This window comes from Rossellomorea yichunensis (assembly GCF_032337515.1).
Classification (GTDB): domain Bacteria; phylum Bacillota; class Bacilli; order Bacillales; family Bacillaceae_B; genus Rossellomorea; species Rossellomorea yichunensis.
Window position 1 is genome coordinate 398,625 of the sequence record NZ_JAVYAD010000002.1, and the last position, 230,686, is coordinate 629,310.

General features: G+C 41.4%; 243 protein-coding genes, 1 tRNA gene, 3 riboswitches and 1 other annotated feature (1 of these 248 running past the window's edge). Of the genes, 37 read left to right on the forward strand and 207 right to left on the reverse strand.

Annotated features, from left to right (window positions below; genetic code table 11):
* Nucleotides 1-352 precede the first annotated feature (352 nt).
* On the reverse strand, nucleotides 353-1,390 hold the full coding sequence (locus RSX31_RS06545) for a DUF2515 family protein (protein ID WP_315633953.1): 1,038 nt from the start codon (nucleotides 1,388-1,390) through the stop codon (nucleotides 353-355).
* 115 nt (nucleotides 1,391-1,505) lie between these two features.
* Between RSX31_RS06545 and recU the strand changes: the two genes are divergently transcribed.
* Entirely contained in the window at nucleotides 1,506-2,114 is a 609-nt protein-coding gene (gene recU, locus RSX31_RS06550) for a Holliday junction resolvase RecU (RefSeq protein WP_148994217.1), read from the forward strand.
* 103 nt (nucleotides 2,115-2,217) lie between these two features.
* Nucleotides 2,218-4,941, forward strand: coding sequence for a transglycosylase domain-containing protein (locus RSX31_RS06555; protein WP_315633957.1), 2,724 nt, complete (start codon nucleotides 2,218-2,220; stop codon nucleotides 4,939-4,941).
* Between the two features lie 37 nt (nucleotides 4,942-4,978).
* On the opposite strand, the gene RSX31_RS06560 is transcribed toward RSX31_RS06555, so the two are convergent.
* The 19 genes from RSX31_RS06560 to RSX31_RS06650 all read right to left on the reverse strand — a co-directional run bounded on the left by RSX31_RS06560 (nucleotide 4,979) and on the right by RSX31_RS06650 (nucleotide 23,107).
* On the reverse strand, nucleotides 4,979-5,491 hold the full coding sequence (locus RSX31_RS06560; protein ID WP_315633959.1) for a YpoC family protein: 513 nt from the start codon (nucleotides 5,489-5,491) through the stop codon (nucleotides 4,979-4,981).
* The gene (gene nth / locus RSX31_RS06565; RefSeq protein WP_113970678.1) at nucleotides 5,488-6,144 is read right to left on the reverse strand and encodes an endonuclease III; all 657 of its coding nucleotides are present in this window, start codon (nucleotides 6,142-6,144) and stop codon (nucleotides 5,488-5,490) included. Before nth ends, RSX31_RS06560 begins: the two co-directional genes overlap by 4 nt.
* Before the next feature lie 100 nt (nucleotides 6,145-6,244).
* Nucleotides 6,245-6,955, reverse strand: coding sequence for a DnaD domain-containing protein (locus tag RSX31_RS06570; RefSeq protein ID WP_148969438.1), 711 nt, complete (start codon nucleotides 6,953-6,955; stop codon nucleotides 6,245-6,247).
* Between the two features lie 847 nt (nucleotides 6,956-7,802).
* A complete protein-coding gene (gene asnS, locus RSX31_RS06575; protein WP_315633962.1) occupies nucleotides 7,803-9,095 on the reverse strand; it encodes an asparagine--tRNA ligase in 1,293 nt (430 codons plus the stop codon).
* Between the two features lie 146 nt (nucleotides 9,096-9,241).
* On the reverse strand, nucleotides 9,242-10,432 hold the full coding sequence (locus RSX31_RS06580) for a pyridoxal phosphate-dependent aminotransferase (RefSeq protein WP_148994221.1): 1,191 nt from the start codon (nucleotides 10,430-10,432) through the stop codon (nucleotides 9,242-9,244).
* Nucleotides 10,433-10,455: 23 nt separating this feature from the next.
* Nucleotides 10,456-10,932, reverse strand: a complete 477-nt coding sequence (locus RSX31_RS06585) for a cell wall elongation regulator TseB-like domain-containing protein (RefSeq protein ID WP_148994222.1) — start codon at nucleotides 10,930-10,932, stop codon at nucleotides 10,456-10,458.
* 12 nt (nucleotides 10,933-10,944) lie between these two features.
* Nucleotides 10,945-11,115 carry a YpmA family protein gene (locus RSX31_RS06590; protein ID WP_082051082.1) on the reverse strand — a complete coding sequence of 57 codons (171 nt, stop codon included), beginning with the start codon at nucleotides 11,113-11,115 and terminating at the stop codon, nucleotides 10,945-10,947.
* Between the two features lie 220 nt (nucleotides 11,116-11,335).
* On the reverse strand, nucleotides 11,336-12,181 hold the full coding sequence (locus RSX31_RS06595) for an MBL fold metallo-hydrolase (RefSeq protein ID WP_148994223.1): 846 nt from the start codon (nucleotides 12,179-12,181) through the stop codon (nucleotides 11,336-11,338).
* A gap of 74 nt (nucleotides 12,182-12,255) precedes the next feature.
* Nucleotides 12,256-15,057 (reverse strand): ATP-dependent DNA helicase DinG, encoded by a 2,802-nt coding sequence (dinG, locus tag RSX31_RS06600; RefSeq protein ID WP_315633967.1) that lies wholly within the window; start codon nucleotides 15,055-15,057, stop codon nucleotides 12,256-12,258.
* 118 nt (nucleotides 15,058-15,175) lie between these two features.
* Nucleotides 15,176-15,559, reverse strand: a complete 384-nt coding sequence (gene panD / locus RSX31_RS06605) for an aspartate 1-decarboxylase (protein ID WP_282138974.1) — start codon at nucleotides 15,557-15,559, stop codon at nucleotides 15,176-15,178.
* A complete protein-coding gene (gene panC / locus RSX31_RS06610) occupies nucleotides 15,552-16,421 on the reverse strand; it encodes a pantoate--beta-alanine ligase (protein ID WP_148994226.1) in 870 nt (289 codons plus the stop codon). Before panC ends, panD begins: the two co-directional genes overlap by 8 nt.
* A complete protein-coding gene (gene panB / locus RSX31_RS06615) occupies nucleotides 16,418-17,257 on the reverse strand; it encodes a 3-methyl-2-oxobutanoate hydroxymethyltransferase (protein ID WP_148994227.1) in 840 nt (279 codons plus the stop codon). Before panB ends, panC begins: the two co-directional genes overlap by 4 nt.
* Nucleotides 17,258-17,537: 280 nt before the next feature.
* Nucleotides 17,538-18,521: a biotin--[acetyl-CoA-carboxylase] ligase gene (locus RSX31_RS06620; protein ID WP_148994228.1), complete on the reverse strand. Its 984-nt coding sequence runs from the start codon at nucleotides 18,519-18,521 to the stop codon at nucleotides 17,538-17,540.
* Complete coding sequence (locus tag RSX31_RS06625) at nucleotides 18,506-19,702, reverse strand: CCA tRNA nucleotidyltransferase (protein ID WP_315633971.1); 1,197 nt, start codon at nucleotides 19,700-19,702, stop codon at nucleotides 18,506-18,508. The genes RSX31_RS06620 and RSX31_RS06625 overlap by 16 nt, the downstream gene beginning before the upstream one ends.
* Before the next feature lie 42 nt (nucleotides 19,703-19,744).
* Nucleotides 19,745-20,869: an N-acetyl-alpha-D-glucosaminyl L-malate synthase BshA gene (gene bshA / locus RSX31_RS06630; RefSeq protein WP_148994230.1), complete on the reverse strand. Its 1,125-nt coding sequence runs from the start codon at nucleotides 20,867-20,869 to the stop codon at nucleotides 19,745-19,747.
* A gap of 4 nt (nucleotides 20,870-20,873) precedes the next feature.
* Nucleotides 20,874-21,575 carry a bacillithiol biosynthesis deacetylase BshB1 gene (bshB1, locus tag RSX31_RS06635; RefSeq protein ID WP_187443531.1) on the reverse strand — a complete coding sequence of 234 codons (702 nt, stop codon included), beginning with the start codon at nucleotides 21,573-21,575 and terminating at the stop codon, nucleotides 20,874-20,876.
* 1 nt (nucleotide 21,576) lies between these two features.
* On the reverse strand, nucleotides 21,577-21,984 hold the full coding sequence (gene mgsA, locus RSX31_RS06640) for a methylglyoxal synthase (protein ID WP_148969449.1): 408 nt from the start codon (nucleotides 21,982-21,984) through the stop codon (nucleotides 21,577-21,579).
* A gap of 12 nt (nucleotides 21,985-21,996) precedes the next feature.
* A complete protein-coding gene (gene dapB / locus RSX31_RS06645) occupies nucleotides 21,997-22,767 on the reverse strand; it encodes a 4-hydroxy-tetrahydrodipicolinate reductase (protein ID WP_148969450.1) in 771 nt (256 codons plus the stop codon).
* Complete coding sequence (locus tag RSX31_RS06650) at nucleotides 22,754-23,107, reverse strand: nucleotide pyrophosphohydrolase (RefSeq protein WP_148969451.1); 354 nt, start codon at nucleotides 23,105-23,107, stop codon at nucleotides 22,754-22,756. The genes dapB and RSX31_RS06650 overlap by 14 nt, the downstream gene beginning before the upstream one ends.
* Nucleotides 23,108-23,268: 161 nt before the next feature.
* Here RSX31_RS06650 and RSX31_RS06655 point away from each other — a divergent pair, with 161 nt between their 5' ends.
* Nucleotides 23,269-24,138 carry a YitT family protein gene (locus tag RSX31_RS06655; protein WP_148969452.1) on the forward strand — a complete coding sequence of 290 codons (870 nt, stop codon included), beginning with the start codon at nucleotides 23,269-23,271 and terminating at the stop codon, nucleotides 24,136-24,138.
* A 65-nt stretch (nucleotides 24,139-24,203) separates the two neighbouring features.
* Here the strand turns inward: RSX31_RS06655 and RSX31_RS06660 are convergent, their stop codons facing one another.
* From RSX31_RS06660 to RSX31_RS06815, 32 genes are all read right to left on the reverse strand, one after another.
* Complete coding sequence (locus tag RSX31_RS06660; RefSeq protein WP_148994232.1) at nucleotides 24,204-24,884, reverse strand: zinc metallopeptidase; 681 nt, start codon at nucleotides 24,882-24,884, stop codon at nucleotides 24,204-24,206.
* Between the two features lie 59 nt (nucleotides 24,885-24,943).
* On the reverse strand, nucleotides 24,944-25,735 hold the full coding sequence (gene ypjB / locus RSX31_RS06665; RefSeq protein ID WP_315633977.1) for a sporulation protein YpjB: 792 nt from the start codon (nucleotides 25,733-25,735) through the stop codon (nucleotides 24,944-24,946).
* Between the two features lie 66 nt (nucleotides 25,736-25,801).
* Entirely contained in the window at nucleotides 25,802-26,398 is a 597-nt protein-coding gene (locus RSX31_RS06670; protein WP_148969455.1) for a DUF1405 domain-containing protein, read from the reverse strand.
* 63 nt (nucleotides 26,399-26,461) lie between these two features.
* A complete protein-coding gene (locus RSX31_RS06675) occupies nucleotides 26,462-27,232 on the reverse strand; it encodes a menaquinol-cytochrome c reductase cytochrome b/c subunit (protein ID WP_148994235.1) in 771 nt (256 codons plus the stop codon).
* Between the two features lie 48 nt (nucleotides 27,233-27,280).
* Complete coding sequence (gene qcrB / locus RSX31_RS06680; protein WP_044336350.1) at nucleotides 27,281-27,955, reverse strand: menaquinol-cytochrome c reductase cytochrome b subunit; 675 nt, start codon at nucleotides 27,953-27,955, stop codon at nucleotides 27,281-27,283.
* A gap of 13 nt (nucleotides 27,956-27,968) precedes the next feature.
* Nucleotides 27,969-28,478: a QcrA and Rieske domain-containing protein gene (locus RSX31_RS06685; RefSeq protein WP_044336348.1), complete on the reverse strand. Its 510-nt coding sequence runs from the start codon at nucleotides 28,476-28,478 to the stop codon at nucleotides 27,969-27,971.
* Nucleotides 28,479-28,618: 140 nt separating this feature from the next.
* Nucleotides 28,619-29,083, reverse strand: coding sequence for a YpiF family protein (locus RSX31_RS06690; RefSeq protein WP_148969456.1), 465 nt, complete (start codon nucleotides 29,081-29,083; stop codon nucleotides 28,619-28,621).
* A 791-nt stretch (nucleotides 29,084-29,874) separates the two neighbouring features.
* Nucleotides 29,875-30,414: a ReoY family proteolytic degradation factor gene (locus RSX31_RS06695; RefSeq protein WP_044336344.1), complete on the reverse strand. Its 540-nt coding sequence runs from the start codon at nucleotides 30,412-30,414 to the stop codon at nucleotides 29,875-29,877.
* A 140-nt stretch (nucleotides 30,415-30,554) separates the two neighbouring features.
* Nucleotides 30,555-31,814 carry a tetratricopeptide repeat protein gene (locus tag RSX31_RS06700; RefSeq protein WP_315633986.1) on the reverse strand — a complete coding sequence of 420 codons (1,260 nt, stop codon included), beginning with the start codon at nucleotides 31,812-31,814 and terminating at the stop codon, nucleotides 30,555-30,557.
* A 35-nt stretch (nucleotides 31,815-31,849) separates the two neighbouring features.
* On the reverse strand, nucleotides 31,850-32,620 hold the full coding sequence (locus tag RSX31_RS06705; protein WP_148969458.1) for a hypothetical protein: 771 nt from the start codon (nucleotides 32,618-32,620) through the stop codon (nucleotides 31,850-31,852).
* Nucleotides 32,621-32,878: 258 nt separating this feature from the next.
* Nucleotides 32,879-34,171 (reverse strand): 3-phosphoshikimate 1-carboxyvinyltransferase, encoded by a 1,293-nt coding sequence (gene aroA, locus RSX31_RS06710; RefSeq protein ID WP_148969459.1) that lies wholly within the window; start codon nucleotides 34,169-34,171, stop codon nucleotides 32,879-32,881.
* Nucleotides 34,172-34,183: 12 nt separating this feature from the next.
* A complete protein-coding gene (locus RSX31_RS06715) occupies nucleotides 34,184-35,287 on the reverse strand; it encodes a prephenate dehydrogenase (RefSeq protein WP_148995554.1) in 1,104 nt (367 codons plus the stop codon).
* 77 nt (nucleotides 35,288-35,364) lie between these two features.
* Entirely contained in the window at nucleotides 35,365-36,465 is a 1,101-nt protein-coding gene (gene hisC / locus RSX31_RS06720; RefSeq protein WP_148995555.1) for a histidinol-phosphate transaminase, read from the reverse strand.
* Nucleotides 36,466-36,478: 13 nt separating this feature from the next.
* On the reverse strand, nucleotides 36,479-36,868 hold the full coding sequence (gene aroH / locus RSX31_RS06725) for a chorismate mutase (RefSeq protein ID WP_148995556.1): 390 nt from the start codon (nucleotides 36,866-36,868) through the stop codon (nucleotides 36,479-36,481).
* 70 nt (nucleotides 36,869-36,938) lie between these two features.
* Nucleotides 36,939-38,024, reverse strand: a complete 1,086-nt coding sequence (aroB, locus tag RSX31_RS06730) for a 3-dehydroquinate synthase (RefSeq protein ID WP_148995557.1) — start codon at nucleotides 38,022-38,024, stop codon at nucleotides 36,939-36,941.
* Nucleotides 38,025-38,027: 3 nt separating this feature from the next.
* Complete coding sequence (gene aroC / locus RSX31_RS06735; protein ID WP_148995558.1) at nucleotides 38,028-39,200, reverse strand: chorismate synthase; 1,173 nt, start codon at nucleotides 39,198-39,200, stop codon at nucleotides 38,028-38,030.
* A 213-nt stretch (nucleotides 39,201-39,413) separates the two neighbouring features.
* Nucleotides 39,414-40,187, reverse strand: a complete 774-nt coding sequence (locus tag RSX31_RS06740; RefSeq protein ID WP_148995559.1) for a CheR family methyltransferase — start codon at nucleotides 40,185-40,187, stop codon at nucleotides 39,414-39,416.
* A gap of 145 nt (nucleotides 40,188-40,332) precedes the next feature.
* Nucleotides 40,333-40,779 carry a nucleoside-diphosphate kinase gene (gene ndk, locus RSX31_RS06745; RefSeq protein ID WP_148995560.1) on the reverse strand — a complete coding sequence of 149 codons (447 nt, stop codon included), beginning with the start codon at nucleotides 40,777-40,779 and terminating at the stop codon, nucleotides 40,333-40,335.
* Nucleotides 40,780-40,881: 102 nt separating this feature from the next.
* Nucleotides 40,882-41,844 (reverse strand): heptaprenyl diphosphate synthase component II, encoded by a 963-nt coding sequence (hepT, locus tag RSX31_RS06750; RefSeq protein ID WP_148969466.1) that lies wholly within the window; start codon nucleotides 41,842-41,844, stop codon nucleotides 40,882-40,884.
* A 27-nt stretch (nucleotides 41,845-41,871) separates the two neighbouring features.
* Nucleotides 41,872-42,573 carry a demethylmenaquinone methyltransferase gene (locus tag RSX31_RS06755; RefSeq protein WP_148995561.1) on the reverse strand — a complete coding sequence of 234 codons (702 nt, stop codon included), beginning with the start codon at nucleotides 42,571-42,573 and terminating at the stop codon, nucleotides 41,872-41,874.
* Between the two features lie 6 nt (nucleotides 42,574-42,579).
* The gene (locus RSX31_RS06760) at nucleotides 42,580-43,413 is read right to left on the reverse strand and encodes a heptaprenyl diphosphate synthase component 1 (RefSeq protein WP_148969468.1); all 834 of its coding nucleotides are present in this window, start codon (nucleotides 43,411-43,413) and stop codon (nucleotides 42,580-42,582) included.
* A gap of 197 nt (nucleotides 43,414-43,610) precedes the next feature.
* Nucleotides 43,611-43,832: a trp RNA-binding attenuation protein MtrB gene (mtrB, locus tag RSX31_RS06765; protein ID WP_034758340.1), complete on the reverse strand. Its 222-nt coding sequence runs from the start codon at nucleotides 43,830-43,832 to the stop codon at nucleotides 43,611-43,613.
* A 13-nt stretch (nucleotides 43,833-43,845) separates the two neighbouring features.
* Entirely contained in the window at nucleotides 43,846-44,412 is a 567-nt protein-coding gene (folE, locus tag RSX31_RS06770; RefSeq protein WP_148969469.1) for a GTP cyclohydrolase I FolE, read from the reverse strand.
* 228 nt (nucleotides 44,413-44,640) lie between these two features.
* Nucleotides 44,641-44,913, reverse strand: coding sequence for an HU family DNA-binding protein (locus RSX31_RS06775; RefSeq protein ID WP_034758336.1), 273 nt, complete (start codon nucleotides 44,911-44,913; stop codon nucleotides 44,641-44,643).
* A 622-nt stretch (nucleotides 44,914-45,535) separates the two neighbouring features.
* Entirely contained in the window at nucleotides 45,536-47,014 is a 1,479-nt protein-coding gene (gene spoIVA, locus RSX31_RS06780; protein WP_148969470.1) for a stage IV sporulation protein A, read from the reverse strand.
* Nucleotides 47,015-47,267: 253 nt separating this feature from the next.
* A complete protein-coding gene (locus RSX31_RS06785) occupies nucleotides 47,268-47,978 on the reverse strand; it encodes a hypothetical protein (RefSeq protein WP_262371883.1) in 711 nt (236 codons plus the stop codon).
* A gap of 31 nt (nucleotides 47,979-48,009) precedes the next feature.
* Nucleotides 48,010-48,210: a DUF2768 domain-containing protein gene (locus RSX31_RS06790; protein WP_148969471.1), complete on the reverse strand. Its 201-nt coding sequence runs from the start codon at nucleotides 48,208-48,210 to the stop codon at nucleotides 48,010-48,012.
* A gap of 365 nt (nucleotides 48,211-48,575) precedes the next feature.
* Complete coding sequence (locus RSX31_RS06795) at nucleotides 48,576-49,622, reverse strand: NAD(P)H-dependent glycerol-3-phosphate dehydrogenase (protein ID WP_148995562.1); 1,047 nt, start codon at nucleotides 49,620-49,622, stop codon at nucleotides 48,576-48,578.
* A gap of 16 nt (nucleotides 49,623-49,638) precedes the next feature.
* Nucleotides 49,639-50,949, reverse strand: coding sequence for a ribosome biogenesis GTPase Der (gene der, locus RSX31_RS06800; RefSeq protein ID WP_148969473.1), 1,311 nt, complete (start codon nucleotides 50,947-50,949; stop codon nucleotides 49,639-49,641).
* Nucleotides 50,950-51,123: 174 nt separating this feature from the next.
* The gene (locus RSX31_RS06805; RefSeq protein WP_113970716.1) at nucleotides 51,124-51,315 is read right to left on the reverse strand and encodes a capping complex subunit for YIEGIA; all 192 of its coding nucleotides are present in this window, start codon (nucleotides 51,313-51,315) and stop codon (nucleotides 51,124-51,126) included.
* Complete coding sequence (locus RSX31_RS06810) at nucleotides 51,312-52,208, reverse strand: YIEGIA family protein (RefSeq protein WP_148969474.1); 897 nt, start codon at nucleotides 52,206-52,208, stop codon at nucleotides 51,312-51,314. The genes RSX31_RS06805 and RSX31_RS06810 overlap by 4 nt, the downstream gene beginning before the upstream one ends.
* On the reverse strand, nucleotides 52,205-52,825 hold the full coding sequence (locus RSX31_RS06815; protein WP_148995563.1) for a YphA family membrane protein: 621 nt from the start codon (nucleotides 52,823-52,825) through the stop codon (nucleotides 52,205-52,207). Before RSX31_RS06815 ends, RSX31_RS06810 begins: the two co-directional genes overlap by 4 nt.
* Nucleotides 52,826-52,921: 96 nt before the next feature.
* Here RSX31_RS06815 and RSX31_RS06820 point away from each other — a divergent pair, with 96 nt between their 5' ends.
* Complete coding sequence (locus RSX31_RS06820; protein ID WP_113970719.1) at nucleotides 52,922-53,053, forward strand: YpzI family protein; 132 nt, start codon at nucleotides 52,922-52,924, stop codon at nucleotides 53,051-53,053.
* Between the two features lie 309 nt (nucleotides 53,054-53,362).
* On the opposite strand, the gene fni is transcribed toward RSX31_RS06820, so the two are convergent.
* From fni to sleB, 8 genes are all read right to left on the reverse strand, one after another.
* The gene (gene fni, locus RSX31_RS06825) at nucleotides 53,363-54,421 is read right to left on the reverse strand and encodes a type 2 isopentenyl-diphosphate Delta-isomerase (RefSeq protein WP_315634007.1); all 1,059 of its coding nucleotides are present in this window, start codon (nucleotides 54,419-54,421) and stop codon (nucleotides 53,363-53,365) included.
* Between the two features lie 12 nt (nucleotides 54,422-54,433).
* Nucleotides 54,434-55,567, reverse strand: coding sequence for a 30S ribosomal protein S1 (rpsA, locus tag RSX31_RS06830; RefSeq protein WP_282138882.1), 1,134 nt, complete (start codon nucleotides 55,565-55,567; stop codon nucleotides 54,434-54,436).
* Nucleotides 55,568-55,687: 120 nt separating this feature from the next.
* A complete protein-coding gene (locus tag RSX31_RS06835) occupies nucleotides 55,688-56,269 on the reverse strand; it encodes a lysophospholipid acyltransferase family protein (RefSeq protein ID WP_148969477.1) in 582 nt (193 codons plus the stop codon).
* A gap of 1 nt (nucleotide 56,270) precedes the next feature.
* Nucleotides 56,271-56,939, reverse strand: a complete 669-nt coding sequence (gene cmk, locus RSX31_RS06840) for a (d)CMP kinase (protein WP_148995565.1) — start codon at nucleotides 56,937-56,939, stop codon at nucleotides 56,271-56,273.
* A gap of 100 nt (nucleotides 56,940-57,039) precedes the next feature.
* Nucleotides 57,040-57,237: a YpfB family protein gene (locus RSX31_RS06845; RefSeq protein ID WP_262371884.1), complete on the reverse strand. Its 198-nt coding sequence runs from the start codon at nucleotides 57,235-57,237 to the stop codon at nucleotides 57,040-57,042.
* Nucleotides 57,238-57,286: 49 nt separating this feature from the next.
* Complete coding sequence (locus RSX31_RS06850) at nucleotides 57,287-57,934, reverse strand: flagellar brake protein (protein ID WP_148995566.1); 648 nt, start codon at nucleotides 57,932-57,934, stop codon at nucleotides 57,287-57,289.
* Nucleotides 57,935-58,086: 152 nt separating this feature from the next.
* A complete protein-coding gene (gene ypeB / locus RSX31_RS06855) occupies nucleotides 58,087-59,433 on the reverse strand; it encodes a germination protein YpeB (protein WP_315634012.1) in 1,347 nt (448 codons plus the stop codon).
* Between the two features lie 14 nt (nucleotides 59,434-59,447).
* A complete protein-coding gene (gene sleB / locus RSX31_RS06860) occupies nucleotides 59,448-60,323 on the reverse strand; it encodes a spore cortex-lytic enzyme (protein ID WP_148969481.1) in 876 nt (291 codons plus the stop codon).
* A 209-nt stretch (nucleotides 60,324-60,532) separates the two neighbouring features.
* On the opposite strand from sleB, the gene RSX31_RS06865 reads away from it, so the two are divergent.
* Nucleotides 60,533-60,877 (forward strand): hypothetical protein, encoded by a 345-nt coding sequence (locus tag RSX31_RS06865; RefSeq protein ID WP_148970017.1) that lies wholly within the window; start codon nucleotides 60,533-60,535, stop codon nucleotides 60,875-60,877.
* Between the two features lie 98 nt (nucleotides 60,878-60,975).
* On the opposite strand, the gene prsW is transcribed toward RSX31_RS06865, so the two are convergent.
* The gene (prsW, locus tag RSX31_RS06870; protein ID WP_148969482.1) at nucleotides 60,976-61,662 is read right to left on the reverse strand and encodes a glutamic-type intramembrane protease PrsW; all 687 of its coding nucleotides are present in this window, start codon (nucleotides 61,660-61,662) and stop codon (nucleotides 60,976-60,978) included.
* 90 nt (nucleotides 61,663-61,752) lie between these two features.
* On the opposite strand from prsW, the gene RSX31_RS06875 reads away from it, so the two are divergent.
* Nucleotides 61,753-62,727, forward strand: a complete 975-nt coding sequence (locus RSX31_RS06875) for an asparaginase (protein WP_315634016.1) — start codon at nucleotides 61,753-61,755, stop codon at nucleotides 62,725-62,727.
* A gap of 68 nt (nucleotides 62,728-62,795) precedes the next feature.
* Here the strand turns inward: RSX31_RS06875 and RSX31_RS06880 are convergent, their stop codons facing one another.
* From RSX31_RS06880 to RSX31_RS06910, 7 genes are all read right to left on the reverse strand, one after another.
* Nucleotides 62,796-63,755: a YpdA family putative bacillithiol disulfide reductase gene (locus tag RSX31_RS06880; protein WP_397541199.1), complete on the reverse strand. Its 960-nt coding sequence runs from the start codon at nucleotides 63,753-63,755 to the stop codon at nucleotides 62,796-62,798.
* 246 nt (nucleotides 63,756-64,001) lie between these two features.
* Nucleotides 64,002-65,279 (reverse strand): Glu/Leu/Phe/Val family dehydrogenase, encoded by a 1,278-nt coding sequence (locus RSX31_RS06885; protein WP_315634019.1) that lies wholly within the window; start codon nucleotides 65,277-65,279, stop codon nucleotides 64,002-64,004.
* A 433-nt stretch (nucleotides 65,280-65,712) separates the two neighbouring features.
* On the reverse strand, nucleotides 65,713-66,297 hold the full coding sequence (locus tag RSX31_RS06890) for an adaptor protein MecA (protein ID WP_187443270.1): 585 nt from the start codon (nucleotides 66,295-66,297) through the stop codon (nucleotides 65,713-65,715).
* Between the two features lie 71 nt (nucleotides 66,298-66,368).
* On the reverse strand, nucleotides 66,369-67,280 hold the full coding sequence (locus RSX31_RS06895) for a MerR family transcriptional regulator (RefSeq protein WP_148969487.1): 912 nt from the start codon (nucleotides 67,278-67,280) through the stop codon (nucleotides 66,369-66,371).
* A 97-nt stretch (nucleotides 67,281-67,377) separates the two neighbouring features.
* A complete protein-coding gene (locus RSX31_RS06900) occupies nucleotides 67,378-68,142 on the reverse strand; it encodes a metallophosphoesterase (protein ID WP_148969488.1) in 765 nt (254 codons plus the stop codon).
* Nucleotides 68,135-68,518, reverse strand: a complete 384-nt coding sequence (locus tag RSX31_RS06905) for a hypothetical protein (RefSeq protein ID WP_148969489.1) — start codon at nucleotides 68,516-68,518, stop codon at nucleotides 68,135-68,137. Before RSX31_RS06905 ends, RSX31_RS06900 begins: the two co-directional genes overlap by 8 nt.
* A 59-nt stretch (nucleotides 68,519-68,577) precedes the next feature.
* Nucleotides 68,578-69,213, reverse strand: coding sequence for a CBS domain-containing protein (locus RSX31_RS06910; RefSeq protein WP_148969490.1), 636 nt, complete (start codon nucleotides 69,211-69,213; stop codon nucleotides 68,578-68,580).
* A 151-nt stretch (nucleotides 69,214-69,364) separates the two neighbouring features.
* Between RSX31_RS06910 and RSX31_RS06915 the strand changes: the two genes are divergently transcribed.
* From RSX31_RS06915 to RSX31_RS06925, 3 genes are read left to right on the forward strand one after another with little or no spacing between them, the layout of a single operon-like run.
* Nucleotides 69,365-69,586 (forward strand): spore coat associated protein CotJA, encoded by a 222-nt coding sequence (locus tag RSX31_RS06915; protein ID WP_044340146.1) that lies wholly within the window; start codon nucleotides 69,365-69,367, stop codon nucleotides 69,584-69,586.
* A gap of 6 nt (nucleotides 69,587-69,592) precedes the next feature.
* Complete coding sequence (locus tag RSX31_RS06920) at nucleotides 69,593-69,853, forward strand: spore coat protein CotJB (protein ID WP_113967646.1); 261 nt, start codon at nucleotides 69,593-69,595, stop codon at nucleotides 69,851-69,853.
* Nucleotides 69,854-69,874: 21 nt separating this feature from the next.
* Nucleotides 69,875-70,444 (forward strand): manganese catalase family protein, encoded by a 570-nt coding sequence (locus RSX31_RS06925; RefSeq protein WP_113967645.1) that lies wholly within the window; start codon nucleotides 69,875-69,877, stop codon nucleotides 70,442-70,444.
* 96 nt (nucleotides 70,445-70,540) lie between these two features.
* Here the strand turns inward: RSX31_RS06925 and RSX31_RS06930 are convergent, their stop codons facing one another.
* The 8 genes from RSX31_RS06930 to RSX31_RS06965 form a co-directional block, all read right to left on the reverse strand.
* Complete coding sequence (locus RSX31_RS06930; RefSeq protein ID WP_262371885.1) at nucleotides 70,541-70,981, reverse strand: YpbF family protein; 441 nt, start codon at nucleotides 70,979-70,981, stop codon at nucleotides 70,541-70,543.
* Nucleotides 70,982-71,103: 122 nt separating this feature from the next.
* Nucleotides 71,104-72,249, reverse strand: coding sequence for a glycosyltransferase family 4 protein (locus RSX31_RS06935; RefSeq protein ID WP_315634031.1), 1,146 nt, complete (start codon nucleotides 72,247-72,249; stop codon nucleotides 71,104-71,106).
* Nucleotides 72,250-72,298: 49 nt separating this feature from the next.
* Nucleotides 72,299-72,826 (reverse strand): phosphatase PAP2 family protein, encoded by a 528-nt coding sequence (locus RSX31_RS06940; protein ID WP_315634032.1) that lies wholly within the window; start codon nucleotides 72,824-72,826, stop codon nucleotides 72,299-72,301.
* A 142-nt stretch (nucleotides 72,827-72,968) separates the two neighbouring features.
* Complete coding sequence (locus RSX31_RS06945) at nucleotides 72,969-73,151, reverse strand: LysM peptidoglycan-binding domain-containing protein (protein ID WP_315634033.1); 183 nt, start codon at nucleotides 73,149-73,151, stop codon at nucleotides 72,969-72,971.
* A 27-nt stretch (nucleotides 73,152-73,178) separates the two neighbouring features.
* The gene (locus RSX31_RS06950) at nucleotides 73,179-73,658 is read right to left on the reverse strand and encodes a hypothetical protein (protein ID WP_315634035.1); all 480 of its coding nucleotides are present in this window, start codon (nucleotides 73,656-73,658) and stop codon (nucleotides 73,179-73,181) included.
* Nucleotides 73,651-74,250 carry a CPBP family intramembrane glutamic endopeptidase gene (locus RSX31_RS06955; RefSeq protein ID WP_148969495.1) on the reverse strand — a complete coding sequence of 200 codons (600 nt, stop codon included), beginning with the start codon at nucleotides 74,248-74,250 and terminating at the stop codon, nucleotides 73,651-73,653. The genes RSX31_RS06950 and RSX31_RS06955 overlap by 8 nt, the downstream gene beginning before the upstream one ends.
* A gap of 9 nt (nucleotides 74,251-74,259) precedes the next feature.
* On the reverse strand, nucleotides 74,260-75,726 hold the full coding sequence (locus RSX31_RS06960; RefSeq protein ID WP_187443271.1) for a RecQ family ATP-dependent DNA helicase: 1,467 nt from the start codon (nucleotides 75,724-75,726) through the stop codon (nucleotides 74,260-74,262).
* Nucleotides 75,704-76,774, reverse strand: coding sequence for a helix-turn-helix domain-containing protein (locus tag RSX31_RS06965; RefSeq protein WP_187443654.1), 1,071 nt, complete (start codon nucleotides 76,772-76,774; stop codon nucleotides 75,704-75,706). Before RSX31_RS06965 ends, RSX31_RS06960 begins: the two co-directional genes overlap by 23 nt.
* A gap of 223 nt (nucleotides 76,775-76,997) precedes the next feature.
* Here RSX31_RS06965 and RSX31_RS06970 point away from each other — a divergent pair, with 223 nt between their 5' ends.
* Complete coding sequence (locus tag RSX31_RS06970; RefSeq protein WP_032087848.1) at nucleotides 76,998-77,246, forward strand: ferredoxin; 249 nt, start codon at nucleotides 76,998-77,000, stop codon at nucleotides 77,244-77,246.
* Nucleotides 77,247-77,352: 106 nt separating this feature from the next.
* On the opposite strand, the gene RSX31_RS06975 is transcribed toward RSX31_RS06970, so the two are convergent.
* The 15 genes from RSX31_RS06975 to RSX31_RS07045 all read right to left on the reverse strand — a co-directional run bounded on the left by RSX31_RS06975 (nucleotide 77,353) and on the right by RSX31_RS07045 (nucleotide 93,066).
* Nucleotides 77,353-77,922 carry an ECF transporter S component gene (locus tag RSX31_RS06975; RefSeq protein ID WP_148969498.1) on the reverse strand — a complete coding sequence of 190 codons (570 nt, stop codon included), beginning with the start codon at nucleotides 77,920-77,922 and terminating at the stop codon, nucleotides 77,353-77,355.
* Nucleotides 77,923-78,076: 154 nt separating this feature from the next.
* Nucleotides 78,077-78,210: riboswitch (FMN riboswitch) on the reverse strand.
* Nucleotides 78,211-78,324: 114 nt separating this feature from the next.
* Nucleotides 78,325-79,239 carry a M23 family metallopeptidase gene (locus tag RSX31_RS06980; protein ID WP_148969499.1) on the reverse strand — a complete coding sequence of 305 codons (915 nt, stop codon included), beginning with the start codon at nucleotides 79,237-79,239 and terminating at the stop codon, nucleotides 78,325-78,327.
* An 818-nt stretch (nucleotides 79,240-80,057) separates the two neighbouring features.
* On the reverse strand, nucleotides 80,058-81,299 hold the full coding sequence (locus tag RSX31_RS06985) for a hypothetical protein (protein WP_148969500.1): 1,242 nt from the start codon (nucleotides 81,297-81,299) through the stop codon (nucleotides 80,058-80,060).
* Complete coding sequence (sigX, locus tag RSX31_RS06990; RefSeq protein ID WP_148969501.1) at nucleotides 81,271-81,825, reverse strand: RNA polymerase sigma factor SigX; 555 nt, start codon at nucleotides 81,823-81,825, stop codon at nucleotides 81,271-81,273. The genes RSX31_RS06985 and sigX overlap by 29 nt, the downstream gene beginning before the upstream one ends.
* Before the next feature lie 281 nt (nucleotides 81,826-82,106).
* Entirely contained in the window at nucleotides 82,107-83,873 is a 1,767-nt protein-coding gene (locus RSX31_RS06995) for an ATP-binding protein (RefSeq protein ID WP_148969502.1), read from the reverse strand.
* Nucleotides 83,870-84,586: a response regulator transcription factor gene (locus tag RSX31_RS07000; RefSeq protein ID WP_113967631.1), complete on the reverse strand. Its 717-nt coding sequence runs from the start codon at nucleotides 84,584-84,586 to the stop codon at nucleotides 83,870-83,872. The genes RSX31_RS06995 and RSX31_RS07000 overlap by 4 nt, the downstream gene beginning before the upstream one ends.
* A gap of 117 nt (nucleotides 84,587-84,703) precedes the next feature.
* Nucleotides 84,704-85,879, reverse strand: a complete 1,176-nt coding sequence (gene ccsB / locus RSX31_RS07005) for a c-type cytochrome biogenesis protein CcsB (protein ID WP_148970018.1) — start codon at nucleotides 85,877-85,879, stop codon at nucleotides 84,704-84,706.
* The gene (gene resB / locus RSX31_RS07010) at nucleotides 85,863-87,530 is read right to left on the reverse strand and encodes a cytochrome c biogenesis protein ResB (RefSeq protein ID WP_148969503.1); all 1,668 of its coding nucleotides are present in this window, start codon (nucleotides 87,528-87,530) and stop codon (nucleotides 85,863-85,865) included. The genes ccsB and resB overlap by 17 nt, the downstream gene beginning before the upstream one ends.
* 34 nt (nucleotides 87,531-87,564) lie before the next feature.
* Nucleotides 87,565-88,095, reverse strand: coding sequence for a thiol-disulfide oxidoreductase ResA (gene resA, locus RSX31_RS07015; protein WP_148969504.1), 531 nt, complete (start codon nucleotides 88,093-88,095; stop codon nucleotides 87,565-87,567).
* Between the two features lie 260 nt (nucleotides 88,096-88,355).
* A complete protein-coding gene (locus RSX31_RS07020) occupies nucleotides 88,356-89,087 on the reverse strand; it encodes a pseudouridine synthase (RefSeq protein ID WP_148969505.1) in 732 nt (243 codons plus the stop codon).
* Between the two features lie 150 nt (nucleotides 89,088-89,237).
* Nucleotides 89,238-89,765, reverse strand: coding sequence for a spore maturation protein (locus tag RSX31_RS07025; RefSeq protein ID WP_044340130.1), 528 nt, complete (start codon nucleotides 89,763-89,765; stop codon nucleotides 89,238-89,240).
* On the reverse strand, nucleotides 89,766-90,359 hold the full coding sequence (locus RSX31_RS07030; RefSeq protein ID WP_148969506.1) for a nucleoside recognition domain-containing protein: 594 nt from the start codon (nucleotides 90,357-90,359) through the stop codon (nucleotides 89,766-89,768). It abuts the gene before it with no gap.
* Nucleotides 90,352-91,512, reverse strand: a complete 1,161-nt coding sequence (locus RSX31_RS07035; protein WP_315634047.1) for a D-alanyl-D-alanine carboxypeptidase family protein — start codon at nucleotides 91,510-91,512, stop codon at nucleotides 90,352-90,354. Before RSX31_RS07035 ends, RSX31_RS07030 begins: the two co-directional genes overlap by 8 nt.
* Before the next feature lie 209 nt (nucleotides 91,513-91,721).
* A complete protein-coding gene (gene scpB, locus RSX31_RS07040; protein WP_148969508.1) occupies nucleotides 91,722-92,315 on the reverse strand; it encodes an SMC-Scp complex subunit ScpB in 594 nt (197 codons plus the stop codon).
* Nucleotides 92,305-93,066, reverse strand: a complete 762-nt coding sequence (locus tag RSX31_RS07045) for a segregation/condensation protein A (protein ID WP_148969509.1) — start codon at nucleotides 93,064-93,066, stop codon at nucleotides 92,305-92,307. The genes scpB and RSX31_RS07045 overlap by 11 nt, the downstream gene beginning before the upstream one ends.
* Before the next feature lie 183 nt (nucleotides 93,067-93,249).
* Between RSX31_RS07045 and RSX31_RS07050 the strand changes: the two genes are divergently transcribed.
* Nucleotides 93,250-93,771: a DUF309 domain-containing protein gene (locus RSX31_RS07050; RefSeq protein ID WP_148969510.1), complete on the forward strand. Its 522-nt coding sequence runs from the start codon at nucleotides 93,250-93,252 to the stop codon at nucleotides 93,769-93,771.
* A gap of 28 nt (nucleotides 93,772-93,799) precedes the next feature.
* Here RSX31_RS07050 and RSX31_RS07055 read toward each other — a convergent pair whose 3' ends face one another.
* From RSX31_RS07055 to spoIIM, 17 genes are all read right to left on the reverse strand, one after another.
* Nucleotides 93,800-94,174, reverse strand: a complete 375-nt coding sequence (locus RSX31_RS07055) for a GNAT family N-acetyltransferase (RefSeq protein ID WP_148969511.1) — start codon at nucleotides 94,172-94,174, stop codon at nucleotides 93,800-93,802.
* A gap of 363 nt (nucleotides 94,175-94,537) precedes the next feature.
* Nucleotides 94,538-95,839, reverse strand: coding sequence for a diaminopimelate decarboxylase (gene lysA / locus RSX31_RS07060; protein ID WP_148995857.1), 1,302 nt, complete (start codon nucleotides 95,837-95,839; stop codon nucleotides 94,538-94,540).
* Between the two features lie 77 nt (nucleotides 95,840-95,916).
* Nucleotides 95,917-97,395 (reverse strand): spore germination protein, encoded by a 1,479-nt coding sequence (locus RSX31_RS07065; protein ID WP_315634051.1) that lies wholly within the window; start codon nucleotides 97,393-97,395, stop codon nucleotides 95,917-95,919.
* Nucleotides 97,388-97,957 (reverse strand): stage V sporulation protein AE, encoded by a 570-nt coding sequence (locus RSX31_RS07070; protein ID WP_148969512.1) that lies wholly within the window; start codon nucleotides 97,955-97,957, stop codon nucleotides 97,388-97,390. The genes RSX31_RS07065 and RSX31_RS07070 overlap by 8 nt, the downstream gene beginning before the upstream one ends.
* 22 nt (nucleotides 97,958-97,979) lie before the next feature.
* A complete protein-coding gene (locus RSX31_RS07075) occupies nucleotides 97,980-98,402 on the reverse strand; it encodes a stage V sporulation protein AB (protein ID WP_315634052.1) in 423 nt (140 codons plus the stop codon).
* Nucleotides 98,392-99,012, reverse strand: a complete 621-nt coding sequence (locus RSX31_RS07080) for a stage V sporulation protein AA (protein ID WP_315634053.1) — start codon at nucleotides 99,010-99,012, stop codon at nucleotides 98,392-98,394. The genes RSX31_RS07075 and RSX31_RS07080 overlap by 11 nt, the downstream gene beginning before the upstream one ends.
* Nucleotides 99,013-99,283: 271 nt before the next feature.
* Nucleotides 99,284-100,048: an RNA polymerase sporulation sigma factor SigF gene (gene sigF, locus RSX31_RS07085; RefSeq protein ID WP_113967614.1), complete on the reverse strand. Its 765-nt coding sequence runs from the start codon at nucleotides 100,046-100,048 to the stop codon at nucleotides 99,284-99,286.
* Between the two features lie 12 nt (nucleotides 100,049-100,060).
* Nucleotides 100,061-100,504, reverse strand: a complete 444-nt coding sequence (gene spoIIAB, locus RSX31_RS07090) for an anti-sigma F factor (protein ID WP_148969515.1) — start codon at nucleotides 100,502-100,504, stop codon at nucleotides 100,061-100,063.
* Nucleotide 100,505: 1 nt separating this feature from the next.
* A complete protein-coding gene (gene spoIIAA / locus RSX31_RS07095) occupies nucleotides 100,506-100,856 on the reverse strand; it encodes an anti-sigma F factor antagonist (RefSeq protein WP_113967610.1) in 351 nt (116 codons plus the stop codon).
* A 134-nt stretch (nucleotides 100,857-100,990) separates the two neighbouring features.
* Entirely contained in the window at nucleotides 100,991-102,157 is a 1,167-nt protein-coding gene (locus RSX31_RS07100; protein WP_315634054.1) for a D-alanyl-D-alanine carboxypeptidase family protein, read from the reverse strand.
* Between the two features lie 484 nt (nucleotides 102,158-102,641).
* Entirely contained in the window at nucleotides 102,642-103,946 is a 1,305-nt protein-coding gene (locus RSX31_RS07105; RefSeq protein ID WP_315634196.1) for a pyrimidine-nucleoside phosphorylase, read from the reverse strand.
* Nucleotides 103,947-104,016: 70 nt separating this feature from the next.
* Nucleotides 104,017-104,832: a purine-nucleoside phosphorylase gene (locus RSX31_RS07110; RefSeq protein WP_148969517.1), complete on the reverse strand. Its 816-nt coding sequence runs from the start codon at nucleotides 104,830-104,832 to the stop codon at nucleotides 104,017-104,019.
* Between the two features lie 100 nt (nucleotides 104,833-104,932).
* Nucleotides 104,933-106,117, reverse strand: a complete 1,185-nt coding sequence (deoB, locus tag RSX31_RS07115) for a phosphopentomutase (protein WP_315634057.1) — start codon at nucleotides 106,115-106,117, stop codon at nucleotides 104,933-104,935.
* Between the two features lie 208 nt (nucleotides 106,118-106,325).
* The gene (gene xerD / locus RSX31_RS07120; protein WP_148969519.1) at nucleotides 106,326-107,219 is read right to left on the reverse strand and encodes a site-specific tyrosine recombinase XerD; all 894 of its coding nucleotides are present in this window, start codon (nucleotides 107,217-107,219) and stop codon (nucleotides 106,326-106,328) included.
* A gap of 6 nt (nucleotides 107,220-107,225) precedes the next feature.
* Nucleotides 107,226-107,453, reverse strand: a complete 228-nt coding sequence (locus RSX31_RS07125; RefSeq protein WP_113967599.1) for a YqzK family protein — start codon at nucleotides 107,451-107,453, stop codon at nucleotides 107,226-107,228.
* Between the two features lie 194 nt (nucleotides 107,454-107,647).
* Nucleotides 107,648-108,106 (reverse strand): ferric iron uptake transcriptional regulator, encoded by a 459-nt coding sequence (gene fur, locus RSX31_RS07130; protein WP_113967597.1) that lies wholly within the window; start codon nucleotides 108,104-108,106, stop codon nucleotides 107,648-107,650.
* 111 nt (nucleotides 108,107-108,217) lie between these two features.
* Nucleotides 108,218-108,871: a stage II sporulation protein M gene (gene spoIIM, locus RSX31_RS07135; protein ID WP_113967595.1), complete on the reverse strand. Its 654-nt coding sequence runs from the start codon at nucleotides 108,869-108,871 to the stop codon at nucleotides 108,218-108,220.
* A 143-nt stretch (nucleotides 108,872-109,014) separates the two neighbouring features.
* Between spoIIM and RSX31_RS07140 the strand changes: the two genes are divergently transcribed.
* A complete protein-coding gene (locus tag RSX31_RS07140) occupies nucleotides 109,015-109,593 on the forward strand; it encodes a GNAT family N-acetyltransferase (protein WP_148995582.1) in 579 nt (192 codons plus the stop codon).
* 356 nt (nucleotides 109,594-109,949) lie between these two features.
* Here the strand turns inward: RSX31_RS07140 and RSX31_RS07145 are convergent, their stop codons facing one another.
* On the reverse strand, nucleotides 109,950-110,498 hold the full coding sequence (locus RSX31_RS07145; protein WP_148995583.1) for an NUDIX hydrolase: 549 nt from the start codon (nucleotides 110,496-110,498) through the stop codon (nucleotides 109,950-109,952).
* A gap of 82 nt (nucleotides 110,499-110,580) precedes the next feature.
* On the opposite strand from RSX31_RS07145, the gene mciZ reads away from it, so the two are divergent.
* Nucleotides 110,581-110,706 carry a Z-ring formation inhibitor MciZ gene (gene mciZ / locus RSX31_RS07150; RefSeq protein ID WP_113967592.1) on the forward strand — a complete coding sequence of 42 codons (126 nt, stop codon included), beginning with the start codon at nucleotides 110,581-110,583 and terminating at the stop codon, nucleotides 110,704-110,706.
* Nucleotides 110,707-110,785: 79 nt separating this feature from the next.
* On the forward strand, nucleotides 110,786-111,709 hold the full coding sequence (locus RSX31_RS07155) for an aldo/keto reductase (RefSeq protein ID WP_148995584.1): 924 nt from the start codon (nucleotides 110,786-110,788) through the stop codon (nucleotides 111,707-111,709).
* A 29-nt stretch (nucleotides 111,710-111,738) separates the two neighbouring features.
* On the opposite strand, the gene RSX31_RS07160 is transcribed toward RSX31_RS07155, so the two are convergent.
* The 5 genes from RSX31_RS07160 to RSX31_RS07180 all read right to left on the reverse strand — a co-directional run bounded on the left by RSX31_RS07160 (nucleotide 111,739) and on the right by RSX31_RS07180 (nucleotide 115,210).
* Complete coding sequence (locus RSX31_RS07160; protein WP_148995860.1) at nucleotides 111,739-112,266, reverse strand: GrpB family protein; 528 nt, start codon at nucleotides 112,264-112,266, stop codon at nucleotides 111,739-111,741.
* Nucleotides 112,266-112,496 (reverse strand): YqkE family protein, encoded by a 231-nt coding sequence (locus RSX31_RS07165; RefSeq protein ID WP_315634062.1) that lies wholly within the window; start codon nucleotides 112,494-112,496, stop codon nucleotides 112,266-112,268. Before RSX31_RS07165 ends, RSX31_RS07160 begins: the two co-directional genes overlap by 1 nt.
* A gap of 116 nt (nucleotides 112,497-112,612) precedes the next feature.
* Nucleotides 112,613-113,275, reverse strand: coding sequence for a CoA transferase subunit B (locus RSX31_RS07170; RefSeq protein ID WP_148969525.1), 663 nt, complete (start codon nucleotides 113,273-113,275; stop codon nucleotides 112,613-112,615).
* Between the two features lie 18 nt (nucleotides 113,276-113,293).
* On the reverse strand, nucleotides 113,294-113,986 hold the full coding sequence (locus RSX31_RS07175) for a CoA transferase subunit A (RefSeq protein ID WP_098353600.1): 693 nt from the start codon (nucleotides 113,984-113,986) through the stop codon (nucleotides 113,294-113,296).
* Nucleotides 113,987-114,022: 36 nt separating this feature from the next.
* Nucleotides 114,023-115,210 carry an acetyl-CoA C-acetyltransferase gene (locus RSX31_RS07180; protein WP_148969526.1) on the reverse strand — a complete coding sequence of 396 codons (1,188 nt, stop codon included), beginning with the start codon at nucleotides 115,208-115,210 and terminating at the stop codon, nucleotides 114,023-114,025.
* A gap of 173 nt (nucleotides 115,211-115,383) precedes the next feature.
* Here RSX31_RS07180 and RSX31_RS07185 point away from each other — a divergent pair, with 173 nt between their 5' ends.
* The 4 genes from RSX31_RS07185 to RSX31_RS07200 all read left to right on the forward strand — a co-directional run bounded on the left by RSX31_RS07185 (nucleotide 115,384) and on the right by RSX31_RS07200 (nucleotide 118,434).
* Nucleotides 115,384-116,286, forward strand: coding sequence for a hydroxymethylglutaryl-CoA lyase (locus RSX31_RS07185; protein WP_315634065.1), 903 nt, complete (start codon nucleotides 115,384-115,386; stop codon nucleotides 116,284-116,286).
* A gap of 59 nt (nucleotides 116,287-116,345) precedes the next feature.
* Nucleotides 116,346-116,477: a hypothetical protein gene (locus RSX31_RS07190; RefSeq protein ID WP_258549516.1), complete on the forward strand. Its 132-nt coding sequence runs from the start codon at nucleotides 116,346-116,348 to the stop codon at nucleotides 116,475-116,477.
* Nucleotides 116,478-116,605: 128 nt separating this feature from the next.
* The gene (locus tag RSX31_RS07195; protein WP_148995586.1) at nucleotides 116,606-117,532 is read left to right on the forward strand and encodes an alpha/beta hydrolase; all 927 of its coding nucleotides are present in this window, start codon (nucleotides 116,606-116,608) and stop codon (nucleotides 117,530-117,532) included.
* A complete protein-coding gene (locus tag RSX31_RS07200) occupies nucleotides 117,529-118,434 on the forward strand; it encodes an aminoglycoside phosphotransferase family protein (RefSeq protein ID WP_148995587.1) in 906 nt (301 codons plus the stop codon). Before RSX31_RS07195 ends, RSX31_RS07200 begins: the two co-directional genes overlap by 4 nt.
* Nucleotides 118,435-118,534: 100 nt before the next feature.
* On the opposite strand, the gene RSX31_RS07205 is transcribed toward RSX31_RS07200, so the two are convergent.
* Nucleotides 118,535-118,867 carry an iron-sulfur cluster biosynthesis family protein gene (locus tag RSX31_RS07205; protein ID WP_148995588.1) on the reverse strand — a complete coding sequence of 111 codons (333 nt, stop codon included), beginning with the start codon at nucleotides 118,865-118,867 and terminating at the stop codon, nucleotides 118,535-118,537.
* Between the two features lie 133 nt (nucleotides 118,868-119,000).
* Between RSX31_RS07205 and RSX31_RS07210 the strand changes: the two genes are divergently transcribed.
* Nucleotides 119,001-119,216: a CDGSH iron-sulfur domain-containing protein gene (locus RSX31_RS07210; protein ID WP_113967576.1), complete on the forward strand. Its 216-nt coding sequence runs from the start codon at nucleotides 119,001-119,003 to the stop codon at nucleotides 119,214-119,216.
* 54 nt (nucleotides 119,217-119,270) lie between these two features.
* Here RSX31_RS07210 and RSX31_RS07215 read toward each other — a convergent pair whose 3' ends face one another.
* The 7 genes from RSX31_RS07215 to RSX31_RS07245 form a co-directional block, all read right to left on the reverse strand.
* Complete coding sequence (locus RSX31_RS07215; RefSeq protein WP_148969531.1) at nucleotides 119,271-119,603, reverse strand: YolD-like family protein; 333 nt, start codon at nucleotides 119,601-119,603, stop codon at nucleotides 119,271-119,273.
* An 18-nt stretch (nucleotides 119,604-119,621) separates the two neighbouring features.
* The gene (locus RSX31_RS07220; protein WP_315634067.1) at nucleotides 119,622-120,884 is read right to left on the reverse strand and encodes a Y-family DNA polymerase; all 1,263 of its coding nucleotides are present in this window, start codon (nucleotides 120,882-120,884) and stop codon (nucleotides 119,622-119,624) included.
* A 491-nt stretch (nucleotides 120,885-121,375) separates the two neighbouring features.
* A complete protein-coding gene (locus tag RSX31_RS07225; protein ID WP_315634069.1) occupies nucleotides 121,376-122,161 on the reverse strand; it encodes a glucose-1-dehydrogenase in 786 nt (261 codons plus the stop codon).
* A 12-nt stretch (nucleotides 122,162-122,173) separates the two neighbouring features.
* Nucleotides 122,174-123,025: a GRP family sugar transporter gene (locus RSX31_RS07230; RefSeq protein WP_148995861.1), complete on the reverse strand. Its 852-nt coding sequence runs from the start codon at nucleotides 123,023-123,025 to the stop codon at nucleotides 122,174-122,176.
* A gap of 291 nt (nucleotides 123,026-123,316) precedes the next feature.
* On the reverse strand, nucleotides 123,317-123,841 hold the full coding sequence (locus RSX31_RS07235; RefSeq protein WP_315634071.1) for a DUF3221 domain-containing protein: 525 nt from the start codon (nucleotides 123,839-123,841) through the stop codon (nucleotides 123,317-123,319).
* Between the two features lie 49 nt (nucleotides 123,842-123,890).
* Nucleotides 123,891-124,685 (reverse strand): SDR family NAD(P)-dependent oxidoreductase, encoded by a 795-nt coding sequence (locus RSX31_RS07240; protein WP_148995591.1) that lies wholly within the window; start codon nucleotides 124,683-124,685, stop codon nucleotides 123,891-123,893.
* A 16-nt stretch (nucleotides 124,686-124,701) separates the two neighbouring features.
* Nucleotides 124,702-125,661, reverse strand: a complete 960-nt coding sequence (locus RSX31_RS07245; RefSeq protein ID WP_315634073.1) for an MBL fold metallo-hydrolase — start codon at nucleotides 125,659-125,661, stop codon at nucleotides 124,702-124,704.
* A 256-nt stretch (nucleotides 125,662-125,917) separates the two neighbouring features.
* Nucleotides 125,918-126,141, forward strand: a binding site (T-box leader).
* A gap of 51 nt (nucleotides 126,142-126,192) precedes the next feature.
* On the opposite strand from RSX31_RS07245, the gene proC reads away from it, so the two are divergent.
* From proC to namA, 3 genes are all read left to right on the forward strand, one after another.
* Nucleotides 126,193-127,011, forward strand: a complete 819-nt coding sequence (gene proC, locus RSX31_RS07250; RefSeq protein WP_148969537.1) for a pyrroline-5-carboxylate reductase — start codon at nucleotides 126,193-126,195, stop codon at nucleotides 127,009-127,011.
* A gap of 73 nt (nucleotides 127,012-127,084) precedes the next feature.
* Nucleotides 127,085-128,236, forward strand: coding sequence for a glycosyltransferase (locus RSX31_RS07255; RefSeq protein ID WP_315634075.1), 1,152 nt, complete (start codon nucleotides 127,085-127,087; stop codon nucleotides 128,234-128,236).
* 99 nt (nucleotides 128,237-128,335) lie between these two features.
* A complete protein-coding gene (gene namA / locus RSX31_RS07260; RefSeq protein WP_148969539.1) occupies nucleotides 128,336-129,352 on the forward strand; it encodes an NADPH dehydrogenase NamA in 1,017 nt (338 codons plus the stop codon).
* 55 nt (nucleotides 129,353-129,407) lie between these two features.
* Here namA and RSX31_RS07265 read toward each other — a convergent pair whose 3' ends face one another.
* From RSX31_RS07265 to rnz, 3 genes are read right to left on the reverse strand one after another with little or no spacing between them, the layout of a single operon-like run.
* Nucleotides 129,408-130,163 carry a GNAT family N-acetyltransferase gene (locus RSX31_RS07265; RefSeq protein WP_315634078.1) on the reverse strand — a complete coding sequence of 252 codons (756 nt, stop codon included), beginning with the start codon at nucleotides 130,161-130,163 and terminating at the stop codon, nucleotides 129,408-129,410.
* 25 nt (nucleotides 130,164-130,188) lie between these two features.
* Entirely contained in the window at nucleotides 130,189-130,728 is a 540-nt protein-coding gene (locus tag RSX31_RS07270) for a histidine phosphatase family protein (RefSeq protein WP_148995595.1), read from the reverse strand.
* Nucleotides 130,729-130,738: 10 nt separating this feature from the next.
* Entirely contained in the window at nucleotides 130,739-131,665 is a 927-nt protein-coding gene (gene rnz / locus RSX31_RS07275; protein ID WP_148969542.1) for a ribonuclease Z, read from the reverse strand.
* Between the two features lie 307 nt (nucleotides 131,666-131,972).
* Between rnz and zwf the strand changes: the two genes are divergently transcribed.
* On the forward strand, nucleotides 131,973-133,481 hold the full coding sequence (gene zwf / locus RSX31_RS07280; RefSeq protein WP_315634081.1) for a glucose-6-phosphate dehydrogenase: 1,509 nt from the start codon (nucleotides 131,973-131,975) through the stop codon (nucleotides 133,479-133,481).
* 16 nt (nucleotides 133,482-133,497) lie between these two features.
* The gene (locus RSX31_RS07285) at nucleotides 133,498-134,118 is read left to right on the forward strand and encodes a cyclase family protein (protein WP_148969544.1); all 621 of its coding nucleotides are present in this window, start codon (nucleotides 133,498-133,500) and stop codon (nucleotides 134,116-134,118) included.
* 183 nt (nucleotides 134,119-134,301) lie between these two features.
* On the opposite strand, the gene RSX31_RS07290 is transcribed toward RSX31_RS07285, so the two are convergent.
* The 11 genes from RSX31_RS07290 to mce form a co-directional block, all read right to left on the reverse strand.
* Complete coding sequence (locus RSX31_RS07290) at nucleotides 134,302-135,138, reverse strand: DUF2935 domain-containing protein (RefSeq protein ID WP_315634084.1); 837 nt, start codon at nucleotides 135,136-135,138, stop codon at nucleotides 134,302-134,304.
* A gap of 135 nt (nucleotides 135,139-135,273) precedes the next feature.
* Nucleotides 135,274-135,834, reverse strand: coding sequence for an ATP-binding protein (locus tag RSX31_RS07295; RefSeq protein WP_315634086.1), 561 nt, complete (start codon nucleotides 135,832-135,834; stop codon nucleotides 135,274-135,276).
* Between the two features lie 98 nt (nucleotides 135,835-135,932).
* Entirely contained in the window at nucleotides 135,933-136,415 is a 483-nt protein-coding gene (locus RSX31_RS07300; protein WP_315634197.1) for a GNAT family N-acetyltransferase, read from the reverse strand.
* Between the two features lie 18 nt (nucleotides 136,416-136,433).
* The gene (locus tag RSX31_RS07305; protein ID WP_315634088.1) at nucleotides 136,434-137,456 is read right to left on the reverse strand and encodes a serine hydrolase domain-containing protein; all 1,023 of its coding nucleotides are present in this window, start codon (nucleotides 137,454-137,456) and stop codon (nucleotides 136,434-136,436) included.
* A gap of 46 nt (nucleotides 137,457-137,502) precedes the next feature.
* The gene (locus tag RSX31_RS07310; RefSeq protein WP_315634090.1) at nucleotides 137,503-138,066 is read right to left on the reverse strand and encodes a GNAT family N-acetyltransferase; all 564 of its coding nucleotides are present in this window, start codon (nucleotides 138,064-138,066) and stop codon (nucleotides 137,503-137,505) included.
* Between the two features lie 217 nt (nucleotides 138,067-138,283).
* Nucleotides 138,284-139,690, reverse strand: a complete 1,407-nt coding sequence (gndA, locus tag RSX31_RS07315; RefSeq protein WP_315634091.1) for an NADP-dependent phosphogluconate dehydrogenase — start codon at nucleotides 139,688-139,690, stop codon at nucleotides 138,284-138,286.
* Nucleotides 139,691-139,889: 199 nt separating this feature from the next.
* The gene (locus tag RSX31_RS07320) at nucleotides 139,890-141,143 is read right to left on the reverse strand and encodes a DNA polymerase IV (protein ID WP_148969550.1); all 1,254 of its coding nucleotides are present in this window, start codon (nucleotides 141,141-141,143) and stop codon (nucleotides 139,890-139,892) included.
* Between the two features lie 21 nt (nucleotides 141,144-141,164).
* The gene (locus RSX31_RS07325; RefSeq protein WP_315634093.1) at nucleotides 141,165-141,635 is read right to left on the reverse strand and encodes a chemotaxis protein CheW; all 471 of its coding nucleotides are present in this window, start codon (nucleotides 141,633-141,635) and stop codon (nucleotides 141,165-141,167) included.
* 288 nt (nucleotides 141,636-141,923) lie between these two features.
* Nucleotides 141,924-143,048, reverse strand: a complete 1,125-nt coding sequence (locus RSX31_RS07330) for a tripeptidase T (protein WP_148969552.1) — start codon at nucleotides 143,046-143,048, stop codon at nucleotides 141,924-141,926.
* A gap of 76 nt (nucleotides 143,049-143,124) precedes the next feature.
* Nucleotides 143,125-144,672: an acyl-CoA carboxylase subunit beta gene (locus RSX31_RS07335; protein WP_315634095.1), complete on the reverse strand. Its 1,548-nt coding sequence runs from the start codon at nucleotides 144,670-144,672 to the stop codon at nucleotides 143,125-143,127.
* A gap of 4 nt (nucleotides 144,673-144,676) precedes the next feature.
* Nucleotides 144,677-145,090, reverse strand: a complete 414-nt coding sequence (mce, locus tag RSX31_RS07340; RefSeq protein WP_148969554.1) for a methylmalonyl-CoA epimerase — start codon at nucleotides 145,088-145,090, stop codon at nucleotides 144,677-144,679.
* 190 nt (nucleotides 145,091-145,280) lie between these two features.
* On the opposite strand from mce, the gene prli42 reads away from it, so the two are divergent.
* Nucleotides 145,281-145,376 carry a stressosome-associated protein Prli42 gene (gene prli42 / locus RSX31_RS07345; RefSeq protein WP_148969555.1) on the forward strand — a complete coding sequence of 32 codons (96 nt, stop codon included), beginning with the start codon at nucleotides 145,281-145,283 and terminating at the stop codon, nucleotides 145,374-145,376.
* 49 nt (nucleotides 145,377-145,425) lie between these two features.
* Here the strand turns inward: prli42 and RSX31_RS07350 are convergent, their stop codons facing one another.
* The 18 genes from RSX31_RS07350 to RSX31_RS07435 form a co-directional block, all read right to left on the reverse strand.
* Nucleotides 145,426-145,929 (reverse strand): L,D-transpeptidase, encoded by a 504-nt coding sequence (locus RSX31_RS07350; protein ID WP_148995607.1) that lies wholly within the window; start codon nucleotides 145,927-145,929, stop codon nucleotides 145,426-145,428.
* A gap of 21 nt (nucleotides 145,930-145,950) precedes the next feature.
* Nucleotides 145,951-146,937, reverse strand: a complete 987-nt coding sequence (locus RSX31_RS07355) for an aromatic acid exporter family protein (protein WP_148995608.1) — start codon at nucleotides 146,935-146,937, stop codon at nucleotides 145,951-145,953.
* A 106-nt stretch (nucleotides 146,938-147,043) separates the two neighbouring features.
* The gene (locus tag RSX31_RS07360; RefSeq protein ID WP_315634099.1) at nucleotides 147,044-147,760 is read right to left on the reverse strand and encodes an amino acid ABC transporter ATP-binding protein; all 717 of its coding nucleotides are present in this window, start codon (nucleotides 147,758-147,760) and stop codon (nucleotides 147,044-147,046) included.
* Entirely contained in the window at nucleotides 147,753-148,412 is a 660-nt protein-coding gene (locus RSX31_RS07365; protein ID WP_148969559.1) for an amino acid ABC transporter permease, read from the reverse strand. Before RSX31_RS07365 ends, RSX31_RS07360 begins: the two co-directional genes overlap by 8 nt.
* A 69-nt stretch (nucleotides 148,413-148,481) precedes the next feature.
* The gene (locus RSX31_RS07370; protein WP_315634101.1) at nucleotides 148,482-149,264 is read right to left on the reverse strand and encodes a transporter substrate-binding domain-containing protein; all 783 of its coding nucleotides are present in this window, start codon (nucleotides 149,262-149,264) and stop codon (nucleotides 148,482-148,484) included.
* Nucleotides 149,265-149,920: 656 nt separating this feature from the next.
* Nucleotides 149,921-150,358, reverse strand: a complete 438-nt coding sequence (locus RSX31_RS07375; RefSeq protein WP_148969561.1) for a BrxA/BrxB family bacilliredoxin — start codon at nucleotides 150,356-150,358, stop codon at nucleotides 149,921-149,923.
* A gap of 117 nt (nucleotides 150,359-150,475) precedes the next feature.
* Nucleotides 150,476-151,513: a methylmalonyl Co-A mutase-associated GTPase MeaB gene (gene meaB, locus RSX31_RS07380; protein ID WP_315634103.1), complete on the reverse strand. Its 1,038-nt coding sequence runs from the start codon at nucleotides 151,511-151,513 to the stop codon at nucleotides 150,476-150,478.
* Nucleotides 151,513-153,669 (reverse strand): methylmalonyl-CoA mutase, encoded by a 2,157-nt coding sequence (gene scpA / locus RSX31_RS07385; protein ID WP_315634105.1) that lies wholly within the window; start codon nucleotides 153,667-153,669, stop codon nucleotides 151,513-151,515. Before scpA ends, meaB begins: the two co-directional genes overlap by 1 nt.
* Nucleotides 153,656-155,437, reverse strand: coding sequence for a methylmalonyl-CoA mutase family protein (locus RSX31_RS07390; RefSeq protein WP_315634107.1), 1,782 nt, complete (start codon nucleotides 155,435-155,437; stop codon nucleotides 153,656-153,658). Before RSX31_RS07390 ends, scpA begins: the two co-directional genes overlap by 14 nt.
* 211 nt (nucleotides 155,438-155,648) lie before the next feature.
* Nucleotides 155,649-159,998 carry a S8 family serine peptidase gene (locus RSX31_RS07395; protein ID WP_315634109.1) on the reverse strand — a complete coding sequence of 1,450 codons (4,350 nt, stop codon included), beginning with the start codon at nucleotides 159,996-159,998 and terminating at the stop codon, nucleotides 155,649-155,651.
* A 514-nt stretch (nucleotides 159,999-160,512) separates the two neighbouring features.
* The gene (locus RSX31_RS07400; protein WP_315634111.1) at nucleotides 160,513-161,832 is read right to left on the reverse strand and encodes a dihydrolipoamide acetyltransferase family protein; all 1,320 of its coding nucleotides are present in this window, start codon (nucleotides 161,830-161,832) and stop codon (nucleotides 160,513-160,515) included.
* Nucleotides 161,833-161,874: 42 nt separating this feature from the next.
* Complete coding sequence (locus tag RSX31_RS07405; protein ID WP_148969567.1) at nucleotides 161,875-162,858, reverse strand: alpha-ketoacid dehydrogenase subunit beta; 984 nt, start codon at nucleotides 162,856-162,858, stop codon at nucleotides 161,875-161,877.
* Between the two features lie 14 nt (nucleotides 162,859-162,872).
* Entirely contained in the window at nucleotides 162,873-163,871 is a 999-nt protein-coding gene (locus RSX31_RS07410) for a thiamine pyrophosphate-dependent dehydrogenase E1 component subunit alpha (protein WP_148969568.1), read from the reverse strand.
* A 348-nt stretch (nucleotides 163,872-164,219) separates the two neighbouring features.
* Nucleotides 164,220-165,644, reverse strand: a complete 1,425-nt coding sequence (gene lpdA / locus RSX31_RS07415) for a dihydrolipoyl dehydrogenase (protein ID WP_315634114.1) — start codon at nucleotides 165,642-165,644, stop codon at nucleotides 164,220-164,222.
* Between the two features lie 19 nt (nucleotides 165,645-165,663).
* Nucleotides 165,664-166,785, reverse strand: a complete 1,122-nt coding sequence (buk, locus tag RSX31_RS07420) for a butyrate kinase (protein ID WP_187443657.1) — start codon at nucleotides 166,783-166,785, stop codon at nucleotides 165,664-165,666.
* A 136-nt stretch (nucleotides 166,786-166,921) separates the two neighbouring features.
* On the reverse strand, nucleotides 166,922-168,019 hold the full coding sequence (gene bcd, locus RSX31_RS07425) for a branched-chain amino acid dehydrogenase (protein WP_148969571.1): 1,098 nt from the start codon (nucleotides 168,017-168,019) through the stop codon (nucleotides 166,922-166,924).
* A gap of 43 nt (nucleotides 168,020-168,062) precedes the next feature.
* Nucleotides 168,063-168,971 (reverse strand): phosphate butyryltransferase, encoded by a 909-nt coding sequence (gene yqiS / locus RSX31_RS07430; protein ID WP_315634118.1) that lies wholly within the window; start codon nucleotides 168,969-168,971, stop codon nucleotides 168,063-168,065.
* A gap of 136 nt (nucleotides 168,972-169,107) precedes the next feature.
* Complete coding sequence (locus tag RSX31_RS07435; RefSeq protein ID WP_315634120.1) at nucleotides 169,108-171,177, reverse strand: sigma 54-interacting transcriptional regulator; 2,070 nt, start codon at nucleotides 171,175-171,177, stop codon at nucleotides 169,108-169,110.
* Nucleotides 171,178-171,310: 133 nt separating this feature from the next.
* On the opposite strand from RSX31_RS07435, the gene RSX31_RS07440 reads away from it, so the two are divergent.
* Complete coding sequence (locus RSX31_RS07440; RefSeq protein WP_315634121.1) at nucleotides 171,311-171,550, forward strand: DUF2627 domain-containing protein; 240 nt, start codon at nucleotides 171,311-171,313, stop codon at nucleotides 171,548-171,550.
* A 14-nt stretch (nucleotides 171,551-171,564) separates the two neighbouring features.
* Here the strand turns inward: RSX31_RS07440 and RSX31_RS07445 are convergent, their stop codons facing one another.
* The 28 genes from RSX31_RS07445 to RSX31_RS07580 all read right to left on the reverse strand — a co-directional run bounded on the left by RSX31_RS07445 (nucleotide 171,565) and on the right by RSX31_RS07580 (nucleotide 197,512).
* Nucleotides 171,565-172,299 carry a glycerophosphodiester phosphodiesterase gene (locus RSX31_RS07445; protein ID WP_315634123.1) on the reverse strand — a complete coding sequence of 245 codons (735 nt, stop codon included), beginning with the start codon at nucleotides 172,297-172,299 and terminating at the stop codon, nucleotides 171,565-171,567.
* 582 nt (nucleotides 172,300-172,881) lie between these two features.
* Nucleotides 172,882-173,661 (reverse strand): sporulation transcription factor Spo0A, encoded by a 780-nt coding sequence (gene spo0A, locus RSX31_RS07450; RefSeq protein WP_315634125.1) that lies wholly within the window; start codon nucleotides 173,659-173,661, stop codon nucleotides 172,882-172,884.
* Nucleotides 173,662-174,012: 351 nt separating this feature from the next.
* The gene (gene spoIVB, locus RSX31_RS07455; protein WP_148995635.1) at nucleotides 174,013-175,302 is read right to left on the reverse strand and encodes a SpoIVB peptidase; all 1,290 of its coding nucleotides are present in this window, start codon (nucleotides 175,300-175,302) and stop codon (nucleotides 174,013-174,015) included.
* A 126-nt stretch (nucleotides 175,303-175,428) separates the two neighbouring features.
* Nucleotides 175,429-177,138: a DNA repair protein RecN gene (recN, locus tag RSX31_RS07460; protein ID WP_315634128.1), complete on the reverse strand. Its 1,710-nt coding sequence runs from the start codon at nucleotides 177,136-177,138 to the stop codon at nucleotides 175,429-175,431.
* A 122-nt stretch (nucleotides 177,139-177,260) separates the two neighbouring features.
* Nucleotides 177,261-177,710: a transcriptional regulator AhrC/ArgR gene (gene ahrC, locus RSX31_RS07465; protein ID WP_044340153.1), complete on the reverse strand. Its 450-nt coding sequence runs from the start codon at nucleotides 177,708-177,710 to the stop codon at nucleotides 177,261-177,263.
* Between the two features lie 254 nt (nucleotides 177,711-177,964).
* Nucleotides 177,965-178,798: a TlyA family RNA methyltransferase gene (locus RSX31_RS07470; RefSeq protein WP_315634129.1), complete on the reverse strand. Its 834-nt coding sequence runs from the start codon at nucleotides 178,796-178,798 to the stop codon at nucleotides 177,965-177,967.
* Between the two features lie 2 nt (nucleotides 178,799-178,800).
* Entirely contained in the window at nucleotides 178,801-180,693 is a 1,893-nt protein-coding gene (dxs, locus tag RSX31_RS07475) for a 1-deoxy-D-xylulose-5-phosphate synthase (protein ID WP_148995637.1), read from the reverse strand.
* Between the two features lie 23 nt (nucleotides 180,694-180,716).
* On the reverse strand, nucleotides 180,717-181,340 hold the full coding sequence (locus RSX31_RS07480; RefSeq protein WP_148969579.1) for a CNNM metal transporter family protein: 624 nt from the start codon (nucleotides 181,338-181,340) through the stop codon (nucleotides 180,717-180,719).
* A 707-nt stretch (nucleotides 181,341-182,047) separates the two neighbouring features.
* On the reverse strand, nucleotides 182,048-182,920 hold the full coding sequence (locus RSX31_RS07485) for a farnesyl diphosphate synthase (protein ID WP_397548078.1): 873 nt from the start codon (nucleotides 182,918-182,920) through the stop codon (nucleotides 182,048-182,050).
* Between the two features lie 21 nt (nucleotides 182,921-182,941).
* On the reverse strand, nucleotides 182,942-183,175 hold the full coding sequence (gene xseB / locus RSX31_RS07490; RefSeq protein ID WP_315634131.1) for an exodeoxyribonuclease VII small subunit: 234 nt from the start codon (nucleotides 183,173-183,175) through the stop codon (nucleotides 182,942-182,944).
* A complete protein-coding gene (gene xseA, locus RSX31_RS07495) occupies nucleotides 183,162-184,529 on the reverse strand; it encodes an exodeoxyribonuclease VII large subunit (RefSeq protein WP_315634132.1) in 1,368 nt (455 codons plus the stop codon). The genes xseB and xseA overlap by 14 nt, the downstream gene beginning before the upstream one ends.
* A gap of 118 nt (nucleotides 184,530-184,647) precedes the next feature.
* Nucleotides 184,648-185,514 carry a bifunctional methylenetetrahydrofolate dehydrogenase/methenyltetrahydrofolate cyclohydrolase FolD gene (folD, locus tag RSX31_RS07500; RefSeq protein WP_315634134.1) on the reverse strand — a complete coding sequence of 289 codons (867 nt, stop codon included), beginning with the start codon at nucleotides 185,512-185,514 and terminating at the stop codon, nucleotides 184,648-184,650.
* A 21-nt stretch (nucleotides 185,515-185,535) separates the two neighbouring features.
* Complete coding sequence (gene nusB, locus RSX31_RS07505; RefSeq protein ID WP_148969583.1) at nucleotides 185,536-185,922, reverse strand: transcription antitermination factor NusB; 387 nt, start codon at nucleotides 185,920-185,922, stop codon at nucleotides 185,536-185,538.
* A 690-nt stretch (nucleotides 185,923-186,612) separates the two neighbouring features.
* Nucleotides 186,613-187,023 (reverse strand): Asp23/Gls24 family envelope stress response protein, encoded by a 411-nt coding sequence (locus RSX31_RS07510; RefSeq protein ID WP_113970461.1) that lies wholly within the window; start codon nucleotides 187,021-187,023, stop codon nucleotides 186,613-186,615.
* A 23-nt stretch (nucleotides 187,024-187,046) separates the two neighbouring features.
* On the reverse strand, nucleotides 187,047-188,399 hold the full coding sequence (gene accC / locus RSX31_RS07515; protein WP_149157741.1) for an acetyl-CoA carboxylase biotin carboxylase subunit: 1,353 nt from the start codon (nucleotides 188,397-188,399) through the stop codon (nucleotides 187,047-187,049).
* A 15-nt stretch (nucleotides 188,400-188,414) separates the two neighbouring features.
* Nucleotides 188,415-188,927: an acetyl-CoA carboxylase biotin carboxyl carrier protein gene (accB, locus tag RSX31_RS07520; protein ID WP_148995642.1), complete on the reverse strand. Its 513-nt coding sequence runs from the start codon at nucleotides 188,925-188,927 to the stop codon at nucleotides 188,415-188,417.
* 277 nt (nucleotides 188,928-189,204) lie between these two features.
* Complete coding sequence (locus RSX31_RS07525) at nucleotides 189,205-189,753, reverse strand: SpoIIIAH-like family protein (RefSeq protein ID WP_044340042.1); 549 nt, start codon at nucleotides 189,751-189,753, stop codon at nucleotides 189,205-189,207.
* Between the two features lie 14 nt (nucleotides 189,754-189,767).
* The gene (spoIIIAG, locus tag RSX31_RS07530) at nucleotides 189,768-190,421 is read right to left on the reverse strand and encodes a stage III sporulation protein AG (protein WP_148969587.1); all 654 of its coding nucleotides are present in this window, start codon (nucleotides 190,419-190,421) and stop codon (nucleotides 189,768-189,770) included.
* Nucleotides 190,418-191,035, reverse strand: a complete 618-nt coding sequence (gene spoIIIAF, locus RSX31_RS07535) for a stage III sporulation protein AF (RefSeq protein WP_315634142.1) — start codon at nucleotides 191,033-191,035, stop codon at nucleotides 190,418-190,420. Before spoIIIAF ends, spoIIIAG begins: the two co-directional genes overlap by 4 nt.
* An 18-nt stretch (nucleotides 191,036-191,053) precedes the next feature.
* On the reverse strand, nucleotides 191,054-192,244 hold the full coding sequence (gene spoIIIAE, locus RSX31_RS07540; protein ID WP_315634199.1) for a stage III sporulation protein AE: 1,191 nt from the start codon (nucleotides 192,242-192,244) through the stop codon (nucleotides 191,054-191,056).
* Nucleotides 192,245-192,278: 34 nt separating this feature from the next.
* On the reverse strand, nucleotides 192,279-192,671 hold the full coding sequence (gene spoIIIAD / locus RSX31_RS07545) for a stage III sporulation protein AD (protein ID WP_172655798.1): 393 nt from the start codon (nucleotides 192,669-192,671) through the stop codon (nucleotides 192,279-192,281).
* Between the two features lie 14 nt (nucleotides 192,672-192,685).
* Nucleotides 192,686-192,892, reverse strand: a complete 207-nt coding sequence (gene spoIIIAC, locus RSX31_RS07550; protein WP_034758004.1) for a stage III sporulation protein AC — start codon at nucleotides 192,890-192,892, stop codon at nucleotides 192,686-192,688.
* Nucleotides 192,893-192,970: 78 nt separating this feature from the next.
* Nucleotides 192,971-193,486, reverse strand: coding sequence for a stage III sporulation protein SpoIIIAB (spoIIIAB, locus tag RSX31_RS07555; protein WP_148969590.1), 516 nt, complete (start codon nucleotides 193,484-193,486; stop codon nucleotides 192,971-192,973).
* Nucleotides 193,487-194,410 (reverse strand): stage III sporulation protein AA, encoded by a 924-nt coding sequence (gene spoIIIAA / locus RSX31_RS07560; RefSeq protein WP_148969591.1) that lies wholly within the window; start codon nucleotides 194,408-194,410, stop codon nucleotides 193,487-193,489. It abuts the gene before it with no gap.
* A gap of 327 nt (nucleotides 194,411-194,737) precedes the next feature.
* Nucleotides 194,738-195,295: an elongation factor P gene (gene efp / locus RSX31_RS07565; RefSeq protein WP_148995647.1), complete on the reverse strand. Its 558-nt coding sequence runs from the start codon at nucleotides 195,293-195,295 to the stop codon at nucleotides 194,738-194,740.
* 40 nt (nucleotides 195,296-195,335) lie between these two features.
* Complete coding sequence (locus tag RSX31_RS07570; protein ID WP_315634148.1) at nucleotides 195,336-196,403, reverse strand: M24 family metallopeptidase; 1,068 nt, start codon at nucleotides 196,401-196,403, stop codon at nucleotides 195,336-195,338.
* Nucleotides 196,390-196,848, reverse strand: coding sequence for a type II 3-dehydroquinate dehydratase (gene aroQ, locus RSX31_RS07575; RefSeq protein ID WP_148969593.1), 459 nt, complete (start codon nucleotides 196,846-196,848; stop codon nucleotides 196,390-196,392). Before aroQ ends, RSX31_RS07570 begins: the two co-directional genes overlap by 14 nt.
* 94 nt (nucleotides 196,849-196,942) lie before the next feature.
* A complete protein-coding gene (locus RSX31_RS07580) occupies nucleotides 196,943-197,512 on the reverse strand; it encodes a YqhR family membrane protein (protein WP_315634149.1) in 570 nt (189 codons plus the stop codon).
* Between the two features lie 283 nt (nucleotides 197,513-197,795).
* On the opposite strand from RSX31_RS07580, the gene RSX31_RS07585 reads away from it, so the two are divergent.
* A complete protein-coding gene (locus tag RSX31_RS07585; RefSeq protein ID WP_262371890.1) occupies nucleotides 197,796-198,158 on the forward strand; it encodes an SA1362 family protein in 363 nt (120 codons plus the stop codon).
* Between the two features lie 16 nt (nucleotides 198,159-198,174).
* On the opposite strand, the gene RSX31_RS07590 is transcribed toward RSX31_RS07585, so the two are convergent.
* From RSX31_RS07590 to RSX31_RS07600, 3 genes are all read right to left on the reverse strand, one after another.
* Nucleotides 198,175-199,056 (reverse strand): patatin-like phospholipase family protein, encoded by an 882-nt coding sequence (locus tag RSX31_RS07590; RefSeq protein ID WP_315634151.1) that lies wholly within the window; start codon nucleotides 199,054-199,056, stop codon nucleotides 198,175-198,177.
* 107 nt (nucleotides 199,057-199,163) lie between these two features.
* Nucleotides 199,164-201,734, reverse strand: coding sequence for a vitamin B12-dependent ribonucleotide reductase (locus RSX31_RS07595; RefSeq protein ID WP_148995649.1), 2,571 nt, complete (start codon nucleotides 201,732-201,734; stop codon nucleotides 199,164-199,166).
* A gap of 351 nt (nucleotides 201,735-202,085) precedes the next feature.
* Nucleotides 202,086-202,922: a lipoate--protein ligase family protein gene (locus tag RSX31_RS07600; RefSeq protein ID WP_315634154.1), complete on the reverse strand. Its 837-nt coding sequence runs from the start codon at nucleotides 202,920-202,922 to the stop codon at nucleotides 202,086-202,088.
* A gap of 212 nt (nucleotides 202,923-203,134) precedes the next feature.
* Here RSX31_RS07600 and RSX31_RS07605 point away from each other — a divergent pair, with 212 nt between their 5' ends.
* Nucleotides 203,135-203,518: a rhodanese-like domain-containing protein gene (locus tag RSX31_RS07605; protein WP_113970477.1), complete on the forward strand. Its 384-nt coding sequence runs from the start codon at nucleotides 203,135-203,137 to the stop codon at nucleotides 203,516-203,518.
* 150 nt (nucleotides 203,519-203,668) lie between these two features.
* Here the strand turns inward: RSX31_RS07605 and gcvPB are convergent, their stop codons facing one another.
* Genes gcvPB through gcvT form a run of 3 tightly spaced genes read right to left on the reverse strand, consistent with a single transcriptional unit; the run spans nucleotide 203,669 to nucleotide 207,594 of the window.
* Nucleotides 203,669-205,132 carry an aminomethyl-transferring glycine dehydrogenase subunit GcvPB gene (gcvPB, locus tag RSX31_RS07610; protein WP_315634156.1) on the reverse strand — a complete coding sequence of 488 codons (1,464 nt, stop codon included), beginning with the start codon at nucleotides 205,130-205,132 and terminating at the stop codon, nucleotides 203,669-203,671.
* Entirely contained in the window at nucleotides 205,125-206,471 is a 1,347-nt protein-coding gene (gene gcvPA / locus RSX31_RS07615) for an aminomethyl-transferring glycine dehydrogenase subunit GcvPA (protein WP_315634158.1), read from the reverse strand. Before gcvPA ends, gcvPB begins: the two co-directional genes overlap by 8 nt.
* Before the next feature lie 16 nt (nucleotides 206,472-206,487).
* Nucleotides 206,488-207,594: a glycine cleavage system aminomethyltransferase GcvT gene (gene gcvT / locus RSX31_RS07620; RefSeq protein WP_148995653.1), complete on the reverse strand. Its 1,107-nt coding sequence runs from the start codon at nucleotides 207,592-207,594 to the stop codon at nucleotides 206,488-206,490.
* Nucleotides 207,595-207,691: 97 nt separating this feature from the next.
* Nucleotides 207,692-207,770: riboswitch (glycine riboswitch) on the reverse strand.
* Nucleotides 207,771-207,773: 3 nt separating this feature from the next.
* A riboswitch (glycine riboswitch) is annotated at nucleotides 207,774-207,865 on the reverse strand.
* 174 nt (nucleotides 207,866-208,039) lie between these two features.
* On the opposite strand from gcvT, the gene RSX31_RS07625 reads away from it, so the two are divergent.
* Both RSX31_RS07625 and RSX31_RS07630 read left to right on the forward strand, forming a co-directional pair.
* Nucleotides 208,040-209,740 carry a DEAD/DEAH box helicase gene (locus RSX31_RS07625; protein ID WP_148995654.1) on the forward strand — a complete coding sequence of 567 codons (1,701 nt, stop codon included), beginning with the start codon at nucleotides 208,040-208,042 and terminating at the stop codon, nucleotides 209,738-209,740.
* On the forward strand, nucleotides 209,709-210,500 hold the full coding sequence (locus RSX31_RS07630; RefSeq protein WP_148995655.1) for a YqhG family protein: 792 nt from the start codon (nucleotides 209,709-209,711) through the stop codon (nucleotides 210,498-210,500). The genes RSX31_RS07625 and RSX31_RS07630 overlap by 32 nt, the downstream gene beginning before the upstream one ends.
* Nucleotides 210,501-210,578: 78 nt before the next feature.
* On the opposite strand, the gene RSX31_RS07635 is transcribed toward RSX31_RS07630, so the two are convergent.
* The 9 genes from RSX31_RS07635 to comGA all read right to left on the reverse strand — a co-directional run bounded on the left by RSX31_RS07635 (nucleotide 210,579) and on the right by comGA (nucleotide 215,336).
* On the reverse strand, nucleotides 210,579-210,758 hold the full coding sequence (locus RSX31_RS07635; protein ID WP_044340022.1) for a YqzE family protein: 180 nt from the start codon (nucleotides 210,756-210,758) through the stop codon (nucleotides 210,579-210,581).
* Nucleotides 210,759-210,806: 48 nt separating this feature from the next.
* Nucleotides 210,807-211,316 carry a shikimate kinase gene (locus tag RSX31_RS07640; RefSeq protein WP_282138820.1) on the reverse strand — a complete coding sequence of 170 codons (510 nt, stop codon included), beginning with the start codon at nucleotides 211,314-211,316 and terminating at the stop codon, nucleotides 210,807-210,809.
* A 3-nt stretch (nucleotides 211,317-211,319) separates the two neighbouring features.
* Entirely contained in the window at nucleotides 211,320-211,652 is a 333-nt protein-coding gene (locus RSX31_RS07645) for a hypothetical protein (protein ID WP_148995657.1), read from the reverse strand.
* Nucleotides 211,653-211,668: 16 nt separating this feature from the next.
* Nucleotides 211,669-212,127 carry a competence type IV pilus minor pilin ComGF gene (gene comGF, locus RSX31_RS07650; RefSeq protein WP_282138818.1) on the reverse strand — a complete coding sequence of 153 codons (459 nt, stop codon included), beginning with the start codon at nucleotides 212,125-212,127 and terminating at the stop codon, nucleotides 211,669-211,671.
* Entirely contained in the window at nucleotides 212,099-212,425 is a 327-nt protein-coding gene (locus tag RSX31_RS07655) for a hypothetical protein (protein ID WP_315634164.1), read from the reverse strand. Before RSX31_RS07655 ends, comGF begins: the two co-directional genes overlap by 29 nt.
* Nucleotides 212,409-212,855 carry a competence type IV pilus minor pilin ComGD gene (comGD, locus tag RSX31_RS07660; RefSeq protein WP_315634200.1) on the reverse strand — a complete coding sequence of 149 codons (447 nt, stop codon included), beginning with the start codon at nucleotides 212,853-212,855 and terminating at the stop codon, nucleotides 212,409-212,411. The genes RSX31_RS07655 and comGD overlap by 17 nt, the downstream gene beginning before the upstream one ends.
* On the reverse strand, nucleotides 212,851-213,156 hold the full coding sequence (comGC, locus tag RSX31_RS07665; RefSeq protein ID WP_315634165.1) for a competence type IV pilus major pilin ComGC: 306 nt from the start codon (nucleotides 213,154-213,156) through the stop codon (nucleotides 212,851-212,853). Before comGC ends, comGD begins: the two co-directional genes overlap by 5 nt.
* A gap of 100 nt (nucleotides 213,157-213,256) precedes the next feature.
* The gene (comGB, locus tag RSX31_RS07670) at nucleotides 213,257-214,279 is read right to left on the reverse strand and encodes a competence type IV pilus assembly protein ComGB (RefSeq protein ID WP_315634167.1); all 1,023 of its coding nucleotides are present in this window, start codon (nucleotides 214,277-214,279) and stop codon (nucleotides 213,257-213,259) included.
* On the reverse strand, nucleotides 214,263-215,336 hold the full coding sequence (comGA, locus tag RSX31_RS07675) for a competence type IV pilus ATPase ComGA (RefSeq protein WP_449619198.1): 1,074 nt from the start codon (nucleotides 215,334-215,336) through the stop codon (nucleotides 214,263-214,265). Before comGA ends, comGB begins: the two co-directional genes overlap by 17 nt.
* A 218-nt stretch (nucleotides 215,337-215,554) precedes the next feature.
* Between comGA and RSX31_RS07680 the strand changes: the two genes are divergently transcribed.
* Both RSX31_RS07680 and RSX31_RS07685 read left to right on the forward strand, forming a co-directional pair.
* Complete coding sequence (locus tag RSX31_RS07680) at nucleotides 215,555-216,193, forward strand: cupin domain-containing protein (protein WP_315634169.1); 639 nt, start codon at nucleotides 215,555-215,557, stop codon at nucleotides 216,191-216,193.
* Nucleotides 216,194-216,272: 79 nt separating this feature from the next.
* A tRNA-Gln gene (locus tag RSX31_RS07685) sits at nucleotides 216,273-216,344 on the forward strand.
* A gap of 359 nt (nucleotides 216,345-216,703) precedes the next feature.
* Here the strand turns inward: RSX31_RS07685 and RSX31_RS07690 are convergent.
* Complete coding sequence (locus tag RSX31_RS07690) at nucleotides 216,704-217,084, reverse strand: Spx/MgsR family RNA polymerase-binding regulatory protein (RefSeq protein ID WP_262371894.1); 381 nt, start codon at nucleotides 217,082-217,084, stop codon at nucleotides 216,704-216,706.
* A gap of 218 nt (nucleotides 217,085-217,302) precedes the next feature.
* Between RSX31_RS07690 and RSX31_RS07695 the strand changes: the two genes are divergently transcribed.
* Together RSX31_RS07695 and RSX31_RS07700 are read left to right on the forward strand one after the other, a co-directional pair.
* Nucleotides 217,303-218,001 (forward strand): helix-turn-helix transcriptional regulator, encoded by a 699-nt coding sequence (locus RSX31_RS07695; protein WP_315634171.1) that lies wholly within the window; start codon nucleotides 217,303-217,305, stop codon nucleotides 217,999-218,001.
* Between the two features lie 81 nt (nucleotides 218,002-218,082).
* Nucleotides 218,083-218,328 (forward strand): DUF2626 domain-containing protein, encoded by a 246-nt coding sequence (locus RSX31_RS07700; protein ID WP_113970494.1) that lies wholly within the window; start codon nucleotides 218,083-218,085, stop codon nucleotides 218,326-218,328.
* A 47-nt stretch (nucleotides 218,329-218,375) separates the two neighbouring features.
* Here the strand turns inward: RSX31_RS07700 and RSX31_RS07705 are convergent, their stop codons facing one another.
* Entirely contained in the window at nucleotides 218,376-219,011 is a 636-nt protein-coding gene (locus tag RSX31_RS07705; RefSeq protein WP_315634173.1) for an MBL fold metallo-hydrolase, read from the reverse strand.
* Nucleotides 219,012-219,210: 199 nt separating this feature from the next.
* Between RSX31_RS07705 and RSX31_RS07710 the strand changes: the two genes are divergently transcribed.
* Nucleotides 219,211-219,384 (forward strand): DUF2759 domain-containing protein, encoded by a 174-nt coding sequence (locus RSX31_RS07710; RefSeq protein WP_148969664.1) that lies wholly within the window; start codon nucleotides 219,211-219,213, stop codon nucleotides 219,382-219,384.
* Nucleotides 219,385-219,605: 221 nt separating this feature from the next.
* On the forward strand, nucleotides 219,606-219,959 hold the full coding sequence (locus RSX31_RS07715) for a winged helix-turn-helix transcriptional regulator (protein ID WP_148969665.1): 354 nt from the start codon (nucleotides 219,606-219,608) through the stop codon (nucleotides 219,957-219,959).
* Between the two features lie 54 nt (nucleotides 219,960-220,013).
* Here RSX31_RS07715 and RSX31_RS07720 read toward each other — a convergent pair whose 3' ends face one another.
* The 7 genes from RSX31_RS07720 to RSX31_RS07750 all read right to left on the reverse strand — a co-directional run bounded on the left by RSX31_RS07720 (nucleotide 220,014) and on the right by RSX31_RS07750 (nucleotide 228,710).
* Entirely contained in the window at nucleotides 220,014-220,328 is a 315-nt protein-coding gene (locus RSX31_RS07720) for an MTH1187 family thiamine-binding protein (RefSeq protein WP_148995714.1), read from the reverse strand.
* Nucleotides 220,328-221,431 (reverse strand): YqgU-like beta propeller domain-containing protein, encoded by a 1,104-nt coding sequence (locus RSX31_RS07725; protein WP_315634176.1) that lies wholly within the window; start codon nucleotides 221,429-221,431, stop codon nucleotides 220,328-220,330. The genes RSX31_RS07720 and RSX31_RS07725 overlap by 1 nt, the downstream gene beginning before the upstream one ends.
* Before the next feature lie 430 nt (nucleotides 221,432-221,861).
* Complete coding sequence (locus RSX31_RS07730; RefSeq protein ID WP_315634178.1) at nucleotides 221,862-223,055, reverse strand: M14 family metallopeptidase; 1,194 nt, start codon at nucleotides 223,053-223,055, stop codon at nucleotides 221,862-221,864.
* 102 nt (nucleotides 223,056-223,157) lie between these two features.
* On the reverse strand, nucleotides 223,158-225,026 hold the full coding sequence (locus tag RSX31_RS07735) for an LTA synthase family protein (RefSeq protein ID WP_148995717.1): 1,869 nt from the start codon (nucleotides 225,024-225,026) through the stop codon (nucleotides 223,158-223,160).
* Between the two features lie 360 nt (nucleotides 225,027-225,386).
* Nucleotides 225,387-226,355 carry an ROK family glucokinase gene (locus RSX31_RS07740; protein WP_148995718.1) on the reverse strand — a complete coding sequence of 323 codons (969 nt, stop codon included), beginning with the start codon at nucleotides 226,353-226,355 and terminating at the stop codon, nucleotides 225,387-225,389.
* A 5-nt stretch (nucleotides 226,356-226,360) separates the two neighbouring features.
* On the reverse strand, nucleotides 226,361-226,567 hold the full coding sequence (locus tag RSX31_RS07745; RefSeq protein WP_148969671.1) for a YqgQ family protein: 207 nt from the start codon (nucleotides 226,565-226,567) through the stop codon (nucleotides 226,361-226,363).
* A gap of 682 nt (nucleotides 226,568-227,249) precedes the next feature.
* The gene (locus RSX31_RS07750; protein WP_148969672.1) at nucleotides 227,250-228,710 is read right to left on the reverse strand and encodes a spore germination protein; all 1,461 of its coding nucleotides are present in this window, start codon (nucleotides 228,708-228,710) and stop codon (nucleotides 227,250-227,252) included.
* A gap of 141 nt (nucleotides 228,711-228,851) precedes the next feature.
* Between RSX31_RS07750 and RSX31_RS07755 the strand changes: the two genes are divergently transcribed.
* The gene (locus RSX31_RS07755) at nucleotides 228,852-229,730 is read left to right on the forward strand and encodes a hypothetical protein (protein ID WP_315634181.1); all 879 of its coding nucleotides are present in this window, start codon (nucleotides 228,852-228,854) and stop codon (nucleotides 229,728-229,730) included.
* On the opposite strand, the gene RSX31_RS07760 is transcribed toward RSX31_RS07755, so the two are convergent.
* Nucleotides 229,727-230,686, reverse strand: the 3' portion of a protein-coding gene (locus tag RSX31_RS07760; protein ID WP_315634182.1) for a rhomboid family intramembrane serine protease. It continues 564 nt past the right edge of the window; 960 of the gene's 1,524 nt are visible here — the last part of the coding sequence; the start codon falls outside the window, past its right edge; the stop codon is at nucleotides 229,727-229,729. The two genes, RSX31_RS07755 and RSX31_RS07760, sit on opposite strands and share 4 nt — an antisense overlap.

Genomic DNA, 230,686 nt, shown 5'->3' on the forward strand with positions numbered 1-230,686 from the left:
TTATGACCTCGAGCCTCTAAGCCCTGTAGCTGGACTAATAAGAAAGCGGAGGCGGCTCGTTCAGACCCGACAAGCATAAGGCGAACCACCCGGAAAGGCGCTCTTTGCCTTTTTGGGTGGTTTGACTTATGACCTCGAGGGTCTAGCCGCTGTAGCTGGACTAATAAGATAGCGGAAGGGCTTTGCCCAGAGGCGACAAGCATAAGGCGAGAACACCGGAAAGGCGCTCTTTGCCTTTGTGGTGTTCTTGACTTATGACCTCGAGCCTCTAAGCCCTGTAGCTGGACTAATAAGAAAGCGGAGGCGGCTCGTTCAGACCCGACAAGCATGACAAGAAGAGACCAACACCACTTTAGAGTGTTGGTCTCTTCTTCTTTCTCTCCCTCTTCCAGATCTTTTTTAAACCCTCTTTTACATTCGCCAACTTCTCAAGCTGCCTTTGTTTATGAAAAAACCACTTTGTTAATTCGATTCCATGAGGGAGTCCCTGCTCTTTGTACCAATCTTTATTTATTTTCTTTTTAATCGACCAGTCCGAATGAGACTCCCAATGATGTGGAACTACGTCATAAGCTTGATGGAGCATTGGCGTATTCGTTTTGGGGAATCCCTTACAATACTGTTCGTAGTCTCTTCTGGATCCTGTATGCTCTACTTGTAAAGCAAAGTACAAAAAGGAGGAATGATAATCCGGATGAAATAAAATCGTAAATAATTCATTTCCTAAAAGAATTCTGTTTTCTATTTTCCTGAAGCCATGGACACTCGCACCTAAAAGTTCCCCCGTTAATGTCGGAAATAAAACGGAGCTGAAATGAAGATGATCTTCAATATAGAATAGAGATGAACCAAACACCCTCTTCTTATATACCTCATGTTCAATGACTGGTTCTTGAATGAGGTGCTGCTCATTTATTATAAGAGAATGGACTAATCTGAAATCATCCCTCTCCTCCCAGTGACGATTCCACTCTTCTTCCATGAAGCTTGAAATATGAAATTCTTTAAACAAATGAAACATTTTCTTCTTATACCTCGTCGAATAATGATAGAGAAGGAGTTGAGGAAAGGCATCCTGAAAAATGCTCCAGTTCGCTCTTTCATACGTCTTGAATAGATCATCACGGGTAGCCGGATGTAAAAGGCGAGTAAAGATATCACCTTTAAGATCAGTCATATTCCAGCCGGCATTTCTTGATACCATCGAAGCCAGGAAAGACCATTTTATTTCAGGATGAAGAAGGTAAAATTTTTGATAAGCCATCGTTCTTGATATATTATCTTGATTATGCAGATTCACTAGATGGTTGATTTCATTAATCCACTCATTTGTACGTTTAGGTTCAGGTATATAGGGTAAAAAGCGATAAGTATTGCTCATTTCATCCATCCTTATTATCCCCCTCTCTCCTATAGCCATAGATTGAGGAGATTTGTAAACAATTATTCACACAATATGGAGTGGTTTCTGTTATGATATAGATTAGTCTGCGAGGTGATTTACCATGAAATTCCATTATCCTAATGGGAAGAAATATGTGGAAGCGTCATTACCCTCAAAAAAAGTTAAGGCAAAACCGAAACAACTATCTTATAGCAACAGAGGTATGACCCTTGAAGAAGACATTAATGAAACGAACCAATATTATTTAACGTTTCATAAAGCAGTCATTCACAAAAAACCGACTCCCGTTCAAATAGTGGATGTCCATTATCCATCAAGAAGTGCCGCGGTCATTAAGGAAGCATACTTTAAGCAGCCCTCCACGACGGATTATAATGGTGTATACAATGGAAGATATATCGACTTTGAAGCGAAAGAAACAAAGAATAAAACGTCCTTTCCACTTCAAAATTTTCACGAGCATCAAATCCAGCATATGGAAAACGTCCATAATCAAGACGGTATTACCTTTGTACTAGTAAGGTTTTCTGCTTCCGAAGAAGTGTTCTTACTTCCTTACAAATCTCTAAGGATTTATTGGGACCGCATGATAAATGGAGGAAGAAAATCAATCAAAAGGGAAGAACTGGAGGAAAAAGGAGTCATCATTCCTTTAGGACTGCATCCAAGGGTCGATTATTTAAAAATAGTCCATCAGTTATATTTTTAGTTTATGAAAAATGAGTTAATCTATAATTTATCTCATTATCAGTAGTATATTTTAAATCTTAGACAATACTAAAAACACTGAAGATTGAAAGTGAGGAAACAATATGGCTGGTCAATATAAGTCAAGGGAAGAAAAGCGTCTGGCCCAACAAAAGTCAAAATCCACAAAGAGCAAGAAGAAAGGCTCTATGGTTAAACGCGTCATTATATCATTATTTATCATCGGTATTATCGGGATGCTTGCAGGTGCTGGATTATTTGCTTATTATGCTTCCAGTGCACCTAAGCTAGATGAAAAATTACTCAAAGATCCGATTGCATCAGAAATTTATGATATGAACGGGGAATTGATCACGACCGTTGGTAAAGAAAAACGGGAATACGCAAACTTCGATGACATCCCTAAGATCATGCAGGACGCGGTCCTTGCCACAGAAGACAACCGATTCTATAAGCATAACGGAATCGACTTGATTCGATTAGGGGGCGCTGTCATTGCCAATGTGACAGGCGGATTCGGTTCAGAAGGTGCCTCGACGATTACCCAGCAAGTAATCAAGGGATCCTTTTTAAGCCCTGAGAAAACGTTAAAAAGAAAAGCACAAGAAGCATGGCTTGCTCTTAAGCTTGAGCAGGAATATACAAAAGAAGAAATCTTTGAAATGTATTTCAATAAAGTGTATATGTCCGCCGGGATTAACGGAATGGCTACTGCTGCAGACTATTATTACGGTAAAGACATTAAAGACATTGAGCTTCATGAAGCAGCCCTGATTGCTGGATTGCCTCAAAGTCCAAACAATTACAACCCTTTTAAATACCCAGAAAAGGCGGAAAAGCGCCGAAATATCGTTCTTTCCTTAATGGAACAGCACGGTAAAATCACTGAAGAAGAAAAAAAGGAAGCACAGGCCATCCCGATCACTGAAGGATTGGTATCAGCTGAAGAAGTCGAAAAGAAAAACGGAAACAAATATCCTGCATTCGTTGATGCAGTTATTGATGAAGTACAAAAAATGGGTGACTATAACCTGTTTTCAGATGGTTTAAAGGTTTATACAACCGTTGATCCGGATGCTCAAAAACGATTGGAAGAAATCTTAGCAGGTGAAAATACGAGCTTCAGTTATCCAGAGAATCCTGATGAGCCAATGCAGGCCGGGGTAACCCTTATGGATACGAAAACTGGTGAAATCAGGGCGATTGGCGGCGGAAGAGAACAGGATCCAAACGTTCAGCGTGGATTTAATTTTGCAATTGATACAAAACGTCAGCCCGGATCTACAATTAAGCCATTAATTGACTACGCACCTGCCATTGAGCATTTAAAATGGTCTACGTATCATATTTTAAAAGATGAGCCTTATAAATATTCAGACGGAACGGAACTCAATAACTATGACGGTCAATTCAAGGGGCCGATCACGATACGCGAAGGTCTGTGGGATTCCCGGAATATTACTGCCCTAAAAGCGTTTCAGGAAGTCGGTCCAGAGAAAGCAGAGGAATTTGTGAATGGTCTCGGATTAAAGTTCGATCATTATTATGAATCTGCTTCAATCGGTGGTGTTTCACCCGGGGTAAACTCCGTACAGATGGCCGGGGCTTATGCCGCATTTGGTAATGAAGGTATTTACAACAAGCCCCATACGGTTACAAAAGTGGTATTGCGCGATGGTGAAACAGAAATTAAGAATGATAATAAACCAAAGCCTGCAATGAAGGAATATACAGCTTATATGATTTCTGATATGCTGCAGAGCGTCATCGACCATCCAAGAGGAACAGGCCTCTATGCCAAGGTGCCAGGATTACCGATGGCCGGGAAATCAGGTACCACGAACTATACTCAAGAAGAACGCGAGAAATACGGAATTGCTAAAACAGGCGCACCTGATTCATGGTTTGTAGGATATACGACAAACTACACAGCCGCGGTTTGGACTGGATATAAGACTCGATCCATTCCACTATCCCCTACGGATAGAAGGGTGTCCCAATACATCGTCAGTGACCTGATGAGCTATGTTCATGATGGCGTTGACACACCTGATTTTAATAAACCGGACAGCGTGGTTGAATCCAAGGTTGAATTAGGAAGCAATCCTGCTAGACTGCCAAGTGAATACACTCCAGATGACAGAGTGATCACTGAACTATTCGTCCGGGGAACTGAACCTTCCAAGGTTTCAAAAGAATTCGACAAGATTGATGCACCTTCAAATCTGAAAGGAAAATTCAATAAGAAGGATCAAACCATCACTCTTGCCTGGGACTATGGCAAAGAGAAGGACGTTCAGTTTGAAGTGGCGGTTTCGATTAATGGTGAAGCAAAACAAGTATTAACGACAACGGATAAGAAAGGATTAAATGTCGAGAACATTCAATCCCAAGGAACGTTCACCTTCGAGGTTGTAGCAATATCCGGAGATCAGCGCAGTAATCCTGCAACGGTCAATGTTGATGTAAAGGCTACTGATGGTGAAGATGAAGAAAACCAAGATGAAAACAACGATGAAAATCAAGATAACAATGGTAATGGTAACAACAATGGAAATAACAATGGTAATGGTAACGGTCAAGGAAATGGGAATGAAGATGATTCAGGCAATGATGGTGAAGACACTGGTGGCGATGATGGCACTACCCCTCCACCTGAAGGAGATGGGACTGGTGAGGGAGGTACAGATGACGGCGGCACCGGGGATGGCACTGGAACCGGAGATGGAGGAACTGGTGACGGCACTGGCGAAGGCTCAGGAACCGGAGATGGCGCCACGAATGGTTCACCTGCTACCCAATCAGACTCCCGAAGAGAACAAGAATAAGATAAAAAGGCAACGAGAAAATGTTCTCGTTGCCTTTTTATTTTTCTCCAGCTCGCTTTAAAGCCAGAGATTTAGCATATTGTTTATGTTGTTCCTCGAATAGCTGAGATAACTGTATGAATGAATGGAAAAGGGTTGGATTGTTCCTGATAAATGACATTCTCTCCCCTGCGTTGACGGGTTTGATTGAAAGGTTATCAATAGTATTATCAGAATTTAATATTACCGGCATTGAATTACTCCAGTATAAAAGCATATAGACTTGCGCAATACTCTTTTTCATTAGGGGCAATGTATCCTTAGAACGTTTTTTAAATAACGTTTTAAGACATTCCTCCCCCTCTCTCCAGCTGTTAAGTATGAAACCTATGAAAAATTCATGATCCTCCCAGGGAAGCGAACCTACAACCTCGTCATTATAATAGAGAATTTCATAAGCGAAAAATGGGTCATCGGGTATGATATGAGAATCATCCACACTAACTTTTGACTCAGGAAAGAAAAAAGGGTCATTTAGTTGTAATGGAATACTCAAAGTCAGTTCTTTCATATGTTACCTTTTTTCTTTAGTCTCTTCTGACCTTCTCTGCATAAATCGACCAGCGGGCATACATCACATTGGGGTGATTGGGCTTTACAATGGTACCTTCCAAAGAAAATCAACCGGTGATGAGTTTCGGACCATTCTTCTTTCGGAATTTTTTTCATTAACGTTTTCTCTACTTCCAATACGTTATCTTTCCATCGGCAAATCCCTAGCCTCTTACTTACACGTTCGACATGGGTATCTACTGCAAGAGCCGGCACTCCAAATGCTACCGATACTACTACATTTGCTGTTTTCCTTCCTACGCCAGGCAGCTTCACTAATTCTTCATGACTTTCAGGAACATTTCCCCCATGTTCAGTCAGGATGATCTCACATAGTTTGCGAATGTTTTTCGCTTTGTTTCGGTACAACCCGATGGAGCGTATATCCTGTTGAAGTTCTTCCAATGAAACATTCAGATAATCTTCAGGTTGCTTATATTTTTCGAATAGGCCTTTAGTGACTTTATTCACGAGGGCGTCAGTACATTGAGCAGATAGAAGGACCGCAATGACAAGCTCAAAAGGATTTTCATGACGCAGCTCACAGTGAGCGTCTGGAAACATTTCTCTCATTTCATCTAAGCAAATTTGTATTTGTTTTTTATTTAACATGTATCCTAATACCTCCATCTTGTCTTAAGAATCAACTAAGGTTATTCACAATAAAATAGACCAACCCTCAAGCATTTGAGAGTCAGCCCCTTTTATCGTCCTATTGCTCAAGCCAATTATAAAATGGTACTGATTTTCGTTTAGGTGAAGCAGCAGCATCACTTGAAGCTGCGGGGTTTTGATGAGAACGGAAGCGCTGGCTTTGGTTACGAGCATCTTCAATGGTCTTCACACCGTTTTTCTTCCATTCAAATAGAATCCGATCGATATATCTAAAATTCAGCTTGCCGGATATGACGGCTTCTCTTAATGCTGCTTTAATAATAATAGCATTATGATCATCCTGATCCAACCACATGGCCAGGGTTTCACATTCTAATGGAGATAGGGGACGACCAAATTCCTGTTCGAAAGTCGTGTAAATGTCCGCTTCTTCTTCCATTGATTTCTCCATCTGCTTCATTTTAGAATCCTGTATAACGAACTCAGCCATCTTTTCCCATAAAGGATTGAGAGAATACTTTTCAAACAGGATCCCATCAGGGGAAGACCCCTCTTCGATCGATAGAAACTGTTGTTGCATTAATTTTCTTAAAATAGATGAACAGTATTCAGTAGAAATACTCATAGGTTCTGAAAGCTCTTCTGGTGTAGGGAAATAGTTTCCCTTTTCCAGATGACCGTAAATTTGTAATAACAGAACAAACTCTGACTCATTTAAACCCAGGGTATTGTAATTTGATAATAATAATTGCGGAATGTTAAGTGTCCCCTCTTCGATCCAGGACACCATTAATCGTTTATAATCCATATTCGGCACACCTCACTCACTAGTATATCATGGTTCAGTATATGTGGACATGGTTATGAATTAGAAGAAAGATGGAAATAAGAAAAACTTCCTTGGTCCTTTTTTTGGATCAATGGTAGTGGAAAAACAAGGACCGTTCCTTTCCGCTCCAGGCACAAGATTCCCCGGGGAGGAAGTCAAGCCTCCTCGGGCTTTGCCCTGCGGGGTCTCGACCTTTCCTCTATTTCCCGCAGGAGTCAAGTGCCTTCCGCTACAATCCACTCTGTGCTTCTACATTCTACTTAAACTAATTATGGAAAGACAAACACAAAAAAGTTCAGATTTAGTTAGTATTATCGATGCGCACTATATCTAAACTTCCGCTTGTGTTATCCATGAAGAAAATTAGGATGAATCAATCGGACCTAGCGCAAATTCACGCCTGATTTGAATTCCACCAAAAAGCACGCATAAATGTTGTACAAAAATCCTCTATAAACAAAGAAGAAGGCTTTGGAACAGTCGCTGTGATTGTTAAGAAAAGAAAGAAGTGGCTTAAGAGAATAATCTTATTTGTTGATTCTCTTATTTTTCAATAAAATACGATTGCTAAATTTTTTATCTTTGACACCTTTTGGCTCTGTCACGAAAAATCTATTAAAGATGGTGAGGGGAACTGCGTAGACTCCTGCGGAAAAACGGGCGTGCCGAGACCCCGGAAGCGAAGCAGTTCCCCTCACCATCTAGCACTCACTTTCTGACAGAGCCCGGGCAGAGCTTATCTTAAAAAAACCATCTTAGCGAAGGAAAAGAAAAGAACCGGCCGGATTGCTTTTTAAGCAAACCAGGCGGTTCCTTGATGTTTGTATTATGGATATAAACGGTTTAATAGACGTGGGAATGGGATGGTTTCCCTTACGTGTTCTACTCCGCTGATCCAAGCCACTGTTCTTTCAAGTCCAAGACCGAACCCTGAGTGAGGAACGGATCCATATTCTCTTAGTTCCAAGTACCACTTGTATGCATCCGTAGCAAGTTCGTGCTCTTCAATGCGGCGTTTCATAAGTTCCGCATCGTGGATACGCTCTGAGCCACCGATAATCTCTCCATATCCTTCCGGTGCGATCAGGTCGGCACATAGTACGACATCATCACGGTCTGGACCAGGTTGCATATAGAAAGGTTTCAACGAAGTCGGGTAATGCGTGATAAATACCGGCTTATCGTAACTTTCAGCTATGGCAGTTTCATGTGGAGCTCCGAAATCGTCTCCCCACTCGATATCATCAAACCCTTTTTCATGCAATAACTTAAGTGCATCATCATAAGTGATGCGCGGGAAAGGAGCTTTGATCTGCTCTAATTTAGATGTATCTCTTCCTAATCGGTCTAATTCAAGCTTGCAGTTTTCCAGAACCGATTGAACGATATAAGAAACATATTGCTCCTGCACTTCCAGATTATCTTTAAAATCATAGAATGCCATTTCAGGCTCGATCATCCAGAATTCGATTAAATGACGACGGGTTTTCGATTTCTCGGCTCTGAAAGTCGGTCCGAAAGAGAATACTTTCCCTAACGCCATGGCTGCTGCTTCCATGTACAGCTGACCACTCTGAGAAAGATAGGCATCTTCTTCGAAATATTTAGTGGCAAATAACTCGGTCGTTCCTTCCGGAGCACTGCCGGTCAGGATTGGGGGATCTACCTTTACAAATCCTTCTTGATTAAAGAACTCATATGTTGCACGAATGATTTCGTTACGTACTTTCATCACGGCATGCTGTTTACGGGAACGTAGCCATAGGTGACGATGATCCATCAGGAATTCTGTTCCATGTTCCTTAGGTGTAATTGGATAATCCACTGCTTCATGAATTACCTCTACGCTTTTCACTTGCAGTTCATAACCAAAAGGTGAACGGGAATCTTCTGAAACCGTTCCTGTAACATATAGAGATGTTTCTTGAGTTAATGATTTTGCTTTTTGAAAGATTTCTTCTTCCACTTCACTTTTTACGACAACCCCTTGAATGAATCCAGTTCCGTCACGAAGCTGAAGAAAGGCAATTTTTCCACTTGAACGTTTGTTGGCAAGCCAAGCACCAATGGTTACTTCTTCTCCAACAAACTTACTTACTTGAGATATAGTAGTTTTCACGATTTTTTCCCTCCAAAAAAACTTAAGACGCTTATGTATCGTTATTTATTATACATTTACCGTTATCCCGCCGCAATAGATACAGCAAAACGAGATGATTTTAAGGAAAAAGCAGACCGAAACGAACACGGTCTGCAAACCTTGTATTATTTACTCTTCCTAACAACAAATTCGTGCATTCTCTCAATTGCTTTTTCGAGTGCATCAAGACTTGTGGCATAAGAAAGACGGATATTATTGTCCGACCCGAAACCAGAACCAGGAATAACCGCTACCTTTGCCTCTTCCAGCAGAGCTTTTGTAAATTCGTCGACACTGTTATAGCCTGTTTTCTTGGCAGCTTCTGACACATTCGGGAATAGATAGAAAGCACCTTGAGGCTTCAAACAATGAAACCCTGGAATACTGTTCAATTTATCAAAAACAATGTTTAAGCGCTCTTCAAACGCTTGTCTCATTTCCTCTACAGGGTGTTGATCTCCTAAATAGGCAGCAACCGTCCCATATTGTGAAGTTGTCGTTGGGTTAGAGGTTGAATGACTGGCAAGGTTGGTCATTGCTTTAATGATTGTCTCGTTCCCTGCCGCATATCCAATTCTCCATCCCGTCATGGAATGAGATTTTGACACCCCGTTAATCACGATGGTTTGCTCTTTAAGTTCTGGAGACAATTCAGCAATAGACGTGTGGGAATTCCCGTCGTATACAAGCTTTTCATAAATCTCGTCTGAAACGATCAGAATATCGTTCTCTAAGCATACTTCTCCAATCGCTTGTAACTCTTCGTGGGTGTATAACATTCCTGTAGGGTTACTAGGTGTGTTAAGAATGACTGCTTTCGTTTTGGGAGTTATCGTCTCTTTTAACTGCTGGGGAGTAACTTTGTACTCGTTCTGTTCTTTCCCTTCAACGATAACGGGAATTCCACCGGCAAGCTTTACTTGTTCAGGATAGCTGACCCAGTATGGTGTAGGAATGATCACTTCATCATTTTCGTTTAAAAGAACTTGAAACAATGTATAAAGGGCATGCTTTGCTCCACTTGTCACGATGATCTCAGATGGTTTATACGTAAGTTTCTGATCTGTTTCAAACTTATGGATGATTGCTTCTTTTAATTTGGCCATACCACCAGATGGAGTATATTTTGTGTGACCCTCAGTCATGGACGCATACGCAGCATTGATGATATGTTCAGGTGTATTAAAGTCAGGTTCACCAGCACCTAAACCGATGACATCAATACCCTGTGACTTCATTTCCTTTGCCTTTGCAGTGATCGCTAAAGTCGTTGATGGTGTTAAAGCACTTACTCTGTCAGCTAACGTAAATTTCATGGACGTATTCCCCCTAGAGTTGATTATAAATTTTCAATTTTCTTCCACCATTCTCCATTAGAAAACAGCAGGTAAAAATAATTTAAATTGTCTTGTTGATCTAAATAGGTAATTTCCCATACAGGCCCGACAGATTCATATCCTAAACGTACCGATAATAATTCTTTCGGTTGCTTTTCATCATTTAGTTTATTGATTGCCTGTTCTTTTGAAATACCATCTGCCCATTTTTTCTCAATTATTTTCCCTTTTTTATTGGGTACCCAAGCCACGAGCTTCTCGTTTTGATCATCCTTACCTGTCACCACAACATATGACTTAGAGCCGTTATAGAAGCTTGTGTTATCAACTTCCACGATAGCCGTTTCAGCTTTCACTCTATTTAGAGCCTTCTCTGCCTGATTATTCAATGGGTTCCGGGAAACTTGATAAAGTACCACCGAAGCCGTTATCCCAAGGACGATGAACAATAGTGCGGTAATCGTTATCCATTTTTTCATTACAATCACTCTTTATGTACGATATATTGTTAATACTGCTTGATTCTGATCTTCCGGATCTAAGGCTAAACCAAACATATAATCATCTTTTTTTAAAGTTCTATTTAATGTATCTACCACTTTATATAAATTATCCGTATACTCGATACGAACGGTGGAAAGAATTTCAATTCGGCTCTCCATGGTGTTCCTCCTTTTACCCGCTTACATAAGATATTCCTCTATGAAAACCATTTTTTTCTACTCATGACGTCACTGCTATCCGTCACACTATGAGTAAGAAACGCTACCCACATTATAACAACATTAATGGCTATTATGGTAGAGCGTATCCGAAAAAACTATATTCTAATCCACACTCCGTTCAGGCTGACAGCGTTGTCAGCCTGACTTTCTTTCAGCATTAGTGTGTTCCGCCCTCTTCTTTAAACACTCCATCTTCTTGATCAAAGGTAAGCACTTCGTAATTTCGCTTATTAAATTTGATGGCAATCAATCCATGTTGCCCGGTTAAATACAGATCAATCCACGCCTCGTTGATGGCTTCGAGCATTTCACCATTAAGAAGCCTTTCCTTAGAGCGATAAAGTAAAGCCGTCTGAGGATCGATATGCTTCAGGAGACTATGGGACATACTTTCCGATTTAGAGTGAAGAGGTACTTTGACAATATTGACGTTCTTTAGGGGTTTTGTAAGTAAAACCTCTTCAGAATGCGATGATTGTGAGCTCAGCCACAAAAAGCGATGATGGAAGAAAGTTATGGAAAAGTCCAGTCCTTCACCCTTCTCATTGCCTTCATGCATCACATTTAATGCTAACTCCTTTGAAAGCGGGTATGACTGATCTTCTGTAATCGTGTGTATCGTAAAGGAACCTTTTTTCTGTATTGCTTCAGCCAAGGATTTACCCGTTATTATTTCTTTTATGGAGTACTTCTTATCAAGTTCAGTAATCATATCCTCATGTACTTCTCTTTTTTCAGTGAGGATGATTCCCTCAATGTTGTCAATATGCATTTGATTCAAATAATAATATAATTGTTTACATTCCTGAAGGGGTCCTGTATTAATTAAATAATTTTTCCCCGAAGCTAAATGAAGAATTGCTACCTCCCCTTTTAAAACAGGAAGAAAACTAATCGCATACTCTTCATGGGATACGTGTAAATCCACCTGAGGCACTTTCATACCATTGGCATTTGAAATGACAAGGAAAAAAGTCAGCATTACCGAAAAGATCACTCTCATTTTCAATCCTCCAGTTTCACATCTACCCTTTAGGTTGTGTTAAAGAGTAAAATTTATCACTGAAGTTTAATCTCTTAGAGCCAATCTTCAATCCATGAAACCAAATCAAATAAATCGCCTTCTTTTACTTCCATTGAAGGAATGGACTGCAAGAAAGCCTTACCGTACCTTGTCGTCATCACTCTGCGGTCATATACAATCACGATTCCCCGATCACTGCTTCTTCTAATCAGCCTCCCTACCCCTTGCTTGAATCGAATAATTGCTTCGGGTAAAGAGTGAGAAGAAAACGGATTCTTCCCTTGAGCTTTAAGGATATCTGATTTTGCCTGATTGACAGGCTCGTCAGGTGGAGAGAATGGGAGTCTGACCATGGCAAGACAAGACAGGTCTTCCCCGGGAATGTCTACACCTTCCCAGAAACTACTCGTTCCAAATAAAATCGCCTTGTCAAATCGCTGGAAGTTCTTTGTCAGACGTGTACGACTTCCTGATGTAATTCCTTGTGCCATTAATACATATTCCTCTAATAAGCCACTTTCTTTCATCAGTTCATACGTTTTCCTTAACATATCGTAAGACGTAAATAAGATGAGCATTCGGCCTTTCGTCGCTTGAGCCACTCCTATTAAATGCGAGCTTATTGCTTCAATATATTCTTCACTTTGGACTTGCTGAATTTCAGGGACGTCTGTTGGCACGAATAATCTTGACACTTCATTGTAGTCAAAAGGAGAAGAAAGCTGTAACTGTTTTACCCCTTGACCTATGAGTCCAATCTCGTTTAAGAAGTAATTAAAGGAACCGCTGACGGTCAAGGTAGCTGAAGTAAGGACGACACTTTTCTTTTGGGCAAAGATCTCATCTTGAAGATTACGATTGACGGTAACTGGTTGAGCTTGGATAGAAAGACTATTCGGTAATGATCTTGTATCTCCATCTAACCAGAGAACATGGTTGTTCATATCTCTTAAAAAGACCGTTTGAAAATTCATTCTCAACTCTGCCCAATCCACTAAAAAGCTGTGGAATTCTTCAATCAGGGCTTTTTCTTTATCCTCAAGCTTGATCTTCTTATCCTTTATTGCCTCCAAAATCTGCTGAAACTCTCTTTCTACAAACTTCATTCCAGAAATAACCCGTTCCATGGACATGAGTACAGGTTGAAAGTAGCTGCTCCTTTTCATTTCGTCCGTAATTCTCAGCTGTATTTTTTGTACCCCGGTCCTCTTTTTGGCTTTCTTATAGAAGACGCTCGTTAACACTCCGATGGCCTCTTCTAAATCAACGTAAAACTGACTGATACGAGAATCCAATTCAAATGAGTGTGTATTCATTTGAACTGAGTGGTTGGAAATAAGTTGATCAAGTCGATAGAACAACTGTTTTTGGTCCAGGGTTCCTAACTGGGACGTATTAAACTTAATCGCGAGATAATCCATTACAACACCAAGATGCTGTCTTGCTGACTTCTCCAGATGATGAGCCTCATCTATCACTAAGTAATCGTATGGAGGAAGCATGCTGCTTTCCTTCACGATATCAGTCAGTAGCATTGAGTGATTGGTAATGATGATATCTGCTTCTTGAGCACTCTTTCTTGCGAAAAGATAGAAGTCTTTCCCGACCCAGGGATCTTTCGTATGAGGTAAGTGCCAGCCGTCATGTTTTAGACGATTCCAGAACAACTGCCCCCCGGAAGTAAGGTTAAGTTCATCCATATCACCGGACTCTGTTCGTGTAAGCCATACCAAAATTTGCATCTTTGTCAGAACTACGTCATATTGAGACTCATCTTCCCTTAGAGACTGTTCAAACTTAAACAGGTTTATGTAATGATTTTTCCCTTTTAGCAGTACGGTTCTGAATGGTGTAGGGCTTATTTTTTCCAATAATTTAATTTCTTTATGAAGTAATTGTTCTTGCAATTGGATGGTGTATGTACTGATGACCACTTTTTCATGGGATCCCTTGGCAAACATGACCGCAGGCCATAAGTAGCCCAGTGACTTTCCAACACCTGTTCCCGCCTCTATTACCACATGGCGGGATTCATGAAAAGCATGTTGAATCTCATCCATCATCTCCATTTGCTGCACTCTCTTCTCATAGAAGGGAACATATTGTGCCAAGTATTCTTCTATAACAGGTTCATCAACATGAAGCTCTTCAATAGGTGGAACATCTTTCTTTGAAGCATCTTTCTTCCGAAGAGCCAGTCCTCGATACACCTCTAACTGTGGTGGAAGATCCTCTACGTGTTTTTGTTTCTCACTCACAATACTGTCAAACAATAAGGAAAGATCACTTTTCAAATGATGTGAAAGCTTGTGAAGATTTTCGAGTGTGACTAAGGGCAGCTTTGACAATTCTTCAATAAAATAAAGAAGAATTTCGGCTGTCACATAGGCATCACTGTCTGCCTGGTGTGGCCTTACGTGACTTAATTCCAAAGAATTGGATAATTCCGTCAGTTTAAAACTATCTGCTGATGGTAAAGCCACTTTAGCTAATTCTACTGTATCGAAGGCAGGACCGGTAAATGGATTATAGCCTGCATCTTCCAGTTCTGCTTGAAGGAATGATAGATCGAATTGGACGTTATGAGCAACAAAAACGCCATGATCCAGAAGCTCAAGTATTTTCGGTGCAATTTCATGAAAAGCAGGAGCGTCCTTGACCATTTCATCATTGATCCCCGTCAATTCCTCAATAAACGCAGGAATCGGTTTTCCAGGTGACACAAATGATGTGTATTGGTCAATGATCTTTCCGTTTTCTATAATAACCGCTGATAGTTGGATGATTTTTTCTCCCTTTTTAGGGGAATTTCCTGTTGTTTCAAGATCGATAACAACGAGTTTAAATGGGTACATGTTCTTCACTGCCTTTATATAGATCCTTCTTCATACTCTTATGATTTCTAAATAAGTGTACCATAAACAAAAAAGCAAGTCTCCTATTCACAAATTAGAAGACTTGCCTTGATTTCTTTTATAGTATTGTCGCTTCAGGTTCTGTTCCGATCATGTCAATGATACGGTTATTTTCTCCCATGATAGCTACTTTCGGGATATGATCATGGACCATTTCTTCAGCTACCAGTTTATACGATATGATGATGACAATATCACCTTTTTGCACAAGTCTTGCAGCTGCTCCATTTAAACATATGACGCCGCTTCCTCTTTCACCTGGAATAATATAAGTCTCCAGGCGGGCTCCATTGTTGTTGTTTACAATCTGAACCTTTTCATTCGCCATCATTCCGACTGCATCTAAAATATCCTGATCGATGGTAATGCTTCCTACATAATCCAAATTCGCTTCTGTTACAGTCGCTCTGTGGATTTTACCACTCATCATCGTTCTAAACATTTAAATCCTCCTCTGGTTCTACACTGATGATTATATTATCAATTAATCTGGCCTGTTGAAATTGAACTGCCAGAGCGACAATGATCTCACCCTGTAATCTGGACAGTTCCTTTAGCTCAGGATAGGAGTACACTTCCACATAATCGATTTTTCCCGAGGTATTTTCTTGAAGGTTCATTGAAATCATGGAAATAATCGAATCAGGGTCTCTCTCACCGGCAGCAATACGATTTTTTGCTTCTATCAGACTTTGATACAGTGAAGGAGCTTCCCTTCTTTCTTCTTTTGATAGATAAACATTTCTTGAACTTTTCGCCAATCCATCCTCTTCCCTGACGGTAGGCACCCTCACGATTTCCACCGGAAAGAAATAATCGCTTACTAACCCTTCCACTACTGCAATCTGCTGGGCATCCTTCAGTCCGAAATACGCTTTGGTCGGCTGAATAAGGTGAAACAATTTAGTCAATACGGTCACCACTCCGTCAAAATGACCTTCCCGTTTTCGTCCGCACAGTACTTCTACCCGCTCTATCACACTCAAGGTTACAGACTGTTTCCCATCATACATTTCTACTACTTCAGGAATAAAGAGTATATCAACCCCAACATTCTTTGCTAACACTGTATCTCTTTCAACATCACGAGGATAGCGGTCGAAGTCTTCATTCGGACCGAACTGCAGGGGGTTTACAAAGATACTCATCACGACAGCATCGTTGTTTTTCCTCGCTTCCTCCGCTAGAGTCATGTGCCCTTCATGAAGGTAACCCATTGTAGGGACAAACCCGATAGAGGCCCCTGAATTCTTAACTTGTTGTATCGAAGCTTGAAGATCTTGTATGTTCGTTATCACTTTCATTTTTTCATTCCACCATAGAGAGCATCCAATTCTTCATCCCGCATCGTAAAGGAATGGTCATCTGATGGGAAGCTCTTCCCTTTAACTTCATCTATATAGTTTTTTATGCTGCTATGAATGGTTTCTGATACGTTGCTGTATTGTTTAACAAACTTAGGCACACGATTCACCCCATATGTTACAAGGTCGTGGAACACTAATACCTGGCCATCTGCCTCACTGCCTGCACCAATACCAATCGTCGGAATCGTTAATGCTTCTGAAATCTCTTTGGCTATTTGTTTTGGCACACACTCTAACACAAGTGCAAAGGCACCTGCCTGTTCACATTTTATGGCATCATCGATCAACTTTTTGGCTGAGTCGGCTGTTTTCCCTTGTACTTTATATCCTCCAAGGACACCGACGGATTGAGGGGTTAAACCTAAATGAGCCATAACGGGTATGCCGGAACTTGTAAGGGAATGGATACGTTCAATCACATGATCTCCACCCTCTACCTTCACCCCATGTGCGCCTCCCTGTTGAAGGATCTGAGCAGCTGTTTTAAGAGTCTCATCCCTTGACAAATGGTAGGACATAAACGGCATATCAGTGACGATAAAGGTATCTTTCGCCCCTCTTTTTACGGCTTTCGTATGATGGATCATATCTTCAACTGTAACAGGTACCGTTGAGTCATAGCCCAATACAACCATTCCGAGGCTGTCACCTACAAGGATCACATCAATTCCCGCTTCTTCCGCTATCTTTGCACTTGGAAAATCATACGCTGTAAGCATGGAAATCTTTTCTCTCTTATTTTTCATCTTAAGAAAATCCGTTGTTTGTTTCATAGTGTCCTCCTTCTTTTCAGTCAGAGGTGACGAAACGAAATGAAAGCACTTTCATTACAGAAATAAAAAAACCTCCTGAATAAATGACAGAAGGATCATAAGTGTTTAATATCATTGTTTCGACCCTCTGTCCCAGTCCACAATGGATCAAGGCAGAAATTGTATTAAAGTTTTTAAAGCTGAACGTACTGGGGTGCAGTTCCAAGGATACTGCCCAATGAGATTATACCATAAAAAAACCGGGATTGAAGCATTGGAATTGCCTCCATCCCGGTTTAACTTAAATATTCACTTCAATATCTGCAGAATAAATCTGATGAATGGTCCCTGCTGAGTCTTCAATCTTCAGAACGCCTTCATCGGTTATTCCGAGTGCCCTTCCTTCAATCGTTCCATTGATCGTGCGGGCACGGATTTTCTTACCGATACTGATTGCATAACTCTCCCATAACAGCTTGACCGGAGTAAAGCCTTCCTTCATATACATAGAATATAGGGATTCGATCCGTTCTAACACCTTTTGAACAATTTCTGACCTAGATAAAGGTTCTCCTTGTTCAATGGCCAGTGAGGTGGCAATCTTCTGAAGTTCATCAGGAAAGTGTTCCTTCGTATGATTTACATTCATGCCGATCCCGATAATAATGGAATTTATCTTATCAGATTCAGCTTGCAGCTCCGTCAAAATCCCCGTCACTTTCTTTCCGTCAATAAGAATATCATTCGGCCATTTGATCTGAGGATGAAGGTCTGTTACTTCCTCGATGGCTTGAACGACGGCGACTGCAGTAATGAGGGTAAACTGCGGTGCCTTTTGGGGAGGAAGGAGGGGCTTTAAGATAAGACTCATCCAAATTCCCGTTCCCTTTGATGAGTGCCACTCTCTCATTAACCTGCCTCTTCCGGCAGTTTGTTCATCTGCAATGACCAATGTACCTTCTGATGCGCCGTCGCCGGCAAGTACATGAGCGATGCGTTGTGTACTTTGAACCGACTCCTCATAGTGGATCACTCTGCCTAACGTTTTCGTTTGTAATCCTAAGCGGATCTTACTTTCTGTCACACTATCAGGGGTTTCAATAATTCGATATCCTTTTTTTCTTACGGCTTCTAACACAAAACCCTCTTTGCGAAGTTCTTCAATATGCTTCCATATAGCCGTTCTTGAACAGCCTGCTATATCAGCCAGTGCTTGTCCGGATAAAAATTCCTGATTCGATTCAGATAATGCGTGAAGCAGTTTCTTCTTTATAGTCGATTGCATGTCTGTAGCCACCTCCTTATCGTTTCTTTATCATTATTGATTGTATTGGTTACAATCGCACATTCAATTTCAGCCAAAAGTTCCTTCATCCATGGACCACCTTTTTTGTTCGACCATGTCATTAAGTCATTTCCTGTTACATCCAGTTGTTGTCTCGATGTAATCGCTAAAGAATGATATTCTTCCTTCACGGTTTCTACAGAAGAAACGGGTTTGGATTCTAAGCATTCATAGACTTTCTCAATATTAATGGCTGCTTCCAGGCCGGCCCGATAAAGCAAGGGCTTAGACCATCCGGACTTCCTTCTTTCCTTTAAGATTCCAAGCTCCTTCGAACGTTCCCGTATCGTTTTCGTCGGAAGCCTCCAGCCTTTTAGAAACTCCTCTGTATCAATATTCCCGATATATGCTAATAGAAGTAACCATGTTTGGTCTTTATTTATATCTTCTAATCGAACAAGATTCGCTACATCATGAAGGGCTTCCTTCTGTTGAGTTAAATGAGGGAGTTCACGATATAGGTTGGTACGGACGAGAAGGGCAAGCGCCTCTCGTTTCCATTTACCTCCTAAAATTTTCTCGAACTCCATCGTTTTTCTTTCTACGGCTATATGCTCAAGAAGCCTTGAGTGCTCTTCTAACGCATTCAATGTATCAGGATCCACCTTGAAGCCTAATTGACTGACAAACCGCACTCCCCTCATCATACGAAGAGCATCTTCTGCAAACCGCAAGTCCGGTGACCCAACAGTGCGGATCACTCTATTATGTATGTCATTCATGCCCTTAAAGGGATCATATACTTTCCCATCAGCATCCATGGCCATACTATTCATCGTAAAGTCACGGCGCTCAAGATCCCCTTCTAAGGAGCGAATGAATTCTACCTTATCCGGCCTCCTAAAGTCCGCATATCCAGATTCAGTTCTGAATGTCGTGATTTCATATTCTCTTCCCTCATCTATTACCAGAATAGTCCCGTGTTCTATCCCGATATCAATTGTTCTCGGAAATATCCCCTTTAATTCTTGTGGATAGGCTGACGTTGCGATATCTACGTCATTAATCGGACGGCTCAGGAAGTGATCCCTGACAGATCCACCAACGAAATAGGCAACGAAGCCAGCCCTTTCAATCTTCTTTAAAACGGGTATTGCTTGTTGGAATATACTCGGTAACATATTTAACACCTGCTTTACTCGGATCTTTTCCTTCCGACTGTATCATGATAGTAGCTCTTTGTAGATCCGTTCATACTCTTCTACAATTTTGCTGGAATGAAACTTTGTTCGGGCCGTTTGTAGAGCATGTCCCGAAAGTTCTTTGTGAAGTGTTTCATCTTTAAGCAATAACAGAGACTTTTCTGCAACTTGAGCAACATTTCCGACTTCACATATAAAGCCGTTGTATCCATCCTCAATGACTTCAGGGATGCCCCCTACATTTGTACCGATGCTCGGCACACCGCATGCCATAGCCTCCAGGGCAACTAAACCGAAACTTTCTTTTTCTGAAAGCAGCAGTTTGATGTCACTAAGCGAATAAAGCTCCTCCAAGTTATCCTGTTTTCCAAGGAACAATACTTTATCTTCTAATCCGAGTTCTCCCACCTGCCTGCAAATAACCGTCATTTCAGGTCCGTCCCCAACAAGAAGGAGCTTTGCCGGGATCTCTTTTTGTATAAGGTTGAATGCAGCTACTACGTCTGTTACTCTTTTCACCCCACGAAAGTTGGAAACATGAATAATGACCTTTTCATTATCCTTAATCCCATATTCATTTCTAAGATGCTGAGAATCTACTGCTTTGTATACTCTTTCGTCTATGAAATTATAAACAGTATGAATGTCCTTATCCGGCTGTATCAAGTCATTGGTTTGTTTCACTAATGCGGCAGAAACCGCGGTCACCACGTCTGACTTTTCGATCCCAAATCGAATCGCTCCTGTTAAAGAAGGATCATAACCTAGTACGGTAATATCTGTGCCGTGCAGGGTGGTGACAATCTTTACATCTTTACCAGACATTTGTTTACCCAAAATGGCACAGACTGCATGTGGGATTGCATAATGTACATGAAGGATGTCCAGGTTTTCACGCTCAGTAATTTCTGCCATCTTATTCGCCAGTGCTATATCGTAAGGCGGGTATTGAAACACTGAATATTGACTCACTTCGACTTGATGAAAGTAAATGTTGTGATACATTTTATTCAACCGAAATGGAATACTCGAGGTAATAAAGTGAATTTCATGGCCTCTCTCTGCTAATAATTTCCCCAGTTCTGTAGCTACTACGCCAGAACCTCCAACAGTCGGGTAGCAGGTAATACCTATTTTCATTTTCATACCATTAATCTCCTAACAAATCTTGATGCAATATTAGGGTGTTATAAGAAAAGAATCCTTCTGCATAACGTAGGCCCGCTTCTTTCCCCATCATTCGCTCCCTTGCTTCTACCGCTTCTATGTATCCTTCCGTTAACGGAGTAGACACTCCTTCAGCCCCTTGAGTAAATTGGCTCGTATATGCCTCTAAGCTTCGAATCTTCGTTTGCATATAGGCCTCAACATTCACTACAAATTGAGGTTTGTGAAAGCCGTTGATTATATAAAAATACAGATTATCCGCTTTATGTGCCTGAGTTGTGGAATGGAATTTCCGAATTCCAGCTGAAAAAAAAGCTTCTTTGATCAATTGTGAAGCATTCCCATGATCAGGATGACGATCCTGATCGTAGGGAGCGAATATCACTTTCGGCTTGTACATTCTGATCACGTTAACCACTTTCTGAATGTTTTCATCAGTTATGTAAATTCCTCTATCAGGAACATCCAAGGTCTCCCTCTTGAAGGCACCTAATATATGTGCAGCTGACCTTGCTTCTTCTTTACGCAAAGAAACGGTTCCATTTGAAGAAAGCTCGGCTTCTGTGAGATCACAAATCACAATCTTCTTTCCTTCGGCCGCATATTTTGCAAGGGTGCCGCCCATACCGATCTCCACGTCATCGGCATGTGCTCCAAATGCGAGGATGTCTATTTGTTGATCCACTTTACTCCTCCTTATCCTTTACCACACTTCGCCACTCGATATCTCCTCTTTCAAGCCCTTTCACCAATACTTCTGCTGTTCCCATATTGGTAGCTAATGGGACTTGATACACATCACATAGTCTGATTAGTGCAGATACATCAGGTTCATGTGGCTGAGCAGTTAAAGGGTCTCTAAAAAACAGGACAAGATCCATATTATTATTGGCAATATAAGAACCTATCTCCTGGTCTCCCCCCAGTGGACCTGACCGGAATCGATGGACAGATAATCCCGTTTCTTCCCCGATTCTCTTTCCCGTTGTTCCAGTGGCAAAAAGAGCGTGTTCTTCAATTATTGACTTATATGCCAATACGAAACGAATAAGATCATCTTTTTTCTTATCATGAGCTATTAATGCGATATTCATAACACTCACCCTTTAATCTAGAATATTTTCCAGCCCGTACACAAGTGTATCCAGCTTCATGACCGTATCAACGGAAACTTTCACTCCAGACATGAAGCTTCCCCGGTTAAAAGAGTCATGACGGATCGTTAATGCCTGACCTTCCGCCCCTAGCATCACCTGTTGATGAGCAATTAATCCGGGCAGGCGGACACTATGGATATGCATGCCATCTACATTCGCCCCTCTTGCACCAGTATGCGTTTCCTTTTCATCAGGGTGCCCCTGCTGCTTCGATTCTCTCACTTCCCTGATCATTTCGGCTGTCTTAACGGCAGTCCCTGAAGGTGCATCCAGTTTTTGATCGTGATGTAATTCAATGATTTCGACATCATTGAAATACTTAGCTGCCATCTGGGAAAATTTCATCATAAGTACTGCACCAATCGCAAAATTGGGGGCAATGATACATCCCAATGACTTTGATTCTGCAAGGGTCTTAAGTTCATTTAATTCATCTGTAGAGAAACCTGTCGTTCCCACAACCGGTCTAACACCGTATTCAAGGGCCGTTTTCGTATGGTGATATCCCACTTCCGGAGTTGTTAAATCAATAAGCACATCTGGGGTTTGATCTTGGAAGCATGATTCAATATCCGCGTACACCGGTACATCTATATCTATTTCTTTCTTATAATCAATCACACTAATAAGCGTAAAATGTTCAGTATCCTTTACTAACTGAACCGCTTCTTTCCCCATTCTTCCTCTTGGTCCAGCAATAGTGACGTTAATTTGCTCCATCTTCATCCCCACTTTCAATTCTTGTCCAGCGATTCTTATCTCTTGTATTAAATTTATGCATCACACGATCGTGGGCCTCTTCCAGGCTGATATCCAAGGAGTTCGCAAGGCAGATGACCACAAACAATAAATCCCCGAGCTCTTCCTCTATCGTTTTTTCTTCCTCTGAATTCTTCTTAGGTTTTTCTCCATAATGATGATTCACTTCTCTCGCCAGTTCCCCAAGTTCTTCCGTGAGCCTCGCAATCATTGCCAATGGACTGAAATACCCTTCTTTAAATTGACTTATGTATTGGTCTACTTCTTTTTGTAATTGATCCATCGTTTTTTTATTTTCCATAAGAAGCCACACTCCTTCAGTATCTCCTATCATGTTAGCTAAATCCTTTCCGTTTGACAAATATTACGTTTGATTTATTAACTCTTCATTGCCAGTTTGTTTCTCTTCTTATATAATGTCTCTGTCAACGAGATAATACGAATAGAAGGAGGGAAACACACATGTTGGGTTTACGCTATAAAAATATATTATTCATCCTGTTGGGCTCAGCTATCTTCGCATTTGGACTTGTCCATTTTAATATCCAAAATAAATTGGCTGAAGGCGGATTTACCGGAATAACACTTATCCTTTATTTTTTATTTGACATTGATCCGTCTTACTCCAACCTGGCCTTAAATATCCCCCTATTTTTCTTAGGATGGAAGCTTCTCGGAAAGAAAGCTTTTTACTATACTGTACTCGGAACCGTCAGCCTCTCTGTATTTCTATGGATTTTCCAAAGATATCAAATGACGATCAACCTGGAAGGTGATCTGTTTCTTGCAGCCTTATTTGCAGGGGTATTTATCGGGGTTGGACTCGGGATTATTTTCAGATATGGCGGTACGACAGGTGGCGTTGATATCATCGCTCGACTCGCCCATAAGTACATAGGATGGAGCATGGGGAAAACGATGTTTATGTTTGACGCCGTTGTCATTGGAGTCTCTCTTATTACGTACCTGGAATACAGGGAAGCCATGTATACACTGGTAGCTGTATTCGTTGCGGCAAGGGTCATTGACTTTATGCAGGAAGGGGCATACTCAGCCAGGGGGGCTATGATCATTTCCGACAGCCATGAAGAAATAGCAAGTGTCATCAATGAAAAAATGGATCGGGGAGTAACTGTGCTCAGAGGACATGGTTCCTTCACGAAACAAAACAGGGAAGTGCTCTACTGTGTAGTCGGGAAAAATGAAATCGTCCGGCTGAAAAATATTATCACAAGCGTCGATCCACATGCATTCGTCTCCGTCACCGTTGTACATGACGTACTTGGCGAAGGGTTTACATTAGACGCAGACAAGAATCCTTTACATGACTAATATGGATTTTCAATATACAAAAAGAAGCTGGGCTCAAAACTAGAGTCCAGCTTCTTCTTTATTAATCAATCGTCACTATTCATCCCAGTAAAGATTAATACAAGTCTAAGTAATTCAATAACCGCAACTGCAGCAGCAGCTACATATGTCATCGCCGCGGCGTTCAATACTTTACGTGCATGTCGTTCTTCTTCATTCCGAATCAGCCCAAGTGAAACGATCTGATTCATCGCCCGGGAAGAAGCGTTGAATTCTACAGGAAGGGTGATTAATTGGAACACAACCCCCGCTGCCATCAGAATGATACCAAGTAGGAACATTCCAGTCATTTGAGTGAACATTCCGATCAGTAAGAAGATCCAGGACATATTGGAGCCTATGTTAGCGACTGGAACCAAAGCATGGCGGAACCGTAAAAATGCATAGCTTTCAGCATCTTGAATCGCATGTCCGACTTCATGGGCCGCCACAGCTGCTCCCGCTACAGAATGTCCGTGATAGTTATCAGGTGACAATGCAACCGCTTTGGTAATCGGATTGTAGTGGTCACTTAGAAAACCTCTGCCTTCCACGACCTTCACGTTGTGTAATCCATTGTCGTCGAGAATCCTCCTAGCCATCTCCCTGCCGGTCATACCTGAGGTGGTGGCCACTCTTGAATATTTCTTAAACGTACTCTTTACACGCATTTGAGCTCCGATTGGAATAAGAGCAATGAGTAAAAAGTAAATTAAAAATCCTGCCATTATCGCAATAACCTCCAGATGTTTAGATATCTAAATTTTATAGTGCTATAAAGATCCTGTCAATTTTTTTGACGCTCTGACTTTTTTGATTCCCCTTGTCCTTTATATTTTCTCCAACCTACATAAGATAATGTAGAGACAATGATACTGCCGGTTGATATGATCACCCACCAAAGGGAAGGATCTGCTTCATCCTCTTGTTTATTTTCAAACAGCTTCTCTAAGTCAGTTTCCAAGGATGTTAATTCGGTCATGGTTTCCGTACTTTCCAACACGTCTTGCCGGTAATGATCCAAGTAAGAAATCCTTGCGTCCAGGGCTTGAGCGCGTTCGATCGGAATATCTAATTTAATACTTGGTTGAATAATATTATATTTCGATAAAAACATATTCAATGTTGTATGGTATTCATCTACATCTCCATTTTCCGCTGCCGACTTCACTCCATTAAATGCTTCCATTATCGGGTCTTCCATTTCGACCCACAAAGGCTGATATTGACTGCTTAAAGCATCCATCACAAGGCGGAACTTTGTAACGGCGTTCACCTTCTGCTCCATGTCAGCGGAGGTTTGATTGATACTCTCCACTGCCAGATTATGTGAGATGGTGAGAATTCTAAGCTCATCCATTGAAAAAGACCGTTGGGCACTCAAAGACGCAAATTCATCAGAGAAATAAACCAGTAGATGTTTCGCTTCTTCGTATCTTCCAGCCTTTGTCATTTGCAAGGCCTGGTCTGCAACTTCATCAAGCTCGTTCATCGGAGACGTCGACTCTACTGCATTTAATGGGTGAGGTATTAAAATGAGAAAAAAGAAAAGCGCGATAAAGAATTGGATAAATTTCATACTTGTCCCCCCTAAAACTACTAGTAAAGTTTATGAAAGGGTGGACAAGAGTAGACCAAAAAAAGACTATGGGATAAGTTGAATATCCAAGCGTTTCGTTTTTTGTGTGAAGAAATAAGCGATAACGATTGAGACAATACTTAACCAGAAAGTGAAGTATCCAATTTGTTGTATGTACATATACAAACTTGAATAAACGGGATACTGCATATATACGTAATCGATGATGTCATTATGTACAGTCCATACGGCACCGACTATAATGTGCCAAATCCTCACTCGGTAAAAGGAAGAATACAATATCCCTTGTAAAGCCATTGCTCCATGTGACGCCATGAGCATATAGCCCTCCCAAGGTAAATTACCGGAAACCCACAGGGTCAACAAGTTCATTACCACAGCCCATATCCCGTATTTAAATAGCGTGATAATGGCTAACACTTCAAATAATGGCCAATTTCGATTCAGTAAAAATGCTATGAGAACAAAACAAAAAAACAGACTGGCTGTCGGGCTGTCGGGAACAAACACTAAAAATTGCGAGGGAGTATTTCGTAGTTGAGGGAGATACCATATATAACCGTATATGGTGCCAAACAAATTCACAATGAGAAGCAACCATATAAACGTTTTATTCTTCAAGATGGACATGATCCAGAGCATATATTTAATCCTCTCTTTCAAGTAGAAAAAAAGAGCCAACGTAAGCCGGCCCTTTTTCATTGTTTATTCTTTTAAACCAGAGATGAATTCAGCCAGTTTGTCCAGCTCTTCGTCTGATCCTTTAAATAACCCTGCAGGCATGCCTGGTGGTTTACCGTTTTTAGCAATATCCGCTACTTCTTCAGGTGAGAGGCCAGTTGCAACTAAAGAAGGTCCTGCTCCACCTTGCAGATTTTCACCATGACAGTTAATACAACCATTTTTCTGGTCTGCATAGATTTTATATCCTTCAGATTCTTTATCGATATCCACTTCAGCCTGGATCTTACCTTGTTCTTTCGCTGCTTCCCAGTCATGAGTCACAACTGATTCCCAAGTCAAGAAATATGTTGCTGCAAGTGCCAATAACATGAATCCTACTGCAAATGGGCGTTTAGTTGGGCGACGTTCAGGTCCTACGTCGATAAATGGAGCAAGTAAAAGCGCTCCAAATGCGATTCCAGGAATAACGAATGCTCCAATAACATTATAAGGTCCAGATGCATATGTGTATTTAAGTAATTGGTATAAGAATAAGAAATACCAGTCAGGTAATGGAATATATCCAGTATCTGTTGGATCGGCAACACGCTCTAACGGTGATGGATGAGCAACCGTTAAACATAGATAACCGATTAGGAAAACAGCTCCAACTAACCATTCTTTTAGTAAGAAGTTTGGCCAGAAAGCCTCTGTTTTTCCAGGGAACTCCGAATAATCTTTAGGAATATTCGGCTTTCTGCCTGCAGGTACACGTGAGTCCCCTACAAACTTCATCCCTTTTCCTCGATGCATAGCGTCCCCCTCCTTCTAATTTAAGGTTTATTAATTTATGTTCGTATCTTATAGTGGTCCTGAAATACCTTGCTTACGGATCATCAGGAAGTGAGCTCCCATTAGTCCAAGCAATGCTGCAGGCAGGAAGAATACATGAATAGCGAAGAATCTCGTTAGTGTTTGTGCACCAATGATAGAAGAATCTCCTGCGAGTAAGATCTTCACTTGCTCACCGATAAATGGTGTAGCAGCTGCGATTTCAATACCAACCTTCGTAGCGAATAGCGCTTTCATATCCCACGGTAATAAGTAACCAGTGAAACCAAGTCCTAACATTACGAAGAAAATAAGTACTCCAACAACCCAGTTCAATTCACGAGGTTTTTTGTATGCACCTTGGAAGAAGACACGTAGTGTATGTAAGAACATCATTACGATAACCAAACTAGCTCCCCAGTGATGCATTCCACGGACAATTTGTCCAAATGCAACTTCATTTTGCAGGTAATACACAGATTCCCAAGCGTTTTTAATATCTGGAACATAGTACATTGTCAGGAACATTCCAGATAAAATTTGAATTACGGTAACGAAGAATGTTAATCCACCAAAGCAGTAAACAAACGCTGAAAAGTGATGCGCCGGGTTTACATGTTCAGGTACTTCGTGATCCGCAATATCGCGCCACAAAGGCGTAATGTCCAAACGCTCGTCAACCCAATCATAGATTTTGTTCAGCACAGATTACGCCCCCTTACTTAACATATTTATTTGGTTCAGGTTGTCCAAGGTATAAAATACCGTCTTTTTCTTTTGTTGGATATACATCCAACGGTGCTGTCGGTGGTGTACCAGGAACATTTTTCCCGTTTTTCTCATACAGACCACCATGACAAGGGCAATAGAACTTGTTTGGGTTACTCTTGTCGCCCGCCCAGTTAACAGTACATCCAAGATGCTTACATACTGGTGAAAGAGCAACAACATTCCCCTCTTTGTTCTTATAAACCCATGCAGTTTGTGTTACTTCTGATGTGTACCACGCATCTTTTTGTTCATAAGAGAAATCGACACGTACTGGTTCATTTGTTAACTCTGAAACTTTTTGCTTTGTCGCTTTAAATTCTCCAGCAGCTGAAGTTTTTAATACTGGATCTACAGCAAATCGAACCATCGGCATTAACATTCCTGCCGCCATGAAACCGCCTACACCCGTAAGTGTATAGTTAAGGAATTGACGTCTAGATACACGATGTTTGCTCATCCTTTTCCCCCCTCTATCGTAAGGTAAGTCCATCGGACATATTTCGCACAAATATAAAACTAGGACATAACTATGATATATTAAACTCTATACAAGGTCAATAACTCTCTAATCTAAATGATGGACACAATGTGAAGTTTTTATGAATTTTTTTGCCATTTTTGTACAATCACATTTAAGAGCTGTTTCACTTGATCTTCCATGATGGAATGTTTGTACTGTTCATCTAAATGCTCAAGCGGTATAGAGGGCACCCAAATCAAGCGGTCATGCAATTCCCCCTCTACCTTTTTCCATTCGCTGTCCGATGTAAGAAAGAACGTATGCTTCACTCCGCTGGCACTTAATTCTTCTGCCCATTGGGTTAATCTTGAAACCTCATTTTCTCTGGAAGCAGACATAGTATACGTAAATGGAGGTGTCATGATCATCCTGCCTTTAAATTGTCTTTCAAGGTGAAAGGTAAGCAGCGTGATGAATTCGGATTGTGCTGCGGACGTCTTGATATCCTTTAGGAAATCAACAGGAACAATCGGAATGACGGCAGTATCTATGTATTCTTTTTCAGATTCAAAGACTTCAATATCTTTAACGTTCCAATTCATTGTAAAACCCTCGTTTCTTCTTTCATTTTCACTTCCCATCATATCACTTTATAACACTCGTTTAAAAGTGATTTCACTTTTTTAATAGTATGCTCCATAAACCTTCTTCCTATTTATCTGAACCTATAGAATGAGGCTCTTTTTCGAAAAGATTGTTGCTTTAAGTAATAAGGTATGCCTAGTCTCTGCCAATTTGTTTGTGCTGGATGGTGAGTGGAAGTGCTTCGCTTTCCGCGGACGTTCGGCCGAGCCTCCTCAGCTTAGCCGAACGGGGTCTCGGCACGACCGTACTTCCGCAGGAGTCTACGCACTTCCCCTCACCATCTGTAAGAAATTAACGTTACAGAGCTTAAAAGGGACAAAATCATTTTAAAAGATTGGTTGGTGTATTTTTAAATTTCTAATATCAAAATTCATGCTTATTTAGTTTATTGAAGCGGAAGATGCTCAACTCCAAATTTGAATTTTTCAATATTCGGAATGGTTTTTTGTGTTTTTCTATCTGGCATATGCAGACAAAATATCGAAGCACAGAGTGGATTGTAGCGGAAGGCATTTGACTCCTACGGGAAATAGAGGAAAGGTCGAGACCCCACAGACGGTACGTCGAGGAGGCTCGACTTCCTCCCCGGGGAATCTTGTGCCTGGAGCGAAAAGGAACGGTCCCTGTTTTCACACTAACACTTATGATAAAAATATTTTTTTGAAGTTTGCAAAGTCAGTGGTTGAGACCCCGCAAGCGAATAAAAAAGCTCGAATGAAGAGATGTACCTTTCTCTTCATTCGAGCTTTTAGCTTAAGCTATTCAATTCTTTGGTTAATTTCTTGAAGGATTTTTCATCACCGGTATCAAGAGCCTGATCTATGGCCTTTAGCAATCGATCACGTTGAAAGGTTTGCAAACTGTCTTTGAGGAATTGTTCGGCAACAATCCTGTCTTTTTCATTAATCAAAAGATACTTCGGCATAAAAGGGTTTTCTTCAAGTACTGCTGCAAATTGATAACTTGAATTTGCCTTACTGAAGTTCAATTGAATATAAATATCTTCGTCCTTATTTAAACGAATATCGTGAAATGACTTCTCCGCATCAGTTGTCATGATGTTCTCTTTATAGAATCGGAATGGCACATCCTCAACACAATGTGTGGACATTACAAGACCTCTTGGACAGTACTGAGATTCTTCAACAAAATGAACTTTTTTCATTAATTGATCATGACTCATCAGGTAATTCAGTATCCACACACATTCTCTTCTTTTTAATTGATATCGGTTTAAAAACCAGCGAATAAATTCTTTCTTCTCGTTGACAGAAACAGGGGTGGTCATGGTTTTCCCTCCTCTGCAGAATCTTTTTTAGTTTAGGTCCGTTTTCCTTTTGACATATAGCTTAAAAACGTTAGCAACTCTAAGGTGATCTCATGTTTACACACCAGCCAAATCCCTTTGTACCACCGACGTCGTTTCGTTTAGTCTTGTAATCTTTCAATCAGGTCCTGCCACTCGTCATTTGAAGGATCCATTTCAATCAGGTGTTTATATACTTCTACCGCTTCGCCTCTGAGTCCTTCTTCTACTAGAAATTGTCCGTACTCTAGTAAAAACTCTTGATGATTCTTAAAGTAAGTATATGCAATACGGTATTGTTTTAATGCATGATTAAATTGTTCAAGCCCCTCATAGGCCTTTGCCAGATCCCAGTTGATTTGAGGCTCTTCTTCCCCTTCAACCTTAAGCATCTGGGCGATCTCCAATACATCCTCAAACCGATCTTGCGTAAAGAACAATTTATTTATGACTAAAGCTGCTTCGACATAACCTGGATCTAAGGCTAAAGCTTCCCTAAAAAATGTCTCTGCCTCTTTTTCCAGCCCAAGCTTTAAGGAAATTTTCCCACCAAACAAATTCAGCTCCTTGTTGTATTCATCCTGTTTTACGCCCTCTTGAATGGTTTCCAGGCTTTCCTGCAGCTTTTCTTCATGTTCATAGGATCTGGCTAATAATAAATACACCGAATGATATTCAGGATCCAGCTCTTTAACCGAAATAAGCTTTTCTATGGCTTTTTCATAGAATCCAGCCTGATATGCAGTAACGGCATATCCGAATAGTGTATTGATTTCCAGGTGATCCTGAAGAGCTTTTTCGTAATGTGTCAATGCTTCTTCAAAGGCTCCCCCTACACTATAAGCTTCGGCTAACCTTTGATGGACATTGGTTCCACCCAGCTCAGTCGTGCCTTTCTGAATGAGGGCATGATAATGTCTTATCGCTTCCAGGAACCTGCCTGTTTCAGAGTATAATTCCCCCAGGCCGAAATCAATGACAGGCTCATCTGGTAATAACTTCTTGGCTTGTAAAAGCTTCTGTTCACTAACTTCAAATAAACCTTGCATTTGATACAGATCTGCCAAAAGGAGCAATGCTCTTGGATAGGTGGGGTCTTCTTCATCCAATTGTGCGAGTTTGTCTATCGCCTCTTCTTCATTATCCATCTCCACCATCACTTCTGCGAGCTCAATCAGGAGTTCTCCCTCTCCCGGGTAATACTCCAGCAGATTTTCATACAACTCTTTGGATTCCTCAAGAAACCCTAAATGGTGTAATTCTTCAGCCAGGCTGAATTTTTCTTCATGACTTCCAAACTTCAATGCTTGCTTATACTGTTTCTTTGCTTCGTCCAATTTCCCTTCTTCTAATGAAGATAACATTCGTTCAGCGTATGACATGGTCAATCCCTTTCTATAAAAAAGCTAAATAGTCTTTAAATAAAGTACCCGGGTGTTTGAATGACTAGTTCTTCACCAGCACCAGGATAATAATAGCCTCTATTATTTAAGTAAAAACATTTTCCTTTATTCATTGTACATTTTAGCACATGTTGGTCAGTTTTAAATGCAGAGGGCTCAGCACCAGTCTCACCTTCGATATTCATATAGAGGTTATAACTTATTTCTCCACCCACCAAAAAATTTCCTCTAAGGGGATATATTCCAATTTTCTTCAGTTCTTTAAGCCTCAATGGTTCTTTTTGCGGGATTTCATTTGAAAGATGAGGAATTTTCTCGTTTTCCATCGTATTTTGCCATATTTTAAGATGCTTCATTTTTGTTTTTATGTCTATATTTGTCGTAAAAAAAGGGACAAAAGTAATAGGATAATCATATAAAAATCCTTTGATCCATCCCCAGCGAATTTCCTTGAATAGATCTATTTCATCAATGTCAATCCAGACAACGGGAACCTTATGTCTTTTACACGACCGAATGACTGTAGGAGTAATAAGATTTGCAGATGTTTTTAACCCAATCGTGTAATCAAGAGGACTATTTAACAAGGAGGTTTTGCGTTCATTCCATTTAGCTAAGAATTCGTATTCGTACCCTAATGTAAATGCCGTCAGGACAGTAGTACAACCTTTGTGGATAAATTCATCCAGGTAATAATTCTTTATTGAAAGAAAATCAGTTCCTTCAGGCACCTCTAAGTCACACATTACATGTCCGGGGGTCATCATGAAAGATGAAACATCCATCCTCATGTACCGATAATAAGAAAACCTGTCTCTTATGGCCGATATTTTATCGTCTTTAACGAGTAAAGAAGTTTGAGTGACTTTGGAATCTTTAATCCAATTCGCATTTTCAATAATATACGTACTCAAATCACCATCACCTTCCTTTATAGACAAGCTATGAAAGAAGGGATGAAATCATGCTATGCATTCATATAAAAGGAGAGGTGTAAGGACTATAGTATAGTCCTTACACCTCCCTAAAGGAATTCACGTACATTATTTCTGTAAAAGTTTGTTTATATGCTCAAAGAAAGTTGGATACGAAATGTTCACTGCATCCGCACCTTCAAGATAGACGTCAGAATCTGTTATTAAAGAAGCGACAGCCAATGTCATTCCGATCCGATGATCTCCCCAGGAATGAACCTCACCACCGTGTAATGGCGTTTTCCCTTGAATGATCATGCCGTCCTCAGTACCCTGAATGTCAGCACCTAGATGTCCAAGCTCTTGTACGATGGCATCGATTCGATTAGTTTCCTTGACCTTTAATTCTTCTGCATCTTTAATGATGGTCCTACCCCTTGCCTGGGAAGCCAACAGGGCGATAACAGGGATTTCATCAATTAACGATGGGATCAGTTCTCCGCCAATTTCTATTCCTGTGAGATTTGAAGACTCCACCAGTATGTCACCTATCGGTTCTCCACTTTTTGAACTCTCCATTATTTCTATGGATGCCCCCATCTTTTTCATCACTTCAACAATTCCCACACGGGTTTCATTAAGGCCGACATTTTTCAGGAGCACTCGACTATTCGGTACAATCGCAGCAGCTACCATGAAGAAGGCTGCAGAGGAAATATCCCCGGGGACATAGACTTCAGTTCCTTTTAACACCTGACCGCCCTTTACCTTGATTGTATCTCCATGTCTTTCGATATGGCCACCAAATTCGATAATCATTTTCTCAGTGTGATTTCTTGTCTTTTCAGGTTCTTGAATTTCAGTAGTACCTTCTGCCTGAAGTCCTGCCAACAAGAGAGCAGACTTCACTTGTGCACTCGCTACAGGCAACGTGTATGTAATTCCTTTCAGGTCACCCCCGCGGATTGATAAAGGAGTATAGTTGCCTTCTGAACGACCGTCGATTTTAGTCCCGAACTCTTTTAATGGTTCTGTCACTCTTTTCATTGGGCGTTTAGCAATCGAGTCATCCCCAATAAGGATTGAATGAAAAGGCCTCCCTGCCAATATCCCCATAATAAGACGAGTAGTGGTACCCGAATTACCAACATCGAGTATGTCCTGTGGTTCTTTTAAATGATTCCAGCCACCGCCTGAAACGATCACTTCCCCATCACTTACTTGGATATCAACACCTAACTTACGGAAGCATTCGATTGTGCTTAAACAATCCTCACCCATAAGAAAATTATGTATAACGGTTATCCCTTCAGCAACCGAACCAAACATAACAGCCCGGTGTGAAATCGATTTATCCCCGGGAACATGCAGTTCTCCATTAAGACCTTTTTGGGGGTTTATTAATTTCTTTTTTCCTTCCATCCTTATCACCCTTTACCCTAAGAATAATTCATAATCCGTATTTTCTTTTAAGCAGTTTAATGCTCTTTCCCTATCTTCGAGTGTTTGAAAGCTGATGACTAATACTCCGTAAATATCTTCTCTCGTTTCCAGGATTCTTATGTTTGTTAAACTTATGTTTTCCCCGGCAAGGTAAGCAGTAACTTCAGAAATCACCCCTGGATAGTCAGGAACATCAACAAATAAGTCATAGAACGAAGGTATGGCCCCTTTTTCTAGGATTGGAAGATCATCGCGAAAAGTTTTCGCTTCTGTAAAGTAATCAAAGATTCCCTGGGAGTCCTTCTCTTCAATAATGGTGATGACTTCATCCATTTCTGATTTCCACTGTCTGAGAAGTGAAAGCAAAACAGCACTGTTCTGAAGCGTGATATCCTTCCACATCGTCGGGTTAGAAGAGGCAATCCGCGTAATGTCACGGAACCCTCCAGCAGCGAGCCTCCGCAAATAAGGATGCTGTACAGATGATTCTTTCGCTTGATGAACAAGAGATGCCGCTACAATATGTGGAAAATGACTGATCGTACCTGTTAGTTCATCGTGCTCCCTGGGTTCGACGATCAGAAATTTGGCATGCGTTCCTTTCAGCCATCCCTGAAGTTCTTCTACTTTTTGACCAGTAGCACCAGAACCTGGAGTCAGCATATAGAAAGCATTTTCAAATAAGATTTTTTTAGCTGCTGCTACACCGCTTTTGTGAGAACCTGCCATCGGGTGTCCACCAATGAACTGAATCCCTTTAGCAGTCAGTTCCTCGGAACACTTCATAATTTGTTCTTTTGTGCTCCCCGTATCGGTGATTATCGCCGTTTCTTTTAAAGCGAATGATTGAAACTGCGCAATAATCTTTTCAGTTTGAAAAACTGGTGTGGAAATGATGATGAGATCCGCTCTTTCAGCAACAGGTTGTAAAGATAGTGACATTTCATCGATAATTCCGAGTGACCTCGCCAATCTTAACTCTTTATGGTTAATATCATGTCCAATGATTGTAGCATCGGGGTGTTCACTCTTTATACAGAGTGCCAATGAGCCTCCGATTAATCCCATCCCGATGACCAATACTGTCCCTTTCATGATTGCCCCCCTCAGTTGATTTGAAAAAAGTCGGAATGGGCTCACATTTCGGAGCCGTTCCGACCATCCATTCCTTTTCACACTTGTTTTTGAAGGGCTAGAAATTCCTTCATTTTCTCAATAACCTCTTCATTTTGTTCATATGAGCCTACCGTTACCCGTACAGAATGAGGATATCCCAGAGCCTCTCCGGATCGTACAATGAATCCCTTACTCATCAAGAATTGAAACACATCATCACCGCTAACACCGAAATCGATTAACACGAAGTTTGCTTGTGATGGTATATAATGCAGGCTGCGTTCCTTGCAGAATTGGTAATACTGCTCCAGTCCTTTACGATTATGCTCCCTGCATTCTCTTATAAACTTCTGGTCTTCAACGGCTGCTGCTGCGGCTCCCTGCCCTAAAGCATTATTATTGAACGGTTCCCGGATTGGTTCTAATTTTCCTATCACATCTTCATTTGCAATTCCAAACCCTACTCGAAAGCCTGCTAATCCGTATGCCTTTGAAAAAGTACGTGTGATCAATAATTGAGGGTATGATTTTAATAATTCCAATGAATTATAGTAGTCCCCGGCCACCACATATTCATAATAAGCTTCATCCAATACGACTAACACATGCGCAGGAACAGCATCCAGGAAGGAGATGAGTTCCTCACTGCGAATATATTCCCCTGTTGGGTTATTCGGTGAGCAAAGCCAAACGACCGAGGTCGTTTCATCAATTTCAGCAAGCATCTTGGTTAATTGATGTCTGCCAGCTGAGTCAAGGGGAACTTCTCTTATTTCTGCTCCTTCAACAATGGCATTGTGCTTATACTGAGGGAAAGTCGGCGTAGCCATAACCGTGCTTTTATCACCGTCTAGTAATGCTCTTGAAATCATCTGAATCACTTCATCTGATCCATTCCCGAAAAGTAACTGTCCAGGGTCAACAGATAGCTGCTCTGCCACCTTCATTCGCAGTTCCTTTGCATAACCGTCGGGATAAATCGCATGTGAAACCGCGTTCGTCTTGAGAAAGGTTTCAACGTTCTTTGAACAGCCGAATGGATTTTCATTCGAAGCAAGCTTCACTACCTTGTCGAGATTGAATAGTTCTTTCACATCATCCATCGTTTTCCCCGGCTGGTATGCTTTAAGATTTTGAATCTGAGATCTCCACTTCATGCTTACCTTCCTTTCAATCGTTTTCATTCGAAATAGACGCGGTATCCTTCAAGTCAGGACGTAGGCTGACTGCATTTTTCATATAAATATGTTGGATGTCTTTCTGAGGTGTAGATGTATTTAAATGAATCATCACTCTAATACAATTCGGCAATGCATCAGGGAGATCCAACTCCTGCATACACATGACAGGAACATATTTCCAGTCTTCAATCCTTCTTAATGCTTTTGCCGGAAATACACTCCTGATGTCACTGGTGGCAGAAATAAATACAGATGCAACATCCTCTGCCATAATATCATTATGTAAAATCATTTCCCTTAAGAGACTTTCAGTTGAAAGGAGAACTTCCTTTTCATTGTCACAATCCGTTGTAGTGGCGCCTCGAACTCCCCTGATCATTCTTCCACTCTCCCTTTATTCCGGCTAATGAGCTCTATTTTTACTTACGTGATTCATTAAGACCAGATTTCTAATTAAACTCTCGAATAAATTGATCTGCCCGTCTTAAGTCCTCAACAGATACTTTCATCATCAATGGTTTCCCAATATCCTTCAATAAGACAAAAACAGGATTTCCATGTTGGGATTTCTTATCAAGTTTCATTCCTTCATATAAATTGTCAAAAGTGATATGAGATGGAATGTTCAGATTGTACCCAAGTGAAGCGACCCAATCAATAAATCCTTGTAGATCGAATGTAAGATCGCAGTATTGTTCACTAAGATAGAGAGCAAAAATCATCCCGATCATCACCGATTCACCATGCGTTCGATTTCCGTATCCACTGGCACTTTCAACGGCATGGCCATACGTATGCCCAAAATTTAAAAACGCCCGGATATTCGATTCTCTCTCGTCCTTCGCAACAATATTTCCTTTAACACGGATCCCTTTCATCAGACAATCGGTTAGAAATACATGATCCAACCGTTCCGGGGAATGAAAATTATCCATCAACTCCTGTAAAAAAGCTCGATCGGATAAAAAGGCGTGCTTAATCACTTCTGAGAATCCGGATAGAACTTCCGTTTTCGGTAAAGTCGTCATATAATCCAAATCAAAAAACACACCTTCAGGCTGATAAAATTGCCCTACCATGTTTTTGCCAAGGGGGTGGTTAATCGCTACCTTTCCTCCAACAGAACTATCATGTGCGAGAATCGTTGTAGGGACACCTATGAAGGGGATCCCCCTCATATAGGTGGAAGCCACGAAACCTGCAAGATCTCCAATGGCTCCGCCTCCGAAGGCTATCACCAGGGCACTACGATCGATATGATTTGCAAGACCGTGGGTGATGGCATCTTCATAAATAGCGAAACTTTTGGCCTGTTCTCCTTTGGGAGCAAGATAAGTCGTTACGTCATATGTTCGACTAAAAATCTCTGAAAAAGCTGTTCCATGAAGGTTGTAGACCTCTTTATCAGCGATGATCCACAATTTAGATACTTGCGGGAAGCTCTTTTTGATAAAAGAAACAATTTCATTCGTCATTTCCACTCCAATTTTCACGTCATACGTTTTGGAAGCAGTGTGAATGGTTATCTGTTTCATTCATTAATACTCCTTGGACTCTTGACGTTGTCTATTGATATCTTCATGGAGCTTATCGAATTGATCACTATGAAATTGTTCCACGATAGCAGAAGCAAGTTCCCACGCAACTACGGCTTCTGCCACTACGCTTGCAGCAGGTACGGCACAGCTATCGGACCTCTCGATACTTGCTTTAAACGGTTCCTTTGTTTCGATATCCACACTTTGTAATGGTTTATACAGGGTGGGAATAGGCTTCATGACCCCTTTAACCCGAATGGGCATTCCTGTCGTCATACCGCCTTCGAAGCCGCCTAGACGATTCGTTTTACGGTAATAACCATGTTCTTCACTCCAGGCAATCTCATCGTGAACTTCACTACCCGGTTTTCGAGCCATTTCAAATCCCAAGCCGAATTCGACCCCTTTGAATGCATTAATACTCATGACAGCCATGGCAATCTTCGCATCAAGCTTACGATCATAATGGACATAGCTCCCGACTCCTGAAGGCATCCCTTCAACGATGACCTCAACCACACCACCTATGGAATCTCCATTTTTCTTCGCTTCATCTATTAAGTCCATCATTTTCTGTGCAGCTTCTTTATCCAGGCACCGGACCGGAGAATCTTCAGTAATATCTCTAAGATCTTTTATAGAATCATAGTGTAGGTTCTCTGCTTTAATTCCACCAATTTCAAGAACATGACCGACAACCTCGATACCTAACAACTTTAATAACTTCTTCGCAACGGCACCTGCAGCCACTCTTACAGTGGTTTCCCTGGCTGATGACCTTTCTAACACATTCCTCAGGTCCCTATGTCCATATTTCATACCACCAACAAGGTCTGCATGTCCTGGTCTTGGCCTTGAAATCTTTCTCTTTACCTCTTCTTCTGCTCCAGGCTCCAGAGGTTCGATACCCATCACTTTCGTCCAGTGAGTCCAGTCTCTATTCTCCACAACCAGTCCTAAAGGAGATCCCAGAGTATATCCATGCCTCACTCCTCCAACGATCGATGCCTGATCTTTCTCGATTTGCATCCTCCGGCCACGGCCATAGCCTTTTTGCCTTCTTGCCAGGTTTTCATTGATATCCATAGCTTCTAATGGCATTCCTGCAGGCAGCCCTTCAATGATGGTCGTTAATTGTGGTCCATGTGATTCTCCAGATGTTAAGTACCTCATTTCACTTTCCCCCTTCAACTCGTTAAAGAATTATGTACCAATATAACATAGAATTCAGATCATTTCCTAGCCCTTAAGTTTAAAAAATTTTCTAAAAACCTCTCTAACACAGAAAAAAACGATGCGACCTAACATTTTTAACTTTTAAACTGTAGCATTCGCCAGAAGCAAGCGTACAGCCGTCCAGTAAATGCAGGATCGACATCGTAAATTTCAGATTTTTTTATAGAAGAATGTGTCTTCTGTCTCGAACCCGTATTGGGATGGGTTGAAAATTTGTTCGGTACTCCCGACAAAGAGTACACCGCCTGGTCTCAGTGATGCATTGAATTTTTTATATAATAGGTTTTTCGCTTCCTCAGTGAAATAAATTAACACATTTCTGCAAACAATCAAGTCGTATTTCCCCTCAAATGGGTCTGACAGCAGGTTCTGCTGCTTGAAAGTCACGTTTCTCCTGATCACTTCATTCAATTTGAACAAGGCGCCTTCCCGGGTGAAATAACGGGCTTTCATTGCGGAGGGGACCTCATTCAGTGATCGTTCAGGGTAGAGACCATTCCTTGCACGTTGAATGGCATTTTTATCGATATCAGTCGCGGTGATGGTCCGTCCAGAAAGAGTCATGTGTTCCGACAGCATCATGGCGATCGTGTACGGCTCTTCCCCCGTAGAACAAGCTGCACTCCAAACTTTAAGCGATTTGTTTTCGTGTAGAAGTCTGGGAAGGATTTTAGTCTCGAGAACTTCCCACCGTTTGTAGTTTCGATAAAATTCTGAAACATTGATCGTCATTCGATCAAGAAACTCTTCCATTTCTTCAGTGTCACGGTTCAGCTTACTGAAAAACTCTTGAAAGCTCCCGCAGCCTTTTTTTTCATACAAGGCCGTTAATCTCCTTTTCATTTGAGCTTCTTTGTAAAGGGAAAGATCGATACCCGTTTTTCTTTTTATCCCTTGAATAAATTCAAGATAATCATTTGACATAAGGAACCACTCACTTTGCTACATAAAAGGTATAAGACTATATGTATTATATCGAACGTCATTCAGAAAAGTTAAACACTATTCCATAAAAAAAGGCAAGTCGCCTTAACACGACTTGCCTAAAAACATTATGATATATCAGATATTAATAAACCCACTCGTTCATTAATTTAGAATACTCTACCAGTTCTTCCTCTTTGAAGAATAAGCCGATTTCTCTAACAGCGCTTTCAGCAGAGTCAGATCCGTGGATGATATTCTTTCCGACTGTCAAGCCGAAATCACCGCGGATTGTTCCAAGGGCAGCATCCTTAGGGTTTGTTGCTCCCATCATTCCACGAGCTGTCGAGATGACGTTTTCACCTTGCCAAACCATTGCAAATACTGGCCCAGAAGTGATAAAGTCAACAAGTTCTCCAAAGAATGGTCTTTCCTTGTGCTCTCCGTAATGCTCTTCAGCAAGCTCATTTGAGATGCTCATTAGCTTCGCCCCTACCAATTGAAAGCCCTTTTTTTCAAAACGTGATACGATATCACCGATTAACCCTCTTTGTACGCCGTCCGGCTTTACCATTAAAAATGTCTTTTCCATTTTCCCCACTCCTAAATATGTATGTATAGAAGTCCTAAGGACATCCCACGAAAATAGTAACACTGATTGGGGTTTTTGGCAACGTTTCCATTTTAAATTTTCTTAATATTTTCTCTTACCAATATAGTTTGCGATATTCTTCAAAGTTTTCTTCACGCGGTTGTATGGGAGATGATTCAGATCTTCCAACGCTCTGTCTAAGTACATTCTGCTAAGCTGATGGGATCGATCTATGGCATCGGTCGCCAAGATGGACGAAATGATATCTTTCATCTCTTCAGGAGAAGTATATTCAGTCACTCTTTCTATCTTCGTTTTAAGAGCAGGGTTTTCCATTGCATATAAAATCGGAAGGGTGATATTACCTTGCCACAAGTCACTGCCTGCAGGCTTACCCAGTTCTTCCTCACTTGCTGTCAGGTCTAATATATCATCTGTAATTTGAAAGCTCATCCCAACATTATACCCAAACCGGTATAATCGTCGATGTATTTCTTCAGGTGCCCCGGAAGAAATGGCACCGATCTGGCAGCTTACAGCAATTAGCAGGGCTGTTTTCCGCTTGATTCTTAGAAGATAATCCCTCAGATTTTGGTCAAATCGATATTTATCTTTTATTTGAGCGATTTCACCTTTACATACTTCAACAATGGTGTGAGAAAGTATTTGATGTGCTTCAGGGGCTTTAATATTCGTCATATACTCGAGAGCTCGTGCAAAGATGTAATCTCCGGTGTACATGGCAATACGATTGTCCCATTGAGCTTTAATCGTTGGCTTTCCTCTTCTTAACTCTGCATCATCGATCACGTCATCGTGAACAAGGGATGCCATATGAATTAACTCCAAAGCCACTGCTACATTTTTCACAATGTTAATATCATATTGTCCGTATTTTGCAGAGAGCAAGACAAAAACAGGACGGATTCTTTTACCACCTGCTTGTAGTAGGTGAAGGGACGCCTCTTGTAAAAGTTGTGATTCTGACTCAATCGCAACTTCCAGTTCCTTTTCAATTTCATCAATATCCGTTTTTAAAAACGAATACATCCTGTTTAGCTTCATAGTTTATCCACCTAATTTACAAATTTCTTACTTTCTGCCTGAATGCATGGCAGCCACTCCGCCACTATATGGTTTTACATGTATATCTTTAAAGCCGGCTTCTTCAAACATTTTCGCAAGCTCCTTCATCCCTGGGAAATCTCTAGCTGACTCCTGAAGCCATGAATATTCATTAAAGCTCTTGGCAAAGATTTTTCCGAACAGTGGCATCACGAAACGAAAGTATGCATAATACATCTGTTTGAATCCGAGCATGGTAGGTTGGGAGGTTTCAAGGCAAACAGCCATCCCTCCTGGTTTCACCACACGATTCATTTCTTTTAAGACGTGGAGGTAGTCAGGAACATTCCGTAAGCCAAAGCCAATCGTGACATAATCAAAGGTATTATCGTCAAAAGGCAGCTCCATTGCATTTCCATGGATCAATTCAATGTTATCCAAGGGGGATTTTTTCACTTTCTCTTCTCCAATTGACAGCATATTTTGGCTGAAATCCAGCCCTACTACATGGCCCGTTTCTCCGACTTTTTCTCCTATCGCTAACGTCCAATCCGCAGTTCCGCAGCATACGTCCAGCGCCTTTGTGCCTGGCTTCACATCCATATGCTTCATGGTATCTTTTCTCCACTTTTTATGCTGTTGGAAACTGATTACCGAATTCATCTTATCATAATTCGAGTATATTTTTTCAAATACTCCGTGGACTTTTTGTTCTTTGGACTGCTGCATTTCGATTTACCCTTCTTCCGCATATAGTTTGGTCATAGGTTCAGGCTCAGCATAAGGTAATAACTCTACAATCAGCTTTTTAAAATATGGTGTTACCGGTTCTATGTTCTCTAACTGAGTTTGAATGGTTTTCTTCGTAGAGGAAATTAATTTATCCACACTTGAAAGCAAATGTCTGGACTCTTCTTTCGTTAGCTTTAAAGATGGTGTTTCACTGGCCGATTCGAACGTTAAAGTCGACAACGCTTTTATAAAACTCGTATTCTGCGAGTGCTCTATACAAATTCTCTCTTGAACGAGCTTCTTGTATAAAAGGGCTTGCTCAACAATCCGGATCCATTTGTCATCTTCAAAAAAACGAAAGAATTTTGAAACGATCGCTGATTCTCTTGTCTTTAAGCTTGACATTAGCCCATCCAGGTTTTGATGTTCCTCTTTATATATGGATATTTTGCTTTCGTTGATTTCTTTAATCGCCTTGGCTAATACTGCGATAAGGTCCACATCATCTGTGTCGGCAAGGATTTTATAGTAAAGGCTGCTGAAGTATACTCCTGCAAGTACCGTAAGCTGCCTCTCTTTCAATGGATCAAGCTCAGAGATTGTAACCTTTTCATGGGTATCAAGGGCTATCTGCAATAACATGGCAGTCGAAATCCACTGTACAACTTCTTTGTTCAACGTCCGTCCCTCATTGACAAAAGGAAGGAGCAAGAAATAAATCCGATCCCGATCAATATAAGGTTGATCGATATATTCCTTTAAGTAAGAGTGATGCAACTGCTCTTCTATGTATTGATGAATGATATTCGCTTGATGGTTACAATCAATGAATTTCATACCCTTTAATCCCCATTTCTACTATGTATCGGTCTAAAAATTTCAGCAATAGATATTATACCATAAAATCCTCAACAATAGGGAATCAGTCTTGCCCCCATATCTAGCTTTAGTATAACAAAGGGGACGACTAAGAAGTTCAGCTATTCATAGTCAGTCCCACCTGTATCTTCTCTGGAACGGAAATTCTCAGAGTATTATTTCTTGTTATCACTTTCGACTTCGCCGTAGCTTGTAACGATTGTTGCTTTTCCTCTAACTTTAATCGCAGATGTATGGTCTGTAAATTGAGCAATCATGACTTCACCTTTATCAAGCTTTTCTGAATGATGAAATCGGGTATCTGTCCCTCTTGTCAGCCCGATCACGTTCACACCATCTTCAATCGCCTTAATCACAATATAATCATTTGAATTCATCCTTGGCTCACTCCTAATTCTTTATAAAAGAAAGAACTTCGCTTCGTGCTTGAGAGTCTTCTTTAAACGAGCCTCTTACCGCAGTCGTCACTGTACTTGAACCAGGCTTCTTTACACCTCTCATTGTCATGCACATATGCTCAGCTTCAACCACTACCATTGCACCATAAGGCTCAAGGGTTTCCATGATCGTATCAGCCACTGTGGAGGTGATTCTTTCTTGCAGCTGAGGTCGTTTAGCAACAGATTCAACTGCCCTTGCCAGTTTACTAAGTCCAGCCACTCTTCCGTTTCTAGGAATATATGCTACATGAGCTTTTCCGTAGAAAGGTACCAAGTGGTGTTCACACATCGAATAGAATGGAATATCCTTCACAAGCACCAATTCCTCATGCTCTTCACTGAATATGGTTTCAAAGTATTCTTTCGGATCGTGACCGATCCCCGAAAATACTTCTGCATACATCTTCGCCACACGTTTTGGTGTGTCTAATAAACCTTCTCTATTAGGATTCTCTCCAATAGCTTCTAATATTAATCGAACTGCTTCTTCTATTTGGCCATGATTGACTTGTGCCATTATGTTGTCCTCCTAAAATAACTTAAAGAAATAGTAACATTGTTAATATTAGCACAAGCCTATAATGTCATCAAAGACTAGTGCTTTAGAAGTTTTATAATAATATAAAACTTCCTTTAAAGGAATAAAACTTCGTACATATTTTAAGAAGAAACAACCATACTATAAATGAATAGCAAAAAAGGCCGCATAAATATGCGACCTTTTCTTTACGCTCAAAGTATGTAATTATTTTACAGCTTCTTTAAGCGCTTTACCTGGTTTAAAAGCAGGTACTTTGCTAGCTGAGATTTCGATCTCTTCACCTGTTTGTGGGTTGCGACCTTTACGGGCTGCACGCTCACGTACTTCGAAGTTACCGAATCCGATTAATTGTACTTTATCACCGTTTGCAAGTGAATTTTGAATTGTATCGAAAACAGCGTCAACCGCTTTAGTAGCGTCCTTCTTAGATAGCTCAGCAGCTTCTGCAACAGCATTGATTAGTTCTGTCTTATTCATGCCATTCACCTCCTCCCAAGGAAATGTCTCAGTCATGATTCATTTACTTTAATATCATTAGTAAACAACTTTAGCGAATTCTATACATAAAGTGTAGAAAAAACGCTTGAAAACGTTGCTGAATCAATATTCAACAACAATTCTGTTAAAAGATTATCACAATAGATTAACCTTAGCAAGAACAAATCAAGAAATAATGGGAATCTTTTCTTATTTGAAACACAAATGTAATAGAATCCCCTCAAAGCCCTTTATTCTTGAACTCTATTCAACCTATCACTTCTTTTCGATGACTGCAACTTATACCTCCATCGCCAGGTACTCTATCTTACTTCCCAACCTTGGAATTCCTTAAACATCGACAACCTATTTTTATCTGTGATGAATATCCACAGTGATGTATGGGTTCTATTACAAAAACCTATATATATCAAGGTTTCATAGCCTTCCACAGTGTTTTCAAACTCTATTCGCCCCAGCTATAAATTTATAAATATACAAGAGGGAAATCTGCAAAATAATGTAGGTATTTCCTAAGAAAAATTCAGATCTGTTTGATAAAAATAAATGATTTTAAATAAACCAAACAAAAAAAGACCCTCCTAAGAAGGTCCAAAGACATTTATAATATGATGGCGATCAATCCACCTGATCCCTCGTTGATGATTCTTTCCAACGTATCTTTGAGTTTATATCTTGCATTCTCAGGCATTAGGGAAAGTTTCGCTTGGATTCCCTCTCTTACAATGGAACTTAAGCTTCTGCCGAAGATATCGGAATTCCAGATGGAGAGCGGGTCATCTTCGAAATCCTGCATTAAATAGCGCACTAGTTCTTCGCTCTGTTTTTCTGTACCGATAATTGGTTCGAACTTGGATTGTACATCCACTTTGATCATGTGGATGGATGGTGCCACTGCTTTCAAACTGACTCCGAATCTGGAACCCTGTCTGATGATTTCCGGTTCATCCAGACTCATATCATTTAACGAAGGTGCTGCGATGCCATACCCCGTCTGCTTCACCATTCTCAATGCATCTGAAATCTGGTCGTATTCCGCTTTTGCATGAGCGAAGTCCTGCATTAACTCCAGGAGATGATCTTTCCCGCGAATTTCCACCCCTACAATCTCCTTCAGTACTTCATCATACAGTTCGTCAGGGGCGTACAGGTCAATTTCTGCAATCCCTTGCCCCATATCAATGCCGGCAAGTCCTGCCCGTTCAATATGGTCAAATTCACTGAAGTAATGAACCACACGATCCACATCCCGCAGCCGTTTAATATCCTTAACAGTTTCTTTGACGGCTTCCTGATAGTTCTGTCTTAGCCAGTGCTCTTCTTTCAGAACCATTACCCAGCTTGGAAGATTAACATTCACTTCAAGTACCGGGAATTCGAATAGTGCTTCTCTCAGCACGTTGAGGACGTCTGAGTCTCTCATGCTCTCTACACTCATGGCTAGAACCGGGATGTCATACTTATCTTGAAGTTTCACTCTTAGGTCTTCTGTCTCAGGAGCATGAGGTCTCGCCGAGTTGATGACCATGATAAATGGTTTACCTACTTCTTTCAGTTCCTCAATGACTCTCTCTTCCGCTTGGATGTAATCGCCTCTGCCAATTTCACCGATGGAACCGTCGGTTGTCACCACAACTCCGATCGTGGAGTGTTCCTGGATGACTTTACGCGTACCGATCTCGGCCGCTTCATGGAATGGAATAGGTTCTTCATACCATGGTGTATTGATCATTCTAGGCCCATTTTCATCTTCATATCCTTTAGCACCCGGTACCGTATATCCCACACAATCTACCAATCTAATATTCACTTCGAGGCCTTCATCGACATGAACAGAGATGGCTTGATTCGGAACAAACTTCGGTTCAGTCGTCATGATGGTCCTGCCTGCCGCACTTTGAGGTAACTCATCCTGCGCTCTTGCTCGTTCTGATTCACTTGCGATGTTAGGAAGGACGACAAGTTCCATGAACTTCTTGATGAATGTTGATTTTCCTGTTCTAACTGCTCCTACCACACCTAAATAGATATCTCCGCCTGTTCTTTCGGCAATGTCCTTAAATAGATCGACTCTTTCCAAGAGATTCCCTCCCATCTTATATTCCAGGGATGTTTCATCCGTGTATTCTGTCTCACATTCTATATTTATGATGTTGTCCCAATGACTTATGACTATTAATATGCTTTTTTTCCCCCCTTATGATTAAAAGTATAAAAATTTATTATGTCTTTAGCATTTATGATCATTAGTTTTGATGAAATTTCCCTATAAAGGATGACATAAAAATAATAACCCTTCCCTTACAATATATTTTGCAAGGAAAGGGTTATGCCTATTTTGTCATAAAGACAGGATCGTTATTTTCATCCACCGTATAAGGTAAAGAATAAGCTGGAACAAAAAAAGTGTCCTCGACTAGTAAATTCCGGATATCTGTACCGGGTTCCAGTTCTTTATCAGTCGATTTGATCTGTTCAAATAAGTCCATTGAGTAATCTACAAATATGTCACCGTCACCATTTATGACAAGGGGTAGATTCTTGTTTGAGTATGGGCTATGTACGTACACTTCACCATCATACCCCAGTTCTTTATAATTTAATGTATATACATTATTGGCTACTTCCTCTTTAAATGGCGGGTAACCTTGAGCTTCTATTCTGATTTTCAATTCCCTTATTTGTTCCGCCAACCGTAGATCAAAAATCTTGACTTGAGGATCTTCCTCCACGTCAGTCAAAACATATTGAAAAATCCCACCGTTTTCAAAAGCATTCCCTGGAATCTCTGCTAAGTACTGAGGTGAAAGCTTTCTGAAATCAATCGGATACTTCTGATAAATGGGTGTATCCTGGTCTCGGGTCTTAATTGGAAGCAACCCATTATTGTCCTTCTGATAGGTTACGACCGCATCTTGTACAGCTTTCACCTGCGTTTCATAAGGGATCTGATTCTGACTAAGCTTTTCCTCAGGGTACATACATCCAGAAAGAATACTCATAGTTAAAATAAGAAGAAATGCAATTAAACCTAAGCGTTTCAATCCAAAAACGTCCTTTCAATCGGACAGCAACCTAATTGGTCGGTCCACTAAATACAATATAGATCATCATAAGTCCACCGGCAATCATCATTATATATGCCATGAATGCTGTAATAAAGCGCAAGAATTTCTGTTTGATCTTATACCTGCTAAAATAGATCGTTAATATGGCAAAAAACATGAATCCCATCGATGCAAACGAAATCCACATCTTCATCATTGAATCCAACATACATCCCTCCTGTTATCGAATGTATTATATCATAAGATTTTTACAAAAGAATAGAAAAGAATCGTTGTTCAAGAATCTGTTACAAACCTCAAGATGTACCTTTACGGACTTCCCCTCGGGAGAGATTATCAAAAAAAAGAGCTTCCCAAGTATTTAAACATCATTTGAATGATGTCAAAATACTTGAGCTGCTCTATACAAAGCGAGACCTACCCATCCATAGGCAAAGCTGTATATATTCATGACAGTGTATGCATCAGGGGCGCACTTCGCATCCTCGAATGCCTATTCTTCCAAGATTAATTCATTGTTTCGAAAGATTCATTAGTGAAAGTTGTGATGCATTCTACCGTAAATGAATCAACTTAATTTAATCGCTCACCAAGAATGTTCACGAGGTCTTCCATCTCGTTTGTCTTTACACGTCCCATTAAGTGGTCTACCGCTTCTTTCGCTTCTACTTTATTGAATAGCACATCATACAAAGCGTCGGTAATGGGCATATTCACTTCATACTTGTCTGCTAACTGATGAGCAGCTTTCGTTGTGCGTACGCCCTCAACGACCATCCCCATATTGTCCAGGACCTCATCAAGGTTATGACCTTTACCAAGCATATTTCCCGCTCTCCAGTTTCTTGAATGTACACTTGTACATGTAACGATCAGATCACCGATGCCTGTTAAACCAGAAAATGTTAATGGGTTTGCTCCCATCTTGGTTCCCAAACGGGCTATTTCTGCAAGACCCCTCGTTATAAGCGCGGCTTTTGCATTATCTCCATAACCCAATCCGTCTGTAATTCCGGCTGCAAGGGCTATGATATTCTTTAAGGCTCCACCGATCTCAACCCCCAGCATATCGGGATTCGTATATACACGGAAATTCATGTTCATGAATAAGTCCTGAATCTCTTCTGCAGCCTTCATATCCTTAGAGGATACGGTCACAGTCGTTGGGTGCCTCAGACTCACTTCTTCAGCGTGACTAGGTCCGGACAATACCACCACTGTATGTAAGTTATCAGGTTTCATTTCATCTTCAATCATTTCTGAAATTCTCAGAAGTGAATCAGGTTCAATCCCCTTACTCACATGAACAACGGTTAATGGTGCACGTTGAACCTCTTGAATTTGACCCAATACTCCGCGGATCGCTTTCGTCGGTACAGCCAGAATGATTGTATCAACGCCATCTAAAGACTCACCAAGATCATGATAACCCTTGATGGTTTCCGGGAGCTTGACCTCTTTCAGGTACTTTTCGTTGGTATGTTGAGTATTAATTTCATCAATCTGCTCTTTTTTGTGTCCCCATAGTCTTACTTCCAGTCCATTATCAGCCAATACCATCGCAAGTGCCGTCCCCCAGCTTCCTGCGCCAACAACCGTTATATTCTTTGAACTTTTCATTTTTACACCCACCTTATTATTTTCTTGCGCGAGCAATAATACGAATAGGAGTTCCTTCAAATCCAAATGCATCACGTATTCTATTTTCCAAGAATCGTTCGTATGAGAAGTGCATTAATTCCGGATCATTCACAAATACCACGAATGTTGGCGGCTTCACAGCCACTTGAGTCGCGTAGTAGATTCTGAGTCGCTTCCCATTATCTGTAGGAGTCGGATTCATTGCTACTGCATCCATGACCACTTCATTCAACACGCTCGATTGAACTCGCAGGGCATGATTTTCACTTGCCATATTGATGATCGGCAGTAATGTATGAATGCGCTTCTTTGTTTTGGCAGATAGAAAAACGATCGGAGCATAATCAAGGAATTGAAAATGTTCGCGGATATTCTTTTCCCATTTGTTCATGGTTTTCTCGTCTTTATCAACGGCGTCCCATTTGTTCACAACGATTACGATTGCTCGACCTGCATCATGTGCATACCCGGCAATTTTTTTATCTTGCTCGATAATCCCTTCTTCTCCATCAATGACAGATAAGACGACATCGGAACGTTCAATCGCTCTAAGAGCTCTTAACACACTGTATTTTTCAGTGGTCTCATACACTTTACCTTTTTTCCTCATGCCTGCAGTATCAATGATGACATAATCCTGTCCATCATACGTGTAAGAGGAATCAATGGCATCCCGCGTCGTTCCTGCAACATTACTCACAATCACACGCTCTTCTCCTAATAAGGCGTTAACCAGGGAGGATTTCCCGACATTCGGTCGACCAATTAATGAAAATTTGATCACATCTTCTGCATAGTCCTCTTCTTCCTCTTGGTTAAAGTGTTTCACAACATCATCAAGTAGGTCTCCTAACCCAAGACCATGAGAACCTGAAATTGGATATGGTTCCCCAAATCCAAGGGAGTAAAAATCATAAATCATTTCCCTCATTTCTGGGTTATCAATTTTATTAATACCCAGTACGACCGGTTTCTTAGAGCGATAAAGGATTTTGGCTACAATTTCATCTGCAGCTGTCACACCTTCACGGCCATTCGTCAAAAAGACAATCACATCTGCCTCATCAATGGCAATTTCAGCCTGCTGCCTGATTTGATCTAGGAATGGTTCATTCCCAAGTTCAATCCCACCTGTATCTATAATGTTAAATTCATGAGTCAGCCACTCAGCAGAACTATATATACGGTCTCTTGTTACACCAGGCACATCTTCAACAATGGAGATTCTTTCACCAACAATTCTATTAAAGATCGTGGACTTCCCAACGTTTGGACGCCCTACGATTGCTACTACTGGTTTTGTCACGTTATTCACCCTTTCTGTAAGAAGGTTGTCCTATTCTTACATTTCCTCTTTTTATACCTTTTCAATCATCAATCGGAGTTATGCATAAGAAGGACCGGCCCTTAAGGTATTGTTTCCTTATGGGACAGTCCCCCCTAACTTAACTATTTTATCAATAAAAGAATAAACTAGCAATCAATGTTTTACAATGATAAATAGTCCTTCATCCAGTTCATGGGCAATGCCATCGAGAATCGCCTCTAAATTCGCACAGATCTTTTGCAATTCCTCATCTGTTTTACAATAAAAGACGCTTGTTCCACTTGGAACTTTTTCAGGTGATGTCGTAACCGTCGCGAGAATAAACTTTTGGATCGTTGTACTCATTCTAATTTACCACCCTCCTGATTCGCTTTCGATTCTGACGGCATTCTTATCGCATTTTCCAATGTCGGCACCTGTCCAAGAATGGCAATGGCTTTCTCTACATCCTTTCGCTGCGGAAGGACGAAGACACCTATTCGACCATCGTCTAAATCCCTCTTGGCCAGTGGCGTCAATGCGGGAGTTCCTGAATCTTTAAATATCCCCAACGAAGTAGACATATCATGAAGAATGGCCTGCCTTTGACCAAGGTTCGCTACCGTAGATCTGGCATCGAATGATTTGGGAGAAAGGACAAACCCCATTCCATACTTTAAAATTTCTTCTTGTCTTACCTTTAATCCAATATTCATGATGTAAATATTATCAACGTAAAGTCCGGCCCCATCAAAATGAGGCTTCACATATTCAATAGTTACGATATCCTTCAATCTGCCTCCAGCCATTAGTTTATGTGCAATCACCATACATATCGCACTGATCACCAGCGCTACATAGAAGTTAAAGACAATATAAGCTAAAGTGGCTAAGAGAGACGTGAAAATGACCAAATAATTACGGCTTTCAAATGCTACGGCAATCCCTTCGATGTATGTAGCCCCTCTAGGGACAAGTTCATATGCATCTAGCTCTGTCAATGTGTTCCTCTCCATATTTCGCACATCCCGAAATTGAGACGCAGCAACGGTTAAGAAAGTAATCGCCGTGAAGTTCTCCTCTAGTAAAGCAGGAATCGCGATGGTGCCTAAACCAGCAGCAATAAATCCAAGAGCAATATGTATAATCTTCCCATGCAAATAAGTGGGATATTGGCGATAGTCTGTACGCAGCATATAGATTCTGGTTAATGTCCCAACTACTACTCCGAAGATGACAGGATACACATACTCATTCATAGATTTTTCATTTCCCCTTTGTTTGTTTGAACTTTGATGTTGAATAACTGATTTATTTCTTCAAATAACTTAACAGCTAATAGAATTCCAATGGAAATAGCCAGGACATCGAGGTAAACAGGTCCACCGATGGGATATAAAAATCCTACATTATTTAATGGGATACTCATAAACACTTCCCCCACTATACTGCTCCCGGCAACAGCGATCATCCGGAACATATACGAAGACGAGCTATAGAAGAAAATACTCAGGAGAGAAAGCGATAGAGCCATTATTAGGTTTCGATCAATGAACAATAGAACAGGATCATATATAGCCACTAACCCAATGCCCGCATAAAGCATCCCCATCGCCAGAATCGCTACAAGCATATATAATTTTTCTTTCAAACTATAAATTCTTATGTAAAGGATACAAATAAGTCCTAAAACAAAAACCGGTACCGCAACCTCCACAGAACCTACTTTCAAACCATACGGAAAGACGCATAATAACACTAAACAAATGAAGGAATAATGGAAACGATATGGGTGTGCCTTATTCATCATAAACGTCGTAAAAATCCAAATTCCCCAAATCAGCCATAAATACAGAATCCCATCCACAATACTCACTCCCTCCTATTATCTACATTATGGAAAATCTTTATGTATCTCATTCATGTATGAATCATTTTTTCAAAGAAAAAATAAGAAAGGGAGGTGTTTATGATGGGTAAAGATCGTCAAGAAAAGAAACTAAAACAAAGCAAACGAGTCGAATCAGACAGAGACCAGGCCCTGCACTACAACGGAGCAACAAGCCTGCAAGGACCGGAAGAAGCCAAAAAGGGACAGAGATAACAAGAAAAGCGGAAGGGGCTCGCACTGGGGCGACAAGCATAAGGCGAGTCACCCGGAAAGGCGTCCTTTGCCTTTATGGGTGACTTGGCTTATGACCTCGAGACCCAAGCCCCTGTAGCTGGACATCAAGAAAAGCGAAGGCGGCTTGGGTAGAGGCGACAAGCATATTTGGCTGGATGTCTTGTAAACAAACTATAATTCAGCCGTTTTATGGGTTAATTCTGCCACTTTACAAAAATACCCGAAAAAGCAACAACTAAAATCAAGCAACAAAAAAAGAACGAATTCTCAAAAGAGAATTCGTTCTTTTTACTTATTAAACGTTCTATTGCTATAACTTCCTGGATTCAATCCTCTAACGTCCAGCCAATGAAACACGTCGCCTGATAAAACGAGTGGAACTCTGTGAAGATCTTCTAAACGCCTGCACCCCAGCGCACTCATCAGGAATTTAATATCCGTATGAATTTGATTCACTTCTTCAATGGTGTCCATAAGCCCCGAGTCTAATAGCTGCTTGAGGATGATGCCGGCCATCCCTACACCAGATGCTCCTAAGCCTAGCGACTTAACGATGTCTAAGCTATTTTGGACACCACCAGAAGCAAGAATGGGCTTCCTGGATGTTGCATGATTTTCAGCAATCGAAATGGCAGTAGGTATACCCCAATCATCGAAGAATTCCAACATTCGTTTTCTGCGTTGATTTTCGATTTTAGAGAAGTTCGTACCACCGAATCCCCCCACATCAATGGCTGAAATGTTCGAGTGGGACAATGATTCTGCAGTCTCTTTACTGATACCAAAACCCGTTTCTTTCACTATGACAGGTACTGGAATACTTTCAGCAATCTCCTGAATCCTGTCCATCGCCCCTCTGAAGTCCCTGTCACCTTCTGGCATGGTTAATTCTTGTATGACATTTAAGTGGATTTGCAACGCATTGGCACTAATCATCTCTACGGCATCTCTTGCCTGTTGAACGGTTGCTTCACTTCCCAAATTCCCAAAAACGATGCCATTTGGATTATGTTTGCGAACGATTTCGTACGTTTTTCGTTCAGATGGGTCTTTTAGCGCGGACATTTGAGATCCGACAGCAATGGCCAGACCTGTTTCACGTGCAAGAATCGCTAATTCTTCATTGATTTTAGAAGTTGATTCACCACCGCCGCCTGTCATAGCATTTATGAAAATTGGCGAACTCCAAATAAGTTCGCCAATTTCTGCCTGTAGATGAACTTCATCTACTGCTATATTCGGTAAGCTTTGGTGGACAAAAGCAACTTCATCAAAACCTGTTCTTCGTTGTTGGCCAGTTGATAAAGCGTAATTAATGTGGTCTTGCTTTCTTTGAGCTCTTGTCACTATTCATCACCATTACTTAAGATCTTTTAATTTGTCACCAATCATTTCACCTAATTGGAAGCCGGTATTTTCTTCGGGCATTTCGTAGTCAGTCACTTCTTCCTCTTTTTCTTCAAGAGATTTGATGCTTAAAGATAAACGTTGATCATTCTCATTTACATCCAATACTTTCACTTGTACTTCTTGGTTTTCCTGAAGGACTTCGTGCGGCGTACCGATATGCTTATGTGAAATTTGAGAGATGTGAACAAGACCTTCAACACCAGGCAACACTTCTACAAATGCTCCATATGACACTAAGCGCTTAACCACTCCGTCCAGAACACTGCCTTTAGGTGCCTTTTCTGAAATATCACTCCAAGGTCCTGGCAGGGTTTCTTTAATGGATAAAGAAATACGTTCATTGTCACGATCGACACTTAGAACTTTGACCTGGACTTTTTGTCCTTCAGTTACTACGTCAGAAGGCTTTTCAACGTGCTCGTGTGAAAGTTGGGAGATATGAACCAATCCATCTACTCCACCAATGTCTACGAACGCTCCGAAATCTGTGATACGCTGAACTGTACCTTCAAGAACAGCACCAGATTCAATATCCGTAAGAAGCTGCTTCTTCTGGTGTTGCTTTTCCGCTTCTACAACAGCCCGGTGCGAAAGGATCAAACGATTCTTATCCTGATCCAATTCAACAATCTTGAACGTCAAAGTTTTGTCCTTATAGTCCGAGAAATCCTCAACATAATAGTCTTCAACTAATGATGCAGGAACAAATCCTCTGACACCAAGATCAACTACAAGTCCGCCCTTCACGACATCTTTGACTTCTGCTTCAAAGATGTCGCCATTTTCAAAGCGAACCTTCATTTCTTCCCATGCTTTTTCAGCATCTACTTTTCGTTTGGAAAGAACAAGAAGTTCTTCTTCAACTTTTGTCACGATTAACTCAAGTACATCCCCTTCACTGACTACATCAGAAGCTTTTTCGATATGAAGGCTTGAGAGTTCACTAATTGGAATGATGCCATCCACTTTGCTATCTTGAACGTCGACTAAGACCTGTTTCTCTTCAACCTTAGTGACTGTCCCTTTAACTTTTTCACCGATTTCAAGATTTTTCACTTCAATTCCATTCATGTCTTCCATTATGTACTCCTCCTTAATCCATGACTGCAAAGATTTTTGATAATTGCGAGACTTCGCAATTTAAAATATTCTTTCTACTAACTTCTAATAAATACTACTTTTTGTCAAGCGAGAAAGCTCATTTTATTCATGCTCATGTATTAGTTTTTCGATGTGCTGCATAATAATTTCAGTTGTTTTCTCTGCATTCAGTTTTTGTTCTCGAATGCCCTCCATAGCAATAGGCGGTCCGAATACGACCTTTAATTTCCTGAAAGGCTTATAGGGTCCAATGATTGCACATGGTACAACGTAAGCCTCGGAACGAAGAGCAAAGAAACCCGCTCCTGCCAATCCCTTACCTATTTTACCTGTCTTACTTCTAGTACCCTCTGGGAACAGTCCTAAAACATCTCCTTGTTTAAGGACCTGCAAACCTTTCCTTAGTGCTTCCCGGTCGCTCATTCCCCTTTTCACCGGGAATGCCCGTAAATCCGGTAATAGCTTACCTAATACCGGGACACTGAAAAGCTCTTCTTTAGCCATGAAAGAAACAGGTCTAGGAGCTGAAATCCCCACCACCGGGGGGTCCAGGTTATCAATATGGTTGGTGCATAATAAGACTCCCCCCTCTTCAGGGAAATGCTCCAAACCTTTGACCTCAATGCGATAGAGAGGGGAAAGAATCGATTTTACGAGACCTTTAGCAAAGGAATATAAGTTCACATTAACCTTTCCTTTCTACTAACAGCATAATTTGATCCACGACTTCAGGGATGGATAGTGAAGTTGTATCTATTTCAGTTGCGTCGTCCGCTTTCTTAAGTGGAGCTACTTCTCTTTCTGAATCGATCTTATCACGGCGGGCAATTTCAACTTTTAATTGTTCCAGATCAGAAGGGAACCCTTTCGAAATGTTTTCCTCATGTCTTCTTTGGGCTCTTTCATCTACGCTTGCCAGTAGAAATACTTTTATTTCAGCGTCAGGAATAACATGGGTCCCGATATCTCTTCCGTCCATTACAACAGCACCTTGTTTAGCCAACTGCTGCTGCCTGTTCACCATCTCTTCTCTAACTTCAGAATGAACGGCCACATGAGATACTGAATTGGTAACTGTGGCTTGACGAATTTCATCTGTCACATTTTCCCCGTCTACATATACAATTTGTCCATCTTCAGTCGGTTCTAGCGTGATTTTTGTTTGAGCTAATAATTCCTTCAGCTCATTTTCATCATGCAAGTCTATATTCTGTTTCAAAGCTTTATATGTTAATGAGCGGTACATCGCCCCAGTATCAATATAAAGATAAGATAATTTCCCTGCTACAATTTTCGCCACAGTACTTTTCCCTGCAGCTGCAGGACCATCGATCGCAATTCTTAATTTCTTCAACTAATCCACCTACTTAATTTCCTAATAATTTTCTTACCTATTTTAACATAAATCTCACACCACGTTGAAAGAATCTTTATTCAAAAAAAAGAGCAGGCAATCAATTACCTGCTTTACCGGATAAGGTTTCGACTATTTCGCTGTACTCCATTTTTTCGACGCCTTCATAAAAAACGATCTTATTGAGCTCCGGAAGGATATTTAATTCATGGATGACAAATTGGACCGCTATTAATAAAATGAAATGTATAATGACTAATTTGATTAATATTCGCTCAACGGATTTAATTGTATTCACCCTTTTCCTATTCATTATTATAGAAAAAGTATGTGTAAATTATGGGATTTTATTCAAGTAACCCTTTTTTTCTTAAATTCAACTGTCTTTCAAAACAATATCTTAAAATAAGCTGACGTTGATTTTCAGTTAAATGTACAAATTCAACGCTTGCAACTTTTTTGTGACCTTTTTCCCAGACGCGGATAACTTTACCTTCTATTTCTACATACTGGTTCTCACCCGTTTGCATAGGCAAAACGATGGTGGTTGATATGTTAGAACCACTTTTCAGGTCCATTCCTTTTCTCACCAATACCGCGCATCCTCCTGCACTGATATCCTCAGTAACCGTAGGAAAATAATCCTCATTTATTTTTATTGAGATATCTGTGTTCGCTTCTACTCGCACAAACTGTCTTCTTTGGACCTTCTCTAAACCTTCCTCTCCTGGATAATGAATGTGGATCATCGGTATTTTGGATAGTTTGCGGCCCTTCACTTCTGTTTCAAACATAAGTACCGTCTGTTCATTAACGATGAAACTTGCTTTAAGTTGTGTACCATCTATTAAGAAAACGGCTTTCTCTGTTTTTGTATGAATAGGGTAATCGATAAAGAGCCCTTCTTCCCCGATCTCAACGACCCGGCACCTATACCGTTCAAATGTATCATTATGTATGGGTTCCAACTGTAATGTGGTACCTGCTTTTATCATAGTACAATACTCCCACTTTCCCATTTTATGTATCTATATTATGGCATGACATTCCTCACCTTTCCATACCTTTTTGAATCTCTATTCTGAATTTTTCTACATCTAAAGAAAAGGGACGGACCTCCATATCGGAGGTCCGTCCCTCTAAAAGCTTAGACGACTTCTTCATAAATCGGTTCTGCTTTTCTGAGCTTCTCTACTTTTTCTTCTTCTCCTGTGTTTGCATTGATAAATATTCTAAAGGTATCTTTACCCAGCATACCTAAGAATTCGTAGCATAGCACTTCTTCATTAAGATCATTCACAATTACCGCTTTACGCTCTTCCATTACTTTTAGATTAGGGTTTGTCGTTTCTTTAGCTTCTGCTTGTGTAATGGACGGTTGTCCGATTTCCCTGTCATGATTATTCTTCAAATATTCTTCCGCAGCAAATCCGACGATGTGTCCATTATCCAATGCTACCTTTATTTTAACAGAGTCCGGATATATCCTTACACCATCCAATACTGTCACATAAGTGAAAATACCAATGTTGTCATACTGTGCACCTTCAAATAGTTCTAATTTCTCAAAGTCGTTATCCTTCAGGAAGGCAGTCGCTTTCTCTGCCGCTTTATTTAAGCTGATTTTTGCTTTCTGGACTTCCCGATTGTTGATATACCAGATTGGATATCCACCTTTTTGAGTAATGTCCATACTTGCATGGGTTTTACCCTTTTCAACCGTAACACTATAAAATTTATAGTCAGAGCCTTTTCCGCTCTTCGTTACTTTTGCATCAATCTTTTCACTTATCCCGGAGTATTTTCTTAAGATCGAAACAGCCTCATCCTTTGAAATCTCTTTCCCTTTAATCTTCTGAAAATTTTGGTCTTTCTTCTCAGTATTCACAAATGGTGTAGAACCAAAGTTTGCTTCATCATATCCGGATACATTCTTTTCAACGGTTTTAAAACCATCGATAATGGTGTTATCAACCTGTTCATTCCCTGACGCCAAAGCAAGCTCCACATCCATCCATCTCAGGTTGTTCTCCATAACCAGATGTTGAACCTTTCTTAACTGATTCTGAATATCTGCACTTTGCTCATACAAATTTTCAAGTGATTTATATTCTTTATCCGTTAAAGGATTCTTATCTAAATCCCTCACTGCTACTCGGTAGCTGAAATCTCCAATATTACTTAAGAACTCTTCTGTTTTATTAAACGGCAGCAGCGTTAACGGAAGCTGCCCTACATCACTGTGCGCCTGAGAAGTTAATCTCCATATATCGGCAAGTGCCGGAGACAATGATTTCCTTGAATTCATGGCAAGAGTCGAACCTATTTTATCGTGTACCAGATCCACTTGGTAAGTTAACTCATGGAACGCTCTTTGATAGTTATTTTCAGCATTGATTAATATCGCATTTTTTTCCTGATGCTCTTGGTATCCCCAGAATGCGGTACCTGCAACACCAAGGACGAGCACCGTTATTAAAATGACACGTAGCAATGTACTTCACCTCTTTAACTACAGAATATGTGCTTTCCAATTTTCTTGATTTGTGGACGTGACCAAATCCACTTGCTTGTTGCTGTCACAGGGTTAAAGTAATAGAGAGCACTTGAAGAAGGATCCCAGCCGTTTATGGCATCTAAAACCGCTTCTTTCGCTTTTTCATTTGGCGTTAACCATATTTGCCCATCTGCTACGGCTGTAAAGGCACCAGGCTCAAAGATAACCCCCGCCGCTGTGTTCGGGAATGCTGAGCTGTCAATTCGATTGAGAATGACGGCCGCTACTGCAACTTGTCCCTCATAAGGCTCACCACGGGCTTCTCCATATACGGCATTTGCCATAAGTTGAATGTCGTTTTGTGAAAATCCATTAGGCGTGTTCACTGCCGTTGGCTTGGATGGAGTGGGTGTTGGTTTTGGAGCAGGCTTCTTTTCAGGAGCTGCTTTTCCACCGGATGTTCCGCCTTTAGCCCCGCCACCTCCAGGACCTTTTTGTTTATTTAAATCTGTTCCGCCATAGTGACTGAAATTGTTACCTTTTTCTATTTGTTCTTTTACGAATTGCTTATTATACTTTGAAGCTTTCACTAGTTTTTCTTTTGTTTCGGCACCAGCCAGGCCGTCGATGGGAAGACCGAACTCATATTGAAAGTTTCTCAGTGCCCAATATGTGCCCCACCCGAACACTCCATCAATATCGCCGTTATAATATCCGATATATTGAAGTCTGGACTGAAGCTCGATTACATCCTCACCTGTTGCGCCATGTTGTATCACTTGATTCGTAAATGCGTCTGCCTTCTCTCCTTCAGACGAAATCATAAAAAGAGAACACATAAGCACCATGACGACTGAAGTAGAAATCAATTTGAAACGACTATTCATAATGCTTTAACCTCCATATCTTCAATTAACATTAACTCTAGTTTTTGTAGAGGCTCCCATTTTATACAAGTGAATAATAAAATTTAGAAAGCAACAATGATAAGACTCTGTAATGTCCCAGCAAAAGCCATGTAAACAATCTGAGTTAAAATAGAATGAGGATTACTGGATTACTTCAAACAAATCCGCAATAAGAGGGGGAGGTCATGATGGAAGACTATTTAGCGAAGTCATTAGATGAGTGGAAAGAAGATATTTCAGAGGTGTTGGATCAGATTAATACTGACTACGAAGAGATAAAGAAGGAACTGAAGGTGTATTCCTATAAGTACGGAATTACAAAGCAAGTCATTCAATCAACAGTGAATGAGGAAATCATCGAAAATATCAGGGAAATGTATCATAAGCCTTTTGAAGAAAAGTACAATGAACTGAAGGAATACATACGCGAATTGGACGAAAAAAGAAAAGTGTTTCAAATGTTCGTGAATAAAATTGATGAAGTGAAACGGAAAGAGGCTCCTAAAACCGACCTTGCTGCTGCGTATAAGTAGATATTTTATTAAACCGTCTTTCATTGGGCGGTTTTTTTATGGGAGTTTATACGGATCTGAAAATGCAAAAAAGGACGCTTTAAATAGCAAGCGTCCTTTTAAATAATTTCTTTTTCGAAATCAGTACCCGTGTATTTCTTTTCAGTTAATCGATGAGCACTTTTCACTTTCTTCAAACCAAGCCACCATAAGAAAAACATAAACGGCACCATATAATAGATCCAGTTCTTCTCGGCTAAAAAGATGTAATTATAAGTTCCGTGTAACAACAGGGGCACAGAAATCGCAATGAAAAGCCACTTATGCCTTTCTTCACTGGAGGAAAATTTTGCTTTTCCTAAGTAATATCCCATAATGACACCGAACAACGCATGACTTGAAACAGGCAGGATCGCTCTTCCAAATGCATGTTCAACACCGTTTGCAACCAAATACAAAATATTTTCAATAGTAGCGAATCCAAGTGACACACTTGCACCATAAATAATGCCGTCGTATGGTTCATTAAAATCAACATGTTGGAAAATCGCAAACATTAAAATAAACCATTTGAAGAATTCTTCTAAAAGCCCGGAAGAAATGAATGCCGTCGACCAATTGGAATCAATGATTCCTTCAACTTCTAACACATATTGTAAGAACATAATAGGAAAGGTGATAAGGGCCCCATACATAAAGGTTTTGAACACTAGCGTAATGGGTTCTGCGTCATATTCATCCCGCAAATAAAAGTAACTTAGCAATGCTAATCCTGGTGCTATACCCGCTGATAAAATCACCAGCATAAAAAAGTCCTCTTTTCTTTCTGTTTTCTTAATCGTATCATGTTAATGTAGGAATGGAAACAGGAATTTATTTGGTTGGAGGAATGAACTTTGAAGAAAGATATTTTGGTCATACATACAGGCGGTACCATCTCTATGATGGAAGACGAACAGACTGGAGCAGTCACTCCCGGGAAGGAAAATCCCCTTTCGGTACAAACGTCTATCGTATCGAATTTAGCAAATCTGACGGTCTTAGAAGCATTTCATTTGCCTTCCCCCCATATTACACCAGAACATATGCAGCAATTAAAAGAGATAATCGAAACGAAATATAGGGAAAAATCATTTGACGGAGTCGTCATTACCCACGGAACAGATACGCTCGAAGAAACTGCCTACTTCCTGGATTTAACCCTTTCTCTTCCAGTCTCCCTTGTCGTTACAGGGGCAATGAGATCAAGTAATGAGATTGGAGCGGACGGTCTTTATAACCTCATTTCATCCGTTCGGGTAGCTGCTGATGACAAATCCAAGAACAAAGGAGTTTTAGTCGTACTTAATGACGAAATCCACTCTGCTAAGAACGTGACCAAAACTCACACAAGCAATGTATCTACCTTTCAAAGTCCACAGTATGGACCAATCGGGATTGTGACTAAAAGAGGCGTTCTTTTTCATCATCAGCCTACATCAAATGAGCATTATCAGGTTTGTGATATATCCAAGAGGGTTACCCTGATCAAAGCATATGCTGGAATGGATTCAGGCTTATTAGTTGCCATAAAAGATTTACAGTACGATGGGGTTGTAATTGAAGCATTAGGGCAAGGAAATCTACCTCCTGATACGGTAGATGGAATTAACGGACTATTAGCAGCTAATATCCCGGTTGTATTGGTTTCAAGATGCTTTAATGGGATTGTTCAGGATATATACGGCTATTCAGGAGGAGGGAAACAACTGAAAGAAAAAGGAGTGATCTTCTCGAATGGCCTAAATGGACAAAAGGCAAGAATCAAGTTAATGGTGGCTCTGTCCCAAACCGGTGACATTAAAGAACTAGAAACGATTTTCAAAAATTAAGATTGTCTCATTGGTTGAAAAGTAACCATAATATAAGAAAGAGGCTCACAGCAGAGCCTCTTTCTTTGTCATTTTTCTTTTTGTGTAATGGATTTAGCGATCAATCCGCCATGCATTCGACCATTTTCAATAAAGATCTCATTCGCATTGTTTCCCGCAGCAATGACACCTGCAATATAGATTCCTTCTACATTGGTTTCCATCGTTTCTTGATGAAAAGCAGGCCGACCTGTATCCTTGTCAATGTTTATTCCCATTTTCGTCAGGAAGCTATGATCAGGGTGATAACCTGTCATTGCAAACACAAAGTCATTTTTGATTTCTTTCTTCTCACCATTTACCTTGTAGGTGACAGAGTCATCTGTGATCTCCTCTACACACGCGTTGAATTCCATCGCTACCTCACCATTTCTGACAAGCGCATCAAAGTTAGGAAGTATCCAGGGCTTAACACTTTTCGAGTACTCGCTTCCCCGGTATAAGACGGTGACTCTTGATCCCGCTTTATTCAATTCAAGTGCTGCATCAACCGCTGAGTTCTTCCCTCCGATCACAACCACATCTGTGTCAAAAAAGGGATGTGCTTCTTTAAAATAATGAAAGACTTTCTCTAATTTCTCTCCTGGGATTTTTAAATAATTGGGATGATCATAGTAACCGGTCGCAATGACGATATTTTTACTTTCATACGTTCTCTTTGAGGTGGAAACGGAAAAACGTCCATCTTGCTTCTCCACCTTTTGAACTGTTTCGAATCGATTGATTCTTAATTCTTTCCGCTTCGCTACTTCACGATAATACACGAGTGCTTGATTCCGTCTTGGTTTGTGTTCTTCAATAACAAAAGGAACGTCACCAATTTCCAGCTTTTCACTTGATGAGAAAAACGTTTGATGAGTGGGATAGTGGTAAATGGCATTCACGATATTCCCTTTTTCAATGATTAAAGGATCGATACCCTTTTCTTTTAGACTAATAGCAGCTGACAACCCACATGGTCCCCCGCCTACAATAATGCATTCTTCCATTTTCAAATTCAGACACTCCTTCAATTCCTCTATCTGAATGGTAATTTAAGTTCGTTCATTTCAGATGTTAAAATAATTACTACCCAATTATTATGGAATAAGTTTGCGATTTGGTCAAAAGGAAGCACTCGAAGCTCATGGCCACGTCAGTAGTATGATTTCTAATTTCTGCTGAAATTATTGTAATGCGCCATTATTTAGAATTGAAAAAGGATGAGATGTCATTCATCTCATCCTTTACTGGGATTAAATCCAACCTCTGAACCGGCATGCTTCGGCCATTTTTCTGACTCCTACCATATAGGCGGCAAGTCTCATATCGACTCTTCTGGACTGGGAAGTTTCGTATACATTATTAAAGGAGCTGACCAAGATCTTCTCCAATTTTTCTTTCACTTCTTCTTCAGACCAGTAATAACCCTGATTATTTTGTACCCATTCAAAGTAAGAAACCGTCACCCCACCCGATGATGCTAACACATCAGGCACCAGTAGGATTCCACGCTCGGTGAGGATTTTCGTTGCTTCCAACGTTGTCGGTCCGTTCGCTGCCTCTACCACAATGCTTGCTCTTATGTTGTGAGCATTTTTCTCCGTGATTTGGTTCTCGATGGCTGCAGGCACGAGAATGTCACAGTCCAGCTCTAATAGTTCTTCATTTGTTATCGTATTATTAAATAATTTCGTAACCGTTCCAAAACTATCCCGACGATCCAGCAAATAATCAATATCCAGCCCATCTTCGTCATGAAGTCCACCGTAGGCATCAGAAATCCCAATCACCTTTGCTCCTGCATCATGCATAAACTTTGCAAGGAAGCTTCCGGCATTACCAAAGCCTTGAACGACTACTCTCGCTCCTTTAAGCTTAATTCCTTTTTTCTTGGCTGCTTCATGAATACAAATCGTGACGCCCTTCGCGGTTGCCGTTTCACGACCATGGGATCCCCCAAGCACCAATGGTTTCCCTGTAATAAATCCTGGCGAATTATACTCATCGATTCGGCTGTATTCGTCCATCATCCACGCCATGATTTGCGAGTTTGTAAAAACATCGGGAGCCGGAATATCTTTAGATGGTCCGACAATTTGGCTGATTGCGCGTACATAACCACGACTTAATCGCTCGAGCTCTCTAAATGACATATCCCGGGGATCACAGATGATGCCCCCTTTACCTCCACCGTATGGAAGGTCTACAATTCCACATTTCAAGCTCATCCATATGGAAAGCGCTTTAACTTCTTTTTCAGTAACGTTCGGGTGAAATCGAATCCCACCCTTTGTTGGTCCAACTGCATCATTATGTTGAGCACGGTATCCCGTGAAAACCTTTACTTTCCCATCATCCATCCGGACTGGTATTTTAACCGTTAACATTCGTACAGGTTCTTTTAATAATTCATATACTTCTTGTGAATACCCCAATTTATCAAGTGCAAGATGAATAACCGTTTGTGTAGATTTCAATACATCGTGTCGATCAGATGCTTGGTGATTTTCTTTCCCCTTATCGGCTACCATTTATGTAAACCTCCCAGTATACTTCACTGTTTAACGGAACCTCGTCCGCTTTCATGACATAGTATACACGTTTGAATTCTACTTGCAAAGAAGGAAAATCAAAAAAAGAAGATTTTTTTGAAAACGCTATCATAATCGAAAAGCGGAAGGGGCTTGCCCTGGGGCGACAAGCATAAGACGAGTAACCTGAAAAGGCGCTCTTTGCCTTTTTGGGTTACTTGGCTTATGACCTCGAGCCCCAAGCCCTGGAGCTGGACATCGCGAAAAGCGGAGGCGGCTTGGCCAGGCATACAAAAAATCACAACAACCATCACCATAACAAAAAACACTTCCAGGAATCACCCTAAAAGTGCAAAATAATGTCGATATTTTCTATAAATCATAGTAAAACATATATCTAAAGGGGGGGAAGATTGGGTGCCACATAACATAATCAGAAATAAAACAGAATTTTATCAATGGAATCCTTTATTAAAACAGCACGGCCGTACTCCATCAGGATATGTTTCGTAATCTTTGATTGTTGACCGTATTCAGCGCAAATAGCCTCCATGACCAAGCTATCGTATTCCAATAGATTTTCAATAAGTAAGTAGTAGTTTTTTTCATAATAATAAATGCTTAATTGTATAAGGCGATTGTTCACTTTGTTCAATTCGTTGATACGTTTAAGGAGGTCCAGTACATCCTCGAAATCCTCAAAGTAAACGAGCACATCATGATCATTCATGGACTTCATGATTCCACTTTCGTCTTCCCAATCAGAAAAGTCATCTTCTGACTCTAATGTGAGGATCATGCAGATTTCCTGATCATCAAATGACTCAATCTCAACGGTGATTTCCATCTGTGTTTCAATGCCGAACTTCCCTTGAACTTCATCTAACATGTCTTCAAAAAGATCATGCCACATATAGGAATCTTTCCATTGGTCTTGTTCAAATAAGCCTTTTTGCTCTAATTCTTCCACACTAATGGAAAATTTTATTTTGTTGTCAGAAATTCTTTCAAGCTTCATCTTCGTACCCCCTAGAGTGTGACGATTTATCACCATACTATGTAAGGGGCAGAAAACAGTGCATAATCCAATTATAATTTACTTTTCAGCCATAGTTCCCAATCAGGTTTGGATTGTCCGACAATGTGTTCCTGAAATTCCTCTTTCTTTTCTTTTGGGAGATGGTCTACTGCAAAACCGCCAATTCCAATTTCCAGGCCATCCCGCTCACTCTTTAATGAAGTAACGAGTGACAACAGGTTGTCTACATTTTCCCTTAAGGTGCAGGAGAAGAACAGAAACTTAGGGTCGACTTCGTCAAGAACGACGTCGATATCATTTTCTTTAATACTCGAGCCTAAATAGATTACTTCAAATCCCTTTCTTCTTACATAGAGAGTAAAGATTAACAATCCCAATTCATGCCATTCGTCCGGTCCGCAAACTGCTACTACTTTAGGCAAGATTCCGTTGTGAGGAAAAGAGTGCATGATGATTCCGATACGGGATCTCAGTATCGATGTTGCAAAATGCTCGTGAGCCGTCGTAATTTTCCCGTTCTCCCACAGGTCTCCGATTTTAACCAGCAAGCTGCCCAGGATATCGATCACCACTTTATCTATCGTGTAAACAGCAAACGACTGGTTGATTAATTCATGGGCTTTTGTTTCATCAAAGCTTAAGAGTGCTTTTAACAAATCATCCGAGATGCTCTGAGTGCGGTCCTTTCGTTCAGAGGATGCAATCTCATTTTCTTCCAGCTCTTGTTTATCAAGTAACGCAACTGCCTGACTGATCGTAAATCCCTGATTGACCTTTTCAACCAGCCATTTCAATATATTTAAATGTTGTTCTGTGTACAATCGATGACCTGATTCATTACGTACAGGAGCAATTATCTGATATCTTCTCTCCCATGCCCTTAATGTACCTGGTTGTATTCCTAAGATTGTGGACACAGCTTTTATATTGTATTTGCCTTCTAACTTCTTGTCATTGCTCATAAATAGTCCCCCAAAGTAATTCTCTTCTCTCTAAAATTATAATCGAGAAACCGCACTGTGTAAAATTTGTACAGGTAATGAACAACAAATGTTCATTTCATTCCTTTTCGATTTTCAGTAAATGGGTCTCTGCAGGAGCTCCCAAGCGTAATGGGAGCGCAGTTGTCCCATAGCCGTTACTTACTAATAGGGTGGTCTGTGGGAGCTTTTCAAGTCTTCCTTTTTTATACAGTCCCCAACCAAACAATCGAATTTGTCCACCGTGTGTATGGCCACTCAACATCAGGTCAATCCCCTCTTCTTTTCGTACCTGCCTTACAAGTCTCGGGTCATGACTGATTAATATATTAAATTCATACGGTGTTGTTTTTTTAAGGGAAGAAGAGTAAGAAGCTCTCTGCGTACTCGCATCGTCCACTCCGATCAGGTTAACCTTCCCGTTTTGAATAGGCACCTTAACTGAATCATTTACAATTTCAATGATTCCCTTTTGTTTAAATATATCCTTCAGCCTGTTCGTATTCACTTCATGATCATTATTGCCCCATACGAAATAAACCGTTCCCAGTGTCAATAGTTTATCTAAGTTTTGCTCAACTCTTGAGTAGGGCACTCCTTTTTCCAACAGATCCCCGCCAATGATGACAAAATCGACTTTCCCTTTCACTTCATCAATAATTCCGTCTGACACTTCCCTCTTATGTATATCAGATATAAAAAAGATGGAAATCGCGCTCATATGATGAGGAAGGGCAGGAAGCTTGACCTTCTCCATTTTCACAACATTTCTACGTGCTTCATATAACATAAAAAAGAGGAGACTGACTCCCCCTACTAATAAAAATATACTAAATTCAAGCATTGTGGCCTCCTTGTCGGTGGAAATCTATAGAAATAATACCATAAAAGATGGATAAGAAGGAAAAAATCATTGTTTGCCACATTCCAAAAGTGCTCAACAAATAGATGATGCCTATATGAAATGGGATGAAGACTAATTCTTTATGTAGTTTACCATTCATTAATCTTAGAATAGAAAACAGTTCGAATTTCAATAAATTCCCTTGGACGATTAACCCGACCATAAAGGCCATCATTGCCGCAAAGAATGGCACGGGATTTAAGAGTAGCTCCACAATAAACTCAGAGCTGTTCAGCAGTTCACCCGCCGGAAACCATTTAATGAATAGATACCCTAATAGAAACGTGATAAGCAGTTTAACAGTATGATTGATCAAAAAAATCCCTCCCATAAATCTTATGAGAGGGATTTCTTTTCATACAGGGTTTCAGTCAATTATTCATCTTCATGAATATCAAGAATGCGGAATCCTGATTTCTCCAACTTATTGAGAAATTTATCCATATTGTCCTTCTTTTCGACCTTTAGTACGATACGTCTTAATAATTTATCGGTTTCATCAAAGGTAACCAGGGAGATGACCGATTCCGAATACTGCTGGACGATATCTCCAAGACGGGCAATCCTTCCTTCTGTTTCCACAGAAGAAAAGGCGATTCTCACTCCCTTTTGATCCATCCCGAATGCACTTCTGAATTGATCAAGTACATCAAAGCGGGTGATCAATCCAAGGAACTTTTTATCTGGCCCTACGACTGGAAGAATCGGAGAATCCTTCAATTCGACCAATGCATTTTCAAATACATCTTTGTCGGTTATATATTTGTCGGTATCGGCAATAATATCACGAACCTTTTTCTCCTTGAGAAAGGCTTCTTTATCCATTCCTGAAAGGAAGAAGCTCTGATAAATATTGTAGCGTGTTGCCACCCCTTTATATTCTTCATTCGAGAGTACCGGCACCCCATCAATTTTATGGTGCTCCAATACATTAAGGGTCTTTTCGATCGAGTCATTTTCATCAACCACATAGCATTTGTGTTTCGGTATCATGGCACTTTTTACAAACATTTGACCACCTCATCATTAATATCCTACATCTGTAGTATTCAACATTTTCACAAAGTTTCCCTTCATATTTATGAATTTAAATTAATTAACATGTTCTATTTAACCTTTTCATATGTTGTTACGAAGGATTTTCTTTAAAGGAGGGATTATCGTGCACGAATTTTACAAAGCTTATTACCCATATGTAAGCCCATTCGATCCGTGTAAGCCTATTACCCGGAAAGTCTATTCAACGCCCCCTAATCTTTACTTAGGGTTTCAACCTCCCAACCTGGAGCAATATTCGCCTAAAGAAGCGTTACAAAAAGGTACTCTATGGAAAGTGTTTTATGATCCCTACTATAGCCCGTATGAAAAGATGAAGGGAGAATAGACTGACATGAAACAGCTTCCCCCCCATTATTATGAAGTGCTGGAAGAGTTACAAGCTGTAGATTTCGTGATTCTTGACCTTACCCTTTACCTTGATACACACCCTGAAGATTATGATGCAATCTCTCAATATAATATGTACATCAAAACGCGAAAACAAATTAAGAAGAAATTCGAAAAAGAATTTGGTCCTTTGACAAACTTTGGATATAGCTACTCCAATTACCCATGGGATTGGAAGGATGCTCCATGGCCATGGCAAGTTTAATATTTCGGGAGGTGCATGACAATGTGGGTTTACGAGAAAAAACTTCAATATCCGGTCAGAGTAAGTACATGCAATCCTAAACTGGCAAAATTTCTGATTGAACAATACGGCGGTGCTGACGGAGAACTTGCAGCTGCCTTAAGGTATCTCAACCAACGCTATACCATCCCTGACAAAGTCATCGGATTGTTAACGGATATTGGTACGGAGGAGTTTGCTCACTTGGAAATGATCGCGACAATGGTTTATAAATTAATTAAAGATGCAACTCCCCAGCAGATGAAGGACGCCGGACTCGACCCTCATTATGTTAATCATGATGGAGCGATCTTCTATCACAATGCTGCAGGTGTGCCGTTTACTACAGCGTATATAGCGGCTAAAGGTGATCCGATAGCTGATTTATATGAAGATATAGCAGCTGAAGAGAAAGCAAGGGCTACCTATCAGTGGATCATTAATATGAGTGACGATCCTGATCTGAATGATGGTTTGCGGTTTTTAAGGGAGCGTGAAATCGTCCACTCCCAACGCTTCCGTGAAGCAGTTGAAATACTTAAGGACGAAAGAGATAAAAAGGTATTTTTTTAAGCATGGAAACTTGGCTCATTTCTTCGAAAGAAGAAATGAGCCTATTCTTTTACTATAAAATAAATATGAGCTCGTTTTTAGTACTAACATTTACTCTCACTTACTACCATGAAATAAATTTATATCCCATTCTTTTTTCATTTTTTCGTACACATGATGCCTTTTTTTCCACGCTTCCTCTTTCCATAAATCTTTACTTCGATCGATGATCTCACACCTTAATGCATGATATTCTTTTTCCTTTTTCTCCTTTTTTTCATATAAGATTCTTGTAGCACCGAAAAGCCCGACAAGAAGCATAGTGATAATTAGATGAAAAGAGCTGGATACAAATACAGAAAACATCGCTGCAAAAGAATATGAATATGGTCCAAGCACAAATTTCGTCACATAATAGAGAAAAAAGAAGGAAGCAAACATGGTTGCCCATAAGGTATAGAGGTGTACCGCTTTGGCTTTATCAAATTTTTGTTTTTTGTCTATTAAATTATGTAGCATCTGTCCAGTGGCTTGATCTGTCCACTCTCCAAATTTCATCCCCACCCACTCCTTTCCTTCCTTTATAGTTTATGAACTTGTCCATAAAGTTAGAATAGTAGAATAAAAAAAGGACCTCTTCAGATCCTTTACGAATATCAGGAAGGCGGGTTTAGGTTTCTTCACCCTGACATCTGATTCCGACTATTAAGAAAACTAACTTCATGAAATTCCGTTATGAGTTGATCAAAGATGCAATCCCAGGACTGTTTTTCAGCCATTTGAAGAGCATTTTTTTTCATTTCAGTTAGGAGATCTCCATTTAATATCTCTTCAATATGATGAATAAACGAAGAGTAGCGATGAGCTTTCGCCATCCTTCCTGTTTGATTATGCACTACGATGTTCGTCACACCGCCTTTATCAGCCACTACCGCTGGCAATCCGGAGGCAAATGCTTCTAATACTACATTTCCAAACGTCTCTGAAGCAGATGGGAAGACAAATAGGTCAGAGGATGCATACACTTCCGCTAATTCGTTTCCTGTTACATAACCCGTAAAGAGTACATTTTCGTTTTTGGTTTTTTCCATAAGCTCATTCCTCATCGGTCCATCGCCGACTATCACCCATTGAACTTGATCTTTTAATGTTTGAGGAAGATATTTAATCGTCTTTTCGAGTGTGTCCAAGTCCTTTTCAGGAGCTAAACGCCCCACATAAAGAAGAGTGTATTTCTTGTTTTTATTAAATTTCCTCCTTAGTTCAGGGCTTCGCTTTTCCGGAGAATAGGTTTGACAATCCACTCCCCTGCTCCATATGGATAAGTCGGTAAAACCTTGGTTTTCTAAGTGAAGCTTCGTTTCAATTGAGGGGACAAAAATTCGATCTGCCTGTGAATAAAACCATTTCATGTATTTCCATAATAATGGTGCCACCCACATCATTTTGTAATAATTCAAATACAGATCAAAATGGGTATGATAAGAGGCAACCAATGGGATATTCATTTTCTTTGCACCCCGGATCCCATATAATCCCATTGTAAGAGGTGTGGTTACATGAATCAGTGTAGGTGAAAAATCTTTCAGCTGTTTTTCAATGGTTTTCGGGTTGGCAATAGCCGTTCTGCATTCAGGATAGAAGAAAAAAGGAAAACTTGTAAAGGAATGTACATTTGGATAGGACTCTTTTTTCTCTTGAAGATCAGGAGCAAATACTTTGTACTCAATTCCCCTTTTCTCATAGTGATTCGTCAATCTCTTTAACGTTCTTGCGACCCCGTTCACTTGAGGATAGTAAGTATCCGAAAACAATGCCACTCGCATGTACCCTTCCCCCTTTATGATTGCCTTTCAATTCATAGATTTTATACGTTTATCCCATAAACAAAAGGACCATTAAAGTCGTAGCAAATGCAAGAAATGCTCCCGCCAATACATCTGAAGGATAATGGACTCCGAGCACCACTCGGGAGTATCCCACTAACCAACTTAAAGGAAAAAGGAGAAGCATCGTGTATGGATACTGAATCATAAAAGGAATCGATATGGAAAAAATGGCGGTTGAATGACCAGACGGAAATGAATGATCCTTAAATTCATAGCCGTGTATCATTGCATCGGGTAATGTTAGATAAGGTCGGATACGTTTAACCAATTTCTTGGTGATTGACATAATAATATGACTGATACATAACGTTATCATGGCAGCCATTACCGTTCTTTGCATCTGTGAATAATATTGACTCAAGAAAAACAAGATCAGGACGGAGGCTACAGTAATCCTCGCTCCACCCAAATGAGTGACATAGCCGAAGAATGAACGATACAGCCGCTTGCTTCCATTGATTCTGTAAAACAACAGGTCATCTACTTTTCGAAAGCGCGTAAGCATTCTGTCCATGAAACCAACTCCTCTTCTTTTAGTGATGTCACCTCCATTATATTTTAGGTTTGTAATGCTTCTTATAAATGAATGTAAATTTTATCGTGAATATTTGTAAAAAAAATAGCACCCTCCCCAAATCGACTTGGGGGGGTGCCTTTTATTGATCTAATGGGATTTCCAGTACTTGCCCTGTCTGAATTTCATTATTTTGAATATTATTCCATTCCTTAATTCGTTCAACTCCTGATTGGGAATTGTAGTATTTCATAGCAATTCTGAAAAGGGTTTCCTTGGGGGCGACCGTGTGATACACGATCTTGTTTGTTGGCTGCTCTTCCACAGGCTCTTCATTTTCCTCTTCTGTCGGCTATTCCTCTGCTGATTCTTGTTCAGCAGGTGGAGAAGCAGGTTCAGTGGACGCTGGTTGTTCTTTTCCAGTCACTGAGGGAGCAACTTCATTCAGGGATTCTTCACTTTTGTCATTCCCGGCAGCCTCTTCTTCTTTGGAATCAGCCTCTCCAATGCTCTCCTCATTATCATTATCGGATTGGTCGTAGCGAACTTCTTCCACATCATCCACATCTTCTGACATGACCACCAAGGGGCCATTCCTGCTATCAAAATATGAATAAATGCTAAAAACCGTCAAGGGCAAAAGAATAAAAAATAAGAGCAGCATACTGATCAATGGATATTTCATTCTCCATTTGTTTTTCTTCTTTTTCTCTCTATGTAACTCACTTCTCGCTGGAAGAGGCTCTCTTTTTTTAAATGATGCTTCCTCTGGGACTCGTTCAATCTTTTGCTTTAATTTCGCTGCTTGATCTCGATATGGGTCTTTACTCATGAGACATCCCTTCTTTACTTCCTTGTCTTCCTTTCTTACGCATATGTATACCCAGTAAGAAATCGATGACAAAGTGCATGATGATTGTTACCAATAAATTCTCTGTTTGTTCATAAATGAAACCGATCCAAAAGCTAAGCAGTACAATATTGACAATTAAAAACCAGTGAGCCCAGTATCTAAAATGTATCAGTGCAAATATAATACTTGAAATGATTATACCAAAGTGAAATTGCAACACGCCTCTAAATAATATTTCTTCACTGATGCTGATGAAAAATGCAAGCAGTGCAATTTCACCAATGCTTCTATCCGTAAATATCCTTGCATTCACCCCGCCATCGTCATAGTATTTACTGGGTAAACGCTTCATTAATACGATGTCGATGATCACAATCATCACACCGCTTGTTAATCCAATTGTCAAAATGGTCGGGGAAATGTAAAACTGTTTCCAAAAACCGGACCATGTGTCAAATAAAAATATACCTAATCCTAAGGCAATCGTTAATAGTAAGAATTGAGTGAAATACAAATGAAATGTTAACTGGTTCTTAGAAAGCTGTTCTATGACTTCCCCTTGTTTCTGCATGAATACCACTTATCCTAATAATAATTTTTCCAACCTTTTTTCCCATCTTGTTTCAATCGGGTTTTGAGTGTCAGTTGGCCGACACTTGAAATCCTTAAGGGAATAACCGCATTGATCGCAACAGAAGTTGTTCTCCTGTTCTAACACTTCATCAAAATAGTGAAGGAGCTTCTCTCTCCTACAGGAATCAACCTGTAACCACTCGATCATGGAGAGCAGTTTGTCCTTCTTGTATTGTAAACGATTGTTGCGAATTTGTTTCATCTTTTCTATTAATCTATCATGACTAAGTGTCCGTCCTCGAGTCAGCTCATCTGAATAATACGTAAGAAATCGATATTGAATCTCCGACAGTTGCAACAGATCGATTATCTCATTCGCCTGGCCCTGTCTGGCTTCCTTTACATACCTTTGTATTTGTAAATCTTCAGGCAATTCACTTTGAATAAGCTGCAGTGGGATCGAAAGGTCTTGTTCAGAGTATAACACGACAGACACACTGCTTTCCCCATCTCGTCCCGCTCTTCCGATTTCTTGTGAGAATGCTTCTATGTTTGAAGAGAAATGAAAATGAATGACAAATCGAATATTTTCCTTGTTTACACCCATACCAAAAGCAGAAGTGGCACATATGATTCTTAGCTTATTGGATAGAAATTGTTGTTGAATGAGTATCCTATCCTCTTGTTCCATTCCCCCATGATAGTGAGCAACACCTGATACACCATTTTCCCCAAGCCATAAAGAAACGTCTTCTGCCATACGCTTACTTGAGAAATAGATAATGCCCGGTCCGCCCCAGGTTGTCACATATTCTAAAAGCTTATCCAGTTTATCGCTATGATTCGTGACTTTCTCAACGAATAGACCAATATTTTCACGATTAATTGAATAGACTTTTTCCACAGCACCTTCCATTTGGAGCACTCGTTTAATGTCTTTTCTTACTTCACCTGTGGCAGTCGCCGTTAATGCCAAGGTCGTTGGATTGCCAATCTTCTCTTTCATCTCCCCCAATTTTAAGTAATCAGGTCTGAAGTCAGGACCCCACTGAGATATACAATGTGCTTCATCAATGACAAATAAAGAAATGTGTAAAGTTTGTAGTAAGGGAATAATAACCGGACTCATTAACATTTCCGGGGATATGAATATAAATTTATAAACGTGTAATTGCTCAAGGGCCGATCTTCTTTCCATATAAGGTAAAAACGAATTCAGTGCAATCACCCGTTTTTCACCCATAACTTTCATCTGCTCCACTTGATCCTGCATTAAAGAGAGAAGGGGAGAAACGATTAATACTTGTCCTTTCTTTAGATACCCGGGTAATTGATAGCACAGCGACTTACCGGTTCCTGTAGGGAGCATCGCCACCGTATCCCGTTGATTTAGAACAGATAGAATGATTTCCTCCTGACCTTCTCTGAAGGAAGAATAGCCAAATCTCTCTTTAAGTTCTTTTTGCAAATTCACGGTTCTCACCTGCCTTCGCAATCGCTACTCTAATTTGAAAATAAGATAAATGAGGAATCTTCTCTTTTATCGGTTTTAGCCTTTTAGTTTGAGCGTCGTTCATAACTAAAAGCACATTCTCATATTCCTCTTGAGAAATGAACGGATCTATTGCAAACTCTTCCTGAGTTAAGATTAGTTCAATCACATGGTCTTCAATAGTATTTATTTTTAAATCACGTATACGCGCGATTTCTTCGATTGAATGACCCCTTTGATACAACTCATATGTTTTGCTTGTTGAAATGGTCAGATTTTGAAGCTGATCATTTTTTAAGCTGATTGAATATAATAAGGGATAAGTCGAAGGATCTTTTTCTAATTCAGATAATATGCTATGAATTAAATCAAGAAACTGAAAGCGGAATTCTTCTTCATGCATATTCAATTTTTCAGCAACTTGCAATTCTGTCCATCCATAATCCTTGAAGCCCGTTAACCGGAATACGAGAACGTCTGGATTTAAGGATTGTGTTAGACTGGTCAACAGGGTATACAGCTCCTTATACAAATCGGAAGACATTTTTTCAATATTAGGGTTCGCCCGTAAACAGCTCTTTACCCAATCTTGTATGCTCTTGTTACGTTGTACAGGAAAATAGAGCGTTTCCTGCTGTTTCCCGTTCGATAGAACCTGAACAAGGAGGCTTAATCTTTTCCAAAACAGAAACGTTTGATCACCGTAGACAAGGCCATTCATATTTGATGGAAAGGAGTCACCTTGAAAATCTTTTTTTACAGATTCAGTACCAGCAGTTGTCACAATCGCTTTCCCACTATCATCGACAATGACATACCCCAATTTCTCTAATTCCTTTACCTTCTGGTTAAAGTACGCTCGTTTAAGCTTAGGTAAAGAAAGGAAAAATGGCTGCAAATAAAAGAGGTGAGCATCCTGAATCGACTGGGAAGACTTTTTTCCTTTTAAGATATGAAAAACAGAGTAAATCGATCGCTCTCCATTTATTTGTATGAAGCAATATAAAATCACATAATTAAGATAGGTCAATTCTCTACTCCTTAACATGTAGGTTATTGTCAAATATTGTACCATGAATTTGTTGTTTAACCATGTTTTGTTTTTCATATATAGGATAAAAATAAAAAGAAACCACCTAACTATTGAAAAGTTATACAATCCTCTATAAAATAAACATTAAGTGATTTTTCACAAACTTACATTGTGTATAATGATGAATTATATAGAATTATTTATTCGGGAGGTTTTTTCTTTGCCAAAATATACAATCGTCGACAAGGATACATGCATTGCATGTGGAGCGTGTGGGGCTGCTGCTCCAGATATTTACGACTATGATGATGAAGGTATCGCATTTGTAACATTAGACGATAACCAGGGGACGGTCGAAGTTCCTGACGTATTAGAAGATGATATGATTGATGCATTCGAAGGTTGTCCTACAGATTCAATAAAAGTAGCTGACGAGCCATTCGATGGAGATGCACTAAAATTTGAATAGTAGTTCCGAAGCTAAGGGAGAATTTCCCCTTAGCTTTTTCTTTTTGTGCTGATGACATTAGAAAACCCCTCAAATGTAATTGAGGGGTTTATGATTTATATTTGCACTATGCAGCTTTCTTTAGGGCTGTCTGTCTTGCCAACCAGCCTTGAAGACGAACAAATAGTAAGATAAAGACTGATGTTACAAGGATTCCTTTTAAAATGTTGAAAGGAACAATTCCTGTAATGATAATCTCAGCAGGAAGCTCAAAATTCATGAAGTATTTATATGCGGGAAGGAACACAAAATAATTAAGAATTCCCATACTGATACTCATGACCACAGTTCCTGTGATAAGTCCGATCAACAAACCTTTTTTAGATTGAAAACGTGAATAAATATAATATGTCGGTAGAATCAAAAGCACTCCCGCCATAAAGTTTGCAACATGACCAATCGGAACGCCGGTATCGCTTCCTGTCATGATGTAATCAATCACGTTCTTGAATAATTCAACTAATATTCCTGCAAGAGGACCTAATGTTACTGTCGCAATCAATGCAGGCACATCACTGAAATCTACCATTAAAAACTTTGGAAATGGTGGAATCGGGAAGTTAAAAAGCATTAACACATAGGATATGGCACTTAACATACCAACCGTTACAAACGTGCGTGTATTCATTTTTCTCATAAACCTCTCTCCTTTAGGAGATTCATCTCATATCGAAGATAGCTCAAGCCAAAGGTAGCATTAAAAAACCCCTAGATACGTATATCTAGGAGAACGATAAGGCATACCCTAATAAACGTTCAGCTTCCCTTTTTCTAAACGTTCTGGCATAAACCTTCATCTTCTCCCATCCAGACTATACTGTCGGCTTTGGAATCGCACCAAATCCTGCCCGTGAAGGCTCGCGGGCTTAGAGACAAATGTCTCATCACCGCCGGTAGGGAATTTCACCCTGCCCCGAAGACGAATCTTTATTTTTTTATACATTTTCATTATACATAATGACAGGAGTTATGTGAAGGAAAACAGTTTGAATTCGAAATATTTTTGTTTACTAATGGAATATTCAGGTTTACGATTCCATTATTGTATGTTTAATACTTGTTGAGGATATATAGGTGTCTTAAGATCCAGGTCATTCCAAGCCACCAAGTCATTCACATCGACTCCTTGTGCGACTGAAATGGAGTATAAGGTGTCCCCTTGTTTCACTACATACCCACTTCCAGCTGACAGAGGGATGGCTAACGATTGATTAATTACCAAATTATTGGTTTCATTTAACCCATTGGCCCTCTTAATATCCTCTACGGATATATTGTATTGCTGAGAAATCCCCCAGAGGGTTTCTCCCTTATGTACGACATGATTTACCATGTTTTCATTATTATGAACTTTTTTCGTACTTACATCATGAGTGATATCAGCTGTTCCAGAAACACCCACTGCCTGATAGGGATCCCGCTCCTGAGCAAACACAAGCTGCCCGACCTCACCTTGTCCAAATACCATATAGGGATCGATTGCATTTTCCTTATCAATCGTCCATTCACCCCTGTGCACCTCAAAATGCAGGTGAGCTCCTGTGGATCTGCCTGTATTTCCTAAATTTCCAAGCTGTTGACCTTGATCCACTTCTTGATTTTCTTCAACAAGCCGGTTCTTAAGATGAGCATAAACGGTTTCATACCCATTTTCATGCCTAATGAATACTACATGTCCGTAGCTTGGAGATAGATATGATCTAATCACCTTACCTTTGGCAACAGAATAAACAGGAGAGCCTATGTCTCCTCCTATGTCCATTCCTTTATGAGTACCAGACCTTGTCCCATATGAATCCGTTATCATCCCTTCAACAGGAAATGTCCAGGATACCGTTTCCTCCACGATCTTATTCGTCTCTGCTTTCGCTATCTTTCCTGTAAAGAACATAATGCTCACACACAATGCTAACAGGAATACAATTAAGAGCCTTCTTACATAATCCAAAATCATGCTTGTCCTCCTTACCCATTTAACGCAATACCTTATTTCTTCCCTACTGAAGCTTCACGTCCGCTACCTTTTCATCTATTAACCCATTCTTACCTTCTCACCATCATTTCATGCACTCCCCACTATATGTAGACCCTCCATTCAATATTCACAAGTGAATGAGATAATTTTCCTTTGAGTAGTTTGTCTAAGTCTAAGATAAATATACACCCAAAAGCGGAGGCGGCTCGTTCAGAGGCGACAAGCATAAGACGAACAGGCAGGAAAGGCGTTCTTTGCCTTTTTGGCCTGTTTGACTTATGACCTCGAGGGGCTAGCCGCTGGAGCTGGATGACACCCAAAAGCGGAGGCGGCTCGTTCAGAGGCGACAAGCATAAGATGAATTGGCCGGGAAGGCGTCCTTTGCCTTCTTGGCCAATTTAGCTTATGACCTCGAGGGGCTAGCCGCCGGAGCTGGACGACACCCAAAAGCGGAGGCGGCTCGTTCAGAGGCGACAAGCATAAGACGAACAGGCCGGAAAGGCGTTCTTTGCCTTTTGGGTCTGTTTGACTTATGACCTCGAGCCTCTAGCCGCCGGAGCTGGATGACACCCAAAAGCGGAGGCGGCTTGTTCAGCCCTGACAAGCATAAGATGAATTGGCCGGGAAAGCGTCCTTTGCCTTCTTGGCCAATTTAGCTTATGACCTCGAGGGGCTAGCCGCCGGAGCTGGACGACACCAAAAGCGGAGGCCGCTCGTTCAGCCCCGACAAGCATGCCCTTCACACAAAAAAAGACCGGAAACGGATTCCTTTCCCGCTTCCAGTCTTTCTGTGATAACTAATTTTCGAATGTTTTCTTATTCGGGCTGATAGGAGTCTCAATGGGTTCGTTGAACATGAATCCATTCCAGCTTTCCTGTTTAATGTTTTCGAATTGAACTCTTTCATACCCGGAGCTTTTGCTTGTCAGTAAAATGCCTTCAATCATTTCCATGGCTGTTTCGTTGTCTAATATTTCTATGTCCAGTTCATTTAAGAAATTGATGGTTAGATATTCATCTGATTCCTTTACACTGATATTGATGTTTTTAGGAATCACACTTTGGAACAGGCTCGTCTCTGAGCTTTTCATTGCCTGAATGGACTCTTTGACATTTCCTCTATTTATATTATCCGGTACGAGGAAGCGTTCCCTTCCATTTGGCGAGTAAAGGTAATAAGCCGTATGAGCATCTTCATTAAGGTCGATTTTTGAGAATTCCCCGGTGGAGCTGAATTCCGGGACTGAGCCGTCTTGTTCTTGAAGAACCACTTCATTTAACCCCTTATGCTGAAATGAGTATAATAGAGTATGGTAAAAAGCGTATTCCACTGCACTACCGCCACTATAAGAATGCTCAGGATCCAAAGTGAAAATGACTTTGTTTTCACCCATTGTAAATTTGCCTTTTAAAGGGAGAAAGTCTTCCATCCCCCACTCACCTTCAGGCAACTCACCTGCAATTTCTTCATAACGGGTCAACCAGCCTTCTTCCCCTTCTGCAGGGCGATCGACAATTGAAATAGGTACAGGTACCGCTTCAGGTGAAACGAGTCCATAAGAATAGTAGTCCTGCCCTTCCAAGTCTTCTTCATATAAAGATAATCTTTCTGCCGTAGTTGGTTGAATGTCTTTTTCAGTCTCAGCCATACTAAGCTCGCTATTATCCTTTTCAACTGTCATTTGGTCTTTATCGGCGTCATCATGTATCATTTCTGATTTATCACTTGATTTCGCCAGGGAATCTTGTGCTGAATTCGGTGCTGAATCCCCACCTGAAGATTCCGTTGATTTCATTTCTGATTTTTCCATAGTATTTTCATTGAATTGATTTAATACGGTTGGAGCAAGCATGACCATGATGAAAATGGCTGCCAGCGCTGCGACTGTTGGAATAAAACGGTTAAATGCAATAAACTTCTTTTTGTTCTGGCGTTCTATTTTTGCATATATCGATTGAGGAGTTCGAACATCTTTGATTTGAGGAAGCTTTTTGACGAGGTCCTCTATATCACGATCTTTCCATTCTGACTGTTTCAATGTCTCTTTCCTCCTTTGGTAGCCGTTGATTCATTTCAATTCTTAACCACTTTATGGCTCTATGCTGGGTCGTTTTCACTTTACTTTCAGACCAGCCGAGGACTTCAGATGTTTCAACAATTGAAAGTTCTTGTAAGTAACGCATAATAATGACCATCCGATAATCCGTCGAACAGTTTTTCAAACATTCGTACAATACCTGAACTTCTTCCTTCGCAACAGTAATTTCTTCCGGAAGCGCCCCATCGTCTGTCACATCATTCCGGCTCCAATCGAATTTATCCAATATCCGATGCTTCCAGTTCTTCTGTTTTCTAAAATGATCTATGGCTACATTTTTTGCAATCGAAAAAAGCCACGTTTTTTCAGAGCTTTTCCCTTCAAAACGCTCATGCGATTTAAGCACCCGTATATATACTTCCTGCACCAGATCTTCAGCCTGCTGCTTATTCTGTACCATGTATATAAGGAATTGAAAGACGTCCTGATGATACTCAGTGTATAATTTCTCAAAAACGGAGTTCACTTGCTTCCCTCCCCGTCAATTTATTAGTCGTTTTTTCTGTAAAAAAGTTACACACTATCAATATAGTATTTTTCTGGTAAAAAGGAAAGACTTATATTAAATACAGGTTTCACCTCAAATTTACTTCAAATAAAAAGTCAACAAGGTACTTATCCCCTGTTGACTTCTCATATTCTCATCATTTTTTCAACATCATTTTCTACTCACAGAGAAAAAATAAAGAATGTTTCCCATGTAACAAGAAAAAACGTCAAGTTTCTATGGATATCATCGATTCTTGGCTAAATGGGAAGAAAGAAAGTGAAGGTTGTCCCTTGATCGACTTTACTTTGTACTTGGATATGACCTTTATGGGACTCAATGATGTTCTTTGCGATCGCGAGGCCCAGACCAGTACCGGACTTCCCTCTTGTTCTGGCTTTATCCGCTTTATAGAAGCGCTCGAATACAAAAGGAAGATCTTCTTCAGGAATCCCGGAACCCGTGTCTTTTACGTGGAATAAATAACCACCCTTGCTTTCCGTCAGGGAGACGGTTACTTCTCCATCTGTAGGAGTATGTCTTAAAGCATTATCAATAAGATTGGTTAATACTTGTTCAATCCGGTCCGGATCCATGTGAATTTCATTTTTGATTCCTACGTCACTTTCAAAGTAAACGGATACCTTTTTTTCTTTGGCCAGTCCAATAAATTTATTCGTCACTCTTTCGGTGAAAGGCATGACACCAATGACGTCTTTATTTAGTGTGATATGCCCCGCTTCCATACGGGCCAAATCCAGAAGGTCGTTGACCAGACGCCCCATCCGCAATGACTCATCATAAATAATTCGGGCTATCTCTTTCTTTTCTTCTTCTGTTTCCGCAATATCATCAACGATCGCTTCACTATATCCTTGAAGCATAGAGATTGGCGTACGGAGTTCATGTGAGACATTGGCGATAAAGTCTTTCCGAAGCTTATCCAATCTTCTCTCTTCTGTCATATCGCGCACCACCGCCACGGCTCCCCTGATGTTGTTGTTATTGTAGAGAGGACTGATAATCACCACATACGAACGCCCCTGCAGACTCAATTCACCTGTCTGCTCCATTTCTGTAACGACCACGCTCTGCAATAATTCTTTTACAGTAGTTGGGATGGCTTCCTCACTGTTTTCACTTTGCTCATAATACCAATGCTGAAGGAAGCGATCGGCAGGTGGATTAGTGATCAAGATCGTGCCGTCTCTATTAAAGGTGATAACTCCATCGGCCATACTGCTCAAAATAGAGGAGAGCTGCTCCTTCTCCTGGCTCAATGCGTTAATGTGAAACTTAAGCTGCCTGCCCATTTGGTTAAATCCTGTTGCGAGTTCACCGATTTCATCCTTCGTCAAAATCGGAACCTTTGTATCAAACTTACCCTTTGCTACCTCAAAGGCTGCTTCCCTCATTTTCCTTAGTGGTGCAGTGATACGTGTGGAAAGGAAGAAAGCAAAGATGGTCGTTAGAATAATGGCAATCCCGGCAGCAAGCAAGATCAGTTTCGTTGTTTGACGTGTTGTATCTTTAATAACACCAAGAGACTGATAGAGATATACCGCTCCATCTTCTTCATCAATATGAAGAGGAGTCCCTACAATGATGATATTTTCATATCGGTTAGACGACATTTCCGAAGATAATTCAATCTCTTTCTTGATGGTGATTTCTTTTGTTTTCACCGATTGAAGTTGTTTATCATCAGAAATATACTCATGAATATTGTTTTGAAATGCTGTAGAATCCTGGGAATAAAGTGATTCATTCTGGTCTAATGAAATAATGATATTGACTGGATCATCGATGATTTCTTTCCCCAGTTCCATCCCCAGCTCCAGGTCTTTATGATTTTCAATGACTCTCGCCACTTTTTCAGCCGTTTGGGTTAGTTCTTTTTCGACCACATCGACGTGATAGTTTTGAAAGAATTCCAGTAAAAGAATCGTAAGGATAAATAACACAAAGGAAACTAAGAGGAGAATCGTTAGCCACAGCTTCCCTACAACACTACGCCATAGCCTCATTCATTTGTTACCTCGAACTTGTAGCCTACTCCCCATACGGTAACAATCATCTTTGCAGCCATCTCGGATACTTTATTCAGTTTTTCTCTTAATCGTTTCACATGTGTATCGACCGTACGCAGGTCCCCGAAGAATTCATAATGCCACACTTCCTTAAGCAGGTGCTCACGGTCAAATACTTTGTCAGGAGCTTTTGCAAGGAAATATAGGAGCTCGTATTCTTTTGGTGTTAAGTTCACATCTTTACCGTCAGCGGTTACCCGATGGGCATCATTATCGATTGTAAGATGAGGATAGACAATAAGGTCCTTCGCCTTGGCATCTGTTTGAATAAAGCTAGTCTTTGAAGAGCGTCTTAATAACGCTTTCACTCTCAGTACCACTTCGCGAGGGGAAAAAGGTTTCACTATGTAATCATCGGTTCCCACTTCGAACCCTTGCACTCTGTTCACTTCTTCTCCTTTAGCAGTAAGCATGATCACAGGCGTCGCTTTCTTTTCACGAAGGTACTTACATACTTCGATCCCGTCCATTCCCGGCATCATGATATCCAGTAAGATACAGTCGTAATTATTCTCCAGAGCAAGCGCCAAAGCTTCCTCTCCATTTTCGGCTTCATCGATTTCATAGTTTTCTCTTTCAAGATACATTTTTAACAGTCTGCGAATCCGGTCTTCATCATCTACAACTAAAATTCGAATATTTTCCTCCATGGGTACATCCCCCTTTTGTATAATTACACCATATTATCCTATATTTTATATGAAAAAAGAAGCTGACTCAAAGAGAATATCACTCTCGTTATAGCCAGCTCCTTCCCCGTTCGTCATTTAAGCGTATGAATGCAGTCCTGCGATAATGAGGTTTACAGCCACCAGGTTGAATAGAATAATGGCGACCCCGATGACGGCTAACCATGCAGACTTCTCACCGTGCCATCCTTTAGAGAGGCGTAGATGCAGAAATGCCGCATAGAATAAGAATGTAATTAATGCCCATACTTCTTTGGGATCCCATCCCCAGAATCGAGTCCAGGCAATTTGAGCCCAGATCATTGCGAAGATGAGCCCTCCCAGTGTAAATACTGGAAAGCCGATTAATACTGAGCGGTAACCGATTTCGTCCATCAGGTCCAGATTCACATTTTTCACGAGTGGCTGTAATTTCGCAGCTATTCGCTTTCTGAAGATTAAGCGTAATAGAAGATAAATTCCAGTTCCAATCAGAAACGACCAAATAACGGTATTAAGTTTCTTAGCATTGATGAGGGCTGGCATTTCTACCAGCGGCTCCATTACATTGTCAGTTAATAATTGTCCTTCATTCGGTCCGACAAGGGCCGGCAGTGTGTATTCAGAAATCGCTTCGGCCCCTTCTTGATCGACATACTGAAAATTCGCTTCATAATTTCCCAGGGTAAAAGCAGTTGATGCAACTACAAACCCTAATACGACCACTAAAGAATACATGACGGTTTCTAGCCAAAACGATTGTTTGCTTCCTTTTGTATGTTGCACTGATTTCAATAAGTAGATTAACCCTGCCACAAAACTGATGGATAAAATCGCTTCCCCCGCTGAAACAGTTGTGACGTGGATTTTCAACCAATCACTTTGAAGAGCAGGAATCAGTGGACTAATGTCTTTAGGGAACATACTGGCATAGGCGATCACCAAAAGTGCAAATGGTAATGCAATGACACCCAGTATCGTTGTTTTATACATAAAGTAAAGTATGATAAAGGCTCCGACAAGCATCATTCCGAAAAAGGTTGTAAATTCAAATAAATTACTTACTGGAGCGTGTCCTGCTGCCCCCCATCTTAAAAAGAAGTAGCCTAATTGAGCGGCAAATCCGATAAGGGTTAAAACAATTCCAATTAATCCCCACTTTTGCTGATTCGTTTCAGTTGTATTCTTTTGGCGGATGCTTCCACCAAAAAACAACGTAGCAATCAAATACATCATGAAGGATACATAGAGTAAATTACTACTCCACTCTGCCATTGTTATCGTTGACATCTTCATTCCTCCTTGCTTCGTCTTTTTGTTGTTGATCTTCAGGTTCCTGTATACCGGTACCTTCCAAAACGAAGTTGATTTCATTTTTTAATCCATGCCAGTTTTTATTCGTATGACCGGCTACGATGACTCCATCTTCACTTCGCCTGATCCAGATTCTTCGGTGATGCCAATATGCACCTTGTACGACACCTATCATAAAGATGGCTCCACCAACGGCTAAAATCCAAAGAGTGAGATCCTTATGAACGGTTAAAGCAGATACATCTCTCGTCTCAACACCTGCAAATGACAATTTATATTCATTGTCACCAAGCGGTTCCAGATTTTGCTGGATTCCTACAAAGCTCACTTCACCATCGGGCTTTTCAGGAGAGAACAACTTGAATAGGAATGCAGGATTATTCGGTAAAGGAGACTTTGTTTGCGGCTCTCCTTGTTCATTAAATCCAGAGAAATCAGGATAATATCCCATCAATTCTACTTTATAACCTTCTTCAAATGCATAGGTATCCTGAGGATCAAATAGGTCGACGGTGAATTTACCGAAACTGTCCCCTGACTCTTTATTATCGAATGTAAAGGACATTGATTTAAATTCGTCCAACTTGTAACTGGTTTGATAGACAGCGAAATTCCCGAATTTAAGGGGATGATTCACTTTAATGGAGTCCTCTTTTTCCACTTCACGGTCAGCCGTTTGTCCTGGAAGTTTATCTCCGGATTCTTTATACAGTACCACGTCAGACTGGAAATTCTTTGCGATGGTTCCATTCTTATCAATGGCTTCCCCAAATACTTCTTTGTCTTTATCTTTATCGTATGTCTCTAACGTAAACCCTTTATTTTCTAAGTAATATTCTTGTTTCGTACCAGGAACCGCCCTTGTTTCACCTTCACGGATCCACACGGTTTCATCAATATACATTCCGGGAACGAATCGCAGCATGCCCCCGAAAAGGAAAATGATAAGACCAATATGATTGACATAGGGACCCCATCTCGAGAAACGATTTTTCTCTGCAAGAATGTTTCCGTCTTCTTCCCGGATCTTGTATTTTTTTTGAGTTAACTTTTCCTTGATCTTACTTATTGAATCATTGACTTCTACCATTTCTGTTTTCCCATAGATTCGTTGACGCTTCAGGAAACCAACATGTCTGGAAACACGTTGATTCTTGAGGGCACGATAGAGGGGAATCACCCGATCCAGACTGCAGATCACGAGGGAAACTCCAATCGATGCGATTAATAATAGATACCACCATGAACTATATAAATCATGGAACCCTAACGTATAATATAACTCTCCAAAAAAGCCGTATACATCTTCATAGTATTCATTTGCCGGCTGTCCATTCGGAATATACTGTTCCTGGGGCAAAATCGTACCGACTGCAGAGGCGATAAGTGTGATGACAATTAACCATACGCCAACCTTAACAGATGAAAAGAAATTCCAAATCTTATCGACTATCGATTTGTTATACGTTTGGGAACGTCTAGCACTACCCTCGTATCGCATGTCATGAAGCTTCTCGTTCTTCGCTTCATCCGTTAAAGCACGTCCGCAGGATTCGCAGAGAACGGTACCATTCGGGTTTACATGACCGCATACACATTTGATCTCTTTCATGTTAAAACTCCTTATATCAAGTTAAACTGCTGAACTAAGGCTTAATGCTCTCTAAATCTTCAATGATATCGTTTTCTGACATCGTTCCTGTAATGATCTTTTCGATTTTACCTTGAGGGTTAATGAGGAAGGTTGTTGGTAACGGATCAATGCCGTATGCATTTTGAACTTCTTCTTCCTCGTCCACTACAATCGGGAACTCTAACCCGTGTTTCGATACGAAACGATTGATAAGAAAATCCGATTCCCCCACATTAACAGCCAATATCTCTACACCTTGATCTTTATATTTCGAATATTGATTATTCATATAAGGCATTTCTCTTTCACATGGTTTGCACCATGTTCCCCAGAAATTCAGGAATACCCCTTGACCCTCATAGTCGGACAAACGATGTTTATTCCCTTCCATATCCTCCAAAACAAAGTCAGGCGCTTGATCCCCCACCTTCAACTTCCCTCTTTCATCCTTCGTAAAGTTTGCATACAAGGTATATGCAACCGCAGAAGTCAGTACAATGAGGATTATGGTCCGGATGAGTAATCTGCGTTTTTTCTTATCCATGTACGTGTGCCTCCCATATTGAAATCGTTCTCAAAAAATGGAAAAGTTTTTTTCTCTCTTTACAGTAGCAAAGGGCCTGATGTCATAAGAATTCACTTATGAGACCAGTCCCTGCCATAATGTAATGTTCCATTCCTTCATAATAAGCAGGGAAATATCCCTTATATTTCAGGGTAAAATTCCTTTCTCATTATATCATTTATCACTTTATAGATAGTGTAAATTATATGAAGGATATGTGACACTTTCCATGCTATTTTCTATCGGATGCTTCCCGTTTCAGCCAGTGTTCTTAGCTGCTTCACTTCATGGGGAGTAAGTTCCCTTCCTTCTCCTGCGTTCAAACCATGAAGAGTAAGGAATGCATATCTTTCTCGTTTCAGCTTCTGAACCGGATATCCAAGGGCTTCGAACATTCTGCGCACTTGGCGGTTTCTGCCCTCATGAATGGTAATTTCGACGATGGATTTCCCTTGTTTCTTATCAATGCTTAATACTTTCACTTTTGCTGGAGCCGTCATGCCGTCCTCCAGTTTAACCCCTTTTTCAAGTTCTCTGATTTTGAACTTAGGTGGGATGCCTTTTAATCTCGCTACATACGTTTTTTCAATTTCGTTACTTGGATGCATCAGGGAGTTAGCGAAATCCCCATCATTGGTTAGAAGAAGAATACCTGACGTTTCATAGTCCAGTCTTCCTACCGGATAGATTCTTTCTTCTATTTCAGGGAAGAAATCGGTTACGACTTGACGGTCTTTATCGTCAGTCACAGCTGAGATGACCCCTCTTGGTTTATAGAGCATATAATATACTTTATTTTCTCTTTCAATCTGAATACCTGTCACTTCAACTCTATCGGAATTAGAAACCTTTGTTCCTAATTCTTTTACTACTGTACCATTGACCTTTACTTTGCCTTCTATAATTAATTGCTCAGCTTTTCTTCGTGACGCTACGCCACTATGAGCAATAACCTTTTGTAATCGTTCCACGGTATTTCACCTCATTTAATTTTCAATACATTTGTCTTCATGAATTATTACACAATCCAGACAAAATAGAAAGGTATAAAGAAAAATCGACTTTTTCAGTCGATTTCTTTATACCTTATTATTTCCTTTATTAATAGATGTCAACCATTATTAAAACATGACCGTGACGATGAAGATTGCAGCTACGATTCCTACGACATCGGCTAGTAATCCAACTTTGAGGGCGTCCCCCATCTTCCGGATGCCTACTGCCCCGAAGTACACGGTCAGTACGTAAAGGGTCGTATCGGTACTTCCCTGTAAGGTTGATGCAAGTCTTCCTATAAAGGAATCTGGCCCGTGGGTAGCGACTATATCGCTCATCATACCCAGGGCAGCTGTTCCTGAAATGGGCCTGATAATGGCAAGTGGTACAATTTCAGGGGGAATACCGAGTGCAAGTAATCCCGGACGGATGAGGTTTACGAAGAACTCAAGTGCCCCTGATTCTCTGAAAATGGTAATGGCTACAAGCATCCCAATGAGAAAAGGAATGATTGACACGGCTATTTTAATGCCTTCTTTTCCCCCATCGACGAACACTTCATACGTAGGTACCTTTTTGAGTGTTCCATAGATTAAAATGAAGCCGATCATAATGGGGATCAACCATAATGAAATCGTGGATATCCATTGCATCTACTTCACCTCTCTACGAGTACGTCTATAATGAAAATATCGGTCTATCAATATGGCTCCTATGGTGGAGAGCATGGTCGCGATCAAGGTTGGTCCCACAATTTCAGTCGGGGAAGCAGAATCATATTTCATCCGGATCGCAATGACAGTTGTTGGTATGATGGTAAGGCTCGACGTATTAATGGCTAAGAAGGTAATCATCGATCTGCTGGCATAGTCTCTTCCGCCGTTCAATTCCTTTAATTGCTCCATCGCTTTAATCCCAAGAGGTGTTGCTGCGTTTCCAAGACCGAACATATTGGCCATCATATTCGATAATATATACCCCATCGCGGGATGATTATCAGGCACCTCTGGAAACAACCGGGTGACAAAGGGTCTGAACAGCCTTGCCAGTTTATCCAATAATCCCGCTTCCTGGGCAATCCTCATGATTCCCAACCAAAACACCAATACACTGACCAACCCTATACAAAGAGTAACGGCTTCATTTGCTGAAGTGAAAATGGCTTCGTTTACTTCTTTCATCTTGCCATTGATAATGGCGAATACTAAACCTATGATGGTCATCCCCACCCAAATGAGATTAACCATGATCCCTGACCCCTATAAAGGACTCAAAGGAATAGGCCCAGAATTTCCACCAGCTCTTTTCTTCTTCAGCTTCATCCGTTGTTTTAAAGTAAATGGGAAGAGTATCTACTTCTTCGTCTTCTAAATACACGACAGCCTTCCCTACTACTTCAGGTACATTTTTATTCTTTAACCATTCCTCTTTAGGCTTTAACATTTTGTACTCTACCTTCACATCATCCACTTCATCATCTTTAAGGGTTAGGACGGATTCTCGTTTAAGATAGGCATGATCCTTATATATTTCGTCATCCATTTTTTCAATCATGCCTTCTTCCAGGACGATCTTATAATCATATTGCTTAAACCCGTATTCAAACATCCCTATATGATCATTCCAATCATCAGGTCCATTCAGGGTAACGGCAATCAGGTTCTCCCCGTCCTTGGAAGCTGTGGACACAAGCGTTCTTTTGGCTAGTTTTGTATATCCCGTTTTCCCACCCGTACTATGCTTATACAATTCTGTTAATAATCTATTTTTGTTCTTCCACTTCCGGTCCCACTTTTCTTCAGGATTTGGTGCTGTATGCACTTTTGTCCCTGCAATCTCCTTATATACTTCATTCTCCATTGAATATCTAGTCAGAACTGCCATATCGTAAGCAGTGGAATAGTGGTCTTCATGATCATCGAGACCATGTGGATTGGAAAAATGCGTATTTTTCATTCCGATTTCATTCGCTTTTTCATTCATCATATAAGCAAACCCGTCAAGACTTCCTCCAACAGATTCTGCAATAGCGACTGCCGCATCATTCCCGGACCTCAACATAAGCCCGTAAACGAGATCTTCCAGCTTGATTTTCTCCCCCGCTTTCAGGTAAAGGGAGGAACCTTCCGTGCCCGCTGCATTCGAAGATACCGTTACTTCCTTATCCATCATTCCGGATTCAACCGCAAGAATCGCCGTCATGATTTTTGTGATGCTTGCTATCCGACTTTGACTGTGGGCATCCTTTTCATACAGAATCCGCCCCGTCTCCTGATCCATTAAAATCGCCCGCTGTGAACTAACAGAAGGTGCGGCCTGAACTTCATTGGAAACCACTACAAATAGCAAGGTGAGGATAAGAATATAATATATGTAATATTTCACTCTCTTTCGATTCACACCCATCTACTCCTTTAATTCTAACGTGTTTGTACAAGTTTATGCAGGACAAGGGGTAATATGAATGAAAATCCGGAATTCACATTTAGGTTCAATTTCTGGTATTTGACCCACGAAAAAGACACAGCAGAGAAACTTTGCTGTGTCTTTTCGTGATTCTATTCTTTTGGATCCGGACCCCTGCCAGTCCATTTATATTTCATTCTGCCCTACTCTTTCGATTCCATCGTTTCTTGAAATTTCTCAAAAAACAAGTCCGCTTCATCCTGCATGAATTCATCCTCGATATTTTCAGGTAGGGGAGGAAGTTCTTCTATTCTCTTCAAGCCGAAATAGTCCAGAAATTCTTTTGTCGTACCGAATAAGTAGGCACGACCTGTCCCTTCTGCTCTTCCAACTTCCTTCACGAGCCCTTTTGACGTAAGGGTCTGAATGGGACGCTCGGTTTTGACGCCTCTGATTTGTTCAATTTCCATCCTCGTGATCGGTTGCTTATAAGCGACTATCGCAAGTGTTTCAAGAGCTGCTTGTGATAAAAAGCTTACATTTGGTGACTCAACCAATTTCTTTAAATAATCGGCGTTGCTTTTTTTTGTCACCAATTGAAAAGTGTCTGCTATCTCAATCATATAGATCCCCCGATCGGGATCATTTTCGTAATCCGCCTTTAGCTCCTCGATCACAGCCATCGCTTCCTGATCCCCGATTTCCAATACAGAACAAACTTGCTTTAGTGAAAGACCTTCATCACCAGCTGCAAACAATAAGCTTTCGAGGATCCCTTTCCAATTACTACTGTTCAACTAGACCTACCTCCTCTCCTGCTTCAACAAATATTTCCGTGAAGTTTTTTTCTTGATTGACAATGATCTGCTTTCTCTTCATCAATTCAAGCACGGCAAGGAAAGTAACAACGAGATGTTCTTTATTATCAGACGGGAAAAGACTTGTAAAGGGTGTTCGCTCTTTGATATTTCGCAGACTATGAAGAATATCATTCATTCTTTTTTCAATGGATATTTCCTGTCTGGTTATTCTGGTTTGCACTGGCCGTTGCAGCTTCTTGCGCCTCAATAATTTATGAAAAGCTCCTAACATGTCATATAGAGACACTTGAACCTCGCTATTCTTTAAATCCGCCTCTTCCGTAAATTCCGAGAGATCACTAGGAGGTTTCGTATACACCTGTCCCCGTTCTTCCTCACGGTGCTTCAGCTCATTGGCAGCTTCTTTAAACTTGCGATACTCAATCAACCGCTCAACCAATTCATCACGGGGATCTTCCTCTTCGAATTCAATTTCATCGTTTAAAAGGCCGTCATCATGTTTAGGGAGGAGCATTTTACTTTTAATCGCCAATAATGTAGCGGCCATCACTAAGTACTCACTGGCAACATCAAGTTGCAAATTCTTCATCGTATGTACATATAACATATACTGCTCAGTAATTTGAGCCATAGGAATATCATATATATCAATTTCCAACGAATTAATCAGATGCAAAAGAAGATCTAACGGACCTTCAAAAGCGTCAATCTTCACATTGTATTCCACTTTATCACCAAATTTCTAATTACAGTCATTCCTGATCGCTACTTAATAGTATAGTAGATTGACCACTATTCTCCAATAGAAAGTTTTTGCATAAAGAGGATGTACTTGTCGTTTTGGCAAAGATGGAGAATATGCTACACTTTAAATACTCAGACGTTATTTCATAATATAGGAGGGACTCACATGGTTTATCCTAAACCTTACTTAGAATTTTTAATGTATTTCCATGGAAATCGTGATTACTTCGAGTGCCATGAGGTGTTGGAAGAACATTGGAAATATGCAGATCCTAAGAACCGTTCTTCCCATTGGGTTGGATTAATCCAGATTGCTGTGGGTTTGTATCATTACAGAAGAGGTAATCTCTCAGGAGCAGCCCGGACACTTAGGAAAGCCGTTCAAAATATCGAACTGAATCAGGATGAACTTTCCCGATTAGGGATCCATCCTGGTAAACTTCAGGAAAAACTCGTTGATATCACCCATGGACTAAGTACCAACCAGCCCTATAACAGCATCAATATCCCCCTGACGGATTCATCTCTACAAAAGCAGGTCCAATCACTGTGTGAGGACAATGGGTACTCCTGGTGTTCTCCAAGTGATTTAAACAATATCGAGCTCATTCATCGTCATTCCCTGCGTGACCGTTCGGAAGTGATTTTAGAACGAAAAAATGCTTTACAACGAAAAAAAAGAGGCTGACCACCTACAGATCCGGTGGCCGTCCTCTTTATTGATCTTCGTCTATTACTTTATCTTGATCGATTTCGTCACACTTCTCAAAGAATGAAGCGGTCTCTGAATTCGGCTTCACTTCATGCTCAGAATGCATGTCTCTAAGATGCTTCACCATTGATTTCCCAATTCCTTCGTGCCGATGGGATGGATTAACGGATATATGCTGAATTTCTAAAGTACTATCTGTCTTGAATACTCCAATTAAACCTACTATGTCCTCTTCTTTCCATAAAAAGAGCTGCCAATTATCTTCAGTTTCGTATTGCTTCATCGTCTGTTGAAGCTTCTTCAAATCCTTTTCATTTGGCATGAAAGATAATAATCCCATTGCGATCTTTTCAAACGCCTTTTTATACCGAATTAACATATTTACCCCTCGTTATGTTTTATGTCTAATCTATTTATTTCCTATTATAGACAAAAACTAGAAATTTAATTGATATGAACGTTTATTTATCTTACTAAATTTACTTTTATTAATCAACTTTAACCAATCAGTTTCCAGCCAGGAACAGCCAGTAGATGACTCCCCATACTATGCCTGATACTAATAAAAACAAGAACAATCCCTTATTGCTGATCTTCATAAATGACTCCTTTGTCTACACTATATTCATCTATATATGTCATTGCTATTGTATAGTAAAATCACTATTTGTTAAAGTATGTAATTAGATATGAAAAAAAAGTAGTCTTTAAGTACGATATACTTAAAGACTATGTTTCCAGCTTATTTAAATCTTATATCGAGTGAAATCATATCCTCATATGTCTCTCTTTGAACAGCTAATCTTGCTTCTCCATTCTCGACAAATACGACAGCGGGACGGGGAATACGATTGTAGTTATTCGCCATAGAATATCCATATGCACCAGTACAGAACACAGCAAGAGTGTCACCAGCTTCTGATTGCGGGAGGGGTAAATCCCAAATCAACATATCTCCGGATTCACAGCATTTACCAGCGATTGACACGGTTTCTTCAGGGGGATGATCCGCTTTATTTGCAATCACCGCTTCATATTTTGCCTTGTAGAGAGCCGGTCTTATATTATCACTCATTCCCCCATCAATGGCTAAGTACTTTCGGATGTTGGGCACTTCTTTTCTTGACCCCAATGTATATAGGCTGGTCCCTGCATCTCCAACAAGGGAACGTCCCGGCTCGATCCAAATCTCCGGCATTTCAAGGTTGTACCTCTCCACTTCCTGTTTTACAGCCGCAATCATTTCCTTCACATATTGTGCAGGTGGAATCGGGTCATCATCCTTCGTATAGCGAATTCCAAATCCACCGCCTAAGTTGATCACTCTCGGATCGTAATCATATTGAGATTTCCATTTTGCCACCTTCTCAATGATTTTTTTTGCAGCAAGAATGAAGCCTGTCGTCTCGAATATTTGAGATCCGATATGGCAATGAAGACCTAACAATTCAATACCTTCATAGCTCATCGCCATTTTCATAGCATCCCGGGCTTGACCATTCCCCAAATCGAATCCGAATTTGGAATCCTCTTGTCCGGTTAAAATATAATCATGAGTATGGGCTTCTATCCCAGGTGTCACTCTTAATAAAACCTTCGTCACTCTTTCAGTGGATTGTGAGATGGCATTCACAAGTTGCAGCTCGTAGAAATTATCGACGACAATGCAGCCTATATTGTTTTCAATGGCCATCATCAGTTCTTCTTCAGATTTATTATTTCCATTAAAATGGATGCGTTCAGGAGGGAATCCTGCCTTTAAGGCAGTGTACAACTCCCCTCCTGAAACCACATCCAGAGATAATCCCTCTTCTTTCATCAATTGAAAGACCGCGATACATGAAAATGCCTTACTGGCATAGGCAACTTCCGCTTTCACTCCAAGGGAATCAAATGTTTCTTTAAAGCCTCTTGCCCGTTCTCTAATGAGTGCAGTGTCATAAACATAAAGGGGTGTACCGTATTGTTTGGCTAGTTCTAAGGTGCTCACCCCTCCTATCGTTAAATGACCATTTTTTATTTCTGCTGATCCATGAAGATGCATGAAACGTCTCATTCCCCTCTTTAATGCTCTGCTAATTAAACGTAATTTACCACAGAATGAGAGTTGTTGCAATATTTCTAAGATTCCGCCGGCTGCTTATACTTATTTCTCGGCTGCACGATGCTAGGCCGAATTTTGGATCCCGGCACGGCTTTTCTTATCAGAATCTGCATAAACGCCTTTGGACTGAACGGAATTAAAGGCCATAAGTAAGGTGTATTGAGTGATTTAATATTCACTACAAATAGTATAAATAGCGTGCTGCCGATCATAAGGCCGGGAATATGGAAGAATGCGACTAATACAAGAAGTAGAAGTCTTGCCATCTTATTCGCTACACTTAGTTCATAACTAGGAGTCGCAAATGTACCGATTGAAGCAACCGCTACATAAAGGATGACCTCTGGTTGAAAGAGACCGACGTCAATCGCAATTTGTCCAATTAATACAGCCGCTATTAAACCCATAGCTGTGGAAAGCGGGGTCGGGGTATGAATGGCGGCAATCCTGAACATCTCGACTCCCATATCTGCTATAAACAATTGAACGATGACAGGTATATTTGTCTGTTCATTCGGTCCTACATATTTTATGACCTCAGGTAATAATGAAGGATCCAGAACGAATAAATACCACAACGGAAGTAAGAACAAGGATGCGAGTACACCCATGAATCTTGTCCATCTTACAAATGTTCCGACAGCAGGCGATTGCCTGTACTCTTCAGCATGCTGCAGATGATGGAAGAAGGTAGTCGGTGTGATGATCACACTTGGTGAAGTATCCACGAAAATAAGAACATGTCCTTCTAATAGGTGAGTGGCAGCTACGTCCGCCCTTTCCGTGTATCGTACTAATGGATATGGATTATACCCCTGCTTCACCAGAAATTCCTCTACGGTTTTATCCGCCATCGTGAGACCATCAATTTTGATGCTTTTCAACTCTTTCTTGATCACTTCGACTAAGCTTGGATTTGCAACATCATCTATATAGCAAATGGAAATGTCAGTTTTAGATCGTTCTCCGATACGAAATATTTCAAACCTCAATCGTGGATCCCGAATTCTTCGTCTTGTTAAAGCGGTATTCACAATAATATTCTCTACATATCCATCTCGGGAACCACGTACTACCTTTTCAGTATCAGGCTCTGAAGGCTGTCGCCCGGGATAACTACGAACATCAACAATGATTGCCTCTTGGTAGCCTTCGACAAAGACTGCTATTAATCCTGATAGCACTTCGTCAACTGCTTCTTCAATCGTTTTTACCGGCTCAACCGATTGATGAACAAGGCGATTATGTACAATCTCATATAATCGGCTCGTTGCACGCTCATGATCATTGATCTCAACGAGTTCCTCCACTATTTGAATAATGTAGGAAGCATCAGTCAACCCGTTAATATAATAGATGTGCACTCCTTTTTTCAAAATCATGAGTTTACGTACACCTAAATCAAAGCTTTTGTTTAATCCTACATGATTCTTCATGTACTCTTCTATAACAGCTAAGTCTTTTGATATTGGTGTTTCTTTCGTTTTCTCAGGCATGATATCCGCTCCTTTCCAAGATGATTTCAACTGCCTTTTTCGTAATGGGCGAACCTTGTGAGTAGTGATCCCTTTTGGCCATTTTGCCTATGTCACCAATCCCGACAATAACGGGAACATCCAGCTCATCAAGGCAATAAACCGTATCACCCGTTAATCTTCCCAAATCCATTTCAGGTACACCAAATTTATCTACCCCATATGGAGTCAATTCACCAAATTTATCAATACATACATCCACTCTTGTCCATTCTGCCTGCCTGGTTTTACTTGCTACCGCAATGATGCCGAGCACGTCTATGCCAGGGTGTTTCGCAACATACTTTAGTGCCCTTTCGCCTGCTCCTTCTCCAATAAATCCACTATCATCAAACATCACAAAGACGGGGTCATTCTTTGCACTTCTGATTAATTTCACAATCTCTGGTCCTGATAATAAAGAAGGATTTCCTTTAGAGCTTGAGATACATCGTCCTCCATACTCTTTTGCCACGCACTCGATTGCCCGCTTGGCATATTCATCTCCATCTGTAATCAGGATCACTTTTCTTTTGTCGTCCATATGAACCCCTGCCTCTTGCTGTTTATTGATGAACCAAGTAGAGCCAATGAAAAAGTGAGCCGACAATTTTCCCAAATACAATCGCCATAATGAGAATGACGATTTGACCTTCAATCCCAATCCGCTTTGCAAGGATCGGGAACACATTCAATACTTCTGTTAATGCAGCCGCCAACAGCCCGATGAACACTCCGCTCGCTAATCCGATGGGCATAAGAACGAGTGGGGAAAAGTGCAGCGTATAATTATTTAAGCTGACAAACCCTCCTGCCAGTGCACCTGTAATGACAGCCAATTCATAGTGGTGTATCATTTTCATTGTTTTTGTTAACTGAGTTAACCTTGGGATGATTCCTAATACGGTTAGAAAAGCTACGAACCCGGAACCGACTGCCAGTCCACCAGCAAAACCAATAAATACTGTAATCAATACGCTAATGGTCATCTAATTTTTTCTGACTTTCTTTATTTTCATGCATGATGACATACTGATCTAAATCCTGCTGGTAATTAAACATTTCAACTTCTAGTGGACTCGGCTCTTCATTAAGTCTCTTTCGGAACACATGGTTGAAAAATAAGATCATCCCAAGGCCTAAACCGAATGAATAGGGAATTTGAAACAGTAATGGATGAGGATCCTCATCACCAGTTACAAAATGATACAGCCTTTGATGAACTTCCCTCATACTTACATCTTCATGAAAATTCATAATTGCCAGGGCTGCACCGATGAATAATAGTAACCAAACGCCAATGAAGAGCGGAAGAGAGACTTTCTTTTTCTCATAGATCACTTCAATAATACTTTGTGTGGGTCCAATCGTTTGGATATCAAGATCCGAGAAGTTCTTGCATATTTCTCTTATCACCCTCATCACATCGACCACAATGATATTCTTATCAGATGCTGTCACTTGATGAATCGGGATTTCTCTTAATTCTTCCAGAATATTTTCAGGTGCTATGATTTGAGCAAGCTGTCCAAGCTTGACCGTACTCTCTTCCCTTACCTGCACTCGATGACGTAAGCGTATATACAAAATACCTTCCATGCAGTTCACTTCCTGAAAACATGATTTTCCCTTCGTACCAATAGTATGGATTAACGGAAATAATTTATGTAATGGCTGGATGTGGTCTTTTGAGATTCATGGAGGAGGAAGTGAGCAATAGTGTAGATTCTGAAGGTTCGGAGCATAGGAAATGGCAACAATTTCAAAGGGAACTGTGAGGCATTCCAGAATCGACTGTTGTATAAATTCCATAAATTAAAAATAACCTTGTCGTTTCAACATGATTCGTTGAAAAACAAGGTTATTTTGCCTAAGATTCTGTATGCATATGATCTTTCATTGTTTGTAATATCTTCTTTTCCAATCTCGATACCTGGACCTGGGATATACCCAGTCGATCTGCTACTTCCGATTGGGTTTGGTCTTTGTAATACCTTAAATACACAATCAGCCGTTCCCGATCATCCAGTTCCCTAATGGCTTCTTTTAAGGCAATTTTGTCAAACCATTTATTATCGCTATTATCTGCAATCTGATCCAAAAGGGTAATGGGATCTCCATCATTTTCATAAACGGTTTCATGAATGGAAGAAGGGGCACGACTTGCTTCCTGTGCCATGATCACCTCTTCAACCGAATACTCCAGATGTTCGGCAAGCTCACTCACCGTCGGAACCCGCCCAAATTTCTTGGAAAGTTCATCCTTGGCTTTACGAATCTTGTTTCCCATCTCTTTCAGGGAACGACTTACTTTTACTGTTCCGTCATCCCGGATGAACCGCTGGATTTCACCAATGATCATCGGAACTGCATATGTGGAAAACTTGACGTCGTAGCTTAAATCAAACTTATCGACTGATTTCAGCAACCCGATACTGCCTATCTGAAAGAGGTCATCAGGCTCATATCCCCGATTGAGGAAGCGCTGGACGACGGACCATACTAACCGCATGTTCTTCTGGACGATCAAGTCCCGGGCACTTTGGTCACCGTCCTGGCTCTGCTTTATGAGCTCTTTCACCTCATGATCCTTCAGAAAGGTCTGTTCCTTTTCTTTCTTAACTTCGACATCCATGGGCACGACTCCTTAATTGCATAGCGCTTTACTATTGGTCAAGTGCTTCTTTAGTCTTACCGTGGTGCCTGTACCTGGGTGTGATGACACTTCTATTTCATCCATGAAATTCTCCATGATTGTAAAGCCCATGCCAGAACGCTCAAGCTCAGGCTTGGACGTGAACAATGGTTGACGGGCTTCCTCTACATCACCAATTCCGACTCCTTCATCGCGGATGGTCATATCGATGTACCCATCTTCTTCCATAATGACAGAAATATAGACGATACCATTCGGTCTGTTGTCATATCCGTGAATGATGGCATTTGTAACGGCTTCAGATACGACTGTCTTGATTTCAGTCAACTCATCCATCGTCGGGTCCAGCTGTGCAATAAATGAAGCAACGGTAACTCTGGCAAAGGACTCATTTTGGCTCAAAGAACTGAATTGAATGTTCATTTCATTTCTCATGTCAGGCGACCCCCAATCTTTGTAATGCGTTTTCTTCAGACGGCTCAAGACGGATAATCTTAAACAATCCGGACATTTCAAATAATCGGTTTACAGAAGGGGAGATCGCACACACAACCATTTCTCCATGCTTTTGTTTAATCTGCTTGTATCGACCCAAAATCACACCTAATCCTGAACTATCCATAAAACTCAGTTCCTCTAAATTCAAAATGATATGCTTCACATTCTCACTTTCAATCAGATTCGAAGCTTTTTCCCTAAGCTCATCAGCAGTATGATGATCCAGCTCACCACTTAAACGAATACACAAAACATCTTTTTTGACTTCTAAGTTAATAGCAAGACTCACTATCAGAAAGCCTCCTTCTCTGTCGTATAGTGAGTCATTTCGCTATTCTTTTAGTAAATTCCTTCTCCATGACAAAACTAGAAGGAATTCGTCATAATTAGAGGTTATTTTTATCAAAAATCATTAAGACAGTTTTACTTTCCAACCTTCGTGAAAAGTCCAAAGGATTTTTTGTACAGCTCCCACCAGCTTGCGTCATTTACATTTTTCTTAGCGACGAGAGTGCTTTCCAATACTTTTTCTCCTTTGTTCATGATGACAAGGGTCCCGACTTTATCTCCTTTTTTGATAGGAGCCTTCAGGTTTTCAGAGAGTGTTATCTTCTGTTCTATTTTATCCTGTTTTTCACCCTTTTGAGTTAACAGGGAGATGGGCTCTTCCGTCACTGCATCCACTTTGTTTTGTTTCCCTTTCGATACTTTCACCTGTGCCAGGGAGTCTCCCTTTTTGAAGAGAGGTTTGGTGGAATACTGATTGAAGGCATAATCCAGCATTTTACTTACCTCGTTGTTTCGTTCTTTAGGAGTCGGTGCTCCGAACACGACAGCAATGACTCTCATATTATCTTTCTTCGCCGTTGCCGTTAAGCAGTATTTCGCTTCATTTGTGAATCCGGTTTTCAATCCATCCACACCGTCATAGAAACGAACCAATTTGTTTGTATTTACCAACCAGAATTTTTTTTCCGTATCTTCACGTAAGTACGATTCATAGCTGCCTGTGAACTTGGTGATTCCTTCATATTTTAGAAGTTCCTTGGCCATCATGGACATGTCATGTGCCGAACTATAATGATCTTTGGACGGTAAGCCTGTCGGGTTTTTGAATCGAGTGTCATTTAACCCAAGCTCTTCTACCTTTTTGTTCATTTTCTCAACAAATGCTTCTTCACTTCCTGATATATGTTCTGCCATGGCCACTGATGCATCATTGGCCGAACCAATCGCAATACCCTTGAGCATTTCTTCAACCGTCATGCTTTCACCGGGCTCCAGGAAGATTTGTGATCCCCCCATCGATGCGGCATATTCACTCGCTCGAACACTGTCTTCCCACTTTATTTGACCTTTTTCAAGGGCTTCCATGATCAACAGCATTGTCATAATCTTAGTCATGGATGCTGGTGCCAGCTTTTCATGGCTATTCTTCTCATATAATACCGTTCCAGTATCCCGCTCAATCAAAACAGCTGATTTCGCTACTTCAGCTAATTCCGATTTCTTCTCCTGGGCAAACCCCATTGAAGGAAACAAAAAAGCTGCTAAAACAAATGTAATCACTATATACGCAAAACGTTTCATCCAACTGTCCTCCAATCAAATCTCGTTTTAAATCAATACTCATAGACCCATTTTTTCCAACTGCATCATTTTTATACAAACATTGGTAAAAAAGTGAGGTTGGTTCATGGATGATAGGTTATAAGTGGGTTGAAAGATGGCTAAATTTAAAGGGGGATTCTTCAAATAGGGGATGAAACGATGTGTTTCTCAACAAGATCACTGAGATGCAGCATTTTGTCGGGTGAAATCATCTCTTTTGAGTGTGAGAGAGCGCTATTGAACGGTTTCATTGCGTCATTTCCAGAAGTAATTGCGTCAAAATTCAATTTATTGCGTCTGTTTTGGGGGAATTGCGTCAATTTGAACGTAAATTGCGTCTTCCACATCTGGAATTGCCTATTTTCCCATAATAAGGTATTCGCATTTCCAGACAAAAATATAAAAAAGGCCCCTGCCAAAGAGAAATAATCCTCTTGGCAAAAGCCACGATCAAAATTAAAAATCAACTCGTGATTTCAGTATGAATCAACGTAGGTGCTTTCACATGTTCAGGTGTTACTTTAATGCTTTCGTATAATTTTTCTTTTACATTTTCGATATTCTCATCATTGCTATAGATCGTTACAAGAGAATCTCCCGTTTTGACAGAATCACCGATCTTCTTGCGCAACTCAAGACCAACCGCTAAATCGATAACAGAATCTTTTGTTGCACGGCCTGCTCCTAACCACATGGCAGCCGTTCCTACTGCATCGGCCACGATTTCTGATACATAGCCATCTTCTTTCGCTTCAAGCTCAACCTTATATTGCGCCTGTGGAAGTTTTGATGGATCATCTACAACGGATGGATCTCCACCTTGTGATTCCAGGAATACTTTAAAGTTTTCAAGAGCCGATCCATTTTCAATCGCTTTTTGTAATAGCTCTCTCGCTTCTTCCAATGTTGATGCTTTTTCAGCGAGATACACCATATGACTTCCTAGCGTTAAGCATAATTCCGTTAAGTCCTCTGGACCTTCACCTTTTAATGTATCGATTGCTTCTTTCACTTCAAGTGCGTTTCCGATCGCGAAGCCCAGTGGCTGACTCATATCCGAAATGACCGCCATTGTTTTTCTGCCGACGTTGTTTCCGATGTTCACCATTGCTTTGGCAAGGTCTTTTGAATCGTCCAGTGTTTTCATGAAAGCTCCGGCACCCGTTTTCACGTCAAGTACGATAGCATCCGCACCAGCAGCTATTTTTTTACTCATGATGGAACTTGCGATCAGAGGAATGCTATTGACCGTTGCCGTCACATCACGTAAGGAATAAAGCTTTTTATCAGCCGGTGTTAAATTACCACTTTGTCCGATAACGGCTAACTTATTCTTGTTCACCAATCGGATGAATTCATCGTTTTCAATTTCCACATGGAAACCTTCGACGGATTCAAGCTTATCGATGGTTCCTCCAGTGTGTCCAAGTCCTCGTCCACTCATCTTCGCTACAGGTACTCCAACAGAAGCCACCAGTGGTCCAAGAACAAGGGTCGTTGTATCTCCAACACCGCCTGTAGAGTGCTTGTCTACTTTAATTCCTTCAATTGCAGACAGATCGATTTGATCTCCTGATTCGACCATTGCCATCGTCAGGTCCGCTCTTTCTCTATCGCTCATGTCTTTGAAGAAGATGGCCATTGTCAGGGCACTTACCTGATAATCAGGGATGCTTCCATCTGTATATCCTTCAACGATAAATTTTATTTCTTCTGTAGAGAGTTCTTTACCTTCACGCTTCTTCTCTATTAAGTCAACCATTCTCATTGTATTCACCCGCTCTTCTAGTATTGTCAAAGGGAAGTCCCTTTAGTTTTCAAATTGAATCGTACGACTCTTAGATTGATTTGACGATCTCTTTTACATATGCCAGGAAGTTTGCACGAACCATTTCGGTTGTTTCAATCACTTCATCATGGGATAGGGGTTGGTCAAGGATACCTGCCGCCATATTTGAGATGCATGAGATTCCAAGCACTTTCATTCCCCCGTGTCGGGCTACGATTACTTCTGGCACAGTCGACATTCCTACTGCGTCTCCTCCAAGGGTACGGGCAAGACGAACTTCAGCTGGAGTTTCGTATGTAGGACCTGTATTCCCCACATATACACCTTCTTGCACTTCAATTGAAAGCTTCCCTGCGATTTCTTTCGCTTTTTGACGCAGTTCTTTACAATATGCTTCTGACATATCCGGGAATCTAGGTCCTAAGCGGGAATCGTTTGCCCCAATTAGTGGATTGCCACCCATATTATTAATATGATCCGTGATCAGCATCAAGTCACCAGCCTGAAAGCTTTCATTCACTCCACCGGCTGCATTTGTGACGATTAAGACTTCGACGCCTAGTTCTTTCATAACACGGACGGGAAATGTGACTTTATCGAATCCGTACCCCTCGTAATAATGAAAGCGCCCTTGCATGGCCACGACTTCCTGACCCGCCAATTGACCGAACACAAGCTGCCCTGCGTGTCCTGCCACTGTCGAAACAGGAAAATCAGGGATTTCTTTATAAGGTATTTTCACTGAATTTTGGATTTCATCAGCTAACACACCCAACCCTGAACCAAGGATGAGTCCGATCTTCGGTTGGCCTGTGTATTGATTTTTTAGATGGTTTGCTGCATTTTGGATGTTTTCGTAATTCATATTCATTACTCCTTTTTTTATCATTCAACGTAAAGAGGAGGAAATGGGCCGATGTAACCGCACCTTCATCCCTCTCCCTTTCAATTTTTTCCAGAAACACCTATTTCAATTGTGATAAGAAACTGCGACCAAACTTCGGCATGGTCACATTAAAGTTGTCTGCCACGGTAGCGCCGATATCTGCGAATGTTTCAGAGATAGGCAGCTCTTTCCCTCCGTCAAAGCGTTTTGAATAAAAGAGAAGTGGAACATATTCTCTTGTATGGTCTGTTCCTGGAGCGGTCGGATCGTTCCCGTGATCGGCTGTAATGATAAGAAGATCATCTTCCGTCATTTTCTCGAACACTTCAGGCAGCCGTGCATCAAATTCTTCTAACGCCTTTCCATAGCCTTCTGGATCGCGACGATGTCCGAATAAAGCATCGAAATCGACAAGATTCAGGAAGCTCAAGCCTGTAAAGTCTTGATCGAATGATTGAATGAGTCCGTCCATCCCGTGCATATTATGCTTCGTACGGATCGATTCAGTCACTCCCTCGCCATTAAAAATATCTGAAATTTTACCAATGGCGACCACGTCAAACCCCGAATCCTTCAGTTCATTCATTACGGTACGGTTAAAAGGTTTTAACGCATAGTCATGACGATTGGATGTACGTTTGAACCCGCCTGGTTCGCCAACGAATGGACGAGCAATCACACGACCTACGAGGTATTCCTCTTCTTTCGTGATTTCACGGGCGATTTCACAAATTTTGTACTGCTCTTCAATTGGAATGATGCCTTCATGAGCTGCAATTTGAAGGACAGGATCTGCAGAAGTATAAACAATAAGAGCTCCTGTTTCCATATGTTCTTTTCCTAACTCTTCAATAATCTCAGTTCCGCTTGCAGGCTTATTTCCAATGATCTTTCTGCCTGTCTCAGCTTCAAGTTTTTGAATTAATTTTTCAGGGAAACCGTCTGGATACGTTTTGAACGGTTTATCAATATTAAGGCCCATTATTTCCCAATGACCAGTCATCGTGTCTTTCCCAACAGACGCTTCCTGCATTTTCGTGAAGTATGCTAACGGCTTGTCAGCTTTTTCAATTCCCTTCACTTCTTTAATATTCGAAAGTCCAAGTTTTCCCATATTGGGCATATTCAGTCCATTCATATGTTCAGCAATGTGACCAATCGTATCCGATCCTACATCATTGAATAGGTCGGCATCAGGCGCCTCACCGATGCCCACTGAGTCCATGACGACCAGGTGAACTCTTTTGTATGTATAGTTACTCATTCAAATAAACCTCCTATATGTAGCTTCTTATTAAAAAAAGCGGTTACATTTTTAATCTTTAATCGTATCTTACCCTTAACTGCATTATAGCAATCGACAGGATTTAACGTCAGAAGTCTGACATCTACATTCTACTTTTTCCTTTCTAAAAAAACAAGAGAGATCCCTTAAAGAATACTATTTTCTTTAAGGGATCTCTCTTCATCTTTTAAGCCCGCGGATGAAATTGTGAATATACATCCTTTAAGCGTGTTTTCGTTACATGTGTATAAATTTGGGTGGTGGAAATGTCTGCATGACCGAGCATTTCCTGTACTGCCCGGAGATCTGCCCCATTCTCCAATAAATGGGTTGCGAATGAGTGCCTGAGTGTATGAGGAGTCAGATCCTTTTCGATATTAGCTTTTTTTGCAAGAGCTTTTAAGTTCTTCCAGAAACCTTGTCTTGTCAGGCCTTTACCATGATGATTCAAAAACAAGTGATCATCCCGGTGCTTCTTACTTCTTAATTTCAACCGGGCATCTTCTAAGTATTTCTCAAGAACATTCATTGCCGTTTGTCCGATGGGGATAATCCGTTCTTTATTCCCTTTTCCTATACATCGGACAAATCCCATGGTCAAGTGGACATCATCCAGTTTTAGTTGAATGAGTTCACTTACCCTGATACCAGTCGCATAAAGGATTTCAAGCATCGCTTTATCTCTCATCCCAAGTGGTGTAGATTCCTCAGGGGCTTCGAGTAAAGCTTCCACTTCAGCTATGCTTAAGATCTTCGGAAGCGTCCGCTCTGTTTTTGGTGTTTCGATATGCACAGTCGGATCTTGTTCCGTCGCTTTTTCTCTTAGCAAAAATTGATGGAAGGAACGGATAGATGCAACATGACGTGCAACTGTCTTTGAAGATTTCCCCTGACTCTTTAAGTGGCCGAGAAATTGGACTATGTTCATTCTCGAAACGGCGTTCAGTTCCGATATTTCTTCCACCTTCGCTAAGTATAGTGCATAATTCTTTAAGTCACGCTGGTACGACTCTATCGTGTTTTTGGCCAGTCCTTTTTCTACTATTAAAAAGTGCATGAAATCTTGAATATGGTCTTCCACACTGCATTACTCCCCGTTCATATAAAAAAATAATAGCCGATCATACCAATGGCTTTCTTCATCCGTCACAGAAGAATACACCTTGACTGCTGCTCCCTCGGGTTCATCATATCTGTGATACCCTTCGTATTCTTCACTGATCCACATAATACCATAGTAAAACAAAATCGTTGATCCAGTAAACAAAATAAAAACCTTAATGGTTTGCCATACCATTTGAATTCCTTTTATCATCCTGTCGTCCTCCATATTCATCGGTACTAACGTCTATTAATACAAGCTATGACGTTTTTAATCTGTTTTATACCTTATGGAGTTAAAACGGTGAAAATTTCTGTCCGTGTATATAAAAAAGCCTTAAAGAGTATGTATGGGATGTTTCAAATGAGAAACAACGACAGGAATCTTTAAGGCTTTTCGGCATCATATTATTCTTCTGGGTCCTCTTCTTTATCCTGGCATCTGGAACAAATACCATGAAAGGTAAGGCGGTGATCTTTTATTTTAAATTTCCAATCTCGTTCAACAATCGCTTCCACGTCTTCTAAGAGATCTTCTTGTATTTCATCAACCGCTCCACATTCAATACATACTAAATGATGATGAAAGTGGGCTGCCCCTTCTTGTCTGAGATCATAACGCGATACACCATCGCCAAAATTGATTTTATCCACAATTTTCAGTTCAGATAGCAATTCCAACGTACGATATACGGTTGCCAGTCCAATTTCCGGAGATTTTTCCTTAACGAGGAGGTATACATCTTCGGCGCTGAGGTGATCTTCTTCATGTTCCAATAAAACGCGTACCGTTGCTTCGCGCTGGGGCGTAAGCTTGTAGCTGGCAGAATGAAGTTGCTTTTTGATTCTTTCAATACGGCTTTCCATAGTCCTCTCCTCCCTCGTCAATGTCCTTACTATTATATCAAAAAGGGAGGAATAAGCAAAATAAAATTATTATAATTAAACAAATAAAACGATTCTTATATAAGAATCGTTTTATTTTATTTTTGAAATAACCGCTTCCATTAAGTTAGGAGAAAGATACGCTTCTATACTGGCTGCAATCGTGACGATCCCTATAGCCACCACCAAGAAAATCACGTATCTGGATAAGAACGGAATCATTTGAAACTGCATGGATGAAGTCTGCCTCATGAATATCTTCCGAATAAGTGTAAGGGAGAAACTGGCGCTGATCGCTCCGATGAAAATAAACGCCGGAATAATGATGATATTTTGCGGTAAGACGCTGACAAAGGATAATAAAAACCCGCTCCATCCCATTTGATTCACAAGGAAACCTACTGAAAACCCAACCACTACACCCTTCATAAATAATAGAACGAAGATGAGGGGGAGTCCAATAATCGAGATTCCCAGTAACCACATCAATCCTAGATACTTTACGTTATGAAGGAAGCTCTGACGGAACAGCTCTTCTGCTGACGTCATACTGCCATCTTCCATTTCGCTGAAGAATTTACTTAAATAGAAATACAGGTCTTCCTTTTGGGCAAAAGACAATGAATTGACCACGATGGCCCCAAAAATGATCCCCATTAAAAATAGCGTAATGATAAATAAATAGATCGAGGAATGTGCTTGTACATGTTGAACGAGTGGATTTGAATTTGATATTTTTTTGCGCATCACAGTGCTCCTCCTAGATATACGATTACTAATCTATATGTAGGCAGGGACAGGTTTATTCTTGTCTCTTCTATTCTATTGAACTTCCGTGGGGATAACCGTATAATCATAGAAACCTTATGGTGGAAGTGGAGGAAAATAATATGAACAATCCAAGTTTAATCGAGTTTCCCGATAAGATTGAAACTCCCCGCCTTTATATTAGACCTTGCCTGCCCGGTGACGGATCTGAAGTCTTTATTGCCATCTCTGAATCAAGAAATGAATTAATACCCTGGCTTCCCTTCGCCCGTAAAGAACAATCCCTGGATGAAGTGGAGGCGGGAGTCCGGGAGTCCTATGCAGCGTTTATTAAAAAGACCGACATTCGACTACATATTTACCTGAAAGGAACAGATGAATTTATTGGATCTACAGGGCTGCACCGCATCGATTGGAATGTGCCAAAAGTGGAGATCGGATATTGGCTTCATACGAAGCACACGAAAAAAGGGTATATCGTTGAAGCGGTAAACGCGTTGACACATTTCGCCTTAAATGACCTCTCCTGCCAGCGGGTGGAAATTCGCTGTGATGAGAGAAATGCAGGTTCCAAAAGAGTACCTGAAAAACTGGGATTTAAGCTTGAAGGCATCCTTCGTCATGATCATCTTGATGAAAACGGGAAAGATGCACGTAATACGTGTGTTTATTCTCTGATTCCAGGGGACTCAGTCATTTGATATTCGTGGGAAATGATTGGGTTACAAAGATTGTGAATTCATAAACATTAATCTACTGGATATTTAATCTTTCATTTTCAGTCCATTTAGAGTTAAAAGCCATTTACCTTTTGAGTTTTTCAGCTAAAAAATGACTTCATTGAGGGAGACAGGGGATGGGCGCTTCGAATACAGGAAAGTGAAGCCCCGATTTCGTCATTCTGGCGTTTATTGCGTCAAAAACAGAGGTTATTGCGTCGTTTCATTTATTTATTGCGTCAATTCTTCATTATATGCGTAATTCACCATCATTTATCAAGAACAAGAAAGCTGGACTCCTTTTCCTAAGGAGTCCAGCTTTCTTTCAAATTCTACTCTTATTTTGTAAGCTTCTGCAGTTGCAGATATTGAACGGCATAAGCCGTTTTTGCATCGTAAATCCGCTGTTCCTTTATAAGCTGCTCCGCTTCCTCGACTGTTACTTCAATCAACTCTACAAATTCATCTTCATCCGTTTCTTTCGATTCCTGAATGGGATAAAGGTCGTGAGCGATATACAAGTGAACCAGCTCATCGGCAAATCCGGGAGACGTGTAAAACGAAATCAAATGCTCCAGGTTCCCACATCCGTAGCCCGTTTCTTCTTCCAATTCACGAAGGGCTGTTTTACCGGGTTCTTCCCCGGGCTCTAGCTTCCCTGCAGGAATTTCGATGATGGATTTCTCCAACGCTTTGCGATATTGCTCTACCATGACAAGTTTCCCCTCTGGTGTTAACGCAATAACAGCAACAGCCCCAGGATGCTTAATCAGTTCCCTCTTGGAAGTCTTTCCATTGGGAAGCTCTACTTCATCCACCTGAAGATCAATGATTTTCCCTTGATAGATGGTTTCTGTTTTAATCGTCTTTTCTTCAAATTTTTTCATCCGCTCAACTCTCCTTGTTCTGTCATTGACCTTGTCCTCATACATTTTACCATATCCTATTCGAGGATCGAGGTGAAACCCCTTGAAGGTGATTGCTGAAAAAGACCGGATCATCCTGGTAGGTAAAGCATGGGAAATCAGGGAGAAGCTGAAGCAATATAATCAAACCTATTCCACGGTGAAGGAATGGATCGAAGCCAATCGTTGAAACCAACCGTATCTTTTGTTTAATCGCCCCGACTTTCGTTAATATAATAGAGAGTGCTAATGTCGAAAGGACGGATACAATGGAAAAAAGACCAATAGGAAGTTCCGATTTATTTGTATCAAAGATGGGACTCGGTTGTATGTCGCTTGGAACCGAAGAGAAAGCTGCCAAGGAAATTGTGCAACATGCTTTAGAGAATGGGATCAATTATCTTGATACCGCTGATTTATATGATTTTGGTCAAAATGAAGAAATTGTGGGTAACGCCATCCGTGAGGTCCGAGATGACATCATTCTTGCCACAAAGGTAGGAAATCGCTGGGATGACGTGGAAGATGGCTGGCGCTGGGATCCTTCCAAATCCTATATCAAGTCTGCCGTCAAGGATAGCTTAGCCCGCCTGAAAGTGGACTATATCGATCTTTATCAGCTTCATGGCGGGACGATTGAAGATCATTTTGAAGAAACGATCGAGGCATTTGAAGAATTAAAGAGTGAAGGTTTGATCCGCCATTATGGAATCTCGTCCATCCGCCCGAATGTCATTAAGCGATTCCTGAAGAGTTCTTCCTTAGAGAGCGTGATGATGCAGTACAGCTTACTGGATCGCCGCCCGGAAGAATGGATGGACCTATTGGATGAGAATAAGGTGAGTATCGTGGCCCGAGGGCCATTGGCAAAAGGACTTCTTTCTGAGAAAATGCTCTCCAAAGCTTCTGCGAAAATGAAAGAGAGTGGGTATCTGGACTATTCTTATCAAGAGCTTCAAGAAACAATCGAGTCCATTCATAGTAAAATGGGAGACCAACGCAACATGAATGAGCTTGCCCTCCAATATATTCTTTCCCACCAATCGGTTGCAGCCGTTGTTCCGGGAGCCAGTTCTGTTCAGCAGCTTCAGGAGAATATTGATGCGGTCAATGCGAGCCCTTTATCTACTGAGGCGCTGAATATGCTTAAACACTTAACTAAATTATCACGGTATGAGCAACATAGGGATTGAGTAACAAAAAAATAAGCGGGGCAGGGTTCTTAATTCCCTTCCCGCTTATTTTTTTCATACCAATTTACCGCCTTTTTCTCCAAGACCTTCACAAATTGGTCTTTCCCTTGAATGTAGCCTTCCATATCATGTGGGAATTTCTTTGCAAGTCTTGATTTCAGTTCACCATATCGATTTGCTTCCGCACTGTATTCCTTTAAATAATCACGAAATGCTAAGTGCCTGATCACATGATCGATTCCATAAGGGAAAACGTGAAGATGTACGGCTCTCTCATTTCCTTCTCCCTTATAGAAGTAGCGACGGTTTGGGATACCATTCTCCCCTTTCCCCACAAAATCCAGTTGACTGAATTCTTCTGTCCGGTCATCAACGCCCTCAAGGTCAGGGACTTCTATTAGAATATCGATAATCGGTTTAGCGGCCAACCCAGGCACCGACGTCGAGCCGATATGATGGATGGTTGCATCCGGGAGAATCTTTTCCAGTGATCGCTTTTCTGTTTCGAATTTTTCTTTCCATTCCGATTGATGTGGTACTACTTTCACATCCCTCATCAATCCTTGTAACTCTTCCAATCCATGTTGCTTTCATTCAACAGCTCTTCAAAACTCTTATTCTTTTCCCGCTGCTTTTTCTCTTCTATTTTTTTAAGACGCTCTTCTTCCTTCTTCACAGACTCTACTTTTTCAAGCTCTTTCTTCTTCTGCTTTAATTGTTCGAATAGATCCTGGTTGATCGAATTCTTTAACGTCAGTTCTGCTTCCTGTTTCTTTTTCTTAGACATGTGCTGGTTCCCCCTATCTGTCATAGTTATAAATCTTTTTTTGGTTTTAGTCAAAAGTCAGGCTAAAAAAAAGCCGGTCAAAAGGGGGACATGCCCCTTATAACCGACTCTCTCCATCAATAGGCTTCCAATTTCACATCTTCTCCTACAATCAACGTCGCATCCGTTGATGATTGGATATCCTCCACAGAGAAGCCGTTCGCAACTTCACGAAGAAGCAAGCCTTCTGCAGTTACATCCATCACGGCTCGATCGGTGATGATCCGGTGCACGACACCTTTCCCTGTCAGAGGCAAGGTGCATTCCTTCAGGATTTTGCTCTCACCGGCTTTATTCACGTGCTCCATGATGACGATGATGCGCTGGGCTCCGTGGACGAGATCCATCGCTCCACCCATACCTTTGATCATCTTTCCAGGTATCATCCAGTTGGCAAGATCACCATTTTCGGCTACTTCCATTCCACCGAGGATGGCAATATTGATGTGGCCTCCGCGGATCATCCCGAATGATTCCGAGCTATCAAAGTAAGAGGAGCCTGGAATCGCCGTAACGGTTTCTTTCCCGGCGTTGATGAGGTCTGCATCGACTTCTTCTTCTGCCGGATATGGTCCGATTCCGAGTAATCCATTTTCAGATTGAAGGACAACCTGTTTGTTTTCTGTTATATAGTTGGCTACCAGTGTAGGCATCCCGATTCCTAAGTTGACATAGAAACCATCTTCTATTTCCTTTTCCGCCCTTCTTGCTATTCTTTCACGCATTTTGGCACGATCCATCCCGTTCCACTCTCCCTTCTATGCTTGCTTCACTGTTCTTCTTTCAATGCGTTTTTCCTGATCCGCCTGAATCAGTCGCTGCACGTAGATGCTTGGGGTATGCACTTCATTCGGATTGATTTCCCCGATTTCAACAAGCTCTTCTACTTCGGCAATCGTCACTTTTCCAGCTGCCGCGATCATCGGGTTAAAGTTTTGAGCCGTTTTGTTGTAGATCAGATTCCCCATCTTATCGGCCTTCCACGCCCGTACAAGTGAGAAGTCTGCCGTATAGGCTTCTTCCAGCAAATATTCTTTTCCATTAAATGTGCGGGTTTCTTTTCCTTCGGCTACCGGTGTCCCGACTCCTGCCGGTGTGTAGAATGCAGGAATCCCTGCGCCACCTGCGCGGATTTTCTCTGCAAGCGTACCTTGAGGAACCAATTCCACTTCCAGTTCACCAGATAAGACCTGTCTTTCAAATTCTTTGTTTTCCCCGACATAGGAGCCTATCATTTTATCAATCTGTTTATTTTTCAATAATAAACCTAAGCCCCAGTCGTCTACACCACAATTATTTGAAATGACGGTCAGGTTTTTCACACCTTTTTCTACAAGGGCAAGAATGAGTTTTTCAGGGATACCGCACAGACCGAATCCGCCAACCATTAAAGTGGCTCCATCGTGGATGTCTGCCACCGCTTCGTCATATGAAGTGTATACTTCTTTCATTGTATTCCCTCCTTGAATCTGGATTTTTTCTATTGCTTATTTATGAAGTTCAACGACTGTTGCTACTCCCTGTCCACCACCGATACAAAGGGTAGCCAGTCCGTTTTGTACGCCTCTTTTCTTCATCTCATGAATCAGCGTCACCAGAATCCGCGTTCCACTGGCTCCGATCGGGTGACCTAATGCAATGGCTCCTCCGTTTACGTTTAAGGCATCCTTTTTGAATTGAAGTTCTTTATCCACCGCTAATGATTGAGCGGCAAACGCTTCATTTGCTTCAATTAATTCCATATCTTCAATCGTCAGCTTTGTTTTTTCCAATACTTTTTTAACGGCAGCAACAGGGCCGATCCCCATAACGCTTGGATCAACACCGGCATTGGCGTTACCTTTAATCGTCACTAGAGGGGTGATGCCCAGTTCGTCTGCTTTCTTCTTCGACATGACGACAACCGCAGCGGCTCCATCATTGATACCGGATGCGTTTCCTGCTGTTACACTGCCATCTTTTTTGAATGCAGCCCGAAGACCTGATAACTTCTCGGCAGTCGACCCTTTACGAGGGAATTCATCCTGCTTGAATACAACTGGGTCTCCTTTTCGCTGAGGAATATGTACCGGAACGATTTCATCTTCAAATCGGCCTGATTCAATCGCAGCAGCTGCCTTTTGCTGGCTCCAGGCCGCAAATTCGTCCTGCTCTTCACGTGTAAGGGAATAGCGGTCGCAAAGGTTCTCTGCCGTTACTCCCATATGATAATCATTAAAGGCACACCATAAGCCGTCGGAAATCATGCTGTCGACTACTTTCTGGTCTCCCATTTTGTATCCTTCTCTTGCTCCTTTTAGTAAATATGGAGCCTGACTCATATTTTCCATTCCACCTGCAACGATGATATCCGCATCTCCGGCAAGGATGGCCTGCGTTGCGAGATGAACCGTTTTTAATCCTGATCCACACACTTTATTTATCGTCATGGCAGGTACATGCTCAGGCAGTCCCGCTTTGATGGATGCTTGGCGGGCCGGATTTTGACCTAATCCTGCCTGCAATACATTCCCCATGATCACTTCATCTACATCACTTGCATTTAAACCAGCCTTTTCTAGGGCATCTTTAATGACAATCGCTCCAAGTTCCGGAGCTGAAATGCCTTTTAAAGATCCGTTAAAGCTTCCGATGGCTGTGCGCACTGCGCTCACAATGACGACTTCATTCGACATCTTTCTTCATCCCTTTCTCTTCTGACTGATTGGTTTGCCTATGACTAACCTTTAAAAACAGTTCCACTTTAACTCATTCTATGTAAGCGGTTAAATTCCTCTAAATTTGTCAAAAAATTTTTATATTGATTTATATGTCGAAATTTTCTTAAAATGAAAGAGGGAGGGAAATTATGAATTTACCTAAAAAAGCAACGATTATTGAAGTAGGTCCGAGAGACGGATTACAAAACGAGAAGAACTTTGTTCCGACTGATGTAAAGAAAGAGTTTATCCTTCGGCTGAAACAATCAGGAATCAGGGAAATGGAGCTGACTTCGTTTGTATCTCCCAAATGGGTTCCCCAGATGAAGGATGCGAGTGATATTGTCGACTCCTGCATGACGATTGATTCAAGAGATATCGTTCTCGCTCCCAATAAACGGGGAATCGAGCGGGTATATGAAACGGGCTGTCGATCAGTGGCCGTATTTGTAGGGGTAAGCAATACGTTTAATCAGAAAAACATTAATAAAACGACAGATGAAGCTCTTGAAGGCTTATCCCCTCTAATTTCAGAATTAAAAGAGCGGGGTTACTTCGTGAGAGCCTGTATCTCCACCGCTTTCTACTGTCCATATGAAGGGAAGGTCTTACCAGAGGATACTCTTTCTCTTTGTCAGGAATTTGTTTCATTGGGCGTGGATGAATTGAGCGTCGCCGATACGATAGGAAGGGCTAATCCATCTGAAGCATATCATCTCTTTGCGTTACTGAAACAGGAATTGCCCGATACATTACTGACAGCGCATTTCCATGACACCCGTAAGATGGCACTTGCTAATATCCTTGCTTCGCTTCAAGCGGGAGTTGACCGCTTTGACACCTCTGCAGGCGGACTTGGAGGCTGTCCTTTCGCCCCTGGTTCAACAGGGAATGTAGCAACTGAGGATGTTGTATATATGTTAGAAGAAATGGGAGTCTCCACAGGAATAGATTTAGGGAAACTGGCTCATGCCATCGAGCTGGTGAAGCCCCATGTCAGCCGCCCCATTGAAAGTGGTTACTACCGCCTGTATGAATTGAATCAATCATGAATACCTTCCTTCTCCTTCGAGCATTCTAAACTAGATAAAACTTGAAGGAGATGAGTTCAATGAGTCAAAAACGTGATAAAGGCTTCAGCCAAAAGGGCAAACCTAACTCAGATACGGTTTCTAATCCAATGGCTAAGGAAGAACTTGAAAAAGCCATTCATCCTACTAAAGGGCAAAATGCTAAATCTTAAATACCCATTCAGGAAAGTGTCTCTTCTCTAGGGACACTTTTTCTTTGTATTTCCTTGTTCGAAATTCCTCTTTTTTCCTCCTTTTGCTACAATATGAGTAAGAATGATATTGCTTTGAGGTGATGAAGATGAGAAAAAAACTTGCCATCCTTGGCGGTACCCTTTCGTCCATAGGTCTGCTTGGGATTTATATTACGAATCGTTTTATGTACTTACCGAAAAAGGGAGATGACTTTATCCGGTCTCGTGAAACAGGATCGACCAGGCTGATAGAAGAGGATTATGACTCACTTCCTAAAGAAGAGGTGCTGATCCGTTCCCAATACGGATATGACATTAAAGCGATATTCGTGAAGCCTCACCCCCATAAAAAATTCATGATCTTTTCCCACGGGGTTACAGAAAACAAATGGAACTCGATCAAGTATATGAATCTTTTCATCAAACAGGGATTCAATGCCGTGATTTATGATCATCGCCGGCACGGAGAGTCCGGAGGGAAGACGACAAGTTACGGATACTTTGAAAAATATGATTTAAAGGCTGTTGTGGATGAGTTGATCCGTCGTGAAGGGGACGACGTGTTCTTTGGAATCCATGGTGAATCCATGGGGGCTGCGACCCTGCTTCTATACGCCGGCAGCGTGGAAGACCGGGCCGATTTTTATATTGCCGATTGCCCTTTTTCCGATTTTGGCGAACAGCTCGCCTATCGTATGAGCGTAGAAGTGAAAATGCCGGCAAAATTTCTCCTTCCCCTCGTCGGCGGCACACTAAAGCTGCGACAAGGGTACACATTAAAGGATTTATCACCTATATCGGTTGTTCAAAACATCAGGAAACCCGTGTTATTTATCCACAGCACAAATGATGACTTTATCCTGCCCCAAATGACGAAGGATTTATTTGAAAAAAAACAGGGACCAAAAGAGCTGTTTCTCGATTTCCGTGGCACTCATGCTCAATCGTATAATGACAACCCTGAGGAATATGAACAATTGATTCAACGGTTTCTTCATCAATTTGTATTAAATGAAAGGGATGATGTTTCTTGATTCCAACTGATTTCAGGTCAAAAATGCAAACCATGTACGGCGAATCGGGTGAAGGATGGATTTCAAACGTGGAAGAACTTATGGTGACTTTGCAAGATAGGCTGTGCTTAACCTATGGCGAGCCCTTTTCATTAAGCTACAATTTTGTGGTTCCTGTCCGAATTGATCATGAACGGGATGCAGTTCTAAAGATCGGATACCCTAACAACGACTTCTCAAATGAGTTTCATGCTCTTCAAGATTTTCAAGGAAGGGGCATGGTGGAAGTTCTTGATATCAATAAGGATGAGGGATGGATTCTTTTAGATCGTCTGTCACCTGGTTCATCCCTTCATTCCATTGAGGATGAAGAAGAGGTCCTGCATGTGTTTGCCCACGTTGCTCACCGTTTATGGCATAAACCTGTCAGCCATCATTCCTACCCTGCCGTTCAATCCTGGTCAAAAGGGGTCGGTCGCTTGCGTGAACAGTTCAACGGAGGCACTGGTCCCCTGCCTGAAGAAATCGTCTCAAAAGCTGAGATGCTCTATCCCGAGTTACTTAGTTCTGCTCACAATCTTTTTCTTCTACACGGTGATTTGCACCACGGCAATATTCTATTCTCTAAATCCTCCGGCTGGACGGCCATTGATCCCAAGGGGCTTATCGGTGAGAGAGAATATGACTGCATCCAATTTACATTAAATGAATGGAGTAAATGGGATGTTCCAATAGAGCTGCTTCGATACAGAATCAAAACAATGGCCTCTCTTCTCTCCCTCTCTTATGAACGGTTGATTCGTTACGGGTTCTGTCATTCGGTTTTATCTGCGTGCTGGTCTGTAGAGGACGGGATGGACGAATGGAAGACAGGGGTTTCAGTGGCCCGCCTGTTTGAGGAATTGATGAATGAACTAGATTAGTATCTAAAGAATGATTTACCCCTGCAATATCATAAATTATTTAATATTATAAAAAGCCTCGGATCTTCGATGTTCTCTCTCAGATCTGAGGCTTTTATTTTCATTCTCCCGGAAACATCAAAAAGTTCATTCTCCCATTTATGATCTGGCCGGGACTCTTTAACTGAAACGTGTTGCTTTGTGAAGAAAAATCAATTTTTAACTCTTCGTCTAGGAATACCCTCTTTGATTTTTCCACTAGAATCGGATAGCTGTTCGTTTCTATCTTTATATCTTCACCTTCAACGGGATGATGGACAAACCATAAAGTAGGAATACCGCTGACAACACAGCCGCAGCCTTCTGTATCATATTTCAATTTCAGGTGACCATTTTGGGCCCCGACTTTATCTTGAATCTTTTTGGTTGCTTCGTTCGTTAGTTCAATTTTCATCCGACGACGACCTCCTCTATCCCTTATCCTATCACATTTTATTTGTTTCCTTTAGAATATTGCTTTTTTACTGTTTTCACTTTACTATCGATAGTGGGGATTCTTTTGTATTTTCTAGAAAGGGTGGTTTTTCATGGCAAAAGCTCAAATTAAAGTGAACGATAATGGTTCTTTTCGTGTAAGCGGGGACGTGGAACTTATTGATGCTGACGGAAATGTATTTCCAACGAAACAAGTGTTTACTCTTTGCCGTTGTGGTTTGTCTACAAACATGCCGTTTTGTGACGCGTCTCATAAAGGAAAATTCGAATCATGTGTGCGCGCAGAAAAAGTATTGGACGAAGAGTAAATGGAATGAAAAGAGAGACTTCACCAGGGTGAAGTCTCTCTTTTCATTGGGCTGTCAATCGAAAAAACGAATGTCCACAATGCTTGCAAGTGGAATATAGTGTACGTCTTCAAACCTGTCTACGACGTGCAGCTTCCCTTCCAGTGAGTCGACATGGTGAACGGTTCCAATCGATAATTGATGACGGTGCTTTACATAGTGAGTAATCGACACCGATTTACCAAACTCCATCGCCTCTGCGACGACTTCATTCATCCTGTCCAGTTCCTGCTCGTCAAGTTCGATCCTCTTCTCGTGCGTATCTTCCTTTGCCCAATCCCTGAGTAATTTCACGTGCTCCGGCAGCATCATAGATGTCCACTTGATTCTTCCTCGATCGCGGATCAATCCTCTCACCTCCTATATTTACGATTTATGTCCACCCACCAGGCGGGCACGATGCCTTGCTGTTCCTGCTTCTGTATAGGATACGGCCCGGAGAAGGGCTGCTGATCCATATTTATTTCGGATTCGGTCCACTACATACCCCAGCTCCCGCTTCTCCCACCGATTCGGCTCGAACAAAGAAATCTGCAAGGCCCCATCATCTACAATATTTGAAAGAGCGATGTTGATTTTCCGTACAGTTTTCCCGTTGTAATTCTCTTCAAATAACTCCAGACATACACGATATAAATCCATGGTGATATTGGTCGGCTCCTCGATGGTCCGCGACCGGTGAAACCCTCCACCAAATTCTTCGTGACTGTAACCGACGCCAAAGCTTATTGTTCTCCCCGCCTTGCGATGGGTGCGGGCGCGCCTGGCGACTTCTTCACACATTTCTAAAATGACACGTTTGATTTCCTCTTTCTCCTTATAATCGCGCAACAGGATCTGCCCCTTGCCAAAGCTGATTTGACCATCCATGATCGGTGCTCCTATTTCAGATAAATCAACTCCCCATGCGTGGTAATAAAGTTGATTTCCCATAACGCCGAACTTGGCCTCCAGCTTCTCAAGGTCATACTGCGCCAATTGCCCGACAGAGAAAATGCCCATGCGATTGAGCGTTTTTTCTAAGCGTCCGCCAATCCCCCACATTTCTCGTAAAGGCGATAACGGCCACAGCTTTTCCGGAACGTCTTCATAGGTCCATTCGGCGACCCCCTCTTTTTTTGCTTCGAGATCCAGGCAAAGCTTAGATAACAGCATATTGGGACCGATCCCTATGGCGCACGGCAGCTGAAACTCCCTTTCCATATCATCCTTGATTTTGCGGGCAATGGTCGTGGCATCCCCCCAAAGATTCGTCGCTCCATCAATCTTGATAAAACTTTCGTCCACGCTATACGTATGAATGGCATCTTTCGGTACGTAGCGATGGAACAATCGCGTCAATTCAGTCGATATCCTGACATACGTAGCCATTTTTGGCTCTACAAGCCGGATGCGCGGGTCCTTTGGGATTTCAAACATCCGCGAGCCCGTTTTGATCCCAAAGTCCTTCTTCAGCCTGGGTGATGCCGCTAACACAATACTTCCTTGGCGGTCCCTATCCCCTACTACGGCCAAATGGCATTCAAGAGGATCGAGACCCAGCATGACAGCCGAACAGCTAGCATAAAAGCTCTTCATATCGATGCACAGAATCTTATGGTGTGGCAGCACACTGTAATCGACAGTCATATATTCGCCCTCCATTTTACCTAAAATAGAACAAACGTTCTTATATAGTATAATTATGATTCTAACCGAATATACGTTCCCTTTCAACAAAAATTAATGGAAATAGAGAGAATAACAAGAAAAGCGGAGGCGGCTTGATCAGGTCCGACAAGCATAAGACGAATCCTCATAAAAGGCGCTCTTTGCCTTTTTTGTGGATTTGACTTATGACCTCGAGGGCCTAGCCGCCGGAGCTGGACATCAAGAAAAGCGGAGGCGGCTTGATCAGGCCCGACAAGCATAAGATGAATTGACCGGAAAGGCGTTCTTTGCCTTTTTGGTCAATTTAGCTTATGACCTCGAGGGACTAGCCCCTGGAGCTGGACATCAAGAAAAGCGGAGGCGGCTTGGTCAGGCGGATCATCACTATAATGCATTAAGAATACTTCAACTCATAACACAATAAAAAGACCAACATCATATTATGATGTTGGCCTACTCCTATACATACATCAGCCTCTCCCGGCTTGGAATCCTGGATATTTCGTCATGCCCCCATCAGCGATGAGGGTGGTTCCTGTAACATAACTTGCCTGCTCTGAAGCCAAAAAGGCTGCACAGGAAGCAATTTGCTCCGGTTCCCCGATATAGCCCATTTGAATGAGCTTTTCCACACCTTTTTTCTTTTCGGGATCGGAAAATTTCTCGGCATTGATGGGAGTATCAATGGCTCCGGGAGCAATATTGTTTACCCGGATTCCATCGGGTGCGAATTCTAATGCAAGACTCTCCATTAATAATTTCACACCACCCTTACTGGCCGCATAATGAGCAAAGTGAGGCCACGGTATGATTTCATGAACGGAAGAAACGTTGATGATCGACCCTTTGATATTATGATCAAGCATGTATTTCGCTGCTTCGCGGCACCCGAGAAAGGTCCCCGTCAGATTTGTGTTGATGACTCTCTGCCAATCTTCGAGTGAAAGATTCTCAGAGGGTACCTCATTCTCGATTCCTGCGTTGTTCACATAGATATCAAGGCGACCATATGTATCATGGGCCAATTTAACAAAGCCCTGAACATCTGCTTCTTTTGACACATCACCTTGAATGATGGAGGCTGTTCCCCCTGCTTCTTCGATTTCCCTTACTAGTTCTTCAGGATTTTCTTCTTCTTTGAAATAATTAATGACCACTTTACAGCCTTCACTGGCAAATCTTTTGGCAATCGCCTTTCCTATTCCAGTAGCAGCTCCGGTTATAACGACAACCTTCCCTGTTAGATCTGAATACATATCCATTCCTCCTTAATCTTTCGTAAAGCCTAATAGAACACCGCCTATAATGATAAGAACACACCCTGCAATGACGAGAAGGATTTGCTTCCTGGATTTCTTTTCACCTAAGAAAAACAAACCTCCAAGGGTAGAAATGACGATCCCTGTTTGAGATAGGGAGAAGCTCGTTGCCACCCCGATGCGTGGAAGCGCAAGCAGCAAGCCTAGATTCCCCGATGCCCACATCAGACCGGTCAAGATATTTCGTACCGTATATTTTGTAAAGGGCTTATGCCTGAACGTAATGACAACCGCCCCGATAAACATTCCAATCGCCTGGGGCAAAATCGCTTCCCATCCATTAATATCAAACCATCTTAAAATGACGACATAGGCTATGTATCCACAACTGGATAATAATAAAGTGAGTAGACCCTTTTTCAGTTGAGACCCTTCGTCTCCCTCGGATTTTTGTGTGAATGATGTTAATACCACACCAATGATCAGAGCTAAAACGGCACCGCTACCAAGGAGGATCGTTTCTGTCGTTTTCCATTCCTTAAACACTAAAACGCCAAAGAGAGTCGTTCCGATCAGCTGCATTCCCGTTGAAATCGGAACGGTTTTCGCAACTCCGATGAACTTTACACTCGCTAATTGATTGACTTGACCGACTGCCCAGAAGACGCCGGAAATGAAACCGATTCCCCATACAAATAACGTCAATTCCGGGGATTTGATAAAGAATACCCCTACCGCAAACAACAATGACCCAATGGTGATCCCAACCGTTTGACTGTAGGCATTCCCTCCAAGCTTTACACTTACAAACACAAGGCTTCCCCATGCTACTGCGGGGATCAGGGCTAAAAGAATCCCTATCATACATCCACATCCTTTTTCCAACAATAATCATAGTTTTCCTCTGAAACGAACATTCTAGCCATTCATGACAGGAAAACCTACTTTTTCCACTCTCTGATGCATACCCTTATTTTGTCCGGTATAATCTCTGGGGTGAGGTGGAAATATGGATAATCAGCATGCGAGGAGAGAAGCACATGGGCAAATGAATACAATATGGCATTTCGTCCTTAATCAAAAATAGAGAAATTAGAGGTCTTAAAACAAAAATAAGAAAGCGCTGATTTATAATCAACGCTTTCTTATTTCTCATTTTGTAGAGGTATGTATCGGCACAATCACTCTTTCATTCTCGACATTCACAATGACGTGTACATCTCTGTCGATGGAAAGATCCTTGAATCGTAATGAATATAAGCCGGTGGGATTTTTTTCAATGGACTGGATGACGACCTGTGAAAACCGGGGGTCTTTTACGACTAATCTGACGACGCTTCCCTCGGTTTTACTTTGTTGATCCGTCAGAAAAACCAATTGATCAGCGGCAGCTCTGCGGGGGTAGGACTCCTGGAGCTCACCGTCAAACGTCACATTCACTTTCTTACCCATCTCTATATCATCTTTATGCAATTTTTTATCTTTATCTGTCTTCAAGACGGTTTGGTCACTGAATGAAAACCACACATCATTAATAAGCACTTGATTGCCTTCAAGCTGGGTAACAAAGCCTATGAAATTTGCGCTGGCTTTTGATGAATTTACAGAGGTTGAAGGTCCACAACCGGTAAACAGAACACAGAAACAAAGGATCAGAACAGTCAAACACTTCTTCATAGACTCCCCCCTTATTAGATTAGACGAATGAGAGCATGATTTGGTTTCACTATTTTTTGAAAAAAAGGTTATTTCCTACTTTTTCGACAAAAGATGGAAATATTTGATAGATAACGCTCCCCATATTCATCCATCGCGGCAGATTGATTTCCCTCCTATTTGTAAAAAGGGCTTCCACGACTTTTTGAGCGACATATGCCGGATTAAGCATAAACTTTTCTACATTCTTCACATACGTCCCGGATTCATCGGCAATGGAGAAAAAGTCTGTGGCGATCGGCCCGGGATTCACCGCAGTCACCCTCACACCGTACCTTTTCGCTTCCATCCTTAAACTGTTCGTATACCCCAGTACAGCATGCTTAGAGGCAGAGTACGCACTGGACTTTGGTGAAGCGAACTTACCTGCCTGAGAGGCAATGTTGATGATATGACCAGAACCTTGTTGGCGCATATAAGGAAGGACTTCCCCCGTACATGCCATAAGTCCAAGAACATTCACATCCATCATTCCCTTTACATCCTGGAATGACGTTTCGTGTGCTTCCTGGAATATTCCATAGCCTGCATTATTGATCAATGCATGAATCGCTCCGAAGTCCTCAAGGATGGTGTTGAAGGTGCGTGGGATTTCGTCGTAATCCGTTACATTTAACGGATACACTTCCACCTTACAAGTGTATTCGGTCATGAGCTTTTCTTTTAATGCTTCAAGGAGATGTACGCGACGTGCAATCAAGGCAAGATTGCCGCCGTTTTCTGCTACTTTAATGGCCATCTGTTCCCCGATTCCTCCAGAGGCACCGGTAATGACGATGGTTTTTCCTTGTATTCTTCTGTTCATGTCTGGTCCCATCTTTCTAGGCAAAATAATAATAGATTCCTTCATGCATTTCTTTCTTTATGTGATGAAGTGATTCAAGATAATCCAATTGTCCGATTGTTTCAGAGAGTGTCAGGCCAAGTTCCTTTTGATAGACGGAAGGAAATAGTGTCTTACAGATGTCGAATACGGTCAGACGGTTACCTTTGATCATTTCGAGTACACCACGTGCTCTTTCATCCTGTTTCCCTAATCTCCTGGGAATTAATCCATGAACATCCGTAATATTGTCCCCATGACCGGTGTAGGCAAGGGAAATGGGAATATCCAATAACTTTTTCAAAGACGCATTGTATTGCAGCAATGGCTTCGAACGTTCCAGCTCCCCTTCAAAAGGTGGTTCAATGAGAGGATTAGGGGAAATATTCGCAAGTATATGATCTCCCGCTATCAGAACACCATCACTCTCCCTGTAAAAAGACAAGTGACTCTGAGCATGCCCTAACGTTTCAATGATCGTCCAGCCTTCCATCCCGGGAATGAGGCCCCCTTCTTTAATTTGAATATCCAGTTTTCGGTTCCCCATATATTTCAGGGGACTCTTGAACTTATGGATTACTCGAAGATACTCTTGAGGTAAACCAGATTCAATACCCAATTGAAGGAAAAAGCGATCATACACTTCATGAAAATGGTCGTTGCGATCCAACCAAAACTTGTTATAGGGATGCCCATATATTTTGACCGTCGAAGAGAACCGATCAAGTAACCCTGCGTGATCGGGATGATGATGGGTCAGAACGATTTGTTCTATATCTTGAGGTGCATACCCCAAAAGGGATAATTGCTCGGTCAACTGTCCCCAGGCTGTGTCTGTAAGCGGCCCTGCATCCACCAATGTCAAAGCGTCCCCTTTCACCAAATAAATATTCACATCTCCAACGGCAAATGGAGTTGATAAAGTAATTTTTGCAATATCATTCACTAAGGTTGTCATAAATTCACCACATTCTTCATAATAAAAGGGTAGGCAGCCAAAACGACATGCCCTTCCCTTTCAGGCATTCATTTCTTTGATATTAATAAAAAATGAATGACCCTTCATTTAATAGTGTACATTTTTTCCTAACAAATGTCATTTTTAAAATGATTGAATATACTGAAATAAACACTTGACAGATAAGCAGTCTTTCTATGATAATCACCTATAATATACGTTTACTATTAAAAAGTCACCTTACATAACAATAATTGAAAAAGCGATGATAAAGAATAGTAATGAATAGATGATGTTAGAGATCGGTGCTCACCGGCTGAAAGGCACCGTCATCCCCTCTATTTTGTGAACCTGCCTTTTGAGCGTCTTAAAGCAGAACGTTTTTCCAGCGTTACTTGGAAGTGAAGTGTGTTCATTTCAACCATTAAGGAATGAACAAAACAAGGTGGTACCACGGAAGCAGACCCTTTCGTCCTTTATGGATGAGAGGGTCTGCTATTTTTTTCAAAAAAATGGAGGAGGAATGAACGAATGAAGACATTGTTTATAGGAGCAGGGTCGATGGCTTACGCTTTAATGAGTGGAGCACTGAAAGCCGGGGTCCTGAAGAATGAAAACGTGCATGTAACCAATCGGTCCAACCAAGAGCGCTTAAACGAAATCGTGCACAAGTTCGGTGTGCGTCATGTGGAACATGATTCCCCATACGATGTCGTCATTCTGGCCATGAAGCCAAAAGACTTTCATGAAGCAGCCGATTCTATTAGGACCCACCTTACAAGGGATACGTTGGTCATTTCTGTTTTAGCAGGGATCACCATGGAACATATTAGCGACAAACTCTCCTTTAACGGAGCCATTGCAAGAGCCATGCCCAATACAAGTGCGGCCATGGGAAAATCAGCTACGGCAGTATCGTTCAACCGGTACCTTTCTGACTCCCAGAAAGAATGGACGACAACACTATTTCAATCCGTCGGAACAGCAGTTGAAGTAGAGGAAGAAAAATTAGACCTTATAACGGCTTTATCGGGCAGCGGCCCTGCTTATATTTATTATGTAGCTGAATTACTTAAGAACGCGGCAGTAGAGTTAGGTCTGCAGGAGGAACTCGCTAAAAGCCTCGTTACCCAAACGATAGCAGGGGCAAGTGCAATGCTTGAAGAATCCGGTTTGGAAGCCCGGGAATTAAGGAGAAACGTGACCAGTCCAGGTGGAACGACTGAGGCGGGGATCACCACATTAGAAGATTACCAGGTTAGAGATGCGTTTTTCCAATGTGTCTCATCTGCGAAAAGCCGTTCTGAAGTTCTTGGGAAGGAATTAAAAAAACAATCTTTAAAGAAATAAGGTGAAAACCCATCATCATTCGCAAATTTAAATTTCCATTGATACAATCAAAGCAAAAAAGAAGGTCGGCACAATGATTTTCCTACTCATTCTACTTTTCACTGTACTTGCGGTCTGGCTGGTTCTTACCATTGATGTGTGGAGGGGGGTATCAAAGCTATCTTCCATTCAAGATTTCTCCCATACAAATCAAGGACCACTCCTGTCTGTCATCGTACCGGCGAGAAACGAAGAAGAAACGATAACAGATAGCATACTGTCGCAGCTGAAACAGAACTATCACCAAATTGAATGGATCGTAGTCAATGATCGTTCAACAGATGGAACTCCTGAAAAGCTTGAAGCTTTGGCCAAACTGGATAAACGAATCAGTGTCCTTCATATCGAATCACTGGAACAGGGATGGCTGGGAAAAAATCAGGCATTATATAAAGGGTATCAAATGGCAAAAGGAGATCTCATCCTTTTCACCGATGCCGACGTCATCTTTAAAGACCCTACCATCTCATCCAGGGCGGTGTCCTTTCTACAATCTCAGCAACTGGACCACGTTACCCTGGCTCCTTATATTCGATCGGGTTCCTTTTGGCTAAAAAGCTTTGTGGCTTTTTTCTTATTCGGTTTCTCTTTTTATAAGAGACCCTGGAAAGCGAACGACCCCTCCTCTAAGACAGGTATGGGCATCGGAGCCTTCAACCTCATCACCCGGACGGCCTATGAGGAAATCGGTACTCACGAAGCAATTAAGCATATGCCCGATGATGATCTGCAGCTGGGGGGCCAGATAAAAAAACACCATAAGAGACAATTCTTCCTCACGGCCCTTCAGTCTCTGGAAGTGGAATGGTATCGATCCTTGAAAGAAGCCTTCAACGGATTGGAAAAAAATACATTTGCAGGCCTCCATTATTCCTTGCTTCTCGTTGGGTTTGCCATGTTTGGAGTCTTCTGCTCTACGGTACTCCCTTTTATCACGATTTTTTCAGCGTCACCCCCAATTCGAATCGTGAGTATGTTGATCATTTTATTCATTGGCATCACGTATTTCAAAGTCATAAAGCAGATGACAAATGAGTCTCCCCTTCTATTTCTTGCATTACCTGTAACAGCCCTATTATTTATCTATTCCATCGGACGAGCTACGTTTTTAACCTTTAAACGAGGCGGAATCGAGTGGCGTGGAACGGTTTATTCATATAAGGAACTGAAGCAGAAAAGAAAGTAAAGCACATTTCTTTTCTAACAAAAAAGGTGTTGTTATAATTCATGTGCAGTACTATTTAGCAACCCGAAATAAATACAACGTCATGGAAGGTGATCGGAAATGAACGCAAAGCTATTTCAACCATATTCACTTAAAGATGTAGAATTGAAGAACAGAATTGTAATGGCACCTATGTGCATGTATTCTTCTCATAACGAAGATGGAAAAGTCGAGAACTGGCATCGTACTCACTATACAAGCCGTGCAGTGGGTGGCGTCGGGCTCATCATTCAGGAAGCTACAGCTGTCACTCCCCAAGGAAGAATCTCCCCGCAAGATTTAGGGATTTGGGATGACGGGCATATTGAGGGATTAAGAGAATTAGTGGGATTAATCAAAGAACACGGTGCGAAGACAGGCATTCAGCTTGCTCATGCAGGAAGAAAGGCCGTTCTCGAAGGAGACATTCTTGCTCCATCTGCAATCCCGTTCAACGATGAGATGAAAACACCCGTCGAAATGACGGCGAATGATATTAAAGAGACCATCACTGCCTTCATCAAAGGAGCCGAAAGAGCGAAGAAAGCGGGCTTTGATGTGATTGAAATTCACGGGGCACATGGGTATCTCATCAACGAATTCCTGTCCCCGCTTTCTAATAAACGTACGGACGAATATGGCGGATCTGCTGAGAACCGCTACCGATTCCTTCGTGAAGTCATTGATGGGATTCAACAAATATGGGACGGACCTCTCCTTGTACGTGTTTCTGCGAAAGACTATAACGAAGAAGGATTGGACGTTGAAGACTATGTTGTGTTCGCCCAATGGATGAAGGAACAAGGAGTCGATTTGATCGATGTAAGCTCCGGTGCCGTCGTACCCGCACGGATTCCGGTGTTCCCTGGTTATCAGGTGAAGCTTGCTGAAACCATTAAAAAAGAAGCGAAGATCGATACAGGTGCAGTCGGACTGATTACGACAGGTATACAAGCAGAAGAAATTCTGCGAAACGAGCGTGCCGACCTCGTCTTACTCGCACGTGAATTACTTCGTGACCCATACTGGCCAAGAACGGCGGCCAAGGAGCTTGGTGTAGAGATCGAAGCGCCTAAGCAGTATGATCGCGCCTGGTAAGAAATGTTTGACAGACTTAAAGAGAGTTGCATGCCAACAGGCATGCAACTCTTATTTATTCATACACTTTTTGAACTTCATACCTGAACCCTAAACAACGGTAGTTTTGTTTTTGATACATCAATCTCGGTGTATCCTCTCCATCCGCTACCAGTATCACGGTTTTTTCTGGGAATTGCCTCATGACGAACTGTTGCAGTCTGCTCCCAATCCCCTTCTTTTGAAACGATTCATGAACCATGAGTCCATCGATTTCTGCTGTCTCGTCTTCAACGATCACATCGACGGATCCGGCCGGGGTCCCTTTATAAAAAGCGAGGACCTGCATCAAACGGGGATTTTGAAAATTCTTCTTATGCATGCCGACCTTTTGATTTGCAAAGGCTTCACCGTACTCTAAATCCTGCCTATATTGAAAAGACAGGTACGCATCCAATTCCCTGTCGGTCACCGCTTTCACTTCAATATCAGAATTATCGTCTATAGTAGGAAATTGACCAGGTTCTATACTGTATAGTTCATTAAACCCTGATTCATACCCTTCACTTGTAAAATAATCCATCAATTCCTCTGTTAGTTTTGTATCTTGGGGAAAATAAAATTTCACATGCTTTTGCCCTTTTGATTGATGATATTCTCTTAAAAAGTGAGCAGCATCTTTAAATTCAGCCAGGGTTGGATGTTTTTTGAATTCAAGAAAATTACTATCATACCTTGTTAACATTTCTGGAAAATGAATATGTTTATAGTGATCATTCTCACTTATTTCTTGTCCTGGATTATAAATATGGTCAAATGTGATTTCCTTCATTTTACTCCCCTTTTCCTCTATGAACTTACTCCCATACCCGTTGAACAGATGCAGCATCTTCTTCGACTTTTACTACAAATACATCAGGATTGGAAAGTGCAAACAGCTCATCATATCCGTATTTCTCATCAAACAATCTCAAAAGCAGCGTCGTTAAGTTTCCATGACTCACACACACCACATGACCTTCTTCTTTTTCTAAAATGTCTTCTATAAAAGACCTTGCTCTCCCCATTGCCTGGTCATTCGATTCTCCACCAGGTAAAACAAGTGAAAAGTCATCAAAGCTCTCCTTTAACTTTTCCATCCAATCAGGAAGTTCCCGATCACTTAACACTCTTTCTCCCAAGCGATCGTCTTCTTGAATCGTTAATCCGGACTGTTTGGCAAAGGGTGCTATCGTATCTATGGCTCTAACAAAAGGACTGGAATAAATCGCCTCAATCGATCGGTTTTCCAAAAATGCAGCCAATTCGACCGCTTGCTGTTTCCCTACTTCCGTTAACGGCGAATGAAAAGGCTGCCCCTCGGCTTTCGCATGGCGCACCAAATAAATTGTCTTCATTTGCTTCCCCTCACTTCTTTAAAGGTATTACATACTCCATGAAGTCTTTTGCGATATATGATTCTGGAAAAACGTCCCTTGCTTCCCCCTCCAATTCTTCCCATGACTCTTTTGCATATCGGGAGGAAATATGGGTTAAAAACAGCAATTTAGCCCCTGCTTCTAAAGCTGTCTCTGCTGCTTGCTTTGTCGTCGAATGGAAATACTCACGAGCCATTTCCTCCTGATCCCGATTGAAAGTCGCTTCATGAATGAGTACATCTGCTGACCTTCCTAAATCGACAGCATTTGAACAAACCCTGGTGTCTCCAAGAATCGTGACAACCCGTCCTGAAATCGAAGGTCCAAGAAAATCCTCTCCATTAACCTCTCGGCCGTCTTCCAGCTGGACGGTTTCCCCCAATTTTAATTTCTTATAGACCGGTCCTGGTTGAATACCTCTTTCCTGTAATTGATCAACTTGAAGGACACCCGGTTTATCTTTTTCAACCACACGGTATCCGAAGGTAGGCAAGGCATGATCCAGCTCCCTCGCCTCTACAATAAATCCTTCATCTTCAAAGATGGTCCCTTCCTCGATCTCAATCACTTCAAGGGGATATTGAAGATGCGTCCGGCTGACAGATAGAGACACGTGGATATACTCTTTGATTCCCTTAGGTCCATATACCGTAAGCCGGGACTCTCCACCTTGGAAGGAGCGGCTGCCTAATAATCCTGGCAGCCCATAAATATGATCCCCGTGTAAGTGGGTGATGAAAATCTTCTCTATTCTTCTCGGTTTCAAGCTAGTATGTAAAATTTGATGCTGCGTTGCTTCCCCACAATCAAAAAGCCAAACCGCACCGCGTTCTTCTAATAATTTCAAAGCAATACTGGTTACATTCCGGAGTTTAGCGGGTACTCCTGCCCCGGTTCCCAAAAATAATAATTCCAACTTATTCACTCCTATGATGAGCCATACTGCCATTATTTTAGCACATCCAACGATAATTTACCTTTCTCTCCCATCGTTCATACCGCGTTATCTCTCCCTGAAATACAAATGAGTAATAAGAAAGTGATTTAAAGCCAATATAATGACGTAGAGATTTTGAATAAAACGTTTTCATGTTTTTAATAAAGAAAGTCATCAGCATATAATTTGCTAATTGAACCATAAGTCTTTAAAATTAAGTAATTGTATAGGATATTAAATAAGAAGACATACATCAAACAAGCTAGCAACAAGTTAAAGTGAGGTCATGACATTGAATAATTCAACTACACCATCATCTCTCATTACGATTTTTGGAGCCACTGGTGATTTAGCAAAAAGAAAGCTTTATCCATCTCTTTATCACTTGTTCCGTAAAGGGAAAATTTCGAAGCGTTTTGCCGTTGTAGGGGTAGCACGCCGTGAATGGTCGAATGAAGAGTTCCAGGAACACGTCAAAACATCGGTACATAAAGCGTTAGGCAGCAACGAAAACATAGATGAGTTTGTCTCTCATTTCTACTATCAGCCGAATGATGTTTCAAACAGTGACTCGTATAAAGAGTTGAAAAACCTTTCTGATGAACTGGATGCAACATATGAATTAGAAGGAAATCGCATTTTCTACCTGGCGATGGCTCCTGAATTCTTCGGAACGATTACAGAGCAGTTGAAGAATCAAGGTGTAACCGATACAAACGGTTTCCAAAGACTGGTCATCGAAAAACCATTCGGTCACGACCTGCCTTCAGCCGAAAAACTGAATAGCCAGATCCGCGAATCGTTCTCTGAGGATCAAATTTACCGTATCGACCACTATCTCGGGAAAGAAATGGTTCAAAACATCGAAGTCATCCGCTTCGCGAATGCGATGTTTGAACCCTTATGGAACAACCGTTACATCTCCAATATCCAGGTCACTTCCTCTGAAGAGCTGGGTGTCGAAGATCGTGGGCGCTATTACGAAAAAAGTGGAGCTCTTCGCGATATGGTTCAAAACCATCTGCTTCAAATGGTTGCACTACTTGCCATGGAGCCCCCAATCAAATTGACGACAGACGAAATCCGCAGCGAGAAAGTTCGTGTATTACGATCCCTGCGTCCGTTTGAACATGAAGAAGTGAAAGATTATTTCGTGCGAGGTCAATATGGATCTGGTACATCCGGTAATCAGGATCTGCCGGGTTATCGCGAAGCAGACAACGTTGATGATCAATCCAATACCGAGACTTATGTTGCAGGAAAACTGATGATCGATAACTTCCGTTGGGCTGGGGTTCCGTTCTATATCCGCACAGGAAAGAGAATGGAAACAAAGTCAACGAAAATCGTCATCCAATTCAAAGATATTCCAATGAACCTGTATTACAATCCGGATAAGCCGCTTGCACCGAATTTATTGGTGATTCACATTCAGCCTGAAGAAGGAATTACCCTTCACTTAAACGTGAAAAAATCCGGACAAAACATTGAAACGACTCCAGTGAAGTTAAACTTTGCTAACACCAGTGTAGATGGGATGAACACGCCGGAAGCATACGAAAAGCTTCTATTCGATTGCCTGCGCGGGGATGCAACCAACTTCACTCATTGGGATGAAGTGAAGTTATCCTGGGCATTCGTCGATAAGATTTCTGAAGTATGGGAACATACACGTGACGGAGAATTCCCGAACTACGAAGCAGGATCAATGGGTCCGAAAGCAGCCGACAACCTGCTGGCTAAAGATGGCTTCTACTGGTGGCCAATTGCGAATCTAGACGTAGACCAATGCTAAGGAAGGTGTGGAAACAATGAAAATTTATGATGTAACAGCCCCAATCTTTAACGGAATGCCGGTTTATAAGAACAAACCGGAAAAACAACCTACCATCGACACCAATACGAATGGTCATGTAACAGAGTCGCGCATCTCAATGGATGTTCATACAGGAACACATGTTGATGCTCCACTTCACATGATCAACGACGGTGAAACAATCGAAACCATCGATATCGAACAGCTCGTTCGTCCCGTTAAAGTATTCGATCTGACAAAAGTAGATGAGAAAATCAGCCTGAAAGATATTGACGGATTAGAAATCGAAGAGAATGATTTCATCCTCTTTAAAACAAAAAATTCATGGGATACCGAATTCAACTTTGAATTCGTCTATGTAGCAGAAGATGCAGCAGCGTACCTTGCAGACAAGAAAATCTCAGGGGTTGGAATCGATGCACTTGGTATTGAAAGAGCCCAGGAAGGACACCCTACTCACCGCAGTTTAATGGGAAGTGGAGTCATCATCATGGAGGGACTTCAACTGAAAGACATTGAAGCTGGCCAATACTTCATGGTTGCCGCTCCACTAAAGATTGAAAACACCGATGCATCACCTGCTCGTGTGTTGTTGTTTGATGAATTGATAGGGTAAAATCCTAAAAGGACTCTCCAGTTTCCTGGAGAGTCCTTTTTCATATTTAGAGGTCTACCCATCTAACACAAAGGATCAAGCATTTCGAAGATAGAACGGTCATCTCTAAACTTCCCTAACGTAAGGCCAAAAACAGTCTTTTAATTCTAAGAATGATGCCTAACAGCTTGAGGGATTCATCCCTCAAGCTGTTGTGTTATTCCGTAATGTAGGTTTGGTGAGCTTACAATCCGGATAGTGAATGAAAGGAGCATAATACGAGAGCTTCTTCATGAAATAACATGCTTCAGGGAAATGATGCTCAAGAAACCGGAGTGTAGAATTATTCAGCACTTCGTCCTTCACATACATTTGAAGAACTTCCTCGACCAGCTTTGTGAAAGCTACAACCTGTATTGAAACATCTTCCGCAAATCGGATTTGAGCCGGGAAACCAGGTTGTGTAAAGTGTAAATAACCTTTGAACATATCATTTTTCACCATGAATTGTGAAAACTGGACCATTAAAGCTCTCGCCCTTTCAATAAGATCAATTTCGGCGCTATCGAGTATATCAATTAACAAAGCCGCATGTCCCCGCTGGTCATCAAGCCACAAATCCAATAAATTCACAAGGGAAAGTGACTGATACTCATTCCCTTTCATGTAGCTCTTCAAAATTCGTAAGTATTCCCTATTCTCTGCCAATGTCCCATTCAAGTAGCTCGGGGACAAATTTAAGTTCACCTGATTGAATAGGCGTAAATGTAGAAGATGGCCTTCGAACGTATAATATTGGTAGGAGACATCCTGTGCCCATTCTGAAAGCTGAATCATTTCAGAAGCTGAAGGAGGCAAATTCCTTGGGAGTTTCTTCATTTCCTCCTCAACATTTCCAAACCACTCAATGTAATATTCCGCATGCTTGACCCATTTATCTTCTGTGGGGCTTAAATAATCACGGATAAAATAGGCATGATCTTTTAATATCCCCAACCAAAATTCATGTTCCTGCCAGGGTGTAATCTTCTCAAATCCCATAGAACCTCCCCCTTTCTTCCTATACTTAACTTTATTAAGTGAAAGAGGCCTTCATGCTTACAATAAAATGCATTGTTTATTAATTCCATCAATAGTTGAAGAACCATGCTTTTCTAAGTCTTATCATTCCAAGAGTCATATTCTATGCGCTACATCAATTATCTTCCCAATGACATTCTGCACTTCATCCGAATGTCTGATGATATATAGATGATCAGCTTCTCCCTTCACAGGCGCCGCTACATCCTTGAAGTAAGCGTCAGTCTGTTGCCGGCTCAGGACTTCTTCAAAGGTGGCAGCATTCCTGAAAATGGCTGTACTCCGCTCACTGTTTACTACTCTGGCTTGAAGAATCCGGTCGGGGATATCCAAATGGATGAGGATGGTGGTAAATCCCTTCCCTTTGAAGTGCTCCAACAGCTTCAACCGTCCACTGCGGCTCAGATTCGAATTGCAAAGGATGAGGTGAAAAGAAGTCTCATTCATGGCATAGTCAACAATGGTTTGACTGACGGCATATTTAAGGGTATTTGGCCCTTCCATTGGAAGCAGACTTCTATAAAAGGTGTTGATGAATTCAGCATGGGCATCCTGGTCGATCACAATGGAATTCAACAATTGCTCTTCCAGGCTCCTGGCGAAGGTTGATTTTCCGCTATGGGTTTTACCAACAGTCATGATTACTAGTCTTGTCATGAATGGACCTCCAATTCATAGTTTAAACTCAATGTTTAGATTCCATAAAGAAGGCTCCCATTTTTAAGAGAGCCCACTCTCGATAATTTTCATGTGCCTTATCCGTGTACCCTGATTTCCATTTTTCTCGCCTGTGTCTTCATTCCCATTGCTTCATAAAACTGAATAGCCGTATCATTAAATTCCCAGACACCGAGCTCCAGGCTTTCGGCTCCTGTGTCCTTTGTAAATTCTACTGCTTTAGTAAACAATTGTTTTCCTAATCCTTTTTCTCTATATTTTTCTGTTACTCCGAAGTCCTCTATGAAGACATATTCTTTTTTCACTATAGTTTCTCGGTCAGGGGTTTCGTTCTTCCTTAAAAATGTAAAGGCGATGATTTCATCGTAAAGATCGATTACAAACACTCCCGCATCATCGTTCATAATCAACTCCTTATAGTAACCCATATCCAACGTATGTTCAGTCGGTTTGTAACGATCAGGTCTTCCTGAAACATGGAGATCGTGAACCTCTTTATGGATTAGTTTTATATTTTTTCGTAATCGTCTAAGGTCGCTTCTCTTAAGACAAACTTCAATTTGATTCCCCCTATTGTGTTAATCAATCATGAAAAAAGCCTTGTACACGTCACCAATGATCCCTTCTAATTGATGAACACCTAAGTCTGTATTGGTCATGATGACCAAACCCCTTTCCAATTGAGGATAGGCCACCATCATACATTGAAAACCGACGCCCCACCCAAGTGATGATATTTCGATCCCCTTGTCGTTTTGATCCAGGAAAACCCCCAGTCCGGTCCATGCCTTACCACCTTGTGGATGGATCATTTCGGCTGCGTTACTTGACGAAAGATTGAGTTTGCTTTCCCCTTTTAACGCATGCATGAGTTCAATCACTACAAGTGCTAAATCTGAAGGCGTTGTCCAAAGTCCCGAAGCAGCAGGATACGGATAAATTGGATATTTGTCATTCACAACTTTTCCTTCATTCGTATGACCACATGAGACATTTTGAGAAGGAGGATCAAATGTGCTATTTTCCATATGTAATGGCTGAAAAAGATGTTCGCTCATGACTTTCGAAAAAGGGTTCCCAGTAACATCTTCTATCAACAGTTGTATGATACAAAAGCCTGCATCGGAATAATGAAAGGCGTCTTCAGGTTGATATTTCAATTCAATCGGGACCTTACAATAAGGGGATTTTCCTTCTAACAGGTCCACCACCGTCGGCGTTCCGAACTCCGATTTGAGTTCAATGAAGCTACCTTCAGGATCGGAAACCCCCGATTGGTGACTAAGTAATTGTCTTAAGGTAACGTTTCCATTATATCCATGTATTGGGACCTTCCATGATGTTAGCAATTTATTAATATCCTCATCTAAAGCCAGAATGCCTTGTTCCGCAAGAGTCATGACCAACATGGAGGTAAGAAATTTACTGATTGAACAAGCACTGAAAGTCGAATCACTTTCCACCCGTTTATCTGTTCCTGCCTCGAGTAAACCGAAGCATACTGTGCTGTTTATGCTACCACTCTCAATGGTTGCCATGCTTAATCCCGTTACACCAAATTCTTTCATGCATTTTTGTATGTTGATCATTTGTGGTTTCATCATAACCTCCATCGTTCTATTAAAATATGTTCCAGCTCTAGTAAACTCACCATCTAAAGTTGATGGAAACATCATACATCGATTTCTTCCAGATCATATGATCAGCCCCATCACCCCAATAATCCTTCAGCCAATAATGGGGTTCACCAAATTTCCTCTTCCATATCTTCTGGGCATTGGCGTACCCGCTGTCCAAACAGAACTCCTGGATCCCCCTGTTTAGAAAAGTAAGGAACATGACGTTTAGGAGTAATGTAGCTACACCATGTCCTTGATAATCGGGATGCACAAACACTGTTCCGATCTCATACATCTCTTTTATTTCTCCATCTGTGCAGGTGGTAATCAGTTCACTGACTGGACCGTATTCAATCGTTCCGATGACTTCAGCATTGTTCTTATCAAAAGCGATTAAAAAGTATCGGTTCGTCCCATTGGTGTCCAAGTCACTTTTTAAGTATTGTTTCTTGATCTCTATTTCATTTTCGATGTCATCAAGCAGCTCTTCTAAACCTTCTTTGGAAAAGGTATGTTTAATGACTTTAGAAAAAAATTGAATCAGTTCTTCTTGGTCTTCAATGCGTGGTCTTCTTATTTCAATGGCGGGCACTGGAAATCACTCCTTGACTAACCTAAAATTCATTCCTTTGTTTTCTTTTATATCTTAAGCATTTTCCAAGCCTATCGTTTATGCAATATTATGGTAACACATCCTATCTCTTACATACGATAAAATTCTGATAATTAAATATCTTTTAATGTTCTCTATGTATTTTTTCAAAAATAAAAACCCCTCTCCTAACAGGAAAGGGGCTTTACTCATTCGATTATTTCATCCACTCAGTATGGAAAGTACCTTCTTTGTCCACGCGCTCGTACGTATGGGCACCGAAGTAATCACGCTGAGCCTGGATCAGGTTTGCAGGCAGGGTTTCTGTACGGTAGCTATCGTAGTAAGACAGTGCCGCAGAGAAGCCGGGTACCGGTACACCATTTTGGACGGCTACGCTGATGACTTCGCGGAGTGCGTATTGGTAACTTTCTACGATCTCTTTGAAATAAGGATCTAAAAGAAGGTTTGAAAGATTCGATTCACGGTCGTAAGCTTCTTTAATCTTTTGCAGGAATTGAGCGCGGATGATGCATCCTCCCCGGAAGATCATTGCGATATCCCCGTATTGAAGATCCCATTTGTACTCATCAGATGCAGAGCGCATTTGCGCGAAGCCTTGAGCATAAGAACAAATCTTGCTCATGTAAAGAGCTTTACGGATTGATTCAACCAACGCTTTTTTATCGCCTTGGAATGGTATCGTGTCAGGTCCTTTTAGCATTTTGCTTGCCTTCACTCGCTCATCTTTAATGGATGAAATAAAACGGGCAAAGACCGACTCAGTTATGATCGGTAAGGAAACACCAAGATCTAACGCACTCTGGCTTGTCCATTTTCCTGTACCCTTTTGTCCGGCTTTGTCCAGGATGACATCCACCATGGGCTTTCCTGTATCTTTGTCATTCTTTGTGAAGATATCTGCTGTGATTTCGATGAGATAGCTATCAAGCTCGCCTTTATTCCAGTCTGCAAACACTTCATGCAGTTCCTTGGCACTTAAGCCCAGGACATTTTTCATCAGGAAGTACGATTCTGCAATCAGCTGCATATCCCCGTACTCGATGCCGTTGTGCACCATTTTCACATAGTGACCTGCGCCATCAGGACCAATATACGTCGTACAAGGGTCTCCATCGACTTTCGCTGCAATGTCTTTCAGGATAGGGGCGACAAGGTCGTACGCTTCCCTCTGTCCACCAGGCATGATGGAAGGACCAGTAAGGGCACCTTCTTCTCCACCGGAGACACCCGTTCCGATGAAATGAATGCCTAATTCGCTTAATTCGCGATTGCGGCGGCGCGTATCTTCGAAGAACGTATTTCCTCCGTCAATCAGAATGTCCCCTTTTTCCAGGAACGGCTTTAATTGTTCAATGGTTGCATCAGTTGGATTTCCTGCTTTCACCATCAAAAGGATCTTTCTAGGCTTTTCTAGGGAATTAACGAATTCTTCAATCGTATATGTAGGAACGACATTCTTTCCTTTAGATTCGCTTACCATTTCATCTGTTTTTTCACGGGAACGATTATATACAGAAACAGAGTACCCTCTGCTCTCAATATTCCAAGCTAAGTTTTTGCCCATTACGGCTAGACCGATAACACCAATTTCTTGAGACATGCCATTAACATCCTTTCGTTTATAGAATACTGGGTTTTTTCTTTGTAAACTATCAACATTATGTAGGAAAACCTAGTTGACCAATTTTTTAAAACCTGTTTTCGAACTCTATTTCAATCTAACAAGAATAGTGTGGTGATGCAAATAATCCGTTTGAAGTGTTCGCTATCTACCTTAAGGTGTCCTCCTTCTTCCTGGGTCATTCCCTTAGAAAATCTTTGTTGAAGCTTGTGTCCTGTTTGGAGTCAAAGGTTTTCTTCTTGTTCTTCCCTTTTATTCCCTGGGAGATTGAATCTTTCCCGAACTTTTCCTGAAGCTGTGATAAAACGTTGTAAAGTGGTTCCTTTTCTGCAACCTTTCTATAAGAGAACAGGTCCAGTTGTTCGGTTGCTTCACTTTTTTCCACTATATCCTGGGCGGTGACACCCAAAAGTCTTACGGGATCTCCATCCCAGTGCTTCAACAATATGTCTTTGGCATAATGAAATAGATCTTCTTTTTTATATATCGGATTTTCCAGCTTCTTGCTTCTCGTAATGGTTTTTCTGAATTTATCCCTGATCATGAGCTGGATCGTCATCCCCAGAACGTCTTTCTGCTGCAGGCGTGATGACACTTTTGCACATAGTTTCTCTACAACCATTAATAGCTCGTGTTGGTTCGTTGTATCCTTTGGTAAAGTAGTGGAGTTTCCAACGCTTTTATAATCATAGATCGAATCAGGGTCCACGCTTCGCCTATCGATCCCGTTGGCGCGTTCTTTGAGACGAAGACCATTGATTCCAAGCAGTGATTTCAGCTGTATATCATTGGCATGAGCGAGATCATGGCAGGTATGAATACCAAACGAATTGAGCTTTTCTGCGGTCTTCTGTCCAATGCCGTGCATTTCGATGACAGGAAGGGGCCAGAGCTTTTCAGGGATATCTCGCTTTCTTAATACGGTGATTCCCATAGGCTTTTTCATATCTGAGGCGGTTTTGGCCAGGAATTTGTTGGGGGCCACCCCGATGCTGCAGGGAAGATCGAGTTGACTTTTAATTTGGGATTGAATGTCTGACGCAATTTGTAAAGGGGTGCCTTTTTCATAGGAGGCCGTGATATCCAGATATCCCTCATCAATCGAGACTGGCTCCACTAATTCTGAATATTGTCTGAGGATATCAAATATTCCTTTCGAGGCTGCACGGTAACGGTCAAAGTTAGGCGTCATGATAATGAGCCCAGGGCACAGTTTTTTGGCTTCCCAAAGAGGCATTGTCGTTTTCACTCCGAAGCTTCTCGCTTCGTAGCTGCATGTCACGATAATGCCTCTTCTCTCTTGGGGATTCCCGGCAATAGCTAATGGTTTGCCCCTCAATGTTGGGTCAAAAGCCATTTCAACAGAGGCATAGAAGCTATTCATATCAACATGAAGGATCACTCGTCCGTTTTTTGGATAATGTGAGTTCATTTAAATCGCGGCTTTCTTTGTCTAATTTTGATGGGTTTTTTGCTCGTTCACGTAATCCTTTATCTCTCTAATACCTTCTAGACTCTCTACTAAAACATCGGGGTCTATCTGGGTGATGAACGAATCTTCAAGATTGATGATTCCTGAGAAATAGTTTGTTTTTGAATACGCAAGTAAACCTACGTTTGTAAAGGAGTCATTCGGTACTTGGAGAATTTCTTTCGCTTCCTTTACGACCAAACCGATCTGCATTGTTTCTGTGTGAACGACGAGAAGAAACATTCCTGTTTCTGCACCTGCATTCGTGTCATAAAGGATATTTGCTAAATCAAGGACAGGGATCAGCTCTCCCCTGACCTTTACAAGTCCCAGGACAAATGAAGGCAGATGAGGGATGGCTCTCACTTCTTCCACTTTTTCAATCGAAACTACGTTCTCAATCGGTAGAGCATATTCTTCTTTTCCAGCATGAAAAACGACTACTTTCGGCATTGTATAACGTCCCCTCTTAAAACTTCTGATATGTATACTTCTAATGTACCATATTTTAGAAAGGTTGAGTGCTGGTTTTGAAAGAAGAAAATGTCCACGAACGAAGGATGAACTTCGGTTCATGGACATTTGGATGATTAGATGATCTGTCTGGCTCCGGCGGCTAGAGGCTCGAGGTCATAAGTCAAACCTGCCAAAAAGGCAAAGTACGCCTTTCCGGCAGGTTCGTCTTATGCTTGTCGCCTCTGAGCAAGCCGCCTCCGCTTTTCTATTTGTCAGCTCCGGCGGCTATTCCCCCGCTACTTCCTGAATGATCGCTACAACCATTTCAGAGAGCTTGTTCAGTTCTTCAACAGGCATTCTTTCGCTCTTCGTATGAATTTCTTCATATCCTACTGCCAAGTTGACTGTCGGCACTCCGAAACCTGCGATGACGTTGGCGTCACTTCCGCCTCCGCTTGTAAGAAGCTCGCTTGGACGACCGATTTTCTTCGCGGCGCGTTTTGCCACTTCGACTACTTCGTCACCGTCTTTGAACTTGAAGCCTGGATACATCACCTGTACTTCAACTTCTGCTTTTCCACCCATTTCTTCTGCTACGGATTCGAATGCAGATTTCATCTTCTCTACTTGAGCTTCCATTTTTTCAGGGACGAGTGAGCGTGCTTCTGCAAGAATATCCGCTTGTTCACATACGATATTCGTTGCTTTCCCACCTTCGAAGCGTCCGATGTTTGCTGTCGTTTCTTCATCGATGCGGCCGAGTGGCATTTTGGAAATCGCTTTAGCCGCAATCGTGATGGCAGATACACCTTTTTCAGGAGCTACACCGGCATGTGCTGTTTTCCCATATATCGTTGCTCTCACTTTCGCTTGTGTAGGAGCGGCAACGATGATATTACCGACTTTCCCATCACTATCAAGTGCGAAACCGTATTTCGCTTTTACTAGAGAAGAATCCAGTGCTTTCGCTCCGACTAATCCTGATTCTTCCCCTACCGTAATGATGAACTGAATATCACCGTGAGAGATATTGTTCTCTTTAAGTACCCGAACAGATTCAAGCATCGTTGCAAGTCCCGCTTTATCGTCGGCTCCAAGAATGGTCGTACCGTCAGAGTAAATATAGCCATCATCGTTAAGCGTCGGCTTAACCCCTTTTGCAGGGACAACTGTATCCATATGAGAAGTGAAGTAGATGGTATCTACGCCTTCTTTATTCCCTTTCAGCGTACAGATCAGGTTTCCGGCACCATGGCCCGTTTCCCCCATCGTGTCATCTTCAAATACCTCTACGCCAAGATCAGAGAATTTCTGTGTTAATACTTTGGCGATTTCTGCTTCTTCTCTCGTTTCAGAATCGATTTGGACCAATTCCAGGAATTCATTTAATAAACGTTCATGATTAATCATTTAGTCGACCTCCACAATTATGTATTCACTTCTATAGTATAGCGTGAATAGGCCGGTTCAACAAATGGTATCGCTTCTACAATGGAATATTTCCGTGCTTTTTCTTTGGTCTCTCTTCCCGTTTATTTCTCATCATTTCCAATCCTTGAATCAATTTGATCCGGGTTTCACGGGGATCTATGACGTCATCAACCATTCCACGGGAGGCTGCTACATATGGATTAGCGAATTTCTCACGGTACTCTTCAATCTTCTGCTCCCGAAGTTGTTCAGGATTGTCACTACCTGCAATTTCCCTTGCAAAAATAATATTTGCTGCTCCCTGTGGACCCATGACGGCAATTTCTGCATTAGGCCATGCAAAAACTAAATCAGCACCGATGGACTTACTGTTTAGTGCAACATAAGCACCTCCATAGGCTTTTCGTAAAATCACCGTCATTTTTGGAACCGTAGCTTCTGAATAGGCATAGAGGATTTTCGCACCGTGACGGATGATCCCGCCATGCTCCTGCTTGATTCCTGGGAAGAAACCAGTTACATCTTCAAAGGTGATCAATGGGATATTGAAGGAATCACAGAAACGGATAAAACGGGCTGCTTTGTCAGAGGAATCAATGTCGAGCCCTCCTGCCATGAATTTTGGCTGATTACAGACAAGGCCAACGACTTCTCCTTTGATACGGGCCAGTCCAACGACGATATTTTTCGCAAATTCTTTCTGGACCTCCATAAAGCTGTCTTCATCCACAATTTCATTGATGACCGTGCGGACGTCGTAAGGACGGATAGCATCGAATGGAATCAGGTCCGTTAAATTCCCACGATAATCATCTTCTTCATCCACTTCCAAACGAGGAGGCTTCTCCTCATTATTTTGTGGTAAATACGCTAATAGTCTACGAACCTCGAGAAGGACCTCTTCTTCAGTTTTCCCTCTGAAATGAGCATTCCCGCTGATGGAGTTATGGACCTTCGCACCGCCTAAATCTTCTGAACTGATTTTCTCACCGGTGACTGTTTCAATTACTTTGGGTCCTGTGATGAACATTTGACTTGTATCATCCACCATAAACACAAAATCCGTGATGGCAGGGGAATAAACCGCTCCTCCTGCGCAAGGTCCCATGATCACGGAGATTTGTGGAATCACTCCGGAATAAATAGAATTTCGATAGAAGATATGTCCGTATCCATCTAAAGAAACGACGCCTTCTTGAATTCTTGCACCACCTGAATCATTTAATCCAATGAAAGGTGCACCATTTTTGACTGCCAGATCCATGACATGTGAAATCTTCTTCGCATGCATTTCCCCCAATGCGCCGCCAAATACCGTGAAATCCTGAGAGAATAAGTAAATGGGTTTTCCATTTACTTTTCCATAACCTGTAACGACTCCATCTCCGGGGCCCTGAACCCCGTCCAGTCCAAAGTCTGAACAGCGATGCTCAATGAATGGATTAAGCTCGACAAAGCTGCCCGGATCCACTAAAATATCGATTCGTTCTCTGGCAGTCAGTTTTCCTTTTTCGTGCTGCTTATCTATTTTTTTATCTCCGCCGCCTAATTCTACTTCTCTTCTGCGATCATACAATTCATTAATTTTTTCATAGATATCCATTATGTTACTCCCCCTTGATGTTTGATTTATCACATAGTTCATATAGTACACCGTGCGCTGACTTTGGATGCATGAAGGCAACTGCAGCTCCGCCAGCCCCCGTTTTTGGAGTTTCGTTGATCATCCGGACTCCACTCACTTGCAGTTCCTTGATCCGTTTTTCAATTCCTTCGACACCAAAGGCAATATGGTGAATGCCTTCTCCCTTTTTCTCAATGAACTTGGCAATCGGACTTTCTTTATGTAGTGGTTCAAGTAACTCAAGCTTAATATTTCCACCATCAATAAATGCTACTTTCACACCTTGATTTCCCACTTCTTCGACCTTGACGAGTGAAAGCCCAAGAGTATCTTCATAAAATGGAAGAACATTGTCTATTGATGATACTGCTATTCCGATATGGTCTACCTTTTTCATCCCTATCATCCCCCTGTTGTTTACATGTTCCACCCGTATAGTATTCGATAAACGGTGTCGAATTCCCTCCTAATCCGGCGAATAATTAAAGCGTTTTCTTTTATGCCAATGGTTGTTTTCTCTCACTATTCACGATAAAATAGAGTTGAAAATCGCCTCTTTAAGGTGAGATGAAGAATGGAGAGATACAATGGGTAATAAAAAATTACAAAAAATAATTGTATTTGTCATGTTGTTTGCGATGATTGCATCGACAATCATGGCGGGACTGACTTTCTTATTATAATAGAAAACAAAGGATCTGCTTTTCGACTGGGTCGATTAGCAGATCCTTTTTATTTTATCGCACCGTGATCTTTTCCCAGCTGATGGAAGCTTTTGTTCGTTTTGACGACTAGAACCTTTGTTCCGACTGGCACCTGATCAAACAGATATTCGACATGTTTGTTGTGCATTCGGATGCATCCATTTGAGATATATTTGCCTATGCTTGAAGGTTGATTCGTTCCGTGAATTCCATAAATCCTTCCATCTGTCCCCTTGGCGTCAAATCCGATCCACCTTGAACCCAATGGATTCCGGGGGTCTCCACCGGGAATGTTCTTCTTACGATAATAAGGGTTCTTGGCTTTAACGGTAACATTAAATAGTCCTTCCGGGGTGAGGGTCGTCGTTTTCCCTGTTGCTACCGGGAATGTGTGCTGAACCTTCCCGTCGTCGATGAAGGCTAATTGATTACTTTCCTTGTTCACGATAATAAATGGATCCCCGGGAAGTGGATTCCTTCCAAGCGGCCATATGGGAGAAGCGAACAAGATAATGGCAAGAAGTATACGCATCCTATCACCTTTTTTCGTGTTTTAGGTGTAGTTTACTTCCTTTTGATCATTTTCATCCTTCTTTATTCCTTTAAACGAACTTTTCAGAAGAAGATACTGCTCCATCTCTTGAACAAATTGATAGAGAGCGGCGCGGGTTTCAAATTCTTCCCTCGTCTTAGGTAAATCCATCCGTTCAAACTCCACTTTCATATCATACAGTTTTTTCAAATAAAACAGGGCCGTGTTTCCCGGATGTATGTGATCACTAAGCTCATCCAGAAATTCGGCAATCCGATGTCCCTGCTCTATCGTCAATGAGATCGATGTCGCTATCGGTAAGATACGTTGTAGGATTTCGAACTGTTTTTCCCTCATTTTAAAATACAAATAATATAAGTTCTCATGACGTAAAAAGTGATTTTCAACATCTTTGAATGCTATTGTCTTCGCTTCTTTAAGTAATTGTTCTGTTTCAGTGATTTCTTTTCCATCCCATTGGCTGTCATTTGTTCGCAGGTAGTTGATCATTTCACAAAAGATTTTATAGAAATTGGCTTCGATCTTTTCTTGATATTCGATCATCTTTTTATCAACGCTTGGCATATACAAATTCATAACCAGAGCGATCCCGATCCCAATAACGATGATCCCTAATTCATTCTGAAAAAGGCCCGGGGTCACCTTACCTGCAGAATAAATATGTAAAATGATAACGGAACTGGTGACGATTCCTTCTTTGATATTCAGGGCTACCGTTATTGGAATGAACACAAGTAATAACAAGCCGATTACGGCAGGATGATAGGCCATGAACTCAAAGAACGCAGCCGAAATCACCATGGCAATCACACAGGCCAGGAAACGGCTCCATGAAGCGTTAACCGATTTCTTCTTCGTGTTTTGAATGCACAGTATCGTCAAAATTCCGGCTGATACAAAGTTATCCAGCTGAAACCACTGTGCAATGCTGATCGCAACCGCTGTGCCGATCCCAGTCTTAAGTGTTCGATACCCGATTCGAAACATTCATTTTTCTCCTAACTCTTTCTTTTTTAGCTACTTTAGAATACCATATTTCCCCTTGAACATAAAAAGGAGGATTAACGAAACTGTTCGCTAATCCTTCCATCGTTTAAAGTATTTTCTCTAAAAATTCTTTTCCACGTTCGCTTTGCGGGTTCGAGAAAAAAGGAAGAGGCTCTCCTTCTTCGACGATCTTACCATCATCCATGAATAAGACTCTGTCTGCCACCTCTCTGGCAAAGCCCATTTCATGGGTTACAATGATCATCGTCATCCCTGAATGAGCAAGTGATTTCATGACTTCCAGCACCTCTTTGACCATTTCCGGGTCCAGTGCAGATGTCGGTTCGTCAAAAAGCATCACTTTCGGTTCCATGGCCAGTGCCCTTGCAATCGCTACACGCTGTTTTTGGCCTCCTGATAAACGGTTTGGGTACTCAACACTTTTTTCTTTCAAACCAACCTTGGTTAGAAGGTCCGTCCCTAATTTTTTAGCATCTGATCTGTTTAGCCCCTTCACTTTCACTGGGGCGTAGATCACGTTTTCCAACGCCGTCATATGCGGAAAGAGGTGAAAGTGTTGAAATACCATGCCTATGTCTTGTCTCACTTTGCTTATATTTTTGCCTTTCACAATAGCTTCTTCAAAGTATATCGATCCTGAAGTTGGTTCCTCTAAATAATTCAGGCAGCGGAGCAGAGTGGATTTTCCGGAACCGGAAGGACCGATCAATGCGACAACCTCCCCTTTTTCTACGGAGAAATCTATACCTTTCAATACTTGAAGCTTACCGAACGATTTGGTGATTTTTTCTGCTTTAATCATTCCCACGTAGTCTCCCTTCCAGCGCTTTCCCTAATAAGGTTAGAATCATGACAAGCACATAATAGATCAGTCCTGCAAATAGTAGTGGTTCGAAAAAGGAATACAAATCACTGCCTACCATATACGAACGCCTCATCACATCGGCGGCTCCGATAACAGTGACGATGGCAGATTCCTTCGTAAGGGTGATAAATTCGTTCATTAAGGCAGGCAAAATGTTTTTAATGGCCTGAGGCAGGATCACATCTTTCATCATCAAACGATATGGAACCCCAAGAGCCATGGCCGCTTCCTTTTGCCCTTTATCCACTGCATTGATCCCCGCACGGATGATTTCGGAAATATAGGCAGCTGAATTAAGGGAAAAAGAAAGAATCGCTGCTGTATACGGTTCGATCTGAGTTCCAAAAAGCTGAGGCGAGCCATAAAAGATGATCATTAATTGCAGAACTAAAGGAGTCCCCCGAAAAACCGATGTATAAATATCTGCAAGTAATGTTAAAGGTTTGATGGAACTTATTTTACAAAGAGCAAGCAGAATACCGAAGGCAAATCCAAGTATTCCTGCTAACCCGACAATTTTAAGAGTGACCTTCAATCCTTCCAAAATAAAAGGAATCGAAGGGATCAGTTGTTGAAAATCAAGTGGCATTGTATTCTCCTCCAATCGTGCTGTTAAATAGGAAGGACTAACCGATGATGGGTTAGCCCTTCTATCAATCTACTGTTCTCCGTCAAACCACTTTTCAGCCAGTTTATCCAATTCTCCATTTTCTTTGAGCTTTTTCAATGCATCGTTGAATTCGCTTGTAAGCTCACTATCCTTTGGAAGTGCAACGGCAGAACCCGCCTCTTCTTCGTTCACGTCCATTGTATTTCCTAGAAGTTCTTTATTTTTATCCAAATAACCATTTGCTACTGTATTTTCGATGATTATGGCATCAAAACGTCCATTTTGCAGATCCTGTATCAGCTCAGGAATACGGTCACGGGTCTCTACTTTTAATGGGATTGAGGTGGAAAGTTCTTCTGCAGCATCCTGTTGGATGGAACCTAACTGAACGCCAACCGTTTTACCATCAAGATCCTTTTCGCTTTGAATTCCGCTCTCTTTTGTTGAGATGATCATATCTTTTGCTGTGTAGTAGACATCACTGAAGTCAACGTTCTTTTGTCGTTCCGGCGTAGGGGTCATAGCTGAAAGTACAAAGTCCACCTGCCCGGTTTTAAGTGCTGAAATTAATCCGCTGAACTCCATATCTTTAATCTCGATTTCATAACCAAGTTCATCTGCCAGCATATGAGCCAAGTCAATGTCGTACCCGATAAATTCATCACTGTTTGCCGTATCGACATATTCAAATGGTTTATAGTCAGCCGACGTACCCATAATCAGTTTCTTTGATTCCCCTGAAGCGGTTCCTGCATTCTCTTCTCCTGCACCACACGCAGCAAGAGTAGTAGAAACGATTAATACTACTATAAGAGATAATATCTTTTTCATTGTAATTCCTCCCCAATAATAATGTATAAATATAATATATAATGTATATTAATTACTATATTCGTATTGTATCAGAGATAAATATTTATGCAATAGTTTTTATAGTTACTCATAAATATTTATATATTCTGAAAATATAATAGTTGGTATATTAATTAAAAACACTAGTCCGTGTAATTAGTGAACTTCTCTTATTCAAAAAATATTCATTTTTAATGAGGGGACCACGACAAAACGAAAGAGAAAGGAGAGAAGTAGTTTTTATAAAATAGAGTGAATTTACGTTGATTAGAAACTAAAAAATGCAGATCTGGCTGTAGATTTTATGAAAAATTAGGATATTCATCTTTTTATATGGGGAATTAACTATGAATTGCGTCATTTCGGGAGATAATTGCGTCGTTTTCATTAAATATTGCGTCGTTCTTAAAGAGAATTGCGTCTCTCTAGAATTTATTGCGCCGCATTTAAAAGGAATTGCGTATTTTAGTAAATCAGGAATTATCAGCCTGTTTACTCTGCTTCCCACCCTGCAAATAAAAGAAGATCAATCGTATAAACGTGAAAGGCAAAAAAAAACCCGTCAAGTTCCTCACATAAACATCCACCTAAAGCAGATATTCATGTAAGGAACCTGACGGGCCACACTCTCTTACTTACACTTCTTCACAATACTGATCGAAGTACGATTGAATTTTGTTCACAACCGACATTGGGTCGTGACCTTCAATTTCATGTCTTTCTACCATCGTCAATAACTTTCCATCTTTTAATAGAGCAAATGACGGTGAAGATGGTGGATAGCCGGTAAAGTAGCTGCGCGCTTTCGCAGTGGCTTCTTTATCCTGGCCGGCGAAAACGGTTACCAATTGATCTGGTCGTTTATCGTAATGAATGGAATGAGCTGCTGCTGGACGTGCAATTCCTCCGGCGCAACCACAAACGGAGTTAATCATCACGAGTGTTGTACCTTCTTTAGCGAAAGCTTGATCTACTTCTTCTTCTGTTGTTAACTGGGTATAACCGGCTTGTTCGATTTCTTGACGAGCCTGGCGAACAACATCATTCATAAATAAATTGAAATCTATATCCATGCTTGAACTCTCCTTTTAATCGCTGACTTAATCATTCTCCATAAGAACATGAATTTTAATGTACCCCTATCATAACAATTTCAAACCCTATGTTTCAATTAAAATTAACTAAACCCGTTAATGAATTACACCCTTATATCGCTTTAGCAATTCTTCTACTGCTTGAGAAGTGGTATAGTCCCCTTCCTTCACACGCCCTTCCATGTGTGGAAGGGCAGACTTTATATCCTTATGAAAAAAGAAATCTGACAAGACTCTTTCTTTCAACATCGTATGGAACCATTCCTGCTTCTGGAGAAGTCGCCTTTCTTCAAAGACTCCCTGTTCTTTTGATTGCTTCTCAAACTGTCGGATCACATTCCACATCTCTTTTAATCCCTCATTTTTCAAGGCAGAACAGGTATAAGCCTTTGAACTCCAACCTTTAGTTGCGGGAGTCAAGAAGTGGAGGATTTGGTTCAGCTCTCTTCTTGTTTTCTCAGCGAGAGGTTTATTTTCTCCATCCGCTTTGTTGACAAGTAATGCATCGGCAAGCTCCATGATCCCCTTTTTCATTCCTTGAAGCTCGTCCCCGGCTCCAGTGATGACGAGCAGGAGGAAGAAATCCACCATTTGCCTCACCATCACTTCACTTTGACCGACTCCAACGGTTTCAATGATCATCAGATCATATCCGGCCGCTTCGCATAAGAGAAGTGTTTCACTCGTTTTCCGGTGTACTCCACCAAGTGTTCCTGCAGTCGGGGAAGGTCTTACAAAAGCACGGGGGTTTTTCGATAATTGTTCCATTCTTGTTTTATCCCCCAGAATACTGCCACCGGAAATGGAAGAGCTGGGATCAATCGCAAGGACGGCAACCCGGTGGCCCTGCTCACATAACATTTCCCCGAACGCTTCTATAAATGTACTTTTACCAGCTCCCGGCACACCTGTAATGCCGATCCGAAAGCTTTTACCCGTATAGGGCAGGAGCTCCTGCAACAGTTCCTGTCCCTTTGCATAATGCTGTTCTGCATTGCTTTCAATCAGAGTGATGGCCTTCGCCAAGGAGCTACGGTCACCATTCAAGACCCCGTCCTTTAATTCGGTAATCGATACAGAATCCTTTTTCTTCTTCACAAAACGCTTCTTTCGCCCTGAATCATGCTCTCCCATTATTCAGCCACTTCCTCATAGCCCAGCACTTCATAAATTTCTTTGATGACTTTTTGTGCAGCAACGGGTATGATCGTCCCTGGTCCAAAAACGGCAGAAGCTCCGTTATTCAATAGGAAGTCATAATCCTTAGCCGGAATCACTCCACCAATGACAACGAGAATGTCTTCTCTTCCTAATTTCTTTAGTTCTGCTACCAATTGAGGCAGGAGTGTTTTATGTCCTGCGGCCAGTGAACTTACACCGATGACATGCACGTCATTTTCGACTGCTTGCAGAGCCGTTTCTGCAGGCGTCTGGAACAATGGTCCGATATCCACATCAAAGCCAAGGTCTGCAAACGCCGTGCTAATCACTTTAGCTCCTCTGTCATGCCCGTCCTGTCCCATCTTTGCAATCAGGATACGCGGTCTTCTTCCTTCGTTTTCCAAAAATTCTTCTGTCATCTCTTTCACGACGTTGATTTCTTGTTCATTTGAAAAGTTCGAGCTGTACACCCCACTTATACTCCGGATTGTTGCTTTATGTCGGCCTGATACTTTTTCAATGGCATCAGATATTTCTCCGAGTGTCGCCCGGGCCCTCGCTGCCTCTACCGCTTTTTCAAGTAGATTTCCTTCTCCTGTTTCTGCTACAAGCGTTAATGCCTCGAGCGTTTCGGCTACTCTATTCTCATTTCGTTCTTCTTTAAGCATTTGAATTCGCTCAATTTGCTTTTGTCTCACAACTGTATTATCAATGTCCAGCGTTTCAATCGGATCTTCCTTGTCCAGGCGATATTTATTTACCCCGACTATCGCTTCATCCCCCGAATCAATCATTGCCTGTCTTCTCGCAGCCGCTTCCTCTATCCGCATCTTCGGCAATCCGGTTTCAATCGCCTTGGTCATTCCGCCAAGCTCTTCGATTTCTTCGATATGATCCCAGGCCTTCTCCATCAACTGATCGGTCAAGGATTCAACATAATGTGAACCTGCCCATGGATCAATCACTTTTGTAATAGCGGTTTCCTCTTGAAGGTATAGCTGTGTATTACGTGCGATCCGCGCAGAGAAGTCTGTCGGCAGGGCAATCGCTTCGTCCAATGCATTGGTATGAAGCGATTGCGTATGACCCATAGCAGCCGCGTGGGCCTCAAGTAATGTACGAATGACATTATTATACGGATCCTGCTCCGTTAAGCTCCAACCGGACGTTTGGGAGTGGGTTCTGAGCGCCAACGATTTCGGATTACCAGGACCGAATGTTTTCATCATTTTCGCCCAAATTCTCCGCGCCGCCCTCATTTTGGCGACTTCCATGAAATAATTCATGCCAATCGCCCAGAAGAATGATAATCTTGGTGCAAAGGAGTCGATATCGATCCCTGCCTGGAGACCTGTACGAACATACTCAAGACCATCTGCCAGCGTATAAGCAAGCTCAATATCGGCAGGCGCTCCCGCTTCTTGCATATGATACCCGGAAATACTGATGCTATTAAACTTCGGCATATGTTTGGACGTATACTCAAAGATGTCTGCAATTATCTTCATGGATGTTTCAGGAGGATAAATATAGGTGTTCCTCACCATATACTCTTTTAAAATATCATTTTGAATCGTACCGGACAGCTTCTCCTGCGAAACTCCCTGTTCTTCTGCCGTGACGATATAAAATGCAAGGATGGGCAGCACCGCTCCGTTCATCGTCATGGAAACAGACATTTGATCAAGAGGTATTCCATCAAACAGAATCTTCATATCCAGGATCGAATCGATGGCGACTCCCGCTTTTCCTACATCCCCTACCACCCGGGGATGATCGGAATCATAGCCACGATGAGTAGCTAAATCAAAAGCGACAGACAGACCTTTCTGCCCCATACTTAGGTTTCTTCTATAAAAGGCATTGCTTTCTTCTGCTGTTGAAAATCCTGCATACTGCCTTACCGTCCAAGGACGATTCACATACATGGTCGGGTACGGTCCCCTTGTATAAGGAGCCAAGCCTGGGAGGTCTTCTCCATGGGATATACCTTTTGAGTCCTCTTCTGAATAAAGAGATTTAATGACGATCTTCTCATTTGTCTCATAGGTGCTGCCTGTTAGAGAACCATCATTCGTTCTCACTTCTTTCGAATAAGGGTTGATTTCTTGCCAATCAGGCTTTGTCATTGTCAGTTCCCTCCTCCCAGATAGTTAATAGCTCATCTACTTTTTTCAGTATGTTTTGCTTGTTATAAATGGATCCATTCAGTCCTAAACGAACCCACTCATGCTCATCAGGTATTTTCCCTGCTGCGTCAATCACAATGGTCGAATCAATATGATGAATGGACTCAATCAACATAGGCAGTTTGTCTTGATATTCTTCCTCTGTTCCACAAACACAATAGTATGGATAACGGGTTTCTTCCACAAATTGAAGTATATCTTCCTTAGAGAAGCACTCTTTACTTTGATTCGCATGAATGCCCCCCGTCGCTAAAAATCCTTTTACAAAATCAGCCCTGGGCTTATGGGTTTTCAGCTTTCCTAACCCTATTAAACCTGCCACCGGTTTACTTCTCAGCTTATGTGTCCTTTCTCTTAATCTTTCAAAAGGAAGAGACAATCGCTCACCCACATTATTAGATGATGGAGTTTGATATGTCTCCTCAAGATTTGAATAGATGTTTGTCCCGATCATCGAGTTTTTTCTTGTGGCTAAATCATGAATACGTGACTCTCTCACTCTATTTATTTTTTCATGAATGGAACCATTTTTCAGACAGACAAGAATTCCCCCATCTCCATCGACCTGTTGAAATTCCTTCCATGCAAGCTTACCTACCTCTTCTGATAACCATTCCACATAATAAGAACCGCCCCCAGGGTCGACCACTTTATCCAAATGAGCTTCTTCCCCAAGGATCAGTTGCGTATTCCGGGCAATTCTCTCAGAAAACCCGTTCACTTCCCCACTCACTTCATTGAATGGAGCAACAAGAAGATAATCCACCCCTGCAAGAATGGCAGAAAACGCTTCTCCTCCCCCGCGAAGCATATTGACATACGGATCGAGTGTGGATTTGTTCAATTGAGACGTTTCCGCACTGCAGCTGACCGAATGAGCGATCGCTTGTTCTGAAAGTCCATAAGACGATAATACTTCTTGCCACAATTTCTTAAAGGCTCTGATTTTGGCTATTTCCATAAAGAAATGGCTGCCTACTGAAAAGTGAAAATGCATTTTCCCAGCAATCTTTTCTATAGTCCATCCTTTTTCCTGAAGTGTTTCAATATAAGCGACCCCTTCACTCAGGCCGTATGCCAATTCCTGCGTGGCACTTCCTCCACTATTATGATACTGGGCAGAATTAATGATTATGGTCTTCAGATTAGGCAGATGCTCATCTACGTCTTTTACAACCTCCAACCAATCTACAAACTGCTCCCGATTTTCATTTATTGGATCAAAGCCCATTACACCTTTGATTTCCCTCAGTTCAGGAATTTCCATCATTCGCTGAATAGAGAGTGCTGTCTTTTTTTCAATGGAAAAGACAGGAGTCTCTAACCCAACGACTTCTTTTATAAATTGGTGGAAGCCTTCTCTTATGTCTAAGTCACCTACTTGAAATGAAACACAGTTCTGTCCCCGGGATAATGCATCCTTCATTGCAGAAGTGAGTTCTTCCCAAGTGCCCCTTTTGACCGGTTGAGCGATGAACCATTTTGGAGCACTCTCCAATTTCCCTTGAACATTAGGGATATAAGCATTCACCCTATCCACTCCAGGTAAATCTTCTTTCGTGTATAACGGTTTAAGTTCAATATTTTCATAGGTTTTCGTATGTAAGGAACGAATCCCTTTCCCTTTTAACGCTATCTCAGCTGCTTCTTGCCATTCGGTAAGTGTTCGTCGACTGAATGATTGTTCTTTCATATCATTAAGCTTCATAGTACCCCTCTTTCGACCTGCATGATTGTAATCGTTTACATTTACATCTGAAGAACTTCACTTAACTAGCATGAGTGCACATTGAACATTCGAAATGTTTATACTAATACTATTTTAGTATATAAAAGAAAACGTATTTCTTCAATCTCTCTGGTAAATGAATCAAAAAAGAAAGAAGAGTCGACGGGGTCGACTCTTCCTCCCTTAAGCTTTATTTCTTTGTATTGATATACAATTTACCTTCTGCACGTTTCGTTGTGACATTTCCATAATCATCGGAAATCTTCACTTCAATAAGTGCTCCAGGTGCCTTTACATTGGAAGTGGCTGTGTAGTAACCGACGTAGTGACCTTCTGATGTTTCCATCATTGGAAGCTCATTTGCGTTTGTTACTTGGGATCGTGCATTTGTCAGTGGCATTTGGATGACAAATGTGGCATCTAATCCAGGCTCACTGTCAAATTCGATTTTAACCGATTCACCTTTCTTCAGCTCTTTATCTTCAGAAGGAAGAAGATTTTCAACTGCGATGTCACCAAATTTAGCAAAGACTGTCACGCTTTGTTTCTTTTTGTTTCCAGCTTTATCTTTCGCTACTACCTGTATGACATTTTCTCCTTCATCCAGAAGCAGTCTATGACTGAACTGTCCATCACTTACAGAAGCTTTCTCGCCATTAACTTTTACCCAGGCAAGGTTTTCATCGACAATCGTTCCTTCTACGGTGATGGCTTCACGATTCGTTTTCATGCCTTCTTTCGGAGACGTGATGGCAAGCTCAGGCTTCACTTGATCAAGGGTGATGGTTACAGGCTCAGATGGTCCCGTCATCCCTTGCTCGGTTGCTGCTTTCGCTGTAATCGAATTCTCTCCATCATGTAATGAAACATCTGCAGAGAAGGTACCATCTTCCATCGTTTCTGCTGTTGCCACTTCTTCGTCTCCATTAAAGAGGTGGACCGTTGTGGTCGGGGCAGAAGTCCCTTCAACGGTAACCGACTCCTTATTTGTAAATGATTTATCTTTCGGTGATGTGATGACTGGTGCAGTGACTTCATAATTCACTGTTGCACGAATCATATAGTTCCCTTCATCTTCTGGTGCTAGTGACCATGCACCTCCGACGAATTGCCAGCTTCTTGCGGCATATTCGCCATCTTCATCTGTTCCAAGCCCTGGTGCATTCGGATTTGGAGCTGATTGAATGTAAACCATGTAGAAATCGCCGTCTACCATGATGCCATGCTGGCTTAGGTCTACATGTGTCCATTCCCCGTTACGTAAAGCAGTTCCATCAAACGGACCGGCTACTTTCTTACCAGGAGCGCCATCTGGACCAGATGCATCATAAACGGCAACTTGGAATTCTGTTCCACCCGGTACTGGCCATTCTGTATCCCAGAAGCGGAATAACCCGCCTGTAACCAATGCTGTTTCATTGCCTTCTTCAAGAGACATTTTCACAGCCCAGCCATTACCTGCATCATAGAATGCACGTGCGTTTTCAGCTGTTCCATCATCGTAACCAATTTCACCGGGATATCCGATGAAAGGCTCTAATGAAACATCGGCATTTGTTGCTTCTCCACCTTCAACTGTTACAGTCATTTCCTTACTATAGTAGTAAGGTGCAACTACTTTAAGGGTGTACTCACCTTCATATGCCTCCAGCTCATATTCACCATTTTCATTCGTTTCTACCGGCTCTACAACAGCATCTTCAAGTAAGAAGACAGTAGCTCCCTCAACCGGTTCTCCAGAAATTTCATTTGTGACTGTTCCCGTAATATTCCCTTGAGGAATTTCTTCAAGGGTAAAATTGGCGTTAGATGTCTGATCTGCTTCAATCGTTACACTTTGTGTTTCAGATCTGAATCCATAGGTTGATGCTTGCAGCGTAAACTCACCGGCTGCATGAGTCATTTCGTACGATCCATCGGCAGGGTTCGTATATACCGAACGTCCCGTTTCCAGTACGCTTACTTCCGCTTGCAATGGAAGCAGCACCGGCCCTGGTACGTTTCCTTCTACCGGAGTTTCTTTGCTTACATGTTTCGCCATTTTGATTTTATTCGGATTTACACTCGGTTTCTTTGAAACAGATGATGACTTCTCATCCTTCGATTTCAATCCAAGGTTCATCTTTTTAGCTGGAAGAATCGATTCTCCACTTAGCTTAACGTCATCGATATACCAGCCTTGTTTCACGACACTACCATCAGTTGTAACATTAAATGCGATGTAGATGCGCTGACCGGCATATTGACTCAGATCCACTTCTCCGTCGACCCAGCCATCCGTATTCCCGTTGACACGAAGGGCCTGCGTCCACTCTTCACCATCTGTGGATACAAACACATGACCATAATCATAGTTTCTTTCAAGCTCATGCCACTGCTTGAATTGTAAGAAGCTATTCCCTTCAGGTAAATCGATCGGAGGCATTTGTAAGGACATGTTGGCACTGTTGTCATACGTACCATCCAGACTTGTTGCATATACCTTTTCTCCTGAAGTAGCGGCACCTGGACCATTAACCGGTACACCCCACTCCCAGCTGTTTCCTGGGCCGTAAGAATTCCAGCCACTTGGAGAAGACTCAAAGTCCTGCTCATATCCGACTGTGATTCCCGGAAGAAGAGTGACAGAATAGGCATCCGTTTCTACTTCATTTCCGCCAAAGTCCATTGCCGACCATTTATAAGTAACACTTTCTCCTGTCAGTGCTTCCCCAGGAATGGTTGCCTCATAAGTTCCTGATGTATAGTCACCTGCAGATCTTGTTGCTTCAACAGATTCCCAAGCACCGTCCTGATTTTGATAATGTAATGAAACATTCGTTACACTCACATTATCATTTGCTTCCGCTTGTAGTGGCAGATTCATTCCTTCAAATGCTTCACCAGGGGCTTCATGACTGATTACTGGAGCTTCAGAGTCATCCCCTTCTTTTGAAACTTGCCCTTCTACTTTTCCAATACCGCTCATTACGGATGAAACGGCATCGAATGCGTTAACCAAGCCATGACCATATCCATTATTAGGTGTTTCAGGGAAGGTACCGTCTGTCAATGGAACAGCCGTTGACATTAAGATTTCTTCCATTTCATCAACCGTCAAACTTGCATCCGCTTGTCTCAATAATGCTGCAACTGCAGAGACGTGAGGACCCGCCATTGATGTACCATTCCATCCGCCTTCGTAGTTACTTCCCGGTACTGAAGAGCGAATATTCACTCCCGGTGCGGAAATTTCAGGTTTAACTTCCTCGTAAGGAGAAGGACCCTGCAGCGAGAAACTTCCAAGGTTGTCATTAATATCCGTTGCACCCGTTGCAAATGACTCAGGGTAATTTGCAGGTGTAGCAATTGAACCCGGGCCTCCAGGATTAAATAATGTTGTATTACCAGCAGAGAACTCAGGGAATATTTCTGCCGCTCTCCATGCGTTCACCATATCCCGGTACCACTCATCAAGACCGGGACCCCCACCCCATGAGTTATTGACAACATCTGGAGCCATCTCGGGATGCGGGTTGCCCTCAGCATCCTTAGGAGCAAGAATCCATTCTCCCGCTTCCAACAAATCAACATCTGTTCCTCCATCTGCCGTGAATGCTTTTACAGCAATCCATTTTGCTCCCGGAGCGACGCCGATCTGATTGCTGCCGTCAGGTTCTGAACCAACCATTGTTCCTGTAACATGCGTACCGTGTCCTTGATCATCATAAGGTGCACTTTGCCCTGCTGTTGCATCAAACCAGCTGAATTCATGATCAGGGGCATCAGGATTTTGAGGATCATATCCTCTGTATTTTTCCTGTAAAGCCGGATGATTCCATTGAACACCTGTATCAATCGATGCTACAACGGTTCCAGCTCCATCAATGCCCATATCCCAAACCGCCGGTGCACCAACTCTGTCAATATTCCATTCAATCGATGCCGGACTGTTTTGGACTTCTTTTTCTGCAACGCTAGCTGAATCTTCAACTTTTGCCGGTTGAATGAGCTGACGCGTTTCATTCGGCAAGATTTTCTCAACTTCAGCAAATGTTGAAATTTTATCCATTACCTCTTTTGTGGAAGTAACGGCCATTCCGTTTACAACGTAGAAATCTTTTATTTCCTTTACTGCACCGGACTTTTTTTGTTTCGTTAAGTATTCTTTCACTTCTGCTTGAGATTCAAGGGCCGTGGCACGAAGCTCGGAAACGACCATATTTCGCTTCAGTAATTTTTTGCTGTTAGCAGACAGCTTCTGTTTTTTCGCTTTTTCAGCCGCGCTCTTAGCTACAGCCTTCGTATCAAGCTGCTCCTTGAACTTCACTAAGTATGTGACGTGCTTATCTTTCTTGAATTGATCATGTAGTTTCGATGTGATCTTTGATTGTGGACTTACCTTTGCGCTATCGCTTGCTGAAGTGGATGGTTTTTCTTTAGCCAAAGCTGATTGTGAGGTATTCGCTGCCCCTGCATTGAATGGAAATAATAATGGGACAAACATTACTAAGGTGAGTACAATGGATAACCATCTTGCTTTACGCTTTCTACGTGTCATCTAATTCCCTCCCAGTAATTTTAGATTCCTTCAGTAAACCCGACACCTCCCTGATTCACTACTTGGAAAAAAGTAGGTTCTAAACCAAAGATAACCAAGTAGTAATGTAAAATGTTGTAAGTTTATGTCGGATTAAATCTGAATATTCGGAAATTAATAGAAAAGTCACCTTCTCGCATATTTCATGTATGCATATAGTCACACAGATAATATAACTACAGGAATATTTTGGATTGCGATGCACATCTCATAGGTTAAAAGGAGGAAGCACCCCCAACATTTCGTACTAAGCAGTAAATAAATGAGAGAGAAGACATAGGAGGGAATTTAATCTTGTAAGTACTCGGAAAACGACCTATAAATCGTTAAAAAATTATTTACGGGATATTCTTCCAGTTATAATTTTCCTTTTTTTCCTGAATTCTTGGACCTACCATTTTGTATTTATAATCCTTTCTATCCAGAAGCAGAAAAAAACAAGGACCAACCACCCAGGGTCAGTCCTTGTCACTATTTAATAGACAGATGTATTTTCTTTTGATGTATTTTCTAAGATTTCTTTCACCCGCTGCAAGAATCTTCCGCATACCAATCCGTCAAGAACACGGTGATCAAGTGACATACACAGGTTCACCATATCACGAACTGCGATCATCCCGTTGTTCATGACAACTGGACGCTTCACAATCGACTCCACTTGAAGGATCGCTGCTTGAGGATAATTTATGATACCCATCGATTGTACTGAACCAAATGACCCGGTATTGTTAACTGTAAATGTGCCTCCCTGCATATCTTGAGAAGTTAATTTACCGCTGCGGACTTTTCCGGCAAGCTCAGTAATTTCTCTTGCAATTCCTTTGATCGTCTTTTCGTCTGCATTTTTGATCACAGGCACATAAAGTGCATCATCAGTGGCCACTGCAATGGAAAGATTGATGTCTTTCTTTTGAACAATCTTTTCCCCTGCCCACATAGAGTTGATTTGCGGATACTCTTTAAGGGCTTGCGCTACAGCTTTTACAAAGAATGCGAAGAATGTCAGATTAAAACCTTCACGCTGCTTGAATTCCGTTTTTAGTGAGTTTCTATAATCAACAAGATTTGTAACATCCACTTCCATCATCGTCCATGCGTGAGGAGCTTCATGCTTGCTTCGAACCATGTTGGATGCGATGGCTTTACGAATTCCCGAAACCGGGATTTCAATATCACCAGGTACAACAGGAACGTTCGCTGCAGGTGCGGATTGCTTGGCAGGTTGTTGAACAGCTTGCTCTTTCACTGGCGCTTGCTGAGGAGCCTGATCTTCGGCCTTAGGCGCCTGAGCCTCTCCTGCTTTTGGAATATTACCTGACTCAATGACCTTCTTAAGATCTTTACGAGTGATACGGCCGCCGTTTCCAGTGCCTTCCACTTGATTCAGGTCAATATCGTGCTCTTGAGATAGCTTTAATACTGCCGGAGAATACCTTGCTTTATTCCCACTATCTTTACTTGGAGCATTCCTTTTAGTTGCTGATTGAGTTGTTTCGTCCGCATCTTCCATAGGCTCTTCTTTCGGAGTTTCTTCAACAGGTGCAGAACCTTCACCTTCCACTTCAATCGAACAAATGATTTCTCCGACTTCAAGAGTGTCTCCTTCATCAGCAATTAAATCTTTAATGGTACCCGTAAAGGATGATGGTACCTCTGCATTTACTTTATCCGTTTGAACTTCCGCAATCGGGTCATATTTATTGACGGTATCACCAGGTGAAACCAACCATTTACTTATTGTACCTTCTGTAACACTTTCCCCTAGCTGAGGCATTTTCATATTTTCTATACCCAATGAGGAACCCTCCTTACTGTTGAGTTTAATTGGTTTTTCTGATTAAAATTCTGCAAGTTCACGCATTGCTTTTTCTACTTTATCCGGGTTGATCATAAAGTATTTTTCCATTGTTGGCGCATACGGCATTGAAGGAACGTCAGGACCAGCAAGTCGTTTGATTGGAGCATCAAGCTCGAATAAACAATTTTCAGCGATAATCGCAGAAACCTCACCCATGATGCTTCCTTCTTTATTGTCTTCTGTCACGAGCAGAACTTTCCCTGTTTTAGAAGCTGCTTCAATGATCGCTTCTTTATCTAATGGATAGATTGTACGTAAATCCAGGATGTGCGCCTCAATTCCGTCTTGGGCAAGCTTTTCTGCTGCCTGAAGAGCAAAGTGAACACACAAGCCATATGTGATGACTGTGATGTCTTCCCCTTCACGCTTCACGTCTGCTTTTCCGATTGGAAGAGTATAATCATCATCAGGTACTTCTCCTTTAATTAGACGGTAAGCACGTTTGTGTTCGAAGAATAATACTGGATCTTCGTCACGGATCGCCGCTTTCAGCAAGCCTTTCACATCATAAGGAGTAGAAGGCATGACTATTTTCAATCCAGGCTGATTAGCGAAAACCGCCTCAACGGATTGAGAGTGATAAAGTGCTCCGTGAACTCCACCACCGTATGGAGCACGAATAACCATCGGACAGCTCCAATCATTATTCGAGCGATAACGAATACGTGATGCTTCAGAAATGATTTGGTTCACAGCAGGCATGATAAAATCAGCAAACTGCATTTCTGCAATCGGTCTCATACCATACATGGCAGCTCCGATTCCAACTCCGGCAATAGCTGATTCTGCAAGTGGTGTATCGATGACGCGGTCTTCTCCAAATTGATCATACAATCCGTGAGTCGCTTTGAAAACTCCACCTTTTTTCCCTACGTCTTCTCCAAGAACGAATACTTTCTCATCACGTTCCATTTCTTCTCTAATGGCCATTGTTACGGCATCAATGTATGAAATTACTGGCATGATTGAATTCCCCCTTACTTCTCTTCTGCATAAACATACTTCATTGCTGATTCTGCTTCAGCATATGGAGCGTTTTCTGCATAATCCGTTGCTTCGTTCACGAGCTTCATAATACGATCATTGATTTCTTTTTCAATGTCATCGTTCATAACGCCTGTTTCTTTCAGATAAGCACCAAACGTGATGATTGGATCATTTGTTTTCGCTTTTGCCACTTCGTCCGGAGAACGATAGCTTCGATCGTCATCATCAGAGGAGTGAGGAGTTAAACGATAAGAAACTGTTTCAACAAGGGTTGGACCTTCCCCGCGACGGCCGCGATCCGCTGCTTCTTTGACCGCTTTATATACTTCGATAGGGTCATTTCCATCAACCGTGATTCCAGGCATTCCATATCCAATGGCACGATCGGACACTTTTTCACAAGCTAATTGCTTTTCAATCGGAACCGAAATCGCATATTTATTGTTTTCACACATAAAAATGACAGGAAGTTTATGTACACCTGCAAAGTTTGCGCCTTCATGGAAATCTCCCTGGTTGGAAGACCCTTCACCGAACGTTACAAACGTCACAACATCCTTCTTCTCCATTTTTCCGGCAAGAGCGATACCAACGGCATGTGGTACTTGAGTCGTTACAGGAGATGAACCCGTTACGATATTATTTTTCTTTTGACCAAAGTGACCAGGCATTTGACGTCCACCTGAGTTTGGATCTTCTGCTTTTGCAAAACCTGATAGCATTAATTCCTGGGCCGTCATCCCGAATGTTAAGACAACACCCATGTCACGATAGTACGGAAGTACATAATCCTTTTCGCGGTCTAAAGCAAATGCAGCACCAACTTGAGCCGCTTCTTGACCTTGACATGAAATAACAAATGGGATTTTACCCGACCGGTTCAGTAACCACATGCGCTCATCGATTTTTCTGGCAAGCAGCATTGTTTCATACATTTCTAATACTTTCTCATTGGAAAGTCCTAACTCTTCATGACGATTCTCTGCCATTTTATTTACCTCCTACACAATCTAATGGTTGGAAAGGTAGAGAAGATCTCTACCTTATAAATTTTTTTGTTGATGGCGGCCCCAAAAGCCATCTACGCTCTACTATTTGTCCAGCTGCCCCTCCTTGTCCCTCGAGGTCACAATGGATAAATCCCATAAGGCCAAGTACGCCTTCTGGGATTTCCCCCTTGTGCTTGTCGGGCCAGAACAGTCGGCTTCGCTTTTCTATTTGTCCAGCTGCGCCTCCTTGTCCCTCGAGGTCACAATGGATAAATCTCATAAGGCCAAGTACGCCTTCTGGGATTTCCCCCTTGTGCTTGTCGGGCCAGAACAGTCGGCTTCGCTTTTCTATGAATGAATCGCTTTTCCATCTACAGCAAGTGCCGCTTCTCCGATGGCTTCTGACAGGGATGGATGAGGGTGGATTGTGTGCGCGATTTCCCATGGGGTTGCGTCCAATACTTTAGCAAGTCCCGCTTCTGAAATCATGTCGGTTACATGCGGACCAATCATGTGCACACCCAGAATGTCATCGGTATCTTTGTCTGCAATGATCTTGACGAATCCATCCGATTCACCATAAACAAGTGCTTTCCCGATCGCTCTGAAACTGAATTTTCCGGTCTTCAGGTTATATCCCTTTTCTTTCGCTTCCTGCTCCGTAATCCCTACGCTTGCAATTTCAGGATTACTGTAGATGCATTTTGAAATGAGGGAATAGTCAATAGGATGAGGCTTCTCATTCGCCATATGTTCCACTGCTGTGATTCCTTCGTGAGATGCTACATGAGCTAATTGAAGTCCACCGATGACATCTCCAATCGCGTAAATATGAGATTCCTTTGTTTGAAAGAATTCATTCACTTCAATAAAACCTTTTTCCACTTTAATATCTGTGTTCTCTAAGCCAATACCTACAACATTCGCTTGTCTGCCTACAGATACAAGGATCTTCTCTGCTGTAAAGGCTTTTTCTTCTCCTTTATGCTCAGCTTTAATGGTGACCTCTCCATCCCCTTTTTCTAGGGATTCAGGAAGCACCTTTGCACTTGTCACGATTTTGACGCCTTTTTTCTTCATTAAGCGCTGCATTTCTTTAGAAATCTCATGGTCTTCGGTTGGTACGATTTTATCAGCGTATTCCACCACAGTTACCTCTACATCAAAGTCAGACAGCATGGAAGCCCACTCAATACCGATGACCCCTCCGCCAACGATGATGATCGATTTAGGAAGAACTTCAAGTGAAAGCGCTTCATCTGAGGATAATACGTATTCTCCATCAATATCAAGACCCGGTAAAGAACGAGGTCTGGAACCTGTTGCAACGATCACATTCTTAGGGATCAACATAGCATTATCTTCCCCGTTATTCATTTCAACCGAAATCGTCCCAGGCATCGGCGAGAAAATAGAAGGTCCTAATATACGTCCAAGTCCTTCGAAGACATCGATCTTACCTTGTTTCATCAAGTGTTGAACTCCTTTGTGAAGCTGTTCAACGATCCCGTCTTTCCTGGATTGAACTTTTGTGAAATCTAACTCTACTCCATTGATCTTCACACCAAAGTCTTCACCGTGTTTAGCTGTAGCATATACTTCAGCACTCCGAAGAAGAGCTTTACTAGGTATACATCCTTTGTGTAAGCATGTCCCCCCCAGTTTTCCCTTTTCAACGATTGCTGTTTTTAATCCAAGTTGAGAAGCACGAATGGCGGCTACATAGCCACCTGTGCCTCCCCCTAGAATGACTAAATCATATTCTTCTGCCAATCTTGAGTCCTCCTTGCTCTTATACTCTTGCTTCTTCTTTTACATTTCCAGGGTACACCTTATAGTCTTCTTCACTTCGTAAGACCCTTAATGCCCCTTCCGCAAGAGCTTGCAGTTCATTTTCTCCTGGTTGAATCACGACATCCGCTATCCAATTGATTCGATTGCTTATCGCTTTTACAAACTCTTTACCATAAGCAAGACCACCCGTTAACACAATGGCGTCAACTTTACCATTAAGGACGGCACTTGCTGACCCAATTTCTTTCGCAATTTGATACGCCATCGCATCGTACACGGCTTTGGCATTTTCATCGCCATTTTCAATCATCTTCTCTACTTTTACCGCATCGTTTGTTCCAAGGTAACCGACTAAGCCACCTTGACCAACGAGTTTCTTCATGATTTCATCTCGGTAATAATCACCTGAGAAGCATAGGTCAACTAAATCACCCGCCGGAACAGTACCTGCTCTTTCAGGACTGAATGGGCCATCGCCATGTAAACCATTATTCACATCCACAACTTTCCCATTGCGGTGGGCACCGACGGTAATTCCACCACCCATATGAGTGATGATCAGATTTAGGTCCTCATATTTCTTTCCGAGTTCCTTTGCGACTCTTCTTGCTACCGCTTTCTGATTTAACGCATGGAAAATACTCTTTCTTTCAATGAGTGAAAACCCTGAAACCCGGGCAAGTGATTGCAGCTCGTCCACTACAACAGGGTCGACAATATAAGACGGGATGTTTAATCCAGAGGCAATTTCAAATGCCAAAATCCCACCAAGGTTTGAAGCATGCTGACCTGAGAATCCTTCTTTAAGATCCTTCAGCATGTCATCATTCACTAAGTAGGTGCCGCCTTCTATCGGTCTAAGCAGGCCCCCACGGCCACAAACAGCACTTAGTTTTGAAATGTTGATCCCTTCTTCATCTAACGTTTGAAGAATGGTATCCTTTCTGAATTCATACTGATCAATGATAGTTGGAAATTCATTAATCTTTCCTGTATCATGACGAATTGTCTTTTCAAAGATAGATCGATCATCATCGAAAACACCAATCTTGGTTGATGTCGATCCAGGGTTAATGACTAATATCCGATGTTTGTTTTCTTGCACTGTTGTTACCTCCATTTGGGTAGCTATTATTGTAATGTTTGTTCGTAGAATTTTTCCCCTATGATAGATAACCCCTTAATCTGTTCGATGTTCGCATTAACAGGGAAGAAACGCTCTACTCTTGTTAGAAGTAAAGCGTTTTTTCTTCTAATTATCCACGTCTGCTTAAAATATGTTGACCGTTTTGTAAGAACTGGCTTCTTGAACGGCGCATTTTCTCGATTCTCTCTTCCGCCATACGATCAGCAGCTACGTAAGTAGGAACATTATCACGTTTAGCGATTTCAATAACCCGCTCAACGTTGTTGTACACTTGCTCCACTTTTTTCATCGCTCTTTCACTATTGTAACCGTATAATTCATCCGCTACGTTGATGACTCCACCTGCATTGATGACATAGTCAGGTGCATAAACGATACCCATTTCATGAATCGCGTCACCATGACGAGTTTCTTTTAATTGGTTATTCGCAGCCCCTGCAATGACTTTTGCTTTTAGCTGAGGAATGGTTTCGTCGTTGATGATCGCTCCCAGGGCACATGGTGCAAAGATGTCACAGTCAACTCCATAAATTTCGTTGATATCAACAGCTTTTGCCCCGAATTCATCTACAGCACGTTGAACAGCTTCCTTATTGATATCTGTAACGATCAGATTTGCTCCTTCTTCGTGAAGATGGCGGCACATATTGTACGCAACATTACCGATTCCTTGAACGGCGATTGTTTTCCCTTCCAGTGAATCTGTTCCAAAGGCTTCTTTCGCTGCAGCTTTAATTCCACGGTATACTCCATAAGCCGTAACAGGAGATGGGTTACCAGAAGATCCAAAGGCAGGAGAAATACCTGTAACATAATCTGTTTCTTCATGAATCAAGTCCATATCAGCAACTGTAGTACCAACATCTTCTGCAGTAATATAACGACCGTTTAATCCTTGGATGTAGCGACCAAACGCACGGAACATTTCTTCATTCTTATCTTTGCGAGGGTCACCGATGATAACCGTTTTCCCCCCACCTAAGTTAAGTCCGGCAGCTGCATTCTTGTACGTCATACCTTTTGCAAGACGCAGAGCATCTTCAATCGCTGCTTCTTCAGATTCGTATGTCCACATACGAGTTCCTCCAAGTGCAGGTCCAAGAGTTGTATCATGGATCGCGATGATCGCTTTCAACCCTGATGCTTCATCTTGACAAAATACCAATTGCTCATAATCATATTGTTCCATATAGCTGAAAATTTTCATTTTTATTTCCCCCTAAAGTCTAATTTTATGTTTGATGTATCTATTATTTATTTGAAGCAGAGCATATAGCCAGTGCCAGTGAATATAACTTACTTTCTGCACTGTCTGCCCTGGATGTTAACACGATTGGTGCTTTTGCTCCCGCAATCACAGCCCCAACTTTCGCTTTCGCAAAGTAGATCAGGGACTTGTAAAGAGCATTACCCGTCTCGATATTCGGAACGAGCAAGATATCTGCTTGTCCTGCGACGTCACTTTCAATCCCTTTATGCTCCGCAGCATGATGAGAAACTGCATTATCAAGGGCTAATGGCCCATCGACAGCACAATTACGAATCTGCCCCCTTTGATTCATCATCGTAAGGGAAGCGGCATCCACTGTTGCCTGCATGGCCGGATTCACTACTTCAACCGCGGCTATCGGGGCAACTTTCGGATGGTTGACACCGACTGACCGGGCAATCCCAACGGCATTTTCAATAATTTGCGCTTTTTGCTGCAAATCAGGTGCAATGTTCATAGCTGCATCCGTAATAAATGTCAATCTATCGAACCCAGCCACCTCAAAAGCTGCAACATGTGATAATACATTTCCTGTACGGAGTCCCCACTCTTTATTTAACACTGCCTTTAAAATGACAGCAGTGGGAACATTCCCTTTCATTAAAGCACTTGCTTCATTTTCCTTTACAGCCTTCACAGCAAGTTCCGCTGCTTTCTGCGGAGAAAAAGCATGCTTTATCTTAATATTGCCGTGTGATCGAAGCTGTGGCGCAACCTCTTCTAAAAGAGAGATAATTTCTTCTTTATCACCAAACAATAAAAATTTGGCCATATTTTTTTCAACTGCCATTGCGACAGCACCAAGGACTTCTTTATCTTCTGCAGCTGCAACCGCTACAGTGGAATTTTCTATCTGGGTTGCTTTTTCCACCAAAGATTGTAGATTCATGTATGTCGTTTCAACCCCTTTTTTCTGTTATTATGTTCCCATTAAACTATATGCAAGAACCGTGCCAACTTTTATAGTGTTGAAAACGCTTCATTTCCATACATCCAACCATGCAATTATTTTCATACCATGCAAATTATTTCATGCTAGTTATTTCAATGTCATATTTTTCAATTTTGTAATACAAATTTCGCACTGAAACACTTAATGCTTTGGCTGCTGCCGTTTTGTTACCATTATTCTGCTCTAAAACCTTCTGGATTATATTTTTTTCATATTGTTCTACTTGAGTAGCCAAATCTTTGTGGGTTCCTGATGCATCAGCAGCAAGCTCTTTAACTTGGCTCTTAGATTTATTCTCCAGTTGAGGTAAATGTTTGCTATCTATCTTTACTTCGTTGTAGTTCATAAAGATAATCGCTCTTCCCAATACATTCTCGAGCTCTCTGACATTCCCAGGCCAATGGTAATTCATTAACTTGTTCATCGCTTCCTTTGTAACCCCTTCAACATTTCTGCCATAATCCTGGTTGATCTTTGTTATCAAGGTTTCAGAAATGAACGGAATATCTGATTTACGATGCCGCAGAGGAGGTATTTGAATGGGCATTCGGTTGAGCCGGTAGTAAAGATCTTCTCTGAAAGAACCATCGGCAATTCCTTTTTCCAAGTTCACATTCGTCGCCGCAATGACCCGGACATTAATCTGGATGGATTTCGTCCCACCAACTCGAACAATTTCATTCTCCTGCAGGACCCTCAGTAGCTTGGCTTGAGTGTTGGCGCTTAACTCCCCAATTTCATCCAGGAATATACTTCCATTATTGGCTTCTTCAAATAATCCTCGTTTACCTCCCCGCTTTGCTCCAGAAAAGGCACCTTCTTCATATCCGAATAATTCACTTTCCAATAGATTCTCCGATAATGCAGCACAATTGACCCGCAGGAATTTGTTGAACTTTCGATCACTCGCATTATGTATCGCGTGTGCAAATAATTCTTTTCCCGTACCGGATTCACCCCGAAGAAGAACAGTTGCTGGCGTTTTTGCCCCTAATTTAGCTTGTTCTACGGCAATCATCATTTCCTCTGAGTCCCCGATGATGTCTTCAAACATATACTTCGCTTCTAGAGTACGGATGATTCTTCTTGCACGATCCAACTCCTGAGTGAGTGACTGAATCTCAGACATATCATGGATGACACCGACACTCCCCTTGAGCTTATTGTTCACAATAATTGGAGCTACGTTAACGATAACCTCTTTACGTTTCGGACCAACCCGCATTCTTGTTCCCCTGATGGCTCTTCGAGTCTGCAGGACTTTCAAGTGAATACTCTCCCCTTCGGAAATATCTGCAGTTGCGGGTTTTCCGATTACTTCTTCCTGGGTGAGTCCCGTGATTCGTGTATAGGCAGGATTTATCAGAATCCCTTTCCCCTCTTCGTCGACTACAGATATTGCATCATCGCTGGAATGAATGATAGCTTCAAGCATGGTCTGTATTTCTTTGAGGTTCGTTATTTCTTCTGCAAGATTTACGACCTCCGTAATGTCTTTAAACACAGAAAAGGCACCGATGATTTCATCATTGTCGGTAATCATCGGAATTCGGTTGGAGATGATCTTCAGCCCATTATCTAACACCACTTCTTGATTGGTTTCAGTACGACGTGTTTCCATCGTGGTAGTTAACTTACTCTCAGGAATCACGTCAGAGATATGCATCCCGATAACGTCTTCCTGATCCTTCCCAATCATCCGCTCTGCACTTTTATTGTAGAGCATCACATTTCCTTGATCATCGATCCCGACCATACCATCGTCAGTCGAGTTAAAAATAAGATCCCTTTTAAACGACTCACTTGTCAACTGATGAATGAGATCTTCCTTTTCTTCCAAAAGCTTCGAGATAAGAAAGGCAACACTGCCTGGGATAATGACTGTATTCTTTCCCCGTTTATCTCTTATATTTTCAAACACTTTTTGTTCACCGGTCACTTCAATGACGATATCAACAGAATCATTCAGGAATTGTCGCCAATCATTACCAACCGGTATCCCCAGTTCTTTAGCCAACAAAATACCTGAAGCGTTTTCATTTAGGTCTACCACTGCAATCACTTTCATGACGGAAGCTTCGTGGAGGATTCTTAATATGGCTGTCCCACCTTTACCCCCACCGACAATTAGAACCTCTTGCAACATTTTTCACCCCGACTATCAATACCTGCAATTTTTTTCACAAACATAATGTTACACTACTTTTCTAAACTTGACAATTTTCTAGTTGGAGTTAGAATTTTAGTATGGAAACGAAAAAGGAGTTATACACCTAATGGTCCGATTAATAGCCCTTATTATAATGTTGATACCTGGCGTGCTTGCTGCACTGGGAATTAAATTGATGAGAGATATGTTATTTGGTATTCTGCAGTCACCCATTCCTTATTTATGGCTGCAATTCGTCATCGGGTTGCTATTCTTTGTATGCGGTCTCGGTTTCATTGCGGGATTTGTTCTGCACCGCGACCGAAAACGGAATAAAGTACAGTCCCGGTTCACGAAAAAAAGCTAGCGTAATTTTCTACGCTAGCTTTTTTTATGATTTCTTAACTTCAATGCTCTTTCAGGAAAGTCCGTCACGATTGCTGAACAGTCAATACTCAGAAGTCTCTCCATCTGATCTATCTTATTTACCGTATAGGGTCTGACAGCTATCCCGTTTTTCATGGCTTCCACAATGATCTCATCGGATGCAGCCTTTAAATTGGGATGTATCGCTTTCGCCCTGATGGACCTGGCATAAATCCAGGGCATATATAGACCCGATGAGTAGAGCGGAGCAATTTCGACTGCAGGCTCCAATCGGTAACAGGCCACGATCGAATAGTGATTAAATGAAGAAATGATGATTCGATCCTCAAACCCAAACTCCCTTATCAATCCGATCACTTTTGCTTCCAAGCCCTGATAGTCCATAATGCTGTTCTTCAACTCAATATTACAAAGCATATCATTGCCCTTTAACCATTGAAATACCTCTCTCAATGAAGGCACACGATTTTTTTTAAACAGCTTACTTTTAAATTTGAAATTCGCCTGCAGCTTTTGAATTTCCTTAAGCGTATAGTCTTTGACAAACCCTTTCCCATTGGTTGTGCGATCAACCGTTTCATCATGAATCACGACGATTTCTCCATCTTTTGTCAGCTGAACATCTAATTCAATCCCGTCCGCCCCTACTCTTTCAGCTTCAAAGAAAGCTTCCATCGTATTTTCCGGGTGTGTCTCGGCTGAACCACGGTGTGCAAAGATTAGCGTCATGAGCGCACTCCCTTTTCTTAAGTTAATCTAACCCTGTATGTACATTCTATATCGAGCTTTATGAATGTTTGTCTATTCATATTATATACTTATTTAAATTCTTCTCAAAGGATGAAACCTTTATAAAAAAATCCTGAGAATCTCAGGATTTTTTTGTTTCAATGCAACTAATTAAAACCAGCAGCATCTTCTTCTGCGGCGACGGTCTTCAATACCTCTTACATCGTCTCTGTCACAACGGCGTACAGCTCTGCAGAAATCCTCTCCTCTAATAAAAGCTCTCACAGGAACTCTAAAGTCGTCTCTGTCTCTGTCAAAAGCACCAGCAACATCATCTCTATCACGGAAGCATCCCATTGTCTCACCTCCCTTTAGTTGTTTTTGTATTACATTGTATCTTATGTAAGAATGGACAAGCCGTAAGGGCGTACTCCTACTTTTGAAAAAAGAGGCGATTTCTACTTTAGAAAACGGAAATGTATAGATTTCTTCAAACCAAAAAACCCCACGAATCCACCTGGGCTCATAGGGTTTTAAATCGTTCTATTCAGTTAAGAAATGATCGCACTATTCCTTACCCTTTCATGAAGCCATATGTTCCAGACGAAGCTTATCAGCAACCATCGCAATGAACTCTGAGTTTGTCGGCTTTGCTTTTGACATACTCACTGTGTATCCAAACAAAGAAGAAATGGAATCGATATTCCCTCTGCTCCATGCTACTTCAATTGCATGTCGAATGGCACGCTCTACTCTCGATGCTGTTGTGTTGTATTTTTTTGCAATATCAGGGTAAAGGACCTTTGTAATTGAACCAAGTAATTCGATATCGTTATAAACCATAGAAATCGCTTCTCTTAAATATAAGTAACCTTTAATATGTGCCGGAACGCCAATTTCGTGGATGATGCTTGTAATACTTGCATCTAAGTTTCTAGGTTTCTGCTCTGTATGCATTCTGGATGAGGAAGGTTTTTTGATGATTGGGTTTGATTTACCGCTTACTTGTCTAATGTGACTCACTAGATTTTCCATATCAAATGGCTTTAGGATAAAGTAAGAAGCTCCAAGGTCGACGGCTTTCTTCGTAACATCTTCTTGACCGAAAGCTGTCAGCATGATGACATTAGGAATGCTCTTCTTTTCACGAAGTCGTTCGAGCACAGCGAGCCCGTCCAAATGAGGCATAATAATATCCAATACCAGGACATCAGGCTCCACTTCTTCTAACAAATCTAAACAATCTTGGCCATTATGAGCAATTCCTACTACTTCCATATCATTTTGTGAAGCAATGTAGTCTTCCAATAATGACGTAAGTTCACGGTTATCATCCACAACACATACTTTAATCGATTTCACTACAGGTTTCCTCCTCAATCCTAATTAATTCTTCTCTGTAATTTTATTCTAAATTACTTTTTCGACAATGCAACCTAAATTCCTTTTATTTTTGAAAAAAACTTGAAAAATATTATATTTTCTTTGATTTTCTAAAGATTTCTTTATATTTCGACCCTATTCGATATTCACTCATCTATTTGTCGAATAATCTTTATTTTAACAAGTTCATCGTGCTTTTGGCAAACCTTCCTTATTTTCTATGTCCTTTTCTTGAATCATGTCTTACAAATTCTTGTAATGGTTAATTTCACAAAAAAAAGAACCCTTATAAGCACCCACGATCGGGACTTTAGTAAGGGTTTTCCATTTTTAGCTTGCTCGGTCATGATTTTTCTTGTAAATATCGATTCCCGCTTCACTCAGCATCCATTCAATATGAACGCCATAACCACTTGTAGGATCATTTACAAACACATGTGTGACGGCTCCGATGACTTTGCCATTTTGAATAATCGGACTTCCACTCATGCCTTGGACAATTCCACCGGTTTTATCCAACAGCCTGGGATCTGTTACTTTCAATACCATTCCTTTTGTTGCCGGATATTTCTGTGGGATGGTGCTGACGATTTCAATATCGTACATTTCTACATCTTTTCCATCTACTACAGTCAATATCTGGGCAGGTCCTTCTTTCACTTGGTGGGAAAGAGCGATAGGCATTGGTTTATCCATGAGATCGTTATCTATGGATTGATTTAATTCACCAAAAATCCCGAATGGACTGTTCCTGGTAATATTTCCAATTACGTTCCGATCAGAAGAAAAACGGGCTAGTTTTTCACCAGGTTTTCCGTCTGTCCCTTTTTGAATGGACGTTACTTCTGAATGAACAATTTCACCGTTTTCAACGACAATCGGTTTTTTTGTATCCATATCAGAAATGACATGGCCAAGCGCCCCATACTTCTTGGACTTCGGGTCAAAGAACGTCATTGTGCCGATTCCAGCTGCAGAATCACGAATATACAACCCTAATTTATAGTTTTTTTCCCCTTTTTCTTTTAACGGGAGCAATTGAGTTTTTACGGTCTTCTGTTCACGTTTGATCACAACGTCTAAAGATCGTGATTCTTCACCTGCCTTCTGAACAAAAGGAGCAACATCCGCAAGTTCTTCAATTTTGGTTCCGTTTATTTCTGTAATCATATCCCCTACCTGAATTCCGGCTTTTTCGCCTGGAGACATCTTACCTGCATCTGTTTCAACCAGATGATGACCTACGACTAACACCCCGACAGTATTTAATTTCACCCCGATGGATTGACCACCCGGGATCACCTTGAAATCTTTCAGTACTTCTACATCGACTTTTTTAATGGGTAACCCAGCTAACTCAAATACCACTTCATCCTTGCCTACAGAACTTCCTTGGATTGAGAGCTGACCTTCCTCTTCTTTCAATTGAACATGTTGATTATCAGACGAACCCATCGTCGTAACGGATGCAGCCTTAGGGAGAGCAACTTGATCCCCTTCCATCACCCTTACAGAGTTCGGAGTATTGATAAACTGTTGAACAGGTTTGTAGAAACCAATAAGGCAAAGCGAAACAAGGAGAATTCCACCTATACATTTTCTTAACCAATCTAAACTCAATATATTCACTCTCCTCGCTTCTAATCCACACACACTAACTATTGGCTACAGTTTTAATTTTGCCTTTAACAGCCACATTTATAACTGGTAATCATGAAAAAAAAGCTACCCGAATTGGATAGCTTTTCATGTTTCTTTAATGGAACCTGCTAACTGCAACAATTCCTTTGCATGTTCCAATGTTAAATCTGTAATTTCCACTCCTGAAATCATTCTGGAGATTTCTTTGATCTTTTCCTTTTCTTGAAGGCGTTTAACCATTGTGCTCGTTCTGCCGCCTGAAAGTTTTTTTGAAATAAACAAGTGACAATCCGCCATCGCAGCTACTTGTGGCAGGTGAGATATACACATCACCTGGGAATGAATGGCTACTTGGTAAATTTTTTCAGCGATGGCTTGTGCCACTCTACCACTCACTCCCGTATCCACCTCATCAAAAATGATGGAGGTAATTCCCTGGTGCTTGGAAAAGATCGTCTTCATGGCTAACATAATGCGGGAGAGTTCTCCACCTGAAGCTACTTTGGATAGCGGCTTTAAAGGCTCACCTGGATTGGTGGATATGTAAAACTCCACTGTATCCCAACCATCCTTTTTAAAATGATGGAAGGAAAACGATTCTTTTTCCCCACTTTTCACAAAACGGACTTCAAATTTCGTTTTATCCATGTAAAGTTGCTTTAATTGCTCATGAATACTTGCAGTTAATTTTTTCGCCCACTGCTTTCTCGTTTGCGACAGATTTCTCGCCTCTAATGATAAGTCTTTCTCAAGTGATTGTAATTTACTTTGTAAATGTTCGACATGAGAATCTTTGTTCATGATGGTTTCAATTTCTTCTTCAATCTTTGAACTGTATGCGAGAATTTCTTCCACAGAGGATCCATACTTTCTCTTTAAACCGTTAATCTCGTTCAGTCTCGTCTCGATGAGATCCAAACGATTCGGTTCAAATTCAAGTTGATCTAATTCCCCTCTTACTTGTTGAGCAGCATCTTCAAGCATATAAAAAGCATTCGAAACAGATTCCAGAGTCTTATCATATTGAGAATCCACCTCTGCAGCTGTCTCGAGATGACTCATGGCAAGGCCTGTCCAGTCCAGCCCTTTTCTCTCGCCTTGTATGCTGTCATAAGAAGTCTGCAGCGCTTCAAAAAGTTTTTCAAAGTTCATAAGCTTCCGCTTCTCTTCCATAAGCTCATCATCTTCGTTTAATTGCAGATCCGCATCATGAATTTCTTTCAGCTGAAACTGAATGAGATCCAATCGATGAGCCATCTCCTGCTCGTTCTCATTAAGCCTTTTTAGCTGCTTATAAATGGAAAGGTACTCTTTGTATACTTCTCCGTAACTCGAGAGACCTGAAGCAATCTCTTTTCCGCCGAATTGATCCAATAAGGAAAGATGCAGGCTTTCATTCATCAGCTCTTGATGCTCATGCTGTCCATGAATATCAATAAGTGAAGCCCCGATTTCCCTCATGATCGCAATCGTCACGAGCTTACCATTGATCCTGCAAACACTTTTCCCTGTACTCGAGATATCTCTACGAAGGATGATCATGCCTTCTTCGATCTCTATCCCGAAGCTCGCCGCTTTCTCAAAGCAAGGATGCGTTTCATTATCAAGAATAAATAACCCTTCAATTTCAGCCTTCTTCTCCCCATGCCGAACATATTCCGAGGATCCTCTTCCACCAACCAATAAGTGAATGGCATCAATGATAATCGACTTCCCAGCCCCAGTCTCCCCTGATAGAACGGTCAGACCTTCTTCAAAAGAAAGAGAGAGGGATTCAATTATGGCGAAATTTTTGATTGATAGTTCTTGTAGCAAAACATTCACCTCAAATAAAAAGGAACTTTTCCCTCAAACAATTTAAAAGAAAAGCTTCCTATTGGATTTTGTATGAAGGGCTGCAAATACCCCGCCCATTAAATTAGAATTGATCCTACAATTTATAGCATGTCTAAAAAACGTTCTGAAACAATCTTCGTCTCTTCTTCAGTGCGGCAGATGATCAAACATGTGTCATCTCCACAAATCGTTCCCAGTATCTCTTCCCAGTCCAAGTTATCAATTAAAGCACCGATAGCATTAGCATTACCAGGTAGAGTCTTCATGACCAGCATATGCCCGGCCTGGTCCACTTTGACAAACGCATCCGTCAGGGTACGCTTAAGTTTTTGCAGAGGATTAAAGCGCTGATCAGCAGGCAAACTATATTTGTATCTCCCATCCATCAACGGCACTTTAACTAAATGCAATTCTTTAATATCCCTCGACACGGTAGCCTGGGTCACATTAAAGCCAGCATTCTTAAGACTTTCCACTAGCTCATCCTGTGTTTCCACATCTCTATTCGTAATGATTTCTCTGATCTTTATATGTCTTTGCCCTTTGTTCATCATAGAACATACACCTCTTACATTTGATTAAAACCTGTATAAATATACCTCTACGCTTATGTTAGCCTATTTTGTATGGAAGTACAATAAAAAAGAAAAGCGGAGGCGGCTTGGTAGGCCCGACAAGCATAAGATGAATTGACCGGAAAGGCGTTTTTTGCCTTTTTGGTTAATTTAGCTTATGACCTCGAGGGTCTAGCCGCCGGAGCTGGACAAAAAGAAAAGCCGCTCTTCCATGAAGAGCAGCCCATTCCTTATTGCGTATTCGCTTTTAACTGATTATGAGCTTCTTCAATAACCTCATCCGGTATAGTGCTTAAGAAAGATTCGCCACTCTCTGCATCCCCGGACCATTTCAGATGGATCAGGAATTCAATATTCCCATCTCCTCCTGTAATAGGGGAATAGGACAAACCGGCAATATGATAGCCTTCTTTAATAGCCAGGGTCATAATTTTCTCGATTACCATTTTGTGCACGGCCGGATCCCTTACAATTCCTTTTTTCCCGACTTGATTCTTACCTGCTTCGAACTGTGGCTTAATCAAAGCGATACAGTCCCCACCAGGAACCAATAGGGTTTTAAGGACAGGTAATATGAGTGAAAGGGAAATAAAGGACACATCAATGGATGCAAAACTCGGCATTTCACCTTGTAAATCCGTCGGCGTTACGTAGCGGAAGTTGGTTCTTTCCATCACGACGACCCTCTCATCCTGTCTAAGCTTCCAGGCAAGCTGGTTATACCCTACATCAAGTGCATAGGACATCTTTGCCCCGTTTTGCAAAGCACAATCGGTAAATCCTCCAGTAGACGCCCCGATATCTATCATCACTTTATCGTTGACGTCTACATCAAAGACTTGTAAAGCTTTTTCCAGCTTTAAGCCTCCACGGCTGACATATGGGATCACTTTCCCTTTCATCGTCAGCGGGATATCTTCACTCACTTTTTCCCCAGGCTTGTCCAGTCTCACTTCATTTGAGTAAACAAGTCCTGCCATGACAGCTCGTTTTGCTTTTTCTCTTGTATCGATTAATCCCCGTTCTACCAGGAGTACATCTACGCGTTGTTTTTTTACTTTCATCATTAAGCCCTTTTTTGTTTTTTTGGTGTTATGGTTAAAATACGGTCTACGACATTTTCTTTAGTCATGCCGATTTCGTTCAGCAATTCCTTCACGCTTCCATGCTCGATGAAGTAATCAGGAATTCCAATGCGGTCAATCACGGCGTTATGGTAACCCTGTTCTTGTGCGAACTCAAGAACACCGCTTCCGAATCCTCCTTGGAGAACCGCCTCTTCTATCGTTAAAATAGGCATTTCTTCTCCAAGGATACTCTTTAACATCGCTTCGTCCATTGGTTTAATGAATCTCGCATTCACGACCCGGACGGAAAGCCCTTGTTTCTCAAGCTCCGCCGCCGCTTCCATCGCCATTGGGATTGTTGTACCAAACGTCAGGATAGCAGCATCTTTCCCTTGCTTTAATACTTCCCATGTCCCGATTGGAATGTTTTTCAGCTCTGAATCCATGGGCACTCCATATCCGTTTCCACGAGGATAGCGTAACGCTATTGGACCATCATTATACTGTAAAGCTGTATTGACAAGGTGTTGACCTTCATTTTCGTCCTTCGGCATCATGATCACCATATTCGGTAAATGTCTTAAAAAGGCGATGTCAAATACACCTTGATGCGTTTCACCATCGGCACCTACTAATCCGGCACGGTCAATCCCGATGAAGACATTTAAGTTTTGTCGGCAAATATCGTGAACCACTTGGTCGTACGCCCTTTGCAGGAAGGTTGAATAAATGGCCAGGAATGGCTTCATATCCTGGGTAGCCAGACCCGCTGCAACAGTAGTGGCATGCTGTTCGGCAATCCCTACATCAAACATTCGATCGGGGAATTCTTCAGCAAATCCAAGCAGTTTGGACCCCACAGGCATGGCTGGAGTGATTGCGACAATTCGTTCATCCTCACGGGCAATCTTTCTGACGGTTTCACTTACAAGCCCACTCCAGGAAGGTGGTGCATTTATAGGCTTAATCAGGTCTCCTGTGTCAATCTTGTATGGTCCTGTACCATGCCATGTGCCCTGCTTGTCTGATTCAGCAGGATGAAACCCTTTCCCTTTTTTCGTTATGACGTGTAAAAGGACAGGACCTTTTGTTTTCTTCGCATACTGGATGTTTTCAGATAAATCATTATAATCATGACCATCGATTGGCCCAAGATAGGTAAAACCTAATTCTTCAAAGAACATTCCTGAAACGAATAGATACTTTAAACTGTCTTTTACCCGCTCAGCCGTACTTGCTAATTTTCCGCCGACAGCAGGGATTCGTTTAAGAATGTATTCCATTTCATCTTTAACCCAGTTGTACTTCCCGGCAGTGCGCAATCGGCCAAGGACACTGTGAAGGGCTCCAACGTTTGGGGCGATGGACATTTCATTATCATTTAAGACGACGATCATATCTTTCTTTTCATGACCGATGTGGTTAAGTGCCTCGAGTGCCATACCGCCCGTTAAGGCGCCATCTCCGATCACAGGGATGATGTATGAATCTTCTTTTTTGACATCCCTTGCGATTGCCATACCCATGGCTGCGGATAGTGAAGTAGAGCTATGCCCCGTTTCCCAAACATCATGATCGCTTTCATTGCGTTTAGGGAAACCACATAACCCTTTGTATTGTCGCAACGTATCAAACTGACAAGCACGGCCAGTCAAGATCTTATGTACATACGACTGATGACCAACATCCCAAAGGATTTTATCTTTTGGACTTGAGAAATGCTTATGAAGGGCAACTGTTAATTCAACCACCCCTAAGTTTGGACCAATATGACCGCCAGTCTTAGATAGATTCTTTATTAAGAAATGGCGAATCTCTTGACTGAGCTCTTCTAATTGTTCATTCGACATATTTTTAAGAAAAGAAGGCTCCTTTATTGATAATAAATCCATGAGGTCCCACTCACTTTCCATCACTAAATATTTTGTTTCGCACGCTTGTAACGTTTTTTCTTGTTTTTATCTTTTTTATCTTTAATCACTACGATGTGAAATCGATCTTCAAAAAATTGTAGAACTTTACCAACTCTGAATATTATATCCTTAGAATAAGTGATAGCAAACGTTTTTCCAAGCGCTTTGCCTCCAACGGTCAAGGAAGCTATGATACTTGTCAATGTTACGCTTACAATATATTCTCTCAAAGAACCGCCTTCAAGCTGAAAAGATACGGCTAATTGTATAATGACAATCGCTGACGCAGTACCACTTATAATCCCTGAAATATCACCGATTACATCGTTACAGAAGCTCGCGAACCGGTCTGCGTTCCGGACGATTTTGATTGAATAACGTGCACCATACACTTTTTTGGCCGCCATAGCATGAAAAGGTGTTTCATCAGCGGCCGTTGCAGCAATCCCCAGCATATCAAAGAAGATTCCGATAAAGACGATGATTAACACAACAACCAGTCCTGTATACCAAGCGACACCATTTAAAACCATATTGGATGTAACTGAAAAAATAGCCGCTAACACAAATGTGATAACGGCAATGCTGACACTCCACTTTATTGAGTTTTTCATTGTTTCATTCATTATCGTTTAAACACACCGTTTCTATTGTGTAAATATATATTATCAATGCTATGTAATTGGATGGTCATATAAAGAGTAAAAATTGCAGCTTAGGTCCAGTAGGTTTTCCCAATCGGATACCGGATGTTGCCATACCGGCGGTTTCCCTTTAAACCCGACTTAGCCGCGTCACCACAAGCTAGACTGGATTACCACTTAGTCCGCACTATAATCCTCTTTATATGTCCGAATATGAACAGTCTAGGAGTTTTCCTCAACAGTCCTTAACGCAATCCTTAGCCTCTTTTGCAAAGAGGATTTCATATGGGCGAAAAAGCACATATCAATGGCCAACTGATGTGTACCTTGTAACCATAATCCCCTCTCTCTTCACTCAAGGCAGGCTACGCTGCTAGTGAATCATCACATCGCAGGTTCATACTTTGTCCTTATTGCATATGCTTATGCCAGCATAAGAAACAAAGCCTCCGCGGCTTGCGGGTCAACGCCCACATGCCATTGTGGATCGCCCTCAAGCCTTACTCCCAGATATGACCCAAGGCTGGGCGCCTCAAGCCAATTCCAGGAACTTCATCGATGTGCCCTTTAGTGGATTTTTAGGCCCACCTTCAGGATTGGTGGACTGACTAGAATACTGCACCACCCAAATTTTCATTCTAGAGATATTATAACATATGTTAAATAATTTGCTCAAACATAGAATGGTTTTAATGATTCCGGGCAACGATTAATTGGGCAATTTCGGTAAGGAGACTGGAATCGATTGTCATTTGATCCAGTGAGGATAACGCTTCGTTCAAGTGGAAGTGAAGCTTGTCCTTAGCTCCTCCTAACGTCAAGAGACTTGGATATGTACACTTATGTTTCGATTCGTCGCTCCCCACTGGCTTTCCAATAATTTCTTCGGAGCCTTCAATATCAAGAATGTCATCCTGAATTTGAAAGGCAAGGCCAATATGATATGCAAATTGCTTTAGTATTTCAAGTTGCTCTTCCGACGCATCGGAGATAATTCCGCCTGCCAATACACTAAACGTCAGTAACTTACCGGTTTTATGCTCATGAATGCTTTCGAGTCCTTTTACAGTAAGCTTCTTATTTTCCCCTTCAATATCGGCTACTTGTCCACCAACCATGCCTTCCGGTCCCGCACACTTTGCTAAAAGACTGATGAGCCTTACCTTGTGATCACTTGTAAGGCCCTTGTCCTCTGCGATCATTTGAAAACTGTAGGTTAGTAAAGCGTCACCGGCTAAAATCGCCATCGCTTCACCAAACATTTTATGATTGGTCGGCTTCCCTCTTCTCAAATCATCATCATCCATGGCAGGAAGGTCGTCATGAATCAAAGAATAGGTATGAATCATTTCAAGGGCAGAAGCAGTGTTTAACCCTAGTAAAGGGTCCTTGTTAAAGGCTTTGATCGTTGCTAAAAGGAGGATGGGACGAATTCTCTTTCCACCTGCTTGCAAAGAATAGATCATTGCCTTCTTCAAGTTAGAGGGCATAGAAAGGCTCTCTACCGTCTCGACCATTTGGTTGGTAATCATTTCTCCATGCTGTTGTTGAAATTCTTTCAGATCAACGTGAGGATTCACCCTTTATTCCTCCTCATCCAGATCGAAGGCTTTTTCCCCTTCATCTGTCATCATTTTCGTTAATTGGTTTTCTGCTTTTTGCAACGTATCATGACAGTATTTTGAAAGATCCATTCCTTTTTGATAGAACTCTAACGCTTTCTCCAAAGGAACTTCTCCCTCTTCTAATTTCTCAACAATTTCTTCCAGTTGTTCCATAGCTGTTTCAAATGATAATTCTTCTTTAGGCTTTGCCATTATTTTCACGCTCCTCAACGGATTCAACTTCGCAATGTATTTTTCCATCCCTGACATTTATCTCTAGACGGTCACCAGCTTTGACTTGCTTGGATGATTTGATCAATGTATCATCATCCTGATAAACCAGGCTGTATCCCCTGTCCATGATCTTTAATGGACTGAGGGCATGCAAGGTAGACAGGGAAGAACTGAAACGGTTGTTCTTTTCTTTCAGTACCTGCTTAAATTGCTTTTCTACCCTCGACTTCATAAATAAGACTCTCTCATTTTGAATGGTGATGAGTTGTGAAGGATGCACACGTTGAAGTCTTGAGTGAAGCCTCGTTAATTGGTCGCGGTTTTGTCTCACATGCAAGCTTATGTTTTTCTGCAGCTGGTCGGTCAGCCGGTCGACGGTTTCAATTTTTTGTTGATACAGATTACGCGGATTTCTTAACGCGTAGGACTTGGTTAAACTATTTAAGCGGCTGCGCTCACTTTCGAGCTTAGTCTTGAACGCTTTGATCAGTCGTAATTTACGATTCATGATTCTTTCCAGCAAATCATCAATGTGAGGAACCGCTAATTCTCCCGCAGCTGTTGGTGTAGGGGCTCTTAGATCGGCTACAAAGTCAGCGATCGTAAAGTCTGTTTCATGTCCGACAGCAGAAATGACTGGAACTTTTGACTCAACGATGGCTTTGGCCACGATTTCTTCGTTAAACGCCCATAATTCTTCAATCGAACCACCGCCACGGCCGATAATCAATACGTCAATATCGCCTAGATTATTTACCTTTTTCATTGCCCCGGCAATCGACCCTGCCGCCTGCTCCCCTTGAACCAAAGCAGGAAAAATAAGGATTTCACCTATTGGATATCGTCTTTTTATGGTTGTAATAATGTCTCTTATTGCAGCACCTGTTGGAGACGTCACAACGGCAATTCGCTTCGGAAACTTAGGGATCACACGTTTCCGGCTTTGATCGAAATAGCCTGCTTTCTCGAGCTTCTCTTTCAACTGTTCATAGGCCAAATACAGCTCACCTATTCCGTCAGGCTGCATTTCTTTTACATAGATCTGATATTGCCCGCCTGATTCGTAAACGGAAATATCTCCCCGGATCAACACATTCATTCCATTTTCAGGTCTGAATTTCAGTGATTGATTGTTACTTGAAAACATGACAGACAAGATACGGGCTTTTTCGTCTTTCAAGGTAAAGTACATATGGCCGCTTGAATGTCTTTTAAAATTCGAAATTTCCCCCCGTACGAATAGATTGGATAAATGGGGATCTCTATCGAATTTGCGCTTTATGTATTTTGTCAGAGCTTGTACCGTTAAATAACGTGATTGATCGAGTTCCATGCTCAAGTGACTCCTTTGTTTCTTGCAATTTGTAAAGGCTTTTATATGTATGAATACGGAAAGGGACAAGCGATTAGCTGTCCCTTTCCGATTTATGTTACCTATAGTGTACTATTTTTTATCCGTTTTGGCGATTGGCAAGAGCCCATTCTGCAGATTTCACTGTATTGTACAGTAACATCGTAATCGTCATAGGTCCGACACCACCAGGGACCGGTGTGATTTTCCCGGCTTTTTCCTTTACTTCTGAGAAATTCACATCCCCACATAGTGCACCGTTTTCATCACGATTCATTCCGACGTCAATGACTACGGCTCCCGGTTTAATATCTTCTGCTCCGATTAAATTCGCTTTCCCTACCGCAGATACAATAATATCTGCCTGTTTTGTGTAGAAAGACATATTCTTCGTTTTCGAATGGCAATACGTAACCGTCGCATTTCGATTCAAGAATAAGTGACCTGCCGGCTTTCCGACAATATTACTTCTTCCTAAAATCACGACGTGTTTACCTTCTACAGAAATGTTTTCATATTCAAGCATCTTCATGATTCCAAGTGGCGTACAGGAATAGAAGGTATCTTGATTGGTCACCATTTTCCCAATCGACACGGGATGAAACCCGTCCACATCTTTAGATGGAGAAATCGTTTCGATCACGGTTATTGGATTGATATGCTCAGGGAGAGGCAGTTGTACAAGAATTCCATGGATATGGCTCTGTTCATTTAATTCTTCAATTTTATTCAGCAGTTCATCTTGAGTCAAACTGGATTCATATTGATAAAGCTCTGAATGAATGCCAAGATTACTGCACGCTTTTCTCTTCATTTTGACATATGAATGAGAAGCATGGTTATCACCTACCAGGATGACAGCCAAGCCTGGAGTGACATCCTTTACCTTTAGCTCCTCGATCTTACTTATTAATTGTTCACGATAATGACCTGCAATGAGTTTGCCATCAATTATAGAAGCTGACATTCCAATCGCCCCCTAACATTGTTAAGATTGACTCACCTTTGAAAGAACACCATTGATAAACTTGCTTGATTGATCATCTCCAAAGATCTTTGCAATTTCAACTGCTTCGTTAATGACTACTTTATTCGGAACATCTTCCACAAACAGTAGTTCATACACTCCTAAACGCAAAATGTTACGATCTACTTTTGCCAGACGGTCAAATGACCATTTCTCAAGGTTTTCACGAATGTGCCCATCGATACGTTCCTGATTCTCGATAAACCCGAGAACAAGCTGTTGAAGATACGCATCCATCTTCTCCTCTTCCTCCAGCACATTGGTTAACGCAACGTCCGGCTCAATCCCACTCATATCTATTTGAAATAACGCTTGTAAGGCCTTTTCACGAGCAACTCTTCTCTTCATCTTATATTTACTCCTTTTAATCCATCAATTTTCATACCTTTGATAATAGCACAAACTAAGGGTAATACGCACGTCTATGTAAAAAAATCAATATTCTGACAGAAAGGCGGAGGCGGGTTGGTCAGGCCCGACAAGCATTTCTTGAGAATCCCTGAAGGCGTTCTTTGCCTTTGGGGATTCTCAAGAAATGACCTCGAGGGACTACCCGCTGGAGCTGGACAACCGAAAAGCGGAGGGGCTTTGCCCAGAGGCGACAAGCATAAGACGAACCTGCCGGAAAGGCGTTCTTTGCCTTTTTGGCAGGTTTGACTTATGACCTCGAGCCTCTAAGCCCCGGAGCTGGACAATCAGAAAAGCGGAGGCGGGTTGGTCAGGTCCGACAAGCACTTTAAGAGTGCAACTGAATGAAAAATAAGGATTTTGTCTCTATATTCAATCCTATTATTAAATAGGACATGAAAATTGGATCCGATTGTCCGAGCAACTTCTGAAATGGTACTTTTCAGATGAATTATATAGCTGCTATACCAGGATATTATCAACGTTCCACTACTTATTATCGACTTTCATACATATATTATCGACTTTCCGACTTTTATTATCGACTTTTACATTAGAAAGCAAATGTACATAGCCTTTCGAGAGTTCTTTACAAAAAAAAGAACGGCCCCCTTAAGGACCGTCCTTCTCTTACATTTCGTCTTCAATTTCAGCTTCAAATTTCTGATTCTCAAATTGAATGCCTACGATATGAACATTTACTTCATCCGCTTCAAGAGCAGTCATGTTAAGCAGGGCTTGACGAATGTTATCCTGGATTTTTTGAGCCACTGTCGGGATGGCTACACCGAATTTCATGATGCAGTATACATCCACGATGATTCCTTCCTCGGCAAGCTCCACTTTGACACCTTTACCGTGGTTTTTCTTTCCGAGACGCTCGACGACACCTGTTGCGAAGTTACCACGCATTTGTGATACACCTTCTACTTCTGAAGCAGCGATACCTGCAATTACTTCAATCACTTCAGGTGCGATTTCAATCTTCCCAAGGCCGTCTTTACCGTGAGACATTTGTAAAAGGTTTTGATTTTCCGCCATGTAAGGCACCTCCTGAATTCACACTAGGATTTCATTACTTCGTATTTCTCCAAGAACTTCGTATTAAATTCTCCACCAACAAAGGTTTCATGATCTAATAGTTTCAAATGGAACGGAATGGTTGTGTGTATACCCTCAACCACAAATTCACTCAAGGCACGTTTCATTCTTGAGATCGCTTCTTCACGAGTCGCTCCATAGGTGATCACTTTGGCAATCATACTATCGTAGTATGGAGGGATCATATAACCAGGATATGCGGCAGAATCGATTCTTACGCCAATGCCGCCTGGTGGAAGATACATTTCTATCCGTCCTGCTGACGGCATGAAATTCTTCTCAGGATTCTCTGCATTAATACGACATTCAATTGCCCAACCAGTGAATGTTACTTCTTCCTGTGTAAGGGAAAGCTTTTCTCCTGATGCCACGAGAATTTGTTCTTTAATCAAATCGACTCCTGTTACCTGTTCCGTTACAGGGTGCTCTACTTGGATACGGGTATTCATTTCCATAAAGTAGAAGGATTGATTAACATAGTCATATATAAATTCTACCGTGCCGGCACCAGTATAATCAACCGCTTTGGCTGCTTTTACTGCTGCTTCCCCCATTTTAACACGAATTTCTTCTGTTAAAGCTGGAGATGGCGTTTCTTCGATCAATTTTTGAAGGCGGCGCTGAATCGTACAGTCACGTTCCCCAAGATGGATCACGTTCCCGAAATTATCAGCCAGCACCTGGATTTCCACATGCCTGAAGTCCTCGATGAACTTTTCAATGTAAACACCAGGGTTACCGAATGCAGTCATGGCTTCTTGCTGAGTGATCGTTACTCCTTTAACAAGCTCTTCCTGGCTTTTCGCTACACGGATCCCTTTTCCTCCACCACCTGCAGTGGCTTTGATGATGACAGGATAACCCATGGATTCTGCAAGCTGAACCGCATCTTCTGCATCCTTCACAATACCCTTTGAACCCGGTACAATCGGAACGCCTGCTTCTCTCATGGTTTCACGAGCCACGTCCTTTGTACCCATCTTCGAAATCGCTTCTGGTGAAGGTCCTATGAAGATGATGTTGCAATCGCGGCACAGGTCTGCAAAGTCAGAGTTCTCGGCTAAAAATCCGTAACCCGGGTGAATGGCATCACAATCTGTCAGTTTTGCCACGCTAATGATGTTTGTGAAATTCAGGTAGCTGTCTTTCGATGCAGTCGGTCCGATGCAATAAGCTTCATCCGCTAATTGAACATGGAGTGCTTCTTTATCTGCTTCCGAATAAACGGCTACACTTTCGATGCCTAAATCTCGGCATGCACGAATAATACGTACCGCAATTTCTCCTCGATTGGCGATTAATACCTTTTTTATCATATCTATTTTCGCTCCTTATTCAGGTTTGACCAAGAATAACGGCTGTCCATATTCAACCAATTGACCGTCTTTTACTAAGATTTCTGTAATTTCACCTTTTACTTCCGCTTCAATCTCATTAAATAATTTCATCGCTTCTACGATACATACGACAGAGCTTTCATCGACTTTATCTCCAACCTTCACATATGGACCTGATTCCGGGGAAGAAGATTGATAGAACGTCCCTACCATAGGAGACGTGATTTTATGTAAGTTTGAATCGTCTGCTTTTGCTTGTGGAGCTTCTTTTTCTTCTGTATTTACAGAAGGAGCTGCTTCCTGCACTGGCGCTGGAGCCTGCTGTACTGCTTGAGCTGCAGGTTTTACTTCCTCTACTGCCTGAACGACTTGTGGTTGCCCGGAAACTGTTACACCATTATTCTTTTTAAGTTTAATTTTCGAACCATCATGCTCGTATGTAAACTCATCAACACTAGAATGATCTACGAGTTTGATTATTTCACGAATTTCTTGAATTTTTAACACTGTTGACACCCCTCTTATAGTTTAAAAAATTATGACTAGCTACTAATATCATACGATAATACCTCGTATAAATTCAATATGCGATTCCTACCAATCTGTAAAGCGCATACAACCCTATTCTCTATTCTAGACCTTTTTAGAAAAAAAATAAAATAATAGAAGAATTTTTTTGATATCTGTTGATTCGTTTATATGGGTGCAAGTCATTGCACTTCTTTTTTAAACAAAAAAATAGCCACCTGAAGGTTCCCCTTCGGCGGCATTCGTGTTTTACACATTAATTTGTTGGCTGGAATTCTACTGCTACCGGTTTCATCTGCCCAACTTCACTCATCACGAGGCGGATGATTTCATTCGCATCGGCTGTTGAGTGCTCCTTGTCGGATTTCACTGTAATACGGATATTCTCACCGTTAGCTCTGACCAACGCATCCTCATAACCCATTGTTTTAATCATTGTTTCCAATACTGATTCTGTCATGGCCAACTCTCTTAAGTTCTCCATCTCCTCATAGGCAGCGCTTTTTTCCTCTGCTGATACATCGGCGTTCGCTACTTTCGCTTCCAGTTCTTCGCGAAGCTGTTCGCGTTGATCCAACACTTCAATTCTTAAAGCTTCGAACATTTCATTTCCAGCTGCGTCTGTTACGACTTCCATGTCAGACATGGTTTCCTTCCCATCTTCTTTCGCTTGCTCCTTTCCGTCCTTTTCCTCATATGCCATATCTGTCACTTGCTGTGTTGGAGAAGTAATGTAATAAACTGAAAGCACGATCACAAGACTCAACATCGTTAATAACCAAACTGTTTGTTTTTTAAGTAACATCTATCATTTCCCCCTTATTTTTTGGGCAGAACCGAAACCCTGTGACTTGGTACGTCTAATCCACGGGTAACAGCTTCTATGATCCATTTTTTGATTTGTATATTATCGGCCCCTTTTGCTACAACAAGGACACCGCTGACTTTAGGTTTTTTAGTTTCTTTCACAATGGGAACTTCTTTCTCTCCATCCCTGACGATGACCATTTCTTCCTCTTGTGATTTATCTTCTATCGATCGTTTTCCACCTTGCTTATCTTCTTCAGAGGTTGTTTGTGACTGTGTGGATTCATTCTTTTCATACACTTTTGACTCTGTTGCCTCTACATTGACAACAACATGCACTTCACTCACCCCGACAATCTGATCCAGGGCTTCTTTCAGTTGGTTTTCGTATTGATCTTCGTACCCTCTCATGGAGCCATCCGATTCCTTATGGCTTGAGCCGAATGTTGCGACCTCTTCAGGAGCTTCTTGGTCTACTGAATTAGATACTTCCATGCTGCTATCCCCGCTCCAAAGATTACTGATCAGCATAAAGGCGACACCTATCAATAGCACAATGAGAAAGTATTGAAACTTATACCCTTTTTTATCCTTTGGCGGTGAATTCGCATTCTCCTTTGACAGCCATTCCTTCAATGCGTTAAGCGGACCTTTATTAAAGTTCATCTGCTTCCCCAGTCCCCCCCTTCAACTGTAATGATTATTTTGTCTGGTGTAAGATTCCATTGCTCGGCAAGTAAGGAGGCCATTTGGGACGTACTTTCTTCAGGCGTTTTCTTTCTCGGCTCAGCTCCCGTATCGATCTCCACGTGTTGAACAGTTTCAATCGTAGTGTTTTCCTGTTTTTCTTTAACTACCACTGTCACTTCTGTGATACTATCCGGGACATTCTCCAAATCATCTGCTTTAACTTCAACCCTTTCAATGACCTTACCGTGTTCATCCATCATCTCCTTTTCAGCTTGTTGTTTCATTTGGACAGCCATCTGTTCTAAAATATATGCACGTTGTGAGGCTTGTATTTCTTTTTTCTTCATTTCTATTAAATTTTCTACTGAATTATTCTGAGAATCTCCATTTATATCAATTGACTCCATCACCGTATCAAAGTCGGTGGCCATTAATTTAAACAAAGGTGTAAGGATAATGGTGATCAACAATAAGCCAGTCACGATTTTCGCATATTTTTGCATGTTGGAACTGGGAAGAAGCATGTCAATGACGGTGGCTAAGAGAACAAAAATTATAATATTTGTAATCCAATCGGTGAGAAATGACATGACGGTACTCCTTCCTCTTTATCGCATCATCATTGTGATATTTCCTGCCGCAATGATGACGGTAAGACTCAAAAAGAACATAAAGGACACAATGGCAAGGGCCGCAAAGACATAAATCACACTTTTGGCAATGATATCGAGACATTCGATCACGGGTCCGCCCCCGAGTGGTTGCAGGAGAGCCGCTGCTAATTTATAAATAAACGCAATCATGAGGATCTTGATTGCGGGAAAAGCTGCAATGATCAGAACAATGGCCACACCAGCGATTCCCACCGTGTTCTTTAAAAGAACGGAAGCGCTGATCACTGTATCCGTCGCATCCGTGAACATCCTTCCGATCACAGGGACAAAATTTCCTGTAACAAATTTGGCTGTTCGAATCGTAATCCCATCTGTCACCGCTGCCGTGGCTCCCTGCACGGATATAACACCAAGGAAAACGGTCATAAAGGCTCCTAATAACCCGATGCTCCATGTTCGCAATAACTGGGCCAGCTGCGTCACTTTATAATGAGTGGAAAGTGTACTTACAATACTTAATAACGCCGCCAGAAATAACAGGGGCAGCACGACATTTTGGATCAGCAAACCGCTTGTGTTCATTAAAAAGATAATCACAGGATGAAAAAATGCTGCGGATACAACTCCCCCGGAAGCTGCAATAAGGGCTAACATCAGGGGTATGAGGGCAATGATGAAGTGGATCATGGTGGAGATGGCATCCCTGGTGTAATCAATCGCCACGTGAAAACTATTAAGGGCGATGATGATCAGGACCATGAACACAATGCTGTATGCAACCTTGCTGACACTCCCTCCTTCAAATGCATTCTGCAGGGATTGAAGGAACATACTGAAAATCGTTAGCATAATCAGTGTTCCTAATAGCTTCCCATTCATCACAAGCTCCTGGAAGGCGAACTTGAAGATTCCACTAAACCATGCCTTAAAAGAAAACTCTTTTTCCCCTTTGATAAAATCAACCAAACTCCCCTTTTGGCTTTCGGGAAGATAGCCACCGTATTGATCCACGATACTGTTCCAGAATCCTTTTAACTCTTCAATTCCTAATTGATCTAACTGCTGATTGATCATCTGCTGTTGAATCGTCGAATCGGGCGGACTCTGTTCCTCCCCTTCTTCAGCTTGTCCACTGGAGGCTCCTACGAAAAAAATCACGAGTGCTATGACGAGTATTCGATATATTTGCAACAATTTTTTCCACCTCTTAACGTTTCGCTTATCCAGTTGGGATCATGTTGATAATCGTTTCGATAATCACTGTCAGAATAGGTACCGCCATTGCTAAAATCAAGATTTTACCTGCAAGCTCCACTTTCGCCGCAAGAGCGCCTTGTCCGGCATCCTTTGTAATGTGAGAAGCGAATTCCGCTATGTAGGCGATGCCGATAATTTTGAGAATGGTTTCTACATACACCATATTCACATTTGCATTCGCAGCAAGCTTCTCGATCATATGAATGATGGAGTAAATTTGATCAATCAGAAATAAAAAGATCGAACAACCTACAAACACAATAAGCAAAAAAGCAAAATTCGGTTTCTGCTCTTTCACAATCAAAGCCAGAAAGGTCGCAACCAGTGCTATGCCAACAATTTGAATGATTTCAATCGCGGACGCCCCCTCTAACCTTGATATAAGAAGACCGATTTAATCTTCTGGAACAGATCATCGACAATCGAGGCCACCATGAACAGGATATAGATGAACCCAAACAATGTAACCCACTGTGCATATTCTTTCTTCCCGACCTGATCTAAAATTGTATGCAAAAAGGCCACTACTATCCCCACCCCTGCGATCTTGAAAATAATATCCACATCAATTCCCATATTCATTTCCCTCCCGGTTTCTAAAAGCTGTTCTCGCAAGCGATTGGCATGTTTAAAAGTATTGACCTTTATGCATCGTTAAAGTAATAGGATGATCAATAATAAACCTGACAAAAAACCCAAGCTCTTCGTCATCTTTTCATATTTTCTCTGCTTTTCTATCGCCTCTGATTCTTCTCTTTCGAGATGTTTTAACGCTAACTGTATATGTTTCTGCTGGGTCATCATGTCATGTTTGCCCAGGTTTTCTCCAAATTGTTTCAGGATCTCGTACTCACCTGTTTTAAAAGCCGTTAATTTCCATATATCATTCAGGCTTTCTTCCCACGCTTTCTTCACTGAAATCTCCTGCTCCGTTAATTTCTTTGAAAACGTTTCAAAGAACCATGAAACAGGTTTTTGCAGCTGCTTGGAAATCTTTCTGGTCGCTTCATGCAATGGGGTATGACTGTAGGTGATTTCTGCTTCCAATGACTGGAGGGCCACCTTCAACAACCGAAGCTGCCGCGGTCTTTCCGTTAAATATTTAGACGCTTCGAAACCAGCCCAGGAAGTAGAAAGCAGGATGAAAACAGCACCGATTAGTTTAATCATTTATGTCACACTCACTTTTTTCAGAAGAGATTGACCGTGTTCATTCCACACTTCATGAACCTTACCAGGCTCATCCCCTCTCCTTAGTTCAACAAACCGCTCAATGGTTTGGAGACTCACAATGTCCTTGATAACTGGTCTTTTCGCAACTTCACTAAATGTAGATCCATGAGTCGTCATCACAAGGGTAATACCGGCATTGACGGCTTCCTGGATAGCTTGACCATCTTCCACACGGCCAATCTCATCCACAATCAGGACGTCGGGACTCATCGAGCGGATCAGCATCATCATCCCTTCAGCCTTCGGACATGCATCCAGCACGTCCACTCTCGGTCCAAACATAAGTTGAGGAATTCCGTTTACACAGCCGGCAATTTCAGACCTTTCATCGACAATCCCTACTTTGAAAGGGGGGATATTTTTTTCAGGGATGCCCGTCGAAATCATGCGTGCAAGATCTCTAAGCAATGTCGTCTTACCTGTCTGAGGCGAGCCGATAATCATCGTATGCTTCCAGCCACTCGCATAAACATATGGAAAAATTGATTGAGCTATGCCAAGCTTTTGTCTCGCAATCCTGATGTTAAAGGAAGACAGATTCCGAATTCCTTTCACCACACCGCCCTCTAGAATGACTTTTCCAGCAAGACCGACCCGATGTCCGCCTTCAATCGTGATATATCCTCTCTTCAGTTCTTCTTCCAATGTATAAAATGAATGACGGGATAGTTTGTTAATGAGCTGTTCGCTATCTTCCTCGGTAACGGTATAAGAGAGAAAATATGGCTTCCCCCTGGCCGTGACCTCCAACACACGGTTGGTACGAACCCTAATTTCTTCAATTCGGTCAATAAGATCTTGTGGAAGGGTCAGGACTTTGTCAGAAATAGTGCTGGGTAGTAAGGCTAGAACTTCTTGCATATAGGTACCTCCTAATCTTGTTCCACTTCGGTTGTATGAAGACATAACGAACCTTCGTACATGCTTCCCGATAATACAATGTATTCTAGTGGAATGAGATTATGACAGTAGAGTTGGGAGATTTGGTTTGGAGCGCGGGGGATGAAGGGGAATGGATGTCGAATTTTAACCAATGGCAGATATATCAAAATTTTGGCAGATAAAATTTGAAAAAGGCTGATAAAATGAAAATATGGAAGATAAACCAATACAAAACGCGACAAAGACCCCATCGTCCAATAAAAAAAACCTGAACGGGAGTACTCCCGTTCAGGCTTTACACATTATTTATCCACGTGACACGTAAGATCCGTCCGTTGTATTAATGATCAATGTATCTCCTTCGTTGACGAAGAACGGTACGTTAACCACTAATCCTGTTTCCACTGTTGCAGGCTTTGAACCACCGGAAGCCGTGTCGCCTTTGATGCCCGGTTCTGTTTCAGTTACTTTCAATTCAACTGAGTTTGGAAGCTCTACTCCAAGAGTTTCTCCACCGTACATCATGATGTGCACTTCCATGTTTTCTTTCAGGTATTTCAATTCATATTCGATGGAAGAAGCAGGAAGTTCGATTTGATCGTAACTCTCATTGTCCATGAATACATGCATGTCACCATTAGCATACAAGTATTGCATTTTACGATTATCGATTTGAGCTTTTCCTACTTTTTCTCCTGCACGGAACGTTTTTTCCTGGATGGCACCTGTGCGCAGGTTACGAAGCTTGGAGCGGACGAATGCTGCCCCTTTACCCGGTTTAACATGTTGGAAGTCGATTACTCGCCAAATCCCGTTGTCGACTTCAATTGTCAAACCTGTACGAAAATCATTTACTGAAATCATATTTATTTCCTCCTATTGTCTAGTAGACCTGTCTTTAGGGCTACAATGGTAGAATGATTAGATCTTTTGTGGAATGTGTCAGTGTTTCATTGGAATCTTCTGTTATGAGTGTATCATCTTCAATACGAACACCGCCAACACCTGGTACATAGACTCCCGGTTCAACCGTTACGATCATCCCAGGCTCCAGTATCACATCGGAACGGGAGGACAATCCTGGTCCCTCATGGACTTCAAGTCCGATTCCGTGTCCCAATGAATGTCCGAAATACTCTCCATAACCCTTCTCTGTTATGTAGTCACGTGAAATAGCATCCGCTTCTTTACCTGTCATACCAGGCTTGATTTTTTCCATAGCGAGAAGCTGTGATTGTAGAACGACGTCATAGATTTCTTTCAATTTCTCACTTGGTTCTCCTACAGATAAGGTACGTGTCATATCGGAGCAATATCCTTTATAGTATGCACCATAATCCAACGTTACAAAATCACCTTTTTCAATGACTTTATCACTGGCAACCCCATGAGGAAGTGCAGAACGATTACCTGAAGCAACGATGATATCAAAAGATGAAGATGTCGCTCCCGCTTTTCTCATGAAGAATTCTAATTCATTGGAAACTTCTAACTCTGTCACACCCGGTTTAATAAAATCTAATATATGCTTAAATGCTGCATCGGCAATATCCGCCGCATCCTTAATTATCTTAAGCTCTTCAGGTGTCTTAATCAAGCGTAACTTTTCTACCAGCCCTGATACCGGTACTAGTTCTGATTCCAACACTTCACGATAGCTATCATACGCACTATAAGTCATGTAGTTCTTTTCGAAGCCCAATTTATCAATCCCCAGGTTTTTCACTTGTTTCGCTACTTCCTCATGGATGGGCCCAGTGTGCTGGACGATTTCAAAATCGGCAGCCTGTTCGGTTGCTTGCTCGATGTAGCGGAAATCTGTTATGAATAACGCTTTCTCTTTAGAAATCAGAACAACTCCTGATGACCCCGTAAAGTTTGTCATGTACCGACGGTTGTAGGTACTTGTAAGTAAGATCCCGTCAAGTTCGTTTTCTGAAAAAGTCTCTCTTAATCGTTCAATTTTCATCATATTCCACTCCCTTAATGTTCTTTATGATCGCCTGTAAAGCCAACTCGTAACCAAACAGTCCCAAGCCGACGATCTGACCAATCGTTTCAGCGGCCACGACAGATTGATGCCTAAACGCTTCACGGGCATGTATGTTAGATATATGCACTTCCACTACCGGTACTGAAACCGAAGCCACTGCATCTCTTATCGCATAGCTGTAATGTGTGAAAGCACCGGGATTCAGGATGATTCCCCCATACCCTTCATCCTCTGCCTTGTGTATGTAATCAATCAGTTCCCCTTCATGGTTCGATTGAGCTGAAACGAGTTGAAAGCCTTCATCTTCTGCTTGTTTCACAAGCTTCCCCTCAAGTTGCGGCAAGGTGACGTGCCCATAAATATCGGGTTCACGTTTTCCGAGCCTATTTAGGTTAGGACCATTTAAAAGCAAGATTTTCATCATATGTAAACCCCTAAAAAAATAGAATGTTCATCATGAACATTCTAACACAAACCTTATACCTATACCTACATAATTGTCTGATAATGAGGATTTGTTAGTGTGAAACTTCCCCTGATTTTTCTTTCTCATTCTGATGTCTCAATTCATTTTCTTCATAAGAAATCGAATAGCCGATAAATACGCCATATAAAATATACAGACAGAAGGTTGTGATCAAAGTGTGATAATCAATGGAAGTAAAGGATTCAATGCTCGGGAAGAGCGGATTGAGCAGTAAAAAGAACGCTAAGTATAACGCTACACCGTAGGCAACCCCTACCCACATAGACTTGAATCTTCGTAATACACCATAATAAATGAGGGCCACACCTATAGAAATCACTCCATACGCCACAATGGAAAGAACGATACCAATCCATTTGTCCACCCAGTCACCAACCGCCCACGGCTCAAAAATAATATTCGGCTCGATTTTCGTAAACGAAAAAAAGTAACAAATGTAGGCAATTGAACTCCATAACATCCCACCTATAAAGCCTGTAACTACGACCATGGACATGAAGGATAGTGGTTTTTCACCCTGATTCTGCTCTAAACGTGGATTCTCCTTGCTTTCTTCTGTTCCATCCTGAATCTTTTCATGTTGTCCCTTTTGTTCAGCCATCTGTAACACCTCCATTCGTAGTATGTCCCATTGATTTAAACATTTGCATGGTTTTACTTATTTTTCATTTGTGGATGATGAGGAAATATGGATGTTAAAATTCTATCTCTAGTCCTTTGAATCATTTTTTAGTAAAATAGATAATATCTTTCCAAGTTTCAGAAAAATAGCCTCAGTAATATTTACAGAAAATCGATAACTAATATGGTTAAATAACAAGGAAATTGTCTAGAATAATAGTATAGATATGTATAATGGATTGAATTGTAAGGAGGTGGCTTTGTTGAACGCTCGTAATATCTTTGTTATCACATTAATATTGTTAGCTATTGTAGGGCTCTTAACTTCCCTAATCGGAAATCCTTTGGGGCTAGTGAAACAATTACTTGTTACTGCAGCTGTGATTGGAATTATCTACTTCATTTACCGAAGATGGTTCAGCGGAAGGCGGGCTGGTAATAGTAATGAACAGAGAGCGTTTCTTAAAGCAGCCAAACAATCAAAGAGGCGGCATAAGAAAAAATCTCCAAGTAAGCCTCAAGTATCAAACGCCTCAAAGAAACGTTCGATACGAAAGAAATCCAATGCCAACCTTACCGTAATTGAAGGAAAAAAGAATAAGAAAAACAATCGAGCCTCATTTTAGGAGCTCGATTGTTTTATTAATACGGCCATTTTTGTAGAAATGCTTCCGCTTTTGATTTTCCGTATTGAATGAGTTCTGCTCTTTTTTCCGGTGTTAATCCGAATTCGGTTGTGAGCACACCTTCAGTCGGAATAAAGATGATGTTTTTTTCAAGTTTTCTGGAAATGTATCTTGAATCATGTGCATCTTTCATCGTAGTAAAGAGTGCTTCATACATATCAATCGCATTTTTGATTTGTTTTTTTGGCTTTCCGACTAGATCGTGACTCAACTTCACCCCGATGACCGGTCTTACCTTTTTCACATTTTCCCGATCGAACAGCCACATTGGAAAGTTACTGAGCACCCCACCATCCACCATGAAACTTATTCCTTCTAAAGAACGCAGCTTTACAGGTTCAAAGAAGTAAGGGAGACTCGCACTCATTCGTATCGCCCTGGCCACAGGAAAGGTTTCTTTCGCTATGCCGTACTTCTCTAGATCATCTGGAAGAACCAATAATCTGCCATTCGATAAATCCGAAGCGATGACCCGGAGAGACTGGGGTGGTAAATCGGCAAACGTATAAATCCCTCTTGCTTTCAGCTTCTCTTCTACCCAGCTTTCAAGCGCCACTCCTTTATATAAACCTAAACGATAGTAAACCCGAAACCATTTTATAATAGGGAGAGAGATGATTGCGTTTGAGTCCAGCAATTCACTAATTTCAATATCATCCATGATTTTGAGGAGCTCCCTGCTCGAATAACCGGCCGCAATAAATGCTGCAATCACCGCTCCGGCACTTGTTCCTGCGAGCCTTTTAAATTTGTAGCCCTTCTCCTCTAATGCTTGATATGCCCCAATCAACGCGAGCCCCTTTATGCCTCCACCTGAAAAAACACCATCGATGTCCAAAGGCCTCACTCCTTCAATGTCTATTACTACATCTTTAATTCACAATGAAGGGTTTTAGAATAAAAAAATAGGAAGGGAACAAGTCCCCTCCTATTTTTCTTCATTTATTATAGACCGCATTTCAGCTGGGCCCCGCAGTTTGTACAAGTATTACAGCCACCCATATCTTTTACCGTCCCTTTACGGCAGACTGGACACGTATTCCCGACTTCAGAACCAATGGTCACGTCAGTTGAACGTACGTCCTGAATCGTATCAAGTAATACGATCGGCTTTTTCGATGTAGGAATGTCTTTTTGTTCCTGTTCGTCCTCGTCATCAAAGCTGTTTTCTTCTGCCTTAAGGGTAAGAACCTGTGAATCACGGCTTCCGTCAACGTAGACGGTTCCACCTTTTGCTCCACCTTTATACAGTCGCTCATACACTTTTTCTACTTGCTCGACCGTATAACCACGAGGGGCATTAACCGTTTTTGAAATTGAGCTGTCGATCCAATTCTGAATCACACATTGGACATCGGCATGTGCTTGTGGCGCCAGGCTCATGGAAGAAACAAACCATTCTGGAAGATTGTCAGCATCTGCATCTGGATTTCTCTTCAAGTAATCCTCTACAATATCCGCTTTCACTTCAATGAACTTACCAAGACGTCCACTTCTGTAATATGTGAAGGAGAAATAAGGTTCAAGACCAGTAGATACTCCAACCATCGTACCTGTTGAGCCTGTTGGGGCAACGGTCAATAGATGAGAGTTTCGGATCCCGAACTGTTGAATGTCTTCCCGAACATCCTCAGGCATTTTCTTCATAAAACCTGTTTCCACAAACGCTTTACGTAAAGCTTTCGTTTCTTCGTCGGTACTTCCTGTAAGGAATGGGAAACTTCCCTTTTCCTTGGATAATTCAACGGATGCACGATAAGCGGTTGTTGCGATTACTTCAAATACTTCATCCACAAGTCTGTTGCCTTCTTCAGAACCATATTCTTTTTCACAGTAGATCAACAAATCTGCAAGACCCATTACCCCAAGACCAACACGGCGCTCACCAAGTGCCTGCTTTTTGTTTTCTTCAAGGAAGTACGGAGTCGCATCGATGACATTGTCCTGCATGCGCACACCCACTTCAACGGTACGCTTCAATTTTTCAAAATCCACGGTTTTCGTCTCTTTATTGGCAAACTGAGCAAGGTTGACAGCTGCCAGGTTACACACGGAATATGGAGCAAGAGGCTGTTCACCACACGGGTTCGTAGCAACTACCTTTTGACCATATGCCTTCGCATTCGTCATGTCATTCGCGTTATCAATGAAGAAGATTCCGGGTTCCGCTGAGTAAGTTGCACAAACGTTGATAAGATTCCAAAGCTCTTTCGCCTTGATCTTACGGTAAGTACGCACTTTGTAGCCAAGCTTTTCCCACTCACGGACATCACCAACGTTGTGCCATTCTTCATTATAGTATTTCATTTGCTCTTCATTATAAGTTTCCACATCAGGGAAGCGCAGTTCATATTCACGATCGTTTTCAACGGCTTCCATAAAGTCGCTTGTCAGGCAAACCGAGATATTCGCACCTGTCAGGAATTCTGAATTATGGACGCTGTACGTTCCGCCTGTACGGAGCTTTTCTTCTGCATTCTTAAGGATTTTCGCATCAAATCCACCGTAGCCAGGGATTTGTCTATAATTAAGGATTCCTTGATACATCGCTTCCTCTTGTTCTGTCAGAGGTGTGAATTTCAATTTATCCTGTGCTGCTTTTTTAATGGTTTCATCTTCTGTATTTTCAAGAAGATAACGCAGAATACGCGGGTTTTGCATTTTGGATATGATGAATTCGATAATATCGGGATGCCAATCTGAAAGCATGATCATTTGTGCTCCACGTCTTGATCCGCCCTGCTCAACCAAGTGAGTCAATTTAGCGATGTCATCCAGCCAGGAAACCGACCCGGAGGATTTACCGTTCACGCCTTTGGCCAGAGTATTTCGCGGACGAAGAGTTGAACCGTTCGTTCCTACACCCCCGCCTCGGCTCATGATCTCCATCACCTGCTTGCGATGTTCCGAAATTCCTTCACGAGAATCCTGTACGAAAGGCATCACGTAGCAGTTAAAATACGTTACGTCCGTTCCGGCACCCGCTCCGTAAAGCACCCGGCCAGCAGGGACAAAATGCAAATTCACTAATTCATGATAGAACTTTTCAAACCAAACTTGTCTCTTTTCAGGAGTTTCTTCCACTTCTGCCAAGCCTGTTGCGTTACGCTTCGCAATTTGTTCATAGTAGACTTCCAGTGGCTTCTCGATTACATCAAGTGTTCTTGAGACGATACCGGTTTCCATTTCTTCCGGCTTGTCGATGGCACTTCTGTACTCTTCTTCGATCCAAACATCTGCTTTCTTTGTTTCCCAGTCGATGCTCGAAATGTAACCTAATCCTCTTGCAGGGAATTTAGGATCTTCTTTGATGGTGAGGACCACGAAATCCCCTTCAGAAAGAGTGATCTTTTCCGTGTCTTTGAAAGAATAGCGATCAATCATGACAAGACGGGATACACCTTTGTGTGTAGTATTCATATCTGGGGTTATGGGATGTACTTGAGGAAATAATCCGATATCCTGATTTAATCTTTCGATGTTTAATTTCATTGTGTTTTTCGACGCAACAGTCATAAAGACAACTCCTTCTATCTCAAATCTTTCATTTGTATGTTGATTACTTTGATGTCTAATATCAAGTAATACGATATCATAGCTCTAATAGAAAAGCAATAAATAAACACAACATATAGTGTGTTAAAAATTATTCGACACACCACATATTGTGTTTCAGGTCAATAGGTCATTTGTTTGTCAAACGGTTAATAAGCCAATAAAAATAGAAAACAGGAGGAAATAATAGAAAATCATATAATACTCCCACCATTTCTATTAATTTAGAACTTGATATAAATCCAAGTCGCGTAATAGTTGGTAAAATAGGAAAAAAGCGACAAGCATCGCTTTTTTTCTACAAAAAAATTTTTATCGCTTAAAATTCCAGTCATCTGATTCGTACCGGGTCCCGGCAAGGTCCACAACATATTGTGTTTCCTCTTCAGAAAGTTCATACGGTTCCAGGTGGATATTCAATCCTTCTTCAAAACCTTTTTTGAACGCTTCCTTCGCCATATCCATGGTAATCGTTTCAGAACTGATTTCGTTCATCGCGACGGCCTTGCTTTTAAATGCCCGCTGCATACGCTCTTTTACCCGGTCCGATGGATACTTAAACAGGCTGAACAGCTTATCCTCGTCAAGATCCAATAGTATGGAACCGTGTTGAAGGATGACGCCTTTCTGCCGGGTCTGGGCACTTCCAGCCACTTTTCTGCCTTCAACGACTAACTCGTACCAGCTTGGCGCATCAAAACAAACAGCCGAACGTGGATTTTTTAATCCTTCCCGCTCTTCTGCTGTTTTCGGAACAGCAAAGTAGGCTTCGAGTCCAAGTCCTTGAAATCCTTTTAAGATCCCTTCAGAAATCACTCGATATGCTTCCGTAACCGTTTTAGGCATCTCCGGGTGTTCCTCGGAAACAATGACACTGTACGTCAATTCATGCTCATGAAGAACCCCTCTGCCTCCCGTCGGTCTTCTGACAAAGCCAAGTCCGTGCTCTTTCACTGCATCAAGATTGATTTCCTTTTCTACCTTTTGAAAGTATCCAATCGAGAGCGTTGCGGGATCCCAGCCGTAAAACCTGATCGTGGGAGGAATCTTCCCCTCGCTATGCCAATCCAATAGCGCCTCATCAAGTGCCATATTAAAAGAAGGAGAACAATTCCCTGAGTCAATGAATCTCCATGTTTCTTTTTTCATGCAACATACCTCATTTACGTCTTCTCTTTATTATTTTGTTATGTAAAAAATCAACTTCATTTAAGTCCGTTACTAGTCTATCAAATTCAAAAGAAAAAACAAAGAAAAACAGATTGGAAAGTGTTTGCTGTAAAATAATAAATTTGTTTTGATTCTCGAGGCTTTCATGAATATAATAGAAGTTAGCGCATTTGTAGAAAGGAGCATGAATGATGGAAGGATTATATATTCTTTTAGTCGTACTTGGTGGAATCATTGTTTATTCACTCTTTACGTTCTTCTATCAAAAGAGAATTGTGAATACTTTGACTGAAGAAGAATTTAGAGCAGGATATCGGAAAGCTCAGTTGATAGATGTTCGTGAAGCGAATGAATTTGATAACGGTCACGTACTTGGCGCACGAAATATCCCCCTCTCTCAAATTAAAATGAGACAAAAGGAAATCCGTGCCGATCAGCCCGTTTACCTTTATTGCCAAAGCGGACTCCGCAGCGGAAGAGCAGCTCAAATGCTTCACCGCAAAGGGTACCGAGATCTTCACCAATTGCAGGGCGGCTTTAAAAAGTGGACAGGTAAAGTAAAGCATAAAAAATAATGTGAAAGGATTGCCTTTGGGTGATCCTTTTTTTGATTGGTGGAAGTAGTGGGCTGGGCTCCCGGGTAGGGTTGGTTTTATATTACATAGGTCCGTCCCTCAAAAAAATCCCCGCAGCGATTGGCTGCGGGGATTTCCAATTTATATTCTTTAGTTTTCTTTTGTATAACGCAGTACCGGTTTTCTCGCTGCGAGTGTTTCGTCCATACGTTTGACGATGGTTGTATGAGGTGCTTCCTGGACGATTTCCGGCGTTTCTTCTGCTTCTTTGGCAATCTGGATCATGGCATCAATGAAGGAATCGAGTGTTTCTTTAGATTCTGTTTCAGTTGGCTCGATCATCATGCATTCTTCCACATTTAATGGGAAGTAAATCGTTGGCGGATGATATCCGAAGTCGAGTAGACGCTTCGCAATATCCAATGTCCGGACGCCCAGCTTCTTTTGACGTTTTCCGCTGATGACAAATTCATGCTTACAATGACGATCGTATGGAAGGTCAAAGTGAGGAGCCAGTCGGCGCATCATGTAATTTGCATTCAGGACTGCGTTTTCTGTAACGGCTCTCAGCCCGTCTGGACCCATCGTTCTGATGTACGTATAGGCACGAACGTTGATTCCAAAGTTCCCATAGTAAGGTTTTACACGGCCAATGGAATCAGGACGGTTGTAATCGAATTCGAACTTATCGCCATTTTTCACCAGGACCGGTTTAGGAAGGTATTTAATCAAGTCTTCCTTCACTCCGACAGGACCGCTTCCCGGACCACCGCCTCCGTGAGGTCCCGTAAACGTCTTATGAAGATTTAAATGCACGACATCAAATCCCATGTCCCCCGGTCTGGCTTTTGATAATACGGCATTTAAATTGGCACCATCATAATACAGCTTACCCCCTGCTTCATGAATGATTGCAGCCATTTCCAGAATGTTTTCTTCAAATAATCCAAGTGTGTTCGGATTGGTCAGCATCAGGGCTGCTGTATCATCTCCTACTACACGCTTCAGATCTTCCAAATCAACTAATCCATTCTCGTTTGATTTTACCGTTACCGTTTCAAAACCTGCTACAGTCGCACTGGCAGGATTTGTTCCATGAGCAGAATCCGGTACGATGACCTTCGTACGGTGTGTGTCGCCATTTGCTTCATGGTAAGCCCGGATCATCATAAGACCCGTCCACTCTCCATGAGCACCGGCAGCAGGTTGAAGGGTCACTTCATCCATGCCCGTGATCTCTTTCAAATGCTCCTGAAGATCATACATCAGTTCAAGGGCACCTTGAACGCTTTCTGCTTCTTGCAGAGGATTGATATGAGCAAATCCATTTAAGCGTGCAACGTTTTCATTCACCTTCGGATTGTACTTCATCGTACAAGATCCTAATGGATAGAAACCGGAATCCACACCATGATTACGTTTTGATAATGCCGTATAATGACGCATGATATCCAGTTCGGATACTTCTGGAAGCTCTGGATCTTCCGAACGGATATAATCCAATGGGATGAGATCCGATAATTCAACCTGTGGTACATCCATTTCAGGTAAGCTATAGCCTACACGGCCTTCTTTAGATAATTCAAAAATAAGAGGTTGATCTTGCTTATTCATGACAATCCCCCAATTCTGCTACGAATGCGTCGATTTCTTCTTTGCTGCGAAGTTCAGTAACAGCCACTAGCATGTGCTGAGATAAGCTGTCATCCATTACTCCTAAATCGTATCCACCAATCATTTCTTTTCCTAAAAGCTTTTGATTGATTTCTTTAACCGGCATATTTACCTTTACGACAAACTCATTGAATGATGGTCCTTCAAATGCAATGGAGAACCCTTTTGCTTTAAGGGCTTCTTTTGCATAATGTGCTTTTTGGATATTTTGAAGCGCCATCTCTTTAACGCCTTGTTTTCCAAGCGCCGTCATGGCTACAGATGCAGCGAGTGCATTTAATGCCTGGTTTGAACAAATATTCGACGTGGCTTTATCTCGACGGATATGCTGTTCACGTGCTTGAAGAGTCAGAACAAACCCTCTGATTCCATCTTCATCAACTGTTTGACCAACAAGACGGCCTGGAACTTTACGCATAAGCTTTTTGTTAACGGCGAAGTATCCACAGTGCGGTCCACCGAATGCACTTGGAATACCAAATGGCTGTGCATCACCAATGACGATATCTGCGCCTAGTTGTCCAGGTGGAGTAAGTGCCCCTAATGCAAGGGGATTTGAAGAAACCACGAACATCGCTTTTTCAGCATGAGTCACTTCTTCGATGGCTTTTAGTTCTTCTACCCGGCCGAAGAAGTTAGGATATTGAACGACTACCGCTGCAATTTCATTACTCATTAATTTCTTAAGTTCTTCCACATCCGTAACACCGTTATTGTGCGGGATTTCTACGACTTCTATATACTGACCTTTTGCATAAGATCGTAAAACATCACGTGATTCCGGATGCACAGTGCTTGAAACCAGGACCTTTTTCCGACGGGTCTGCCCTGCACTAAGCATAGCTGCTTCGGCAAGAGCCGTTCCTCCATCGTACATGGAAGAATTGGCTACATCCATGCCGGTCAGCTCACAAATCATCGTTTGGAATTCAAAAATGGCTTGAAGTTCTCCTTGCGAGATTTCCGGCTGATATGGTGTATAAGCTGTATAAAATTCAGAGCGTGATAATACATGATCCACGATGATCGGCATGTAGTGGTCGTATACTCCAGCCCCTAAAAAGGATGAATGACTTTTCAGGTCAGCATTCTTCGCTGCCATTTTGGTCAGTTCCTTTACCAATTCCGTTTCTGACTTCGCTTCTTTGATTTTGTAATCCCCTTTGAAACGAACCTTCTCAGGAATATCTTCAAATAGATCGTTAACGCTGTCTACTCCTATGCTGTCTAACATTTCCCTTTGATCCTGCTCTGTCATCGGTAAATAACGATGCTTCATGACCGTCATTCCTCCCCTATTTCTTTGGTCTTTTATAGAATGGTGTGGCTACTACTTTCGCTTTTAACTTTTTCCCTCTGATTTCAACCAGCACTTCCGTATCTAAAGAAGTAAACTTTTTATCAAGTAATGCTAATCCTACATTTTTCTTTAATGTTGGCGATTGTGTACCGGTCGTGACTTCCCCTATTTCTTCTTCACCGGAATACACCTTATATCCATGACGTGGAATTCCGCGATCGATCATTTCAATCCCGACGATTTTTCTTGGGGCGCCTTCATCCTTTTGTTGTTTCAGCACTTCCTGACCATTAAATGGAACCTCTTTATTCACTTTTACGGCGAATCCAATCCCTGCTTCGATCGGCGTGATCGATTGAGATAATTCTTGTCCGTAAAGGGCAAGGTTCGCTTCAAAACGCAATGTATCACGTGCACCAAGTCCGCATGGAAGTACACCATGCTCCTTCCCTGCATCCAGGATGGCTTTCCATATTGCGGCCGCATCACCTGCATCACAGTAAATCTCAAATCCATCTTCCCCTGTGTAACCGGTACGTGAAACAAGTGCATGCTTACCGTCTATATTCACTTCGGTCTGGAATTTAAAAAATCCGATATCGCTTAGTGAATGTTCGTTTGTAAGTATTTGTAAAACCTGTTCAGCAAGTGGACCTTGAAGTGCCAATTGCGCCATATGTTCAGAGATGTTGTTGATTTCAACCCCATCGACTTCATGTTCTTTCAGCCACTGAAAATCTTTATCTATATTTGCCGCATTTACAACGAGCAAATAATCATTATCTTTTATTTTATAAACCAATAAGTCATCGACCGTCCCACCGTTTTCGTAGCACATAGCCGTATACTGAGCTCCTCCATCTTTTACTTTGGAGACATCATTTGTCATCATTCTTTGTAAATAGTCAAGAGCCCCTTCACCCTTCACTTCAATTTCTCCCATATGAGAAACGTCGAATAGTCCAGCTCGGGATCTTACCGCTTCATGTTCTTCTTTAATGCTTGAGAATTGCACTGGTAAAGCCCAGCCACCGAAGTCGATGGTCTTTCCTCCATACTCTTTGTACACTTCGTATAAAGGTGTTTGTTTTAACTCTGACATGACTTTTCCCCCTTTATCTTCCTTACATGCATAATCCTTAACCAAGTTTTATCCCATGAAAAAAGGACAGAAAAACCCCTTTTCATAAAGAAGTTTTCTCTGTCCTTGCACCTGAAAGTTTACCGAAGAACGGCTTTCCCCTTTGGTGGTTTCCCGTACGGAAACACTCTCCAGAGTTGCGTCCAACAAGAGTCTTTTTGCCTGAGAGATTCACACTTAAATGTGCTTGCTCCTTCGGCGCTGAATGCACAGTCTCTCCCCTTGTTATCATTCGCCAATATTCCTTGAAACATTTGGTCATACTAGAAATATACAGAAGAAATGTTGTAAATGTGAATGTTCGGATTTTCGAGTTTTTTAAACATTAGAAAATCTATTTTCATCCTACCATTAAATACGAGGATTGAGCAATCATTTTTATTAGAATTAAGGAGATGTTTTTCAGATGAATGTTGAGGTTTTATTTGATGAAGAATGGGGCGAGGGTCTCGAGAATTTAATTGATAACGATGGCCCATGGGGAAATTGGGAGCTTTATAAGCTGGCCATCGAATTTGAACATCATCTTGCAATTCCGAACTTTGAAGGCCTGCAAGCACCAAAACATTTGGCAAACGTCACTCCGCTCCCCCATCAGCTTGAAGCAGCAAAGCAGGTTGTCGAAACGATGAACGGAAAAGCGATCCTTGCAGATGAGGTTGGATTAGGTAAAACCATTGAAGCCGGATTGATATTAAAAGAATACATGATTAGAGGATTAGTGAAGAAAGTATTAATATTGGTTCCCGCTTCCCTGGTCTCTCAATGGGCCTATGAATTAAACAGTAAGTTTTTCATTCCGGCTGTTCCGCAACGAAAAAGTTACGTATGGGATCAGTGCGATATTGTCGTTTCATCCATGGATACGGCTAAGCGGAGCCCTCATCGGGAAAAAGTGTATGAACAGGACTATGATTTGGTGATTATCGATGAAGCTCACAAACTAAAAAATCATAAAACAAAAAACTATGAATTTGTCCAGAATCTAAAAAAGAAGTTCTGCCTTCTTCTGACAGCGACGCCTATCCAAAATCGTGTTGAAGAAATCTTTCACCTAGTTTCTCTCCTTAAGCCTGGACATCTCGGAAATGAATCCGGGTTTTCTGACAGATATAAAAAAGGGGACCGTACTCTTCAAGAGGACGAACATTTAAAAAGTCTCATTAACAAAGTGATGATTCGTAACAGACGCAGCGATACGGGAATTGAATGGACAAAACGGCACGTAAAGACTGTCTTAATCGATTTTAACGAAGCCGAAAGAGATTTATATAACAGCATCGATTTGCTCAGGGGGAACTATGATGACTGGGCTAATTCAAGCTCCTTCTCGCTGATGACACTTCAAAGAGAAGCATGCAGCTCTCGTGAAGCAGTATTTTACACTCTCAAAAACATGCTTGAGAAGAAGGAAGCTCCCACGGTTGGTTTTGAGAATACTATTGGCACCCTGATGAAAAAAGTAGAAAACGTGACAATGAACTCCAAGGCTCAGAAAGCATTGGAAATCGTTCAATCGATCAATGATAAAGTGATAATATTTACAGAGTACCGTGCGACACAGCTCTATCTGCAATGGTTCTTAAAACAGCATGGAATAAGCTCCGTACCTTTCCGAGGTGGATTTAAACGGGGAAAAAAGGACTGGATGCGTGAACTCTTTCAAAAGCATGCACAGGTGCTAATTGCTACTGAGGCCGGAGGGGAAGGAATCAACCTCCAATTCTGCCATCACGTGATCAACTTTGACCTGCCCTGGAATCCTATGAGGTTAGAGCAGCGGATCGGTCGTGTCCATCGTCTCGGACAGACAGAGGATGTTCACATCTACAATTTCGCTACCAGAGACACGGTCGAAGAACATATATTAAAGCTTCTTTATGAAAAGATCAATCTCTTTGAACGAGTGATCGGACAATTGGATGAAATCCTTACCCGCCTGGATTTCCGTGACTTCGAAGAGCATGTAACCGATATTCTTTCTTCATCCAGGACGGAAGGGGAAATGAAGATAAAAATGGAGAATTTAACGAGTATGATTCAATTTGCCGAACAATTAAAGGAGGAGAAATCAAATGCAGCAGCACGAAATTCATCAATTTCTTGAGAGATACTTCGTGGCTAATGGATGTGACCTGGTTGCGAACGGAAACGGCCATATGACCGTCCAACTCACGATTGATTTGGATAAGGAGCTGATGAACCGTCCTTTCTATTGGCATTACCTTGAGAAAACGGGAGGTATTCCAAATCCTATGACATTGTCCCTTATAACGAATCCGGATAAAGCACCTGAAGACTTAAAAGGAGAACCTATTCACTTTGGTTCTCCACGGTTACACCAAATCTTCCATTCAACACGAAATTTAGCAGGGTATATTCGCTTATACGAAAACGGGCACACACCGAGTGGTCAGCAAACCCCTCTTCATCCCTGGCTCGGACTGAATATCAAAATTTCGTATCAATCCAACCGAAAAAAAGACAGCATTCGAAGCATCGGATTAAATCTGATCAATGGCGTACTTCTGGAAAACTTTCATTCGTCATTGATGTCCAGAAATCTGACACCTAAGATTCCTGATTTCTCGTTCACATTGACACCGATCATCAAACCGAGAAGCGGAGTGAACCGCATTCAAACGTACCTGTATGAAGAGATCAAAAAGGAACCTGTTGAATGGGCTGAGCAGGCACGAAAGACGTGGGAGGAAGATTTACAATTATTGAATCACTTTTATGGAGATCAAGAGGAAAAACCCGAATCCTATTTCCTGGAACAACAAGCCTTAAAAGAACAATATGAACCTAAGATTTCTATTGATATTATTAACGGCGGGATTTTTTATTTACAGAACAACAATTGATTGTTAAACGGAGTAAGTGCTTTTAGACGCTTACTCTGTTTAACTCCAAAAAAAAGACTGCCAAAAGGCAGCCGTTGATTATTTATTTTTCTTAAACATTATCATGAAAGCATATGGTATGATCCCGAACCAGCGAAATAGGAATGGTTCTCGCTCATTCTTCCGCTGCTTCTTTATACTTTTACGTTCATGAGGTGATTTTTCATAATGTTGGACAAATGTTTGTGTTATGAATTTAACATAATCATTCACTGACATAAAAGCACCACCTCCTGCTTTTATCAGTATGCCCGGCTATAAGTAATTTTATTCAGCTTGCCCATCTAGATAAGGAAGTATTTCTTCAATAACCTCTTCTATGGTTTTATTGTCTGTATGAATCGTTATGGAGCTCCCGCTCTCATACAGTGGGAAGCGAAGGTTGAATAAACTCGATAATCGTTCCTTTGAATTATTTTGTACGAGTGGACGATTTTCATCGCCTTCTAAACGGGACCATAATGAAGCAAAAGGACAAGTCAGGTGGAATACAAATTCCTGTTGTCGCAAGATCTCCCGGTTCTCTTCCCTTTCAATCACTCCACCACCAGTAGTGATAACCGCTTGCTTGTTTGCCAACTCAAGGAGCACTTTGTTCTCCAGATCTCTGAAATGTTGTTCCCCCTGCTGATTGAAGATCTCTTTAATGGACTTTTTCTCTTTGTTTTCAATGTAACTGTCCATATCAATGACCGGTAGATTCAGTAATTCACCAAGATGTTTCCCAATCGTCGTTTTTCCTACCCCCATAAATCCAATAAAGAAAATCGGTTTCATATTCTACTCCCAACTTATTATGTGTTTTGTTTCCCTATTATACACAACCGTCGTCGGAAGAAAAAGCTTCTCATCCCGTTTGAACGTCACTTCCAATCGTATTTCATCCGGGGTGACCATTTCGCTGTGGGTCACGATTTCACCATAATTCCCTTTCAATTGTTTGGAAGTAAGCATCCCACTCTCCATCTCCAACAGAATCGCATGGGATACACTCACGTTTCTTTCATAAATGTTTTTCATATTTGTTAAGTATAGATATTTACTTATAAAAAGATCCTTTGCAGCAAACCCTACAGATAAAATAACCATCAGAAGGAACAAAGTATATGGCAATATGAACCCCTTATTGTTAAGGCTTTCCTTCTCCTTGTTCGGTTGAAAAGTAAAAGAATTCCCCCTCCACTTTTTCTCCACCCACAAACTCCAAATCCATATGCACTCCCTGGATAATGGATGCAAAGCTAAATGAATCCACTGACTGTAGTACCACTTCATGCCCTTGATTATTTACCCTCCTTCGAATGGATTGATTATACTTTTCATACGAAATGGATTCACCACTCACTAGGAAAGAAATCTTATCAGGCGTGATCACTATACTTTCCCCTCTCCATAGTTCATTTCTCAAACTCTCATTGAATAAATTCCATTCATAATAATGCGGTGGAACCATATCATTTTTTATCGTAGAGAAGCCCTTCATGATGAGTGGAATGCATAGTGAAATCATGCAGAATACTGTAAAGCTTAACAGAGCCTCGATTAATGTAAACCCATTGTTATTCAGCCTTTGAGATACAGACTTCATGGGGATTCGCACCTCTCTTATGATAGTGGACACATGCTTCTTCATTGAATCCGCCTTTCCAATCGAATTCGTATCTGACACCTTTATACATTCTTGAATGATTCACATACTCGTGCCTGACGATTGCCTTCTCCACCCCTTCTTCAAGAAATTTCAAAGCCTCCACTTCATGCTGAAGTCGTTGAAGTTGAGAAGCATATTGGATCAGAAAAGGTATAAATACGCCTGCTATCATAAGGATGCAACTGAAGGCAATAAGGGTTTCCGGAAGTGAGAAACCTTTAGTATTCCCGTACATAAAACCTCCCTTGCCCAATTTGAAACATGAGCTGAATCATGGTATCTCCCATTTTAAAGTTCAGCTTGCCAAATCGATTTGTATTTCCATCCGGATAGAATGTGATGTCTGTTAAGCTGTTAATGGATGTAATCTGAATGGAAGATGAAATCTCTCTTGAGACAATCGTTTGTCTAGTAGCGGTTTTCGCAACGTATTTATTGGTTACAGCGTAAAAGGTCACTGTGATGGGAACTTGATGTCTGATGCTGTAGCTTTGGATCTGGTAGAGGTCTGATTGGAGCTGGGAAAGAAATAAGTCCTTTTCATTCCCATCTTTCATAGGAAAGATGGAAAAGCTGACCCAAGTCAGAAGGGTCGTGAAAATCAATAAGACGACAAGCATCTCAATAAGGGTATACCCTCCTTCCCCATTTCTTACTTCATTAATTAGAGGTTACCATCCCTTCAGCATCAATGGTGATGGCACTTCCGTCAGGGCAGGCTTTATAATTCTCATTTAAATACCCATCTGTAACGAGGGTATCTATGGTGACGGGAAGCGCATTCCCATCCATTTTGTACGCCTCAACCTGGCCTTCCACCATGTGAACAAATGCTTCGCAGCCTTTGGAGTTAATTGAATTACTTTGGTTGGTGACGTTGGGTATCGTAATAAAAAGCAATACAGAAATGACTAATAGAACAATCATCATTTCGATTAGGGTGAACCCTTTTTCGTTTTTAAGCATGGTGTTCCTCCTTCGGTTTTGTGAATTTTTTACTAATGAGAATGCGGTGACTCGACGAAATTCATTTCATTTGCTGTTGTGTCGAGGCATTGCTACTTTTCTAAATACCCTGCATCATCTGAAATAACGGCATCATAATGGAGAAGTAGATCGTCATGATGAAAAGACCTACAAAAGTAAAGATCATCGGCTGAATATATTTAAGCAATGCATTGGTATTCTCCTCTAATTCTTGGAAACACATTTCGCTATAAAGTCCCAGTTCTTCTGCTAATCGTCCATTGGATTGCCCGTGATGGACAACAAAAGGTAACTCTTTTTGAAAAAACGGAAGCGATGAAAAACATTCATGAAATGGTTTCCCTTCTTTTAATCCTTTGATCAATTTTTTTGAAACGTATTGTAACGTTGGTCGGAAGGATTGACTTTCAATGATGAGGAGTGACTCTGTAATGGATACCCCGCTTGTGAGAAGGAAGCTTAGTTCTCTCGCAAAAAAGTGTGAGTGACCAAGCCTTAAATAATTTGACAGATAAGGAATTTTGCATAGGGCGACTGAGATTTTAATTGGAGAAATTCTTTTTTGGAACAGGGAGAATACTATGGTGCAGATAATGAGTGATAGTAAAACTATACTGAAAATTAATGGGAAGCTTTCAATGAAGTGTAAGAGGTACTTTAGATTTGCTGAAGGTTCATATCCGATAGAAGTATACAAAGATTGAAATCTTGGGAAAAGCACGTTTTGAAGCAAGACCATCAGTAAAATCGATACAACGATGAGCATGAATGGATACTGAATGACTTGTTGGATTTTCTGCTGATTTTTTCTTCTTTTTATCAGATAGTTTCCCGCCTCTGATAGAGTCTGGCCCATTTGACCATGATGCTCGGCAAAATAAATTTGTGCACTGACATGGCTCGGGATGTTCAGCTGTTTGTTGATGACCGAAGAGACGGACTCTCCTTTTTGCAATGATATAATCATTCTCTTTTTTAATTTGAGGGTATTCTTTTCTTTAGGGAGCAGGAGAAAATCGATGGCTTCTGAAAAACTATAACCCTTTTGGAGGAGGTCTCCAAGTCTTTTAAGAAACTTACCTTGATCATCGCTTCTCTTCATGTATCCATTTCCTATATTCAAGTTCTGAAACAAATCCCAGTGCCACCCCCTTATTGATCAAGGTTTGGAGTGTATGATATTGATATTGGACCGACTCCCCTTTCGCCTCTTTTATTACTTCTTTCAAAGCACTTCCTGTTACAATTTCATAGACAGAAGCTCTATTAACCTTTTTACCTCGAAGACAATTCCCCCCACACTCCGTTTTGCAAATCGGGCAAACTAACTTTAGTAACCTCTGTGCTGATACGGCTAACAGTGTTTGTTGAATATCATGCCATTCAATTCCTAATTCCATTAAACGGTAAATAGCACCTTTTGCATCCCTCGTATGCATGGTCGTGATTACTAAATGACCTGTTAAAGCAGCCCTCACCGCAATTTCCGCTGTTTCCCGATCCCGTATCTCCCCCACCATAATAATATCGGGATCATGCCTCAATATCGCTTTTAAACCAGCGGAATACGTAATCCCCGCTTTTTCATTCACTTGAATTTGCACCATTTCTTCATGAAGCTTCTCTACGGGATCTTCAAGAGTGATCACATTACGGTTCAGGGCAACGGAACAATGGAGGACAAGGGAATACAAAGTTGTCGTTTTCCCACTGCCAGTTGGACCTGTAAATATAATGAGACCATGAGAATACATAAGTAGAGCGAGTAATTTTTTTGCAGATGAAGGATACAGGGACATTTTATCGATTGGGATTTGATACTTTTGGGGGAGTATTCGAATGACGAGACTTTCTTTTAAATGAGTGGTTGGTAAGGTAGAAATTCTGAGTGATAGAGGTGTACCTCGAACGGTAAGACTGAAGGAGCCACTTTGAGGTTTTCGTTTTTCTCCAATGTCCATGGAAGCCATGAACTTTAAATGGGCTATCAATCGTTCTGCCTGATCCGAATCAACGGTGTGGAACGGTACTAATACCCCGAGCTTTCTAAACTGAATCAAGTAATCTTTCGTTCTCGGTATGACATGAACATCTGTCGCATCACCGCTGAAAGCTTCTCCAATCATTACTTCCGATAAGGATTCTACTGAGTGAAATATATATAGGCACCACCTTTCTGTTTTCTTAACTTAAGATATACGACATTAACTTACAAAATCCTTCTTTTTCCTTAAATTTTTTTCTCACCAAATACTTAAGGATAACTGAAATTATTTCTTCATTGCTCAAACCCGACCACAGTCATTCACACATTCACCCCTCGCCCATATACATAAAAAGAATAATAATCATAAAACGAAAGTGGTGACAATATCCCATGAGTAAATACATGGATTACACCTCTCCGGAAGCTCAATTCTTTTTTGATGTTAATAAAAGTCCCTTATTTAAAAAAGACAATCAAAATTTAATAAATATCTTAGGGGTAAATCAGTTGAATACGTTGGATAACTCTTCCCTCCTTGATATCTATTTAAGTAAACATAATTTTGTGGAACCACATTACCACCAGAATGCAGCTGAACTGGTCTATTGCATTTCTGGTGGAGCTGTTGTTTCCATGCTCAATCCATATACTAAGGAAGTCTTAAATTTCCGTATTTCACCTGGACAGGTGGCAAATGTTCCACAAGGCTGGTGGCATTATGAAGAAGCAACCCAGGATCAAACTCACCTATTGGCCATTTTTAATGCCCCTACACCGGAAGTGATATTAGGTTCGGATATCTTAAAGTTCACCCCTTCAAGTGTCATGGCGTACAATTATTGCATGGATGAAGGTGCTTGGATCAAAACGACAGAAAAGGTGAAACCAAGTACTTACATCGGTCCTGCTTGCTTAGATCCAGATAGGCATTTATCTCAACGACAATCCCATTTCGCCTATTCCCCATATCACTATCACTATCAGCCAAACCCTTATCATCATCGTCAGTGCATTCCAAAAACCTTTTAAAAAGCGGAGAGAACTTTTATTAAAAACTAATGAATAGAATATCAAAATACAACCATACTATATTTTGTAAAGACGACAATGGGCTATAGCCAAGCGGTAAGGCATCGCACTTTGACTGCGACATGCGTTGGTTCGAATCCAGCTAGCCCAGTACTAAAAGCGGAGGCGGCTCGTTTAGAGGCGACAAGCATAAGATGAGGCACCCAGAAAGGCGCTCTTTGCCTTTTTGGGTGCCTTAGCTTATGACCTCGAGCCTCTAGCCACCGGAGCTGGATAATCTAAAAGCAGAGGCGGCTCGTTCAGAGGCGACAAGCATAAGATGAGGCACCCGGAAAGGCGCTCTTTGCCTTTTTGGGTGCCTTAGCTTATGACCTCGAGCCTCTAGCCGCCGGAGCTGGATAATCTAAAAGCAGCGGCGGCTCGTTCAGCCCCACTACCACATTGAAAACGGCAGGCACTTTGTGAAAAGTGCCTGCCGTTTTCAACCCAACCTATTTTTAATTATTACATTCAACTGCTTTTCTTCAACGATCTGTTCTTGTTCGCAAGGCTTTGTAATCCCTCTGGATTGTATCCGACCACCAGCTTTTTACCGTCTGTTAATAAGGGTCTGCGAAGAAGTTTTGGCTCTTCAATAATTAATTTAATCACTTCTGATAGAGGTAAATCGTTCACATCTTTACCTAAGTCTTTGAAGGTTTGGCTTCTTGTAGCCAATATTTCATCAAGTCCATCGGTGGTCAGGGATAGTAGCTCCATTAGCTCTCTATGGGTAGGTGTCTCTCTGAATAGATGTCTTTCATCAAAATCGACGGAATGGGCAGTTAACCATTTTTTGGCTTTTCGGCAAGAGGTACAGCTTGGATAAGTAAAAAATGTCAGGTTATTCACTTTCATGACCTCCTTAAATTTGAGCTTGCATGTTTATGATATGTTAAACATATTGTACATTAATTGTATAACTTTTGTATAGTAATATCCCTTAGGAATTTGTGAACTTTTTATAAACAATGAATGAAGCAAGCTATAATAGGCTTTCCCTTCATATCCATTCTTTTTCTTGAGGCTTATAATAGAGCTATTAACTACAAAATTGGGGTGTTTTTTGAATGGATATGACACTGAAGGTTACAAGCGTACTTTCAGACCCGACCCGGTATTCCATTTACTTGTACATTAGTGAGAGAAAACATGAGCTTTCAGTTCAAGACATCGCTGAGAAGTTTCATATTCACCCGAATGTTGCCCGTCTACACCTATCAAAGCTTGAGGAAATAGGAGTGTTGCAATCAGAATATGTAAAGACCGGCAAAGGTGGCAGGCCAGGCAAACGATATATTCCATCTGAAGAACTCGTTCAGTTATCCTTTCCTCCTCGAGACTTCCGCTTACTTAGCGACCTCACCATTGCCTCATTAGCTAAGCTCGGAGAAGAGGGTTTTAAGGTGCTGGTGGACACAGGATATGAGTACGGTAAAAGCTTGGTGGACCACTATCTTGAAAGCCGTAACTTATCCTTAGTTGGGGTAACTCATGCTGAAAAGCTGCATGTATTATCAGAAATTGCCAAATCGATCGGTTTTACTTTAGATGAGTCAATCGGTGATTCATATCAAATCAAGTTCCACTATGATCATTGCCCTTTTTATGAGAATGCTCAGCTGGAACCGGTGTTCATATGTGGTTTACACAACGCATTATTAAAAGGGATGTTTGAAACTCTATACTCTGTGGAAGAATTTAAACAAGAAGAAAATATGATAAATGACTGTTCCACGTGTAGATATCACGTAATCGTCACAAACTAAAAGCAAACGGATATTTACTTTTATGGTAGTATTCATTTATAATATTGAATGATGGACTTAGGGTGCAAAGGAGGGTTACATATGGATCGTATGTTTAGAGTTCTTGGATTTTGGACTGGTATTTTTGCTGTAATGTTCTATCTTGGTGATATGACCACGACATCATTAATCTTTTTAGGCCAAACAGGATTCTTCATTATGCTTAGCTATTTAAAACTGTCCGAACGTATGTATATTTACATTTTCGGTGCTTACTTAACAGTGTTCTTTGCTGGATTTACTTATTGGACGACCTTTATGATGACTCCGGGTGCAGGAGGACACTAAAAAAATTCCCTTTAGCTTATGGCTAAAGGGAATTTTTTTTGTGAATGTTAAAATCCATTCAAAAATGGATTTGAATCCATCTCTCCTTCGATCGATGTTTCCGGTCCGTGACCAGGTAGAACCGTTGTAGTCTCAGGCAGCGTTAATAACTTTTCATGAATGCTTGCCAGGAGCTCTTTATGATTTCCTCCAGGTAAATCGGATCGTCCGATACTGCCCATAAATAATGTATCTCCCGCTAATACGATTCCACTTTCTTGTACATAATAAGAAATACTACCTGGTGAATGACCAGGCGTTTCAAATAGTTCTAGCTGAAAATCGCCAATGGTCAGGTGTTTTTCATTTGTTAATATGTAATCAGCAGGCTTAAGTCGGATAAGATCACCCATCATGAATAATTGAGATCCGTTTAAAGCAGGATCCAGTAACCACATAGCTTCTTTCTCGTGAATATATACTGGAATGCTATAGTTGTCACGTACTTGATCAACTGCTCCAATATGATCAAAATGAGCATGAGTAAGGAGAATGGCTAACGGAGTTAACGAATGATTCTCTAACCACTGAATCAGTTTCTCCCCTTCTCCTCCCGGATCCACGACCAGGCATTCATTTTTTGTGTTCCATAGAATATAGCAGTTGGTTTGTAACGGGCCTAACGGAATTTGTTTCCACTGCAACGTATCCACCTCCAAATGTGATACTATTATTGTAGCAGAACTTATCACATCATAAAAACATGGTGGCAAGAGCGCCATAGAAGTGTCAAATTTTTGACCTCGACAAACAGAGGAAAAAAATATAAAATGTTAATGAGTGCATTTATGTACATATGGTTATCAGGTAGTAAAACGCATTTTAATGAAAGGGGTCATATAAATGGGTCTTGTAATTATTACAGCATTGGTTACATTATTAGCTTTGTTTGCGGTAGTAAGCACTTTCAAAAACAAGAACGCTATGGGAATTCTTTTCTCCCTGGCAACATTAGGTGTTTTTGGTTGGTTTACAATTATGACTGTCCTTCACTCTGGTTACCCAGGTGGGCATTAATTAAACAATGAATACTCATAAAAAAGCCTTCCGTTTCATAACGGAAGGCTTTTTTACTTTCGATTAGGGTACTTGAAAGTTATGTAGGCACTAAAAAGTACCCTATAGACCTTTACGATGGGTACGTTATAATAGAAATATATTTAAGCCTGTCAGGATAATAGCGAGTGTAACAGTCTATCCTATATGGAAAGATATCGTCAGGGAACGGAGGTTTACTAATGAAGAAATATAATATACCTGTTGAGGCCTCCTTAGAAGTCATCGGGGGCAAGTGGAAAGTGGTGATTCTCTGTCATTTGATTAAAAGCAAGCGACGAACAAGTGAATTGAAGAAACTAATGCCTGGAATCACTCAGAAAATGCTGACCCAGCAGCTAAGAGAGCTCGAAGCTGATGGAGTCATCAATAGAATTATTTACAATCAAGTTCCACCAAAAGTAGAATACGAATTAACTGAGTATGGATGGTCGTTAAAAGGACCTTTAGATATGCTATGTGAATGGGGAGAACAGCATATTGAGAAAACCTATCCTGACAAAAGCGAAGTGTTGGTGGATAGTGAGGAAGCATAGTTCAGGAAACTAAAGGAGTGAGTATCTTTAAGATACCCACCCCTTATTTGGTGCTTATTGTTCTAGTCGACGCTGTACAGAAGATAGTTTTCCTTCCATTGTCGAATTCTTATCACGGCGATCATCGATTCGAATATTTGTTGCTACCCGTTTGATCCCCTGTTGGAAAGGCGATTCATGAATGTCTTGTATGACCTGAAACAAAACAGGAAGATCCCCCTCGATGATGGTATTCATCGGAGTTAATTGAAAACGGATTTCCCCTTTTTCCTCATACTCTTTAAGTATTCTATGTAAGTCCGCTACATAGGAACTTACACTTGGTGATTCCGTCCCGATTGGAATGACTGTAACATCAACGATTGCCATTATAAATCTGCCCCTTCTTTCAGTAGTTGAATGATGGTTGAGTTAGCCAAATCGATTACTTTCTCAAGTTGATTTCCATATAAACAATAATTCCCATTGGGGGAACACTGAATAGGTTCTAAAGGAAGATCCTCAAAAAGAATACTGTCTTTTCCAGAAACCGTGTCCCATTTTTCTAATGAGAATGTACCAGAGTAAGTATCAAAGGAACCTGGTTCATTTGCCACGAAAGTAATCAACTGACCCTTCCCTTCTATCATATCATAATGAGGTATTAACCAATCAGAATAACGACTCAACAGATCTACTGTAAATTCTGACTGAATCTCACCATTTGAAGTAATGAATTGATACGCAAAAGGTCCTTCTTCTTCACGAGAAGAGATAGATAAAAGAGAATTGTTAAATTGATTGAAGTGGATGCTTGTATCCACAATCATTTCCTCCCCACCCCCCTGAATATTCTGGGATATAAGTGGAGCCGCAACGCTTATTTCTTCCGTATTCCAATCTTGAAAAAGAATGGAATACTTCGATTGCCACTGCACAAATGGCTGCTCTACTTCAATAGGATCCATTGTCCCCTCTTCTACATCAATATGAAAGACTTTAAAGCTCCAATCTTCGCTGAAGCTGGTCATGAGCAATGCATTGTCATCAAACTTGTTCCAGGAATGAGTCAGTTCGTAGGATGGAATATCTTCTTGAAATAGCACTTCTCCTGCTCTGTCTATAATCGTCACCCGGGCTGAATAAGACGCTGGTGCAGAGTGGATGAGTATTTTATTCTTATCGGGTGAAATGCTTGCACTCACAAAAGACGAAGGAATATCATAGATTTTCTTAGTGCTTCCATCATAGAGATTATATATATATAAAGAGGATAGATCATCATTATTTTGTACGGATAGAATCTCTGAATCTGAAAGCCAGCCTATGTTTTCTACAAAACTGTCTTGACTAAGAATTCCTGAAACGACTTCCTTGTTTTCAGATTTCTCTTTCTCGGGGGGAGAAGTTTGAGTTTGTTCGGTTTGACAAGCTGACAGCCACAGTATACTTAATAGCAATAACAGCAAAACACTTACCTTTTTCTTATTCAAAATCCTTCTCCCTCCCTCAATTCATTCCATAATAATTAGTACGTTTCAAAGCAGAAAATGTTTCAAAATTATTAAAAAAACATTGCAAAATCCAAAAAAGTGATGACCAGATGTTCACTCACACACCATTTGGGTCACCACGATCGGTTATTCTTTAAATAGGATGATGATTTATTTTACTCCTGATTTTCACTTTCTACAATAGTTATTTATGGAACATGTCAAAAGATTTTTCGAGTCATTTATTATAATAAGTCGAAATTCATACAGTCTTGTCGGGACTGATCGAGCCGCCTGCGCTTTTGTTTCGTCCAGCTCCGGCGGCTAGCCCCTCGAGGTCATAAGCTAAATTGGCCAAGAAGGCAAAGAACGCCTTCCCGGCCAATTTAGCTTATGCTTGTCGGGGCTGATCGAGCCGCCTGCGCTTTTGTTAGTACCAGCGATAGATGGATACGAGGAAGATTCCGAGCATGTCTTGGTAGATTTCGTTGAATTGAGAGAGGGGCAGAGGATTTATTCCTTTTCCTAACTCTATGGTAAACCCCGCTTGCTTGAATTCTTTAATGAACCAATCCTTGTAACCCGCGTAGCTATCTATATATCTGACAGATTCATATCCGCTTACTCTGTTAAAATCTTCTGAAAGCCTTGAAGCTTCCGGCGGCTCTAAACCCTCATAGCCCCAGTAGAATTCCTTCCCTTGAGTGTGGAGGGCAAGCAGCCGGTCGAACTTTTCCTGTCGAGCCAGTTTTGCCATAGCAACTGTTTCAGGTTCTGAAAGAGGCTTATATCCTGGGAAATCTCTCGGAGCTGGTGCTTTTTCTTCCTTTCTTTCTTTTTCCAGCTCCCATTTGGCAGGGAATTGGTTATTCAGGTCTACTCCTTTTATATTTGCTTTCCAACCTGTAAAGTCGGAACTTCCCCGATTGATTTCGATCAATTCTTTTCGTTTGTCTTTCGGCGGACCATTCAAGACGAGATCTACTCCATCCGGATTAACCATAGGTACAAACGATATTGTCACCACATCATATAAAGGGAGGGTTTGAATTCCTCTCATGAGATTTCCATTCGTTAATGATAATAAATAATCATTAATGAACGTCATTAAGATGGAAGTGGTAATCCATTCATTTGCATGAAAAGAAGCATCTATGTGAACCTTTTTCTTTCCAGTTCCAACTCTCATTTCAATGAGATCTTTTCCAAGGACACTTTCGCCGACCGAGTTTAATTTGATGAACGGATAGACCTCTTTTAATTTTTTCACATCTTCTTCAAATGTTTCGGAGCTATAGGCTTGTTTCCCATTGACTAGCGGATATACCACTCTTGATGGCAGAAAAATGCTTGACCCTATTTGTAAACGGTTAGGATTAACTCCTTCGTTCAGCAGGAGTAAGGAATCAACTCCAATATTCCACTGTTCGGCAAGCGTCCAGAAGGAATCTCCACTTTTAATTGTATGGCTTTTTTTTCTGAATCCAGGGAGTTCTATCTCTGTACCAATCTTCAATCCATTCGGATCAACTGAGGGGTTCGAATCAATGATTAATTGGATTGGAATATAAAACAGCTGGCTATAGTACCAAAAAGAATCGCCACTACGAACTTTCACTTTCATGAAGGAACCTCCCTATACATACGTCCTTACTTACATGTATGAATGGTTCTATAATTCATGACAAAAAAAAGCTTGCGAATCTCTTCGCAAGCTCTCTCTTACTTATTCATCATCTTCTTCGTTTTCACCATAAAAGCGAAGGAGGTCTCCATTAATGATCTTATCGGAGTATTCCAGCTCCTCATTTACACGCTCTTTGTATGGCTCACAGTATTTCATATCCGTTGTCTCTTCGGATTCCTTATTCCAGCACTTTTCACCTGCAAAAACATAGTCTTCAGTGATGAAGCGACCGTCACGCAGAATGGCCAGATCTTCATGCTGACTGGAGAATATATCAGAACCAAACTGGATATCTTCCTTCGTATCGATTCCTAAAAGATGCATAATCGTTGGTTTTAAGTCAATTTGACCGGAAACCTTGGAAATGGTCTTCCCTTCCTGTCCAGGAACATGAATGATTAAAGGAACCTCTTGAAGCTGTGTACTTACAACTGGTGTAACTTCTTTGCCAAGATATTGACTCATGGCCTTATTATGATTTTCGGAAATGCCGTAGTGATCTCCGTACATCACGATAACGGAGTTCTCATATAAACCTGATTCCTTTAAGTCTGTAATGAAGTTCTTTACAGCTTCATCCATGTAACGGACAGTTTGGAAATAACGATTGACCGTACCGTCATTGGATGTGTAAGGATCGATAAGCTTATCTTCTTCATCTAGAGTGAAGGGATAATGGTTCGTCAGTGTGATCATCTTCGTACTGAAAGGTTGAGGCATCTCTTTCATATGCTCAACTGATTGCTCAAAGAACGGAATATCCTTCATACCCCAGTTAACAGAATTCTCTTCCGTTACCTCATAGTCAGGTAAAGAATAGAAACGTTCGTATCCTAGGGAATCATACATAATGTCACGATTCCAGAAGCTTTTATTGTTAGCATGCATAGCGGTTGTATAGTATCCATTTTCACCAAGCTTTTCAGTCATGGATTCAAACTCATTTCCTGAATGAGTGAAGAATACTGCTCCCCTGTTCAATGGGTAAAGAGAGTTATCGAGTAAAAACTCTGAGTCTGACGTTTTCCCTTGCTGAGTTTGATGGTAGAAATTATCGAAGTAATAGCTTTCTCCAATAAAGTCATTCAGAAAAGGTGTAATTTCCTGACCGTTCATTTCGCTGTTAATGACAAAATTCTGTAGTGATTCAAGTGATACCATGATCAAGTTCTTATCCTTTGCTACACCAAACATTTCTTTATCAGGTTCGATGTAACTTGCGCGAACATAATTATCAATATCCGCTAATTCACTGCCGTCTGCCATTGCTCGTTGAGCGGAAGACTTTGATTGTAAGAAAATATCATACACATGGTAATTATACGTTCCAATATTCTTTACTAACATTTCACGATCAAACGTTCTTGTCAGAAGTTGTGGTCGTTCCGATTCTGCCAAGCCAAGGTTAAAGAAAACAAGGGCCGTGGCAACCAGGAAATACGCTCGTCGATTGGCTCTGCTATAGTTTTGCAGAGAGAACCATGTTGGCTTTAACTTGATGATAAGAATTAACACAATGACATCTGTAAAATAGAATAAATCCTTCCAGCTCATAATTGCGCTCGCACTTGTACCTAAATCAGAGAAATTGCTTGTTTGAAACAGGACTGGGAGTGTCAAGAAGTCATCAAAGAAGCGATAGAAAACAACATTTCCATATAGGATAAACGAAAGGACGAAGCTTGCAGCGATAATATAGCGGGTGCGAGACTTATCCTTCTTAAGAAGCAATCCTACTCCGAAGATAAAAAGTAAGAAACTTAGTGGATTGATGAAGAGTATAAGTTCTTGGAGTGTATTTTCTATCTTTATATCAAAACTAGTTTTATAGACAATGTACGTTTTAACCCAAAGGAGCAATGCAGCGATGATAATAAGAGAAGCCTTTGGTGTTTTTTTCAATTTCATTTAATCAACCTCCTTGCTACAAACGGTTCATGCGTATGTAACAAATTCATGTAATATTTGTAATGGTAAAATCAGGTAATACCAGACAGCAACCTTGACCTATCTTAATACTTTTTTTACAAAACGTCAAACTCCATTTCACATCAATCATGTATAATAATTATTTAAGTCTTATTCTCTTACCCATACTATTAGACGATTGAAACCGTTGAAAGTTTCAAAATAACTATATTTTTTCAAAACGGTTCCTTCGTCCCTATGTCAAAAAGACTAGTTTCAACCTTTTAGTAGAATCAAAGAAAAAAGAGCCCTCCCTTACAGGAAAGCTCTTTCTAAGAAATAATTATGCAACTTATCTCATCAGATCTTATTCTTAACTAGCCAGGCTGCACCAATCACACCGGCGTCATTTCCAAGTGTAGCAATACTCAAGTTTGTTGAAGTACGGACGGTAGGGAATGAAAATTGCTTGAAATATTTCACGACCGGGGTTAATAAGATCTCACCCGCTTTAGATACTCCTCCACCAATGACGATCTTTTCAGGATTCAGTCCATTTCCTAAATTTGCTAGGGACAACCCTAAATAGAAGGATAATTGATCAATGACTTCAAGGGCAAGTTCATCATGTTCTCTTGCTGCATCAAAAATATCCTTTGCACTGACTGTTCCATGGGCCTCTCTTATTCCTCGCAGAACAGACATTTTCGTTGTCGCATCCAGTTTTTCATTTGCGAGACGAACGACTCCAGTCGCAGAAGCAACCGTTTCCAAACAACCTGTCTTCCCACAGTTACACTGGTATCCACCTTCAGGAACAACGGTAATATGTCCAATTTCACCACCTGCACCTTTCACACCGTGCACGATATCTCCATTTGTTATGACTCCCCCGCCAACACCTGTTCCAAGTGTCACACAGACAATATCCTTTGCACCGTCTCCTGCACCTTTCCACATTTCACCCAGTGCCGCGCAGTTTGCGTCATTGTCAATAACGGCTGATAAACCTGTTTCCATTTCAAGTAAATCTTTTAATGGCGTATTTTTGTCCCAGCCTAAATTAACGGCTTCGTAAATAATCCCTTTCGCCATATCCACAGGTCCCGGCGCACCCATTCCGATGCCGACCAGTTTATCTTTTGATTGATCTAGGTCTTCAAGCTTCTTATCAATCGCTTTTGCAATATCTACAATAATATTTTTACCATTCTCTGATTTATCAGTAGGGATTTCCCATTTATGTAAGAGCTCACCGTACTTATTCAAGAACGCGATTTTTGTCGTCGTTCCTCCTAAATCTACACCAACCAACCATTTTTCTGTCATCTTTATCACCTGTCCTGTTTTTCTTTTTCAATTTCTATTTCATGTCGCAACAAAAACAAAGCTGTTTGAAAATCCCGCGTGTCGATCAGCTGGGATTGATAAAGTTCTATTAGTTCGCCTTCCATTAATTGCAGGTCAGAAAGACGATGCCCAACGTAGATAATGGTTCCATAACTTTTTAATAACTGCTGGATATCATAAATCGTTTTCATATCATACACCCTGCTTTCCATCATTCACATTAAAGTATAAGTGAAAACCACTATCTTCTCAATATGCAGCTACCAAATATACATTATAGGTTCTTTCACGAAGATTGTTTTATAAGAAGTCTCTTTTCGTAAAGGCTGTTGCTGTCTTAGAGAAGAGAGTAATAGTTGATTTCCGCTACAGGATGCTCGCTTTCCGCGGGGCTGGCGGTGAGCCTCCTTCCACTCCAATCAACTTTTTAAGTATGTATCCTTAAAAAATCCAGTAAATACAAGAACTTTAGCAAACAACTTGAAATGGTTAAAGGAAAATACCCCAATTGAGGAAGAACTTTTTAATTAGTTGGTTAATGACAACTCCCCTCACCATCGTAAATAGATTTTTCGTTATAGCGTTTAATAGTGACGATAACAAAAATAGTGAGTCAGAATGCAGTACAGCGTGATTGTAGCGGATGGCACTTGACCCCTGCGGGAAATAGAGGAAAGGTCGAGACCCCACAGACTGAACGTCGAGGAGGCTCGACTTCCTCCCCGGAGAATCTTGTGCCTGGAGCGGAAAGGAACGGTCAACATTTTGTTCGAAAATCACTAATCGAGGAAACAAATTATGAAAAGAGCCTTTCTGTAAACAAAAAAGATCTCCTTAATGGAATAACCAATAAGAAAATCTCTTCAACTTATATTAACGATCTGGATCTTTCGGGTGTAAGAATCGTGGCCGTCTGTTTTTTAAGGGCATAGGCGAACGCAGGAAGACGTCGCGGAATGCTCTCAGGTTAAACGGAATGAATGGCCACATATATGGAATATCAAAGGAGTTCATTCTTGAGAGCATAATAATCCATAGCAGTATACCCACAACAAAACCGTACACTCCAAATAATGCAGTACAGATCAATAAGAAGATCCTGACCAACCGGTTGGCTAAGCTCATCTCATAGCTTGGCGTTGCAAAGGTACCGATTGCTGCAATGGCGAGGTAAAGAATGACTTCGTTAATTAAGAGACCCACTTCCACCGCCACTTGACCAATCATTAACGCAGCAACGAGACCAAGAGCCGTAGCTAACGAAGAAGGGGTATGAATGGCAGCCATCCTTAGAATATCGATTCCGACTTCAATGATTAAAAATTGAAGGAATAATGGTACTTCCCCTACATCATTTGGCCCCACATAACTCAATGCTTCCGGCAATAGCTCGGGATGAATGGCAAATAAATAATAAAACGGCAGTAAGAAAATCGAACACCACACAGCGATAAATCTGACGAAGCGCAAGTAGGCTCCAACTGAGGGCTTGTTCCTATATTCCTCTGCATGCTGGAGGTGATGCCAAAAAGTTGTCGGCGTAATCAAGACACTCGGTGAGCCGTCCACCATAATAATGACGTGTCCTTCATATAAGTGTGCTGCAGCTGTATCCGGCCTTTCCGTATAACGGACCATGGGATATGGATTCCAGTGGCGCCCGGCAATAAACTCTTCCAGTGTCTTCTCTCCCATGGGAAGACCATCTGTGTCGATCTTAGATAGGGCATCTTTGATTTTATGGACCAAATTTGGATCGGCAATGTCTTCTATATAGCTGACGACTATATCCGTTTTGGATCTTCTCCCGATTTGCATATATTCCATTCGAAGCGAAGGATCGCGAACTCTCCTTCTTGTCAAAGCTGTATTAAACACTATCGTCTCGACATACCCGTCCCTTGAACCTCTCACCACCCGTTCGATATCGGGTTCCTGAGGTCCTCTGACTGGATACGTTCTTGCATCGATCATAATGACCTTGTCAATACCATCCACCACAAGGGCTGTGGGACCTGCCAATACTAAATCAATCACTTGGTTCAGATCATCCACTTGCTCGATCTCTATGTAAGGAATGTACGTCTTTAATAATTTTTCTAACGTATCTTCTTCTAATTGTTCAGGACTAAGTCCTGACAAAAGCTTCATCAGATAATGCATAATATCATCTTTAACAAAGCCATCCACTAAAAACATCGCCATTTTTCTCTCAGCATACTCCAAATCCAATTGAATGACATCAAAGCTTTTGTCTACTGCTAAGGTATCCCTTAGATAATTGGTGTTTTCTTCAATCTGAGTAGAGACAGGCTTTTTCTTTTGATTTGTCATTAGCCTTCACTCCCAATAACTTTACATGAATTTCCATCTTTACCATCCTAGACAAAGCAGCTAGAAAACATACATCCTATCATATTGATATCATGAGCTTCATACTATTTACTAAATGGACATACTACTGGAGTGAACGAAATGAAACAACGACTAAAAGAAGCCATGCCCTTTCTTGTCATCATGTGCATTGTTGCTCTTGGGATTCAATTTGTTTACAGGCCCCAAACGGAGGAAAGCATTATTTTTTTCCCGATAAATGAACATGTTTCCTATGAATCTGCCACTACAATTCTGATGCTTCAACCCGAGAAGAAAAATGAGCATTATGAGGTAAACTGGAAGGTATCTTCAAAGCTTGATACACCTGCCTATTTACGTCAGGATGTCGGCTTTTTATTTATGAACGGGAGACTAAAAGGGCTCATGAACGAATGGGAACAGGACACCGATCAAATTGTTGAGGAGTCAACCATAAAGGGAAAAGAAAGCAGCCTCCTTCAAGCTGTGTCTTTCCATTATTCTGAAATTCATGAAACGGAAACAGATTTTACGAGTGCCCAGAAAATGTCTGAAGATACATTGTATGTAATTGATTCAAATTTCAGCCCTTTAAACGCCTTCCGACAACCAGGTACAGATGCAGAAAAAGAATGGAAGAACATACTGGACAAAGTGACCTCTCAACAACTTGACTATCTTTGGGAAAAGGCAATTGCATCCATGCAAATCCCTATGGAAGACTATACATCCTTTCCGTTAACTCAACTCCCTAAATTAGAAAATCAACCTTTGGAAGGATTCACCGAGCAAGAATGGGAACGTGTAATAGGAAACCTATGGGAAGGACTTTACAAAAATTATTATTTAGGAATTAAAAAAGAGGATGGCTCTGTCATTGAGTCAATAGACAGTGCCATCCCACTTATATTAGTGAAAGAAGATCGAAAGGAAGTTCTCGTGTTACTGATTGATAAAAACGGAGAAGCTTCTCTACTTAAACAACAGATATCCTTTTAAGTGTTCCCCTGCAACTCTTTATAAAGTTTTTCATAATTTTCATCCTGCCTATTTAATTCATAGGCTTTTTTTGCATGAACAATAGCTTCCTTTCTGTCACCTGAGTCGATCAGGATTAACGCAAGATTGTAGTGAGCTTCATGAAACTCACCATTTTCTTCGATCGCCGCTCTCAAATGATCTTTTGCTTGTGTTAATTTGTTCATCTTGATTTCAGCGTATGATAAGTAGAAGTATGTCTGTGCATTTGGCGAGCCTTCTTCAACCACCGGGAGAAGAATATTTTCCGCTTCCTCCCACTGTTGATTGGAAATCTTTTCTTGAGCCACGCCATTCACAGTATTAACATCCCATGAGGTTGGATCTGCACCAATACCCCTCGAAACAAAAACTCCAACAAGCAGGATACTTCCCACCAGAAAAAGCAATTGACGCAGTGGGCGATTACTATTCGGCAAGCTGACAATTCCCGCTGCGAGAAAACCTCCCACCAATCCTCCGATATGGCCAGCATTATCAATTCCCGGGATGGTAAACCCCAGGACTAAATTCAACAGGATCACCGCTATGATATTGGTACCGATCGTTCTAAAGAAAATCTTCGGATATAATACGCCGAAATACAGCAGTGCACCGAAACAGCCGAAGATTGCGCCACTGGCTCCTGCAGAGAGATTGGAAGTGAAAAAGAAGCTGGCCAGAGATCCCGTGATTCCCGATATCATATAAATGAAGATGAATCTGAGACGTCCGAACATTTTCTCCACTGCCATTCCCAGATAAAATAGGGCAAGTGTGTTCATAAGTAAATGAAGTATTCCTATATGCAGAAAGATCGGGGTTACAAGGCGCCACCACTCTCCTTCAATCATGAGGGGGTTGTACTTAGCACCGAACTCAATCAATGTTTGTGGGTCCTTACTTCCACCATTAAGTTCAAGAATTAAGAACATGAT

Coding starts and splice junctions, on each gene's coding strand:
- RSX31_RS07755 (WP_315634181.1), top strand. CDS start 228,852: ATGAAACAACGACTAAAAGAAGCCATGCCCTTTCTTGTCATCATGTGC.
- RSX31_RS06670 (WP_148969455.1), bottom strand. CDS start 26,398: ATGCTCTGGATCATGTCCATCTTGAAGAATAAAACGTTTATATGGTTG.
- dinG (WP_315633967.1), bottom strand. CDS start 15,057: ATGTACCCATTTAAACTCGTTGTTATCGATCTTGAAACAACAGGAAAT.
- RSX31_RS06955 (WP_148969495.1), bottom strand. CDS start 74,250: ATGCAGAAACAAGGGGAAGTCATAGAACAGCTTTCTAAGAACCAGTTA.
- RSX31_RS07105 (WP_315634196.1), bottom strand. CDS start 103,946: ATGAGAATGGTTGACTTAATAGAGAAGAAGCGTGAAGGTAAAGAACTC.
- comGC (WP_315634165.1), bottom strand. CDS start 213,156: ATGCTTAAAAACGAAAAAGGGTTCACCCTAATCGAAATGATGATTGTT.
- RSX31_RS06685 (WP_044336348.1), bottom strand. CDS start 28,478: ATGAGCAAACATCGTGTATCTAGACGTCAATTCCTTAACTATACACTT.
- RSX31_RS06660 (WP_148994232.1), bottom strand. CDS start 24,884: ATGGCAGGATTTTTAATTTACTTTTTACTCATTGCTCTTATTCCAATC.
- aroQ (WP_148969593.1), bottom strand. CDS start 196,848: ATGATGAAAATCTTGCTTTTAAATGGTCCTAACCTAAATAGGCTCGGA.
- RSX31_RS07605 (WP_113970477.1), top strand. CDS start 203,135: ATGGAAGGATTATATATTCTTTTAGTCGTACTTGGTGGAATCATTGTT.
- RSX31_RS06620 (WP_148994228.1), bottom strand. CDS start 18,521: ATGCAATCGACTATAAAGAAGAAACTGCTTCACGCATTATCTGAATCG.
- RSX31_RS06925 (WP_113967645.1), top strand. CDS start 69,875: ATGTGGGTTTACGAGAAAAAACTTCAATATCCGGTCAGAGTAAGTACA.
- RSX31_RS06795 (WP_148995562.1), bottom strand. CDS start 49,622: ATGAAAAGTTCAAAGAATATAACGGTTGTTGGCGCAGGAAGCTGGGGG.
- RSX31_RS07335 (WP_315634095.1), bottom strand. CDS start 144,672: ATGGATATCTATGAAAAAATTAATGAATTGTATGATCGCAGAAGAGAA.
- folE (WP_148969469.1), bottom strand. CDS start 44,412: ATGGCACAAGTCAATCATGGCCAAATAGAAGAAGCAGTTCGATTAATA.
- RSX31_RS07160 (WP_148995860.1), bottom strand. CDS start 112,266: ATGAGGGATGTGAAAGTAGTACCACATCAATCGGAATGGAAAGAAAAA.
- RSX31_RS07640 (WP_282138820.1), bottom strand. CDS start 211,316: ATGAAACCGATTTTCTTTATTGGATTTATGGGGGTAGGAAAAACGACG.
- resB (WP_148969503.1), bottom strand. CDS start 87,530: ATGAAAGAGATCAAATGTGTATGCGGTCATGTAAACCCGAATGGTACC.
- RSX31_RS07445 (WP_315634123.1), bottom strand. CDS start 172,299: ATGACGCTAATCTTTGCACACCGTGGTTCAGCCGAGACACACCCGGAA.
- namA (WP_148969539.1), top strand. CDS start 128,336: ATGAACGCAAAGCTATTTCAACCATATTCACTTAAAGATGTAGAATTG.
- RSX31_RS06705 (WP_148969458.1), bottom strand. CDS start 32,620: ATGGATGTTTCATCTTTCATGATGACCCCCGGACATGTAATGTGTGAC.
- RSX31_RS06690 (WP_148969456.1), bottom strand. CDS start 29,083: ATGAATTGGAACGTTAAAGATATTGAAGTCTTTGAATCTGAAAAAGAA.
- aroA (WP_148969459.1), bottom strand. CDS start 34,171: ATGGAAGGAAAAAAGAAATTAATAAACCCCCAAAAAGGTCTTAATGGA.
- recU (WP_148994217.1), top strand. CDS start 1,506: ATGAAATTCCATTATCCTAATGGGAAGAAATATGTGGAAGCGTCATTA.
- RSX31_RS07410 (WP_148969568.1), bottom strand. CDS start 163,871: ATGGCAGAGAATCGTCATGAAGAGTTAGGACTTTCCAATGAGAAAGTA.
- ndk (WP_148995560.1), bottom strand. CDS start 40,779: ATGGAAAAGACATTTTTAATGGTAAAGCCGGACGGCGTACAAAGAGGG.
- aroC (WP_148995558.1), bottom strand. CDS start 39,200: ATGAGGTACTTAACATCTGGAGAATCACATGGACCACAATTAACGACC.
- RSX31_RS06980 (WP_148969499.1), bottom strand. CDS start 79,239: ATGATTTTGGATTATGTAAGAAGGCTCTTAATTGTATTCCTGTTAGCA.
- RSX31_RS07375 (WP_148969561.1), bottom strand. CDS start 150,358: ATGGATATAGATTTCAATTTATTTATGAATGATGTTGTTCGCCAGGCT.
- RSX31_RS06775 (WP_034758336.1), bottom strand. CDS start 44,913: ATGAATAAGACAGAACTAATCAATGCTGTTGCAGAAGCTGCTGAGCTA.
- RSX31_RS07720 (WP_148995714.1), bottom strand. CDS start 220,328: ATGGCAATCGTTGATGTTACAGTCATTCCAATCGGGACGGAATCACCA.
- efp (WP_148995647.1), bottom strand. CDS start 195,295: ATGATTTCAGTAAATGATTTTCGTACAGGTTTGACAATTGAAGTCGAC.
- RSX31_RS07700 (WP_113970494.1), top strand. CDS start 218,083: ATGGATCGTATGTTTAGAGTTCTTGGATTTTGGACTGGTATTTTTGCT.
- deoB (WP_315634057.1), bottom strand. CDS start 106,117: ATGAGTAACTATACATACAAAAGAGTTCACCTGGTCGTCATGGACTCA.
- proC (WP_148969537.1), top strand. CDS start 126,193: ATGAAGACATTGTTTATAGGAGCAGGGTCGATGGCTTACGCTTTAATG.
- hisC (WP_148995555.1), bottom strand. CDS start 36,465: ATGAAGTGGAGATCTCAGATTCAAAATCTTAAAGCATACCAGCCGGGG.
- RSX31_RS07100 (WP_315634054.1), bottom strand. CDS start 102,157: ATGAAACGTTTTGCGTATATAGTGATTACATTTGTTTTAGCAGCTTTT.
- comGF (WP_282138818.1), bottom strand. CDS start 212,127: ATGAAGTCTGTATCTCAAAGGCTGAATAACAATGGGTTTACATTAATC.
- RSX31_RS06885 (WP_315634019.1), bottom strand. CDS start 65,279: ATGGTAGCCGATAAGGGGAAAGAAAATCACCAAGCATCTGATCGACAC.
- RSX31_RS07255 (WP_315634075.1), top strand. CDS start 127,085: ATGATTTTCCTACTCATTCTACTTTTCACTGTACTTGCGGTCTGGCTG.
- hepT (WP_148969466.1), bottom strand. CDS start 41,844: ATGAAGCTAAACAGGATGTATTCGTTTTTAAAAACGGATATTGATGAA.
- ypjB (WP_315633977.1), bottom strand. CDS start 25,735: ATGAAATTTATCCAATTCTTTATCGCGCTTTTCTTTTTTCTCATTTTA.
- RSX31_RS07240 (WP_148995591.1), bottom strand. CDS start 124,685: ATGAACAGAAGAATACAAGGAAAAACCATCGTCATTACCGGTGCCTCT.
- RSX31_RS06755 (WP_148995561.1), bottom strand. CDS start 42,573: ATGCAGCAGTCCAAAGAACAAAAAGTCCACGGAGTATTTGAAAAAATA.
- RSX31_RS06580 (WP_148994221.1), bottom strand. CDS start 10,432: ATGAAATTTACGTTAGCTGACAGAGTAAGTGCTTTAACACCATCAACG.
- RSX31_RS06930 (WP_262371885.1), bottom strand. CDS start 70,981: ATGAAATTTGGAGAGTGGACAGATCAAGCCACTGGACAGATGCTACAT.
- panC (WP_148994226.1), bottom strand. CDS start 16,421: ATGAAAGTGATAACGAACATACAAGATCTTCAAGCTTCGATACAACAA.
- RSX31_RS07195 (WP_148995586.1), top strand. CDS start 116,606: ATGAGAAAAAAACTTGCCATCCTTGGCGGTACCCTTTCGTCCATAGGT.
- RSX31_RS07600 (WP_315634154.1), bottom strand. CDS start 202,922: ATGAAAAAAGAAACATGGAGATTCATTGACTCAGGGAATTGTTCTCCT.
- spoIIIAC (WP_034758004.1), bottom strand. CDS start 192,892: ATGGGAATTGATGTGGATATTATTTTCAAGATCGCAGGGGTGGGGATA.
- RSX31_RS07580 (WP_315634149.1), bottom strand. CDS start 197,512: ATGGCTGAACAAAAGGGACAACATGAAAAGATTCAGGATGGAACAGAA.
- gcvPA (WP_315634158.1), bottom strand. CDS start 206,471: ATGAAGCATCGTTATTTACCGATGACAGAGCAGGATCAAAGGGAAATG.
- RSX31_RS07220 (WP_315634067.1), bottom strand. CDS start 120,884: ATGACTGTCGATTACAGTGTGCTGCCACACCATAAGATTCTGTGCATC.
- spoIIIAG (WP_148969587.1), bottom strand. CDS start 190,421: ATGAACTTTAATAAAGGTCCGCTTAACGCATTGAAGGAATGGCTGTCA.
- buk (WP_187443657.1), bottom strand. CDS start 166,785: ATGGAGGTAACAACAGTGCAAGAAAACAAACATCGGATATTAGTCATT.
- RSX31_RS07360 (WP_315634099.1), bottom strand. CDS start 147,760: ATGATTAAAGCAGAAAAAATCACCAAATCGTTCGGTAAGCTTCAAGTA.
- prli42 (WP_148969555.1), top strand. CDS start 145,281: ATGGGTAATAAAAAATTACAAAAAATAATTGTATTTGTCATGTTGTTT.
- RSX31_RS06890 (WP_187443270.1), bottom strand. CDS start 66,297: ATGAAGCTTGAAAGAATTTCTGACAACAAAATAAAATTTTCCATTAGT.
- mgsA (WP_148969449.1), bottom strand. CDS start 21,984: ATGAATATCGCATTAATAGCTCATGATAAGAAAAAAGATGATCTTATT.
- RSX31_RS07295 (WP_315634086.1), bottom strand. CDS start 135,834: ATGACAAGACTAGTAATCATGACTGTTGGTAAAACCCATAGCGGAAAA.
- dxs (WP_148995637.1), bottom strand. CDS start 180,693: ATGGATTTATTATCAATAAAGGAGCCTTCTTTTCTTAAAAATATGTCG.
- RSX31_RS07595 (WP_148995649.1), bottom strand. CDS start 201,734: ATGACTGTTGCGTCGAAAAACACAATGAAATTAAACATCGAAAGATTA.
- RSX31_RS06695 (WP_044336344.1), bottom strand. CDS start 30,414: ATGACCACCCCTGTTTCTGTCAACGAGAAGAAAGAATTTATTCGCTGG.
- fur (WP_113967597.1), bottom strand. CDS start 108,106: ATGGAAAGCCGTATTGAAAGAATCAAAAAGCAACTTCATTCTGCCAGC.
- RSX31_RS06570 (WP_148969438.1), bottom strand. CDS start 6,955: ATGGATTATAAACGATTAATGGTGTCCTGGATCGAAGAGGGGACACTT.
- RSX31_RS07480 (WP_148969579.1), bottom strand. CDS start 181,340: ATGAATGAAACAATGAAAAACTCAATAAAGTGGAGTGTCAGCATTGCC.
- RSX31_RS07170 (WP_148969525.1), bottom strand. CDS start 113,275: ATGGATCGTGCCAAAATGCGTGAAAGAATAGCAAGAAGGGCGGAAAAG.
- scpA (WP_315634105.1), bottom strand. CDS start 153,669: ATGACAAAGCCTGATTGGCAAGAAATCAACCCTTATTCGAAAGAAGTG.
- RSX31_RS07715 (WP_148969665.1), top strand. CDS start 219,606: ATGAAGAAATATAATATACCTGTTGAGGCCTCCTTAGAAGTCATCGGG.
- RSX31_RS07440 (WP_315634121.1), top strand. CDS start 171,311: ATGGTCCGATTAATAGCCCTTATTATAATGTTGATACCTGGCGTGCTT.
- resA (WP_148969504.1), bottom strand. CDS start 88,095: ATGGATAAGAAAAAACGCAGATTACTCATCCGGACCATAATCCTCATT.
- gcvPB (WP_315634156.1), bottom strand. CDS start 205,132: ATGAATAAGCAAGATCAACCTCTTATTTTTGAATTATCTAAAGAAGGC.
- RSX31_RS06910 (WP_148969490.1), bottom strand. CDS start 69,213: ATGTTTGTAAAAAGTGCCATGATACCGAAACACAAATGCTATGTGGTT.
- RSX31_RS07320 (WP_148969550.1), bottom strand. CDS start 141,143: ATGAACTCACATTATCCAAAAAACGGACGAGTGATCCTTCATGTTGAT.
- RSX31_RS07210 (WP_113967576.1), top strand. CDS start 119,001: ATGGCAAAAGCTCAAATTAAAGTGAACGATAATGGTTCTTTTCGTGTA.
- yqiS (WP_315634118.1), bottom strand. CDS start 168,971: ATGAATCTACAATCTTTGGTGGAAAAAGCAACCCAGATAGAAAATTCC.
- spoIIAB (WP_148969515.1), bottom strand. CDS start 100,504: ATGAGAAATGAAATGAACATTCAATTCAGTTCTTTGAGCCAAAATGAG.
- RSX31_RS07525 (WP_044340042.1), bottom strand. CDS start 189,753: ATGTTACTTAAAAAACAAACAGTTTGGTTATTAACGATGTTGAGTCTT.
- RSX31_RS06820 (WP_113970719.1), top strand. CDS start 52,922: ATGGGTAAAGATCGTCAAGAAAAGAAACTAAAACAAAGCAAACGAGTC.
- RSX31_RS07630 (WP_148995655.1), top strand. CDS start 209,709: ATGCAGCAGCACGAAATTCATCAATTTCTTGAGAGATACTTCGTGGCT.
- RSX31_RS07355 (WP_148995608.1), bottom strand. CDS start 146,937: ATGTTTCGAATCGGGTATCGAACACTTAAGACTGGGATCGGCACAGCG.
- RSX31_RS07110 (WP_148969517.1), bottom strand. CDS start 104,832: ATGAATTACGAAAACATCCAAAATGCAGCAAACCATCTAAAAAATCAA.
- lysA (WP_148995857.1), bottom strand. CDS start 95,839: ATGCATCTTCATGGATCAGCAGAAATAAAAAATGGTCATTTAACGATA.
- RSX31_RS07055 (WP_148969511.1), bottom strand. CDS start 94,174: ATGTTAATTCGGTATAAAAAGGCGTTTGAAAAGATCGCAATGGGATTA.
- RSX31_RS07235 (WP_315634071.1), bottom strand. CDS start 123,841: ATGAAGAAGTGTTTGACTGTTCTGATCCTTTGTTTCTGTGTTCTGTTT.
- xseA (WP_315634132.1), bottom strand. CDS start 184,529: ATGGAACTCGATCAATCACGTTATTTAACGGTACAAGCTCTGACAAAA.
- RSX31_RS07390 (WP_315634107.1), bottom strand. CDS start 155,437: ATGAAGCTTAATGATATGAAAGAACAATCATTCAGTCGACGAACACTT.
- RSX31_RS06865 (WP_148970017.1), top strand. CDS start 60,533: ATGGAAGACTATTTAGCGAAGTCATTAGATGAGTGGAAAGAAGATATT.
- RSX31_RS06585 (WP_148994222.1), bottom strand. CDS start 10,932: ATGAAAAAATGGATAACGATTACCGCACTATTGTTCATCGTCCTTGGG.
- RSX31_RS06595 (WP_148994223.1), bottom strand. CDS start 12,181: ATGAGAGTGATCTTTTCGGTAATGCTGACTTTTTTCCTTGTCATTTCA.
- prsW (WP_148969482.1), bottom strand. CDS start 61,662: ATGCTGGTGATTTTATCAGCGGGTATAGCACCAGGATTAGCATTGCTA.
- RSX31_RS07140 (WP_148995582.1), top strand. CDS start 109,015: ATGAACAATCCAAGTTTAATCGAGTTTCCCGATAAGATTGAAACTCCC.
- RSX31_RS07325 (WP_315634093.1), bottom strand. CDS start 141,635: ATGCCGAAAGTAGTCGTTTTTCATGCTGGAAAAGAAGAATATGCTCTA.
- RSX31_RS06805 (WP_113970716.1), bottom strand. CDS start 51,315: ATGAGTACAACGATCCAAAAGTTTATTCTCGCGACGGTTACGACATCA.
- RSX31_RS06975 (WP_148969498.1), bottom strand. CDS start 77,922: ATGAGAAAAATGAATACACGCACGTTTGTAACGGTTGGTATGTTAAGT.
- RSX31_RS07695 (WP_315634171.1), top strand. CDS start 217,303: ATGGATATGACACTGAAGGTTACAAGCGTACTTTCAGACCCGACCCGG.
- RSX31_RS07350 (WP_148995607.1), bottom strand. CDS start 145,929: ATGCGTATACTTCTTGCCATTATCTTGTTCGCTTCTCCCATATGGCCG.
- zwf (WP_315634081.1), top strand. CDS start 131,973: ATGACATTGAATAATTCAACTACACCATCATCTCTCATTACGATTTTT.
- RSX31_RS06740 (WP_148995559.1), bottom strand. CDS start 40,187: ATGTCAAATGATTATCTTGAATTTATTCAAGGGATAAAAAGAAAAACG.
- RSX31_RS07285 (WP_148969544.1), top strand. CDS start 133,498: ATGAAAATTTATGATGTAACAGCCCCAATCTTTAACGGAATGCCGGTT.
- RSX31_RS07175 (WP_098353600.1), bottom strand. CDS start 113,986: ATGAAAGAAGTATACACTTCATATGACGAAGCGGTGGCAGACATCCAC.
- RSX31_RS07365 (WP_148969559.1), bottom strand. CDS start 148,412: ATGCCACTTGATTTTCAACAACTGATCCCTTCGATTCCTTTTATTTTG.
- RSX31_RS07735 (WP_148995717.1), bottom strand. CDS start 225,026: ATGAAATTGAAAAAAACACCAAAGGCTTCTCTTATTATCATCGCTGCA.
- RSX31_RS06655 (WP_148969452.1), top strand. CDS start 23,269: ATGTTGGGTTTACGCTATAAAAATATATTATTCATCCTGTTGGGCTCA.
- RSX31_RS07205 (WP_148995588.1), bottom strand. CDS start 118,867: ATGAAAATTGAACTAACGAACGAAGCAACCAAAAAGATTCAAGATAAA.
- folD (WP_315634134.1), bottom strand. CDS start 185,514: ATGTCAGCTTCTATAATTGATGGCAAACTCATTGCAGGTCATTATCGT.
- panB (WP_148994227.1), bottom strand. CDS start 17,257: ATGAAACAAACAACGGATTTTCTTAAGATGAAAAATAAGAGAGAAAAG.
- RSX31_RS07050 (WP_148969510.1), top strand. CDS start 93,250: ATGGTTTATCCTAAACCTTACTTAGAATTTTTAATGTATTTCCATGGA.
- RSX31_RS06995 (WP_148969502.1), bottom strand. CDS start 83,873: ATGAGGCTATGGCGTAGTGTTGTAGGGAAGCTGTGGCTAACGATTCTC.
- RSX31_RS07025 (WP_044340130.1), bottom strand. CDS start 89,765: ATGCAATGGATATCCACGATTTCATTATGGTTGATCCCCATTATGATC.
- RSX31_RS07740 (WP_148995718.1), bottom strand. CDS start 226,355: ATGACAGAAAAATGGTTGGTTGGTGTAGATTTAGGAGGAACGACGACA.
- meaB (WP_315634103.1), bottom strand. CDS start 151,513: ATGGGAGAGCATGATTCAGGGCGAAAGAAGCGTTTTGTGAAGAAGAAA.
- RSX31_RS07245 (WP_315634073.1), bottom strand. CDS start 125,661: ATGACAACCTTAGTGAATGATATTGCAAAAATTACTTTATCAACTCCA.
- RSX31_RS07225 (WP_315634069.1), bottom strand. CDS start 122,161: ATGTATTCAGATCTAACAGGGAAGGTTGTCGTTATAACCGGAGCTGCT.
- RSX31_RS06555 (WP_315633957.1), top strand. CDS start 2,218: ATGGCTGGTCAATATAAGTCAAGGGAAGAAAAGCGTCTGGCCCAACAA.
- RSX31_RS06940 (WP_315634032.1), bottom strand. CDS start 72,826: ATGGACAGAATGCTTACGCGCTTTCGAAAAGTAGATGACCTGTTGTTT.
- RSX31_RS07065 (WP_315634051.1), bottom strand. CDS start 97,395: ATGCCTGAGAAAACGAAAGAAACACCAATATCAAAAGACTTAGCTGTT.
- RSX31_RS06545 (WP_315633953.1), bottom strand. CDS start 1,390: ATGGATGAAATGAGCAATACTTATCGCTTTTTACCCTATATACCTGAA.
- RSX31_RS06560 (WP_315633959.1), bottom strand. CDS start 5,491: ATGAAAGAACTGACTTTGAGTATTCCATTACAACTAAATGACCCTTTT.
- RSX31_RS06900 (WP_148969488.1), bottom strand. CDS start 68,142: ATGCTTGAATTTAGTATATTTTTATTAGTAGGGGGAGTCAGTCTCCTC.
- RSX31_RS06880 (WP_397541199.1), bottom strand. CDS start 63,755: ATGGAAGAATGCATTATTGTAGGCGGGGGACCATGTGGGTTGTCAGCT.
- RSX31_RS07710 (WP_148969664.1), top strand. CDS start 219,211: ATGGGTCTTGTAATTATTACAGCATTGGTTACATTATTAGCTTTGTTT.
- bshA (WP_148994230.1), bottom strand. CDS start 20,869: ATGAAAATGAAAATAGGTATTACCTGCTACCCGACTGTTGGAGGTTCT.
- RSX31_RS07745 (WP_148969671.1), bottom strand. CDS start 226,567: ATGAAAACGATTTATGATATCCAGCAGTTATTAAAAAGTTATGGAACC.
- xseB (WP_315634131.1), bottom strand. CDS start 183,175: ATGGCAAAGCCTAAAGAAGAATTATCATTTGAAACAGCTATGGAACAA.
- nth (WP_113970678.1), bottom strand. CDS start 6,144: ATGTTAAATAAAAAACAAATACAAATTTGCTTAGATGAAATGAGAGAA.
- RSX31_RS07330 (WP_148969552.1), bottom strand. CDS start 143,048: ATGATTAATCATGAACGTTTATTAAATGAATTCCTGGAATTGGTCCAA.
- RSX31_RS07145 (WP_148995583.1), bottom strand. CDS start 110,498: ATGAAAAAATTTGAAGAAAAGACGATTAAAACAGAAACCATCTATCAA.
- RSX31_RS06810 (WP_148969474.1), bottom strand. CDS start 52,208: ATGAATGAGTATGTGTATCCTGTCATCTTCGGAGTAGTAGTTGGGACA.
- RSX31_RS06790 (WP_148969471.1), bottom strand. CDS start 48,210: ATGTTGGATTCAATGATGAAGATGTGGATTTCGTTTGCATCGATGGGA.
- panD (WP_282138974.1), bottom strand. CDS start 15,559: ATGTTTAGAACGATGATGAGTGGTAAAATCCACAGAGCGACTGTAACA.
- RSX31_RS07265 (WP_315634078.1), bottom strand. CDS start 130,163: ATGAAGGAAATCACATTTGACCATATTTATAATCCAGGACAAGAAATA.
- bcd (WP_148969571.1), bottom strand. CDS start 168,019: ATGAAAATTTTCAGCTATATGGAACAATATGATTATGAGCAATTGGTA.
- RSX31_RS07000 (WP_113967631.1), bottom strand. CDS start 84,586: ATGGAGGAAAATATTCGAATTTTAGTTGTAGATGATGAAGACCGGATT.
- ccsB (WP_148970018.1), bottom strand. CDS start 85,879: ATGGCAGAGTGGAGTAGTAATTTACTCTATGTATCCTTCATGATGTAT.
- RSX31_RS07510 (WP_113970461.1), bottom strand. CDS start 187,023: ATGGCGGAAAATCAAAACCTTTTACAAATGTCTCACGGTAAAGACGGC.
- RSX31_RS07370 (WP_315634101.1), bottom strand. CDS start 149,264: ATGAAAAAGATATTATCTCTTATAGTAGTATTAATCGTTTCTACTACT.
- accC (WP_149157741.1), bottom strand. CDS start 188,399: ATGATAAAAAAGGTATTAATCGCCAATCGAGGAGAAATTGCGGTACGT.
- RSX31_RS07070 (WP_148969512.1), bottom strand. CDS start 97,957: ATGGACGACAAAAGAAAAGTGATCCTGATTACAGATGGAGATGAATAT.
- RSX31_RS06850 (WP_148995566.1), bottom strand. CDS start 57,934: ATGATAAAAGCAGGTACCACATTACAGTTGGAACCCATACATAATGAT.
- RSX31_RS07405 (WP_148969567.1), bottom strand. CDS start 162,858: ATGCCAGTAATTTCATACATTGATGCCGTAACAATGGCCATTAGAGAA.
- RSX31_RS07080 (WP_315634053.1), bottom strand. CDS start 99,012: ATGGAAGGTATTTTGTATATACGCTTACGTCATCGAGTGCAGGTAAGG.
- RSX31_RS07155 (WP_148995584.1), top strand. CDS start 110,786: ATGGAAAAAAGACCAATAGGAAGTTCCGATTTATTTGTATCAAAGATG.
- RSX31_RS07655 (WP_315634164.1), bottom strand. CDS start 212,425: ATGTACGGGAATACTAAAGGTTTCTCACTTCCGGAAACCCTTATTGCC.
- sigF (WP_113967614.1), bottom strand. CDS start 100,048: ATGGATGTCGAAGTTAAGAAAGAAAAGGAACAGACCTTTCTGAAGGAT.
- RSX31_RS07570 (WP_315634148.1), bottom strand. CDS start 196,403: ATGATGAAAATTGAACGATTAAGAGAGACTTTTTCAGAAAACGAACTT.
- RSX31_RS06950 (WP_315634035.1), bottom strand. CDS start 73,658: ATGAGTAAAGACCCATATCGAGATCAAGCAGCGAAATTAAAGCAAAAG.
- RSX31_RS06675 (WP_148994235.1), bottom strand. CDS start 27,232: ATGCATCGAGGAAAAGGGATGAAGTTTGTAGGGGACTCACGTGTACCT.
- RSX31_RS06625 (WP_315633971.1), bottom strand. CDS start 19,702: ATGTTACCGAGTATATTCCAACAAGCAATACCCGTTTTAAAGAAGATT.
- RSX31_RS06590 (WP_082051082.1), bottom strand. CDS start 11,115: ATGGAGAGCCGAATTGAAATTCTTTCCACCGTTCGTATCGAGTATACG.
- dapB (WP_148969450.1), bottom strand. CDS start 22,767: ATGGAGCAAATTAACGTCACTATTGCTGGACCAAGAGGAAGAATGGGG.
- aroB (WP_148995557.1), bottom strand. CDS start 38,024: ATGAAACAGATAACCATTCACACTGCTTCCAAAACGTATGACGTGAAA.
- spoIIM (WP_113967595.1), bottom strand. CDS start 108,871: ATGCGCAAAAAAATATCAAATTCAAATCCACTCGTTCAACATGTACAA.
- ahrC (WP_044340153.1), bottom strand. CDS start 177,710: ATGAACAAAGGGCAAAGACATATAAAGATCAGAGAAATCATTACGAAT.
- RSX31_RS06650 (WP_148969451.1), bottom strand. CDS start 23,107: ATGGAAAATAAAAAAACGATGGATCAATTACAAAAAGAAGTAGACCAA.
- RSX31_RS07030 (WP_148969506.1), bottom strand. CDS start 90,359: ATGGTTAATCTCATTTGGGTGGGGATGACCATCATAGGTTTAGTATTC.
- RSX31_RS07290 (WP_315634084.1), bottom strand. CDS start 135,138: ATGGGATTTGAGAAGATTACACCCTGGCAGGAACATGAATTTTGGTTG.
- gcvT (WP_148995653.1), bottom strand. CDS start 207,594: ATGTCAGAGTTAAAACAAACACCTTTATACGAAGTGTACAAAGAGTAT.
- RSX31_RS07125 (WP_113967599.1), bottom strand. CDS start 107,453: ATGATAAAAGGAATTCAAATGGTATGGCAAACCATTAAGGTTTTTATT.
- RSX31_RS07680 (WP_315634169.1), top strand. CDS start 215,555: ATGAGTAAATACATGGATTACACCTCTCCGGAAGCTCAATTCTTTTTT.
- RSX31_RS06920 (WP_113967646.1), top strand. CDS start 69,593: ATGAAACAGCTTCCCCCCCATTATTATGAAGTGCTGGAAGAGTTACAA.
- RSX31_RS06760 (WP_148969468.1), bottom strand. CDS start 43,413: ATGAAATTCATTGATTGTAACCATCAAGCGAATATCATTCATCAATAC.
- RSX31_RS06935 (WP_315634031.1), bottom strand. CDS start 72,249: ATGCGAGTGGCATTGTTTTCGGATACTTACTATCCTCAAGTGAACGGG.
- gndA (WP_315634091.1), bottom strand. CDS start 139,690: ATGTCTCAAGAAATTGGTGTTATCGGTCTAGCCGTAATGGGCAAAAAC.
- RSX31_RS06895 (WP_148969487.1), bottom strand. CDS start 67,280: ATGAGCAATGACAAGAAGTTAGAAGGCAAATACAATATAAAAGCTGTG.
- RSX31_RS07165 (WP_315634062.1), bottom strand. CDS start 112,496: ATGTCTAAGAAAAAGAAACAGGAAGCAGAACTGACGTTAAAGAATTCG.
- spoIIIAF (WP_315634142.1), bottom strand. CDS start 191,035: ATGTCATTTCTCACCGATTGGATTACAAATATTATAATTTTTGTTCTC.
- RSX31_RS07625 (WP_148995654.1), top strand. CDS start 208,040: ATGAATGTTGAGGTTTTATTTGATGAAGAATGGGGCGAGGGTCTCGAG.
- RSX31_RS07270 (WP_148995595.1), bottom strand. CDS start 130,728: ATGAAGACAATTTATTTGGTGCGCCATGCGAAAGCCGAGGGGCAGCCT.
- mtrB (WP_034758340.1), bottom strand. CDS start 43,832: ATGAATTCAAATGATTATATTGTGATTAAGGCGATTGAAGATGGTGTG.
- RSX31_RS06700 (WP_315633986.1), bottom strand. CDS start 31,814: ATGTCATACGCTGAACGAATGTTATCTTCATTAGAAGAAGGGAAATTG.
- comGB (WP_315634167.1), bottom strand. CDS start 214,279: ATGAAGAGAAGCGATGATCAAGGTAAGTTTCTTAAAAGACTTGGAGAC.
- aroH (WP_148995556.1), bottom strand. CDS start 36,868: ATGATCAGGGGAGTTCGAGGCGCCACTACAACGGATTGTGACAATGAA.
- RSX31_RS07185 (WP_315634065.1), top strand. CDS start 115,384: ATGAATTTACCTAAAAAAGCAACGATTATTGAAGTAGGTCCGAGAGAC.
- nusB (WP_148969583.1), bottom strand. CDS start 185,922: ATGAAGAGAAGAGTTGCTCGTGAAAAGGCCTTACAAGCGTTATTTCAA.
- spoIIIAB (WP_148969590.1), bottom strand. CDS start 193,486: ATGATTAAACTAATCGGTGCTGTTTTCATCCTGCTTTCTACTTCCTGG.
- RSX31_RS07730 (WP_315634178.1), bottom strand. CDS start 223,055: ATGAAAGTGAAAGTTCGTAGTGGCGATTCTTTTTGGTACTATAGCCAG.
- sleB (WP_148969481.1), bottom strand. CDS start 60,323: ATGAATAGTCGTTTCAAATTGATTTCTACTTCAGTCGTCATGGTGCTT.
- RSX31_RS07190 (WP_258549516.1), top strand. CDS start 116,346: ATGAGTCAAAAACGTGATAAAGGCTTCAGCCAAAAGGGCAAACCTAAC.
- spoIIIAA (WP_148969591.1), bottom strand. CDS start 194,410: ATGCAAGAAGTTCTAGCCTTACTACCCAGCACTATTTCTGACAAAGTC.
- RSX31_RS07180 (WP_148969526.1), bottom strand. CDS start 115,210: ATGTCGAATGAAGTCGTCATTGTGAGCGCAGTGCGCACAGCCATCGGA.
- RSX31_RS07635 (WP_044340022.1), bottom strand. CDS start 210,758: ATGTCAGTGAATGATTATGTTAAATTCATAACACAAACATTTGTCCAA.
- RSX31_RS07750 (WP_148969672.1), bottom strand. CDS start 228,710: ATGACAAATCAAAAGAAAAAGCCTGTCTCTACTCAGATTGAAGAAAAC.
- RSX31_RS07395 (WP_315634109.1), bottom strand. CDS start 159,998: ATGACACGTAGAAAGCGTAAAGCAAGATGGTTATCCATTGTACTCACC.
- mce (WP_148969554.1), bottom strand. CDS start 145,090: ATGAAAAAGGTAGACCATATCGGAATAGCAGTATCATCAATAGACAAT.
- RSX31_RS07075 (WP_315634052.1), bottom strand. CDS start 98,402: ATGACCATTAGCGTATTGATTACAGTATTTATTGGTTTTGCTGGTGGA.
- RSX31_RS07305 (WP_315634088.1), bottom strand. CDS start 137,456: ATGAAACCACAAATGATCAACATACAAAAATGCATGAAAGAATTTGGT.
- RSX31_RS06715 (WP_148995554.1), bottom strand. CDS start 35,287: ATGAAAGGGACAGTATTGGTCATCGGGATGGGATTAATCGGAGGCTCA.
- RSX31_RS07470 (WP_315634129.1), bottom strand. CDS start 178,798: ATGAAAGTAAAAAAACAACGCGTAGATGTACTCCTGGTAGAACGGGGA.